Here is a 220157-nt window from a genome sequence, read left to right on the forward strand (position 1 = left end):
TAGTAGAACCCGCCGGAGCCGATGCCGTCCTCGCCGTTGGTCAGCGGCGGAACCGTCGGGAGCCCGAGCGAGCTGATCGCCGGGTTGAACTGGCGGCGCAGGCTCGGCATCTTCAGCGCCAGGCTCGCGAACAGCTCGGCGAACGCGAGCGTGATCATCGCGAAGTAGACGCCGGAGACCCGGATCGAGAGGTAGCCGACGACCCAGGCGATGAGCGACGCGACGAGGATGCCGGCCAGCAGCGCCAGCCAGATCGATGGCACCAGGTACAGCGCGAACAGGACCGTCGCGTACGCCCCGAGCCCGTAGAACAGGACGTGCCCGAGCGAGACGAGGCCGGTGTAGCCCATCACGAGGTCCAGACTCAGCGCGAACAGCCCCCAGATGAGGATGTCCACGATGATGGTGTTCACGGCGTACGACCCGTAGAGCACGCCGATGCCGAGCGGGGCGATGGCGAGTAGCGCGACCACACCGCCCCCGATGAGTCTGCGTTGTCTGCCGCTCAGGACGCCGCTCCCGGCGGCGGTGAGCAGCTCACCCCCTTCGCCGGGGTCGTGCCACTCCGGGCTGCCGAACAGCCCCTGCGGCCGCACGAGCAGGACGCCGATCATCAGCAGGAAGACGACGAGTCCCTCCAGGAAGGGGACCTGCCACTGGACGAGCACCTGGACGACGCCGACGAGCAGACCGCCGACGACCGCGCCCCGGAAGCTCCCGAGGCCGCCGAGCACGACGACGATGAACGCCGGGATGATGACCGAGCCGCCCATGCCGGGGCCGACGGACTGCCGGCCGGCGAGGACGACCCCGCCGAACGCGGCGAGGAACGCGCCGAACGCGAACACGAGCGTGTAGTAGCGGTCGATGTCGATGCCGAGGTGACGGACCATGTCGCGGTCCATCGAGCCTGCACGGACGACGAGTCCGAACCGGGTCCGTTCGAGCATCAGCCACGCTCCACCGGCGACGACCGAGCCCATCAGGATGACGAAGTAGCTGTACAGTGTCTTCTGGAAGCCGAGTATCGAGATGGTTCCCGAGAGCACACCGGTGTCGATCGGTCTGAGCGGCTGTGTCCCCCACACCAGCTCGATGGCGTCGACGAAGATGAGCACGAGCCCGAACGTCAGCAGGATGTGGTACAGCGGGTCCCTGCCGTACAGCGGGCGGATGGTCAGTCGCTCGAGCGCCCCGCCGAGCACCGCGACCGCAAGCGGGGCCACCAGCAGCGCGATCCAGAAGTTGCCGATACCGGCGGTCGTGATTGCGACCCCAAGGTACGCACCCAGGGCCAGCAGCTCGCCGTGGGCGAAGTTGATGACGTCCATCACGCCGAAGATGATGGACAGGCCTGCCGCGAGGAGGACGTACACCATCCCGATCGTCAGCCCGTTGATGAGCTGATCGAGGAAGGCAGCCCCCGACACTGCTTGCAGCGCTACCATCTTACAGTGAGCACTCGGTCTCGTCGCAGGGAATCATCGCGTCGGAGCCCTCGACCTTCGAGAGGAGCTCTACGTCCGCCATCTCCCCGGATTCCGGCTCGACACACTGGCCCATCCACGTCGGGTTGAGCGCCTGGTGGTCGCAGGCCCGGAACTGGTTGGGACCGAGGATGGAGTCCATCTCCAGCCCCTCCAGCGCGTCGATGACGTCGTCGACGTTGGTCGAGCCGGCCTCCTTGATGCCCTCCGCGGTCATCATGATGGACTGGTAGCCGACGCGGGCGAAGTTGTCCGGCGGGGCCTCGGTCTCGTCCATGTTCATGTACGCCTCGACGAACTCGTTGTTCTGCGGGTTGTCGAGGTCGGCGATGTAGCGAACCCCACCGTACAGCCCGTACGCGGCCGGGCCGAGCGCCCCCCGGACGACCTGGAACGTCATCGTCGGGGCCATGATCTCCCTGTCCTCCGTGATGCCAGCCTCGACGGCCTGGGCGGTGAAGTTGATGAGGTCGCCGCCGGTCATGCCGACGATGACGACCTCGGCGTCGGAGTTGTCGATCTCGCTGATGTACGTGTCGAAGTTGGACGACCCGAGCTGGGAGGCGGTCTGTCCGACGATGTTCAGATCCGAGTTCGCCTGCTCCATCCGCCGGGTCACGCGGTTCTGGACCGAGGTCCCGTAGGCGTAGTCGGCGATGTGGAACCAGACGTCGTTCCCGAGGTTGTTGACCGTGTACTCGGAGACCGCCTCGGCGATCTGCGCCGTGTTCGTCTCCGTCCGGAACACGTACTGGTTACACCCGCTCCCCGTGATGGGGACCGCCGCCGCGCCCGGATTGTAGATGACCTCCTCCTGGGCCGCGAACTCGTTCATCGACAGCGCGACCGAGCTGGAGATACAGCCCATGATGAAGTTCGCGTCCTCCTGCTGCACGAGTCGTTCGGCAGCCTGGACGGACGCGGTGTCTTCCGTCTGGCCGTCCGCGTAGACGCCCTCGATCTCGAAGTCGAAATCGTCGTCCTCCTGGAGCGTCTCGATGGCGAGCCGTGCCCCGTACCGCTGTCCGGGCGCGAGACTGCTGTACGCGCCGGACATCGGGCTGACGACGCCATAGGTGACTGTTTCGGAACTGCCACCACCACCACCACCGATGTTGTCGAGACACCCGGCGAGTCCGAGGGCGCTCGCCCCAGCCGTTGCTCGAAGGAAGTTACGACGGGAACCGAATCCACTCGACTCCCCTTTATTACTGGTGCGCTGCTTGCGATTACTGGTACCCCGTGCCATGCATGAACAATTATTAAATAGACCCTAAATCAGTTCGCCCGCACATGTCCGGGGTATTTATGAAGTACAAATCGCTTTTCGATGCCGCAATCCCGATTCCGTCACGGAGAAACGCGAAAATATGACGGGGGGAGTTGTGTCCTCTAGTTTTATGCCCGGTGCCGAGTAGACCGCACGTATGTACAAGCACGTCGCACTGCTCGTGCGGAAGGAGGGGATGAGCCACGACGAGTTCATGGACTACTGGCAGCACAACCACTCGCCGCTGGCGAAGGACATCGAGGGCGTCGTCCGCTACCAGACGGTGTACCCCACCGACCCCGAGCACGCAGAGTTCGACGGCATCGCCGAACTCTACTTCGAGACGCTGGACGACCTGCACGAAGCACTCGGTAGTGAGGGCAGCCGGGACTACGATCCGACGCGCGAAGTCGCCGCGGCAGCCCGCGAGGACGTGAACAACTTCCTCGACATCGACCGTCGACCGCGCTTCATCGGCGAGGAGAAGGTCTGGAAGGACGAGGTCGACGGCGACACCGACGGCCTCTACAAGCACAGCGCGTTCCTCGTGCGCAAGGACGGCATGACTCACGACGAGTTCCGCGACTACTGGGAGAGCAACCACTCGCCGCTGGCGAAGGACATCGAGGGCGTCGTCCGCTACCAGACGGTCTACCCGACCGACCCCGAGAACGCCGAGTTCGACGGCGTCGCAGAGCTCTACTTCGAGACACTGGACGACCTCCACGAAGCGCTCGGCAGCGAAGGTTCGCGCGACTACGACCCGACGAAGGAGATCGCAGCCAAGGCTCGCGCGGACGTCGACAACTTCCTCGCCATCGAGGAGCGCCCCCGGTTCATCGGCCAGGAGAAGCTCCAGAAGAACGACATCGGGGACGTCGAGGGGTACTGAGATGGCCGGGGCGGACTACGAGGCACAGGTCCGGGACGCCTACCCCGAACTCGAACACATCGCGGACGACGAGCTCCGCGAGCAGGTCGTCGAGGCGTGGGTACTGGGACTCGAACGTGGCGGCTGGCATGACATCGCGGACATTCCCTACGCGTGGAACATCCACGAGGTCTCCAACGTCGAGCACGTCCGCGGGGTGACCAAGATCGCCATCGAGTCCGCCGAGATACAGCGCGAGTTCCACGGAGCCGACCCCGACGTGGACGTCGTCGTCGCCGCCTGCCTCCTCCACGACGTCGGTAAAGCCTACGAGTACGTCGACTTCGTCGACGCCGAACTGCTCGACGAGCCCGACCGCGAGCACTACGCCAGCGAGGAGATCCCCCACTCCATCTCCGGCTACGCGCTCGCCCACGAGGTCGGCTGTCCGCTCGACGTGCAGCGGGCCATCCCGCACTTCCTCGGCGAGGTACCGGCGCGCACGATGGAGGCCGAACTCGTCAAGAGCGCCAATTCGGCGTCCTCGAACGCCATCACCCAGTCCGCGATGGGCATCACCCTCAAGGAGTGGGTCGACCAGTACAGCCAGACCCAGGACTGAGACGGACGGCCGACTAGCGCAACAGGGCGGCCACGCCGACCACGACGACGATCACGAGGCCGAACAGGCCGCCACCCAACGGAGTCGTGAGCGCACCGGCCAGCCCGACGAGTCCCGCGGTAGCGGCCCCGGAGACGATGCCCGCGGAGACGGCGGGCGACCGCCCGTCACCGTCCGGCTCCGCGTCCGCCCCCGACCCGTCTCCGTCCGAGGCGATACGTTCCTCGACCGCGTCAAGCCGGTCCGAGAGTGCCGCCAGCTCGTCGACCCGCTCGTCGAGGCCCTCGACACGTTCCTCGAGTTCGCCAGCCTGCTCGGCCAGCTCGTCGTCTCCGGCGTCCTCGACCTCGTCGACGAGCCCGTCCACCCGGTCCTGCACGTCGCCCACCTGTTCCGCGAGCGACTCGTGTGCCGTCGCGTCGACCGACTCCGCCGCGACCGTCTCCACATCGTCGGCGACGGACTCCACCTCGTCGGCGACGGACTCCACCTCGCCAGCCACGGATTCGACGCGGTCGTCCACCCTGTCGGCGTCCGACCGGACGTCCGAGAGCTCCGACTCCACCTCGTCGACGGCCTCGTGCTGGTCGCTCAGCTCGGCCCGGAGCGCGGCGAGGTCTTCGGTGCTCGCCGCGTCGTGGTCGGCGATGTCGTCCACCCGGTCTGCGAGACCGTCGACGCGCCCCGACAGCTCGCCGTGGTCCGAATCGAGCTCGTCGACGCGGTCGTCCACATCCACAACCCGGGATTCGACCGACTGCACGTCGGTCTCGGCTTCGTCGAGTCTGTCGTCGACGCCGGCGACCTGTTCCCGGACCGTCACCAGGTCGTCCCCGACGCCGCTCACCTCGTCCTCGACCTTCTCGACGCGCTCCCCGACGGCAGACACGTCCTCCTCGGCGGTTTCGACGCGCTCGTCGACCGACTGGACGGTGGTGTCGAGGTCGCCGAGGCTGGCCTCGACCCACTCCAGCGAGGTGGTCACCGAGTCGAGGCGGTCGGCGTCGGCCGCGCGGTCGTCGACCGCCTCGACGCGCTCCGAGACGTCGTCTACACGTTCGTCCAGGTCGCCGAATCGGTCGTCCACACGCCCGTCGAGGTCGGCCCTCAGGTCGGCGAGCGACCCGTCCAGGTCGTCGAGTCGGTCAGCGAGGTCGTCCACGCGCTCGCCCTCGGCACTCTCCTCACGCAGGGCGGCCAGGTCCTCGCCCGTCGCATCGAGCGCGTCCTCGACGGCGTCGAGGTCGGCCGTCAGGTCGAGCCGGAGCTCCGCGAGCTCGTCGCCGACGGTGTCGACCTCCGCACCGAGCCCGTCCAGGTCGGCCGCGACCTCGTCGACCCGCGATTCGAGCGCGTCGTGGGTCTCCGTGTCGACAGCACGCTCGTCGAGGGCGTCGAGCCGGTCGGCCAGCGCGGACAGGTCCTCGCCCGCCCCGTCGAGGTCGTCGCGGAGGTCCTCCAGCAGCGAGCCGTTCAGGTTCGTCCGCCGTTCGAGGTCGCCGACCCGGTCGACCGCGTCGTCGATGCTGTCGGTCGCCTCGTCGAGGTCCCCCGAGAGGTCGCCCACGCGGTCGGCCACCGCTTCGAGGTCGGCCGCGGTGGCGGCCGTCTCGTCCAGCGCGGAGAGGTCCGCGGCGACATCGTCCAGCTGGTCGGCCACCGCTTCCAGGTCGGTCGCGAGGGCGGCCTCCCTACGGAGGTCATCGACGCGCCCGGACAGGTCCTCGACCGCGACCTGGACCTCGTCGAGCTCGTCGTCGCGCTGGCCGAGCCGCTCGAACATCTGGTCGATGGCGCGGTTCGCGGAGTCGTTGTCCGAGCTCCGCCCGCCGACACCCCCGTCGGAAGGCGATTTCTCTGCGGGGGTTGTCGACGCTCCGACGGCGGCCGACACCGATGCGGAACCCGTGGTCGACCCTCCGTCGTCCTCGCTTCCGGCGGCGTCAGACCAGGCAACCGCCTCGTAGGCGTCCACGTCGGCCTCCGCAGCGGCGAGCGCCCCGCGGGCCGGGCACGCGACCGGGTCCTCCGCCCGTCGGACCGACGACACGGACACCGGCACGTCGGCGTCGTCGAGCCGGCCGCCGAGGAGGAGTTCGAGGCCCGGCACTGCGCCCTCGCCGGCGAGCACGACCGGCGCGGCGACGCCCGGACGAACGTCGCCCTCGTCGGCTTCGCGCGAGAGCGTGCCGAGCAGATCGGCGACGAGCCCGTCGAACGCCTCGGCGAGCGCGCCCTCGACGCCGCCTGCCGCGGTGTCGGGGCCGAGCGAGAACGCCGAGAGCGCGACCCGGACGTCGCTCTCGCCCGCGTCGGCCGTGTCGGCGGCTCGCTCGACGAGGTCCTCCGTGCCGGTCGGGAGGGAAAAGGCGACGACGGGGACGCCGTAGTAGGAGAGACAGACCGCGGTCGACTCCGGGCGGACGGCCACGCCGAGGCCGGTGTAGCCGTCGTCGTCGGCCGCGCCGTAGAGGGTCGCCAGTCCGGTGTGGATGGGCGTCGCGTCGAAGCCCGCCGATTCGAGCGCGTCGGCGACGGCCTCGCGGTGCGCGTCGGTCGGCAGGTCGGCGTCGACGACCGTGCCCGGCGAGGTGTAGCAGGCACGCCCCCTGTCGTCGGGGGCCACTGAGTCCACGAGCGCCGCCAGCGCCTCGTCCGCGCCGTCGCGGGCGGCGAGCACGTCGCGGGCGAACAGTGGTTCGGCGGTCGCGCGGGTCGCCTCGGCGACGCGTTCCGCATCGTCGCCGACGACCAGGAGGTCGCTGCCGTGCTCGACGTGTGCGAGGTCGTCAACGTCGAGGCCGGCGTCGGCGAGTACGTCCACGTCGACCGTCGCGACGAGCGTCAGCGCGTCGGCGAGTGTCGGGTCGTCCGGGTCGCCCGTGGCGACGCGGAGTCGGTCCGTGCAGAAATCTAGTCCTGTGACCATGTCCGTCTACCCGGGCGGTTGACGGGGGAAGGTATTGGTCGTTGTGACCGAACGAGAAACGAGCGTCGCGGTTCGGCGTTACAGCGGCTCCAGGCCGGCCTCCTCGCGGAGGACGTCGATGTACTTGCGGAAGCCGGATTCGAGGTCGTACTCCACCTCGTAGCCGGTGTCTTCCTGGAACGCGGTCATGTCGAGGCGCTGGGTCCACGGCAGTTCGCCCTCGTCGCTCACCTCGATGTCGGCGTCGGGCACGATCCCCTCGACCGTCGCGGCGGCCTCGCGGATGGACGCGAGCTCGCCGCGGACGTTGTAGACGCGCTGGCTGAGCTCTTCCTCCGGCGTGAAGGCGGCCAGCCGGAACGCCTGTGCGATGTCCTCGACGTGCTGCCAGTCGATCTCCTGGTCGCCGTACTCGACGCTGAAGGATTCGCCGACGGCGGGCTTCTCGATGATGTTCGCCAGGAACGCGCTCCCGCCGGTCTCGCGGTACGGGCCGTAGGCGACCGTCGGTCGGAGGGCGACGTGGTCGACGCCGAACTCCTCGTTGTAGACGCGGGCCTGGTGCTCGTTGTACTCCTTCGTCGCGCCATAGAGCGTATCCGGGTAGACGAGGTCGTCCTCGGTGACCCACCAGTCGCCGCCGTCGTCGTAGTTCGTCGGCGGGGCGTACACCGCGGCGGAGGAGGCCCACGCGACGCGCTCGACCTGGTCGTCGAGTGTTCGGGCGGCCTCGAAGATGTTGTTCGTCCCCTCGATGTTGACCTGCATCGCCGCCCGGGGGTTCGACTCCGCCGTGTTCGTCAGCAATGCGGCCAGGTGGACGATGTGCGTGGTATCCGTCTCGGCGATGGCGTTGACGACGTCCGTCGGGTCGCTCACGTCGCCGCGGCGGATCTCCACGTCGTCGGCGATGCCGAGCTTCTCGAGGATGCGCGGGTCCGTCGACAGGTCGTACGCGACCACGTCGTGCCCGTGTTCGAGCAGGTCCTTCGCGACGTACGAACCGATGAATCCCGTGCCACCGGTGACGAGAACAGTGTTGGCTGCCATGGGTCACGGTTCAGCGAGCGCGCCGAAAAAGGTTCTCGTCGCGGTTCGACCCCGCGTGACGTGGGTGTCGGTACCAAGCGACGTCCTACTCGTGCAGCCCGCCGACCTCGGCGTAGAACGACGACTGGAGCGTCTCCGCCATGTCCGGCTCGCGGTCGATGCGCACGTCGAGCACCGTCGGCACGTCGTTCTCCTTGGCAGCCCCGAGCGTCGGTTCGAGGTCGTCGGGGTCGGTGATGCGGTGCCCCTCTCCGCCGAGTGCCTCCGCCACCTTCACGAAGTCGGTGTCGTGGAACTCGACGCCCGGGATGGAGTCGTCCATCTGCCGGACCATCCCGAGGGAGGTGTCGTTGAGTATCACGAACGTCGGCGCGACGCCGTGGTCGACGGCCGTCTCGACCGCGGTCATCGTCATCGTGAAGCCGCCGTCGCCGGCGACGGCGATGGCGTCCTTCCCGAGCAGGGCGGCGGTGACCGCCGCCGGTGCCGCCCAGCCCATGCCGCCGACGCCCCCGGAGCCGTAGTACGTCTCCGTGTCGGGCGTCTGCAGGTAGTTGAGCAGCCAGAACCGGTTGTTGCCGGAGTCCGCGGTGACCACCGTATCGGAGTCGACGACGCTCTCGATGGCCTTGCACGCCCGCTGGGGCATGATGGGCGTCGCGTCGGACTCGCACTCGGGCACGGCGAAGTCCTCGCGGGCCTCCGCGGCGCGCGCCTTCGCCCAGCCGTTCTCGCTGCCGCCGGCGTCGGCGAGCGCGGCGAGGGACTCGGCTGCGTCGCCGATGAGGCCCACGTCGGCCGGGTAGACCCAGCCGGCGTTCCTGGTGTCGATGTCGGCGTGGACGATGGTCTGCTCGTCCGGGCGGATGAACGAGGCAGCCTGCCAGTTGGTGTCCATCGGGTTCATCCGGCAGCCGACGACCAGGAGCGTGTCGGCCTCGCTGACGACCTGGTTCGCGCCCTCGTGGCCGAACGAGCCGATGACGCCGGATGCGCGCCCGTGGGTCTCCGGGATCGTCGACTTCCCGAGGTACGAGGTCGCGACGACCGCGTCGTACGCGTCGGCGACGGCCTGCAGTTCGTCGTAGGCGTCCGCGGCGTGCACGCCGTTGCCCGAGATGATGACCGGTCGCTCCGCCGATTCGAGGGCCTCGACGGCGTCGGCAAGGTCGTCGTCGGTCGGCTGTGCTTGCCAGTTCCTGACCTGGCGCTCGTCGTCCCAGACCGGCGGGATGGCGTCCTCGGGGAACTCCTCGCTGACGGCGTCGCCGTCGAGGATGACCGCGGTCGGCCCGGGCCGGCCGGCGGTCGCGTGCTTGAACGCCAGCTGGGTCGAACGGACCGTCTCGGTCGGGCTCCGCGGGAACCACCACTCCTTGGTGACACCGTCGAGGATCTTCGGCAGCGCGAGCCCGCCGTAGTCGCCGCGTGACTGCTGGTAGGGCGCGAGTGTGGAGTAGTCCCCGCGCTCGCTGGCCTCCGTGATGGCGACCATCGGTGAGGAGGCGAGCCTGGCCTCCATCTGGCCCATGTTGCCGAGGCTGCCGATCCACGGGCCCTGGCCGGCGAGGACGCCGGGCTGGCCGGTCATGCGGCCGTAGGACTCGGCCATCACGCTCGCCTCGCGCTCGTCGCGTGGACGGACGACCTGTATCTCGTCGTGGTCGGCGAGCGTCTCGAACACCTCGATGACGCGGCCGCCGGGATAGCCGAACACGTACTCGGTGCCGAGGGCGGAGAGCGTCTCGACGACTCGTTCGGCCGTGTTCATGCGTCCCCGTCCATCTGGACGGTCTCGTCGACGTACAGCGTCGGCCCGGCGTCGGGCTTCGCGAAGTTCGCCAGATCGGCCTGGACCTCCTGGCCGACCTCGGACTCGAAGGCGGCCTGCAGGTCGCTCATGTCGTCGAAGTACAGCTCGACGATGCCGTCGTACTCGCTGCGCTCGGGGGCGGTCGGCACGCTCGTCGCGTACTTGTTCGCGTGGGGCAGCTGCTTGGCCAGCGGAACGTGTTCCTCGTACCAGTACTCCACGAACTCCTCGTGTGACAGATCGTCCTGCCTGACGAGGAGGTTGACGAGCTTCACCATAACGGTCGGAACGACGCTCGGGCCTCCCTTGGGTCTACCGGTGGGGGAAACCTGCCGGGGGCGCGTGAGCTTTTGTATCTCGGGGTCTCACTGCAAGCTATGACGGAACTGAAGCGACCGACTGCCCGGACCTGCGAGCGGTGTGGCCGTCAGGAGCGCTGGGACGAAGACGCCGAATCCTGGCGCGTGGCCGACGGCGAGGTTGGCGAACGGTTCTGCATCCACGAGTGGGACATCAACGGCACGTTCAACCCCGTCGCGTAGTAGCCGAACGGGCTGAAATCCCGATTTCAGCTAGCAGAAGACCGTTATGTTCTCCTGTCGTCCGTCCGAGCATGAAGCGACGCGTCCTCCTCGCGACCGTCGGTGCGGCCTCGGCCTCGCTCGCCGGCTGTACCGGAGTGCTGGACGACGATGGCACCGACGTCCCTGCCGACGACGACACCGACGACACGCCGACCGACGGGACGACCCCCGACGACGGGACCACGTCCGGCGGCGTGAACACGCCCCACGACCTCTACCTCGCGAACCTCCGCGAGGAGACACTGCGCATCCACGTGGAACTCGTCCGCAGCGACACCGACGAGACCGTCGTCTCGGGGACCTACGAGCTCGACGACGGTCAGGCCGCCGAGTTCGAGGACGTCGCCGGCTGGGACGGCGAGTACGCGGTGACCGCGACGCTCCCGTCCGACGCCACCGCGACGTACGACTGGCTGACCCAGTCCTGCCCGAACGACGGCCACTCCCGGAACGCGAGCCTCCGCGTCGGCGGCGACGACGGCGACGACGACGGGTTCTCGTTCGTCGTGGACGAGTGCGACGCCATCGTCGCCGGCACGGCCGCGTCGGCGGGACCCGCGGAGCCCTTCAGGGTCGAGGACGGAGACGGCACGACGAGCACCTGACACTCGATCTGCCCACCCCCTGTCGTTTTTGCCCAGGCCCGCGCAGGCACGGGTATGCCGACCGTCTACATCACCGCGCCACCCGATGCGGCAGCGGACCTCGCCAGCCAGCTCGTCGAGGAGCGTCTCGCGGCCTGCGTCAACCGCGTCCGCTGTCGCTCGACGTACCGCTGGGAGGACGAGGTCCACGACGACGACGAGGAGGTACTGCTCGCGAAGACGACCGACGAGGCCTGCGACGAGCTGATGGCGCGCGTCGAGGAGCTGCATCCCTACGACGTGCCGGCGGTCGAGCGGTTCGACGTGGCCGACGCCACGGAACCGTTCGAGGAGTGGCTCGATTCGGCCGTCGAGACCGGAGAGAACTGAGTGTCTACGGCCGCACTGCGGTGGTCGCTTCAACGAGTGCCGTCGCGCGGGACTCGAACAGGGCCGGCACGTCGTCGGTCGCGTCGAGCCGGAGGTCGTAGCCGAGCGCGGGCCGGTCGCCCTCCCACTCCTGCGAGGGGATGAGCACGGGCAGCTCGTAGCGCTGGAGCCGGCCGTCCGCGCGCTTGACCGCCGCCCACGCCTCCTCGGTCGGCGGCTCGACCTCGAACGCCTGCCAGATGGCGTCCTGCACGCGCTCCTCGGCGCGCTTGTAGTTCGGGAGGTGCGTCTTCAGCGGGCCGGGCACGTCCGCGACGTACGCCTCGCTGGCGTCGTGGAGCAGGCCGTAGAGCTGCGTCCGCTCGTCCTCACCGGCGCGGTCCAGTTCGCGGCTGACGTAGAGGGAGTGGAGGGCCACGCTGTAGAAGAACCGCGACTGCCCGGCGGCGCGGCAGACGTTCGCCGTGCCGTGGGCGAGGTCCGCCAGGTCGACGGCCTCGGGGTCGGGGTCGAACGGGCGGAGGGTCCGGCCGGACTGGGTGCTGATCGCTGCGTCTCGTTCGTTCGGAGTGGGGTCTGTTGCCAGTTTCATGTGAGAGTACCAGTTTCCACTCTCTCAAGAGCCACCTTCATATAACACTTGTCAATCACGAAACCGTGATGGGCCTCCGCGGGCGTGTCGTGATAGCGCGACACACCCGGCGTCGAAAGACAATCCTTAAAACTCGCGCACGGATTCGTTCACGCATGGCTGGAACCATCGAAGTGCTCGTTCCGGGTGGCCAGGCCAACCCTGGCCCGCCGCTCGGTCCCGAGCTCGGTCCGACACCCGTCGACGTGCAGGCAGTCGTAAGTCAGATCAACGAGGAGACCGCCGCGTTCGACGGCACGGAAGTGCCCGTCACCGTGGAGTACGACGACGACGGCTCCTTCACCATCGAGGTCGGCGTCCCGCCGACGGCGGAGCTGATCAAGGACGAGGCCGGCTTCGACACCGGCAGCGGCGAACCCCAGGAGAACTTCGTCGCCGACCTCACCGTCGACCAGGTCAAGCAGATCGCCGACCAGAAGCACCCCGACCTGCTCTCGTACGACCTGAAGAACGCCGCGAAGGAGGTCGTCGGCACCTGCACCTCGCTCGGTGTCACCATCGAGGGCGAGAACCCGCGCGAGTTCAAGCAGCGCATCGACGACGGCGAGTACGACGACGTGTTCGCGGCCGAAGCGTCAGCGTAGGCCGCGAATCGGGCGGCACGAGCGTGGCGAGTGACGCCACGCGCCGAGGAAGCCGCAGCGTAGCGCGGCTGCCGAAGCGAACGCTCGAAAAGCCTCACGCTGTTCGTCTTTTCACACTCTCCGCGCACGAACGGCTGCTCCGTGAACCGCGCGCTGGTTCGAGCTCCGAGTCGGTGTTCTGTGCCCCGGCGGTTCGGCTGTAAACTGCCCGGAATCACCGAAAACTGGTTCGACGGCTTTAAGTTTGCACTCCGTCACGGCCTACGTGAGACAGGCTTCGCCTGTTTCACTGACCCGTAGGAGCACTACGCGTACTACGGAGGTGAACGATGGCAGACCAGGATATAGTCACAGCAGTCTCTCGCGCACTCGAGGACGGCCCGCAGCGGAACTTCCGCGAAACGGTCGATCTCGCGATCAACCTGCGCGACCTTGACCTCAACGACCCGTCGAAACGTATCGACGAGTCCGTCGTGTTGCCGTCGGGCACCGGTCAGGAAACCCAGATCGTAGTCTTCGCCGAGGGCGAAACCGCCCTCCGAGCCGAAGACGTCGCCGACGAAGTGTTCGGCGGCGACGGTCTGGCGGACCTGGGCGGTGACGACGACGACGCGAAGGACCTCGCCGACAAAACAGACTTCTTCATCGCAGAGGAGGACATGATGCAGGACGTCGCTCGTCACCTCGGGACCATCCTCGGTCCGCGAGGGAAGATGCCGACACCGCTCGGCCTCGACGAGGACGTCGTGGAGACCGTCAACCGCATGAAGAACACCGTCCAGCTCCGGAGCCGTGACCGGCGGACGTTCCACACCCGTGTCGGTGCAGAGGACATGGATGCGGACCAGATCGCCGACAACATCGACGTCATCATCCGGCGGCTGGAGGCCAACCTCGAGAAGGGGCCCCTCAACATCGACTCCATCTACGTGAAGACCACGATGGGGCCGTCCGTGGAGGTGAGCGCCTGATGAGCGCCGGAGCAGAGCGCAAGACCGAGAACCTTCCGCAGTGGAAGGTCGAGGAGGTCGACGAGCTGGTCGAGATGATCGAGTCCTTCCAGAGCGTCGGCGTCGTCAACGTCGCGGGCATCCCGAGCCGACAGCTGCAGGCGATGCGCGCCGACCTCTACCCGGACACGAAGCTCCGGATGAGCCGGAACACGCTCCTCGAGCGCGCGCTCGACGAGGTCGACGAGGGTATCGAGGGCCTCGCCGAGCACATCGAGGGCCAGGTCGGCCTCATCGGCACGGACGACAACCCGTTCGCGCTGTACAAGGTGCTCGAAGCCTCGAAGACCCCCGCACCCATCAACGCAGGCGAAGTCGCGCCGAACGACATCGTCATTCCCGAGGGCGACACCGGTGTCGACCCCGGGCCGTTCGTGGGCGAACTCCAGCAGGTCGGTGCGGCGGCACGCATCATGGACGGGTCCATCCACGTCACGGAGGACTCGAACGTTCTGAGCGCTGGCGAGGAGGTCTCGGAGGGGCTCGCGAACGTACTGAGCGAACTCGGCATCGAGCCGAAGGAGGTCGGGCTCGACCTGCGCGCCGTCTACTCCGAGGGCGTCATGTTCGACCCGGAGGACCTCGACATCGACATCGAGGCCTACCGCAGCGACGTGGCCACGGCGGCTGCTCGCGCACGGAACCTCTCCGTCAACGCGTCCTACCCGACGACGGCCACCGTGCCGACGCTCATCGCGAAGGCGACGGGCGAGGCGAAGAGCCTCGGCCTGCACGCCTCCGTCGAGAGCCCGGAGCTCGTGGACGACCTCGTCCGCAAGGCCGACGGGCAGGTCCGCGCGCTCGCGGCGGCGTTCGACGACCCCGAGGCGCTTCCGGAGGAGCTGCAGGACATCGACGTGCCTGCGGCCACCGAGGAGGCGGAGACCGAAGCCGAAGACGAATCGGACGACGACCAAGACACCACCGAGGAAGCTGACGCCGACGACGCCGACGAAGACGACGGCGACGACGAGGACGGCGCGGCAGGCCTCGGAAACATGTTCGGATAATTACAATGGAGTACGTTTACGCAGCACTCATCCTGAACGAATCGGGCGAAGAGATCAACGAAGAGAACCTCACCGCAGTGCTCGACGCAGCGGGCGTCGACGTCGAGGAGTCGCGCGTCAAGGCGCTCGTCGCAGCGCTCGAGGACGTCGACATCGACGAGGCCGTCTCGGAGGCGGCCGCAGTCCCCGCCGGCGGCGCAGCCGCGGGCGGCGCTGCCCCGGCTGACGAGGGCGGCGACGAGGGTGGCGACGAGGACGAGGAGGAAGAGGTCTCCGACGTGCCGGACACGACGGACGACGACGATGACGACGACGACGTCTCCGACGAGGGTGCCGAGGGTCTCGGCGGCCTCTTCGGCTGAACGTCACGCCACACCAATCGAGCTTTCTTTCGACGCAGCCGAACGGGAGCGAGGGCTGTCGCGATCGCCCCACGCTGACGTTCATATAGGAGCACGGCTCCAGACTCGGCGATGGAGCCGTCCCTCTCGGCAGGCGCGGTCGTTCCGACCGCACCGCTCGCCACTGCCGACGCCCTCGCCGACGTGCGCCTGCTGGCGTACGTCTTTGCCGGGGTCTGCCTCGGCACGGCGAGCGGGCTGACGCCGGGGCTGCACGCCAACAACTTCGCGCTGGTGCTGGCAGCGGTAGCGCCGTCGGTTCCGGCACCCCCTTCCTGCGTCGTCGCGGCGATGCTCGCCGCAGGCGTGGTCCACACCTTCCTCGACGTGGTTCCGGCGCTCGCGCTCGGGGTCCCCGACGCGGCGATGGCGGCGTCGGCGCTGCCGGGACATCGCCTCGTCCTCGGCGGCCGGGGCCGGGAGGCACTCCGACTGTCCGCACTCGGGAGCGGAACCGCGCTCGTGCTGGCGGTCCCGCTCGCGCTCCCCCTGACCGAATTTATGACCGCCGTGTACCCCACACTGCTCGCGCACCTCTCACTGGTGCTCGCGGGGGTCGTGGTCCTGACACTCGCCGTCGAGCCATCGTGGTGGCCACGTCTGGCGGGGGTCGTCGTCCTCTGCCTCTCGGGCGCGCTCGGGGCGGTCGCGCTCCCGATAGAGCCGGGTGCCCCGCTCCCGGCGAGCGTGCTCACACCGCTGTTCGCGGGCCTGTTCGGCGCGCCGGTGCTGCTCGACGCGATGGACGGCGGTGGCGTCCCGACGCAGGCCGATCCACGGCTGCTCGTCGACCGACGCTCGGTCGGCGTCGCGGCCGGGACGGGCGCACTCGCCGGCGGAGCCGTGGGGTATCTGCCCGGCGTGTCGAGCGCCATCGCGGCGACGGCCGCGCTCGCGGGCCTCCCGTCGGACACCGGCGACCGGGGGTACGTCGTCGCGACCAGCGGTGTCAACACGGCGAACGGCGTCTTCGCGCTGTTCGCCCTCGTCGCGCTGGGCTCTCCCAGAACCGGCGTGCTGGTGGCCGTCGACCGGGTGGGCGGCATCCCGTCGCTCCCGGTCGCGCTGGCGGCGGTCGTCGTCGCTGGGGCAGCGGGGGCCGTACTCGTCGTCACGGTCGGCGACCGCTACCTGACCGTCGTCGGACGGCTCGACCCGCGTCGGCTCGCAGTCGCCGCACTCGGCCTGCTCGTAGTGCTCTCGGTGGCGTTCGCGGGCCTCGTCGGCGTGGTGCTGTTCGCCGCTGCGACCCTCGTCGGACTGGTGCCCGTTCGGCTCCGCACGCGCCGGGTGTACTGCATGGGCGTGCTCCTCGTGCCGCTGGCAGTGTAGGGTCGAAAGACAACCGTTAAAACCGACGGGCGGGAAACCTGCGGTATGAGCGAGTCGAACCAACGCGCCCGGCGCACCTGCGTCTCCTGTGGGATCAACATCTCCGGGACGAACGCAGCCGCGTTCAAGTGCCCGGACTGTGGTGCGCAGATCTACCGCTGCGCGAAGTGCCGCAAGCAGAGCAACCTGTACAACTGTCCCGACTGCGGGTTCGAGGGGCCGTAACCATGGGGAAGGTCGCAGCCAAGATCAAGGTCATGCCGAACAGCCCGGACATCGACCTGGACGAGCTCCAGGAGCGTCTGGAGAACTCCCTGCCGGAGGGCGCGAAGATCAACGGCGTCGAGCGCAAGGACGTCGCGTTCGGTCTCGTCGCGCTGTTCCCGACCGTCATCGTCCCCGACGACGCCGGTGGCACGGAGGCCGTCGAGGAGGCCTTCACCGGGGTCGAGGGCGTCGAGTCCGTCTCCGTCGAGAACGTCGGCCGGATCTGAGTCCGGTCCGACCGCGATTTCTGGTCACCGCGCGGTGACCGTTCGGTCGCTCCCGTAGCGACTGCGCCGCCGAGCGTCAGCTCCCGAAGAGACGGCTCCAGCCGACGTCGATGACGACGACGCCCACGTAGGAACCGACGGTCATGACGAGGAACGTCGTCATCGCCTCTTCGAGTGTCTCGACGCCGAGGACGCCGACTCCGAGGTAGTCCGCCGTGACGGAGACGCCGGCGATGGTGACGACGAACAGGAACAGCCGTGGGTCGACCACCTCGTCGACGATACCTTCCGGTTCGGAGGATGGGGAGTCCGACACGGTCAGCCCCGTAGCGCCTCGTAGACAGCGGCGATGTCGTCCGTGCCCGCGTCGGCGGTGCCGCCGTGGTAGCAGTGCGTTGTCTCGACGTCGAGTTCGGCGAGTCGGCCGACGGACCCGACGGCCCGGTCCATCTCGGGCGTGAAGTGCGGTTTGGGGCCGCCAAAGTCGTCCGGACCCTGGTTGTCGTTCGTCATGGCGTCGCCAGCGACGAGGAAGCCGTGGTCGGGGAAGTACAGCGAGACGTGGCCGGGCGAGTGGCCGGGGGTCTCGACGACCCACATCGGCCCGGCGACGGTGTGGAACGTCTCACCGCCGGTGAGTTCGAGGTCGACCGTCACCGGCGGGTATCGGTCGTCGTCGGGGTCGGCCTTGGCGGGGTGGCGGCGGCCGTCGACGTAGGGTGCCTCGTCCTCGTGCGTGGCGACGATGAGCGGCGTCTCCCCCTCCAGTTCGGCGAGCCCGGCGGCGTGGTCGCCGTCGTGGTGGGTGAGCAACACCAGCGAGACGTCGTCGAGCGCGAGCCCGGCATCGGCGAGCGCGTCGCGGAGCTGGTCCGTCGCGCCGGGCAGACCCACGTCCAGCAGGACGACGCCGTGGTCCGTCTCCACGGCGGTCGGATGGACGGTGAGCTCCCGGCCACCGAACGCGAACTCGAACGTGAGCGTGTGGACGCCATCGGGAGTCATGCTTCACTCTGCGACCGCGAGCAGGATAGCCGTTGTGTCGCTACGCGCGCGGTTCGAAGGCAACCTCGGTGTCGGGCTCGCCGTCGGTCAGGCCGACACCGACCAGCGCGTCGGGAGCTGGAGCCGGGTGCCAGCCGAGCAGGTCGGCGAGTCGCGCGCAGTCGAGCGAGCGGTCCCGTGGGTGGTCGCCGGTCATCGGTTCGCCGACGAGGCCGGTCGTGTCGACGCCCAGCGCGGCGAGCGCGTCGCTGTGGAACTCGAACACGCTGGTCCGGGGGCCACCGAGGTGGACGACACCGGTGGCGGATTCACGGGCGATGTCGACGACCGCACGGGCCGCCTCGTCGACGGCGACGGGACTCCGGTACATGTCGGTGAATCGCGGGTAGGATTCGCCCGCGGCGAGTGCATCGCGCGCCGCAGCGAGTCGGTGGTCGAGGCCCGTCGGTCCGACGCCGTAGAGGTAGCTCGGGCGGACGATGCAGGCGTCCGGGCACGTCTCGGCGACGCGGTCTTCGAAGGCGACGAGGCGGCGGCCGTAGTCGGAGACGGGGGACCGGTCGTCGTCGTGGGCGTACTGGTCATCCGCACCGTCGAACACGGCGTCACTGGAGACGTACAGGAGTCGAGAGCCGTGGTCGGCGACGGCGTCGGTGAACTGGTCGACTGCGTCGCGGTAGACCGACATCGGGTGCCCGTCCTGCCCGAGTTCGACGGCCGCCGCGAACACGACGAGGTCCGGGTCGGTTCGGCCGAGGAGTCTCGCCGGGTCGTCGGCGAAGAAGTCGAAGGCGTGGCTGGCCCAGGGGTCTATCTCAGTCGGAGTCCGGCCGGTCCCCGCGACCGCCACGCCGTCCGCCGCGAACGTCGCGGCAACGGCACTCCCGAGGAAGCCGGTCGCGCCGACGACGAGCGTGTCGGGGTCGGTGGAGGGCATCGGTAGGGGAACGACTCAGAGCCCGGCCGCGTCGAACGCCCGCTGGAGGTCCGCGGTGAGGTCGTCGACGTGTTCGATGCCGACGCTCGCGCGGATGAGGCCGTCGGTGAGGCCGGCCTCGAGGCGCTCCTCCTTCGGGATGGCTGCGTGCGTCATCGCGGCTGGCTGCTCGATGAGGCTCTCGACGCCGCCGAGGGATTCGGCGAGGGTGAACACCTCGGTCTCGCTGACGACGGTGCTGGCCTGTTCGAGCGTGCCGTCGACCTCGAAGCTGAGCATGCCGCCGAAGTCGTCCATCTGCTTCGCGGCGATCTCGTGGCCGGGGTGGTCGTCGAGCCCGGGGTAGAACACCGCGGAGACGGCGTCGTGCTCGTCGAGCCAGCCGGCGATTGCCCGCGCGTTCTCGCAGTGGCGGTCCATCCGGACGGGCAGGGTCTTCGTCCCGCGGAGGACGAGGAAGCAGTCGTGCGGGCCGGGTGTCGCGCCCACGGAGTTCTGGTAGAACCCGATGCGCTCGTCGAGCGCCTCGTCGTCGGTGACGAGCGCACCGCCGACCACGTCGGAGTGGCCGCCGAGGTACTTCGTCAGCGAGTGGCTCACGATGTCCGCGCCGTGTTCGAGCGGGCGCTGGAGGTACGGCGTCGCGAACGTGTTGTCGATGGCACAGAGCGCGTCGTGTGCGTGAGCGACCTCGGCGGCACCCTCGATGTCGACGATGGACATGAGCGGGTTGGTGGGCGTCTCCAGCCAGAGGAGTTCGGTGTTGTCCTGCATCGCGGCCTCGATGGCGTCGAGGTCGGTCATATCGACGAACGAGAACTCGAGGTCGTAGTCCTCGTACACCTGGGTGAAGATGCGGTGCGTGCCGCCGTAGACGTCCTCGCCGGTGACGACGTGGTCGCCGGATTCGAGCAGGTTCAGGACGGTGTTGATGGAGCCCATGCCGGAGGAGAAGCAGCGACCGTAGTCGCCGCCTTCGAGGCTCGCGAGGTTCGCCTCCAGGTCGGTGCGTGTCGGGTTCGCGGTGCGGGAGTACTCGTAGCCGCGGTGCTCGCCCGGGGCGTCCTGCTCGTAGGTGGAGTTCGCGTAGATGGGCGTCATGAGCGCGCCGGTCTCCTCGTCGGGTTCCTGGCCGGCGTGGATGGAGCGCGTCTCGATGCGGAAGTCCTCGTGATCCATACGCGGGGCATCGCCCCCGGGGCTGGTTACTCTTGCGTTGGGCGGCTACAGGTCGAGACGCATCTCCAGCTCGCCGTGACCGACGTACTCGCCCGAAAAGCCCATCGACCGGTAGAGGTTGAGCGCGGGCCGGTTGCTCGACTCGACGTAGAGCGAGATGGCGGGGATGCCGTCGTGGTCGGCCTCCCAGCAGAAGCGTTCGAGCACGCGGGTCCCGACACGGGCGTGCTGGTACTCCCCGAGGACGAAGATGGCGAGTTCGTGGGCGTCCCCGTCGCGTGCCGCCACGAGCACCGCGTGCCCCACGACCCGGCCGTCGTGGCGGGCGACGACGTGCAGGCCGTCCCCGAGGTTGTCGAGCCAGTCGCGGATGGTGTCGGTCCCGAGCGGTGGCAGGCCGTGGGCCCGGTCGGTGGGGTCGAACGCGTCGTACATCTCGACGAGCGCCTCGTACGTCTCGTTCGAGAGCCCGTGTCCGACCGTCAGCTGGAGGTAGCGACCACGGGCATCGAGGAACGACTTCGGAGGGCGGTCGGACGTCCGGGATGGCTCCGGGGCGTGCCACTCGGCCGAGAGGCCACTTTTTGTGGATTTTTGTTTCACTTCGTCCATCTTGCTCACTCGTTACTGGATATCCGGCCGCGACTAATACACGTTCCTTGCTATGTGTCGAAAGTGATTGGAGTGAGGGAACGTCCTTCAACTGTTTAATGTCCTGAAGTGTGGTCGGCACCGACGGTCGTCGCTTCGGCCGCTTGCACACGGCCCAGCTGTCCGCCCACCGTGGTCCGATACTCCACCGGGCCCGATGCCCGACCGTGGCCCGACGTCCGACCGGCCGCGTCTCGAAGCCGAATCCGGGCGTTTCGACAATCGAACAACGTGCGATTTATAACGGCGACGAAACAAGGGAGGTGTACGACTATGCCCAACTCCAACGGACCCATGAAGAACACGCGGCACAAGCTACAGAACCATCCCCGCGAGCGGGGCACATCGCCGCCGCAGCGTGCGATTCAGGAGTACGACGAGGGCCAGAAGGTCCACCTGAAGATCGACCCCTCGGTCCAGAAGGGTCGCTACCACCCGCGCTTCGACGGCCAGACCGGCGAGGTCGTCGGGAAACAGGGCGCCGCGTTCAAGGTCCAGATCACGGACGGCGGCAAGGAGAAGACCCTCATCGTCGCGGCAGCACACCTCAAGGCCCAGCAGTAATCGCATGACGATATTCAAGGAGAAGCTCGACGAGGAGTACGTGACCGTCCCGAAGGTCAAGGAGCTCCTCGCCGATATCGAGGAGGAGAGGGCCCTCGACGAGGAGCGCGAGATGCAGTACGAGCTGGCGCGGGCCATCGAGCACGTCAACCGATTCGCCGTGCTCGACGTCGATGAAGCACAGGAACTGGTCGACGAGCTCCAGGAGCTCGAGAAGGTCGACGAAGCGACGGCGTACAAGATCGCGAACCTGCTCCCGCAGGACCGCACGGAGCTGCGCTCGGTGTACGCCCAGGAGCGCTACACGCTCGACGGCGACGAGCTGGACGAGATCCTGAACGTCGTCGCAAAGTACGCCTGAACCGGGCACCCCGTCGCCATCTTTTAAATACGCGTCTCCCCTACCTTGTACATAGAATGAGCGATTCCGAACGTGAGGCGGAGGCGTCGGTCCACGCCGTCGTCCTCGATATCTTCCCCAACGGCCGTTCGAGCGACGGGCGGGCCGGATACGACCGGGAGCCGCTGGCGTACGCCATCGGAACCCGCGACTTCCGCCTGTTCGAGGTCGTCTTCTCGGAGACGCCCGAGGTATCTATCGACGACGAGGTCGCGGTCGAACCGGCCGACGACACGGTCAAGCGGGTTCGGAACGTCGAGTTCGACGACCTCTCCTCGGGGGCGCAGGCGGAACTGGAGTACGTCGTCGCCGAGATGGTCGAGGCCGACGAGGACCGCTTCGTGTCGTTCTACAACGACGCCCAGCCCATCACGCTCCGACTCCACCAGCTGAACCTCCTGCCCGGCATCGGGAAGAAGCTCCGGAACAGCATCCTCGACGAACGCAAGCGCAAGCCCTTCGAGGGCTTCGAGGAGCTCGAGGAGCGTGTCGCCGGCCTCCACGACCCGGAGGGCATCCTCGCCGAGCGCATCATGGAGGAACTGCGCGACGACGACCTGAAGTACAAGGCGTTCGTCGGCCGGAGCGACGAGTAGGCGGCTTTTTCCCTTCCGGTCCCGTAGCCGGGGGCAATCGATGAGAGACCCCGACGGACTGCTGGCCCGGGCGGGGGTCCGCGGCGACCCCGACCGCGACCAGCACTTCCTCGTTGACGACCGCGTCCTCGACCGACTCCCGGACTACCTCCCGGAGATGGCCGACCGCGAGCACCTGCTGGAGATCGGTGCGGGCAACGGCGCGCTGACCGACCGGCTGCTCGCGACGGCCGACCACGTCACCGCTATCGAGCGCGACCCGAAGCTCGCGGCCTTCCTTCGCGAGGAGTTCGCCGAAGAGCGCGATGCGGGTCGGCTGACCGTCGTCGAGGGGGACGCGCTCGAGGTCGACCTGCCCGAGTTCACGGCGTCGGTGTCGAACCTGCCGTACGGGGTATCGAGCCCCATCACGTTCCGGCTCCTTCCCAGGGAGCAGCCGCTCGTGCTGATGTTCCAGCAGGAGTTCGCCGAGCGGATGGTCGCCGAGCCGGCGACCGACGACTACGGCCGGCTCTCGGTGAGCACGCAGCACTACGCCGACGTGGAGCTGGTCGAGACCATCCCGGCGGCGGCCTTCTCGCCGCCGCCGCGGGTCGACAGCGCGGTGGTCCGCTGTACGCCGCGGGCCCCCGACTACGAGGTGGACGACGAGCAGTTCTTCCTCGACTTCGTCAAGGCGGTGTTCACCCAGCGCCGGAAGACGATGCGGAACGCCATCCGGAACACCGCACACATCTCCGGGCTGGACGACGCGGACGCCGTGGTCGAGGCGGCGGACGAGGAGTTGATGGGGAAGCGGGCGGGCAAGCTCCCGCCGGCGACGTTCGCCGAACTCGCGAGGCTCGCGGCCGACGTCGCCCGTGGTCCGTCGGATGAGTGACGCCGGCGTCCGTCCGACGCTCGCCGAGGTCGCGCTGCGCCTCCAGTCCGGCGATCCGAGCTGGGTCACGGAACTCGTCGAGGCGGTGAACAGCATCGCGAACGTCGTCGAGAGCCCGCTGTTGCGCGTGCTCGTGACCGTCGCGGCCGTCGTCCTCCTCGCGGCCATCGGCTACGTCACCAATCGCGTACAGGACAAACTCCGCGAGCGACTCGGCAACACCGTCGCGGACGTGTTGACGGTGGTGCTCATCGGCGCGACGGTGCTCGCGTCTGCGGCGGTCGTCGTCGGCGTCTGGTCGAGTGCGGACGAGGTCGCCGCTGCGATGCAGAACCTCCCCATCACGCACGAGGACTCCGACAAGGTGCTCGTCTCGGTCGTCCTCGTCCTGCTCACACACATCCTCTCGCGGCTGGTTAAGCGAGTGCTGGAGGACTACCTCTCGACGACGGAGGCGTTCTCCGACCACCAGCGCCGGCTGACCTACCGCATCTCGCAGGTGATCCTCTGGACCGGCGCGACCATCGTCGCACTCGGTGTCTGGGACATCCAGCTGACGGGGCTGCTCGTCGGGGCTGGCTTCGCCGGCATCGTCGTCGGGATGGCCGCACGACAGACGCTCGGGGCCGTCCTCGCCGGCTTCGTCCTGATGTTCTCGCGCCCGTTCGAGATCGGCGACTGGGTCGAGATCGGCGAGACGGAGGGTATCGTCACGGACATCTCCATCTTCAACACGCGCGTCCAGACGTTCGACGGCGAGTACGTGATGATTCCCAACGACGTGGTCAGCGGTCAGCAGATCACCAACCGCTCGCGCAAGGGCCGGCTCCGGCTGGCGGTCGAGGTCGGCGTGGACTACGACGCCGACGTGGAGGCGGCGGTCGAGACCGCCGCCGAGGCCATCGAGGGCCTCGACACCATCCTGACGGTACCGACGCCGCAGGTCGTCGTCAAGCGGTTCGGCGACTCGGCGGTCGTGCTGGGCATCCGCTTCTGGATCGACAACCCGAGCGCGCGCCGGAAGTGGCGGGCTCGCACGGCCGTCGTCACGGCCGTCAAGGAGGCGTTCGACGACGCCGGGGTCGCCATCCCGTTCCCACAGCGCACGGTCGGCACGCGCGAGCCGACGGACGAGGCGGCCGGGGAGGCGGTGTCGGCGGCCGAACCCGCAGCCGACGGGGGTGAATAGTCATGGTGAAGGACCTCGCCGAGCGCCGCGGTATCGAGACGGAGGTGTACCAGCCCGCCGAGGACTCCCACCTGCTCGCCGAGGCCGTCGTCGCCGACGGGGTTTCGGGGACGGTCGTCGAGGTCGGCACTGGCTCGGGCTACGTCGCGGAACGTATCGCGGCGGAGACGGACACGCGCGTCGTCGCCACCGACCTGAACCCCCACGCCTGCGAGCAGGCGCACGAGCGGACCGACCACGGTGTCGAGGTCGTGCGCGCGGACCTCGTCGAACCGTTCCGCGACGGGAGCCTCGACGCCGTCGTCTTCAACCCGCCGTACCTGCCGGCCGACGACGCGGCGGCCCGGAACGACTGGATGGAGGTCGCGCTGACCGGCGGCGAGGACGGCCGGGCGGTCATCGACCCGTTCCTCGACGACGTGGGCCGCGTGCTCGCCCCCGACGGCGTGGTCTACCTGCTCGTTTCGTCGCTGACCGGCGTGGACGAGGTCGTCGACCGCGCCGCAGCCAACGGGTTCAGCGCCGTTGCACTCCACGACGAGTCGTTCCCGTTCGAGACGCTGACCGTGCTGAAGCTCCTGCGGTAAATTACCCAGACGCATATGTAAGGTTCGTAAATATTAAACATTCGCATAGCCAACCCGGTAACAAGATGACAGACCTCGTCGCGACGACACCAGGACTGTTCCCCCTCCCGGACTGGGCGAAATCGGAGCTCTCAGACCTCAAGGGCCACCAGAAGGGCGACCTCATCTCGGGCGACGAGGGCCCCGAACTCCAGTCGGTCTACGACCGCGCCCGGAGCGAGGTGCTCGACGTGCAGACCGACGCCGGACTCGACCGCGTCGTCGAGGGGCAGCTACGCTGGGACGACATGCTCGCGCACCCGCTGGCGGTCCACGACAGCGTGGAGACCCGCGGCATCGTCCGCTACTACGACAACAACAACTTCTACCGCGAGCCGGTCGTCCAGGACGACCTGACGTTCGACGGCGACGTGGCCGCCGAGCTGGAGGCCGCCGCGGAGGGCGTCGACGACGGGCTGCAGGCCGTGCTGCCGGGGCCGTACTCGCTGGCCGACCTCGCCACCGACGAGCACTACGGCGACGAGACGGCGTTCCTCCACGCGGTCGCCGAGTTCCTCGCGGGCGAGGCCGACGCCTTCCCCGAGGTCGAGACGCTGTTCCTGCTCGAACCCTCGCTCGTCGAGAGCCCGCCCGGCGAGGGACTCGACAGCGAGATTCCCGAGGCCGTCTCGACGGTCGCCGACGCCGTCGAGTGCGAGGTCGTCGTCCATCCCTACTGGGGCGCGCTGGAGGAGAAGGTGTACGCCCACCTGCTCGACGCCGACGTGGACGCCGTCGGCTTCGACTTCGTCTCCGACCACGAGGCGAACCTGTACAACCTGCAGGAGTACGGCGCGACAGACGACATCGCGCTCGGCCTGCTCGACGGGCAGAACACGCTCGTCGAGGAGCCCGAGGCCATCAACGAGCGCGTCGACTGGGTGTTCGACAACCTCCCGGTCGCCGAGTTCGACACGACGTACGTGACGACGAACACCGAGACGTTCTATCTCCCATACAGCAAGTTCGAGGCGAAGCTGCAGGCGACCGCCGACGCCGTCGCCCTCGCCGAGACGGAGGTGCAAGCATGACGACCAACGCAAACCGCGACCAGTTCCGGCCCGAGGACCACCCGAACGACCACTTCCTCCTGACGACCGTCGTCGGGAGCTACCCGAAGCCCAAGTGGCTCAACCGCGCGAAGGAGCTCTACGAGGACGAGGACCACGAGTTCGACGCGGACGACTGGGCCGAGGCGAAGGACGACGCCTGTCGACTCATCACCGCCGAGCACGAGCGCGCCGGCCTCGATGTCGTCGTCGACGGCGAGATGCGCCGCAACGAGATGGTCGAGTTCTTCGCCCACCGCATCGACGGCTACGAGTTCAACGGCCCCGTGAAGGTCTGGGGCCACAACTACTTCGACAAGCCGAGCGTCGTCGACGACGTCGAGTACGCCGACAGCTGGCTCGTCGACGAGTACGAGTTCACCGCCGCGGCCGCAGAGCGCCCGGTGAAGGTGCCCATCACCGGCCCGTACACGCTCGCGAACTGGTCGTTCAACGAGGCCTACGAGGACGACGAGGCACTCGCCTACGACCTCGCGGACCTCGTCAACGAGGAGATCGAGAAGCTGGTCGACGCCGGCGCGCGCTACATCCAGATCGACGAGCCCGCGCTCGCGACGACGCCCGACGACCACGCCATCGTCGGCGAGTGTCTGGAGCGCATCGCAGCCGGCATCCCCGACGACGTGCGCATCGGCCTGCACGTCTGCTACGGCGACTACTCGCGCATCTACCCCGAGATCCTCGACTACCCCGTCGACGAGTTCGACCTCGAGCTCGCCAACGGCGACTACGACCAGCTCGACGTGTTCACCGCCGATGAGTTCACGAAGGACCTCGCGCTCGGCGTCGTCGACGCCCACACCGCCGAGGTCGAGTCCGTCGAGGAGATCAAGGAGAACGTCCGGAAGGGGCTCGAGGTCGTCCCGCCGGAACGGCTCGTCATCTCGCCCGACTGCGGCGTGAAGCTGCTCCCGCGCGAGGTCGCCTTCGGCAAGATGCAGAACATGGTCGAGGCCGTCCGCGAGGTCGAGGCCGAACTTGACGCCGGCGAGATCGAGGTGCCCGCCGCGTCCCGGCGCTCGCCCGCGGACGACTGAGCGGTCCACTCGTTCTCCGTTCGGCGTGCCTCCCGTTTCAGGTGGCACGCGGGAGGGTGACACGGACGACCGTCCCCCGCGGTTCGTTCTCTGCGAATGATATCTCTCCCCCCGCGGCCATCACCGCCCAGTTGACGAGCCACAGGCCGAGGCCCGAACCGTGCTCCAGCGGCGTCTCCTCGTCGGCGGCCAGCACGCGCTGTTCCGCCGCCGGGATTCCAGGGCCGGTGTCGGAGATGACGACGGTGACCGCGTCGCCGTCGTCCTCGACGGTCACCAGTGCCTCGGGACCCGTCGTCTCGCCGTCTGCCGGTGTATCGCGTTCGACGTCGCCTCCGGGGGCTTCCGCCCGAGGCGCCACGGCGTCACCGTGACCCTCCGAACGGGTGCCCGTGGAGCCGTGTTCCACCGCGTTGTCCACGAGTTCGTACAGCGCCCACTCGAGCGTGCTGTGGCCGAGTACGACCACATCGACCGACTCGGGTGCCTCCACGTTCGCGTCCGGGTACGCACCGCGGACACGGTCGACCGCGCCGTCGAGCGCCGGGCCGAGCGGGATCTCCCGACGCTCGCCGTCGACGCCGTCGAGGGCCCGCTCGGCGAAGCGGGCGCGGTCGGACCAGTCCACCAGCTGTTCGGCCGACGCGAGCATCGTCTCCAGGTGCTCGCGCTGTGTCGACGACAGGTCCTCGGCGATGGTCTCGCCGTGGCCGAGGATGAGGTTCGTCTCGTGGCGCACGTTGTGCCGGAGCACCCGGTTGAGCACGTTGAGCCGTTGCTCGCGGAGCACCTGGTCGGTCACGTCCTGCAGCGTGAGGAGCCGACCGACGTACAGTCCGCGGCCGCGGTACACCGGCGTGGACTCGACGTCGACGTAGCGCTCCCTGTCGTCGTCGCCACTGAGCAGCAACCGCTGGCTCTCCTCGTCGGCCCCGCCGTCGGTGACGACCGCCAGTTCTGACTGGACCGACCGACGGCGGGCCTCTCTGAGTGCGTACACCCCGAGGCCGAAGGCGACCGCGGCCACCGAGAGAAGTGCGACCGAGAAGACGTTGGGGGAGATCATCGATGAGAGCGTGGGAGGCGGCGACCGGTTGCTCGTTGGACTGTCCTGCGACCCGGGGTCACTTGGCTCTACTTGCCGTTCCGGAGCCCGTGGTCAGACGACACCCCTGACGAGCGCGCCGAACGTCGGGAGGCCGAGCCCGAGCGCCAGGGCGAGCCAGGCCGGCTGACCCATCCCGAGCACGAGTCCGAGCGTGCCGCCGAACCATAACTGCCCGAGGAACACGACGACTGCGAGCACGCCGACGCCGAAGCCGGCCCCGATGCCGCGCGGGATCGTCCGCTGGGGAAGTGCGACCAGCGCACCAGCGAGCAACAGCCCGGACCAGTGGAACAGCGAGAGACCGACGCCGAGCAGGGCCGCACCGTTGGTCGCGGCGACGCGTCGGCTATCGTCCTCGCGCAACTCGGTGAGGAACTCGGGCGTCATCCGTCTCCCTCCTCGAAGGTCACGTCGACGCCGTCCGGGACGGTCCGGTCCATCGACTTGTACTCGCCCTCCGCCCACGCCCGGAGCTGGTCGTCGTAGTGCGTGGAGAAGTAGTCGCCCGAGTTCCCGCCGGGGAGGATGGCCCGCGAGTCGCCGTCGAACGTGGCGACCATGCGCCAGCTCGCGCCGGTCGAGTCCTCGGTGTGGAAGTTCCGGACGGTGCCGGCCGAGCCCGACGTGCGGAGCCGGTCGTAGTTCAGGAACGGCTGGTCGAACGGGTGCGTGAACCGGACGCGGTTCCAGTCGCCGTAGTCGTCCCAGCCCTCGTCTGCGATCCTGTCGCGTGCTGCCCCCATCGCCTCGGCGGCGACGGTCGTTCGGTCGCCGTCGAACCACCTGCTGTCTGCCGGGAGCGTCCCGAGTATCCAGTCGTTCGGGGTCGGGAACTCCTCTGGGAGCCCGGCGTCGGCGAACGCGTCATCGAAGGTCGCGCTGCGGAACTCCCGGAGCCAGTGCTCGAACAGGAGCGGTTCGGGGTCGCCGGGGCGCATCTCGCCGTCCCAGTCCAGCAGTGACTCGGGTGGCTCGAAGGCGTCGGTCGAGGCGCGCCCGTCATCGGTCGTCGGGACACCGATCTCGGCGACGGCCTCGATTATCGGCAAGAACAGCTCGTAGCGCGGGTCGAGGGTGTCGAGCTGTACGTCGCGGCAGAACGCGGCGTCCATCGGCTCGTCGCTGGTCGCGCGTTCGTCCAGCCGGTCGTAGATGCGGCCGCCCCGGAACGGCGGGGCGTACCCCTCCGAGAGGTACTGCTCCGGGTCGTCCGTGAGCCGCTGGTTCGCCGTCGCGAGGTAGTCGGGGTTTCTGACACCCGGCTTCTCCTCGTAGGGGACGAACCCCTCCCACGAGGACTCGCCGAAGGGCGTGTACCCCGGCCCCCAGTCGCCCTCACGGGCCGAGCCGTCGAAGACGCGGGTGCCCTGCACCGGCTCGCCGTCGGTCGTCCGGATGGGTATCTGGCCGGTCACCCAGTAGTAGGTGTTCCCGTCCGCGTCGGCGTAGACGAAGTTCTGCGTCGGCTCGTCGAACTTCCGGATGGCGGCCTCGGCCTCGTCCATCCCGCCGGCGACGTTGAGCTCGTGGACCGCCTCGACGGTCCGGGTCGCCGAGAGCCCCGTCCACGCGACGCCGAGCTCGTCCGCCTGCTCGAACTCGTCGCCGTCCGGGTACTGCGTGAGCACCGAGCCGTGGACGGACCGCTTCACCGTGACTTCCACGTCCTCCCCGCCGGATACCTCGACGGTCTCCGTCCGCGTGTCGAACTCGCGCGTCTCGTCGCCGTAGCGGTAGCTCCCGTCGCCCGCTGTCTCGTACGTGTAGAAGTCGATGACGTCTGCACCCGCGTTGGTGAACCCCCACGCCCCGGCGTGGTTCTGCCCGATGATGACGAACGGGACGCCCGGGAAGCTCACGCCGCGCACGTCGAGCGGGTCCGGGCCGACGACGTGTTGCTCGTACCAGACCGGCGGCACGGTCAGGTTCAGGTGCGGGTCGTTGGCGACGATGGGGTCGCCGGAGGCCGTCTGCTCGCCCGAGACGACCCACGAGTTCGAGCCGATTCCGGGGTCGGACTCGAACGACTCCAGCCAGGAGACCATCCCCGGTTCGGGGGTCGCGGCGTCGGTCCGCGTGGTGGACGCCGACGGACCGCCGCCATCTCGGATGATCGGCACGTCGTGGCCCATGATGCGGGGATAGAGCGCCCCGGTCGCCTCGCTGCCGAGCCGGTCCCGCGCCAGCGCCCTCCGGAGCGTGCGGAACGAACCCGTCAGCCCCCACGAGATCTGCTTCGAGATGAGCAGGCACGCAGTCGGCGTCCACTCCCGCGGCTCGAACGACAGCAGGCGATACTCGAGGGGTGTCGACTCCTGCTCGACGGCGCGGTTCACGCCGTCGACGTACGCCTCGACCACGTCCCCGGTCTCGGTCCCCTCGGCACGCTCCCACGTCGCCTCGGCCGCGCCCGCGAAGTCGAGCTGTCGGTGGAACACGTCCGAATCCACGGCCACGTCCCCGACGACCGCCGAGAGGGTACCCTCCATCAGCCGTCGGTAGAGGTCCATCTGGAAGAACCGGTCCGCACCGTGGCAGTAGCCCACCGCGAAGTACGCCGCGTGCTCGTCGTCGGCCTCGACGTGTGGCACGTGGTCGTCGTCGTAGCTGACCGTCGCCGCACCGTACGGGCTCTCGACCCGTCCGGCGGCGTTCCGGTTCGCCGCACCCCACACCGTCCCCGAGTTCGGAGCGAACCGTGTCAGGTACGACCGCGCCTCCGTCAGCGCCATCCCCCCGACCCCTGCCCCGAGGACCGCAGAGAGGACCGCGCGTCTCGTCGTCTCTTCGTTCACGATGCCCGACAAACGGACCGGACGGGTAAAGTTTCTTTCGTGGGGTCGGCAGTAGGGAGAGCCACCGCTCACGAGCGGCTGAACGGCGGAAGAAGTCGAAGGCGTTACTCGTACAGCCAGCCTTCGTCGACCTTCTCGTAGTCGACGAGCTCGTCCTCGTCGAAGAACAGGTCGATCTCGCGCTCGTTCGACCCGGGGTCCTCGTGGTCCGAGCCGTGGATGACGTTGCGGCCGAGGTCCAGCCCGAAGTCACCGCGGATGGTGCCCGGGGCGGAGTCGGCGGGGTCCGTCTCGCCCATCATGCGACGGACCTGCCGGATGGCGTCGTCGCCCTCCCAGACCATCGCCATGACGGGCCCGGAGGTGATGAACTCGACGAGGCCGTCGAAGAACGGCTTGCCCTCGTGCTCGCCGTAGTGCTCCTCGGCGAGCTCCTGGTCTATCTGCATGAACTTCGCGCCGACCAGCTTCAGACCGCGGTCCTCGAAGCGGGAGACGATCTCTCCCGTGAGGCCGCGCTGGACGCCGTCGGGCTTGACCATGACGAAGGTGCGCTCGCTCATTCCTCGTCGTCCTCCTCGTCCCCGGAGACGCCCGAACCGGCCTCTGTCCACTCGAGGTCGCGGGGCTCGCGGCCGAGGTTGGCGTTCTTCTCACACTTCGCGGAACAGTAGTGGACCGTGGTGCCGTCCGTGTGGACGAACATGGTCCCCGTTCCGGGCGTGATCTCGTCGCCGCAGTACTCACAGTCGCGCGTCGTCACCATTATTGTCCTCCGATGGAGTCGGCCTCGCGAGCGGTCTCCCGCAGCTGCAGGATGTCGCCCTCGCGGACCGGGCCGAGGCAGTTGCGCGTGATGATTCGACCCTGATTCTCCCCTTCGCGGATGCGGCACTTGACCTGCATGGCTTCACCGTGCATGCCGGTCTTGCCGACTATCTCGATGACTTCCGCGGGGGTCGCGCCGTTTTCGGACTCTTCGGCACTCATGGATTACCTCTAAAGGTCCTCGAGCTTGCCCGCGATGTCCTCGACGTCCGTCGAGGCCTCGCCGGCGTCGACGACGGCGGCCGCGGCACTCCCGACCTCGAGGCCGGCCGCGTGGCCGACGTCGTCCTGGGTCTCGATGAAGACGACCGGGATGCCCTTCTCGTCGGCCAGCTCGGGGAGGTGCATGACGATCTCCTCGGGCTGGACGTCCTCGGCGACGTAGATGAGCTCGGCGTTGCCGCGCTCGACGGCCTTCGTCGTTTCGTTGGTTCCTTTCTTTACACTGCCTGTGTCTCGTGCGACCTCGAGGGCCTCGAGGGCGTCCTCTTGGAGGTCGGCTGGGATCTCTTTGGTTACGTAGACTGCCATGGTTGTTCACCTCTCCTACGCGTGGGCTCGCGCTCCCCTGCCGTCGCGGGTCGGGCCCGCATGACCGTCAGCTGGGTCCGACGGTCGGAATCCTGTGGGGCTAGGAGCATCATCAACCCCGCGTAGGGTGTAATACAACCGTAGCCCGGCCCACCTTATAAGGGTGTCCAAAGCGCCGGGCGCGTGGGACTCCGCCCCACAGTTCGACCAGTCGAGACGTCGGACCGTCGCGGGACCGAAACGCCCCTGTTCCTCGGGGTCCCACGCGGCTGTATGGATGCAGTCGAGGTCGCGCGTGCGCTGCTCGCCGAGGCTGACGCGACGAACGAGCGACGACTGCTCGTGCTGACGGGCGCTCGCGAGGACTGCTACCGGGTCGCCGACGCCGTGCTCGACGCGGTCCCCGTCGGCGTCTCCGACACCGCGCTCGTGGGCGACCGCGACGCGCTCGCCTGCCGGCACGTCGAGCCGAACCGCGCGTCGACGCTGCTCGGGACGACGCTCTCCGCGGTCGTCTACGACGCACACGACACGCTCCGGCCGAACGCGCTCGGGCAGGTCGTCGGCGCGGTCGACGGCGGCGGCATGCTCGTGCTGCTCGCCCCCGACCTCGACGACTGGCCGGACCGCCGCGACGGCTTCGACGAGGGGCTCGCGGTGCCCCCGTTCGGCGTCGAGGACGTGTCTGGCCGGTTCCGCCGCCGGTTCGTCGAGAGCTTGCGTGCGCACCCGGGAATCGGTATCGTCGCCGTCGGCACGGGCACCGCAGCCGACGATGCGGACGGTTCACAGGTCGTCGACGACGGCCTGACCGGCCCCGCACCGCGGCTGGTCGACAGCCGCGAGCCGGACGACGGGCTCCCCGTCCCCGTCGGACACGAGTTCCCCCGCGAGACGTACGAGGCGTGCCTGACGGCCGACCAGGTCGAAGCGGTCCACGAGTTCGAGTTCCTCGTCGGGGACCGGGAGGCGTCCACGGGAGCCGACGGCGACGTCGAACGCCGCGCGCTCGTCGTCGAGTCCGACCGCGGGCGGGGCAAGTCGAGCGCGGCGGGCCTCGCTGCGGGCGCGGCGGCCGCCGCGGGGCTCGACGTACTCGTCACCGCACCGAACCGCCGGAACGCCGCGGAGGTGTTCGACCGCGCCCGCGAACTCCTCGCCACGCTCGACGCGGCCGGCGACCACCCCGACGCGGACGGCCACCTCGTCACGACTGCCGGCGGCGCGGTCCGGTACGAACCGCCCCGCGTCGCCGCCGAGTCGGCCGCCGAGCCGGACCTGCTCGTCGTCGACGAGGCGGCCGCGCTCTCGGTTCGACTGCTCGACGAGACGCTCACCGCGGACCGGGTCGCGTACGCCTCCACGGTCCACGGCTACGAGGGCGCGGGGCGTGGCTTCTCGGTGCGCTTCCGCGAGCACCTCGACGACAGCGACCACGACGTGCACGAGTGCCGGCTCGCCGAGCCAATCCGCTACGCCGCGGGCGACCCGGTCGAGGTCTGGTCGTTCGACGCGCTCGGGCTGGACGCCCGGCCGCCGGTGCCCGAGATCGTCGCCGACGCGACGCCCGACTCGGTCAGCTACGAGCGCGTCGACGGCGACGGCCTGCTTGCGGACCCCATCCTGCTCCGGGAGACGTTCGGCCTGCTCGTGCTCGCACACTACCGCACCGAGCCCGACGACCTCGCCCGGCTGCTCGACGCCCCGAACCTGACCGTTCGCGCGCTCACCCACGGGGGCCACGTCGTCAGCGTCGCCCTGCTGGCCCGCGAGGGCGACCTCCCTCCCGAGACCGCGGCCGGGATGTACGAGGGCGACCGCATCCGTGGGAACATGATCCCCGACGTGCTCGTGAGCCAGGTGCGCGACGAGGCCGCCGCCGCGCCCGTGGGCTACCGCGTCGTCCGCATCGCGACCCACCACGCCGTCCGCTCGTCGGGGCTGGGCTCGCGGTTGCTCGACGAGGTGCGAGACGAGTTCGCCGGGAGTGTGGACTGGCTGGGCGTCGCCTACGGCGCGACCGCCCGGCTGCTCCGGTTCTGGGAGCGCAACGACTACGCCGCCGTCCACTACTCCACCACTCGCAACGACGTGAGCGGGCAGTACTCCGTCGTCATGCTCGACCCCTGCTCCGAATCGGGTGGAGCCCTCGCCGACCGCCACGGCGACTGGTTCGCCCGTCGCGTCGGCGGCCAGCTCACCGACTCACTCGACGACGCCGACCCTGACGAGGTGCGCGCCGCGCTCGCGGCCTGCGACGGCGACCTCGCCCTCGACCTCACGGAGCACGAGTGGCGGATGGTCGCGGGCGCTGCCTACGGCACCGGGCTGTTCGACGTGGACCCGGCCCCGTTCCGCGACCTCGTCGTGAAGCACCTCGTCGACCCCGACCACGACGTCAGGCTGACAGACCGACAGGAGCGCGTGCTGGTCGAACGCGCGCTCCAGGCGCGGGACTGGTCGACCGTCGCCGACGACTGCGGCTTCCACTCCGCCGGGCAGTGCATGCGCGCCCTCGGCGACGCGCTCGTCCCGCTCTGTGACGCCTACGGCGGCGACGTGGCCGACGAGGAGCGCGAGCGCCACGGCTGACGGTGGGTAACTTTGGTAACGGTCGGCGCGGAACCTCCAGTATGGAGTGTTCGGAACCGGACTGCGACCGCGAGGCGGCGGTCGAACTCGACATCCCGTGGGACGAGAACCGGGTGGTGTGCCCGCCGCACGCCCGCGTGCTCGGCCGGCAGGACGGCGTCGTCGCCCTCCCGCTCGACGGCAAGGAAGGGGAGTGGCCGTGAGACGCTACACCGTCGTCGCCATCATCACTTCGTCGACGTAGTCGTCGTCGATCCGGTAGTGGTTCTCGCGGACCGCCTCCGTCTCCCAGCCGTGGCCTTCGAGGAACGTGATGGCGGCCTCGTTGGTCGCCGGGACGGAGTTGTAGATCTTCTCGTAGCCGTTCGAGGCAGCCCAGCCCACGCCGCGCTCGAGCAGGTGCGACCCGATGTCGTGCCGGCGGTACTCCCCGAGCACGCCGACGGTCAGCTCGGCGGTGTGGGACAGCTTCTCCAGCTCCGGGGCACGGATGTGGACCCAGCCGACGACGTCGTCGCCGACGGTCGCGACGAAGAACATGCGTGACTCCAGCTCGTTGTGCCGGAGCAGTACCTCCTCGTGGTCGAGCACGTCGGCGACCGACTCGGCGACGATGTAGTCACCACTGCTGGCGACCGCCCGGATGGCCCCGACGAGGCCGGCGAGGTCCTCCTGTCGGGCCTGCCTGATGACGAAGTCGATATCCTCCGACGTGTGCTCCTCGGCGGCGGTCTCGTCCTCGAAGGCGACCTTCAGTTCCCCGTCGTCGTCGGTGAGGTAGCCGTCGCGCTTCAGGATGGCGACGTGGTGGCGGACCGCTCGCGGGTCGAGGTTCAGCGCCCGGTTGAGCGAGTCGCGTTCTACCGTGCCGTGGCTCTCGACGTACTCGTAGATGCGCTCGCGGTCCTCGTGGTCGAAGCTCAGCTTGTCAGTAAGTTTCATGATGGTTGTTACCACGCAGCCAGCCATAATGATTGTTTGGGAGAGTTCCGGGCCCCAAAAGGGGTCAGGCCAGTCCCTTCAGCAGGTCACCGACGACGTAGGCGACCGTCGCGGCGGCCATCCCGACGACGAACATCTCGCCGCCGTTCCAGTACCAGGACCGGCCCGTCACGAGACTTCGACTCGCACCGACGAGGAAGAACGCGATCCCGGTCACCACGATGGAGATGGTGAACGCGGGCTCAAGAGCGAGGATGTACGGCATCAGGGGTGCCCAGCCGGCGACGACGAACGCAAGGAACGTCACGAAGGCCGTGCTCGCCGGCGACTTCCCGCCATCGGCCGGGCCGTCCGAGCCCCCCTCGACCGTCGCCTGGTAGTCCATCTCGGAGCGACGGCTCAGGTAGTTGCTCATCCCCATCGAGAAGCCGTCCGCGAACAGGTTCGCCGCCCCGAGCACGAGGACGATACCGGGGTTCAGCGCGGCGCCTGCGACCCCGGAGACGACGGCGAACGTCGTGACGATGCCGTCGTTCGCGCCGTAGATGACCTCCGCGAGGTACCGGCCGGTGTCATCGACGTCGTCGCCGAGCAGAATCTCGAGCATATGCCGACCGCAACGGTGGCCTGGGATACGAAACTACGGGTCGAGAGAGCGGGTGACCACGGAGCCGGACGTCAGCGCCGGTCCGGCACCGTCGTCAGCAGCTGTGCCACGTCCCGGGCACTGTGCGTGTCGACCAGCACCTCCGCACCGGTCCGGATGGCGAACGAGCAGTCCATCTCGACGCCGTAACACAGCGCGTACAGCTCCAGCCACTCGTTGAAGACGGCCTCCAGCCGCTCGCGCTCGGCCGACGGCAGCTCCGGGCCGCCGGTCCGGCAGTCGGTGAACAGCACGACCGCCGGGCCGACGCCCTCGCGAACGTACTCGGTCGCCCGCGCGTCCGGGTCGGCGGGCGGTTCGAACGACGCCCGCTCGGCCTCGACCCGGCGTTCGAACTCGTCGATGCGTGCGGCGACGGACATCTCAGCCCTGCTCGTACTCGACGCCCTTGCCGCCGCGTGGGTGCTCCCACCTCGTGTCAGCGACGACGGCACAGGTACCGCACTCCACGCAGGGCTGCGTGTCGAGGCTCACGACGCGCTCCTCGCTGCCGTTCGTGCCGACGGTCTCCGAGCGGTAGCAGCCGCCGCCGAAGTCCTCGGCGCTGACCGGGCAGGCAGTGACCGCCATGCCGCTGGCTTCCCACGAGTTGTCGAGCACCTCGATGTGCGGGTTCCCGATGTCGGTGTTGTAGCTCAGGTCGCCGATGCGCTCCTCCAGGCTCGGCGGCTCGACCGTGCTCTCGCCGCTGATCGGTGCGCCCTGCTCCTCCCCGATGAGCGTCGGGATGGTGACGTAGGCCGGCTTGATGTCCGGCAGCATCGACAGCAGGCGCGGCGAGTTGAACGCCTTCTCGACCATCGACTCGGCCGTACCGGTCCGAAGCACCGCGCGGCCGACCGGCGACTTCGCGACCGTCTCCATGACGCTCGCCATCGCCGGATGCTCGCTGATGCCGCTCGTCCAGTCGTAGCTCTTCGGCCGGAGCTTGTCCATCACGCCCTCCTGGTCGAGGAGGGTGGTGTAGCGCTGGCCCGCGGTCTCGCCGGAGCGGCCACGAGCGGTGACGTACGCGTCGGCCGCGAGCGCGCCGGCCGTGACCGCGTGGTTCATCCCCTTGATGATTGGGCCCTGGGCCTGCATCTGCCCGGCGGCGTCGCCGACGAGCAGCAGGCGGTCGCGGTGGGGCTGTTTGAGCGCCACCTTCTTCGAATCGGGAACGAGCTTCGCGGAGTACTCGATCTCGTCGTACTCCTCGGGCAGCCAGTTCGAGAGGTGCGGGTGGGTCAACAGCGCGTCGAGCAGTTCGTGCGTCTCGGCCCGCTCCTCGACGAGACTGTCGAGATGGAACACCGTCCCGATGGAGAGGGTGTCCTGGTTCGTGTACATGAACCCGCCGCCCCGAGCGTCCTGGAACAGGTCGCCCGAGAACAGCCGGGCGACACCCTCGTCCTCGTCGACGTCGAACGTCTCCTGGATGTGGCCGTCGGGGCAGTCGACCACGGCCTTGACGCCCTGGAACCACTCGTCGGGCTCGTCCCAGTCCATCAGGCCGGCTTCGCGGGCGAGCTCCGAGTTGACGCCGTCGGCCGCGATGACCACGTCGGCCTCGATGTCGTCCAGCTCGTCGCAGGTGACGCCGACGATCTCGCCGTTCTCACGGAGCAGGCCGTTGACCCGCACGTCGGTCAGTAGGCCGCCGCCGCTCTCGCGGCACTTCTCGTGGACCCGCTCGGCCATCCACGAGTCCATCTTCCGGCGAAGGACCGAATCGCACCAGAGCGTGTCGTTCTCGTGCAGCGGCGTCAGGTCGTACGTCTTCACGCGGTTCCCCGCGATGTTGTCCATCTTGTAGTCGGTGATGGGGCGCTCCGCGGCCTCCTCGCGGAAGTCGGGGAACAGGTCGTCGACGGTGTACGGCGCGGACTGCTCGGCGTAGATGAGCCCGCCGGAGACGTTCTTCGAACCGGCGTCGACGCCGCGTTCGAGGACGAGCGTCTCGACGCCGTGGTCGGCGAGGCGTGCCGCGGCGGCCGCACCGCCCGGGCCTGCGCCGACGACGACCGCCTCGTAGCGCTCGCGGTCAGTCATCGCCACCACCTCCGGGAGCCGCGGCCTCGGCAAGTGCCTCGCTCACGTCGCCGCTCTTGACGGCGTCGATGAGCCCGGGCAGCACGTCGAACAGGTCCCCCTCGATGAAGTAGTCCGAGAAGTCCCTGATGCGGGCGTCCGGGTCGGTGTTGATGGAGACGATGACGTCCGAGTCGTCCATCCCGACCTTGTGCTGGATCGCGCCGGAGATGCCGGCGGCGATGTAGAGGTCGGGCGCGATGACCTGCCCCGTCTCGCCGATCTGGCGCTCCTCCTTCGTGTACGGCTCGACGTTCGCATCGAACTGGTACGAGCCCGTGACGATGCCCCGGGTGACGCCCACGTCGGCCTCCTCGAAGCAGTTGGCGAGCTCGATGCCGAGCTCCATCCCCTTCGTCGGGTTCGCGCCGATGCCACGACCCATGGCGACGACGACCTCGTTGCCGGTGAGGTCGACGCCCTCGTCGAGCACGTCGTGGTCGGTGACCTCGACGCGGAACCACCCGTCGTCGATGTCGCCGTCCCACTCGACGACCTCTCCCTCGCGGTCGGGGTCCGGGTCCGGAATCTCGAAGCTGCCCGGGATGACCGAGCCGCCCTGCGGATGGAAGTCCCGGTGCGGGTTGTCGATGCAGAGGATGGTCGAGTACTCGAAGCCGGAGAAGTCCGGGCGCTTCATGTGCAGGATGCGCTCGAACGTCTTCGTCGTCCCCGGCTCGCCGGTCTTGACGGGGTTCGATATCTCGGCGTCCTCGATGTACAGGCCGGAGCAGTCCGAGGCAAGCCCGGAGTCGAGCTCGGCCTGCACGAGCGCGGAGAGGTCACGTCCGTTGTTCGTCGCCGGGAACAGGACGTAGCGCGGTTCGTCGTACTCCCGCCAGTCCGCCGGGTCGGGGTTGCCCTCGCCGGGGTCGCCGCCCCACCGCGCCATGTCCGCGAAGATGCGCGTGTAGGGTTTGTGCCGGAAGCGTTCGAGGCGGTCGTCCTCGGCCGTGACAACGACGTCCGCGCCGAGTTCGACGCACTCCTCGGTGTGCGCCTCGACGTCGTCGCCGATGAGTACCGCGACGACCTGCTCCGCCTCGTCGTAGTCCTCGTTGTAGTCGTCCATCAGCTCGCGGGCCTTCCCGAGCATCTCGCGGGAGACGTCGAGCAGGTCGCCCTGCTGCGTCTCGCAGTACACCCACATGTCCCCGTAGGTGCCGTCGTCGATGGCCCGGACGTGGCGCTTGTCGTTCGTCGGGTGGTCGAGGTCGGGGTGGCGCTCCTCGGGGGCCTCGGCCTCGACTGCCTCGCCCTCCTCGTCCTCGTCGCTCTCGCTGAGGTCGTCGATGCGCTTCTGGATGAGGTTCTTCGCGCTGTCCCGGTCCTCGCCCGACTCCTCGGCTTCGAGCAGGGCCTCCAGGTCCTCGACCTCCTCCAGGTCCCTGACGGCGTTGCCGATGTCGGCGACGCTCATCTCCGCGGGGTCGAGCTCGCCGTCGCCGCCGCCCTCGTCACCGTCCTCGCCGAACTTCTCGATGCGGCTCTCGATGAGCTTCACCGCGGCGGTGCGGTTCTCGCCCTCCTGCTCTGCTTCGAGGATGGCCTCCAGCTCGTCGACGTCCTCGATGTCCTTCAGCTCGGGGCCGAGCTCGGCGATGGTGTACTCGCCGGGGTCGAACTCTGACATACTCAGTCACCCCCCGCGAACGGCGTCATCTCCTCGAGCACCTGTTCCATCCCCTCCTCGTCGTCGGGCGTCACCATCGTCGCCTCGCGCTCCGAGGGTGCCTTCGGGATGGGGTCGACCGACGAGACGATGGTCGGCGAGCCGTCCAGTCCGACGAAGTCCGGGTCGAGGTTCAGCTCCTCGTGGTTCCACATCGTGAGGTGGTCCTCGTAGTTCTCCGCTCGCGCCTTCGTCTGTTCGCGCAGGTCCTTCAGCTCGAGGCGGTGCTCCGCGCGGCGGTACGTCGGCTCGAACTCGGGGTCCGTGACGACGACACAGGGCAGCGGTGCCTCGACGGTCTCGATCTCGTCCACGTCGCCCTCGACGAGGCGCTTCGCGCGCACCACGTCGTTCTCCGGCTCGATGTCGAGCGAGATGACGTGCGTGAGGATGGGTCGGTCCAGCCCCCAGCACGTCTGCGGGCCGGTGTGGCCCGTCTCGCCGTCGGCCGTCTTGAAGCCCGCGAACACCACGTCGGGCTCCGTCTCCATGTGCTCCAGCGCGGTGGTCAGCGTGATCGCCGTCGCCCAGGTGTCCGCCGCGGCGAACTCCCGGTCGGACACCAGCACGAGGTCGTCGGCGTAGACGTCGCGCATCCCCTCCTCCAGGATGTTGTCGTAGCCCGGCGGCCCCATGCTGCAGAGCGTGACGTTCCCACCGTGGCGCACCTTCGTCTGGAGTGCGGCACGGAGCGCGAACTTGTCGTTCGGGTTCATCACCGTCGGGGTCTTCCCGCGTTCGAGGTGGCCGTCCTCGTCGAAGGACACCTGACCCTCTCTGAAGTCGGGGACTCCCTTTGTGAGTACTGCTATCTCCATCGGTTCCTATGCACGCCCCTGCCGTCCTGCGTCCACGTCGATGGCGTCCACCGGGCAGACGTCGACACAGAGCATGCAGTCGATGCACTGCGCCTCGTTCGCCGGGTCGGCCTTGATCTCGGACTCGGGGTGTCCCGGGCTGTCCACCCACTCGAACACGTCGACCGGGCAGTCCTCCAGGCACGCGCCGTCGGCGAGACAGATGTCGAAGTCCACCGCGACGTGCGTGCCGTGGATGCCCAGCTGCTCGGGCTCCTCCACCGGCCCCCACACGTCGTGGCCGTTGTGCTCGTCTACGAGTTCGCGGTTCTCCTCGAAGTTCGGGTCAATGGGCATTGTCACCTAGGGACGAAGGCGGCCCGGGTCTTAAATTTACGTTCGGGAAGGTCCCGACGGCGGGGCGGTCGGCGGTCACCAGTAGCCCCCGCGGCGACGCAACACCCTTGATGGAGACGCCACTACCCGACTGTATGGACTTCCAGGCCCTCCTCACCGGCGTCGACCCGGTGCTCGTCGTCGCTCTGGTCCTCCTCGTCGCCGGCATCGTCGGCAGTGCGGTCCCGTCGATGCCCGGGCCGTTGCTCTCGGTCGCCGGTGTGCTCGTCTTCTGGCTCTGGGGCGAGGGCCTCGGCACGGTCGTCGCGGTCGGCCTCGTCGCCGTCGGGCTGTTCGCCGTCGTCGCCGACCTGCTCGCGGACGCTGTCTCAGCCCGCGTCGGCGGTGCGTCCTGGCAGACGACGGCGCTCGCGGGTGTGGTCGGCCTCGCGCTCCTGTTCGTCACCGGTCCGCTGGGCATCCTCGTCGGCGTCGTCGGCACCGTCTTCGCACTGGAGTACTGGGAGACCCAGGACCACCGCCACGCCGCCCGCGCCGCGGTGACGACCAGCCTCGGCATCCTCGCCAGCGCCGTCGTCCAGGTGCTCCTGACGCTGTCGATGCTGCTCGGCTTCGGACTGTCCGTGTTCGTCTGGTAGAAGGGTGGGAGGTGTCAGCGGACTACTCGTGGGCGAAGTACGCCACGGAGCCGTCGTCGCCGTGGGCGTCGACGCGCGCGAACCCGACGCGCTCGAACTGCACCATCGTATCGACCGGCTGGTCGCGGAAGCCGGGCTCGGCGCGGCCCTCGACGACGCCGTCCATCGTCCACAGCTCGACGGGCTCGTTGTCGGCCGCGGGCACCCAGTGCACCACGTCGACGCCCTCCTCGCGCACCGCCGAGATGTCGTCGCCGGTGTACTGGAGCGCGTCGCGGGTGAACCGGAAGCATCCGAGGCCCTTCAGCCAGACGCGCTCCTCGCGCTCGGGCAGGTCCTTCGGTTCGAGCAACACGGCGGAACCGACCGGAATCTCGCGGACGCCACGGTCCTCGTGGTCGGGGTGGACCGGCGGCTCGCCGGCTTCCGGTGCGCCGCCGACGATGCCGAGTTCGGTGCCGTCGCGCACGAGGAACTGCCGGTCCGCCCCGTCGTCGATCAGGTCGCGGTTCTTCGAGTAGACCGACGACATCGCGAGGTCGACGTTCGAGCTCGAGGTGCCGAGTTCGATCATCGACTCGACGATGGCCTCGCCGCGGATGCCCCGCCGTCGGAGGCTCTTGATGGTCGGGGCGCGCGGGTCGTCCCAGCCGTCGAGCTCGCCCGCGTCGATGAGCTCCTTGAGGGTCGAGGTGGACATCTTCACGTCGTAGGCGTCGACCTGGACGTGGCCCCAGTGGACGACCTCGGGGTACTCCCAGCCGAAGTAGTCGTAGACGAACCGCTGGCGCTTCGCCGAGTCCTGCAGGTCGATGCCGCGGATGATGTGCGTGATGCCGACGAGGTGGTCGTCGATGCCCGACTGGAAGTCGAGCATCGGCCAGCAGCGGTAGTCCGCCGCCTCCTCGCGCGGGTGTGGCGTGTCTATCATCCGGAACGCCACCCAGTCCCTGAGTGCAGGATTCTTGTGCTCGATGTCGGTCTTCACGCGGAGCACCATCTCGCCCGAACTGTACTCGCCGGCGACCATGTCCTCGAACTCCGCCATGGTCGTCTCGGCGTCCTTCTCGCGGTGCGGGCAGGCCTCCCCGCTGTTCTTCATGTCGGAGAACTCGCCCTGCGGGCACGAGCAGGTGTACGCCCCACCCATCTCGATCAGCTCGCGAGCGTGCTCGTAGTACGTCTCCATCCGGTCGCTCGCCTTCAGGACCTCGTCGGGGTCGAAGCCGAGGTACTCGATATCCTCCAGAATCCCGTCGTAGGCGTCGAGGTCCGGGCGCTTCGTCTCGGGGTCGGTGTCGTCGAAACGGACGCAGAACCAGCCGTCGTAGTGCTCCCTGTACGTGCCGATGACGGCCGGCATCCGGGCGTGGCCGACGTGCCACGGGCCGTTCGGGTTCGGCGCACAGCGCATCCGTATCCCGTCGTACTCGTCGGCGTTAGGCAGGTCCGGCAGCGTGTGCTCCTCGCCCTCGTCCTCGCTGTCCAGCTCCGCCAGCAGGTCGGGCGCGAGCTCGCCGAGCCGCTCGCGCTTCTCGTCGTGGCTCATCTGGTTGACGCGGCCACAGACGCCGCCGACCACGCCCGGCACCTCGTCGCCGTGCTCGCGGAAGGCGGGGTTCTCGCCCATCAGCGGGCCCATCACCGCGCCGACGGCGGCGTCGCTCTCGTGTTTGATTGCGTTGAACAGGGCGTGCTTCTCGGCCTCTCGCTCGACCTGCTCGCGTAGCGAATCGTCCATTGACGTGGCGTACAGCCGGAACCGTCAAAACAGTCGTGATGTTCGTCGCCGGGAACGGCAGTTTCGGAAGAACCGAGGACGATGCGATTCTGACCAGCCGGGTGGCGCGCGGCTGTCTCGGAATCGCGGCGCGATTCCGATGGCCAGTGAGAGCTTGCTCTCGCAGTGGATGAGCGAGGGAGCCTGCGACCGAGCGAAGTGGCTGGGGAGGTGTGAGGTGCGGTGCGGTCGCGGTGGGTGGGACTGAAAGGGGCGAGACGCTCGGGGCTCGCTGGCTGTTCGTGGGTCCAGGGTACTCGACAACACGAGAACGAACGGGAACTGGCGAGTCACTCACAGGGACACGAACACCGTTCCAAGAAGACAGCCGCCCCGGCGTGCTCCACCCACCGTGGAGCCAACCACCGCACCACATCTACCGGTCGCACCGCAGAACGCCACTATCGTACCGCAGTCGTTGCCTCCGTACCGCACCGCGACCGCAGACCGCACCGCGATCCGCACGTGATGACCGGCGCGTCGCCGGTCGACCACCCAGATTCGGAGTGCCGGTCGGGAAGCCGGCACAGCCACGGACACAGGTCGTCGCGGACCCAGCTCCTCACTCCGTCGCGGACTCGGGGAACCGACGCGTGTTGAACACGCGCTGGGCGACGAGGGCGTCGGACATCTCGCCGGCGCGCCACTGCGCGACCCACGAGGCCTCGACGTGGTACTCCTGGGCCTGCTCGGGGAACCGGTCGGCGATGCTCGCCTCCAGTCGGCTCGACGGGCCACCGCTGTCGATGATGAGCCCGTACGAGGAGATGACCTGACCGATCTCCTCGCGGGACTCCGCGCGGTCGCCCGCACTGGACTCGTACTCCAGGTCGACGACCTCGTCGTCGAACGTCATGCTCGTCACCGTCAAGCCGTGGGTCTCCTCGAGTATCCAGCGCAGTTCGCCGAGGGTGCCCTCGCCGTCCTGGTTCGGTTCGGACTTCTGTACCTGGTTGCCGCCGAGGCACCCGGCGAGTCCCGCCAGGGCCGCGGCCCCACCCGCGAGGACGCTCCGTCGCGTCGTCATGCTGTCCTGTGGCATAACTACGGGTTGAGAGGGAGACCCACTAAAACCGCGGAGGGTTTCGCCCCACGATACGGGGTTCGACTCAGGAACTGAGTCGTCCGTGGCTCGTCAGTAGCCGCGCTCTATCAGGTAATCCGCGATATCGCACAGCAGGTCGCGCGCCTCGTTGTCCGGGAGGACCTCGAGCCGGGACTTGCCGCGTTCGACGAGGTCGCGCGCGGTCTGGTTCGCGTACTCGATGCTGCCGGCCTCCTCGAGCGTCGCCACCGCGTCGTCGATCTCGGTCTCTGTGACCGCCTCGACGCTGTCGGTGTCGACCAGTCCGTCGACGTCGACACCCTGCTCGCGGGCGTGGACCGTCATGAGCGTCTGCTTGTTCTCGACGAGGTCCGAGCCGCGCTGCTTGCCGAGCTGGTCCGAGGGGACGGTGAGGTCGAGCACGTCGTCCTGAATCTGGAACGCGCGCCCGACGTCGAGGCCGTAGCCGTACAGCGCGTCGACGACCTCGTCGTCCGCCGAGAGCAGCTCGCCGGCGATGGCCGCGGACGCCGCGTACAGCACGGCCGTCTTCTGCTCGATCATCTCGAGGTACTCGTCGGGGTCGACGTCGCGTCGCGTCTCGAAGGAGACGTCGAGGCTCTGACCCTCGCAGATCTTCGTGCAGGTCGACGCGAGCGTGTCGGTGGCCGCGACGACCCGTTCGGGCGGGGCGTCGGTCTCGACCATGATCTCGAACGCCTTCGAGTACAGCGTGTCGCCCGCGAGGATGGCCGTCTCGAGGTCGTACTCCTTGTGGACCGCCGGCACGCCGCGCCGGAGGTCGTCGTCGTCCATGATGTCGTCGTGGATCAGCGTGAACGACTGGATGACCTCGACGCTGACGGCGGCGGCCATGAGGTCGACGGGCTCGTCCGTCAAGGACTGGAACTCCCGGTAGTCCGCCGACATCGGCTCCACGTCGGTCAGCGCCTCGCCGACGACGAGCAGCACCGTGGGCCGGAGCCGCTTCCCGCCCGCGTCCAGCAGGTAGCGAGACGCCTCGTACAGCCGCCTGGGCGACTTGATGGGCAGCTCTTCGGTGATGGCCTGGTTGACGAGCTCGCGTCGCTGGCCCACCGCGTCGAGCACCGTCTGTTCTCGCGTCTGCGGGTCTGTCATGCTGTCACTCGGTCAGCTGGATGAGGTTGCCGTTGCGGGTGACGTGGAGGTCGCGGCCCATCTTGTACCCCTCGCTCTCCGCGAGATTGACGTAGCCGCTGAAGCCGCTCATGTCCTGGTGGGCCGGGATGACGTTCTGGGGCTGGAGCGCCTGGAGCATCTGGTAGTGGCCCTCCCGGTTCAGGTGGCCGGAGACGTGGATGTCCGAGTAGATGCGAGCGCCCTGCATCCCGAGCAGGCGCTCGGACTGGTAGCGCTGGCCCTCGTTCGTCGGCTCCGGGATGACCCGGGCCGAGAAGATGACCTTGTCGCCGTCCTCTAACTCGTAGGGGGTCTCGCCGCGACCCATCCGGGTGAGCATCGCGCGCGGCTCGCCTTGGTGGCCCGTGACGATGGGCAGGAAGTTGCCCTTCCCCTCCTTCATGACCCGCTTGAACGTCCGGTCGACGGACTTCCGGTGGCCGAACATCCCGAGGTCGCCCGGGAAGTCGACGAAGCCGAGTCGCTCGGCGGTGCCGGAGTACTTCTCCATCGAGCGCCCGAGAAGCACCGGCTGACGGCCGATGTCCCGGGCGAACTCGACGAGGGACTTCACGCGGGCGATGTGGCTGGAGAACGTGGTGGCGACGATGCCGCCCGAGTAGTCCTCCAGCGAGTACATCACGTCCTTGAGGTGCCGCCGTGCGACGGACTCACTCGGTGTGCGTCCCTGCTTGTTCGCGTTCGTACAGTCCTCGATGTAACAGAGGACGCCCTCGCCCTCGCGACCGATCTCGCGGAACCGCTTCATGTCGATGGGGTCGCCGATGACCGGCGTGTGGTCCATCCGCTTGTCCAGCCCGTAGACGACCGCGCCCTCGGGCGTGTGCAGGACCGGGTTGATGGCGTCGATGATGGAGTGTGTGACGTTGACGAACTCGAGCTCGACCTGCCCGGAGTCGCCGATGGTCATCGTCTCGCCGGCGTCCATCTTCACGAGGTCGTTCTCGACCCCGAACTTCTGCTCGCTCTCGACCTGCTGCTTGACGAGCTCGATGGTGAACGGCGTCGCCACGACGGGCGCGTCGTACCGGTGGGCCAGCTTCGAGATGGCCCCGATGTGGTCGAGGTGGCCGTGGGTGGGCACGATGGCCTGCACGTCCCCCTCGAGTTCGCTCATGATCCGGTCGTCCGGGATGGCCCCCATGTCGATGAGGTCCAGGCTGTGCATCTTCTCGGTCTCGACGTTGTCGTGGATGAGAACCTGCGAGAGGTTCAGACCCATGTCGAAGACGACGACGTCGTCACCGGCTCGGACGGCAGTCATCTGCCGGCCGACTTCCTCGTATCCGCCGATTGTTGCGATTTCGATTTCCATGGTTGTGTAGCACCGAAATGCCGCGTCTCGGTATATGCAAACTCCCCCGGAGAACGGAACGCTACGCCCCGGCGTCTTACAGCGCGTCGGCGCACATCCCGCTATGTGGGCGCGGGCGGTGCCGGAGTCGCCGGCAGCGTCGCGACCACACTTACCCGCGGGGTCTGTTAACCGACCCTTCTCGGTCCGAGGTTAAAAGCACGTGGGTTACGCGGCGACGACGACCCTCGAAGCACGCCGCGGGACGCTGGCACGGCAGCCGGCCGCCGGGTCGACGGCGTCCCGCGGGAACGCAGTGTGTGAACGGTCCACAGGTTTAACTTTCACTGCACCCAACCCGACGTATGGCGTCGTGCTCGTTCTGTGGTCGTGAGGTCGAGGGGATGCCGTACTCCTGCAACGAGTGCGGCGAGACCCTCTGTGGCCGCCACCGACTCCCCGAACGGCACGACTGCAGCGGTCTCGCACTGGTCGCGGAACGGGCCGACGACCAGACGACGTTCATCGGACGGTCCGACGACCACGACGAGCGCGGGGTCGTCGGCCGGACGCTCGACGCGATGCTGTCACCGCTTCGCCGACTCCGTCGACTGCGCCGGTAACCCGACATTTCCGCTCGCGAGAAGCGGTCCCTCACCCGTGACGGCAGTTCAGTCCACGGTCGTCCCCGGTGCCTCGCCGTCGAGGAACGCGGACAGGCCGTCCAGCCCGAACACGCTCGCGGGGGTCGGCAGGTCCAGCAGCGTCCGTACCTTCCCGGCCATCCCGCCGGAGACGTCTGTCGACTCCGCCCCGCCGAGCGCGCCGGCCGCGTCCTCGAACCGCTCGATTCTGTCGATCACGTCGCCGTCCTCGTCGAGCACGCCCGGCACCGTCGAGCAGAGGCCGACCCGGTCGGCGTCGAGGCTGCGTGCGAGCGAGGTGACGATCTCGTCGCCCGACAGCACCGTCACCCCCTCGCCCGCGTGAGCGACCACGTCGCCGTGGAGCACCGGCACGAACCCCTCGGCCCGGAGCGTCGCGACCTGCCCGGCCGGCAGCGTGAGCTCGCCCGACGAATCCCGACTCGCAGCCGACAGCGGATGGACGGGCACCGCGGGTACGTCGCGGTCGTGAAGTCGTCGCAGCACCAGTCCGTTCAGCGCCTTCATCGCCGAGTGGATCTCGGTGACGCCCCCGATGTCGTGGGTCCCGGCGGTCGTGCTGACGCCGTACCGCTCGGCGTTGTGGTGGCCGAAGCTCCCGCCGCCGTGGACCACGACCAGGTCGTCGGCGGCACGGGCCACCGCGTCGGCCGCCCGGTCGAGCGCCTCGCCATCGACCGTCTCGGCGCGGTCCTTGTCCGTGATGACCGAGCCGCCGAGCTTGAGGACGGTCGTCACGAGACCACCACCCCGTCGCGGGCGAGCTCGGCACGGAACACCGCCTCGCAGGCCTGCGAGTACGACAGCGCCGTCTCCGTCGCGGAGGAGTCGTCGAGCGCGACGATACAGCCGCCGCCGCCCGCCCCGGTCAGCTTCGCGCCGTAGGCACCGGCCTCCCGGGCGGTCCACACCATCTCGTCCAGCGAGCGCGAGGAGACGCCCAGCGCCTCCAGCAGCCCGTGGTCGAAGTCCATCAGCCGTCCGAGCTCGTCGAGCGAGGGACCCTCTTCGGTCAGGACGGCCTCACCACGGCGGACGATATCGCCGATGGCAGTGACGGTGTCCGCCGCGAACTCGTACCGTTCGCGCAGCTCCCGGACCCCCGCGACCAGCTCGCCCGTGTTGCCGGAGCCCCCGTCGAACCCGATGACGAACGGGAGGTCCGGCGCGTCGAGCGTCCGGCAGTCGTCGCCCTCGACGCGGACCGCACCGCCCATCGTCGAGCAGAACGTGTCCGCCCGCGACGCCTGCCCGTCCTGTACGTCCAGCTCGACCTGATAGGCGCGATCCGCGACCTCGCGAGGGTCCAGCTCGACACCCAGCTCCGCCGCCGTCGCCGCGATGGTCGCGACGACGACCGCCGCCGACGACCCGAGACCGGCCCCCAGCGGGATGTCGCTCTCGACGGTGACGTCGAACCCCGTGTCCGGCGCGCCGCAGGCGTCTCTGGCCTGTTCGACCGCGCCGTCGACGTACTCTGTCGCCGCCTCGAGCAGCTCGGTCGGGACCTCCACGCCGAGTTCGTCCGTCGCCGCGCCGTACTCGACGGTGAACCCCTCGATCTCGAGGTCCTGTGCGTCGACGCGCAGCGTGGCGTCCGCCCGCTCTTCGACCCTGACGGTCGCCCGCCGCTCGACCGCACACGGGACCGCCGGCTCGCCGTAGACGACCGCGTGCTCCCCGAACAGATACACCTTCCCTGGGGCGCTTGCCGTGACCATACCGACTCTCTCCCCGCCACTCGTATGAGTGTTGTCGATTCGTACCTACCCAGTGGGCCAGAACCTTCCTAAGTCGTCCCGCCGTCTCTCCGACAATCGCGTGAACCGTCTCCTCGTCGCCCACGTGGCCAGTATGCTGTTCTCGGCCGTCGTCGCGGTGACCATCGCGGTCATCGTCCGCCGACGGGACGACGCAACCCGGGGTGGCCGCTGGTTCGTGGTCTCGCTCCTCGGAATCGCGTTCTGGACGACGACGCAGGCGGCGTCAACTGTCGCCGCGTCCGAGGCCGCCTCCGTCGCCTGGCTGAAGCTGACGTTCGTCGGCTCCGCCGTCGCCGGCGTCGCCCTCCTGCTCTTCACCCTCTCGTACACCGGGCGAGATCACCTGGTCACGCCTGGGCTGGTCGGGGCGCTCGCCGTCGAACCGCTGGTCGCGCTCGGACTCGTGTTCACGACCGAGCGACACGGGCTCGTCCACGAGTCGATCGGACTCGACCCCGCGACCGGTCGACTGCTCGTCGTCGAGCACGCCGCCTGGTTCTACGTCCACCTCGCCTACATGTCCGTCCTGCTGGCGGTCACCACCGCGCTCCTCCTGCAGCTGAGCTACCGGGCCCGGAACCTCTACCGCGGGCAGGCCGTCGCCATCCTCGTCGCGCTCGTGCTCCCCTGGGCGGGGACGTTCGTCGACGGCATCCTCTCGCCGCGGTTCACCGTCACCGAGCCCTCCTTCGCGCTCAGCGTCGTCGCGCTCTGGGTCGGCCTGTTCCGGTACGACCTCGTCGAGGTACCGCCGGTCGCCCGCTCGCAGGTCCTTGAGACGCTCTCCGAGGGCGTCCTCGTCGTGAACGAGCGTGGCCAGCTGATAGACAGCAACCCCGCGGCTGAGCGTCTGCTCGACATTGACGAGACCGTGGTCGGCGAACCGGTCGCGGAGGCGCTCTCGGCGCACCCCGCGCTACGATGTGCGGTCGAGGCCGAGACGCCCCCCGAGGAGCCGGTGTCCGTCGAGACAGGGGACGGTCGCAGCTACGTGGAGGTCGAACGAGCCGACCTCGGCAGCCGGGCGGGGGCGGTCTCCCTCCTCCAGGACGTGACCGACCGCATCGAACACGAACGAGAGCTCGAACGGCAGAACGAACGCCTCGACCAGTTCGCGCGCGTCGTCAGCCACGACCTCCGCAACCCCCTGAACGTCGCCGACGGCTACGTCGAACTGCTCGCAGACCACGTCGATGACGAGGAGGGAACCGCCTACATCGAGGAGGTCCGGACCAGCCACGAGCGCATGGACCGCATCGTCGAAGACGTGCTCGCCCTCGCACGCGACGGCGAGGCCGTCGACGACCCGTCGCCCGTCCCCGTCGAGAGCGTCGTGACCGACGCCTGGGCGCAGGTCGATACCGCGGACGCAACACTCGTCTGCGACCTCGACCGCACCGTGTCCGGCGACCGCAGCCAGCTCCAGCGGAGCTTCGAGAACCTGTTCCGCAACGCCGTGGAACACGGCGGTCGTTCCGTCACCGTCACCGTCGACGCGATCGACGACGGCGACGGCTTCTTCGTCGCGGACGACGGCCACGGTATCCCACCCGAGGAGCGCGAGCAGGTCGTCGAATCCGGCTACTCGAGCAGTGACAGCGGCACCGGTCTCGGACTCTCCATCGTCGACAGCGTCGTCCGCGCCCACGGCTGGACGCTCACCGTTGGCGAGTCCGACGCCGGCGGCGCACGCTTCGAGGTCCGGAACGTCGAGTTCGTCGCCCCGACGGCCGAACGCGCCACGTAGCTGTCGCTCCGCGCCGGTGGTAAACGGGAAAAACCAGCCAGTTCAGATACCGCTCTCGAAGTCGTCCAGGGAGTACGTCGGCTCGGCACCGCGGCGGTCGAGCGTCTCGTTGGCGAGCAGCCAGTAGACGACCGACAGCGCCTTGCGCCCCTTGTTGTTCGTCGGGACGACGAGGTCGACGTTGCTCGTCTGGTTGTTCGAGTCGCACATCGCGATGACCGGGATGCCGACCGTGATGGCCTCCTTGACGGCCTGTGCGTCACCGATGGGGTCGGTGACGACCACGACGTCCGGCTCGATGTAGCCGTCGTACTTCGGGTTCGTCAGCGTGCCGGGGATGAACCGACCCGTCCGGGCGCGCGCGCCGACCGCGTCGGCGAACTTCTCGGCCGGGAACCGACCGTACTGGCGCGAGGACGTGACGAGGATCTGCTCGGGACTGTAGTTCGCGAGGAAGTCCGCAGCCGTGCGGATGCGGCTGTCGGTCATCCCGACGTCGAGGACGTACAGGCCGTCGGTCCGGACGCGGTGGATGAACCGCTCCATGTCCTTGGTCTTCTGCTGGGTACCGATGTGGACACCGGCACCGAGGTAGTCCTCGACGGGGATGAGCAGGTCGGCCTCGTCGTCGGCCATGACGTCCTCGTCGAGCGCGGACTCCTCCTCCTCTGGTTCGGCCTCGGCCTCGACGGCCTCGGCGTCCTGTTCCTCGGCGGGCGCGGCGTCCTCGACGGGTTCCTCGTCGGCCGCCTCGTCGGCGGCGTCGAGGTCCACGTCGGAGTCGGACGCGTCGAGCCCCTCCTGTTCGGGTTCCTGGTCTGTCATAGTGCGTCGTCTGCGATTCGGATGAGTTCGTTCAGCTTGGCGGTTCGCTCGCCACCGACCGCGCCCGTCTTGATGAACGGCGCGTCGGTCGCGACGGCGAGGTGTGCGATGGTCGTGTCCTCGGTCTCGCCCGAGCGGTGGGAGATGACCGGGTCGTAGCCGTTCTTCACGGCGAGTTCGACCGCGTCGAACGCGTCAGTCAGCGTCCCGATCTGGTTCGGCTTGATGAGGATGCTGTTGCCGGCACCGAGCTCGATGCCGGTCGAGAGCCGCTCCGTGTTGGTGACGAACAGGTCGTCCCCACAGACGAGCGTGCGGTGACCCACGCGGTCGGTCAGCGTCGCGTAGCTCTCGTAGTCGTCCTCGTCGAGGGGGTCCTCGACGTAGACGAGGTCGTACTCGTCGACGAGTCCCGCGATGTAGTCGATCTGCTCTGCGGTCGTCCGCTCGTCGTCGCCGTAGCGGTACACCTCGTCGTCGGCGTCGTACAGCTCCGCGGCGGCCACGTCGAGGCCGAAGCCGACCTCGAAGCCGACCTCGTCCTCGACGAGCGCCGTCGCCTCCTCGACGACCTCGAACGCCTCGGCGTCGTCGATGGACGGCGCCCAGGCACCCTCGTCACCCTTGCCGCAGGCGACGCCGCGCTCGTCGAGCAGGTCCGCGACGGCCTCGTGGACCGCCGCGTTCGCGAACACCGCATCAGCGACGTTCGGCGCGCCGACCGGTGCCGCGAGGAACTCCTGGATGTGGGTCGCGTCGGCCGCGTGTTCGCCGCCGCCGACGACGTTGCCCAGCGGAATCGGGAAGTTCTCGCCGCGGAACGCACCGCCGAGGTGCTGGAACAGCGGCGCGCCGAGCACGTCCGCACCGGCCTTCGCCGCCGCCATCGAGATGGCGACCGCGCTGTTCGCGCCGATGCCGGAGAAGTCGTCGGTGCCGTCGGCCGCGTGGAGTGCGGCGTCGACCTCGCGCTGGTTCCCGGCGTACACCTGGCCGACGAGACGCGGGAACGCATCTTCGCGCGCGTTCGCGATGGCCTCGCCCGGTGGGAGCTCGACCGCCTCGTACTCGCCGGTGCTCGCACCCGACGGCGCAGCCGCACGGCCGAAGCCACCGCTCTCGGTGAGCACGTCGGCCTCGACGGTGGGGTTGCCACGGGAGTCGAGCACACGCCGGAGTCGGACGTCGCTGACGAGCGTCATTCCTGTCCTCGTTTGACCGTGAACGGAAGCGCGTCCGCGTCGTACTCCTCCGCGGCGACGAGGATCGGCTCCGTCTGGTCCGTCTCGATGAGGACCGGCGCACCGTAGGACACCTGCAGCGCTCGCGCGCCGAGGATGCGTGCCTTCTCGTACCGGTTGTATCGTTGTCGGGGCATTACTGGTAGGGGCTCACGATGTCGACGAGGTCCTTGTGCGAGACGAGCATGCGACGACAGCAGTAGCGGTCGACGCCCAGCTCGTCGAGCACCTCCTCGGGGTCCTCGTCGTCCTCTCGGGTCCGTGCTTTGAACTCCTCCCAGTGCTCGCCGACGACGTTACCGCACGTGAAACACCGGACTGGTACCATCATGGTTGAATCACCTTAGCGGTAGGACTTCTGGTAGCGGGCCCGAGCGCCGGGGCCGCCCCACTTCTTGGGTTCGGACTGGCGGACGTCGTTGACCAGCAGCGAGCGGTCGAACTCCATGTACGCGTCGCGGAGTTCGGCGTCGCCGGAGTGCTGGACGAGGCCACGGGCGATCGCGGTGCGCACCGCGTCGGCCTGGCCGGTGATGCCGCCACCGGAGACCTCGACGTCGACGTCCACGTCGTCGCGGACGTCGTCGACGATGCGGAACGGCTCCAGCATCTTGAGCCGGGAGATCTCGGGTTCGACGAGCTCGACCGGCTTGGAGTTGATTCGAACGCGACCCTCGCCTTCTTTGACGGTCGCGCGGGCGATGGCCGTCTTCTTCTTGCCTGATGTGTTCGTTACCATGTGACGTTTGCACCCAGTTCAGCCGAGACCTCGCCCAGCTGGACGAACTTGATGTTCGAGAGCCGATCCAGCGACGTGCCGTCGAGCACCTCGCCGTCCTCGTCGTACGGGTTACCGAGGTAGACGCGGACGCCCTCGAACGCCTCGCGGCCGGCCGTCGTCTTGTACGGCATCATACCGCGGATGGACCGCTTGAAGATGCGGTCCGGGCGCTTCGGGTAGTACGGGCCGCTGTCGGAGCCGACCTCGACACGCTTCCGGTAGGTCGACATGATGTCGTCCTCCGAACCCGTGATGATGGCCTCTTCGGCGTTGACGACCGCGATGGTCTCGCCGTCGAGGGCGCGCTCTGCGACCAGGGACGCGACGCGACCGAGGATACAGTCGCTGGCGTCCACGATGACGTCTGCGTCGAACTCTGCGAGACTCATCGGATCACCCGGACGTTCGAGCCGTTGGGGTTCTGTTCGATTGCCTGTTCCAGTTCGAGCGATTCGCCGACCTGGTCGATCTTGGTCTCCGCGGACGACGAGAAGTCGACCGCCGCGACGGTGACCGACTTCGAGAGGGCACCCGAACCGAGCACCTTGCCCGGCACGATGACCGTCTCGTCTTCCTGTGCGTATCGCTCGATCCGACCGAGATTGACCTCCGCGTGCGTGCGGCGGGGCTTCTCGAGTCGGGTTGCTACGTCGCTCCAGACGTCAGCGTCCGTTTCTCTGGACACCGACTTCAGCTCGGCGATGAGACTGCTGAGCCGTGGGTTTGTCTTACTCATGACTTTCCTCCTGCTAGTTTCGGTAGAAGTGGATGCAGGGAGCAGGATTCGAACCTGCGGACCCCTATGGGACAGCGCCCTGAACGCTGCGCCGTTGGCCAGACTTGGCTATCCCTGCTCGCACCCTTGCGGGTACACATCCCTTCTGTGCCCCCCTTCAAACCACTTTCGGTTGTCGACCACGAGTCGGGGACGGGAGCGTCGTCGCTCCGCGTGCGAGACCACGTGGTCTCGCCCCCGCGTGCAGCCGTCAGGGTGTGGTTGGAAGAGGTCATGTTCTTACAACGATACCGCGTCTTCGAGCTCGACCGCCCGCGACTCGATTGAGTCGGTGGCGCGGTTGACGAGCTCCTCGACCGTCATCGACCCGTCCGTCTCGACGTGGAACACGAACGCCTTCTCGACGTCGTGCACCGCGACCTCCTTCCCGGGGAACTTCTGGGTGAGGTCGTTGTCGAACTCGGCCGTGTCGACGAGTTCGCCGTCGATCTCGACGACGCCTCGCACGATGTTCGGTTCGCTCTCCTCGAACTCGTCGGCGTCGCCGACGACCTCCACGCGCTGGAGGTGCCGGTAGCCGACCGAGACGCCGCCCTGATGCTTGGCGTGTGCCTTGCCGGTTTCGAGGACCGCGTCGGCTTCGAGTTCGAGACGCTGGCCGTCCTTCAGCTCGATGATGGGGACGTTCTGGTCCGCGGGCTGGACCATCTCGTCCGCGCTGACGAGGTCGCCCGAGTACGCCGTCGCCGGGCCCTCCACGTCGATGGAGAGCGTGACGACGTCGTCCTCGGTGAACTCGTTCGGCGGGGTCGTGAGCGGCACGAGCCCCAGACGGAGCGCGATCTGCTCGTCGAACATCACCGACGAGTTCTCGATGACGCGCACCTCGTCGATGGCGAGGGTGGGCACGTCGGCGATCATCGTCCGCCGGATGCCGTTCGCGAACGCGGGGGTCACCCCGCGAACGAGGAACAGCGCCTTCCGGTCGCCGCGTTCGACGAACTCGACCTCGTAGTCCTCGTCCATGGCTCAGAACCCGCCCTTGCCCTTCGGTGCTCGGGACCCGTCGTGCGGGATCGGTGTGACGTCCTCGATGCGGCCGATCTCGAAGTCCTCACGTGCGAGTGCGCGAATCGCCGCCTGCGCACCCGGTCCGGGGGACTTCTGCAGGTTGCCACCGGGGCCACGCACGCGAACGTGCAGGCCCTCGATGCCAGCCGCGCGGATCTCGTCCGCGATGGACTCGACCATCTGCATCGCCGCATAGGGCGACGCCTCGTCGCGGTTCTGCTTGACAGCAGTCCCGCCGGAGGACTTCGCGATGGTCTCCGCGCCGGTCAGGTCCGTGACCGTCATGACGGTGTTGTTGAACGATGCGTGTACGTGGGCGACGCCCCACTTGTCCTCTTCTTGTTCTGCCATGTTACTGACCCTCCGCACGCTCGGGGTGCAGGTCGTCCACGAGCGGACTGTTCTCGTCGAACGCGATGCTGTCCTCCTCGGATACCTCGACCGTGTACGAGGGCACGCGGACGCGTGCGCCCTCGACGGTGATGTGTCCGTGGACGATGAACTGCCGCGCCTGGCTGGTCGTGTTGGCCAGCCCCTTGCGGTAGGCCACCGTCTGGAGACGGCGTTCGAGGATGTCCGAGATCTCGAGGGACAGGACCTGGTCGAGTCGGTCCTCCTCGTTGAGGATGCCGATGCGCTTCAGTCGCGTGAGGAAGTCGCCGCCGGCGGTGGCGACGTCGTCCTCGGACTGGGTCTGGCCGAGCAGGTCACGGGCCTCGCGACGGTAGTCGCGCAGCTCGGACTGTGCTCGCCAGAGCTCCTCCTTGTTCTTCAGGCCGTAGCGCTCGACGAGGCTGTGTTCCTCGGAGATGCGCTCGCCCTGCCACGGGTGGTTCGGCGTCTCGTAGGACTTCGTGTTGCTACCGAGCGCCATTACTCGTCACCCTCCTCGGCGGCCTCCTCGGCCTCCTGCTCACGGATCTCCTCGACGTTGACGCCGATGGTCCCCTCGGTACGACCGGTGGACTTCGTGCGCTGGCCGCGCACCTTCTGTCCCTTCTTGTGCCGGACGCCCCGGTAGGAGCTGATCATCTTCATCCGGTTGATGTCGTAGCGCCGGGACATCTGGAGCTCGTTGCCGACCTCGTGGGTGGTCTCGCCGGTGTAGAAGTCGTTCTGGCGGTTGGTGAGCCAGGTCGGGACTTCGTCGGCGTACTCCTCTACTTTCTCGACGACGGCGTCGATCGCGTCGTCGTCCAGACGGCCGAACGTGGCCGTCCGGTCGACGCCCGCCTTGTCGGCGATGATACGCGCCGTGCGTCGGCCGATGCCGTTCATCTCGATGAGCGAGCGTTCGACGGACTTCGTCCCATCGAGGTCTGTCTGCCCGATGCGGACGAAGTACTGAAGGTCTTCGTCGTCTTGCTCGTCCTGTGGTTCTTCTGCACTCATGTGTGGTGGTGTGCGAAGTGCGCGCTGCACTTCTGGTTGGATGGTCACACCGTGCCCAAAAGCCGGTGTGAAGGTCCGACGTCGTGGCTGGGATTCGAACCCAGGAGGCTTGACGCCACAGAGTTAGCAACCCTGCGCCTTGGGCCAGGCTTGGCTACCACGACTCGCGTGTGTTATCTTCGCCCTCTCGGACTCGGGACCGATGCCCCTACAGCGTAGTGCGTCCCAACCTTTCCCGGTACACTACTTAAGCCCAACGGAACGCACCCGTGGTGAGGAGCGGTCGCATGCTGGCGATTCTCCCCGGGGAACGGCGTTGGGACGTCAGTCGACCGAGCCGTAGCCGTCCTCGACCCCGCCGTCGTAGGCGGGTTGGGGGTCGGTGGCGTCGGTGCCATCATCCCCTCCATCGTCGTCCGGAGCGTCGACGTACTCGTCGTTGACCTCCCACTCGCCGTCGCCGTTCCGGACCATGTACTCGCCGTAGAAGGGGACGCGGTTGGCGACCGTCTCGCGGAACGTCTCGCGGATCTCGGCCTTCGTCATCTCGCCCATCGACCGCAGGTCGTCGTTCCGGTTGAGACAGCCCTTCAGGTAGCCGTCGTGGGTCACCCGCACCCGATGGCAGTTCGCACAGAACGTCGGGTTCTCGACGGGGTCGACGATCTCGACCATGCCGCCGGTCGTCCCGTCGACCTCGCCTGCCGACGCGCCGCCCGTGCCGTCCGTGCCGCCCGCGCCGCCAGCATCGCTCTCGCCGGCCTCGCCGCCCGCGCCGCCGTCACCGTCCTCGTCTCGAATCCAGTAGCGCTTGCGGTCGTGCATCTCGCGGTGCTCGACCCTGTCGGCGCGCTCGGCCAGCCAGTCGTGGACGCGGTCGATGTCGATTGCCCACTCGGGCTTGCCGACGAGTTCCGGCATGTACTCGATGAGTTGCAGCTGGATCCCGTCGTTCTCGGCGACGTGGTCGACCATCTCGGGGACGTAGCCCGCGGTCTTCTCGAAGACGACCATGTTGAGCTTCACCGGCGCGAGCCCGGCGTCGAGGGCGGCCTCGACCCCTTCGAGCACGCGGTCGTACGCGCCGGACTGCGTGACGGCGGCGAACTGCTCGGGGTCGAGCGCGTCCTGCGAGACGTTCACCCGCGAGAGCCCGGCGTCGACGAGGGCCTCGGCGCGGCCGGGGAGGAACGTCCCGTTCGTCGTCATCGAGGCCTCCATCGAGTCCGGTGTCCGGCGGATGATCTCCTCCAGGTCCTGCCGGAGCATCGGCTCGCCGCCGGTGAACTTCACGCTGTCGACGCCGAACTCGGCGGCGACCTCCAGGAAGCGGACCACGTCGTCGGCGCTCATCTCGTGGTCCTGGGGTGCCATCGGGCCGCGCGTGTCGCCCAGCCCCTCGTTGTGGCAGTAGACGCAGTCGAAGTTGCACCGGTCGGTCAGTGAGACCCGCACCCCGGAGACCTCCCGACCGAACTCGTCTGCGAGCATGTGTCACACAGTTGGTTCGGACGTGCTTAAATCCGCCGTCGAGCAGCGGCGGAACTGACCGGTCCCGGGGCGACTGCTGGCCGGTGGCGATGGTACGGCTCGACCGGTTACATCCCCGGAATCGTCTCCAGCTCGCCGGCTTGCACGCCCCAGAGGTCGGCGTAGGTGCCATCCTCGGCGAGCAGTTCGTCGTGGGTGCCCCGCTCCTCGACCCGGCCCTCCTCCAGCACGAGGATCTGGTCCGCGTCCTTCACGGTCGAGAGCCGGTGGGCGATGGCGACCACGGTGCGGTCCTCGACGAGGTCCTCGATGCTCTCCTGGATGCGGAGCTCGGTCTCCGTGTCCACGTCGGAGGTCGCCTCGTCGAGCAGGAGGATGTCGGGGTCCCGGAGCAGCACCCGGGCGATACCGATGCGCTGGCGCTGGCCGCCCGACAGCTTCACGCCGCGCTCGCCGACCTCGGTGTCGTAGCCGTCCGAGAAGTCGGTGATGAACTCGTGAGCGTCGGCGGCCTTCGCGGCCTCGCGGACCTCCTCGTCGGTGGCGTCGAACCGCCCGTAGGCGATGTTGTCGCGCACGCTACCGTAGAACAGGTAGGTGTCCTGGCTCACGTAGCCGACGGCGTCGCGCAGGCTCGCTGGGGTGACCTCCCTTATGTCCTGTCCGTCCACCCGGATGCTCCCGTCGTCGACGTCGTAGAGCCGGAGCAGGAGCTTGAGCACCGTCGACTTGCCGGCCCCCGTCGGCCCGACCAGCGCGAGCATCTCGCCTCCGGAGACGTCGAACGAGACGTCTTCGAGGACGGTCTCGTCGTCCTCGTAGCCGAACGTCACGTCGTCGTACGCCACCCGGCCTTCGTCGACGGTGAGCTCGGGCAGGTCCTCGTCCGCGCCGAGTGTCTTCGGCTCGTCCATCAGCCCGAAGATGCGCTCGGCGGAGGCACGGGCGTTCTGGTAGAGGTTCACGAGTTCGCCGAACTGGCTCATCGGCCAGATGAACCGCTGGCCGAGGTAGACGAACGCGACGAACGTCCCGACGGTGAGCTGGCCGCTCATGAACGGCGGGGCCTGCTGGGTGAGCACCCAGTGGCCGCCGACGGCGAAGGTGAGCACGAACCCGACACCGGCGGTCAGCCGCAGTCCGGGGAAGAACTTCACGCGCGTCGTGATGGCGTCCCAGTTCTTCTCGAAGTACTCGTTAGAGGCGTCGGTGACGCGGTCGGCCTCGAAGTCCTCGGTGGTACTGGCCTTGATGACCTCGATGCCGCCGAGGTTGTTCTCCAGCCGGGAGTTCAGCTGCCCGACCGTCGAGCGCACCTCGGAGTACATCGGCTGGATGATCTGGACGAACTTGTATGTGAAGTAGCCGATGAGCGGCACCGTCACCATCGTCAGGATGGCCAGCTGCCACTGGAGGTACGCGAGCAGGACCGCGGTCACGCCGACGTTCACCACCAGCATCGTGGCGATGAACAGCCCGCCGTTCAGGAACTGCTCCAGCCGGTTCACGTCGTTGTTCAGCACGCTCATCAGCTCGCCGGTCTGCTTGTCGGCGAAGAACTCGTAGTCGAGCCGCTGCATGGCGTCGTAGCTGTCCGCGCGGACGGTGTGCTGGACCGACTGGGCGAACGAGTTCAGTCCGAGCCCCATCAGCCAGGTGAACACCGTCGAGCAGACGTACGTCAGTCCGACGAGCCCGACCGAGAACCAGAACTGTCCGGTCCGCGAGCCGGGCACGACCGCCTGCGGCACCAGCGGCAGCGAGTACTGTGGCTTCGTCTGGAGGAACACCGCGTCGATGGTCTCGGCGAGCACGTACGTCGGCAGCAGCGCCATCGTGTGGGCGGCCAGTCCCATGACGACGCCGCCGACGATCGCCAGCCAGTGCTCCCGGCCGTACTCGCGGAACAGCCGGACCATCGGGCGGTCCACCCGCTCTCGTTGCTCCTCGAACGTGTCGTCTTCGTCGTCGTCCTGTGGTGTGTCCGTCATCGTGTCGTCGGTGGTGTCTGTGGTCGTAGCGAGCGTTTTCGTCCGGTGGATCGTGTCGGGCGTGTCGTGGTTTCGTGCGTCGTATCAGCCGCCCTTCCCTGCACCCGGGCGGTCGACGTCTCGTGAATCGGTTCCGTCCTGGGGTCGTGCGTCGTGGCTGCGGTGGTCTCGTACATACTGTGGTTCCTCAGGGGGTCCGCGTGTGTCGCCCGACCGAAGCGAGGTCGGGCGTCGATGCTCCAGTGCGTCGAGCGGTCGGGTCGTCGGGGGTGTGCCGGAGTAGCCGCGGTGCTGCGGCTACGGCCGACGTGCGACCGACCCCGCCACCCCTTCGTGGTGGCGGGAAGAATCAGGCTTCGAAGACGGGGACGTGGAGCATCGTTGTTCCTCGTTCGTTCTGTCAACCCCCCGTATAAAGAAGCTGCCTGACCCATGCTAACATTCTACAATGTGTTTTCGGATACCCACGACGGTCACCGCGGGCAGCAAACCTTTCCCCCACCGGTGGCTACGACCCTCCATGACCGACGGCGGTGATGCGAGCGACGCCTTCGACGCGCTCGGGAGCGAGACCCGGATGGGCGTCCTGCAGACACTCGTCGAGGACGGTGGCCCGGTCGACCGCTCGTTCTCGGAGCTGTTCGACGCCAGCGACGAGGACACCTCCGCCGGCTTCGCCTACCACCTCCGCCAGCTCGTCGGCACGTTCGTCCGAAAACGCTCGGACGAACGCTACGAGCTCACCGACGCCGGGCTGCGCGTCGCCCGTGGCGTCGCTGCCGGCGCGTACACCGACAGCGTCGACCGCGAGCCCGTCGCGCTCGACGAACCGTGCCCGTTCTGCGACGAGGCCGCGCTCGAAGCCCGAACTGCGGACAATGTCACCACAGTCGGCTGTGTGGCCTGCGAGCGCGACCTGCTCGAACTGCCGTTCCCACCCGCGGGCTACGCGACCCACGACGACGATAGCCTCCCCGCGGCGTTCGACCGGTACCACCGCCACCGGATCGGCGCGTTCGGCGACGGCATCTGCCCGACCTGTGGCGGGAGGGTGCGGTCGCGGGTCGAACCCGTCGACGATGGCGTGGGACACGAGGCCGACGGCGACGACCGCCCGCAGCCCGTCACCGCCCGGTACGCCTGCGAGGGCTGTGGCGACCGGCTCCGCTGCCCCGTCTCCCTCACCGTCTTCGACCACCCGAGCGTCGTCGCCTTCTACCACGACCACGACGAGGACGTGACCGACCGCCCCGTCTGGAACGTCGGCGGCGAGTGGCGCGAGACGCTGCTCTCGACCGACCCGCTCGCCGTGCGCGTGACGACCGGACTCGACGACGAGGAGCTGGCGCTGTACGTCGCCCGGGACGGCTCCGTCGTCGAGCACCAGCGCCGGAGCGTCGAGCCGGCGACGCCGGAAGCAGGTGACGCAGCCGACGCGGAAGCGGCAGAGGCGGAGTCAGCGTAGGTCGACACAGTCGTCACTCCACGGTCTCGCCGTCACCGAACCGGAGGTGCCCCCGGAGCCGCCGCCAACACAGACCGAGACCGACCGCCGGAAGTCCGACGAGTAGCACCGCGACGAGACCGACGAACAGGGCGGCCCAGAGCTTCTCGACGACGGTCGGGGTCGACAGCGCATACGGCCAGCCGGTCGCGTACGTCGCCGACGCCGCGAACCCGAAGGCGATACCGACGGAGTACCAGGGGTCCCGTCGGTTCGCGGTCGGAACTGCCGCCAGCACGACCAGCACGGCGACGAAGCTCCAGACGCCGAACACAGTGAGCAGGTCGAGGAGCGGGTCCTCGCGGCCGGCAGCCGCGGCGTACCGGTCGAAGCCGACGCCGAAAATCCCGGCAACCACCGCGACGGTGACCGTCCGACCGAGGCGGTCTACGACGGGACGCTCGAACGGAGTGGAGGGCATCGTCCGCAGCTTGTCCGCCACCGGCAAGAAGCTTCACCCGGTGGCACCTGCCACCCGATTCAGGACGGCTGTTCGCTCACCCGCGGCGCGACCCGGCGAACCGCCGGCAGCGCGAGCAGCGCGATGGCGAGCTCCAGCCCGCCGACGACGAGGAACGCCGACAGGTAGTCGGCCGACTCGACGACGAGCCCACCGACGAGGAAGCCCGTCAGGAAGCCGAGGCTCCCGAACACGTTGAAGCCGCCCATGGCGGCCCCGCGACCGTCCTCGGAGGCGATGTCTGTGACGAGGGCCATCGTCGCCGGTGCCATCAGCGCGCCGCAGACCCCGGCGGCGACCATCGCGGCGGCCGCGAGGGGATAGACGGGCGCGACGCCGACCGCGACGATGGTCAGCCCGTAGACGACCGACCCGCCGACGACGGGCAGGAACCGGCCGATTCTGTCCGAGAGCGAGCCGAACGGGTACTGGAGCAGCGCGAACGGCAGGAAGAAGCACGCGAGTGTCACGCCGGCCATCGCGGCGTCGAGGCCGAAGGCGTCGCGGAAGTAGTACACCCCGACGAGCGAGAAGAACCCCGCGGTCGAGCGGTCGATGAAGCCGAAGGCGTACGGCACCGCGAGCGAGGGTCGGTCGCGGAGTCGGGTCAGGATGGCACCCACGCCAGGGCTCTTCGACGGCGTGCGGTCTGGCACCGTCGCGGCGAGCAGCCCCGCGGCGAGCAGCACCGCAGCACTCGCGTACAGCGGCACGAGCGGGTCGACCGTCGAGAGCTGGCCACCCACGACCGAGCCGAGCGCCGCACCGAGCCCGATGGCGATGCCGGCCGCACCCATGTTCCGGCCGTGGCCGCCCGAGAGGTCCATCAGCATCGTGATGGCGAGCGAGAACGCGCCGATGGTCAGCGCCCCGCCGACGAGCCGGACCACGAGGACGACCGGCCAGCCGAGTCCGAGCGAGGGGAACGCGGTGAGCAGGAGATAGCAGGCGGCACCGCCGGCCGCCCCGACGACGACCCACGGGACCCGCTTGCCGGTCACGTCGCTGACGACGCCCCAGACACCCGCGAAGGTGACGAACGCCGCGAACTCGGCGACGAGGAACCACATCCCCGCCTGGATGCCCGCCGGCGCGCCGAGTGCGACGACGAGGTCCGAGAGCCCGGGGTAGAGGAACACCTGCGAGACGAGCACGCCCCAGACGACGAGGGCCAGCCGGAGCCGTGCGGAGCGTGCCGTCGATTCCATGCCCGACAGTCGGGACCGAGGGGACAAAACGGATGCGCATTCCGCCGCCACCGACGCCGAGAACCGCCTACGACGCCCCGTCGAAGTGGCTGGCGACGATGTCGTCGTCGACCGTCCGGAAGCCCTCGGCGTCCATCGTGGCGACGGCGGCCTCCCCGGGGGTTATTCCGTCCGTCCCCGTCCGGAGCGCGTCGAGTGCGAGCGCGACGCCGTCGCTGGTGCCGAGTCCGTCGGCGTACTCGGTCTCGAGGTAGTCGCGGATCTCATCGCTACCACTCCCGATAGCCGTCGCGCGCCACGCCGACGGCGTCCCCGATGGGTCGGTCTCGAACAGTCGTGGCCCGCCGTCGACGACGCCGCCGACGAGCAGCGCGACGCCGAAGGGGCGCATCCCGCCGGTCTGGGTCGACTCCTGGACGACGTCGGCGATTGCCTTGGCCGCCGTCTCGACGCCGGGTGCCTCGCCGTACCGGAGTCGCTCAGTCTGGGCGAACCGGCGCGCCTCGTCGACCAGCCGGCGTGCGTCGGCGACGTGGCCCGCGCTCGCGACGCCGAGGTGGCCGTCCACGTCGTGGATCTTCTCGACGCTGTCGCGTTCGAGCAGGGGCGACCGGGTGCTGGTGTCCGAGGCGAAGACGACGCTCTCGTCGGTCGTGACGCCCACCGTCGCGCTCCCCTTCCGGACGGCCTCGCGGGCGTACTCGACCTGGTACAGCCGGCCGTCGGGCGAGAAGATGCTGGTGCCGCGGTCGTAGCTCCGCCGGTCGTCGCCACCCTGCATCTACACCACCTCCCCCGGCTCGGCGGCCTCGTCGAACTCGATGCCGTCGCTCGTGACGGTTGCGACGGTGACGCCGTTGCCGCTGGCGGTGTCGCGCTCGCTGGCCGCGGCGACCGCGTCGGCCGCCAGCTCGCGGGCCTCGGCGACGCCCTCGACTTCCTCGGCGCGGCCTTCGAGCGTCCCGTAGGCGACCTGCATCCCGCTTCCGCCGGCCGCGTAGTCGGTCCGCATGACGCTGCCGCCGCCGTCGAGTTCGTACACGGCTGGGCCGGTCTCGTCCACGCCGGCGAGGACGACCTGCGCGGGGATGCCGCGGACGAGGTTCCCCGCGACGTTCGCCAGCGCCTCGGTGGAGAGCCGGTCGCCGCGACGGGCCTCGTACAGGTTCGCTTCCGCACGGAGGGTGTCGGTGAACGACTGGAGCGGGCCGACGGAGCCCGAGAGCGCGAGCGCCGCACGCTCGGTGACCTGCTCGACCTTCGTCACGTCCTTGTTGGCGACGAACTGGCCGCCGAGGCTGGCCCGACGGTCGGCCGCGACGACCACCGCGTCGGGCGCGGTCAGCGCGACGATGGTCGTGCCGGTCTCGACGACCGGACCGTCGGTCTCGGTGTGCGATACCTCGAACTCGGTGCGTCTGTCCGTCCGGATACCTGGTTCGGGCATGGGAGATGGCAGGGGCCACCGATGGAAAAGTGTTAGCTAAAGAATATTTTAGCCGGGCGACTGCACGTGTTCGAGTGCTCCCTCCTTCGAAGCCCTTACCACCTGTTCGCCCGGAGGGATGGGTATGGACGAAGACGCCGTCCTCGACCGTCTCGGCACCGTCGAGGACCCCGACCTCGGTGACGACATCGTGTCGCTCGGGCTGGTGAACGACATATCGGTCGACGGCGACACCGTCGCCATCTCGCTCGCGCTCGGCGCGCCGTACTCGCCGACCGAGACCAACATCGCGAACGCGGTGCGCGAGGCCTTCGCCGACACGGACATCGAACTGGACCTCTCCGCACGCATCGTCGACGACCTCTCTGCCGGCGACGAGGTGTTCCCCAACGTCGAGAACGTCATCGCCGTCGCCTCCGGCAAGGGCGGCGTCGGCAAGTCGACGATGGCCGTGAACATCGCCGCCGGCCTGGCCGACATGGGCGCGAGCGTCGGGCTGTTCGACGCCGACGTGTACGGCCCGAACGTCCCCCGGATGGTCGACGCCGACGAGCCCCCGGGCGCGACCGAGGACGAGAAGCTCGTCCCGCCCGAGCGGTTCGGGATGAAGCTCATGTCGATGGCCTTCCTCGTCGGCGAGGACGACCCCGTCATCTGGCGCGGCCCGATGGTCCACAAGGTCCTCACACAGCTCTGGGAGGACGTGGAGTGGGGCCACCTCGACTACATGGTCATCGACCTCCCGCCGGGCACCGGCGACACGCAGCTCACCCTGCTCCAGACCGTGCCCGTCACCGGGTCGGTCATCGTCACGACGCCACAGGAGGTCGCGCTCGACGACGCCCGGAAGGGCCTCGAGATGTTCGGCAAGCACGACACCGTCGTCCTCGGCATCGCGGAGAACATGGGGACGTTCAGGTGCCCCGACTGCGGCGGCGAGCACGCCATCTTCGGCGAGGGCGGCGGCGAGCGCTTCGCCGACGTCCACGACATGCCGTTCCTCGGGTCGGTCCCGCTCGACCCCGCGGTCCGCACCGGCGGCGACGAGGGTCGGCCGGTCGTCCTCGACGAGGAGAGCGACACCGGCGGGGCGTTCCGCGAGATCACGGAGAACGTCGCGAACAACGTCGGCTTCGTCCGGCGACAGAAGCAGGCGAACACCCGGTGACCGCTCATGCCCGAGGACAGCTCTGACGCCGACGGCCTGCCCGAGCACGACCCGGAGACCGTCGCCGTCCTCCGCGAGGTCGCCGAGGAGATTCGCGGCGAGAGCTCGGAATCGGAGCAGCTCGCGAACATCCTCTACCGCACCAGCGACATCTACGACCCCGACGAGGAGACGACGCCGGAGGACGTCGTCAGGAACGTGAAGTTCATCCTCGAAGTGAAAGAGCGCGGCGGGCTCGGTCGGTAGCCCACCGCCACGGCGATTCTCGGGCTCCTGAATCAGTCTGCAGCGAACGGCTCCTCCGCCCGCTGGACGACGATGTCGCAGTGCGGGTCGCCCTCCAGCTGGCAGCTGCGGTGGTCGGTCCGGTAGTGCTCGCCGTAGTGCTCGCCGACGCCGTCGATGATGCCCTCCGCGAGCTTGCAGAGCTCCCGGTCGGAGCCGTACCGGACGACGACGGCGTCCTCGCCGAGGCGCTTCGACTGCAGCTTCGGCGGCGTGAACTCCGAGAGCTGTTTCGCACGCAGCGCCTGATGGATGTACGCCTCCGTGTTCGCGAGTAGCTCCAGCCCGGTCCACTCGCCGTCGACGTGGACCCCGTACGTCTCGACGAGCGGCCCGACCGCGTAGCGACCGAACTCGTAGAGCAGGTCGCCCTCGTCCTCGCCCGAGAGCTCCGACGCCGCGGACACCAGCGCGAGCGTCTCCTCGTCGGTGTACTCGCTCACCGGCACGTACAGCTTGCCCGGGACGCCCGCCGCCTCCTGGATCGCCCGCCAGGTCTCTGTGTCGTACGTATCGACGACGAAGTCCTTGAGGGACTTCAGAACGATTCCGTGCATTCGTGCCCGATGCATTTGTTTATCTCCATTAGATATATACTTACCCCATAGCAGCTGGTAACGAACCCTTCAGACGGCTTTTTGTCCGTGCCCGCCCACGCTCCCGACGTGGACGCCAACCAGGACGACCTCGCGAACCCGTTCGGTATGGACGAGGACTGCACGAACTGCGAACTCTGCGAGCGCCGCGAGCGCGTCGTCCACGGCTACGGCGACGTGGGTGCCGACTTCCTCTTCGTCGGCGAGGGACCGGACGCGGCCGCCGAAGCCGCCGGCGTGCCGTTCGGCCGCGACGAGGGGTTCGGGCGGGTGCTCCAGCGGCTCGGCCTCCGGCGGGTCGACGACGACCCGGACGAGCCCGCGGTCGCGAACGTCTTCCTCACCTCGCTGACCCGGTGTCACCACCCCGACCGGCCAGCGACCGACGCCGAGGTCGGCACCTGCGAGCCGTACCTCAACGCCGAGATACGGATGATCAACCCCGAGATCATCGTGCCCGTCGGCGAGCGCGCCCTCGCGGAGATCAGCGCGGAGTACACCACGACGCCCGCCACGGAGCTCGACATGTACGAGCAGCACGGCGAGGCGATCCGTGGCCGTGGCTTCGAACTCGTCCCGATGATTCCGCCCCGAGCGGCGACCGACGAGCAGGTCCAGACGTTCGTCGAGCGGTTCGCGGCGCTGATGGCCTCGGACTACCGCCAGACGAAGGGGCGACGAGAACGCTGAGACGGAGCTCTGCCTACCAGTACTGTCCGGAGAGCCAGCGACGCGACCGGCCGCCTGCGACGAGCAAGCCCACTACGACCAGGACGACGACGGCGAGCGTCGCCGCGGCGGGCGCGACCGACACCGATTCCGGCGGGGCAGCGAGGCCGTTCCCGAGGAGGACGACCGATGCGACCGCCGAGAGGACGATACCGAACGGGACGAGGAAGCCGAGTGCCTTCAACCAGTTCATACCGACACACCCGGCCGGTGTCGACTTAACTCCAACCCATCGACCCGGAACGGCGGCTTGAAGGCCCCGCGGCCGACAGGTTCGGACATGACACTCGTGGTCGTCCTCGCCGAGCCCCCGCGCGAGGGCCTCGTCCTGCCCCGACTCGCCGAGACCTCACCGCTGTCGGCCGCCGAAGCGGCGGACTGCTACGCGGCGCTGCTCGCCGACGCCGTCTTCGCCGCCGACCAGTCCGGCGGCGACGTACTCGTGAACTACCGCGACGACGACGCACTCCCCGACGAGTTCGTCGACGCCGACGAGGCCGCAGAAGAAGCCGTCCGGGCCGTCGTCGACCGCGCCGCAGAGGACCCCGCAGCCGTGCGTTTCGAGGTGCAGGTCGGCTCGACCCGCGACGGCCGCGTCGGCAACACGGTCACCCACCTGCTGCGCGAGGAGGGCGAGAACTCGGTGCTGGTGCTCGACGGCAACGCGCCGCTGGTCGGCCGGAAGGACGTCGACAGCGCGGCGATGAGGCTCCGCACCTCCGACGTGGTCGTCGGCCCCGCCACCGACGGGCGCGTCTGGACCGCCGCGTTCTGCGAACCCATCGACTTCGACGGCGCGTTCGCAACCCCTGCCGTCGAGACGCTGGTCGACCGGGCTGCCGACGCGGACCTCGACGTGGACTTCCTCCCGAGCTACAGAACCGTCGAGACCGGTTCCGACCTCGCAGACGTGGTGGCGTTGATCCGTGCACGGGCCAAGGCCGGCCGCATTGTCCCGAAGTTCACCACCGAGTTCGTGCGCGAGCACGGCCTCCACGTCGTCGACGGCGAGGACGGCCCGGAGCTCGTCCGCGACTGACCGGGGGCAACCGACAACTCTTAGGAGCCGAACGCAGAACTCCCAGCACGAGGTGGGGTGGCAGAGCGGCCTATTGCGCCTGCCTTGAAAGCAGGTGGCGTCATGCCTCCTGGGTTCAAATCCCAGCCCCACCGTCCTGCGACGAACGTGAGCAGCGGACAGTATCGGCTGGGATCTGAATCAGGGAGCTGAACGAAGCGGAGCGACCGTGGTTCGAATCCCGGCCCATCGTGTTCTCGCCGGCGTCGGCGTCCGATTCATCAGCCTCGATAACGTACAACTAGCCATGAACAGACGCACGAAGACCGCACTCGTTGGCGGTGCCGTCCTGCTCGGCGGCTGGATCGCCTGGGGCGCGTACTCGTCGCGGTCGGCAGAGGAGGTGCCGTACGAACAGGTGCGGGAGGTCGACGGCGTCGAGATTCGGCGGTACCCGCGGACCGTGTTCGTCGAGACGACCGCGACCGACCAGATGACGGCCTTCCGCAGGCTGTTCCGGTACATCTCGGGCGAGAACGAGCGGCAGGACGAGATATCGATGACGGCACCGGTGCGCTCGGACGGCAGGGGTGGCGAGTCCGTCTCGATGACGGCACCGGTACGCTCGGACGCCGACGACGGCGGGACGCGGATGGCGTTCTACCTGCCCGAGGAGTACGGCCCGGAGTCCGCACCCGTCCCGACGGAGTCGACGGTCCGGCTGGTGGTCGAGCCGCCGAAGACGGTCGCAGTCGTCCGGTTCTCGTGGTACGCGCCGGGCTGGCGGGTCGAGCGACTGACGGAACAGCTCCGCACGACGCTCGCGGAGGCTGGTGTCGAGCCGACCGGGGAGCCGTACCTGCTGCGGTACAACGACCCGTGGACGCCGCCGTTCATGCGGCGGAACGAGGTCGCCGTCGAAGTCGACGCGAGCTGAACTCCGATTCGGAACGGCGCAACCGAAGGTTTACGGACCAGACATTCGTCGTTTCGAATATGTCGAACACGGTCGCGGACGCCATCGTCCGCCGCGACCTTCTGCTCGCCCTCGCCAACGTCGGCGTCGTCGTGCCGCTATCGATGCTCCGGTGGAGCCCCGGCTGGCCGCTCGTCGGTGCAGGCGTCGCCGTCGGTATGTTCCTCCTCGGTGCCGCCTCGGACCGCAGCAGGGCAGGGACGTGGGTGCTGGTCGGTGTCGGGAGTCTCGCGATCGTCGCGCTGGTGGCGGCGGCGGTGAACGGCTCGGTCCCGGTGGGCGTGGTTCCGCCGGCGATACTCGGGATGGCCGTTGGGGTCGCCACGAACCGCATCCTGTTCGGGGTCCTGAACCCGGTTCCGGAGGCACGACTGCGACGCGAGGCCGACGACTGACCCCCGAACTTTTGCTCGCTGCCCCCGACATATCGGGTATGGAACCCGAACCGACACACCCGGCTGTCCGGCGGACGAAGCGGGTCGCCTGGTTGCTCGACGAGGCTATCAGAATCCCGGGCACGAACCGTCGGGTCGGGCTCGATCCCATCCTCGGGCTGCTCCCGTTCGTCGGCGACTTCGTGACAGCGTTCTTCTCGCTGTACATCGTCGTGGAGGCCATCATCGCGGGCGCGAAGAAGCGGACCATCGTCCGGATGCTCGTCAACATCGGGCTGGACACGGTGCTCGGAAGTCTCCCGATCGTCGGCGACCTCTTCGACGTGTACTGGAAGGCGAACGTGAAGAACCGGAAGCTGCTGGAGGAGTCGCTGGCGTCGTAGTCAGGTCCAGGTCGTGTCGACCGTGAGCGCGCGGTCGAGCAGCCCGTCGTCGTATGCCTCGGCGGTCTGGTCGGGGTGACGCTCGTCGATCGTCCGGACCGTCTCGACGGTGTTCACGAAGTTCTTGAACGTCGCCTCGTCGACCATCTGTCCCTCGACGGTGACCGCGCCGGTGCCGCCGGATTTGGCCTCCTGGAACGCCTCTATCTTCCGCACGTCGCGGGCAAGCTCGTCGGACGTCGGCATGTGGATGCGGTTCGCCTGGATGGTCTGCTTGGGGTAGAGCGACCACGAGCCGTCGAGGCCGACGCGGGCCTCGCGCTCGACGTGGTCGGCGTAGCCGTCGCCGTTGTAGAAGGTGACGCCGGCACGCTCGGTGAACAGCCGGTCGTAGGGGCCGCCGATGGCGACGAGGTCGTTCGCGCTGGCCTCGTTCGAGAGGTCCTCCAGCAGGCCGGACCACTCGGGGCGTTCGCCGTCGAGTTCGCGGCCACCGAGTTCGGCGGTGTAGTCGACGGGGCCGAAGACGAGCGCGTCGAGCCGGGAGTTCGCGCCGAACAGGGATATCTCGCGGAGGTCCGACTTCGCCGCCGCGGTCTCGACGATGACCGCCAGTCCGATGGCCCCGTCCTCGAAGCCGAACTCGCGCTCAGCCTCGGCGACGACGCCGGCAGCCGCCTTCACGTCAGCGAGCCGGCCGACCTTCGGGACGACCACGCCGTCGACGTACTCGCCGACCTCGTCGACGAGCGTCCGGATCTCCTCGTGACCCTGCTCGCGGGCGGCCTCGTCGTCGTAGGCCCACTGCACGCGGGGCCAGATCTCGCCGGGGAACGCGTCGGCGTGTGCGGGGAGGCGGTCGACGACGTTCTCCAGCGCCTCGGCCTTCATGTCGGGCGCGGTGCCGTCCTCCAGGTCGGGGACGAGCCAGTCCGGGCAGGCGAACCCCTCGCTTTCGAGAGCGCTGTCGAGGTACTTCGCCGTGTTGTCGCGCGGGACGGCGGCCGGTGCGGTCTGGAAGGTGCGTGCGATGTCTGTCATTGCTGGATGAGCGCGCGACGGGTCCCCGAGTAGACGGGCTCGTCGTGCTGGTTGAACGCGATGTGTTCGAAGGTGACGGTGCCGGCGTGGTCGTGGGTGTCCTCGGCGTCGACGACGCGTGTGAATCCGTAGACGGTGTCCCCGGGCGTGACGAACGTGTGGAACCGCTCGTCGTCGCAGCCGAGTTCGCGGTAGGTCGCCTCGTCCGAGCGGGCGTGCCCGAGCGCGACCGAGCGGGTCACGTCGCCGTAGGCCACGATGTCGCCCGACGGCGAGTCGGCCATCACGTCGACGTTGTGGTGCTGCTTCGCCGTGTTGAGCGTCATGAGCGGGAGCGTGGCGACCATCACGTCGTCCATGGTCCGCCCGCGCTCGTGGCGGTAGGCGACGGCGGCGTCGCGGTCCGCGGCCGCGTCGAGCGCGGCGGCGAAGTCGCCGAAGCGGTCGCCGTCGGGCGTGATGAACTCGGACGGTGGCGTGTCGTCAGCGTCGCCCTCACCGGAATCGGCGTCGCCACCGTCGGCCGCCGCGGACTCGCCGCCGTCCGTCGCGACGGGCTCACGCCGCGGTATCATGTTGGTCCGCTCGTAGCTGACCAGCGGGTCGCCCGTCTCGGCGTCTTTGCCCTCGGTCTCCCAGGTGACGATGCCGTACTCCGGGCGCGAGGAGGAGGTCGCGGTCGATTCGACCGTCGAGGAGACCCGGAGCTCCGTGCCCGGCGTCACCGACTGGTCGTGGTACCGGACGTTCGTCCGGCCGAGGAAGTAGCCGCCCTTCTCGGAGAGGTCCTCCACCGTCGGTCCCATCACGGCCGCGAGCAGGTAGTCCGGGTGGACCGGCGGCTCCTCGAAGCCGGCCGCGCGGGCCGCGTCGGTCCGCCAGTACATCGGGTCGTGGTTGAGCGTCTGGCTCGCCCACAGCTCGTTGGCGTAGTTCGAGAGGGTGAGGCCGGGGGCGTGCTCGATGCGGTCGCCCTCGCTGAAGTCCTCGAAGCAGTTGCCCTTCTCGCGCGTCGCCGTCCTGTCCAGTATCGTCCCGAACGTCTCCGTGTCTGTGTAGTCCATGTGTCGTCGGTCGTCAGGGGTGTGTGGGTCGGTCGGTGTCGCAGTCCTCAGTCGTCGGCCGTCGCCTCCGGCGTGGGTCGCATCCGGGCGAGTGCACGTCGCATCTCGTTGGTCACGACCATGAAGCCCTCGTCGAAACCCATGCCGGGCTTGGCGAGGGTCTGGGCCGCGTCGGTCGCGAGCGCGACGTGGGCGCAGGTCCGCGCGGAGGTGACCGTCTCGTTGCAGGTGCCGCCGAGGTACGCCCGGGTGTCGGTACCATCGCAGTAGCGCACGGCCGCAGCGGAGCGCTGGACACCGCCCAGGTCTGGCGTCTTCACCTGCACGAGGTCGGCCGCGCCAGCGTCGACGAACGCGCGAACGTCCTCGAAGGTGTTGCACCACTCGTCGGCGACGATGTCGACGTCGACGCCGGCCGACGCGAGCCCGTCGCGGAGCTCGGTCATCTCGTGTATCTGCTCCTCGCGGCCGCCCGCGTCCATCGGTCCCTCGACCTGCACGTCGAAGGGACCGGCCGCCGCGGCGAGCGTGCCGAAGTAGTCCGTCACCGCGGCGCGGTCGTAGGGTGCACCGAGCACGTCGCCCAGCACCCCGTACACGTCGACGTGAATCGTGGGGTCGTAGCCCTCGGGGCCGAGTTCGACCGCGCGCGTCGCGAGCCAGTCGACGTACTCGCGCAGCCCCTCGCCGTCCTCGCCGAGCTTCTCGACGCTGTTGAACAGCCCGTGCGGGAGGACGGGGACGCCCTTTATGATCATCTTCTCGGCGTTCGTGTACCGGTCGTCGCCGGACTGGCCGAAGACGGGCACCGGTTCGGTCGCCGGGGTCGTCCCGAGCGCGTCGGCCAGCGTCTCCGTCATCGTCTCCCGGTTCGCGAGTGCAGCCGCTTCGAGCAGCGCCTGCGAGACGCCGTAGCGGACCGCGGTGTGGAGCTGGTCCGTGCTGTCCCCGTCGTCACCCCCCGTCGCGCCGCCGTCCTCGGTCGGGCGCGCGGCCGGTAGCTCCTCGACGATGTCGGCGTTCTCGGCGAACTCGGTGGCGTCCCGGCCCCGGAGTGCCGACGCGACCGTACCCTCGACGACCGGGCGGTATTTCTCGGCACGAAAGAGCGGGTCGCGACCGCCGGCACCGGAGTACTGGACGGCGCAGCAGTCGCCCGTCGCGACGCTGCCGTCTTCGAGTTCGAGCTCGACCGTGAGCGCCTCGCCGGCCTCGCGGATATCCTCGAATCCGGGCGTGACGGGCTCGCCGTCGTAGGCGAAGCCGTCCTGTGTCGCGCCCTCTTTGATGGCTCGCTGGTCGTCGAAGAAGAACCCCGAGACCGTCGGGACGGCCCGGACGGACTCAATCCGCACGAGACTCACCCCCGTCGCCGCGGGGGTCGGTGCCGGCATCCGTCCCGGTCGGTCGCCCGATGAGCTTGCCGTCGCTGATGGCGTCGACGTCGTCGGCGACCATCCGGAACGACTGCTTGCGGCCCTCGGTCTCCGCGCGGTCCGCGAGGCGGGCCCCGTGGATCTCCTTGATGTCGTCGTCCATTGCCAGCTCGCCCCACTCGAAGATCCGGACGCGGCCGTCGTCGTCGCGGGCCGGGAGGACCGCCCCTTCGGCGGCGTCGCTCGGCGCGAACGGGACGTCCAGCGCGCCGGATCCGAACGCCTCGATGGTGCCCTGCGCGACGTCGCCGTCGCCGTGGGCATCGATGGCGTCCATGAGACAGCGCGTCTCGCGCTCGATGAGCGCCTGCTCCTCGTCGACGCCGTCGAGGACGATGTCCTGCTCGACCACCATGTCGATGAGCTGGCGCGTGGTACGGAGGCCGGCCGCGTTGGCCTCCTTCGTCGGCACGCCCTGGAACTCCTGTGGCGACTTCGTGATGACCTTGTCCGGGCGAGCGATGGCGGCCGTGGTCCCGCCGAGGCCGATGACGCCGTTGGCGCGGGCCTCGTCCGGCGGGAACCCGCCCATCCACTCGTGGAAGACGGTCGTCACGCACACCTCGTCGGGGAGGTACTCGTTGCCGAGCTTTCGGAGCGCGCGGAGCGCTGCCACGTCCTGCACGACGTTGCCGACCTGCCCGTAGCCCAGCGTGAGGCTCCGGACGCCCTGCGTGGCGGCCAGCTTCCCCTCGACGAGCATGATTGCGATGGCGATGCTCGGCGGGACGAGCGTCCCGGTGAGCGGGCCGAACGGCTCGCGGTTGATGGTGACGCCGCGCTCGGTGTACGCGCCGGCGAGGCGGTCGACGTACTGCCAGTGCTCGATGGTCTGGGCGAGACTCCCCTCCTTCGTGTACGGGATGTTGTAGGAGATGGGGCCGCCCTCGAAGCTCTGGAAGCCGCCGGCGAACGTGACGGCGGCGAGGAGGCGTGCGTCGGGCGTGCCGTGACGCACCTCGATGGGCGCGTCGACGCGGTCGATGAGCTCGCGACAGCCCTCGACGCCGTGGTTGACGGCCGGGAAGCCGTTCAGGGTCGCGTCGCCGGACTCGCGGGCCGTCTCCAGGCCCTCCTGGGCCTTCCCGTACTCGTTGTCGCGCGTGTACGAGTCGATGGTCGTCGGGAGCAGGTCCGCCGCGCCCTCGTCGTGGAGGTGGGTCAGCAGGTTCACCTGGTCGTCGAGGCGCGGGACGCCCGCCCGGGGCTGGAGCAGCGGTCGGTCCGCCGACTCCAGCACGTCCGCGAACTGCTTGTGCGCGGGCAGGGACTCGTGGTAGGCGATGGCCGCCTCGAAGTCGACCGCCGCACCGGTCGGCCAGTCGTCGCGGATGTGGTCGTCGATGCGTTGCAACTCGTCGGCGGTGAGGCGTTCGTCGCGTATCATCAGGCCTGAACTCGATCCGTCTCGGCCTCCCGGGTGGAGATCCCCAGGTCCCGTTCGAGGGACCGAATGACCTCCTCCGGTGTCGTCTCCGAGTCGAAGACCCGGTCGAACCCGAGCGTCCGGAACGTCGTCCGGGTCTGCTCGAAGTCGTCCTGACCGACCGCGAGGTTGCCACCGATGTAGGTGGTGGCGTCGATGTCCTCGCGGGCCAGGAGCTCGTGGAACCCCTGACAGTCCTGCTCGGCGTGCCCGTACAGCGAGGAGACGAGTACAGCGTCGGCGTCGTGCTCGCTCGCGGCTGCTGCGAACTCCTCCTGGGAGGTCTGGACGCCGAGGTTCTCGACGTCGAAGCCCGCTGCGGAGAGGGCCTGGTCGAGGATCGTGATTCCGACGACGTGTGCGTCGGAGCCGATGACACCGAGGATGACTGTCGTGGGCATGCGGTATCCGCCAAGTTGCATGAACAATCCTTAAAGTTAATGGTCTTTCATGATAATACTCCTTAAACACCCTAAACCGCCTCAATGTGAAACAACCACAATGTAATGATTTATCCGGAAGGTTTTAGCGCGGGGGCGGGTTCGTCACCCCCATGGGAGCGCTCGAAGACGTCACCGTCGTCGACCTCACACAGGTCCTCGCAGGCCCGTACTGTACGATGCTGCTCGCGGACATGGGCGCGGACGTAGTGAAGGTCGAGCGGCCGGGGGGCGACCTCATCCGGCCGAACCCGCCGTTCGCGGGCGACGGCGACGAGGAACCCTACGGCGGCTACTTCCAGTCGGTCAACCGCGGCAAGCGGTCGATCGAGCTCGACCTCGGCGACGACCGCGACCGCGAGGACTTCCTCCGGCTCGTCGAGAAAGCGGACGTGGTCGTCGAGAACTACCGCGCAGGCACGATGGAACGCTTCGACCTCGGCTACGAGACGCTCAAGGAACACAACCCCGAGCTCGTCTACTCCTCCATCCGTGGCTTCGGGGACCCCCGGACGGGAGCGACCGACAGACAGGGCCAGCCCAGCTTCGACCTCATCGCGCAGGCGCTCGGCGGCGTCATGGAGATCACCGGCCAGGAGGACGGCCCGCCGACGAAGGTGGGCCCCGGTATCGGCGACCTGTTCACCGCCGTCCTCAACGCCGTCGGCATCCTCGGCGCGCTGCACCACCGCGACCGGACCGGCGAGGGCCAGTACGTCGACACCGCCATGTACGACGCGATGGTGTCGATGTGCGAGCGCACCGTCTACCACTACTCCTACACCGACGAGGTGCTCACCCGACAGGGCAACTCGCACCCGACGCTGTTCCCGTACAACTCCTTCGAGACGAGCGACGGTCACGTCGTGGTCGCCGCCTTCTCCGACGGCCACTGGCGCGCGCTCTGCGAGTCGATGGACCGTCCGGACCTCGTCGCCGACTACCCGGACGCGGGCTCGCGCCTGCGCAACCGGGACGCACTGCGCGCGGAGATCGCCGACTGGACCCGCGAACACTCCGAGCAAGCGGTCGTCGACGCGCTGGAGGGCGAGGTTCCGGTCGCGCCGGTACAGGACACCGCCGACATCTTCGACGACCCGCACGTCCACGAGCGGGGGATGCTCGCCGACGTGGAACAGCCCGGTGCCGACCGGGACGTCACCGTCGCCGGCTGCCCCATCAAGTTCTCCGAGACGCCGACCGGCCCGCAGGGGCGCGCCCCCCTGCTCGACGAACACCGCGACGAACTGCTCGGCGAGCAGCGCGACGATGGAGCGGAACGGGCGACCGGCGACGACTGAGCGCCCGGCTTCCGCCGTCACCGTTCGCGCGAGCGAAGCGAGCGCGATTCACCGGGCGCGAACGCAGTGAGCGCCCGGCCTTTTTCACCAATGTTTTTCGAGGAGCGGTGCGCCTCCGGCGCACCCGACGAAGAAAAAGATGGTCGGGTTTCGCAAACCCTTTTGAGGGTACCGTTCTCAGTCAGCGTATGAGCAACGAGTGGCCCCACGACCCGGACGGAGAGGAGGGCAGCGAGGGGATGCGCAAGTACGGGATGGCGGTCCTCGCGAAGAAGCTGGACGAGGACGGGGACTTCCCGCTGAAGGCGGCGGACTTCGTCGAGGAGCACGGCGACGAGCCGATCAGACTGAACTCGAAGCGCGTCGTCAGTGTCGCGGACATCTTCGAGCACGTGACGGAGGGCGAGTTCGAGGACATCGTCACGTTCCACAAGGCCGTCGGCAGGGCGATGCGGGCCGGTGGCTTCTGGGAGTTCCACCCGAAGGCCGGCGAGTCGAACATCAAGCACGCCTGATTCTTTCGGTACTCGTCTCGACGACCGCCGTTCGCGAGCGACTGCTCAGTCCTCGTCGACCGACACCACGTGCTCCCGTGCGAGCGGGTCCGTTCCGTCGTCGGTCAGGAACTCGAACCGCGCGCCGCCGTGCTCGCTCTCGGTCGTTGTGACCGTCCAGCCGTGGGCGGTCGCCACCTGTTCGACGATGGCGAGGCCGAAGCCGGTCCCGCCGTCGCTGGTCGTGAAGCCGGAGTCGAACACCTGCTCTCGTGTATCATCCGGGATGCCGGGGCCGTCGTCTGCGACGTAGAACCCGGCGTCGTCGAGGGAGCCGACCCGGACAGTCACGTCCGGTCGCCCGTGGTCGACGGCGTTCCGGAACAGGTTCACGAGCAGGTCAGTGAGCCGGCCATGGTCCGCCCGGACGCGGACGTCGTCGACGATGTCGAGCTGTGCATCGGGGAGGTGGACGGAGGACCAGGCCTGGTCGGCCGTGGCCGAGAGCGAGAGCTCGCCGGGTTCGTCGACGACCGAGCCGGTCCGGGCCAGCGAGAGCAGGTTCTCGATGAGCTCGCGCATCCGGCCGTGGGCCCACGCCACCTCGCCGAGGTCGTCGTCGTCGCCGATGCGTTCGGTGGCCAGCTGGAGGTGTCCCTCCGCGATGTTCAGGGGGTTGCGGAGGTCGTGGCTGACGATGCTCGCGAACTCGTCGAGCCGTTCGTTCTGCCGGGCGAGCTCGCGCTCGCGCTCCTTCGTGGGCGTGATGTCGGCGTAGAAGCCGTACACCTCGTCTGGCTCGTCACCGGTGGCGAAGCGCCGGTCGACGGGGACGACGTGGACTAGGAAGTCACGCGGCCCGTCAGCGGCCGCCAGTCGGAGCTGGGTCGGGGTCGCGTCGTCTGCGGCCCCGATACCTGGGAACACCGCCTCGCCGCCGGCGGTGGCCGGGGCGACCAGCACCTCGTCGACGGGAGTCCCGACGACCGCCTCGGCGTCGCAGTCGAACGTCGCGGCGAACGCCTCGTTGACCGCGTCGATGGTCGGTGAATCGCCCGTGGAGAGCCTGACGACGGGGTCCGGGACGTTCTCGAACAGCGCCGCGAACCGGTCGCGCTCCTCGCGAAGGGTCCGCTGGAACCGGGTCCGCTTCACGCTCTCGGCGACGTGCTGCATCAGGGTCTCCGCGAGCTCGAGGTCCGCCTGGTCGAACGCCGCGATCTCCTCGGAGATGGCCTGGAACACCCCGATGTCGGAGATGGGGACCGTCAGTCCGGACCGGTACGTCATCTGTGTCGGGTCCGCGTCGAGCACCTGTCGGAGGTCCTCGTTGTACGTTGCCTCCCCGGTACGAGCGACGCGGGCGGCGACGCTCTCCCCGCCGAGCGGCACCGACTCGACGCCGTCCTTCGGCATCTCCGCCGACGTCTGCATGGGTTTCAACATACCGTCCGCCACGATGTCGATGTTGGACATGTCGAACTCGAGTACCTTGTCGGCCGCCTCGACTGCGACCTGGTAGATCTCGGCCTCGTCGGTGCAGTTCTCCAGGTCCATCGCCACGTCGTGGAGCGTGTCGATCTTGGCTGCGGTGCTGTCGGGGTCGACCGCCGAGCGCTCCGCGCGTTCGAGGCCCGCCTCGACGGCCGCCACGAGGCGGTCGTACGCGTCGTCGGTCGCCGGGGCGTCCCCCCGGCCATCGGCCCCCAGCTGCTTCGGGATGTAGGCGTCGACGCCGGTCTCGACGGCGTCGCTCGCGACCGCCTCGGAGCCCACGTCGGTGAACAGGACCCGGGTGAGGTCCGGATAGCCCTCGCCGAGCCGACGGAGCAGCTCCACACCGACACCGTCGGAGAGTTCGTGCTCGCTCACGACGCAGTCGACCGTGCCGTCGGCGACCGCCGCCGTGGCGTCCGCCACTGTAGCTACGGAACTGACGGACATCGCGGTCTCTGTGGCCGACAGACGCGCTTCGAGGCCGGTGGCGACCTCGGGGTCCGCGTCGACGACCAGCACGGCGTGGGCGGACATGAGTGTCTTCGACACCCAGTTGGAGCCGACATAATTAAATCGCGTGGCCGCGGCGGCCCGGCATCTCGAATCTGGATGTAGTTCCACTTATACGGATGCAATCGAAAGCTCCGGCCAACAGTGACGAACACGCAGATAACGCTGATCCAGATCGACAACTACGGGCCGTGGACTGTCACGCCGGAGCCGCGACGCGAGGTCGACCTGCAGACCCTGCAGTCTCGCCTGTACGCCGACCTCTCCCAGCTCGTCGGGAACCGCGACGGCTACGTCTTCTTCACGCGCTTCGACAACATGGTAGCGGTCACGAACGGCCTCGACATGGACGACCACGCACTCATCCAGGAGTCGGTGCGCAACCGCTATCCGGTTACCGTAAGCTTCGGCGTGGCGACGGGTACCTCGCCCGTGCAGGCGCTCGCAGACGCGACGAACCTCATCCAGGACGCCGGGAGCGCACAGGACAAGTCCCGGCGTGAGATCCTCGACGGGCGCGTCATCGAGGACGAATTCCGGACCGACCACGACGTGCAGATCGCCCACTTCGACGTGGTCGACGCGACGGGCAAGTACACCGACGAGCTCGACGCCTTCGGTGCCTTCATCGAGATCGAGCAGGCCTACGCGTCGCTGATGCGGTACATGTACGAGGCCCACGACTCGCTCTCGTTCTTCGTCGGCGGGGACAACATCATCGCCGTCTGTCCGGACCTCGACGCGCCGGCGTACGACGACGCCATCGAACACGTCCGCGAGGAGACCGGCATCCCACTCCGCGTCGGCGTCGGAGAGGGTTCGACGCCGCACGACGCGGGCTACGCGGCGAAGCACGCACTCGAGGTCGGGCGGGCCGAAGCGTCGCCCGTCGAGTTCCACTGATCACCCGGTCGCCTCAACCCCGTAACTTCGTCGGGTGACCGGATAAAGTTGCTGCAGGTAGATTTTATAGCGGCCGTGTCAAACCGTCACACATGGAACGCGACGTGTCGATTCGTGACGTGACCGCGCGAGAGTTCGTCGGCGTCAGCGAGTCCGATTCGGTGCGCAGCACCGTCCGGCTCATGCACGAGGAGGACGTCGGGAGCGTCCTCGTCATGCGGGGACGCACTCCCGTCGGAATCATGACCGAACGGGACATCCTCGAGATGGTCGCGGAGGGGCGGGACCCCGAATCCACCGCGGTCGAGGACCTGATGACGAAGCCGGTCATCACGATGGGCGCGAGCCGACCGCTCGCCGACGCGGCTGAGACGATGTCCCGAGAGGAGATACGCAACGTCGTCGTGACCGACGACACCGACGACGAGGAGATCGTCGGTGTGCTCACGGAACGCGACGTAATCGAGGCCGCGAGCACGCTCCAGGCCTCGCGTTCGCTCACCTCGGGGGCAGCCCCGGAGGGGGTCGCGACCGCCGCCTCGGCGGTCGAAAGCGAAGCGAGCGTCACGGAGGACGGATACGGCACACAGGGGGTCTGCGAGCTCTGTGGCGCGTTAGCGGACTCCTTACACGACTCGAACGGACAGTTAATCTGCTCTGATTGCCGACAGGTCTAACGGTCATCTCCGTCTCTTCTCCCGGTCGACCGCCCACTTCGGGAGGCAAATTTATAACGCAGGGGTAAGTATGACGGTAGCATGGCACGGAAACTGCAACGGCGCGAAGTGCTGAAGACTACTGGAATCGCTGGAACTGCCGGCCTGGCAGGTCTAGCTGGCTGTATCGGTGGGAATGGCGGAAATGGTGGTGGTGGAAGTCCGGACATGCTCACGATCGTCGGCTATCCCGAAGACGGTATCCAGCTGTTCCGGGACTACTACAGCAGCTACGGGAACGACACCGACATCCTCATCCCGGACGGCCTCCGCGACCCGGACCTCCCGGGACAGGTCGGTAACGACATGACGAACGTGATCGGGACCGCACCTGCTGCCGGGGGTCCCGCCCAGTCCGCCTACGAGTCCCTGTACCAGGACATCTACGGTGAGTCGCCCGGTGTCTTCTCGTCCCAGTCGTACGACTCGGCGGCGGTCGGCATCCTCGCGAACGCGGCTGCGGGTGAGAACTCCGGGCCGGCCATCCGCGACCAGATGCGCAACGTCTCCAACCCGGGCGGGATGGAGGTGACGCCCGACAACTTCGTCGAGGGTGTCGAGGCAGCCGCCAACGGCGAGAACGTCAACTACCAGGGTGCGTCGAGCTCCGTCAACTTCGACCAGAACGGCGACCCTGCATCCGCGGCGTACGCGCTGTGGGAGTTCAGTGACGGCGGCACCTCGACGGTCCGGACCGAGAACTTCGAGGGTGCGAACCCGGACGGCGAGGGTCCGTCCGCCGACGACATGCCCGGCGGCATGGGTCGAGAGATCATGCTCGGAATCCTCCTGCCGGAGACCGGTGCGCTCGCGTCGACCGGTGAGTCGATGATCAACGCCGCACAGATCCCTGCACAGCAGGTCAACGAGTCGGATGTCGACCTCACGGTCACCACCCAGCTGGAGGACACCGAGACGAACTCCCAGTCCGGTGTGAGCGCAGCCAACAGCCTGGTCAACGCCGGCTTCCCGTACATCTGCGGGACGGCGTCGTCCGGTGTGAACGTCCCGGTGTGTCAGGAGGTCCTCATTCCCGGAGAGATCGTCGGCTGCTCCCCGTCGAGTACGGCGCTGTCGGTGACGAACCTCGACGACAACGACTTCATCTTCCGGACGGCACCGTCGGACCGCCTGCAGGGGCGTGTCATGGCGCAGATCGCCTCCGAGGAGCTCGAGGCCGAGACCTGTTCGACGCTGTACATCAACAACGACTACGGCCAGCAGCTCTCCGAACGGTTCTCCTCCGTGTTCGAGGACGAGTTCGGTGGCTCCGTCTGGCGGCAGGTCGCGTTCAACCAGGGGTCGTCCTCGTACTCCTCCGTCGTCAGCGACGCGATGTCGGCCGAGTAAGCGACGACCGGTCACTAACGTTCTTTCTTTCTTTCGGATCCGACGACGACGACCGACGGCTCTCACCCGAGTCACTCCGGATAGCGGCCGGTGGGGACTGGTTCGGTACGCGAGGTGTCGGGCGACCGACTCCAGTCGAGGGTAGTGTCGGCGGCGTCAGAACCTCGCTGTCGATACGGCGCGATTTATCGGCGGAGCCGGCTGTCGTCGTCAATCCACGGACGGTCACGTCGGAACGCGGTAAGTTCGAACGATGCTCGAACGACGCGAGGTTACTCGCGACGACTGGCCACCGCTCGTGGCCCAGAGAGCCCGCACTCGCGGTGTCTGGAGTGCCACCTCGAGTACCAGTACGTTACGTCGAACGGCCGTTCGCGCCGCTGAACGTACGTCTCCATAACAAAGGCCGCACGCTTCTCCCATACCAACGGAGATACAGTAATGCCAGATAGAAAACTCCTCGCCACAGTACTCGCCATCGCGGTTATCGGCAGCACCGTGGCGTTCGTAGCAGCCGTCGACTCGAATCAGCTCACAGACGAACACCAGGCCAGTCAGGACCAGAACACCTCGTACCTGCGCGTCGCGCACGCGTCGCCGGATGCGCCCGCGGTCGACGTTCGCGTCGACAACGAGACGGTACTCTCGAACGTGAGCTTCGGTACCGTCAGTGACTACCTCACCATGTCCGCGGGGACGTACAACGTCTCCATCCTGGCGAACGGAACCGACACCGCAGTGTTCGACAGCGAGGTCACGATCGAACCGCGGACCGTGACGACGGTCGCCGCGAGCGGCGAGGTGACCCAGAGCGGAAACACGTCGTTCGCCGCCGTGTTCTTCGATGACGACGCGTTCACTCCGGGCGAGAACCGGAGCGCGCTGAGCGTCGTCCATCTCTCGCCCGACGCCCCGGCCGTCGACGTCACCCTCGCGAACGGCAGCGTCGTGCTCGCTGAGAACGTGACCTTCCAGAACGCCTCGGACTACGTGTCGGTTCCCGCCGGGAACTACACCGCCGAGATCAGGCCGGCGACCGCTGGGAACGACGGGACCGTCGTCACGACGGTGAACGTGTCCCTCGAGAGCGGGCAGGTGCACTCCGCGCTCGCGGTCGGCTATCTGAACCCGGACGAGGCACCGGCTGATACGCCGTTCCAGGTCGTCCTCACCGAGGATGCATCCGTCACCGTCCAGTTGCCGTCCGAGGACGAGATGATGGACAACGAGACGGGCATGGACGGTAACGAGACGACGACTGACGACGATGCGGAGACGACGACTGACGACGATGCGGAGACGACGACTGACGGCGACGCGGAAACGACGACTGACGGCGACGAGACGACCACCGAAGAGGACGACGAGGAGAGGGTGGTCGCCTAGAGACCGCGCTCGCCTCCCCCGCCCGCTCCCGGTCACCCAGCGTGCCCGAACTCCAGCAGTTGCTGTCCGTGCTGGACAACCGGGAGCCACCATTCCCCTGCAGAAACGCATAGAGCGACGCGTTTTCCCCGTTCGAGACGCCCGTGGACGTACCGCCGACGGTTACCCGCCGAGGAAGTCCTGACGGACCTGCGGATCGTTCAGCAGAGTCGTCCCCTCGTCCTCGTAGCGGTTCTTCCCGTCGACGAGCACGTAGCCGCGGTCACAGCGCCGGAGTGCCTCCTTGGCATTCTGCTCGACCATCAGCACGGCCGTGCCGGCGTCGTTGATGGCGTCGATACGGTCGAACATGTCCGCGACGAGGTCTGGCGCGAGCCCGGCGGAGGGCTCGTCGAGCAACAGCAGGTCGGGGTCGAGCATCAGCGCCCGACCCATCGCGAGCATCTGCTGTTGCCCACCCGAGAGCGTCCCGGCCTTCTGCGTCTGTCGCTCCTCCAGGATGGGGAAGCGATCGAACACCTCGTTCAGCGCGTCCTGTGGCACCTCGTCGAGGATGTACGCACCCATCTCGAGGTTCTCCCGGACCGACAACGAGCTGAACACGTTGTCGTTCTGCGGGACGTAGCCGAGACCGAGGTGGATGATGTCCTCGGGGCGCATCGCCGTGATATCCTTGTCGCCGAACTTCACTGTCCCGCCCATGTGGCTCGTCAGTCCGAAGACCGACTTCATGACCGTCGACTTGCCGGCCCCGTTCGGGCCGACGATGGTGACGTACTCCTCGTCGTTGACGTCGAGGTCCACGTCGGTCAGGATCTGCAGGTCGCCGTAGCCGGCGTCCAGGTCCCGTACCGAGAGCAGGCTGTCGTCGTAGAGGATGACGTCCTGGGCCGCACTCGTCGCCTGGGAGTCGCTCATACCTCACCACCCAGATAGGCCTCGATGACGTCCTCGTTGTTCCGTACTTCCTCCGGGGTCCCCTCGGTGAGGATGCGTCCCTGGTGCATGACGATGACTTTCTCGCAGTTCTGCATGATGAGGTCCATGTCGTGTTCGACGATGAGGAACGTGTAGCCCTGGTCGCGCAGCTCGTGGATGTGCTCCAGGAGCCGTTCCTCAAGCGACGGGTTGACGCCGGCGAACGGCTCGTCGAGCAGGAGCATCTGCGGATCGGTCAACAGCGCACGGGCCAGCTCCAGCAGCTTCCGCTGGCCGCCGGAGAGGTTCTCCGCGTACTCGTTCGCGAGGTGGTCGATGTCGAAGAACTCCAGAGTCTCCCACGCGCGTTCGAGTATCTCCTGCTCCTGCCGGTTCACGTCATTCCGGACGTAGGGCAGCACCGAGCGCCAGAGCGCCTCGCCGCGCTGGTGCTTCGGCGCGACCATCATGTTCTCCAGGACGGTCATCTCGCCGAGCTCGCGGGCGATCTGGAACGTCCGGACGAGGCCGCGGTCCGCGACCTCGAACGGTTCGAGTCCCGTGATGTCCTGTCCGTTGAACTCGACGCTGCCGCCGTCGGGCTTGTGGGTGCCGGTGATGCAGTTGAACGTGGTGGACTTCCCGGCCCCGTTCGGGCCGATGAGCCCGGTCATGCTTCCCTTCTCGATGTCGAACTCGACACCGTCGACGGCCGTGATACCGCCGAAGTGCTTCTCGAGTCCGCGGACCTTCAGTGGCACCTCGACGGTGTCACCGGCTCCGGAGAGCGCGTCGAGGGAGCGGCCTTCGGACTGCTCTACACCGGCGGTCGCGTCGGCGGTCTCGGGTTCGCTACTCATCGGTCTCACCTCCGTCGGTCGCGACGGTGTCACCGCCGCCCGAACGCTTGATCGGCCGGGTCAGCGGGATGCTGGACGCCGGCTCCTTCCGGTGGCCGAGCAGCCCGTCCGGACGCCGATGCATCAGCACGATGAGCACCACGCCCATCATGAACAGCTGGAGCTGCCTGATGCTGTCGAGCGTGTAGAGCAGGAACGGGACGACGTCACCGTTCGAGATCGGCAGCATCGCCTGCCCGAAGCTCGACGGGGCCGAGGGGTTGCCGAGCGCCGTCTCGATGACGTTCTTGAAGTACCGCGGCCCCTGGAACAGGAACGCCGCGAACACCGCACCGCCCATGACGCTGCCGGAGTTCGACCCGGCACCGCCGATGATGAGCGCGATCCAGATGTAGAACGTGATGCGCGGCCGGAACGTGTTCGGCGTGACCGAGCCCTGCGTGCCGAACCAGAGGATGCCGACCAGCCCCATCAGGGCACAGCCGACCACGAACGACTTGATCTTGAACATGTTCGTGTTCTTCCCGAGCGCGTTCGTCACGTCCTCGTCCTCGCGGATGGCCTTGAGCACCCGACCGAACGGGGAGTTCCCCGTCCGACGGACGAGCACGTAGAACCCGCCGAGGATGAGCAGCAAGACGGCGGAGTACGCGAAGTTGTCGACGACCGGCTTGGGGTTGTTCGGGATGAAGTTCGCCACGAAGTCGACGACTATGCCCAGGTAGACCTCGTTCCACAGCCAGGCCTGCTCGCCGAGTACGAGGTCGAAGGGGGCGCTGAGGGCCCGAATCAGGCTTTCGAGGGGGTCCCGGTAGTCGAGGATGACACCGTCACCGCCACCGAGACCGACGCGGTAGCCAGCGATATCCGTGCCGCTGAGCGTGTCGGACAGCAACGAGAACCGGACGATCTCGGAGAGCGCGATGGTGACGATTGCGAGGTAGTCCGCACGCAACCGGAGTGCCGGGAGCGCGGCGATCAGTCCGAGCAGCCCGGCCGCGACCATCCCGCCGATGATACCGACCCACAGCGGCAGGCCGAATCCACCGATCTCCGCCGCACTGGTCCCGGAGCCGAACACCGGCTTCGAGATGATGCCGGTCACGTAGACGCCGGTCGCCATGAACCCGACGATACCGATGTTGAACAGCCCCGTGTACCCCCAGTGCAGGTTCAACGCGAGCGAGGCCATCGCGAAGACCGCGATCCAGAACGTCAGCTGGCCGATCTGGTTCATCAGCCCCCGGAACGGGAAGCCGATGAACAGTCCGGCGAGCAGGTAGATGGCGTAGATGCCGACGAGCATCGTCAGCAGCATCAGACCGTCGTTCCGGAAGTCGATGCCCATCACTACCGCACGCTGTTCCTCCGCACTCTGTCCGTACTCACCCCCTGATTCGTCGTCGCTCATGCTGTAGACCTCCCTGCGAAGATGCCCTCAGGACGTACCACCAGGACGAGGATCATCACGGCGAACGCCGCCGCACGGGCGAAGCCGGACGGGATCCAGATCACCGCCGTCGAGGCGGTGAGCCCGATCACCAGGCCGCCCGCGATTGCGCCGTACACCGAGCCGATACCCCCGAGGATGACTGCCGCGAAGATCAGCAGCAGCAGCAACCAGCCGTCGTTCCAGCTGAGCGTCCCCTTCCAGAGCACGAACATGAAGCCGGAGACCCCCGTCAGGCCGCCGCCGATGATCCACGTCGCGCGGATGACGCGCTCGGTTGCGATGCCGGTGATGCGCGCCAGTGCTTCGTCGTCGGACATGGCCCGCATCGCCTTCCCCAGCTTCGTCCGCTGGAGCAGGATGTGGACGCCGAGCATCAGCCCACCGGCGACGATGACCAGCAGCGCGTCGTGTGCGGTGAACGCCACCGTCCCGTCGATGATGTAGGGACGGACGCCGGGGAGGGACCCGGTGTTGGTCGTCCCCCGGGTGCCCGAGTCGAACATGAACTGGATGAGATAACGGAGCGCGAACGCGACACCGATGCTCGTGATGAGCAACGGAATCCCGCCCGAGCCACGTATCGGTTTGAAAACGAACTTGTCGATGGCGAGCGCGAGCGCGATGGTGAACACGCCGGAGACGATGAGTCCGGCGAAGACGGCCAGCGGCGTCTCCACGGCGTTGATGCCGAGCGCACCGCCGAACACCGAGCCGCCGGCACCCACCAGCGCCAGCGAGCCGATGTTGGCCGCGGAGCCGAAGCCGCCCGCGATGAGGTACGTCGTGGCCCACCCCGAGAACGCCCCCGCTGTGATGTAATCACCGTGGGCGAAGTTCGCGAAGTTCAGAATACTGTACGTCATCGAGAGCCCGATGCCCGCCAACCCGATGACGAGCCCCCGGAACAGGCCGTCGAGAATCAGACCCAACACTCGCGCGATGGTGATGTTTCCGGTCGCGAGCTGTCTGAAGAGGTCGAGGACGAGCAGTGCTGCGAGTACCCCCAGCACTGCCGTCATCGGCTTCTCGACTACGAGGTTCCGGCCCCTATCGTACGTGCTTGATACACCCATGGATGTCCCTTACACACAATGCGGAACAAGGAGATAGATAAATCTTACCCGACCATCTCCCAGTTTCATCTCGCCGACCGCGTGCGATTGTTACCCAATAACACTCTGGTGCCTCCACATTTCAGTGCTCCACATCCACCAGTACGGGCCGCTGGCCAGAAACGACTCCACGGTGGGTCGAAGGGCTGGATGGACCCACAAAGAAAACTCTTTCACCGGGCCCCCCACACCTCGAACCATGCCGGTAGGGACCCTTGACGACCTCTCCGTCGCCGGGCGTCGAGTCGGGGTACGCGTCGACATCAACAGCCCGCTCGACAACGGGGCACTCGCCGACGACGCCAGGCTCCGGGCCCACGAGCAGACGCTCGCCGAGTTGCTCGAGGAGGACGCACGCGTCGCCGTCCTCGCCCACCAGGGCCGCCCCGGCGGCGACGAGTTCGAGACGCTCGCCGCCCACGCGGAGCGCCTCGACGAGCTGCTCGACGCGCCCGTCAGCTACGCCGACGCCAACCTCGGCTCGGCCGCCCGTGAGGCCGTCGAATCCCTCGAACCGGGGACCGCCGTCGTGCTCGAGAACACCCGGTTCTACGCCGAGGAGTACATGGAGTTCGAACCCGAGGTCGCCGGGCAGACCCACCTCGTCGAGGGGCTCGTCCCGGTCCTCGACGCGTTCGTCAACGACGCCTTCGCGGCCGCGCACCGCTCGCAACCCTCGCTCGTCGGGTTCCCCCAGCACCTCCCAAGCTACGCCGGACGGGTCATGGAATCGGAACTCGACGTGCTCGGCGACGTCGAGGCCACCGACCGACCGCGCGTCTACGTCCTCGGCGGCGCGAAGGTCTCGGACTCCATCGACGTGGCCTGGAACGTCCTCGAATCCGGACTCGCGGACCAGGTGCTCACCGCCGGCGTCGTCGGCAACGTGTTCCTCCTCGCCGACGGCGTCGACATCGGCGACGGCAGCGCCGACTTCATCTACGACAAGGGCTACTGGGACGAGATTGACCGCGCCGCCGACCTGCTCGACGCCCACGGCGACCGCATCCGCTTCCCGCAGGACGTGGCGGTCGAGCGAGACGGCGAACGACACGAGATCGGCCTGAACGCCCTGCCCGGGAAGGAAGGTGAGGCCGCGATGGACATCGGCTCCGAGACCCTGCGAATGTACAGGTCCGTGCTCGCGGACGCCGAGACGGTCATCCTCAACGGCCCCGCGGGCGTGTTCGAGGACCCGACGTTCGCGGTCGGGACGAAGGAGCTGTACCGCGCCGCCGCCGACGTCCCCTACAGCATCGTCGGCGGTGGCGACACGGCCGCCGCCATCAGACAGCTCGGCATCGACGGCTTCAGCCACCTCTCGACTGGCGGGGGTGCCTGCCTCCGTCTCCTCACCGGGCGCGACCTCCCCGCCGTTGAGGCGTTGCGCACCGGCTACGATGGCGATTGAACGGGCCACGCTGGACGAGCTCGACACCGTGGTGGACCTGTGGGTCGACCTCGCCACGGAGCAGGGCCCCCACGGCGCACACGTCCGACCGGCCGAGAACCGCACCACGATGCGCGAGCGGCTCGCACGCCACGTCGTCGACGGCTCCGTGCTCGTCGACCGCGTCGACGACGACGTCGTCGGCTTCGTCTCCTTCGAACGCACCGACCCGGACATGAGCGTCGACACCGAGCGCGGACTCGTGAGCAACCTCTACGTCGCCCCCGACTACCGAGGCGCGGGCCGCGGTGCCGCCCTGCTCGACGCCGCCGAGGCCGAACTGCGCGAACGCGGCGTCGACGTGGTCCAGCTCGAGGTCATGGCCAGCAACACACGCGCACGGTCGTTCTACTCGGAGCAGGGCTACGCCGAGCATCGCTCCGTCCTCGAAAAACGCGTCGGAGTCGAAAGCCATACTAAGCCCAACGACCACGACTGAGTTGCGGACCGTGCCAAGGGAGCATGGGCGGTGCATGCACTCGACTTGTAATCGAGACTTCGTGGGTTCAAATCCCACCCTTGGCTTCCTGCTGCGAACGAAGTGAGCAGCGGAAGCCACAGGTGTGGATTTGAACCAGGGAGCGGAACGAAGTGCAGCGACGGTGGGTCGACCTCGTCGTCGCCAGATTGGTCATCGCTGTCACCGATTCGGGGGACGATTCAAGTGACGCGTTATCGTATCTGGAGGTATGTCAGATGCCGACCCGCGAGATGCCATCCGGGAGTTCGAGTACGACGGCTCGTCGTTCAAGATGGCGGACCTCACGGTCCTCGAAGAACAGGGGCTCTGCGAGCTCGACAGCCTCCCGGTCAGTATCCGTGTGCTCCTCGAATCCGTCCTCCGGAACGTGGACGGCGACACCATCACCGCGGCGGACGTACGGAACGTCGCGTCGTGGCAGCCGGACGTCCCGGACGTCGAGCTGCCGTTCACGCCGTCCCGGGTGGTGCTGCAGGACCTCACCGGCGTCCCGGCGGTGGTCGACCTCGCGGCGCTTCGCTCGGCCGTCGACCGGCAGGGGCGTGACCCGGGCATCGTCGAGCCGGAGGTCCCCATCGACCTGGTCATCGACCACAGCGTGCAGGTCGACTTCTTCGGCTCCGAGGACGCCTACGAACGGAACGTCGAACTGGAGTACGAGCGGAACGGTGAGCGCTACCGGGCGCTGAAGTGGGCACAGCAGGCGTTCGACGACTTCCGGGTCGTCCCGCCGGGGACCGGCATCGTCCACCAGGTGAACCTCGAGTACCTGGGGCAGGTCGTCCACGCCCGGGAGCAGGACGGCGAGGAGTGGCTCCTGCCGGACACGCTGGTCGGGACGGACAGCCACACGCCGATGATCGGGGGCATCGGGGTCGTCGGCTGGGGCGTGGGCGGCATCGAGGCCGAGGCGGCGATGCTCGGCCAGCCGATCACGATGAAGCTCCCGGAGGTGGTCGGGGTCCGGCTCACGGGCGAGCTGCCGGAGGGGGCGACCGCCACCGACCTCGTGTTGCACGTCACCGAGAAGCTCCGCGGCGTCGGTGTCGTCGACCGGTTCGTCGAGTTCTTCGGGCCGGGCGTCTCGAACCTCACCGTGCCGGACCGGGCGACCATCGCGAACATGGCACCCGAGCAGGGCTCGACCATCAGCATGTTCCCGGTCGACGAGGCGACGCTGGACTACCTCGAACTGACGGGACGGGACGAGGAGCACATCGAGCTCGTCCGCGAGTACCTCGACGCACAGGGGCTGTTCGGCGAGCAGGACCCCGAGTACTCCGAGACGGTCGAGCTCGACCTGTCCTCCATCACGCCCAGCCTCGCCGGCCCGAAGCGCCCGCAGGACCGCGTCGAGATGCCCGAGATGAAGTCGCACTTCCGGAAGCTCGTCCACGGCGAGTTCGCGGGCGAGCTCGAGGACATCGACGAGGACGCACTCTCGCGCTGGCTGGAGGAGGCGAGCGTCGCGGACGACCGCCCCGACGCCGACATCCCGACGCCGGACGTCGGCCAGCTGACCAAGCAGGTCGAGGTGGACGTCGGCGGGGAGACGACCGAGATCGGCCACGGGAGCGTCGTCGTCAGCGCAATCACGAGCTGTACGAACACGTCGAACCCGTCCGTGATGCTGGCCGCGGGGCTGCTCGCGAGGAACGCCGTCGAACGGGGCCTCGACGTGCCAGCGTACGTGAAGACCAGCCTCGCGCCGGGCAGCCGCGTGGTCACCGAGTACCTCGAGGCGTCGGGGCTGCTCCCGTACCTCGAGGAGCTCGGCTACAACGTCGTCGGCTACGGCTGCACGACCTGCATCGGGAACGCCGGGCCGCTCCCGGAGCCGATCGAGCGCGCCATCGACGCCGAGGACCTCTGGACGACGAGCGTCCTCTCCGGCAACCGGAACTTCGAGGCGCGAATCCATCCCAAGGTGCGTGCGAACTACCTCGCCAGCCCGCCGCTGGTCGTCGCCTACGGGCTCGCGGGCCGGATGGACATCGACCTCGAGCACGACCCGCTCGGGACCGACGCCGACGGCGAGCCGGTGTACCTGGCCGACCTCTGGCCGGACGCCGACGAGATTCACGCGGCAGTCCACGACAGCGTCGACTCCTCGATGTTCGAGGAGAAGTACGCCGAGGTGTTCGAGGGCGACGAGCGCTGGGAGGGCCTCGACGCGCCGACCGGTGCGGTGTACGGATGGGACGACTCGTCGACGTACATCCGCGAGCCGCCGTTCTTCAAGGAGTTCCCGCTGGAGGAGCCCGGTGTCTCGGACGTCGAGGACGCCCGGACGCTCATGCTGCTGGGCGACACCGTCACGACCGACCACATCAGCCCGGCCGGCCCGTTCAGTCGCGAGCAGCCCGCCGGCGAGTGGCTCGTGGACCAGGGCGTCGAGCCACAGGACTTCAACACGTACGGGGCCCGTCGCGGGAACCACGAGGTGATGATGCGCGGCACGTTCGCGAACGTCCGCATCGAGAACGAGATGCTCGACGACGTCGAGGGGGGCTACACCATCCACCAGCCGACGGGCGAGCAGACGACCGTCTTCGAGGCGAGCCAACGGTACCGCGACGCCGAGACGCCGCTGGTCGTCTTCGCCGGCGAGGAGCTCGGCACCGGTTCCAGCCGAGACTGGGCCGCGAAGGGGACGGACCTGCTCGGTGTGCGGGCGACCATCGCGGAGAGCTACGAACGCATCTTCCGCGACAACCTGGTCGGGATGGGCGTCCTGCCGCTGCAGTTCGCCGAGGGTGACTCCTGGGAGTCGCTCGGACTGGACGGCTCTGAGACGGTCTCGATCCAGGGGCTGGACGACGGACTGGCAGTCGGCGACGAGCTCACCGTCGTCGCCGAGTGGGCCGACGGGTCGACCGTCGAGTTCCCGGTCACCGCCCAGGTCAGTACGCCCGCCGCGGTCCGATACGTGGAGAACGGTGGTATCCTCCACCTCGTCCTCCGTCGGCTGCTCACGGAGTCGTAGGGAGCGAGTCCCGGGCCGCGCTACCCGATGGTGTCGTACTCGTCGTCGAAGAGGTCGTCGTCGTACTCGTCGTCGGACTGCTCGGCCGTCGCGGCCGCCTCGCGGTGGTCGACGTAGAAGGCGATGAGGTAGGTCCGGGTGAACGCGCCGACGATTCCTGCGGTGAGGATGGTCATCGCGACGACGATGCCGAGTTCGGTGGCCGAGAGCTTCGCGTAGATGTTCTGGAAGGTCTCGGGCTCCAGCGCCTCCGTGTTCTGGAGATCGACGCCGATGCTGCTCACCACGAAGTACGCCGTGAGGAGGGAGGTCAGCACGCTCGGGGTCCAGCGGACGACGGTGAACCCGATGGTGCTGAGGAGGTTCCCGCGGACGAAGCGGTAGCTCTCCTTGAGACTGTCGAGGACGTCGGCGTCGTCGACGACGATGGCGGCCTCGTAGAACTGGAGGAAGACGACGGTCGCGAGGTAGAGGACGAACAGCGCGAGGCCGACGAGCCCAGGGAGGATGAGCGCGACGGGGCTGACACCGCCCTGGAGACCGGTCAGGCCGACCGTGAGCGCGGTGACGAACAGCAGGACGAGGATGCCGACGAATGCCACCACGAACACGACCAGCGCGAAGAAGATGGCCGCGACGAGCAGCGAGACGTAGTTCTCCCGTCCGGCGCGCCAGAAGGTGCCGAACGAGGTGGTCCCGTCGAGGCCCTCCTCGGCCATCCCGTAGATGCCGCCGATGAGGAACGGGACGACGACGACGGTGACGAGGTTGAACAGGGAAGCGACGAAGGGGAGCCCGGTCCACTGGAGGAGTATCTGTGGCAGCTGCACGACGGCGAAGGCGGTGGCGGCGACGAACAGGATGGGGTTCCGCGCCAGCGTCGAACCGGCGTGTTTCGCCGATGAGATTGCGCCCATACCGGTTCCGGCGGGTCGGGAGCGCATAAATCATGTCTTACGCATGTGAGGAAAACGGACCGAAACCGTCGTGGCCGCGCCGGCCGTCGGTGGGCGCATGCGAGTGAGCGTCATCGGCGGGAGCAGCGTCTCGGACGCAACGTACGAGCAGGCCGTCTCGGTGGGTCGACTGTTCGCGGAGCGCGGCCACACGGTCGTCTGTGGCGGACTGGGTGGTGTGATGCGCGGTGTCTGTGAAGGCGCGAGCGAGGCCGGCGGGCGGACCGTCGGCATCCTCCCCGGCGAGGACACCACCGCGGCGAACGAGTTCGTCGAGGTTCCCCTCGCGACGGGGCTGGGCCACGCCCGGAACGCACTCGTGGTGATGAACGGCGACGCGGTCGTCGCCATCGACGGCGGCCCGGGGACGCTCACGGAACTCGGCTTCGCCAGCGTCTACGACCGACCGGTCGCGGGACTCGGCACGCACGACGTGCCGGGCGTGAGACAGGTTGACAGTCCGGCGGCCGCGGTCGCCTACGTCGAAGACCGTGTGTGATGCTACCGGGTGACGAAAGCGACTGTTGTAGTTATAGGTGCGTTTATTGACAGTCCGGGGGTAGGGAGCAGTGTCGGCACTGGACCCGCCCACTCTGACCGAAACCCGACGGAGGTGTTGCCCGACGCCTCCAGACCCCACTGCCGACAGTTTTCGGACGACTACTCCTCGAAGACCCGTGCGTGTAGCCCGTCGGTGACCACGTCCATGAGCGTCTGGAGGTTCCGGGCGTCGTCGCGGTTGTACCGGACCAGCGTGTCGAGCGCCTCGTCGCTGCCGCGCTCGTACTCGTGCCAGAGCCTGACCGCGTCCCGGCCGGTGATGTCCGGCTCGTCGCGGGCGATGCCGACCTCCTTCTCGATGCTCTTGAGGCCGCCGGAGAGACCGAGGCGCTTGCAGGGGTACATGAGGTCGACGTGCGGCACGTCGATGTCGACGTCGAACGAGGTCTCGAGGAACGGCACGTCGAAGCGTGCCCCGTTGAACGTCGCGACGAGCGCCGCGTCGTCGAACTGCTCGCGGAGCGCGCCCGCGGTCAGGTCGTCACCCTGGACGAGCGTGGTCGTCTCGCCGCCCCGGTGGAAGGAGACCGTCGTCACGTCGTCGCGCTCCTGCGAGAGACCGGTCGTCTCGATGTCGAAGAAGCAGGTGTCCTCGCGGAAGTTCTCGTAGAACCGCCAGCGCTCGCTGCCCGGGAACTGCTCGTCGAAGAAGCGCGTGTCGCCCGCATCGAGCCGACCGGTCGCCGTCTCGATGAACGACTCGATGCGGTCGGCCGTCGTCGGCCCGACCACCGAACCGTCGAACTCGTCCCAGTGCGTGATACCGGCGCGCCAGAGGTCGCGTTCCGTCTGCTCGCCGACGCCCCGGACCGGAATGAAGCTGTTCTCGATTCGCACGCTCGTACCTCGGTCAGGCGAGTAGAAAAGCTGTCGTTCTCCGCGGGCCTCAACGGTTCTCGAACGCCTCGATGCGCTCGCGCCACTCGTCGGGGACCGGTCTGGACTCCTTCGTCTCGGGGTCGTAGGCGACCTGCACTGTCTCGGCGGTCGCCGCGACCGCCCCCGAGGCACGCACCTCGTAGGCGAAGTGGATGGTGGAGGTGCCGATGTCGGTCACCCAGATGGCGACCTCGACGTCGTCTTCGAGTGTGATGGGCCGCTCGAAGTCGATCTCGAGGTGCGCGAGGACGCTCTCCAGGGACTCCGGTGTCCCGAGCACCTCGGGGAGGTACTCGACGCGGGCCGCCTCGAGGTAGGAGGAGTAGATGGCGTTGTTCACGTGGCCCAGCAGGTCGACGTCGTTGTACCGGACGTCGATATCGACGGTGAAGGGATGTTCGCGCATACCCACCGTCGCCGCCCGACGCACCTTCGTCTTGTGGTAGCGGCCAGGCTTCGGGTGTGGCCAGCTGTCGGGTGGAAACGATACCTCGCTGCTCACTCCTCGCCCCGGGCGAGGTACAGCGTCCGGTCGGTGATCTGGATGAGCGCGTCGGCCCAGTCGTCGAGCGAGTCGCCGGTCGCACCGGGTATCTTGAGCACCACGATGCCGTCGTCGTCGACGGTCAGCTCGGCGTGCCCGCTCTCGTCCCGGTCGAGGTAGTTCCGGAACTGGTACCGGAGCAGCTGCTCGCTCGCACCGGAGAGCTCGACGCCACCGTCGGGTACCAGTTCCAGCGTCGCGACCTCGCTCTCGGCGCTGGCGGTGAGACCGTACGTCTCACCCGACAGCGGGAACGTGTAGTCGGTGTCGTCGAGCTCGTCGGCACCCTGCTGCAGCGGCAGCGAGCTCACGTCCGGCGAGATGCTCGTCCCGCCGACCTCCTGCGTGAGCGTCGTCAGTTCCTGCTCGACGAGGTCGCCGACACCCATCGGTTCGTCCGCGGTGGTGCCCAGTTGCGCCTCGGTCCTGTCCCCGCCCTCGAGTTCGGCGTCCTCGCTCCCGAGCACGTCCTCGTCGACAGCGCCATCGGCGGGCTCGACCGTCGCCTCCGTGTCCCGCAGGACCGCGGCGGCGGCGGTCTCCGCATCGGCGTCGGGGTCGAGTTGATCGAGGACTGAGGGGTCGACGTCCCCCTCGTCGTCTGCCTCGCGGGCCGTCTCAGCCGTCCCCTCGTCGACCGCCTGCTCATCGTCGCCCCCCGACTCGGCGTCCGCCTCGCCAGCACCCACGAGGTCGTCCATCCCGACCGACTCGTCGTCGAACTCGGAGAGCGGGGGCGCGGCCGCCGCTTCGGCGTCGTCGTCGGCCGCCTCTTCGTCGGCTCCCTCGTCGTCGGCCACCTCGTCGTCGACCGCCTCGTCGTCGGTGCCGCCTTCAGTGGTCTCCGCGATGGCACCGGTCGACCGCGGGTGTGACTCGAACCGGGTCGCGTACCACGGTTCCTCTGCGGTGGTCGCGAACCGGCCGTCCGTCTCGTCGGCGCTCGGTTCCGTGAACAGGTCGCGTGACGGCCCGAGCCCGTGGTTCGTCCGCGCGTCGTGCCCGAAGGTCCGGAGCGCCTCGGTCGCGGAGTCGTCCGGTACGATGGCTCCGTCGGCGGGCTCGTCGTCGTCGAACAGCTGAGCGACCGAACCGTCCAGTTGCTCGCCGTCATCCTCGTCGACGGTGCCAGCTACGTCGCCGGAGACGTCCGCCCCAGTCGCGCCCGCCTCGGCGTCGGCTGGCGAGCCCTCGCCGTCGTCCGCTACGCTTGGCTCGTCGTCATCGGACAGGCCGCCCTCCGTCAGTCCCTCCTCCTCGGCGGTCCCGTCGTCGTCTCCGTCCGTCGCGCCGGCGTCGTCCGCCGCTTCCGCTTCCTCGACATCGGCGGCGTCGTCGCTCCCGGTAGAGTCCTCGTCGGTCGCCGCCCGGGGCGTCGTCTCCTCGTCCTCCACGGCCTCGTCCGCTAGCTCGGCCGCCTCCCCGTCGCTCTCGGGCGCTTCGTCCTCGGCGTCCGCCGCGTCGACTGCGTCTCCCTCGCCGTCCGCAGGCTCGCCGTCACCCGTGGTCGAATCCGCGTCCGCCCCGTCGCTCGACTGGTCGGCTGGCCCGTCCGGGTCGAACTCGTCGACACCGACGCTGCGTGCGTCGACGCCGTCGGCCGTTCTGGCGGCTCCTCCGGCCGTCGTACCGGCGGCGGCCGGCGAGGCACCCGCCGGTGCGTCTGCGTCGGAGCCACTTCGGCCGTTCCGGCCGTTCGCCAGCTGCACCTGGCCGACGACGCCCTCCGGCGATGGCCGTGCCGCCTGCAGACCGCCGATGGTCGACTGGCCGCCCGATACCGTCGGCGTTCCGACACCGGGGGCGACGACGTTCGGGGTCGCCGCCCGTGCCGCGCCGGAACGGGACTGACGGTCCGCAACTGCTCCGTGCCCATCGGCGGTGGCACCGCTTCGACCGGTCCGGCCCTGTTCTCCGTGCATGCTGTCGTGGATCCGGGTCAGTGTCCCGTTTATCGTGTCCAGATCCGAATCCACGTCGTCCTCGAGCGAATCGATCTTCTCCGCGACGTCACGCAGCGCCAGCGCGACGTCCCACATGACGACCACGCCGAGGAAGACGAGCATCAGGAGGATGGTCACTGCGACGCCGGCGAGCATTTCTATGCCTACTTGGACCATGGGTGAGTCTCCTGTTCGCGTACGCACGGTCGGGGTATGAGGGTTCGTTCGATATCGAACGGTGAGTCGTGTCTCGATTCGTCCGACAGCGACGGTATCGGCGTGTCGGTGCCCGCGCCGCCACGGTCGTGCGAGGGACCCGACAACCCGACGAACGGTTAAACGTGGTCCGTCCGTAGCGGTGGTATGAGCGACGCAGCAGAGTCGAAAGACGACGGCACCGACGGCAGTCCGACGAACACCACCGAACCAGTCCACGTCGAGAGCCAGGAGCACCTCCAGACGCTACTGGCCGACGAGGACGTGGTGCTCGTCGACTTCTACGCCGACTGGTGTGGCCCGTGCCAGATGCTCGAACCCGTGGTCGCGGAGATCGCGGTCGAGACGGACGCCACCGTCGCGAAGGTCGACATCGACGAGCTGCAGGGGCTCGCACAGGAGAACGGTATCCGCGGTGTCCCGACGCTCCTGCTGTACGCCGACGGCGAGCTCGTCGAACGGATGGTCGGCGTGCAGGAGAAGTCCTCGCTCGTCGGTCTCATCGAACAGCACGGCTGAGCGGTCGGTCGACGGTCGCGCGGACGCGCGGACGCTCACAGAATCAGATCTCGATCCAGCCGCTCTCGGCGTCCCGGTCCCGGAGATGCCAGCGCTGTTCGAGACGTTCCTCGTCGCCGTCTTCCGTCCGTCTGACCTCGACGACGGCGTCGAACAGCGGTTCGAGCAGGCGTACGTAGTCGCTGTCGCGGTCCAGCGGCAGGTGGAAGTGCCCCATCCCGTCGGCCTGTCTGGTCCGCGAGGTGACCATGTGGAGCAGGCGGAACACGTTCTGTGACTTGTGCTCCTGGAGGAGCGGTGTCACCGAGTCGAAGCAGAGCCGGAGTTCGGCCGGCTCGAGCTCGTGGTCGGCCTCCATCTCGTCGACGGCATCGATGATGGACGTCCCGAGCGTGCTCAGCAGCTGCGGGCCGACCACGGTCTCCTCGATGTCGTCCGGGACGCCCTTCGGGCTCGCGGAGACACCGGCCTCGTTCTCCTGACTGAGGATGCGCGTCGTGCCCTGGTGGTCCGTCGACGGTCCCTGTCCGCACGTCTCAGTTCCCGTGGTGTAGACGTAGAGGCGCTGTCTTGGCTCGCCGCTGTCCCCCATGAGCCTGGAACAGGCCGCACGGTGGGCCGTCGCGCTCGTCCGTCCGACCAGAAGGATGCTGCTGCCTTCGCGCTTGAGTGCCGAGAGCGTCTGGGCGAAGGTAGTGCTCCCCGGTACCCCCCCACCGTGGTCGGTACGCATTCTTTCGTCGAATTAGAAACAGGATGCAATAAATATTGTGGCTATTGGTTTACTATAATAACGTGTTACACCCGGTGAAACCGAGTTCGGAGAGGAACGAGAACCCACGGAGGGTCCGGTGGCGCATGGTTTTTGTCGGCTACGCGATAACGGTACGGTATGAGCGATTCCAGCGACGACGACATCGCCACCGACGCCAAGGAGCTGGCGAGGGAGCTCCGGGCGCTCCGGGAGCAGCTGGACGAGCAGCGCCGTCGGCCGCCGACGGGGCCGATGGGCATTCCCCGTCCGCCCACCCCGCGCGAGTTCATGGAGTTCGCCGACGAGGTTGCCATCCCCGCCACCATCGCCATCCTGGAGACGAACATCCGACTGCTCGAGGCGCTCCAGCGCGCCATCAGGCTGGCAGACAGTGGTCGTCGTGCGGGTGAACGTGGCCGCGATGCCGGTGGTCGCGCGCGCTCGACCGCCGAGACCGTCAGTCGCGAGACGCTCTCGCGGGCCTCCGACGCGCTCGCGGACCTCCAGTCCGTCCTCGAGGGGACCGAGCTGCCGGAGAACGAGTCCGCACGGAGCATCCTGACCGAGGCGCAGGACCTCCGCCGTGAGATTCAGGAGCAGCTGACGGCGAGCCGGACCCAGGACCGCACCCTCGACGAGTTCGAGGAGGCCGATGCCGGGTCGGGCAGTGAGGGGACCGACATCGACGTGGTGGAGGGCGGAGCGGCGGCGGAGGGCGAGGCTGCAGCGGAGGACGAACCGGTGACCATCGACGTGGACGCCGAGCTGGAGACGCTGAAACAGCAGTACGAGGACGGTCGCGACGGTGCTGGCGACGGGCAGGGCGAGTCTGACGGCGAGCCGGGCGAGACTGGCGACGAACCGGGCGAGACTGGCGACGAACCGGGCGAGACTGGCGGCGGGCCCGGCGAGAGTTCGGGCGACGACCACGGGGTTGCCGGCGACGACGACGAGTAGTCGCAGCGGTGGTAAACTACGAGCAGTCGCAGCGGCGATAGAAGTGGATTCTGCGGTCGCAGGTCGACGCGAGTAAGGAATTCTTACCTGGTCGAAGCGGTGTCGACTCGGGTCGAAGCGATATCGAGACGGGTTCGAGCACCTAGACGGGTTCGAACCGGTAGCCGTCCCAGTCCTGGCTCTCGGGCTCCCTGATACCGGCGTCGGGGTCGCGCAGCTCCCCGACGTACACCGGTCGGACCGTGTCACCGGTCTCCACGTCGGCGGTCGTCAGCTGCCCGATGGCCCGGACGGACTCGCCGTCGACGTCGAACTCGACGATCGCGAGCGCGTTGGGCTGGCGGACACCCGGCGGGGTCGCCGTGGAGTTGGTCCAGGTGACGACCTCGGCCTCGTACTCGCTCAGGTCCACGGTACCGACCGGTTCGCTGCCGTTCGGGCCGATAGGGTGGCCCGGGTAGGTGATGCTGCCGTCGTCGTACCGGTAGGCCTCCATCGTCATTCTGCTGCCTCCATGATGGTGGTGATGACGCAGTTCCCGAACCCGCCGACGTTGCACGCGAGGCCGACATCGGCGTCGACCTGGCGGTCGCCCGCCTCGCCGACGAGCTGTGCGTAGATCTCGTAGCCCTGTGCGACGCCGCTCGCCCCGAGCGGGTGGCCCTTCGACTTGAGGCCGCCCGAGGTGTTGATCGGAAGTTCGCCGTCCATCTCCGTCTCGCCGGCCTCGACGCGCTCCCACGCTCTGCCGGGTTCGGCGAAGCCGAGGCCCTCCATCTGGAGGAACTCGAGGATGGTGAACATGTCGTGGAGCTCGGCGACGTCGACGTCCTCGGGCTCCAGTCCGGCCATCTCGAACGCCTGCTCGCCAGAGTCGACGACGCCGCCCATCACTGTCGGGTCCTCGCGCTCGTGGACGACCTGGGTGTCGGTCGCGCCCGCGACGCCGGTCACGACGGCGTAGTCGTCGGTGTACTGCTCGGCGACCGACTCCGGACAGAACATGAGCGCCGCGCTCCCGTCGGTGATGGGACAGAAGTCGTACAGCCGGAGCGGGTCGGCGACGATGGGCGACTCCATCACCGTCTCCACGTCGACCTCCTTGCGGAACTGGGCGTGCGGGTTGTCGAGTCCGTTCCTGTGGTTCTTCACGGCGACCTTCGCCAGCGACTCCCGCGGCGCGTCGTACCGTTCGAGGTAGTGTCGCGCGGTGAGCCCGGCGAAACTCGGCAGGGTGACGCCGTGTTTGTACTCCACCGGGTGCGTGATGGAGGCGATGACGTCGGTCGCCTCGCCGGTGGTCTGGTGAGTCATCTTCTCGCCACCGACGAGCAGGGTCATCTCGGACGCGCCGGAGGCGACGGACTGCCACGCGGCGTAGATTCCCGCGCCGCCGGACGAGGAGGTCTGGTCGACCCGCTGGCTGTACGCCGGCATGGCGTCGAGGTCGTGCGCCAGCGCGTTCATGATCCCCGTCTGTCCCTCGAACTCCCCGCTTGCCATGTTCGAGACGTACAGGTGCTCGACCTCGTCGGGGGCGACCCCGGCGTCGTCGAGGCAGGCCTCTCCCGCCTCGGCGAGCAGGTCCATCACCCACGACTCCCGCTGTCCGAACTTGGTCATCGAGGCACCGATGACTGCTACACGGTCCATGCGCGACTCCACTCGCGGCATCGGTTTAGTTATTCCCGTCACTACCTCCTCTTGCGCCGCGACGTGCTCGCCTCCGCTGGCAGCAAGGGTGACCGGCGCGACGGCGGGTGCCTCGCCACCGCAGCGCCGTCCCACGGTCTATCCCCCCACCCTTGCAAGTGAAGCGGGCTCACCGACCCACGCACCCCCACCACCGTTGCGAGTGAACACCGACATCGCTCCAGCGACCTTCCGCGGTGGTTGCAGGAGGAGAGAGACACCACCGTTGCAAGTGAAGCGGGTCGAGGGTAGGGGCGGGACGTGACACAGAGACACCACCGCTGCGAGTGAAACCGGAAACGGGTGGGGGAGGGGGTCGACCGTCGAGTTCCCTGACCTTGTCCACCACCCCGCGTGTTCTGACCCATCAACGCCTCTACCCCGAATTTTCACTTGCATCGGTGGTGGGTGTGCCCCTCGGCGACAGTCGGCCGTCACCACCCACCCAACAACTGTCACTGCTTCACCAGAAACCGTGGTGTGTTCCCCCTACTAGGTACCCCTTCCTTCCTAGCTTCACTTGCAACAGTGGTGTCTGTGAGGGTGTGGGTTTCGTCCACGTTCCACACGATACGTGACTGCGACCGTGAACGACCGTGACGGTTCACACGAAACACTTGAATCACTTGCAAAGGAGGTTCTTTTATACCCGGAGTCATACCGGAAGGGTATGCGCCGGTTCGAGCGCAAGCGCGCCATCTTCGCAAACAAGGACGCTCTTCGGGAGAGCTACCAGCCCGACAGTATCGAAGAGCGGGACGAGGAGATCGAGGCGTACATGGACGCGCTCCAACCGGTCGTCGACGGCTGGGAACCCAACAACGTCTTCCTCTACGGGAACACCGGCGTCGGCAAGACCGCTGTCACCGAGTATCTGCTGTCCCTGCTGCAGGACGACGTCGAGGAGTACGACGACGTGGACCTCTCGGTCGTCTCGCTCAACTGCAAGCCGCTCTCGTCATCGTACCAGGTCGCGGTCGAACTCGTCAACGAGCTCCGTCCCGACGGTGGAGAGATCTCGACGACGGGGTACCCCCAGCAGACCGTCTTCAACAAGCTCTACGAGGAACTCGACGAGGTCGGCGGCACCATCCTGCTCGTCCTCGACGAGATCGACGCCATCGGCGAGCGCGACGAACTGCTCTACGAGCTCCCCCGCGCCCGGTCGAAGGGCGACCTGGAGGACGCGAAGGTCGGCATCATCGGCATCTCGAACGACTTCAAGTTCCGCGACCAGCTCGACCCGCGCGTGCAGGACACGCTCTGCGAGCGCGAGCTCCAGTTCCCGCCGTACAACGCACAGGAGCTGACGAACATCCTCTCCTCGCGTGCGGAGATCGCGCTCCGCGAGGACACCTACGACGAGGCCGTCGTCCGGCTCTGTGCCGCCCTCGCCGCGAAGGACCGTGGCTCGGCACGGCAGGCGCTCGACCTGCTCCTGCTCGCGGCCGAACAGGCCGAGAACGGCGACGACGACCACGTCTCCGAGCGACACGTCGAGGCCGCCCGGCACGAGCTGGAGCGCGAACGCGTCGAGGAGGGCATCCGCCAGCTCACCCAGCACGGTCACCTCGCCCTGCTCGCGGTGGTCTCCATCGCCGCCGAGGGCGACACCCCCGGCCGGAGCCGGGCCATCTACGACCGCTACCTGGACATCTGCGACGGCTACGGCGTCGACAGCCTCGCGCAGCGGTCGGTCCACAACCACCTCTCGGACCTGCGGATGCTCGGCATCCTCACCGCCCGGGAGAACCGCTCCGGCTCGCGCGGGAACTTCTACTCCTACGAGCTCGACGTTCCCCTCGAATCCGCGCTCACCGCGCTGGAGGACGAACTCGACATGCAGCAGCGGTTCTCCGACCTGCGGACCGTCGCGACGATGAACGAGGTCCGCTGAGTCGCCCCGCCCGCAGTCGACACCACACCCTCGCTGTTCCAAACGCATTTCTCCCCGGGGACAGACCACCGTTTCATGTCGTCGTCACCGGACCGAGACGGCCGTGAACCCACGGAGGTCCCCACGCAACCGGACGACGGTGCGTACGAGCCCCCGACGAGAGCGGGCTACCGCGCCGGGACGCCATTTCGCTACTCGGCGCTGACGCTCACCCTGCTCTCGGTCGTCGTCAGCCCCGTCGCGCTGGTGGCCTTCGCCTGGCTGGCGACCACGACCACAGGCTTCGAAACCGCGTTCCCGTTCGTCGTCTTCGAGGAGACCACCGAGGGGTTCACGCTCGCGCTCGACACCGTCAGCTTCGGCACGGTGTTCATCGTCGCGCTCGTCGGCACCGTCGTCCTCCACGAGCTGGTCCACGGACTCGTCTTCCGGCTGCTCGGCTTCGACGTCTCGTTCGGTGTCGCCCCCAGGCTCGGCGCGTTCTACACGGCCATCTTCGAGCAGTTCCAGACCCGACGCCAGCTCGCCATCGCCGTGGTCGCCCCGCTCGTCGTCCTGACTCCCATCGGCGTCCTTCTGCTCCTGATTCCGGGGCCACACGTCCCGTTCGTCTGGTTCGGGCTCGTCCTGAACACCGGCGGTGCCGTCGGCGACCTGTTCGTCGTCTGGCGGCTGCGCCAGCTCCCACCCGGAACCCTGTTCTACGACGTGGACGCCTACACCTCCTACGTCTACGAGCCGGAGTGACTGCGTCGGGACCAGGTGACGCTACGAGCCGGAGTGACTGCGTCGGGACCAGGTGACGGGCGATCCTCGCGCGAGAAGGAGACCGGATGCCGTCGTCGCCAACCTACAGGTCCATCCCGCCGTTGGCGTCGATGACCTCGCCGGTGATGTACGACGACTGCTCGCTCGCGAGGAACCGGACGATGGCCGCGATGTCCTCGATCTCCGCGAACCGACCGAGCGGGATCTGGGAGACGATGCGCTCTTTCACGTCCTCGGGCACGCTCTCGAGCATATCGGTCCGGGTGAATCCGGGGGCGACGCAGTTCGCCGTCGAGCCGCCGCTCGCGAGCTCGATGGCGATGGTGCGCGTGAACCCGAACATCCCCGCCTTCGCCGCGGCGTAGTTCGCCTGCCCGAAGTTCCCCTGCTTGCCGACGATGGAGGAGATGTTGATGAGCCGGCCCTCCTTGGCCTCCCAGATGTCGTCGTAGAACGTCTTCGTGCAGTTGAACATCCCGCCGAGGTTCACGTCCATCACCATGTCCCAGTCCTCACGGGACATCTTCACGAAGCGGGTGTCCTTCGTGATGCCGGCGTTGTTGACGAGGACGTCGACGGAGCCGAAGGCGTCGTGTGCCTCCTCGCGCATGGCCTCGACCTCGACGATGTCGGTCACGTCAGCCTGCGAGGCGATGGCGTCGCCGCCCTCGCGTCGGATCGTCTCGCAGGCTGACTCCGCCGACTCGGCCGACGACCGGTAGTTGACCACGACGTTCGCCCCCTCTCGACCGAGGTGTTCTGCGATGCCGCGTCCGATACCGCGTCCAGCGCCTGTGATGACGCATGTGCGTCCGTCCATGTGCATGATAGGTGTCCAGGGCGCGGACGACTCGGGCCACGGCGACGGCCGCCGGACCCGGTCGTCCGTCCATACCAGATGTTCACGAAAAACGAACTTAAATATTCCTCAGGGGCAGTCAGCGAAACGATAGAAACCCAGCCGGGTGTCGGCCGCGATGGCCGAATCCCAGGACCGGTAACAGTGGTCCCTAGACCGGTGACAGCGGTGCCTGACGGCCGGACCCTACTCGGTGTGTGCGGTCGCCGCGTCGACCCAGTCCTCGACGCGGGAGACCGGCAGGTCGGCCGTCTCGGCGAGCTCGACGGCGTCGGCCGCCGCGAGCGCGGCGATGGAGTCGACACCGGCGTCCCGCAGCCGCTCGGCGTACGCCGGGCCGATGCCATCGACGTCCTCCAGGTCGGAGGCCTCCGTTCCCTCGACTTCGATCTCGACGCTCGACCCGTCGCTCTCCTCGGATGCGTCCGCGTCCGTCGCCGGTTCGGCGTCGGCGGTCGGCGTCGACACGGCGCCGGTGTCGTCGACCATGCGCTCGCCGAACCAGTCGCAGACATCGGGCCAGAGCTCGGCGTGGCTGCGGGAGGAGACCGACATGCCGATGTGGCCGGTCGGGAACTCCATGATCGTCTTGTCCTCGCTCGGGAGCACGTCGTTGAACGGCTTCGACGCCTCGGGCGGGATGAGGTGGTCGTACTCCGCGACGATCTGGAGCACGGGCATCTCGATGTTCCCGATGTCGACGTGCTCGCCACCCAGGTAGAGCTCGTTCTCCATGAGCTTGTTCCCCTGGTAGACGTCGCGGATGAACTCGTTGTACGTCTCGCCGGCGACGTCGATGCCGTCGCCGAGCCACTCCTCCATCCGGGCGAAGTTCTCCACGAAGTCCTCGTCCTCCATGTTCTCGTAGAACCGGACGTACTTCGTGACGTAGTTCTGGACGGGGTCCATCAGCGCGAAGCCGACGTCGAGGAACTCCGCGGGGACGTTCCCGAACGTGTCGGTGACCTTCTCGGGGTCGTAGAAGTCCTCCGCGCCCCAGAGCTCCAGCACGCCGGAGTCGCCGGCGAAGCAGAGACCGGCGGCCATCAGCGCCAGCGTGTGGACCTTCTCGGGGTGGAGCGCTGCGTACATCGTCGACATCGTGCCGCCCATGCAGTAGCCGAGGACGTTGATGGCGTCCTGACCGGAGCGGTGGCGGACCTCGTCGACGCAGTTGTCGATGTAGCGGTTGACGTAGTCGTCGAGCGTGAGCGAGCGGTCGAGGTTCGACGGCTCGCCCCAGTCGATCATGTAGACGTCGTAGCCGTTGTCGAGCAGCGTCCGGATGACCGACCGGTCGGGCTGCAGGTCGAGGATGTACGGCCGGTTGATGAGCGCGTAGACGATGAGGATCGGCACCGGCTCCTGCTCGTCCGTGCGGGACTCGTAGTGGAGCAGCCGGAGCTTGTTCTCCTCGTAGACGACCTCGCTGGGGGTCTCGCCGACATCGACCTCCTGAAGGGTCTCCGCACGGTCGGGTGCGACCTGGGATTTCTCGAACAGCTCGGAGGCGTTCTCCCAGGCCTGACGCTGCATGTCGAGTGTTGCTGCGAACGGGTTCTGCATCTTACTCCTCCAGGTGTTCGAGGACGCTGTCGAGCTTCTGTTCGACGGCGTGCTGGCGGCGCTCGAGTTCGACGAGTCGGTCGCCGATCTCGACCACGTCGCCCTCGGTGGCGAAGCCGAGCGTGTGGAGCGTGTCCTCCGCGGCCTCGTCGGCCTGCTGTTGCATCTCGAGCATCTGGCCGACGCTGGAGCCGGTCCAGGCGGCGAACGCGCTCGTGGACATGACCTCCTTGAACGCCTGGTTCGCCGTGTTGAGCCAGATGTCGCGGAACTCCTCGAACTCGACCTCCTCGCCCTGCATGCCGTCCTCGCTCCGCTCGATCATCTGCTCGGCGGCGTCCATCCAGGCCTCGTAGGCGCGCTTGTAGCCCTCGACGCTCTCGTCGAGGTCACCCATCTCGCCGCCGGTCCCTTCGACCGTCTCGGACCACTGTTCGACGAACTCCGCCTGGGCCTCCATGTTCTTCTCCATCGCCTCGAAGAACTGCTCGTTCATGCGCGAGACGAAGTCGTTCCACTCGGTCGGTACCGTCGATTGGGGGTATGAGTCTGTCATTGTTTGAAGATGGGTTTCGCTGATTGTAAAAGGACTCGTCGGAGGGCTCAGACCGTGAGCTCCTCTGCCGCGTCCTCGAACTGCTCGCTCGCGTCCTCGAAGCTGGCCTCGATGCGCTCGTGCGCCTCGAGGAACGAGTCGAAGGAGCTGTCGACGACCTCGGTGTAGCTGTCCGCGTACTGGTCGAAGGCGTCGGCGTTCTCCTCCATCGCCTCGATGCTGGCCTCCAGCATGCGGGCCTGGTTCTCGGTGAGCGCGTCGTACTGCTCGTCGAGGAGCTCCTCGAACTCCGTGAAGTCCACGGAGCCCTCGGGCATCACGGACTCGACGGCGTCGAAGTACGCGTGGAGCGCCTTCTTCGACAGCTCGACGTTCTGCTCGCTGAGCGACTGGTACTGCTCTGCGGACTCGGTCATCTGTGCGACCGCCTCCTTCTGGGCTTCGATGACCTCGTGAGTCGCCTGCTGGCTGCTCTCGAGCATCGTGCGCTGCATCTGGAAGACGGGCTTCATCGGGTTCTGTGTAGTTTCACTCATCGGAATCACTGTTGTTGCGTTTGACTGGGATGACTATCGTCTGGACGATGTCGCCTTCCCCGATGTCGAGCGCCTCGCGCTCGGCGTCGGGGATGCTGATGCGACCGCTGCTCTGGACGCGGGTCTTGAACATCGCCGCGCCACGACTCATCGCGGTCAGGTCGGACATCGTGTCCGACCCGCCGGCCCCGCTCTTGAGGAACTGTTCCCACAGCTCCGTCTGGGACCCCATCATCTGCTCGCTCGCCTCCGTCATCTGTTCCTGCATCTGCTGGAGCATGAACGGGGACCACGGCATCTTCGGCGAATCATCCGTCATCACACAGTGATACAGCGGCCAGCAGCATAAACGTTCCGCTGAAAACCAACGAGAACCATTGAATGGCATTGGGTGGAGCCGTGGCGGCTGCAATCGTCCCGAGACGGCTGTTCGGCGCGGTACCACACCACCGTATCTGTCCGTGGATGGACGGAAACGGGCGGTCCGAACCCCGGCCAGGCCAAAGGAGTCATACGCTCGCCTGTCTTAGGGGGGCATCATGGGTGAACGAGAAACCCACGTAGCGTCGCCCTTTACAGCGATGGCGACCGCGTGGACCAGTTTCGCGGAGAGTGCCGTCAAGGGGGCGACGGCGGCGAACCGAGCAGCGTTCGCGGCCTTCACACCCGCGATGGAGGCGTCGTCGGTGGCCAGGGACGACACGACAGCGAGCGACGACGACGAGGTCGTCGAGGCCTCCGTCCCGTCTGTCGTGTACGAACACGCCGACTGGACGTTCGAACGGACCGTCGAGAAGGCCGCGGACATCACGGTGGGCGACACCGTGGTCTTCTCGAAGACGCTCAGCGAGGAGGACGTCCGCGCGTTCGCGGCCGCGAGCGGTGACACGAACCGGATCCACCTCGACGACGAGTTCGCGGCCACCACGCGTTTCGGCGGCCGCATCGCACACGGAACGCTCGTCTCGGGCCTCGTGAGTGCGGCACTCGCTCGACTCCCCGGCCTGACGATCTACCTCTCACAGGAGCTGACCTTCGAGGCGCCCGTCGGCATCGGCGACCGGGTGACCGCGACGGTCGAGGTGCTGGAGGACCTCGGCAACGGCCAGTACCGGCTCTCGACGGTCATCGAGGACGACGACGACGAACGGGTCGTCGTCGACGGCGAGGCGGTCGTCCTCATCGACGACCTCCCCGAATAGGTCGCCCGTCCCGACAGCGCGACCTGACACCGACGACTGGCGGAGTCGGCGGCGTGGCTCGCGATACGGAGACCGGAGCGACGACGATACGTTAATCGAGAACCGAGTTAAATTTTATTTTCCTGATTTCCGCCGGGTTTTAAATCTCCTCCCCCAGTTACGATTGGTAATGTCACACGGGCATGACAGCAGGCAACACGGCGCACAGAACGTCAGTCGACGACGGTTCCTCGGTGCAACAGCCACCGCAGCAGCCGGCACCGGCCTCGCAGTCGGCGCATCGGGCACCGCGGCGGCGGACACGTACCCGCGAGTGACCACGCGGGGTCACTACGACATCACCTGGTACGGCTCGGTCTACCTGACCGACGGCCACACCGAGTGGGACTACGACACCGCCGGCGACATCCCGGGCCTCGATTCGGCGGCCCCGGACGAGCTACTGGTCCACGTCCACGGCTGGATGAACGAACCCGACAGCGCCGTCGAGGGGTTCCAGACGGCGGAGGCAGCCTACCGGGACAACGGCCACGACGGCGCGGTCATCGGCTTCAGCTGGGACTCCGACTCCAGCGTGTTCGGCTGGTGGGACTCCACCGAGATCGCCGAGGAGAACGGCAAGAAGCTCGCGAACTTCGTCAACACCTACCGGCAGGCCAACCCCGGAACGACCATCAGGCTCGTCTGTCACTCCCTCGGCGCGCGGGTGACCCTGCGCTGCATCGAGGTGCTGAACGCGAACGGCATCACCGACGCCGTCCAGTCCGTCTCGCTGCTCGGCGGGGCGGCCGACAACGACGCCGTCTCCACCGGCGGTCGCTACGGCCCGGACCTCGCGAACGCCGTCGGACAGGTGGACAACTACTGGAAGTCCGACGACGACGTGCTCAACTGGGCGTACACGACCGCCGAGTTCGACTCCGCGGTCGGCGAGGAGGGCTGTGAGGGTACCCCGCCCGCGAACTACGAGGACCACAACGTCGACTACGTCCCCGACCACTACTCGTACTACTACCCCGGCGACGGGTGCGTGGGCGAAGTCGTCGCGGAGTGGTAGACCTCCCGGAGCTGATTTTTCCGAGGTCCAGTCCCTCACCCCCGGACAGCGGTCGGTAACTCCACCATTTAGGCGAGCCTAAATAGACACACTTTTAGGCTGCCCTAAACAGAGTTCGGGTAAGCGATGACCAGTCAGGACATCTGCGTCGTCGTCCCGACCATCCGCGAGTACGAGTGCATCCGCTCGTACGCCGCGAACGCCCGGGACCACGGCTTCGAGACGGACCGACTCCACTTCGTCCTCGTCACGGAGGACTTCTGTGATGCCGACGCCATGCGGGCGATGCTCGACGACCTCGACGTGTCGGGGCGCGTCTTCGACGAGTCCGACCGCGAGGCGTGGTACGACGAACAGGGCGTCAGCGAGTACAGCCACCTCGTCCCGGCGGCGAGCCACGCACAGACCTCGTTCGGCCTGCTCTACCTCTGGCACAACGAGTTCGAGTACGGCTTCTTCATCGACGACGACACGCTCCCTCACGAGGACCACGACTTCTTCGGCCAGCATATGGCCAACCTCGCCTACGAGGGCGAGATCGAACGCGTCGCCTCCGACGAGCAGTGGGTCAACGTGCTCTACGAGAACGCCGACGAACACGGCCTCTACCCGCGCGGCTACCCCTACGCGGCGATGGACGAGACCGTCGAGACGGACACGACGACGGTCGACCACGTCGTCGCCTCGCAGGGGCTCTGGACGAACGTGCCAGACCTCGACGCCGTCCGCATCCTGATGGACGGCGACCTGGAGGGACAGGCCCAGACCCGGACCAGCGCGGACGACTTCGGCGAGCAGTTCGTCGCCGCCGACGGCAATTACCTCACCGTCTGCTCGATGAACCTCGCGTTCCGCCGCGAGGTCGTCCCGGCGTTCTACCAGTGCCCGATGGACGACAACCCGTGGAACGTCGGCCGCTTCGACGACATCTGGTCGGGCGTGTTCCTCAAGCGCGCCGCCGACGTGCTCGGCGGGCAGGTCGTCAACGGCGATCCTCTCTGCGAGCACAACAAGGCCCCGCGCTCGACGTTCGACGACCTCACGAACGAGGTCGCCGGGCTGGAGTGCAACGAGCACTTCTGGGAGATCGTCGACGGCGAGGGCGCGGACGCGGACACCTACGCCGGCGTCATGGCCGCCATGGCCGACGCCCTCGTCGAGGGTGAGTTCGACGACTACCAGAACGGTGAGTTCCTCAACTACGTCGGCGAGTACTGCCTCGACTGGCTCGATTGCCTCGACGAGCTCGCACCCGTCGCGGGGCACGACCCGGTTCCGGCACCGGCCGACGACTGAGGTGTATCGGCAGCTATAAAACATTTAGGCAGACCTAAACCAACTATGAACCAGAACGACTCCGACGTGCCCGACTCCCGCATCGACCGTCGCCGCTTCCTCGCGGCGGCGTCCGCGACGGGAATCGTGGCCTCCGCAGGCTGTATCGGCTCCCTCACCGGCGACGACGATGACGACGACGACGATATCGGGCTCATCGGCTCCGGGATGGAAGGCCGACCGGCCCCCGGCGGCACGCCGATAGCCGACATGCCCGAACTGTCGGGCACGCTCTCGCTCTACTCCGGCCGCGGCTCGCCGCTCGTCAGTCCGCTCCTCGACTACATCGAGGACCTGTACGACGACTTCACCGTCGACACGCGCTACGAGGCGTCGACGACGCTCGCGAACGAGATCGAGACCGCCGGCTCCGCCAGCGACGCCGATGTCTTCTTCTCGGTCAACGCCGGGGCGCTCGGCCTGCTCGACGACGCCGGCCGGACCGTCACCCTCCCGGACGACGTCCAGGAGATGGTGCCCCAGCAGTACCGGGCCAACGACGGCGCGTGGATCGGCACCTCCGGTCGCGCGCGGACCATCCCCTACAACACCGAGGAGCTCTCCGAGTCGGACGTCCCGGACGACATCTTCGCCGTCCCCGACACCGAGTTCGCCGGGAAGATGGGCTGGGCCCCCAGCTACGGCTCGTTCCAGGGCTTCCTCACCGCCATGCGCGTGATGTCCGGGGCGGAGCGGACCAAGCAGTGGCTCGAGGCGATGCTCGATGCCGGTGTCAGTCGCTACAACGACGAGTTCGTCGTCTCGCGTGAGGTCGCCAACGGCCAACTCAGTGCCGGCTTCGCGAACCACTACTACATCCAGCGCGTCCTCGCCACCCGGCCGGACGCACCCATCGCGACCGCGTTCACCCAGAGCGACGCGGGCGCCGTCTTCAACGTGGCGGGTGCGTGCGTCGTCGACAGCGCCGCCGACGAGGAGCTGGCCACCAACTTCGTCCGGCACCTCCTCTCGTCCGAGGCCCAGGAGTACTTCGCAACACGTACATTCGAGTACCCGCTCATCTCCGAAGTAGAACCCGTCGGCGACCTCCCACCCGTCGACGAACTGGCGACGCCCGACTTCGACCTCGCACAGCTCTCCGATATCGGGCCGACGATCGACCTGATGCGCGAGGTGGGGATACAGGTCTAGGTGATGGCAGTCGAGCAGCACGACACAGGAACGACGAACGACGAAGAGGGCGGCGAGAGCGGCGCCTACCCGCTCGGTCTCTCCCTGGCGAGTGCCGCCGTCGCCACCGCCGTCGCCACCCCGTTCGTCTGGATCCTGCTCGCTGCCTCGTCCGTCGACGTCGACCGTGCCGTCGAACTGCTCACGAGCGACACCACCGTCACCGTCTTCGTCAACAGCACCGTCATGGTGACCGGCGTCACGGTGTTCTCCATCCTGCTGGGCGTCCCCCTCGCCTACCTGACCGTCAGGACGAACCTCCCGGGTCGCCGGCTCTGGACGGTCCTGGTCACCCTCCCGCTGGTCATCCCGAGCTACATCGGCGCGTTCGTCTTCACCGCCGCGTTCGGTCGCGGCGGGGACGTCCAGCGCCTCCTCGAACCGCTCGGCGTCTCGTCGGTCCCCGAGGTGACGGGGCTGGAGGGGTCGATACTCGTCATCACGCTGTACACCTACCCGTACGTATACATAACCACGCGCGCCGGGCTGAAGACCGTCGACACGACCCTGATCGACGCCGCCCGGACGCTCAAGCACACCCGGCTGCAGGCGGCCCGCCGGGTGGTCCTCCCGCAGCTCCAGCCGGCCATCGCGGCGGGCTCGCTGCTGACCGCGCTGTACGCGCTCTCGGACTTCGGGACGCCCGCCATCATGCGCTACAACGTGTTCACGACCATCATCGAGTCCGAGACCCAGCGCGGCTCGACCGAGTTCGCCGCACTGCTCTCCATCCAGCTGCTCGTCGTGACGGTGTTCATCCTCGCCGTCGAGAGCCGCACCCGGTCGAACGAGCAGTTCTCGAGCGGGCGGCAGGGCGGTGGGGCCTCGCTCGCCAGGCTCGGCGCGTTGAAGTGGCCGGCGCTCGCGTTCTGTGGGCTCGTCGTCACGGTGGCGCTCGTGGTGCCCATCGCCATCCTCGTCGGCTGGCTGCTCGCCGGCCCGGAGACGGGCTGGCGGGTCCCGTTCGAGCTCTCGTACCTGACGAACTCGCTGTCGCTGTCGGTGGCGGCGGCGCTCGTCGCGACGCTCGCCGGGCTCCCCATCGCCTACCTCTCGGCGCGCCACGACACCCTCGTCGGGCACGTCACGGAGCGCATGAGCTACGTCGGCTACGCCGCGCCCGGCATCGTCGTCGCCTTCGCGCTGGTCTACCTCTCGACGCGGACGTTCACGAGCCTCTACCACACGTTGCCGCTGCTCGTGTTCGCCTACGTGGTCCGGTTCCTGCCGCAGTCGGTCGGCTCGACCCGTGCCTCGTTCCTGCAGGTCCACCCGTCCCTGCCGGAGGCTGCGCGCACGCTCGGGCGCTCGTCCGTCGGCGCGTTCCGCGCGGTCACGCTGCCGCTGGCCGCCCCGGGACTGCTCGGCGGTGCGGCGCTCGTGTTCCTGACGACGATGAAGGAACTGCCCGTGACGCTGCTGTTGCACCCGACGAACTACCAGACCCTCGTCATCCACATCTGGCAGGCCCACCGCAACCAGGCGTTCTACGACGCCGCGGTGCCGGCACTCATCCTGCTGGGCGTGTCGGCGGTCTCGATCTTCGTCATCCTCTCACAGGAGGGATACGATGTCAAGTGATGCAACCATAACCGCAGACGTGGAGACGGTGTACGAACGGCCGTCCGTCGAGGACGGCGAGACGGTACTCGAACTGGACGACGTGTCGAAGGCCTACGGGAGCGAGCTGGTCATCGACGGCCTCTCGCTCTCGGTCCGCGAGGGCGAGATCCTGACGATGCTCGGCCCGTCGGGCTGTGGCAAGACGACGACGCTCCGGCTCATCGCCGGGCTCGAACGTCCCGACCGGGGCGGCATCCGGCTCAACGGCGAGCGCGTCTCCGGCGGCGGGAGCTTCGTCGTGCCCGAACAGCGCGGGGTCGGCGTCGTCTTCCAGGAGTTCGCGCTGTTCCCGCACATGACCGCCGCGGAGAACGTCGCGTTCGGGCTGACCGACATGGACGACGAGGCGACCGCAGAGCGCGTCGACGAGATGCTCGACCTCGTCGGGCTGCAGTCCCACCGCGACGCCCACCCGGACGAGCTCTCCGGCGGCCAGCAACAGCGCATCGCCCTCGCCCGCTCGCTCGCGCCGGAGCCGAAGATGCTCCTGCTCGACGAGCCGTTCTCGAACCTCGACGTCGACCTGCGCGTCGAGATGCGCGAGGAGGTCCGTCGCATCCTGAAGGAGGCCGGCGTCACCGCCGTCTCCGTCACGCACGACCAGGAGGAAGCGATGAGCATCTCCGACCGGGTCGCCGTGATGTCCGAGGGCCAGATCGAACAGGTCGGCCGCCCCGAACAGGTGTTCCAGCACCCCGAGTCCCGCTTCGTCGCGGGCTTCCTCGGGCACGCCTCGTTCCTCTCGGGCTACGTCCACGGCGACGAGGTCGAGACGGGCGTCGGCGCCGTCGAGCGCCGGATGATCCACGGGCTCGCCGGCGAGTACGACGGCACCCGCATCGACGTGCTGGTCCGCCCGGACGACATCCAGGCCCGACCCATCACCGCCGACGAGGAGGCGAACGGCCGCGTCGTCTACCGGCGCTACCTCGGCCCGACCATCCTCTACCGCGTCGAGCTCGACAACGGCGACATCGTCGAGTGCATGCACAACCACACCGACCAGGTGGACCTCGACCAGTCCGTCCGGGTCGACCTCACCGCGGACCACGACCTCGCCTGGTTCCCCGCCACCGACGAGGACGGCTCCTTCAGCTGAACCGATGGCCGACTCCGTCCCCGACCGTCTCGAACGACACCGCGTTCCCTCCCTCCTGCTCGCTGCGCTCGCCGCGGCGGTCGTGTTCGTCGTCGCCACCGAGCTGTTCCCGTACCACTCAGCCAACCACGACGAGGGCGTCTACCTCCACCAGGCGTCACTGCTGCTCGACGGCCAGCTCCACGCCTCCCCGCCCGGCGGGCTGACCGAGCCGTTCCGACCGTGGTTCTTCGTCACGGAGGGGGAGTCGATGTACCCGAAGTACGCGCCCGTGCCGTCGGCGATGTTCGCGCTCGGGCTGCTCCTCGGCGAGCCGCGGTTCGCGCTCGCCGGCATCGGGGCCGGCATCGTCGCCCTCACCGTCGCGCTCGCCACGGAGGCGTTCGACCGGCGCGTCGGCGTCCTCGCGGGCCTGCTGGTGCTGCTGACGCCGGCGTTCCTGCTCACCACGTCCGTGTTCCTGCCGTACGCGCCGACGACGCTCCTGAACCTCGCGTTCGCGCTGGCCTACGTCCGGGCCCACCGCCGCGGCTCGCACCGGTACGCGGTGCTGGCGGGCGTGGCCGTCGCGCTGGCCTTTTTCGCTCGGCCGTACACCGCCGTGCTGTTCGCGCTCCCGTTCGTGGGTCACGCCTGCTGGACGCTGGCGACGGCGTATCGGACCCACGACGGGCCCGTGACCGACCTCGGTTCGAACGGCTTCGTCGCCCGGAACCTCGTCGTCGCAGCGCTCGGCACCGTCGGCGTCGTGACGACCCTCACCTACAACTGGCTGCTGACCGGCGACCCGCTGGTGTTCCCGTACGCCGCGTTCGCACCGCTTGACGGACTGGGGTTCGGCCAGCGGCGCATCCTGAACCACGACCTCGTCTACACGCCCGCGCTCGCGGTCCGGACGAACCTCGTCCTCCTCTGGGAGTCCGCGACGCGGTGGACCGTCGGCGGCTGGCTCGGGACGGCGGCGTTCCTCGTCGGCGTCGCCGCGTGGCTGGGCCGACGGGTCGGCGGCGTCACGGCCCCCGACCCCGCCACCGGCCCGAGGCTCGACCGGCCGCACTGCTCGGACGACTGCCTCGCGCTGCTCCTGCTCGCGGTCGTCCCGACGGTCTGCGTCGGTAACCTCGCGTTCTGGGGCACGTACAACGTCAGCTCGGGGCCCGACGAGCTGGGCGACGGCCTGCTCTCGCTGTTCGGCCCGCTCTACCACTTCGACCTCGTCGTCCCGGTCGCGGTGTTCGGCGCGTTCGGCGTCGTCGCCGCCGCGGACCGGCTCCGTGCCGCCGTCACCGCACGGCGCTCGGCGGCCGCCGCACGCGTTGCTCTCGCCGCCCTGCTCGTGGTCTCCCTCCCGGTCGTCGGCGTCGCACAGTGGAACGCGCTCGACGACCCGGTCACCGAGCACGCGGGGACCACCGAGAAGTACGGCACCATCTACGAGCCCGTCGTCGAGCAGGAGTTCGACGATGCGGTCGTGTTCGTCCCGACGCCGTACGGCGACTGGCTCGCCCACCCGTTCCAGACGCTCCGGAACGACGCCGGCTACGACGGCGAGGTGGTGTACGCGCTTGACCGTGGCCCGGCGAGCGACTTCGCGGTGCTCGCAGCCACGGAGAACCGGACGCCGTACCGGTTCACCTACCACGGCGAGTGGGTGCCGGACGCCACCGACCGCCCCATCGGGAAGCTCGAACGGCTCGAACTGCGGTCCGGCGAGCAGCTCTCGGGGACGACCCGTGTCGGCGTCCCGTCCGGTGCGAGCAGCGCCATCGTCCGGCTGGAGGGCGACGGCGAGGTCCGCGAGTTCGTGGTCGAGGAAGCACTCGACGACCGGCTCGTCGCGAACTGGACGGTCGGCCCTGAGGGGCTGCAGTTCGCCGAGGACGGTGTCAGAGCACTCGGTGAGGACGGCCCGGTGCCGCTGAACGACACCACCGAGTTCGCGGTCGCGGTGGTGCTGACCTTCGACGGCGGCGCGACGCTCACCTACCGTCAGGAGTTCGACGCCCGCCGGACGGCCCACGGGGTCGAGGTCGTCTGGCCGCCCGAGTCGTCGGTCTGCCGGCTCGTCGTCGACTGCGGGCTGGAGGGGACGTACCTCCCCGACCACCCGGACGAGCACCTCGACGGCGTCCGGCTGAACGGGACGCTGACGAGGGTTTCAAGCACCGAGAACGGGGATTCGGCGGCGGTTCAGAACCGTTCCGTGAGACCGACCTTCAGGATGGACTTGCCGATGGCAGCGCCGCCGCCGATGGGGTCGAGCTTCGTCTCGCCGCGGCGTTCGTCGTACTCGATGGGCGTCTCTATCACGTCGTAGCCGCGCATCGCGGGGCGGATCAGGAGTTCCGCGGAGAGCCCGGTGTTCTCGGTCCAGGTGATGTCCTGGACGACCTCGCGGCGGTAGGCGCGCATCCCCGTCGTGGTGTCGTGGACGCGCTCGCCCATGAGCGCGGACGCCAGGGCCGCGAACGCGTGGTTGCCGAAGCGGTTGAACGCGGGCATCGCCTCGGCCCCGTTGTGGAGTCGGTCGCCCGAGACCACGTCGTAGCCCTCGTTGACGAGTTCGAGGAAGCGCGGGAGCGCCTCCATCGGGTAGGTGTCGTCGCAGTCGGTGGTGACGACGATGGGCCGGTCGGGCGTGAGGACTGCCTCGCGGACGGCGACCCCGTAGCCCTGCGGCTCCTGCTCGACGACGGTCGCGCCGTGCTCGCGGGCGACCTCGGCGGTGGCGTCGTCCGAGCCGTCCACGCAGACGACCTCGGCCCGGCCGTCGGTGACCGCGTCGATGTCTGTCAGCACGTGTTCGATAGCCGCTTCCTCGTTGTACGTCCCCATCACGACCGCCACGTCGTCGAAGGTGAACGGGGGGTCGTCTGCCCGGGGTGAGCCGTCCTCGTCCACGTCGGACGGCTCCACCGGAGAGTGCTCGCTCATCGGCTCTGGCTTACCGACGCGCCTACTTTAGGCTTACCAAAAAACGTGGCCGGCTCAGACCGGGTCCGTCTCGTGGAGGAACGTCTGGAACTCCATCGTCCGGCCGTCCGGGTCCCTCGCGAAGAAGTTGTAGATGTTGAACGCCTCGTTCACGGAGGGTTCGTCGCGGGCACGGGTGGCGAACCGGTCGTAGAACGCGTCGACGCCGTCGCGGTCCTCGGTGACGAACGTGAGCACGCCCTCCGTCTCGGTCTCGTCGGCGTCACAGAACCCGAACAGCAGGTTGTCGTACCGGAGGATGGTACAGGCCGACTGCTCCAGCCACACGTCGGCGCCGACCTCCTCGACGTAGAACGCGGCCGTCGCCTCGTACGATTCGCTCCCGAAGAACACGAGTCCGGACATGTGTCAGCGTGGGGTCGCCCCCGGTAAAACGGTTCGTGCAGCGGTCCGAAGTTCACACAGGTATTTGTTGCTGGAACGGTAGCTTCGGTCCATGGCTGATACGCGTCGGACCTTGACGTACTTCGGACTCGTCGCGCCGACGGTCGCGCTCGTGACCCTGTTGCTGGCGACGCTCATCGACCCACTGTTCAGCTGGCAGAGCCGCTCGCTGTCGAGCATCGGCGAGGCGAACGGGAGGCCCCTGCTCGCGGTCGGCACCGCGGACCAGCTCGCCTTCCTGCTGTTCAACGGTGGCCTCGTCTTCGGCGGCATCGTCGGCCTCCCGTTCGCGGCGCGCCTCTGGCCGGAGACGGTCAACGGCATCGAGAAGGCCGGTGTCGTCGTCCTCGCGGTCGCGCTGCTGGCGATGACCGGGATCGGCTTCGCGTACCTCGACGGCCCGGCCAACGCGCTCCACTTCCCGTTCGCGGCCGGCTTCTTCCTGCTGGCGACAGTCGCCCTGCTCGTCTTCGGAACCGGGTACGCGCTCGACCGGTCGCCGACGTTCGGGCTCGTCACCATGTGGCTCGGCATCGTCCACCTGCTCCAGTGGGTCGTCTGGGTGCTGCTGGAGGCGATGGTCTGGACCGGCGACGGCGACACCTGGACCTACTTCGCCGTGCCCGAGGCCGTCGGCGCGGCGCTGTTCGGCGGCTGGGTCATCTGGACCGCCCGCACGCTGCTGCGCGACGGCTCGCTACCCACGTAGCACGCACCCCCTCCGACCGTTCTCGACTGCCGCGACGTACAACAGTTATCCCCGTAGAGCGTCACGCCCGGACATGAACAAGTGGCAGCGCCGGACCGCCTACTACCTCCTCGTGCTGTCCGGAATCATGCTGGCCTACGCGGTCATCTACGACTACGGGATGAGCGTCTTCGAGGGCGAGCCGAAGACGTTCCTCCACTCGCTCCAGGTCGTCGTCGAGACGTTCACGACCACCGGGTTCGGCTCCGACTCGCCGTGGGAGACCCCCGAGATGAACGTACTCGTCATCATCATGGACACGACCGGGGTGATCCTCATCTTCCTGGCGCTCCCCGTGCTGGTGTTCCCGACCATGGAGGACATCCTCTCGACGACGGTCCCGACGAGCGTCGACGACAGCCTCGGCGGGCACGTCGTCGTCTGCACCTACACCGCACGGGCGGACGCGCTCATCGCCGAACTCGACGCGTGGGGCGTCGACTCCGTCATCCTCGAACCCGACCGGGACACCGCCGTCGAGCTCATCGAGGACGGCTACAACGTCATCAACGCTGATCCGGAGAGCACGGAGGGGCTGACGGACGCCGGCGTCGACCGCGCCCGCGCCCTCGTCGCCGACGTCTCCGACGAGGTGGACGCGAGCATCGTCCTCGCGGCGGGCGAGGTCGGCGACGACGAGCTGACGGTCGTCAGCGTCGTCGAGGACCCCGACAGCGCGCCCTACCATCGACTCGCCGGCGCGGACGCGGTGCTCTCGCCCCGCCCGCTGCTGGGTCGCGGGCTCGCCTCGAAGGTGACGACCGGTATCTCGACCGAGCTCGGCGACGCCATCGAGATCGGCGACGACTTCGACATCGCGGAGCTGCCGATCCACAGGAAGAGCGAACTCGTCGGCAAGACGCTCTCCGAGAGCGGTATCCGCGAGCAGGCCGGCGTCAACGTCATCGGGGCGTGGTTCGACGGCGAGTTCCGGAGCCCGCCGGACCCCGACGCCGAGCTCGACAACGGCACCGTCCTGCTCGTCACTGGCCGCGAGGACCAGCTCCAGACGCTGAAGCAGCTCACCCTCTCCCGCGTCCGGGAGTTCCGCCGCGGGGAGACCGTCGTCGTCGGCTACGGGCAGGTCGGCGCGACCGTCGCGGAACGCCTCGACGAGGCCGACGTCCCCTACCGGGTCATCGATCTGGAGCAGAAGTCGGGCGTCGACGTGGTCGGCGACGCACTCGACCCCGACGTGCTGCGCGCCGCCGGACTGGAGGACGCTCGGACGGTCGTGCTCACGCTTCCCGACGACACGACGACGGAGTTCGCCACGCTGGTCATCCGGGACGAGAGCCCCGAGACGGAGGTCGTCGCGCGTGTCACGGAGACGGAGAGCGTCCAGAAGATGTACCGCGCCGGCGCGGACTACGTGCTCTCGCTCGCATCCGTCAGCGGCCGGATGATCGCCTCGACCATCCTCGAGGGCGAGGACGTCCTCTCCATCGACCAGCAGGTCGACGTCATCCGGACCGAAGCCGCGGGGCTCGTCGGGCAGACCCTCCAGGAGGCACAGGTGCGAAAGCGGACCGGCTGTACGGTCGTCGGCGTGGAACGCGGTGGGACGGTCATCACCGACGTCGGTCCCTCGTTCCGCGTCGAACGGGGCGACGAGCTCATCGTCGCCGGTACCGACCAGGGGACGAACCGCTTCAGGGAGCTCTGCCGTTGAACCGTCGGGACACCGCCTCTAGTTGGAGTCGACCACGCGCTTGGGCCCGCGCCCGCGGAGCGTCCCGGCCTCGTTCGATATCTCCGTTCGCCGGAACCGCCAGACACGCGCACCGTCGCCGCCCTCGACCACGTCGACCTGCTTCAGCCCGGTCTTGACGCAGTTCCACCAGCCGGACGGCGAACCGTATCCAGCCGGGTACTCCTCGTACAGCGCGTCGACGAAGTCGGACCGGCGGGCGCGGTCGGCGTCCTTGAGGTACGCGAGCGCTGCACCGACGGCCTCCTGGCGGGGTTCGACCTTCTCCGGCGAGCGGCCGGGCACGTCGAGGTCGTCGAGGTCCGCGATGTCCTCGCCGGGGGAGACGTCGTCGCTACTGACGGCGATGCTCGTGTTCGACTGGTAGCTCAGGCCGGTCGTCGGGTCGCGACCGAGCCGCTTCCGGGTCTGTGCGACAGCCCGGCGGGCGAACTCGTCGAGGCGCTCTCCCTCGACGCCGGCCAGCACGTCCGCCTCCTCGTTCAGCCGTTCGTCGTTGAACCGCTTGACCTGCTCGGGACGGAAGTTGCCCCCGAGGTCGTCCGGTTCGGCGTCCGGTCCCGACTTCGGCACCATCGTCTCGCCGGTCCCGCCCGTCTCGACGGGTTCGTTCGTCGTCGCCCCGCCGTCGGCCGTCGCGGGCTGTGCGTCGCCGTCGGCCTCGACGCTGGCCGGTGACGGGCTCTCAGCCGCCTTCCCCGACGAGTCCGCGGCGTCGGTCGTCACCTCGGTGTCGGACGGGCGCGTCTGCGGCTCGCCGGTCGTGCTCTCGGCGACCTGCTCCTCCAGCTCGGCGACGCGGGCCGCGTACTCCGACAGCAGCTGGTCCCGTTCGGTCCCCTGCTCGATGGCCGCACGGTTCCCGATGATCCAGTCGAGGTACTCCGGGATGTCCTCGAACCCGAGCAGGTCCGTCTCCATGTCGAGTTTCTCGACGGTCTCCTCGGGAACGTCGAGGCGGATTGTCGGCATTTGTTCCCCGGTACGTCGGTCGGTTATAAAAATTGTGGCCTACGCCCCTCGGCGGTGACTCGACCCGCTGAGCGGCACAACAATCCTTAAATCGGCCAATACCTTACACCGATTCATGCATAAGGACGAGCTTCTCGAACTCCACGAGCAGATGGTCGAGATTATGGAGCACTTCGAGGCGGAGGGCGACGGCAAGGACGCGCTGTTCCAGCAGTACCACGACCTCGACGTCGACCCGTCCGACGTACACAAGTCGAAGAGCGAGCACAAACACGCCGTGTTCGTGCTCGGGAACGCCCTGGCGAGCGTCATGAGCGAGGACGAGTTCTCCAGCGCCGGCCGCATCCAGAAGCGCATGGAGGAGCTCGCGGACGACGCCGAATCGAAGATCTGAGGCCGCTTCTCGGGCGCTTCTCTCGCGACCGTTGCTCGTACAGCGGTGAATCCCCGGAAACTATTTGTCCCGCATGCGGTTGTAACCCTATATGGATTCGCGCAGGGTAGAGCGCGTCGAAGACTGGGACTCCCGTCCGTTCTCGGGCGGCTTCGAGGAGCTCCGTTCGCTCGCGGACACGGAGTTCACCGGGGCCGTGACTGCCGGAACGACGTGGCTGTTCATGCTGAACGGCCGCATCATCGGGGTCTTCGACGGGACTATCGACGACTTCGACGGTTCGTCGGGCACGACGTACGAGGCACCCCATCCGTCCGTCCCGCTCCTCTTCGCGATGCAGGAGACGGGCGGCGAGGAACGGGCGAACTACTACACCAACGACACCCCGGTCTCGGAGGCCGACTCGACGCTCACGTCGGGCAAGTTCACGGGCTACATCGAGCTCTCCGAGAACGTCCTCAGCGGCGACTACTACGTCGTCTACTACGGTGGCCGGTCGATGAGCTGTGCGTTCATCGGCAACCGGGAGCGTCTGCACACGGGCGACGAGGCGTTCCAGCGGGCCGACGACGAGGTCGGCATCTACACGGTGATGGACGTCGACATCGAGGTGACCGAGATCCCCGGGCCTGAGCCGGAGCCGGAGCCCGCGAGCGACGCAGGCGACCCCGCAGCCGGCGCTGCGGCCGGCGCTGCTGCCGGTGACGTCGTCGACGACGGAACCGACCAGTCGGCCGATGCCACGGAGCCGGCCGACGCAACGGAGCCGGCCGACGAGCCGGTGGTCGCTGACCCGGCACCGGACGAGGCGACCGAACCGACGACGGACCGGCCGGTCACCGACGAGCGGACGGCCACCGCCAACGAGCGGACGGCCACCGCCGACGAGACGCCCGTCACCGGCGAGGAGCCTGTCGTCCGGGACGCGGAGGAGGAACGGACGGCACGCGACACGCGCGAGAACCGCGACACAGGTCGCCAGGGGGACCAGCGCGAGCCCGCCGGCTCGGAGCCGGACGAGGGCCACACGCCGGGGGCCCGCACCGACAGCGCCCGTGCGGAGCCGTCACGGGAGACGGGGACGGACCCGAACCGGTCGACCGGTCAGGGTGGCGCGTCGAGCCCGGGAGCGGGGAACGACACCGAACCCGCACCGGTCACGACGACCGTCGAGGACGACCACGACCCCGTCCAGATACCCGACGAGGTGCTGGAGGAGGTCGAACGCGAGGCCGCCGCCGAGGAGGGCGAGGACCCGGTGTTCGAGGAGGAGGCGGAGTGGCGCGAGACGCGCTCGATTCCCTCCATCAACCCGGACCGTTCGGAGTCGGCGGACACATCGACGTCGACGGACGCCTCGAAGTCGGCGAGCCAGCCGTCCACCGGGAACCGACAGAGCCGACGACAGCGGCAGGCTCGCACCGAGTCGCAGCAGTCGAGCACGGGGCCATCGAACAGCACCCAGCAGGCCAACACCGGTTCGAGCAAGCCGGCGAACCCCGGCCGACAGTCCAGACGCACCGAGCATCAGTCGACACGCGGTGCCGACACCGGTGGCACCGACGAGCCCCTCGAACGGGAGATGCTCCAGCGCGAGGACAAGATCGACCGGCTCCAGCAGCAGCTCTCGAACGTCGAGGAGGAACGCACCGAACTCCGCGAGGAACGCGACCAGCTCGCCGAGGAGAACGCGGACCTGCGCGGCGAGGTCGAGGAGCTGGAGGCCGAGATAGCCGAGCTGGAGGCCGAACTGACCGAGCTCGAGGCCGAGGTCGCTGCACAGCGCGGCCCGGCCGCCGACGCCAGCACGCAGCTGACGCCACAGCAGGCGCTGGAGGGGACGAACCTGTTCGTCCGCTACGGCTCGAAGGGCGAGGCGACGCTCGACACCGCTCACGACGGCGAGGCCGACGCCGACGCCGTGAACACGAACCTCCGCATCGAGCACCACACGCAGTTCGAGGCGGACGACGCCGCGGTCGACGGCCAGCGCTACGTCGACTTCCTCCACGACAGCATCGAGTTCCGCTTCGTCGAGTGGTTCGTCCGCGACCTGCTGTACGAGATCCGGGACACCGGCAACGCGAGCCCGATGCGTGACCTCTACGACGCCATCCCGGAGGCCGACCGCGCGGAGCTGAACGGGCAGGTGTCGCTGCGCTACGACGAGGAGGGCAACGAGCAGCGCGAGCAGACCACGTTCGACGTCGTCGTCCGCGACCGGATGGGCAACCCGTTAGTCGTCGCGAACCTGAACGACTCCCGGGACCCGACGACCGAGGAGATGATGGTCGACCTCCAGGAGCGGGCGTCGCGGGTCAAGCGGACCAGCGAGAGCCTCGCCGGTGCGGTCGTCGTCACCGCGTCGTTCTTCGACCCCGGGGCGCTGGAGACGGCCTCCGAGGCGACGAGTGGGAGCTTCCTCAGTCGGGACTCGAAGAAGAGCTTCGTGAAACTGTCCCGGAAGTCGGGCTACCACCTCTGTCTGGTGGAGTCCCGCGGCGGGGAGTTCCACATCAACGTGCCGGAGCTGTAGGAAGACGGAAACCGTTCAGTTCTCGATTTCGGCCGCGTCGTCGATCTTCATCCCGTTCATCTTCTCGACGATCTCGTCGATCTTGCCGTCGAGCTCCTCGACGAACTCGAGCGTGCGCTCGGTCGTGATCGCGCCCTGGCTCGAGGGCTCGATGAGGTTCTCCTCCTCGAGGACGCGGAGGGAGTAGCGGACCTTGTGGTGGGGGTAGCCGGTCTCGTTGGACATCTTCACGATACCGATGGGCTCGTTCTCGATGACCATCTTCAGCACCTGCAGATGCCGTTCCAGCATATCGACTTCCTTCTCAAGTCGGTCTATCATGGCATTTGTTAACTTGTCGTATGGGGTTTTAAACCTTATTGTGCGAACTCGGCGAGAACGGTAGCAAATCGGAGGTAGCAGTGGTTCGTGTATATGTCTTCTGGTCCATGGGACCACGACACACCAGCGGGCGGCCGGACCCGCCGTATCGAAATCGGTTTACCGACCGCTGGAGAATCGGCGCGTGTAAATGACCGTAACCATTGTCGGGTCGCAGCTCGGCGACGAGGGCAAGGGCGGTGTCGTCGACCTCTACGGCGACGGGGCCGACATCGTCGTCCGCTACCAGGGCGGCGACAACGCGGGCCACACCGTCGTCTACGGTGGCACCGAGTACAAGCTCTCGCTCGTCCCCAGCGGGGTCGTCCGCGGCAAGGTGGGCGTCCTCGGTAACGGCTGCGTCGTGAACCCGGCGACGCTGTTCGACGAGATAGCAGAACTGCGCGAGCGGGGGCTCGACCCCGACGTGCGTGTGGCCGAACGAGCACACGTCATCCTGCCGTACCACCGCGTGCTCGACGGCATCGAGGAGGATGTAAAGAGCGAATCGGACCAGGAGGTCGGCACCACCGGGCGCGGCATCGGGCCGACCTACGAGGACAAGGCGGGCCGTCGTGGGGTCCGAGTGGGCGACCTGCTCGACCCCGACGTGCTCCGGGAGCGGCTGGAGTACGCCGTGCCCCAGAAGCGGGCGCTCGTCGAGGACGTGTACGGGCTCGACATCGACGACCTCGAAGACCCGTCTGCGTTCGACATCGACGCGCTGTTCGAGCAGTACCGCGAGTTCGGCGAGCGACTGGCCGAACAGGGGATGCCGGTCGCCTGTGGAGAGTTCCTCGCCGAGGCCATCGGCGACGGCGAGCAGGTCATGCTCGAGGGTGCACAGGGCACGCTCATCGACATCGACCACGGCAGCTACCCGTTCGTCACGTCGTCGAACCCGACCGCCGGCGGCGCGACCACCGGCACCGGCCTCAGTCCGGGCATCATCGGCGCGGGCGAGGTCATCGGCATCGTGAAGGGCTACCTCTCCCGGGTCGGCAGCGGCCCCATGCCCACGGAACTCGGTGGCGTCGAGGGACAGACCGCGGACTACGACGGCGAGGGCGACCCCGAGAAGGAGGAACTCGCCACCTACATCCGCGACGAGGGCGGCGAGTACGGCACCGTCACCGGTCGCCCCCGCCGGGTCGGCTGGCTCGACGTGCCGATGCTCCGCCACGCCACCCGCGTCAGCGGGTTCACCGGCCTCGCCGTCAACCACGTCGACGTGCTCGCCGGCATGGACGAGGTGAAGGTCGGCCACAGCTACACGCTCGACGGCGAGGAGCTGCTGACGATGCCCTCGACGACCGAGCAGTGGGCGCGCTGCGAGGCGAACTTCCGCAGCTTCGACGGCTGGCCCGAGGTCGACTGGGACGACGTCGACGACTGGGGGGACATCCCCGAGAACGCTCGCGAGTACCTGACGTACCTCTCGACCGAACTCGAGACGGACATCTACGCCGTCGGCACGGGCCCGGACCGCGAGGATACCGTCATCCTGCAGGACCCGTACGACGCGTAGACGACGGCCTGCAACGCGGCGATTTTTCTGTGGCAACCTGCAGCTGCACCCACATCTGAGAGTTTACGTCTGTCGTAAACTTCGAACGAGCAGGGGTACGCAGTCACGGCCGCAGTCGAAGCTAACCACATCCGGACACGGTTCCCGAAGCCTTTTGCTCTCCGTGTCCGAGGCTGTGGGTATGAAAGAATCCATGATGGACATCCTCTGCTGTCCGATGGACAAGGCCGACCTCGAACTCGAAGTCGACCGCGAGGACGACGACGAGATAATCTCGGGCACGCTCACCTGCACGGAGTGCGGCGAGGCGTACCCCATCGAGGAGGGCGTCCCGAACATGCTGCCGCCGGACATGCGCGACGACGTGCCGGCGTGACCCTGTAGCGACCCCGAACCGCGCGGAGAGACCACCGACGAACCGCACCACACACAGAGTATGGCATCCGAGACCCTCGTCGTCGACGTCAGCCGCGAGGAGCTCCACAGCGTCGAACCGACCGTCGAGGCGTTCGAAACCCGGGGAGCGTTCGAGGTCGAGCTCCGGAACCACGGGCGGGCGGTCCACGTCCACTGCAACGTCGACGACGGGCTCTCGCGGGTCGCGACGCTCAGCGAGACGAACCACTTCGTCGAGACGGAGTCGAGCACCCGGTTCCGTGTCGAGGTCGCGGACGGCCAGCGCCCGGTGTCCGGGTCGCTCCGGTTCGTGGCGGCCTACGGCGCACAGGAGGCCGCGGTGCCGGTGACGGTGCGGGACCTGGCGAGCGTGCCGATGGGACAGCGGGCGAGCGTGCCGCCCGCCGAGACCGAGGGGGCCGCTTCGGGCATGGGCTCGTCGGGCGGACCGGACCTCTCCGGTATCGTCCCCGGCCGCGACGACGCGCCGGTGCTCGCGATGGCCGGGGTCGCACTTCTGGTCGCCGTCCTGGCGATGGCGCTCGCGAACAGCACGGTCGTCATGCTCGGCGTCGGCGCGGTCCTGCTAGGGATTCTCGTCGCCGTCGCCGTGTTGCTGCGCTGAGTAGTCTGGCCCCGGCTCCCCGACCGCCTACTCCTCCGTCGGCACGCCACAGAGGTTGCCGTCCTCGTCGAACCGCTTCGCCCGCAGATAGCGCGCCCGGTAGCGGTTCGCACCCTCGTACACGTCGGCCTCGCGGATCTCGTCGGTGCGGCCATCGGCGACGGCGTCGATGATCTCCTCCAGTTGCGCCTTCTCGCTCGGCGTGAGGTCGAACTCGTAGGTGTGTTCGTCCTCCTCCTCCAGCTTCGTCCACTTCCGGGCGGCGGCGACGACGAGCGAACACGGCTCCCGGCAGGGGAACGCGCCGTCGCCGGCCGGTGTGTCGAGGTGGTCGCCCTCGTCGTACTGCCACTCGCGGCGCTTGAGGCACTGGGAGTCGACGCAGGCCGCCTCGGTGACCCACTCGACGGCCTCGCGGGGGAGCTCGTCGACGACGTCGTAGATGCCGGTCTGGCGCTCGGCGGTCTCGCGCCAGTGGGTCACGTCGAGTGTGCCCTCGTGCTCGCGGTGCCAGTTCTCGACCGTCGCCGGGTAGACGAACCCGAGCGCCTCCTTCAGCTCGCCGCTCGTGAGGTCGGGGAGTACCCAGCCGTCGACGAGCGACGGTGCGGTCTTCAGCGGGCGGTAGCGGCCACGGTCGTCGTACTTCGAGCGGTCGCGCAGGTCACGCGGCTCGGCGTCTGCGGTGAGCTCGGCGGGGTCGGCATCGCTGTCGTCGACGTGCCGGAGCTCGTACCGCCGGTAGCCGACCTCGCCGAGCTCGACGGTGACGAGCAGCTCGCCCCACTCGTGGTGGATGCCGCCGTCGGCCATCGCGCCGTAGCGGGCGCGAACCGAGTGCTCGTCGGCGGCCTCGAGCCAGCGCAGGAAGGCGCGGCGGGCGGTGCCCTCGCCACCGACGACGACGTTCCAGAAGTGCCAGTTGGTGACCCACTCGGCGTTGGCGGCGGCGACCCGTTCGAGCTCCTCGACGGAGAGGTGCTCGCGGTGCAGGTCGGGCACCTCGAACACGTAGCCGTCGTCCTCGTACTGCACGACGAGGCCGTCGAACTCGACGGGGCCCCCGGTCACGGCGTCGACGAGGTCCTCGAACTGGTCGGGCGCGAGGTCGGCGTCGGTGGCCGCCATCGTCAGTCACCCGACGCCGGCACGCCGCCGGTCGCCTCGCGGACGCGTTCGAGCGCGGCGCTGACGTCCGCACCGGCCTCGGCGGCGCGTTCGAGGATGACATCGGCCATGAACTCCTCGGTCCCGACGGCCCCGGCGTACCAGATGCGGTGGCCGTCCACCTCCGCGGGCGTCTCCCAGCCCTCGCGGTAGTCGTCGGTGAGACCCATATCCTCCGGGATGTCCTCCTGGGTGTGGTAGCCGTCGGCGACGAACAGCGGGACGACGACGACGTCCTCGCTCTCGAAGTAGTCGGTCACGTCGTCGACCTCGGGCTCCTCGTCCATGTACAGCGCCTGCACCTCGTCGAAGCGGCCCATCGAGCGGATGCGGTCGGCGTGGTACTCGATGGCCTTCGCGGAGTTCTCGTTGCGCTCGGTGCCGTGGCCGACGACTGCGAGGCCGAACCCCTCGCCGACGTCGGGGTCTCCCGTGACCGTCTCGGCACGCTTGACGATGACGTCGGACATCGCGTCGTGGGTACCGACTGGGCCGCAGTAGTGGATGGTCTTGTCCACGTCGTCGGCGTGGAGCGTCGCCTGCGACGCGCTCGTGCCGTCGGAGTCCCACAGGCCGGCCTCCCAGTCGTCGAGGCGGAGTTCGCGGGGGATGACCTCCTCCGTGAAGTAGCCCTCGCTGATGAACAGCGGGACGACGAACACCTCCTCGGACTCGACCGTCCGGAGGGCGTCGCGGAAGCTCGGCTCCTCCTTCCAGAACGCCTCGCGCACCTCGTCGAACGCGCCCGACTCGCGGATGGTGTCCGCGTGGGCGTACGTCGGCGCGCTCGACTCGGGATTGAGGTGCGACCCGTGTGCCACGATGACCAGCGCTTGCATACGCGTCGCTCAGGCTGGGATACCCTTAGTGACTTCGTCTGCGGCACCCGACGTCGGCGGGCTCGCGGGGCTCGCGCGGACGGAAACGCCTAATTGTCATCGGTCGTAACACTCGCGAAAATGTCCCCTCGCCCTCGCTCCCTCGTCGTACTGACACTCCTGCTGGTCGTCGGCGCGGGCTGTACCGGTTTCGTCGGTGAAGACCGGCCGACAGCTCCGACGGTCGACGGCGACGGGGCCGTCGAGGCCTACGAGTCCATCGACGGCGTCCACGCGGTCGTCGAGACGACCATCACCCACGGGAACACCACCGAGCACCGACGGTCCGAGGTGTGGACCCGGCCGGCCAGTGGCGAGGTCCGCGAGGAGGTCCGCGAACCCGCCTCCCGCGCCGGCAACCTCGTCGTCGCCAACGGCTCGCAGCTCTGGGTGTACAACGAGAGCCGGGCGGTGGTCAGGACGCAGTCGTACGAGCGCGGCCAGGGCGACGCGGTCCGGATGGACACGTTCCTGCGGCAGGTGTTCGACGCGGTCGCCGCGAGCGGCAACGAGACGGTCCGGTCCCCGCCGACCGTCGGCATGGGGCCCGCACCGTCCGTTCCGGTCGAGGGCGAGACCGGCGCGGAGGTTCGCAACGCCTCGACGCGGATCGAGAACTACACCGCGACGTACGAGGGCACGGAGACGGTGTCCGACCACGAGACGCACGTCGTCGAGCTAGCACCGAGCGGTGACGTGCCGACGGTCGCGTCCGACCTGCGCATCCGCTACTACCTCGACACCGAGCACTACTTCCCGGTGAAGGTGACCCAGTCGATGACGGTCAACGGGGAGGAGTTCCGCGTCGTCACCGAGTACACGGACGTCGTGTTCGACCCGGGCATCGACGACTCGCGGTTCCACTTCGACCCGCCGGAGGACGCGAGCGTGGTCGACCTCGAGGAGAGCCGGGAGACGTTCGAGACGCGCGCGGCGGCCGCGGCCAACGTGTCGATGACGCTCCCGGACCCGGACGTGCCGGACGGGTACGAGCTGTCCCAGGTCGGCGTGCTCCGTGGCGATATCACGACGGTCACGGTGTTCTACCGGAACGACGCCGGGGACGTGCTCTACGTGAGCGAACACTCGGAGCCCCGCTCGACGGGGTCGGCCGAGGGCGTCACCGTCGACGTCGGCGGCATCGAGGGCCGCTACGTCGCGACGGACTCGCTTGGCTCGGTCGTCTGGTCCTGTGCGGACGGCCCGCAGTACGCCGTCGTCTCGGTCGAGGGGTCGCTGTCCCGAGGTGAGATCGTCGCCGTCGCCCGGTCGGTCGGCTGCGAGTGACAGCTTCCGACCGCCTGCTGCGCTGGCTCGAACACCGGCGCGAAGCCGAACTGGGTCGCTGGCACGACCAGCAGTCGCTCCCCGAGAGGCGTCTCGACGAGGTTGCGGTCGGTCGAGATGCGACGGTCGCACCGCTCTCCGTCGTGAGAACGGGAAGAAGAACTCAGTCGTCTCGCGGTTCGTCGGGCGACTCGTCCCCTCGCTCCCAGACGTTGGTGACGGACTCTCCGTTCGGTGGCGTGTGGCTGATGTCTTTCATCGTGCGCTTGTCGTTCGTCATCGTGGTACCTCGTAGCACGAGTCTGGTATAAAAGGGTTTCTGGCGACTCGTTATAAGACTTAGTAACATATTAACACCTAATATCGGCGACTGCGGACGGTTTGAGACTCCATCGACCCGAAGTGTCAAGGCCTATGCCGGCCCGCGCCCAACGCCATCGCATGGAGTACGAAACGGTCCAGGGTACCTCCGTCCCGAAGATCGGCCTCGGCACCTGGCAGACCGCCGGCCAGGAGACCTACGGCGCGGTCCGGACCGCGCTCGCCGCCGGCTACCGACACATCGACACCGCCCAGGCGTACGACAACGAGCGCTACGTCGGCAACGCGATCCACGACTCCGACGTCGACCGCGAGGACGTCTTCCTCACCACGAAGGTCCGTCCCGACCGGTTCCGGCCCGGTCGCCTCAAGCGCTCGGTCGCCAACAGCATCCGCCGCCTCGACACCGCCTACGTCGACCTCCTGCTGCTGCACTGGCCCAACCCGCTCGCCGACCTCCGCGAGACGATGGCGGCGATGGCCGACCTCGTCGAGTGCGGCGACGTCCGGCACGTCGGGGTCTCGAACTTCTCGAAGAAGCGGCTCATGAAGGCCCAGCGCGTCTCCCCGGAGCCCATCTTCACCAACCAGGTGAAGTTCCACCCGTTCAAGCCCCAGCGTGAACTCCTCCGGTACTGCCAGGACGCCGACGTGCTGCTGACGGCCTACTCGCCGCTCGGCACCGGCGGCGTCCTCGACGACGACCTCCTCCGGACCATCGGCGCACGGTACGACAAGACCCCCGCACAGGTCGCGCTTCGCTGGGCCACCCAGCACCAGAACGTCGTCGCGATCCCGAAATCCACCAGCCAGGACCACATCGAGCAGAACATCGACATCTTCGACTTCAAGCTCGACCGCGAGGAGCTCGACCGCATCGCCCGTCCCGACCCCGTCAAGAACGGCCTCGCGTTCGCGAAGGGGACCATCGGTATCTGAATCGCGTCGAGCGCCGCGGGCCCCTCGTCGGTCTCTCGCTGGCCAGCGTACTGTCCCCGAATATAGCTGACCTACTTCGACGCGGAGTGACGCCGGTGGTCGGACGGAACACTCATCCACCTCGCTACCCAACCGACAGCCGAACACGCGATGGTCGACCCGGAGGACCCGACCCGACCCGGTGAGCGTCTCCCAGGCGTCGCTCCCGAGCAGGACGGCCCCGACCGCATCGTCCTGCACGTCGACATGGACTGCTTCTACGCGGCGTGCGAACGCCTTCGCGAGCCGGCGCTCCGTGGCGATCCGGTCGTGGTGGGAATGGGCTACGAGCCGGGCGACGACACCGGTGCGGTGGCGACGGCGAGCTACGAGGCCCGCGAGTACGGCGTCGAGAGCGCACAGGCCATCACGACCGCGCTGGAGCGCCTCCCCCGCCGCGCCGACGCGGACGACCCCGAGGGGACCGGTCTGTACCGGCCCGTCGACCTGGACTACTACGAGGCCGTGGCGAGCGACGTGAAGGACATCCTCCACGACTGCGCCGACACGGTCCGCGAGGTGAGCATCGACGAGGCGTATCTGGACGTGACCGACCGCACCGACTGGTCCGTCGCCGAGGGGTTCGCCCGCCACGTCAAACAGCGCATCGAACGCGAGGTCGGCGTCGTCGCCAGCGTCGGTGTCGCCTCGAACATGAGCGCCGCGAAGGTCGCCAGCGACCACGACAAGCCCGACGGCCTCGTGGTCGTCCCGCCCGACGAACTGCGGGGGTTCCTCGAACCGCTCCCCATCGAGGAGATCCACGGCGTCGGCCCGGTGACCGCACGGGAGCTCCGCGACGAGTTCGACGTCGAGACCGCGGGCGACCTGGCCACGGCGGACCGCCGAGCGCTGGCTGACCGCTTCGGCGAGCGCGGCCCGGAGCTCCGGAGCCGGGCACGCGGCCACGACGACCGGGCGGTGACGCCGCGGGGACTGCCGAAGAGCTTCTCCCGGGAGTCCGCGTTCGGCGAGCCTGTCACGGAGCCGGAGCCGAAGGCGGAGCAGGTGCAGACGCTGGCCGAGGCCGTGGCGGACCGGGCAGACCGCGAGGGAGCGCTCTACCGGACCATCGGCATCAAGGCCGTCGAGCCGCCGTTCGACGTGAACACCCGCGAGCGGTCGCTGTCGGGCCCCGTCGCGGACGAGCCGCTGGTCGTCGAGACGGCGCTGGAGCTCGTCTCTGAGTTCGACGACGTGCCCGTGCGGAAGGTCGGCGTCCGCGTCTCGAACCTCTCGTTCACCGAGCGCAACCAGGCGAGCCTCGACTCCTGGGAGTCCGGCGGCGGCCGTGAGACGCCCGAGGAGCCGTCCCGGGCACACTCGCGTCGACGGGAGACCGACGACGCCGACGGCCAGTCCACGCTGACCGATTTCCAGTAGCCCCCGCCGCGGCCAATGGAACTTATATGGCCCGGCACCCGAGATGAGGTAGACGCACTCTCATCAGCATGGCTGACGACGATATGGACTTCTACGAACTTCTCGAGATAGACGAGGACGCCTCCCAGGACGAGGTGAAGGAGGCGTTCCGCTCGAAGGTCCGGGAGTACCATCCGGACCTCAACGACGACCCCGACGCCCCCGCCCAGTTCAACGCCCTGAAGAAGGCCTACGAGACCCTCAACGACTCCTCGGAGCGGAACGCCTACGACCGACTCGGACACAGGGACTACGTCGCGAAGCGCATCGGCGGCTTCCCCTCCGGCGATATCTGGGGTAGCCGGTCGAGCGAGAGCGGCGACTCCGCCGACTCGACGAGTCGGTCGAGCGGCTCCTCGGGCGGTTCACGGACCACGAGTCGCCCCACCGGCTCGACACGCTCGAGCAGCAGTCGGTCGAGCGGGAGCCGTTCAGGGAGCAGCCGCTCGGGCAGCAGCCGCTCCAGCGGGAGCCGGTCCTCGGCGGGCTCCGCCGCCCAGTCCGCGACCTCGAACACGTCCCAGCGGACGAGCCGGTCACGAAGCAGCGCGACGGGGAGCGCATCGTCGCAGAGTAGCGGCGGGTCGACCGCGAGCACATCGACCAACGGCGGCCACGCGACCACCGGCACCCGGACCTCGCCCGCAACGGGCACCGGAACCGGCGGCTGGACCGACAACGCGCTGTTCAACTGGTGGAACGACCTGAGCCTCGGCTGGCCGCTCATGCTCTCGGCGGTCCTCCTCTACGTCGGCGGGCTCGTCCAGTACGGGCTGGCCCACGAGGGCGGCCTCTCGACACTCGCTGACCGCCTGCGCGCCGCCGGCACCGATACCGCCGCGCTGCAGGCCGCCCTCGTCGAGTCGCGGCACGGCCTCACCCAGCCCGCGACGTTCATCGTCGAGGCGGGTGCGCTGGTGACCGAGCCACCGCTGCCGACACAGCAGTGGTACGGCGTACTCGCCGGACTGGTCGGCGTCACCGTCCTCGCGTTCGGCCTCAACCGGGCGTTCCGTGCCCGGCGGCCGTACAAGTGGGTGACCATCAACGAGACCGTCGGCGTCTCGCTCGCCGTCGCCATCGCGGCCGGCGCGTACGGCGGGCCACTGCTGGCCGGCGCGCTCGTCATGCCGCTGGTCTACCTGGTCATCATCCGTCACACCCGGATGGCGTTCCAGTTCAAGCCCACGTACCTCTACGTCGTCGGCGTCTCCGCCCCGCTCGTCGGCCTCGTGCTCGACGCGGCCGAGGCCGCGCCCATGCTCGCCGTGGACCTCGCCGTGATGGTCCTGCCGCTGCTCTCGGTCGTGATACTCCTCCTGAGTGCCTTCGTGCGGCCGAAGGTCGCGGCCCGCTTCTGACTCTCCGCACGTCCACCGGCCGTTCCTGCGGCCGTCTCAGCCGACCAGCGTCGCGACGCCCTTGGTCTGTCGGTAGTCCGAGTCGAGGAGGGCCCGGAGTCGCTCGCGCAGCGCCGTCGCCTCCTCGTCGTCCCACGTCTCGGGGTCGGCCACCGGCACGACGAGGAAACCGCGCCCACGGACCTCGGTCGCGTGGATGGCCCGGTCGTCGATCGGCTCCGGGAACCGCCGTCGGAGCGTGGTGTACTCCCGAAGCACCCGGTCGATGGCCGTCGGGCCGACGGGGAGGATGACGTGGGCGTTGATGGCCCGGAACTCCGCGTCGAAGAAGCGCTCCATGAACTCGTAGTCCTCGGCCGTCGGCATCCGCCCCTCGGGCAACTGGGGCATGAACAGGTAGCTCAGGAACAGGTTCGTCGGCTCCGGCGCGTCGCTGTACCGGTCCGCGAGGAAGCCCACGTCGTGTAGCACACCCTGCAGTCGGCGCGCGCCCTCGGTCTCGGTGAACGGGACACCCGTCGTCTCGCCGCCGTGGTCGGCCGGCGACGCGCCGACGACGTGGAAGTCGGCGTTGGCGTCGCCGTACCCGGGGACGGCAGCGGGGCCGTCGTCGACCGGCGGGTACTCCGCGGGCGGGCGCATGTCGAACGGGTTCGACACCCGGTCCGTTACGTTCTCCACGCTATCCGGTAGTGAAGGGGACGGTATCAAGTTCTCGGCTCGCGTGGGCCTCGACGATGGTTTGATTGTCCCCGTCGCCGTCGTCGGCCGTATGAGCGACGACATCCCAGCGATGACGCGGTTCCCGGTCCCGGACGTCGACGAACTCCCCGACGACCTGCGCGAACGCATCGACGAGGAGGAAGCGCGCGCCGGCTTCGTCCCGAACGTCTTCCTCGCCTACGGCTACAAGCCCTCGCACTTCCGGGCCTTCTTCGACTACTACGACGCGCTCGTCGAGGACACCGCACTCGAACGCGAGGAGGTCGAGATGATCGTCGTCGCGGTCAGCGGCGCGAACGACTGCTACTACTGCAACGTCGCCCACGGCGCGCTCGTCCGCATCTACGCCGACGACCCGCACCTCGCCGACCAGCTCGTCTCCAACCACCGAATCGCGGACATCAACGACGCCCACCGCGCCATGCTCGACCTCGCCGTGAAGCTCACCGAGGAGCCGGCGGAAGTCGACGAGGCTGACTTCGAAAGCCTCCGCGACCACGGCTTCTCGCAGGAGGCCATCTGGGACATCGGGAGCGTCGCCGCCTTCTTCAACCTCTCGAACAGGATGGCACATCTGGCCGACATGCGCCCGAACGCCGAGTTCCACACGATGGGCAGATAACCACTCCCACACCGAGCGCCACGGCGAACAGGGACGGACGACTGAAGCCGAGAGACAATCACAGACAGGGTTTCCAGCCCGAACACGTCGCCCCTTCGAACTCAGTTAAATTCACTAAGGGGAAATTCTCAAACTATGTCGAAAAGTGTATGGTGGATAATAGACCACAGTCTGACATGCGCCAGCTGGACGACACCGACCTGGAGATCCTCCGCCTGCTCCTCGAGGACGCGAGCAGGACGTACAGCGACATCGCGGAAATCGTCGACGTCTCCCCGCCGACGGTCTCCGACAGAATCGACCGCCTGCGCGAGATGGGCGTCATCCGCCGGTTCACCATCGACGTGGACAGCTCGAAGCTCAACGACGGCGTCTCCGTGCTCGTCGAGGCCGAGCTCTCGCCGACCGCCGACGACGGCGTCGTCGACCGGTTCGCCGCGCTCGAAGACGTCGAGCACGCGTTCCTCACGGCGGACTCGCGGGTGTTCCTCAACGCCAACGTTCCCAAGGGAGACGTTCGCCAGCTCCTCGCGGGCGGTGTCGACCTCGAACTCGTCGAGCACTTCGACGTGAGCCTGCTCGTCCAGTCCGAGTGGCGGCCGAAGATCAAGGACCACGACGCCAGCGACGAGGCCGGACTCGAACAGACCGTTCGGCAGTGACCGAGCGGACCGTACCCGCCAGGCACCCCCACCGATGGGAAGAGGGGTTCGACCAAAACTGTTCTAAGCCCAGGTTACGCACAGGCAGCTATGGCGACGCGCATCCGCGTCAACGGCATGACCTACGAGACACACGCAGAAGTCGTCGAAAAGGCGATCCTGCTGGCCGACGGCGTCGACTCCGTCGAGACCGATATCGACGAGTTCACCGCGACGGTCGAGGGCGACGCCGACGTCGACGACATCGTCGAGAAGGTAGAGATGGCCGGCTACGACGCGGAACCACTCTGACTCGCCCGCTCTGCGTTCTCGGATCGCTCCGCTGTGAGCCGCTGGACTGGCTCTGTCGAGATCCTCCGCGGGGGATACACTTCGACTCGGATGCGGCCGATACAGGTGCTCGGGGTATCGCGGCGACCAACGCTCTACTCATCGTCCGTCAGAGTACAACAGCTGAATAGGGACGACTTGTTTTGTCGTTGGCGACAGAAATTCACTAGTAGATACTCACCATCTGTTCGGTGCGGCCGTCTAACTTTACGCGTGAGACCCGCATCAACGATGGAGCGAACTATGAGTAGCAACAACAGGTCAGGTTCTGGTGACAGATCGAGCAACGGCACGGACATGGACAGAGACCGTCGCGATGAACGCGCTGACCACGGGGCGAATCCGGGTGAACGTGGCAAATGGCTCTCGGCACTGATTGCACTTCTCGGACTCTGGATGATCGCACAGGCCCTCGGATTGACCCTCACCGAAGCGCAGTTCTGGAACGACGTCCTTGTCGGTGCGCTCCTGGTCGGCGTCGGGGGGTACAACTACTCGCGGCAAGCGGACGAACGGTTTGCGAACGTCGCGGTCGCCCTGATCGCCGTCGTAGCCGGCCTCTGGTTGATCGCGGCACCGTTCATGCTGGGTGCCGACTCCGGGCTCACCGAGACGACTAACGAGTTCGGGTTCTACAACGACATAGTCGTCGGGTTGCTTGCAGTGGGTCTCGGTGCCTACAGTGCGTACCAGGCCCAGGAACGCCAGCAGGACACTCGCCGAACAGAAGCCTGAACAGTTCCTCGTGAGATTTTGCAGTGCTCGCTATGGCCACTGTCGGGAGAGCCGTTGTTGCCGGTAGACCGCGAGCTGGTACTGGGCCAGCAGTACCGAGCAAGCCATCGCCAGCACCACGAAACTGCCGATCAACAACAGCGAGCCCCCGTGAAGAATCCCGTTCAGTAACTGCAGGAGTGCGAACCCCGGAAGGCTGAAGGTCAAAAAGCCGGTCCGAATCGGGAACTCCCGGGTCATCCGGATGAACGTGTCCACCTCGCCCGCCAGATTATCGTCCATTACTCTGTCTGTTAACGCCAATACAAGGATGCTTATAACCGCTTCGAACGGCAGTAGGCCAGAGTTTCCACGGGTTCCGCGGGAGGTCCGACCTCGAAGTCAGCGAAGCGGATAGCAAGGCCGTTGATTGGTGGGTCTACTCCGTCCGCGCTGGGTATGCAGCACGGCTCTATGAATATTAACGATAGCTGATGGCATCTCCGGCAATTCGTTCGCAGGTCTACGTACCGACTTGTATTCTCTCAGGTCAAGCGATCAGTACAGGGAATAGACGTACCGTTTAGCACAGGGCGTACACGGCACATTAGTAGCATCCCCAGGTGCTATCGAGGATGCTAAACGGGGCCCAACCGAGCATTTATCTCCGATTCAGACAAAGAGATGACATGGCCTCGATTGCACCCCTGATTGGTCTCTTCGTTGCTCCCTTCTTTGTGATACTTGTCTATCTGGATGCTACACGACGAAGTCTCCCACAATTAACTCGCCTTCTGTGGGCTGGTAGCATCGGAATCATGAGTTTTACCGGATTTTTACTCACGACTTCGTTCGAGAACCTCATACACCGGATATACTTCCTTGGAATCAAATCGAACCCAGTTGTGTCTACTCCATACGAAATATTGGCTTTGCACATCTCTGTCGGAATGATAATCAGCATCCTTGCTTTCCTCTTGTATGTATTTGGTAGCCGAAAGATATCAGCAAACGAGGACTCTCACTCTGGGACTTACTAATCAGTTCGCACACCCACGTAACAGCTGTCTCATCGCAGATAGCGTTTGACCGATAGGATTTCAACAGGACCGCTGGGCGCTCATTCGGCCTCGCTATCGCTCCACGGTCCCCTCCCGTCGCCGTTCCGCATCGAGGCCGAGTTCCCTCCCGTCACTCGGCCTCGCCGTTCCCCGCCCACCGCAACCCATCCGCCCGGTAGCCGCCGGCGTCACCGCGCTCTATCTCGTTCTCGACCGCCCGCGTCGTGTCCTCGTCGATACGCACCAGATGACAGAGCGGGTGTCCCGGCTGGGCGAGCGGGTTCTCGAGGATACCGACGATGAGGCCCGTGAACGGGGCCGTGACGACGCGTTCCTCGGTTCGAAAGTGGTCCGAGACGGTGCAGATGGTGTCGCCCTCGTGGACGAGCGGGTACGGGCCCCACTCCATGTCGACGAGGCCGCCCGAGTCCGCCCGCAGCCACGTCTTCTCCTTCGCGGAGTCGATGACCTTCCGCCACCCCGGCCAGGTGACGGGCTGTCCGGGGCGGACGCCGTACTCGGCGAGAACGCTCTCGACGCCCTCCAGCGCGCGGTCGATGAGCGGGCGCTGGAAGCGGTGGGCCTTCCCCATCTCGACGGTGATCGTGGGGGTGTCGTCCGCGGTGGCGACGCTGCGGAGCATCCCCGGCTCGGACTCGCCGGAGAGCACGACGTTCGCGCCGAAGGCGTGGGCGAGTCTGGACACCTCCTCGTTGCCCATGTCGGCGCGGACGTGGTACATCGTCGTCCGGTTGCGCGTGGAGGTGTGGAAGTCGACGCCGAGGTCGCACTGCGAGACGAACGTCCGGTAGATGGCGCTGGCCATCCGTTCTGCAGTGTTCGAGTGGCTCTTGCCCGGGAACGACCGGTTGAGGTCCTGGTCGTAGATGGGGATGTAGCGTTGCTGGGCGAGGAACCCGGGGACGTTCAGCACGTGCAGACAGACCAGCGTCCCGTGGACGTCGGCGGGCTCGTACCGGTCGGCGACCTCCTGGACGACCTTCACGCCGTTGAGCTCGTCGCCGTGGATGGCCGCCGAGAAGAACACCCGCGGACCGTCGCGAGTGCCGTTGATGACGGTGACGGGTATCTCGACCGGGTCACCGAGGTACGTCTCGCCGACCTCGTGTTTGACGTGGCGCTTCTCGCCGGGCGAGACCTCGGCGTCGAACCGGAACGATCGTGGACCACCGTCGGACATGGCCCTCGCTTGGCCGGGGCCGTCCATGAATCTTCAGGTCGCGGGAGCTGGAAACGGCGACGGCGGATACCAGCCTTTTTCCTGCTCACGTCGTAACCAACGAACGGTATGGACTCCACCCGACTGTCTCGACGGACACTGCTCGGTATCGGTGCATCGACCCTCCCGGTCGCTCTCGCGGGCTGCATGGGCGGTGGCGGCGATGGCGGCGAGGACCGCCCCGAGAACACCATCTGGGTCGGTCCGGACAACCAGTTGATCTTCGACCCGGACAGTCTCACCGTCTCGACGGGGACCGAGGTCACCTGGGAGTGGAAGAGCAACACCCACAACATCGTCGTCCAGAGCCAGCCCGACGGTGCCAGCTGGGAGGGTACCGAAGGGGGCGAGAGCAACACCTTCGACACCGGCTACGTCTACAGCTACACCTTCGAGACCCCCGGCACCTACGAGTACGACTGTGCACCCCACCGCCAGCAGGGGATGGTCGGCGAGATAGTCGTCGAGGAGTGATCAGAGCTCGACCCGGTTCAGCCAGACCAGTACGCCGTAGAACAGGATGCCGACGGCGAACACGGTCGCCGGGATGAGGAACGCGCCGAACGTGTCGTAGAGGACGCCGACGATGCTCGCCATGTCGGCTCCGACGGCCCGGACCTACTTCTACGCTGTCCCTTCCTGGTTCGCCGGCGTGCTCAGTCGTCGTCCGACTCGGCGGTCGCGAGGCCGTCCACGTCGGCGATGGCGTCCCGTTCGGCGTCCGAGAGCGTGAGCGTCACGTCGCGCTTCGGGAACGGCATCTCGATGTCCTCGTCGAGCAGCCGGCGGTAGATGGTCCGATTGAGCCTGTGACGGGCCTTCTGCTCGCGGCTCGGGCTCGACACCCAGCAGAGCAGCTCGTACTCCAGCCCGGAGTCGCCGAACTGCCGGAAGCGCATCCGGGGCTTCGGCGAGTCCTGCACGAGCGACTCGTCCACGCTGACCGCGAGGACGACCTCCTCGAACTCGTCGAGGTCGGTTCCGTACCCGACGGTGAGCGGGATGCGGATGCGCTTCCGGCGTTGCGGTGCGGACTCGTTGATGATGCGCGCGGAGTTCAGCACCGAGTTCGGGACCGTCACCATCACCTCGTCCCGGGTGAGCAGCGTGGTCGACCGGATGCCGACCCGGACGACGGTGCCGGCGTCGCCGGTGTCGAGCACGACGTAGTCGCCGATCTTGTACGTGTCGTCGAAGTAGAGCGCGAGGCCGCCGAAGAAGTTCGCGACGGTGTCCTTCGCGGCGAACCCGATGGCGATGCCGGCGACGCCAGCCGCGCCGAGCAGCGGCGTGATCTCGATGTTCCAGATGGTGAGCAGGAAGAACGCCGCGCCGACGAGCACGACGAGCGTCCAGACGTTCGAGAAGACGGGTGCGAAGTCGAACCGGCCGGTCTTCTGGACGCTCTCGACGACCCGGTTTACGACGTTGTTCAGCGCCCGCGCCCAGACGAGCACGATGACCGACGCCGAGGGCTGGCCGAAGAACGTCCCGAGCTGGTCCTGGTAGATGACGTCCGCCCCGCCGAAGTCCGGTTGGGTAAGCACGAACACGCCGACGAGTCCCGCCGTTACCACGAGCGGGAGCCGCAACTCCTCGACGACGATGTTGTCTATCTCGCTCTCCGTGCCCTTGACGAACCGCCGCGCCAGCCGAAGCACCACCACCTCCAGCAACACCGCCGAGACGAGCGAGATTCCCAGCACGAGCACCGTCCGCTCGGCCGGCGGAACCCCGGCCAGAAACTCCGACATACCTGCGAACATGACGGTCCTACGCGGGCACGGGGCTTTTATATTCCGCCCCGGCACGCCGGCAGCGAAACGTTGGAATACGACGAGCGTCAAGCGGCTGGTAGATGTACCGGACCGGACACTATGGCGTCTCGCTGCTGCTCTATGCACCCGTCGGGTTCGCGCTGTTGCTCGCCGGCTACCCGGCCGTCGCACTGCTGGGGGGCGCGGCGATGCTCGTGCTCGCACCGCTGCCGGACTACGACCAGCGCGTCCCGTTCGTCGAGCACCGCGGACCGACACACAGCCTCGCCTTCGCGCTGCTCGTCGGGGTGGTCCTCGGTGGAGCCGGCTACGCGGCGGCCCCCTCGCTCGGGCTGGACCCGCAGGTCGTCGGGGTCGCGGGCGTCGCGATCGGCTGCTACGGCATCGTCGCGCACCTCGCCGGCGACGTGCTGACGCCCGCCGGCATCGAGCCGTTCTGGCCGGTCTCCGCGGAGAACTACTCGCTCTCCGCGACCCGGGCAGACAGCACGGTCGCGAACGTCCTGTTGCTGGTCCTCGGCACGCTCGTCACGGTCGTTGCGGCAGTCGTCGGCGGCCGCGTCGGCTGAGTCGAACGCCGGTGCGGTTTCCCGTCGTTTATTCTGCCCGGTTTTTTGCCCCCGGCGTGGGAACTAGGCGCATGGACCCCATCGACTACGGCCGGTTCGAGGCCGGCCGACACGTGAACTACTTCGACCTCGACCGGACGTTCCGCCGGGAGGTCGCCCGCGTGTTCGACGACGACGAGCACGCCTGGGCCGAGCCACGACTCCGCGAGTTCGGCGAAGTCGTCGGCCACACAGTCGCGGACAACGCCGACGCGGTCGACGACCACGGCCCCGAACTCCACACCTACGACGCCCACGGGAACGTACAGAACGAGGTGGAGTACCACCCGAAGCAGTACGAGAACGAGCGCATCGCCTACGGTGCGGGCATCGTCTCGGACGCCTTCGAGGCCCCGCCGGGCCGGGACGAGCCGATGCCGCTGACACACCACCTCGCGATGGAGTACCTGCTCTCCTACGCCGACCCCGGCTTCACCTGTCCGGTGTCGATGACCGGCGGGGTCGCGCTCGTGCTGGACAAGTACGGCGAGGGCTACCTGCTGGAGTCGTACTACGAGCGCCTCGTCGCCCGGGATGGAGACGACAACGTCGAGGGCGCGATGTTCCTCACCGAGGAGCAGGGCGGCAGCGACGTCGGCGCGAACGAGACCGTCGCCGAGCACGTCGCGGGCCGCGAGTACGAGCTCACCGGCGAGAAGTGGTTCTGCTCGAACATCGACGCCGAGGGGACGCTCGCGCTCGCCCGCACACCCGACGCGCCCGACGGCACGAAGGGGCTCTCGCTCTTCCTCGTGCCGCACACGAAGGGCGACGCAGGCGAGACCGAGGAGCTGAACGACCAGCTGTACCGCCGGCTGAAGGACAAACTGGGGACCATCTCGGTCCCGACGGGCGAGGTCGAACTCGACGGCGCGACGGGCTACCTCGTCGGCGAGGAGGAGCGCGGGTTCAAGTACATGACCGACATGCTGAACCTCGAACGGCTGTCGAACGCGACGGCCTCCATCGCCATCATGGGTCGCTGCCTGCTGGAGGCGAAGGTGCAGGCCGCCACCCGCGAGGCGTTCGGCTCGCCCATCCAGGAGTACCCGCTGATGAAACGGGACCTCGTCGACATGGCCGTCGACCACGAGGCAGCGACGGCGTACACGTTCGACGCGGGTCGGGTCCTGGCCGAGCGCGAGGCCGGCGACGACGAGGCGTACCGGCTGATGCGCGCCCTCGTCCCGGTCGCGAAGTACCGGACCGCCCGGATGGCCGTCGATACGGCCTCCTACGCGATGGAGATACTCGGCGGCAACGGCTACGTGAACGACTTCGTCACCCACCGACTGCTCCGGGACGCACAGGTGCTCCCCATCTGGGAGGGCACGTCGAACATCCTCTCGCTGGACCTGCTCCGCGCGCTCGACGCCGAGGACGCCCACGAGCCCCTGCTCGCCGAGATTCGGGCGAACCTCGACGCCGTCGAGCATCCCGCGCTGGCGGAGACAGTCCGGGGTATCGAGGACGCGAACGCCGATATGGGGGCGGCGATGGCGACGCTCGCGACCGAGGACGGCGAGTACGCCCAGCTGCAGGCGAAGGAGCTGGCCGACCTCGTCTTCGACGTGTACACCGGCGCACTGCTCTGTCGGGAGGCGCAGGCGGAGATCGACGACGCGGACGACGGGCGGACCGCGCTCGTCGCCGAACGGTTCGTCGACAGGCGGCTCCGCGAGTCGGGCGGCGACCGCGGCATCGCCGACGGCGACCGCTTCGCGCTGGAGCACTTCGACTCGGTCGTCCGGTTCGAATCGACTGACCCCGAGAGCCTCGTCGACGCCGCACCCGCAGACGACTGAGACGGCCTGAGCAGTCGACAGCGACCCAGCCAGCACATCTCACGCCGTCGAGAAATCTGTGTCACAGCCCGAAATACGCGATTTCGAACGTTTCGACCACGGTACCGCGTTGTCACGGGGCAGACAACACGGAACCCTTATACGTCTACCTCGGCTTTGTTCATTCGCAATGGCAAACGGCAAGGTTGACTTCTTCAACGACACAGGCGGCTACGGTTTCATCGAGACTGAGGACGCGGACGAGGACGTTTTCTTCCACATGGAGGACGTTGGCGGACCGGACCTCGAGGAGGGACAGGAGATCGAATTCGACATCGAAGACGCGCCGAAGGGCCCCCGGGCCAAGAACGTCGTCCGCTCGTAATTTCGTAAACTACCGCAGTTTATTCTGCGACACTTCTTTCGACGCTACGTCCGACAGTGACGACCCCGTGCAGTCGACCGGCCGGGACCGTTCGGTCACCGCACGCCGAGCACCGAGCCACAGCCGGCACAGACGTACACGTCCGTTCCCTCGCCCTCGATTGCGTAGCTCTCGGGGTCGAGCTTCGGGACGGCGGGCACCGTCTCCACGTCGCCGTGTTCGAGGTCGCCGCAGTTCTCGCAGGTCAGTGGGTCCGACTCGATTCGCATGGTCCGAGCGTGGCGGGCGCGGGAGAAGTAGCCACCTCGGCCTTGCGTCGCCGTCGCACACGAGACGGGGTGCCGTGGCGGGGAAACGCCCTTTAGACGTGCACACAGTGGTTTGAACGTGCAACGCGACGACGACGAGGACGCACGCGCCAGCCGAGCGGTCGTCAGGCAGGGCTACGACGAACTCGCGGACACCTACGCCAGCGAGCGCGGCGATCAGGGGAACGAGACGCTCCTCGACCGCCTGCGCGCCGACGCGCCACCGGGGCCGTTCCTGGACGCCGGATGCGGCGACGGTCGGGGGGTGCTGGACGTGCTGGCGAGCGAGCGGTCCGTCGCCGGGCTGGACCTGTCGCAGGAGCAGGCGCGACGCGCGAACGACGTCGCTCCGGGCCGAGTCGTCCAGGGCGACATGACGGCCCTCCCCTACGACGCGGACACCTTCGCCGGCGTCACGGCGTTCTACTCGATCATCCACGTCCCGGCGGCGGAGACTCCCGACGTGTACGAGGAGTTCGCCCGGGTGCTTCGCCCGGGTGGTGTCGCACTGGTCACCACGGGGACTGAGGACTGGACCGGTCGGAACGACGATTGGCTCGCCGGCGGTGCACCGATGGAGTGGGAGATACTCGGGCGCGAGGCCAGCACCCGGCATCTCGAAGCGGCCGACTTCGAGGTGTTCGACGCCGTCGGCGTCATCGACACGCTCGGCGACGACAGGGAGCGTGGCGAGAGTCAGCTGGTCGACGCGGAGTCGGATGACGCCGAGAAGCTGTTCCTGTTCGCACGTCTCGACCGCTGAGCGACGGCTCTACCGCGGCGTCTCCGCTCCCCACTTGTCCAGCGCCGTGGCGAGTTCCGGATTGCCGTCGGCAGCGTAGTCCGCGAGCGACACGCCCTGCATCGACGCCTCGACGGACTGCCGGAGCGCCCGGGCTCCGGCCTCGGTACCGTCGGGGTGGCCGTGGATACCGCCGCCGGCCTGGATGGCGATGTCGGTGCCCAGCGCGTCGATGAGCGCGTCGACGACGCCGGGGTGCAGGCCACCGGAGGCGACCGGGAGCACGTCGGTCATGCCGTAGAGGTCGGACTTCAGCCAGGCGTTGATGCCGGGCGTGTCCTCGTTCTCCAGCTTGCCAAGGCCGGCGGTCCCGGTGTGGATGTGGTCGACGCCGCAGAGCCGGGCGACCTGTGCGAGCGTGCGCATCGAGACGCCGTGATGGTCCATCCGGTCGAAGGCGGCGTGCATCGCGCGGTGGGCGTGGATGGCGAGGTCGTGCTTCTCGGCGACCTCCCGGACCGTCTGGACGGCCGACCAGCCCGCGGTGACGACGTCGACCATGATGAAGCCGCCGCCCTGGTCGGCGACGAACTCCGCGCGGCGGACCATCTCGTCCGTCTCGGCGGTGATGTTGACGAGGTAGTCCTTCCGCTCGCCGGTCTCCTCGGTGAGCTCGCGGGCGACCGAGAGCGACCGTTCGACACGGTCCTCGAACGGGTTGAAGTACTGGTCGGTGAGGTTCTCGTCGTCCTTCAGGAGGTCGACGCCGCCGCGCCAGGCCTGCTCGGCGATGTCGACGTGGGCGTCGGTGGAGAGGCCGACCTTCGGCTTCGGGACGGTCGCGAGGACGGGACGGTCCCCGGCGTCGAGCTTCTCGTGGGCGACCGCCGAGCCGAACTGCGGCCCCGGGAAGCCGTCGACGAGCGTCTCCGGCCACTTGCAGTCCTCCAGCCGGATGCTGTCGACCGCCTTCATCCCCATGATGTTCCCCGCGATGCACGAGAGGATCTGTGCCATGGAGCCGTCCTCGAACAGGTCGGCGGGGTAGGCGACGGTGATGTTGCCCCCGGGGCCTGCGTTCTCGCGGATGTCGCAGGCGACGGCGGAGAGGTCGGTGAGTTCGGCCTCGTCGACGTGGAGGGCGGCCCACGTGCCGTTGGAGGACTCGGAGGCGACCCGCGAGGCGGCGGCCTCCATCGTCATATCGGTGGCAGGCGCGATGGTGAACTCGCAGACGAGGTCGGTGTCGGTCGGTTCGTAGTCGAGGTCGAGGAAGTCGTCGTACTCGATTCCAGTCATTGGAATCCGAGATGTTCGCCGGCCAGCTATTTGGAAGTTGCTATGTGGCAACCAGTGGCACGCGATGGCGGGGCGGTCGGCCGTCGTCGCCCCCGCTCAGAGGAGGTCGGGAACGGCCGCCAGCGAGTCGACGACGTAGTCCGGCTCGACGTCGCTCCGGGCGAGCGCGGCCCGGTCCGTGACCCCGGAGAGCACGAGCACCGTGGTCATCCCGGCATCCGCACCGAACCTGATGTCGGTGTCGGGGCGGTCGCCGACGACGAGACAGCGGTCCGCGGGCACGCCGAGCCGGTCGAGGGCGACCCCACGGGTGGCCGGGTGTGGCTTCCCGAGCACGGCCTCCGGTTCGCACTCGGCGACGTCCGCGACCGCGTTGACGATCGCGCCAGAGCCCGGGACGTCGCGCTCGGCCGCGGGTACGACCCTGTCCGGGTCGGTGCCGACGAGGGGGACGTCGCCACCGGAGAGCGCCCAGTACGCGTCCCGCAGGTCGTCGTAGTGGAACTTGCGGTCGACCGAGGCGACGACGACGTCGGCCGCGTCGGGGTCGTCGGTGAGCCGGAGGTCCCGCTCGCGCAACTGCTCCCTCAGACCGTCCTCGCCGACGACGAACAGGGCCGAACCGTCGTGTCGCCCGGCGAGGTAGTCGGCGGTCACCTCGCCGGCGGTGAGCACCTGCTCGGCGGTCGCGTCGACGCCGGCACGGGCGAGCCGGTCGGCGTAGCTCGCCGGTGGCCGTGTCGGGTTGTTCGTGACGAAGAGCGTGGCGAGCCCGGCGGCCCGGAGCGACCGGACCGCCGCTGGCGCACCGGGGAGGGCGCGCTCGCCGCGGAGGACGGTCCCATCGACGTCGAGCACGACGCCGTCGAAACGGGTCATCGCCGGAGACTCGGGACCGCAGACTATTGAGTGGTCGGCAGGTCGACGGGCTCGCCAGTGTCGGCGCTCTCGTACAGCGCGTCGATGACGGCCATGTTGGCGACGGCCTCGTCGGCGTCGGTGCGGGGCCGACGGTCGTGCTCGACGCAGTCGACGAAGTGGCGCACCTGCTCGGCGTACTGGTCGACGGGCTCGAACGTCTCGGTGACCTGCCGGCCGTCGACCTGATAGGTGATGGACTGCGGCTCGCCGGCGTCCGAGGGGTTGAACGCGCCGTCCACCTCGAGCCAGCCGTTCTCCGCCTCGACGCGGTAGCGCTGTTCGGCCTGCGTGTCGAAGCTACAGGAGAGCTGCGCGGTCGCACCGTCGTACTCGAACGTGCCGGCGAGGTGGGTGTCGACGCCGCAGTCGCGGGTGTCGAGCGTTCGGGCGCTGACACGTTCGGGCTCGCCGAGGAGCGTCCGGAGCACGCTGACGGCGTAGCAGCCCACGTCCATCAGCGACCCCCCGGCGAGTTCGGGGTCGAGGCGGATGTCGTCCGGCCGTCCCCGGAGCGGGAACTGGAAGGTGGCGAACGCGCCGCGGATGTCTTCGAGTTCCCCGGCGACGACCGCCGCCGCACGCTCGGTCTTCGGGTGGTAGCGGTACATGAACGCCTCCATCAGGGTGACACCCGCGTCGTCGCAGTAGTCGCCGAGCGCGCGGGCCTCGTCGGCGTCGACGGCCAGCGGTTTCTCGCAGAGGACGTCGAGCCCCGCGTCGGCAGCCTTCCGGGCCCACTCGTCGTGGTGAGCGTTCGGCAGCGGGACGTACACCGCGTCGAGCGCCTCGTCGGCGAGGAGCGCATCGTAGCTGCCGTGCGCTCGGTCGATGTCGAGGTCCGCCGCGACCGTCTCCGCACGCTCGGCCGAGCGCGAGGCGATGGCGGCCACCTCGTGACCCGCCGTCCTGATACCCGGAATCACCGCCTTCCGTCCGATGTTCGCCGTCGAGAGTACGCCGAAATCCATACCTCGCGCTTCAGTCTCCCCGGGTTTAACACCTGCCGATACGGAAACCGTTGGAGAATCAGGCATCGGATTTAACTTTGCAAATTGGCTCGCGGATATAGCAAAAATTTAATTGTGTGGAGTCCGAGGTTTCTACATCCCCCGATGACCGACAGGACGATGGACTCGGGGTCGTCTCGCATGGGTGGTGACGAGGCGAACCTCGACATCGACGAGCTCTTCGCGTCCTCAGGCGACGGCGGCCGCGAAGACGAACCGACCGACGAGAGCGCGACACCCGAGGGCACGGGCGGTCGCGACGAGATAGAGGATACGACAGCTGGCGAGCTGTTCCAGCAGCTCAGTGCGGAGGTCGCCGAGGAGGAGCAGGCGACGGCCGAGGCGGACCCCTTCGACGAGCTCAGCGACGAGTCCCCCGAGGAGATCATCGCGAGCGCCGACGAGGAGGTCGAGCACGTCGACGAGGTGGACGACGCCATCGCCGCCGACGACGAGCTGTTCGACATGCTCCTGCTCCCGGAGCGCGAGGAGGAGGACGGCTTCCTCTGGGTCCAGACCGAGGACGGCGGCGAGGAGGCCGGCCGGACCGACACCGACGGGTCCGACGTGGGACCCGACGCGGAGAGCCAGCCGGCCAGGACGGCTGACACGGACCCGGGCGGGATGGCCGAGGCACGCTCGACGGAGAGCGACCTCGACGAGGACGGGTTCTCCTTCGACATCGACGACGACAGCTCGTCTTCGGGCCCTCCCGCGTGGGGCGAGTCGAGTCAGGAGGAGACGAGCGAGGGGTCGACTCCCACTGACTCGACCCCCGAGAAGCCCGCGACCGACACCGAAACGAACGACGTGAGCGCCGGTATAGCCGAGCCGGCGGCGGCCGACCCGGACGACGGCGAGGCACCCGAGATCGACAGCGGTTCGACACTCTCCGCGACGTTCGACAGCCACGACGTGTCGTCCGACGAGGAGGAAGTCGATGTGGAGGAACCCATGACCGACGACTCCGACACCGATGCTGCCGCGGCGGACGGCGACGGAGAGGAGGTCGGCGACGGCGAAGAAGTCGGCGACAGCGACAGCGAAGAGGACGGCGAAGAGGACGGCGACGGCGGCGGCATCGCGAGCAAGATCCGCTCGATACTCTCGAGCTGAGCCGCCACGGGACTACCTTTTTCTCCCCGAGGGTCGTGTGGTACGGTATCGCATGAACAGTGACGCATCCAGGTACGTGGCCGTCTGCCGAGGACTGGGCCTGGGCGAGCACGAGATACGCCAGGGCGAGGACGACGAGGTGCCCGTCGAGGACCTGTTCGAGCGCTCCTCGCCCCAGGACCGACACGAGCGGCTGGTGGCGACGCTCGCTGCCGCCGACCGCGGTGTCGACCTCGCCGGGGACGCCAGCGGGGCGGCGGTGGCGGCAGCGATCCAGACGGTGCTCCGCGAACTCGGGCGGAGCGACGCCGCGGCCGCGGTCGCGGACGCGGAGGGGAGCCTGTTCGAGCGGATCGCCGCGGTCGAACGGGTGGTGCTGGACGGGAGCTACCGCGTCGTCAGGCTCGCGGACGACGACCGCTGGCGGTTCCTGGTCGTCGAAGCACGACGGCTGGCCGGCGTCAGGGAGCAGTTCGGCCAGGGCGTCGAACTCGACGGGGTGGCGACGTTCCACGCGGACCAGCCGGCGGACCGTTCGCTCGACCCGGCCGACCACCTGCCGCCGGTGTACCGCGACGCCGGCGCAGAGCTGTCACCGCCGGGTGGCGGGCCGAAGCGCGTCGTCTCCGACCGGAGCGTCGACGACGTGCTCGACGCAATCAGACGGAAGGCCACCGAGGACGAGGAGCCGATGCCGCTCGACGGGGCCACCGAGCAGCGCGCCCTCGATGCGGCACCGTCCGAGCCGGCGGGTCCACCGCTCGACGAACCGGCCATCGTCGCACCCGGCGAGGTCGAAGAGGAGCCGATCGTGGCCCGTGGCGATGTCGAAGAGGAGCCGATCGTCGCGCCGGGACACGTCGAGGGTGATACCGAGACGGACCGCCCAAGTGCGCTCGATGCGCCCGCCGAGCGGCCCGTACTCGACGCCCCGCCGACCGAACCAGCAGGGCCAGCGCTCGACGAGCCACCCATCGTCGCTCGCGGCGAAGTTGACGAGGAGCCGATCGTCGCTCGCGGCGAAGTTGACGAGGAGCCGATCGTCGCATCCGGGAGGGTGGACGACGAGCGGAACGAGCCCGAGGACAGGTGAGCGCACCAATCTGTAGTTTCATTGCAACTATCTGTCGGGGTGCTGGCCGGTCGATTGGCCGACACGCCTAAGAACGGTTGACTGGTGACTTGGGACATGGGCAGTCCCGAGGATCTCGTTTCACACCACATCACCGTACTCCGGCGGTGCGGCCTCTCCGACGAGGATATCTGCGAGGTGTACGGTGTCTCCGACCCACCCGACGACGTGTCGGTCGGTCGAGTCGTGCTGGAGTCGATCGACGGGGAACCGACACCACGGAACCTCTACGACCAGACACATCGCGTACTCGCGACGGCACCGCGGGGTATCGACGCCCCGCGTGACTACCCGAACCGCGTCGTCCCCCAGCAGCTGAACACGGTGATGGGCGCGTTCGGTTTCTCGATGTACTTCCTCGACGGGAACGGCGAGCCCCTGGAGTCCGGAGCAGAACCCTCCCAGCCGTTCCGCATCGCGCTGGAGGACCCGAACGGCAACGTCCGAACGACCACCTTCGAGTACCCGGACACCGGCCTCGGCGAGCAGAACTACCCCGCGCTCGTGGCGGCGATCCAGTCCGACATGCTCGACGGCGTCCCGCTGACCTTCGCGATGCTGTCGGACTGGGCGGAGGAGCGCTGGCGCTTCGTCCTGTTCGAGACCGACCGACTCGACGCACTCGAGGAGCACTACGGCGGCGGCATCGAGTGCTTCGGCGAGCCACTCCTCCACGAGCACACGCCAGCCGAGTTCGCCTCGGGGCAGGCCGTCTCGGAGCCGGCCGTCGAGGCCGCCGCGGGAAGCGACGCGAGCGGTGGGAGCGGCGCGAGCGACGCAGGCGACGACAGCGACGGCGACATCGGCGTCGACGAGTCCACGGAGGGCTGGCTCGGCAGCGGCGGCTCGGACCTCAGCGACGTCGACCTCGAGAGCTCCTCGGACGACGTCACGGCGGACATCGAGGGGACCGAGGAGAGGTCGGAGGTCGAGACGGGTCTCGAGGACATCTTCTCGACCATCGAGGAGGACGCGACCGCGGGCGGTGACGGCGGCGTCGAGATAGAGTCCACCGGCAAGACCGTCGAGGACCTGGTCGGCGGTGCCACGGGGGCGGCCGACGAGGAACCGGCGGAGGCAGAGCCGGCCCCGACCGCGGACTCGGAGCCGGAACCGGCTGCAGACCCGCAGCCGGCTGCCGACGCTGCGACCGCCGAAACCGAGCCCGATCCGACCCCAGCAGAACCCGGTCCCGCCGACGCGGACGCGTCGGGGGCGTCCGAGGCAGAACCGGCCGCGGAGCCAGAGCCCGCGACGGCCGCGGCGGAACCCGCCGAACCGGAGAGCGCCTCCCTCGATGCAGACGACGACGGTGGCTTCGTCATGGCCGACCCGGAGCCGGCGCGGACGGAGCCCGAGACGGCCTCGGAACCGGCGGAGACGGCCGAACCCGCAGCCGAGACGACGGCCGAACCGGCCAGCACGGTTGCCGAGAGCGAGCCGTCTGGGACCGAACCGGAGCCCGAAGCACCAGCCGAACCGTCGGAACCTGCGACCGAGTCGGCCCCTGCCGACCCCGCAGAACCCGAACCGGAGCCCGCCGACTCCACGTCCCCCGAAGCGACGACGGCGGAGGAACCCGCGTCGCCCCCGGCGGGGACAGATGGGTCCGCGACGGCGAGCGAGGAGTCGGCCACCGCGAACGGCCCGACGGCGTCCGCCGAGGAACCCGCAGCGACGAGCGAGCCTGCGGCGGCCGCCGAGGAGGGCACGGTCGAGACGAACGCCGACGACGCCGCGGCCGCGGAGACGAGCACCGACGACGCCCCGGCCGCGGAGACGAGCACCGACGACGCCGCGGCCGCGGAGACGAGCGACGATTCGCCGGGTGTCGTCGGGCGCATCGTCGCCGTCATCAAGGGCATCTTCTGAGTTCCCGTCCCGGTTTCTGTCGGACGGTCGTACCGAACGTTAATATTCGTGAGTTGCGAAACCGTAATCTAACCGATGACCGACCGCGACCGACGCGAGCGGCTGGCCGAGTACGTGGCCGTCCTGCGCGGGTTCGGCCGTTCGGACGAGGAGATCCTTGCGGCCCACGGCGAGGACGCCGTTCCGGACGGGTTCTCCCTCCCCGAGTTCTTCGACCACCGGTTCGACGACGCGGAGGAATCGACGCTGTACGAGCGACTCCATGACACGCTCGCGACCGGGGCCGCGGGCATCGACGCCGACCGCGAGTACTGGGGCCACGCGCCGGCTCGCCAGCTCGACGATGCCTGTCGACCGCACGGCTGGCGTGTCGACCTGTCCGGTGACGACCCCATCAGTATTACCGTCGTGACGCCCGACGGCGAACGCCGCGAGTCGACGTTCACCTATCCGGCGTCGGACCTCGGAGAGCACAACTACCCGGCGCTCGCCGCCGCGGTCGCCGAGCACCTCGACGGGCTGACGTTCGCGCTGCTGACCGACCGCGACGGTCGCTGGCGGCTCGTCTGCGTCGAGACCGACCACCTCGCCGAGCTCCGCGAACGCTACGGCGAGCGCGTCCGGGTGTTCCGACGGCCACTCCTCCGCGCGGAGCAGCTCCCCGACTTCGCCGCTGCCGACGATGCCCGGGAAGCCCACGACCGCGGCTCCGAGCTGGCGAGCGTCGCCGGCGACGCCTTCGCGGAGTCGGTCGGAACGGGCCCGCGTGTCCACCGCTCCTCGCGCTCGCTGGAGACCGAGGTGGCGGTCGAATCCGGCCCGGAGACCGTCGTGGGCGAGGGCATCGACGAGGTGTTCGAGACCATCGAGGCCGACGCGGACACCGGCCGGACCGACGCACCGGCGGCGAACGAGAGCGTCGACGACGACGTGGCGTCGCTGCTGTCGGACCTGGACGAGCCGACGCGTTCCGGGGACGAGGCTGGCGACGCCACGGTCACGCGGAGCGCCGCGTCGGCGGCCGATGGGACCGACGACGGCTCCGGACCGACCGGCTCCGCAGGACTGGTCGGTGGCGGTCCCGAGACCACGGTCGTCGAGGACGGACTGGAGGACGTCTTCGCCGGGCTGGAGGAGACCAACCCGCCGGTCAGCGAGGACGACCCCGAGCGCATGGCGACCGACGACGTGCTCAACTCCGTGGACGCCGAGCCGACCGACACGGAGCCGGCCGACGCCGACCCGGAGGACGTGGCCGCCGACGCCGACGAAGCGGCGGTCGGTGGTGTCGCGGACGAAGCGCCACCAGACGAGGGGCCCGAGCCGCCCACCGACACCACGGCACCGATTCTCGACCCGGACGAGCTGACGACGCCCGAGGTGGAGACGCCCGCGCCCGAGTCACCCGGTTCGAGCGAGGCTGGCGACGGAGTGCCGACAGCGGGTGAGAGCGACGCGACCAGCGCGGCCGACGCCGCGGACACGACAGTCGTCGAGGACGGTCCGGTAGCGCTCCCCGGGCCGGAGAGCGGGGACGAGTCGACTGCCGACGAACCGGTCCCCGACGAGCCGTCCGTACCGGCCACCGACTCCGAGACGAGAGTATCGGAGACCGACGCCGGGACGGGTGGGGCAGACGACGGTACCGAGGCACCAGAGGCTACAGCCGAAACCGAAGTACCGGCGAGCGACGCCGACCCCGCCACCGCGGCCGACGACCCGGCAAGCATCCCCGAGGACGACACGCACGCGGACGCCGAAGCACTGGCGGACGTCGAATCGGGCCACACGACCGACGCTGTCGACACCGAAGAACCGGCGGAACCGGCGGCCGAACCCTCCGGCGAGATGAACGATTCCATCGACGCCGGCGAGCCGGAGGCGACCCCGAGCATCGACGTGATAGACCTCGACGTCGACGAAGACGACATCCCGGACGTCGATGGCGACGAGGAGACGAGCACGGCCGGGCCGCTGGCCGGCGGTGTCGGGCCGGACGCGTCGTCATGGTCGTCCGAGGCGCAGGCCGAATCCGACGCCGACGAACCGACGGGCGATGTGCCCGAACAGCCCGACATCTCGCCCGAGGAGCCCGTCGACGCCGACCTGCTCGCGGACCCGGACGAGCGCGCGCTCGCCGATGACGAGCCCGCCGACGAGTTCGACGGCGTCATCCTGGGCCGGCTGGACGACGACGAATCCGAGACGCGCGGCCCACTCGGCAGGCTGGCGGCGTGGCTCCGGAACCTGTTCTGAAGAACGGAATCGGGCGCGAGCTTACAGGAAGCTCTCGATGTGGTCGGCGACCTCCTCGGGGGTGTCGCCGACGGAGACGCCCGCGTCGTTCAGCGCGTCTATCTTCGACTGTGCGGTGCCGGAACCGGAGCCGGAGACGATCGCGCCCGCGTGGCCCATGCGCTTGCCCGGCGGGGCGGTGCGGCCCGCGATGAAGCCGGCGACCGGCGTGTCGACGTAGTCGTCGATGAACGCGGCGGCCTCCTCCTCGTCCTCGCCACCGATCTCACCGCACATGACGATGGCGTCGGTGTCGGGGTCGTCCTCGAACAGGCGCAGCGAGTCGACGAAGTCCGTCCCGATGATGGGGTCGCCGCCGATGCCGATGGCCGTGGTCTGGCCGATGCCGCGCTCGGTGAGGTTCGAGACGACCTGGTACGTGAGCGTGCCGGAGCGGGAGACGAGCCCGACGTTGCCGGCCTCGAAGATGTTGCCCGGCAGGATGCCGAGCTTGGCCTCGCCCGGCGTGATGATGCCCGGACAGTTCGGGCCGATGAGGCGCGTGTCGACCTCGGAGAGGCGCTTGTTCACGCGGGCCATGTCCTGCGTCGGGATGCCCTCAGTGATGGCGACCGCGAGGTCGACCGGCGAGTCGAGCGCCTCGAAGATGGCGTCGGCCGCGAACGCCGGCGGGACGAACACGACGGACGCGTCGGCGTCCTCCTCGCGCGCCGCCTGGTCGACGGTGTCGTAGACCGGGACGCCGTGGACCTCCTGGCCGCCCTTGCCGGGGACCGCGCCGGCGACCACGTTGGTCCCGTACTCGATCATCTGGCCGGCGTGGAACTTGCCCTCGCCGCCGGTGATGCCCTGTACCACGACTCTGGTGTCGTCGTCGACTAGTACGCTCATTGGTCCACCTCCTCCGCGTTCGCGACCGCACGCTGGACCGCGTCCTCCAGGGTCTGTTCGACCGTGACGAGGTCCTTGTTCAGAATCTCCATGCCCTCCTCCCAGTTCGTGCCCGCGAGGCGGACGACGACGGGTTTGGGTATCTCGTCGAAGCCTTCCAGGGCCTCGTTGATGCCGCGGGCGACCTCGTCGCCGCGGGTGATGCCGCCGAAGATGTTGAAGACGACCGAATCGACGTTCTCGTCGGAGAACACCATGTCCAGTGCGTTCGTGACGCGTTCCGCCTTCGCGCCACCACCGATGTCGAGGAAGTTGGCGGGCTCGCCGCCGTAGTGGTCGACGAGGTCGAGGGTCGTCATGACGAGGCCGGCACCGTTGCCGATGATACCGACGTTGCCCTCGAGACGGACGTAGTCGAAGCCGTACTCGTCGGCCTTGGCTTCGAGGTCGTCGCCGCCCGCGGCGTCATCCTCCATCTCGGCGAGTTCGGGCTGGCGGAACAGCGCGTCCTCGTCGATGTTCATGACCGCGTCGGCCGCGACGACCTCGCGGTCGCTCGTGACCATCAGCGGGTTGATCTCGGCGTCCGCGCCGTCCCTGTCGTCCCAGAGCGTGTACAGCGTCTGGAGGACGCTCGCGACGTCACGGGCGACGTCTCGCTCGACGCCCGCCTCGTAGACGGCCCGGCGGGCCTGGTACGGGTGCATCCCGAACGAGGGGTCGACGTGCTCGCGCACGATGGCGTCGGGGTCCTCCTCGGCGACCTCCTCGATGTTGACGCCGCCGCGCGTCGAGACCATCGCGACGGGCTTGCCCTCGCCGCGGTCCATCGTGACCCCGACGTACAGCTCGTTCACGAAGTCGACGGCCTCCTCGACGAGGACGCGGTCGACGTGGATGCCCTTGAGGTCCATCCCGAGGATGGCGTCTGCGGCCTCGCGGGCCTCGTCGGCGTCGTCGACGAGCTTGATGCCCCCCGCCTTCCCACGTCCGCCCACCTGTACCTGCGCCTTGATCGCGACCGGGTAGCCGATCTCCTCGGCCGCCGCGACGGCGTCGTCGACGGTGTCCGCGAGTGTCGACGACGGCGTCGGGATACCGGCGTCGGCGAAGACCTGCTTCGCCTGGTACTCGTGCAGTTTCATTGTTGGCTCGGTCGGTAGTTTCGCGGACCCGGAGTTAGTAGTGTCGAAACCGTCGGTCGCTTGCGAGAGACCGACCGGTTCGGGAGCGTCAGTCCGGGTCCCACCCGGTGTCGCACTCGGGGCAGACGAGCACTGCGCCGCCGTCGGTCGCTTCGACCCGCATCGCGTCGTACCCACAGTCCGGACAGGCCACGTCACCGAGTTCGGGCGTCCAGGAGATGAGCGTCTCGCCGGCGTCTCTGGGCGCGCCGACTGCGAGGACAGCGAGATCCTCGTCGGCGTCGTTGCGCCCGCACTGGAACTCGCCGGGGCCGAACCGGATCGCCTCGCGCTCCCCGACGGTCACCTCGCCGGCGCGCGTCTCGAACGTCGCCTCACCTGCGAGGACGACGAACACCTCCTCCTGTGCGGTGTGGGCGTGCCGTGACAGGCTCAGGCGCTCGCCGCCCGGGACGCGATACCGGTTCAGCGAGAGCCCGTCGATGCCGAGCGCGTCGGAGAGCGACCGTCGGAGCGCCCCGCCCTCCGTCACCGTCGCGGGGCGGTCGTCGACCGAGCACCGTTCCATGGCCCGGTTTCACCCGGTCCGGGCATAACCGTTTGGCACGGGCGAGCGGTCCCACACCCGACCACCGCTAGCCACGGAAAATAAGTTCACTCACACGAATCTACTGATGATACTAGTGTCGACGTTCGTCGCCGTCGAGAGCATGACAGCCACCCACGTGGCGTTCGTTCTGGTACTCGTCGGCTCCGCGTTGCTCTCCGGAGGGCTCGGGGTCTACGCCCTGTACGTGGCCCGCGAGAACCCCGCCAACCGGCGGTTGCTCTCGCTGTTCTCGCTGCTGATGTTCGGCGCAGCCATCTGGTCCGTCGGCGACGCCGTCCAGCTGCTGCTCGTCGACCTACAGTCGAAGGTCGCGCTGGAGGCCGCACTGAACATCGTCACCGTCATCCCACCGCTCGCGTGGCTGCTGTTCGCACTCAGCTACGCCGGTCGCGACCGGTGGCTGAGCCGCCGGACGTACGCCGTGCTGGGGGTGGAACCCATCGTGCTCACCCTGGTGGCGCTGACGATGGGGTCGCACGAACTGCTCTGGTCGGGGAGCGACCCGATCATGACCATGGGTTCGATCCCCGTACTCGACAGAGAGCTCGGCCCGGTGTACGTCGCTCACGCACTCTACTCGTACGTCATCGTGCTGGCCGGGGCCTACGTGCTCCTGTTCCGGGCCCGGACCCAGGACACCACGTTCCGCGGGCAGGCCGCGCTCCTGACCGTCGGTGCACTGGTGCCGTTGCTCACGAACGTCGCACACCTCTCCGGCGTCGGCCCCGACCTGAACCTGACCGGGTCGGCGTTCACCGTCTCCGGCGTCGCCTTCTGGCTGGCGATCACGCGATACCGGCTGCTCGACGTGGTGCCGGTCGCCCGCGAGTCCGTCATCGAAGAGATGCGCGACGGCTACGTCGTCCTCGACGAGGCGAACCGGGTCGTCGACGCAAACCCCGCCGCCGAGCGCCTGCTCTCGACGTCGCTGTCCGTCGGCCAGCCCGTCGCGGACGTGCTCCCGGACGATGCCGACGTGCTCGACGACGACGGTGCCGGGGACGAGCTCGCCGAGTTCGTCGTCGGCGAGCGGGCCGACCGACGGTTCGTGAACGCGACGGTCTCCTCGGTCGGCCGTGGCGACGCGAGCCGGCTGCTCGTCCTCCGCGACGTGACCGAGACGCGCGAGGCCGAACAGCGCTTCCAGACGCTCATCGAGAACGCCTCCGACATCGTCGCCGTGCTCGACGTCGACGGCACCGTCCGGTACCAGAGCCCGTCGACGAAGCAGGTGCTCGGCTACGACCCGGAGGAGCTGGTCGGGGAGAACGCGTTCGAGTACATCCACCCCGAGGACCGGGACGAACTCGCCACGGAGTTCGCGAAGGGTGTCGAGGAGAACCGGACCATCGACCGCGTCGAGTACCGCATCCAGCACGCCGACGGCTCCTGGCGCGTCCACGAGTCGGCCGCCCGGAACCTCCTCGACGACCCGACCGTCGAGGGCATCGTCGTCAACACCCGCGACGTGACCGAACGCATCGAGCGCGAACGGGAGCTGGCGGCGACCAACGAGCGCCTCGACCGGTTCGCGAGCGTCGTCAGCCACGACCTCCGCAACCCGCTGAACGTCGCCGAGGGCTACGTCGAACTCCTGGAGGACGTCATCGAGGACGAGCAAGCCAGCGACTATCTCGACGAGGTCTCGACGAGCCACGACCGCATGGCCCGTATCGTCGACGACGTGCTCGCGCTCGCACGGGAGGGTGGCGAGATAACCGAGACGATGCCGATCGAGCTCGAGTCAGCCGCCCGGGCCGCCTGGTCGGGTGTCGACACCGACAGCGGGACCCTCTCCGTAGTCGATTCGACGACCGTCGACGCCGACCGGAACCAGCTCGCACGACTCCTCGAGAACCTCTTCCGCAACTCCATCGAACACGGCGTCGTGAGCGCCCCGTCGGAGGCCGACCCCGCCGCTCCGGGAACGACAGACGGCGGTGCAGGCGACGCCTCCATCACCGTAACTGTGGGCATACTCGACGACGGGAACGGCTTCTACGTCGCCGACGACGGCCAGGGCCTCCCGTCGGAGCTCAGGGAGCGTGCCTTCGAGCCGGGCGTCACCTCACGCGACGACGGGACGGGCCTCGGGCTGGCCATCGTCGCCGACATCGCCGAGGCCCACGACTGGACGGTCGAACTCGGCGACACCGACGGCGGCGCTCGCTTCGAGTTCGTCACCGAAAACTGAGCCGCCCTGATGGCGGGTCAGGCCGATGCCTGTCCCGAACCGTCGTCGGTCGTTCCGGAGTCGACGGTGTCGTCGGTCGTTCCGGTGTCGGTTCCAGCGTCGGAGCCGTCGTCGGTCGTTCCGGTGTCGGTTCCAGCGTCGGAGCCGTCGTCGGTCGTTCCGGTGTCGGTTCCAGCGTCGGAGTCGTCGTCGGTCGTTTCGGAGTCGGTACCGTCGTCGACCCCGCCGCTGTCGTCACCGACCGTACCCTCCTCGCCGGAATCACCGACGGAGACGTTGTCGCCGGACCCGCTGTCGGGGGGCTGCGCGGGCTCCTCGGTGGTGCTGTTGTCATCGGAGTCGCTGACCGGCGCGTCGCCGTCGATGACGGTGCCGTTGTCGCCGCCGTCGATGGTCACGTTGTCGGCACCATCGTCGACGGATACGTTACCGTCACCCGATTCGCCGACGGTGCTGTTGCCATTTTCGACGGTGCTGTTGCCATCATCGACGGTGACGTTGCCGTCACCCGATTCGCCGACGGTGCTGTTGCCATCATCGACGGTGACGTTGCCGTCACCCGATTCGCCGGCGGTGCTGTTGCCATCATCGACGGTGCTGTTCCCGTCAGCCACGCTCTCGTTCCGAGCGTCAGCGACGTCGACGGCGGGCGCGAGCGACTCGAACCCAACAGAGTGGGTCGAGAACGAGGCCATGTGGAACGACGCCCACGAGTAGCCGTCGGCCTCCACGACAGTGTACGGGGACTGCTGGCCGTCGACGAGCAGCTGGAACGCCGTGATGTCCATGCCGACAGCTGCGAGCGCGTCGAGTCGGACCATCACGGTGGCGGGCGAGTCCACGACGCGGGAGACGGTGAACTCGACCACGCCGCCGGTGTCGGTGACGATGGAGACGACGGCCACGTCGTCACCCTCGTGGAGCACCCGGACCGAGTCCTCCCAGGCGGGGTGGTTCGAGCCGGTGACCTCGACGGTGCCGTTGTCGGGGGTCGGGGCCCCCGAGCCGCCGACCGCGAGGTCGAGATTCTCGCGGTCCGCGAACAGCCCCACGGTGACGCTGCCGCCAGCGACGGCTGCGAGCACGACGAGCATCGCGGCGAACACGACGAGTGCCGGGCTGAGCCTACTGGTCATCGGCCTCACCTCCGTCGGGCCGGGCGTCGCGAGCCGGGAACGTGAACTCCTGTCCCTCGGCGTCGAACGCGTCGCCGAACAGCGCCGCCCACGCGGCCTCCTCGGTGTCGACGGCGTCGTCGACGACGGTCCACTCGCTCTCCTCGTCGCGCTCGCCGAGGGCGGAGTCGTCCGCCTCGCCGAACACCGGATCGTCGGCGTCGGTGGCCTCGTCGCTGGTGGCCTCGTCGCTCACGGACCCGTCCGCGACGATGGCCGTCTCGTCGACGCCGTCGGTCGGCGCGTCACAGACGTACAGCATCGTGCCGTCCGAGTAGCTGAGCCGGTCGTCCGTCTCGTCGTGGACGAGCCAGCGCCCGGCCCCGGTGGCCATGGCGCGGAGCTCGTCCACGCTGGCCACGGTGACCGTGGGCAGCGAGCGGGTCGCTTCGTCGAGCGAGCCACGGAGCACGCCACCGTCGGCGGCGACCGGGGTGTCGCCCGTCGGCGCGACGAACAGCCGCATCCCGAGCAGTACCGCGAACCCGACGGCGAACGCCGCGAACGCGGAGGCGCTCAGCTGGAGCAGCCGCAGGTAGGTGACAGACCCGTCGTAGACGAGGTAGGCCATCACACCGGAGTAGACGGCTGCGATGCCGACGACCGCCATCGTGATGGTCAGGTCCTGGACGCCGATGCTCCAGCCGGCGGGCTCGTCGTCGGCCTCCGACGCGGCCACGGTGGCCACGCCATCGGTCGTCGACCCGCCGCCGGACTCGTCGTTCTCCTCGCGGGCGCGCTTGAGGAACGCCCGGAGCTCGGTGAGGACGAGCAGCACGATGGGTGCCGCGACGAGCAGCGCGAAACCGGCCGTCGTCCCGACGAACTCGACCACGTAGCCGATGAACGGGATGGTGAGTATCACGCGGCCGACCAGCCGGTCGGGCGTGACGGTGCTCGCGTCGGGGTCCTCGTTGTTGTCACCCTGTGTGACGAACTCGGGTCCGGCCGCCGTCTCGCGGATCTCGATGACCCGGTGGGTCGTCGGGGCGGCGCGGTCCGCCGTGACGTACGTGATGACGTCGCCGACGCGCACGTTCTCGCCGGAGACCTCCGCGACGACGACCGCGTCGCCGACGGAGATGGCGGGCTCCATGCTGCCGGAGACCACCACGAAGCTCGCGTCACCGCCCGCGACCTGCGGGACGGCGAAGACGACGAACGGGACGACCAGCGCAACCACGAGGAGCAGCGCAATGGCCCGGAGCACCCCACCGCGGGTCAGCTCGGGCGTCATCGGCTGCCACCTCCGGTACCGGGGGCACCGGTGCCACCGTCGTCGTCATCGACCTCAGGTGCGCCGAGCACGCCGTCGGTGCCGTTGCCGTCGAGGTGCTCGGGGCCGTAGTAGGCGACACCGGGGCCGCCCTTGACGGCGACCTGACAGAGCGTCGGGTCGGGCGTTTCCCCGTCGCCCTCGACGTGGAAGGCGAGCGCGACGACCTCCTCGTCGACGCCGTCGGGCTTGGTGACCGTCTCGGTCACGACGATGTCGTAGCCGGTGTCCTCGCAGTCGTCGTCGACCGGGAGGGTGTACCGGCCAGGTTCGATGTGGTTCTCGCCGAGGGTCTCCGGCGTTCCGATGCCGCAGTTCTCGGGGAGCTTGTCGTCGAGTTCGAGCTTCCCGAGCAGGACGCAGTCGCAGCCCGGTGCACCGTCCTCGCAGACGTACACCTCGACGTAGCTGACGCCGTGTCTGTCGGGGCCGCAGTAGCAGTTCACCGCCTGAACGGCCGCGAACGGGCCGCCGTCGGTCGGGTCGGTGTGCCGGCACGCGACCGCCGCGAACTCGAAGCCGAGGCCGACCGTCTCCTCCCCGACGTAGTCCTCGGCGAGCTCGTAGTCGAGCCGGAGGTGGAGCGGACCGTCCTCGCTGGCGTTCAGGCAGCCGGGAACGGTCGCGGTCGGGTCGTGAGCCGGGTCCAGCGCCAGCCCGGTCTGGTACGTGCGCGCGACGTCACAGAGCGTCCCCTCGAAGAGTGGCTCGCTGGTGTACGCACCGGTCTCGTCGACGTACCGGAGGCTGAGGGTGAGCGCGCCCGCGAGCCGACCGGTCGTCGACGGGCAGAACGTCCGCACCCAGGTGTAGGCCGGGTTGTTGACGCCGTCGTCGGACTCGGGCAGGTCGACGATGAACGTGACGTAGCCCTGTCTGCCGGGCGAGAGGGTGCCGAGGTCGATGGACACCTGACCGTCGCTGGCCCCGGTGTCGTCGTCGTGCTCCCACTCCACCAGCAGGTCGAGCAGCCCGGCCTGCAGCGAGTTCCCGGTGAACCGCTCCAGGTCGGCCAGCGCGCCGTAGGTGCTCGCCGTCGAGATGGCACCCGCGCCACCGATGACGGACGCCCCGACGAGTATCTCGCGCCGCGTGAGCCCGCTCATTGCGCACCTCCGCAGCTGACCGCCTCGCAGACGAGGTCGAACGTGACGCTGTCTGTCTGGGTGTCGGCGCTGACCGGGTCGAACCGCCAGGCGAGCCCGAGACAGCTGCTCTCACCGCCGTCGAGACAGCCGATGTCTATGCCCTCCGGCCCGTACTCGTCGCTCACGTGCTGGAGCGTCCCCGAGGTGATGGTCGTGTCACCGAGTCCGCGGCGGCCGTCACAGCCGCCGAGCAGGCTCGAATCACGCCAGACCTCCACGAGCAGGGCGTCCTGCAGTTCGCCCGTGGTCGGCGTCGTATCACCGGCGACGACCTCCGGCTCGACGATACCGTTCTCGGCGGTCGCGGCGAGCTGCGGAAGCAGGCGAACCTGAGCCGGCGTGTCCACTGCCTCGAACCCGACGACGAGGGTCCCCTCGTCGCCCGGCATGAGGTTGTCGAGCGTCACGACGGGACCGGAGGCGTTTTCGACGTACGCCGGTGATTCGTCCGGGTCGAGGACGGTGGTTCCGTTCGTCACCGTCGATCCGTTCTGTACCTCGAGGACGTCTCCGTTGTACGTCTCGAACCAGGCGACCCGGACCAGCGAGTTCGGCGCTGCGTACGTGTAGTGCGTGTACGCCGGGCTGGAGCCGAACGCGCCCGAGACTCCGGAGAGTGTGGCGAGCCCGACTGCGCCAGCGCCGATGCCGGCGAGAAGGTCGCGTCGATTCAGTTGTTTCTGTGTAGATGTCACGTGTTTCCCCCCTGCCGCCCCCAGGCGGCGTGTCGGACTCGACGACGAGACCGGTCGACCGACCACTGGTCGCCCCACCGGTTCCACTCGTCGTCGTATCTCGCCTGTCGAGAGGACAGCGACGGGCTTAGGTATGGGTCGCCCGCCGGCCGGATACGGACCATTACGGGCCGCTCGGTGAGCGGCCGGCTGACCCTGCCGTCCGGTACGGCGACCCTGGAACCGTTCGCCCGAAGCGACGTCGGCGACACCGGTCGGTTCGCGTCGCCCGTCGGCGCATCGAGTGTTGTCCCCGTCCGCGGGGAGGACCCGGCGACGGAGTCGAACCGTCGTGTGACCGCTCCGGGTCGGAGTGGGCGATGACGCCGGCTGGACCGTCCGTCGTCTCGCTACGGGATCATGGATAGCGGTCGACCGGCTCGGGAGAGCCGGTGCGTCTCAGTTCAGGCGGAACCGCTCGACCCGTTGTCGAACGGGTTCGCGTTCTCGCCGTTGTGGCGGCACTGGACGGCGGCGAAGTCCAGGTCGAAGCTGACGGAGTCGGTCTGGATCTCGTTGCCGACCTCCACCGGGACACACCACTTCATCGCGACGCAGTGGGTGCCCGGGAGGAAGCAGTACTCGTCGTCCTCGTCGGCCTGGCCGAGCAGCGGGAGCGCCTCCAGCTTGAAGCCGCTCGACGCCGCGTCGTTGAACTCCGCCAGGGTGCCCTCGAAGAACACCACCTCTCCCACCACGACGGACTCGATTATGGACTGGTAGATGTTCGGGAGGACGATGGCGAGGTCGTCGGCCGACGTGTTGTAGTAGTCGGTGCCGTCGCCGTCGCCGGGGTTGTTGACCGCGGTTCCGGCCATGTCCTTGAGCAGCTGGGGCTCGCCGGCCCCCGGGTCGTTGATGTCGATGACGATGATGCGGGTGCCGCCGGCCTTCGCGTCGTTTGCGGCCTGCAGCTCGTCGACGTTGCTCTCGAACTGCTCGCCGTCGGTGAGCAGGATCATGATCTTCTGTGCGCCCGAACGGGCGTTGGCGCTGAGGTAGCTGTCGCCCTCCTGCACCGCGAGCCCGAGGGCCGTGCCGGTCACGCCCTCCGGGACCGCCTGGATGCTGGAGATGGCGTTCTGGACGTCGGCCTCGACTCCCGAGGGCCCGAACACCACGCCGGGTGCCTGGTCGTCGCCGATGTAGTCCTCGTTGCCGAACGTGAACACGCCGATCTCGGTGTCGGCGGTCTCGTCGAAGACGATGGTTGCGAAGTCGCCCGCGGCGTCCTTGGCGACGGCGAGCTTGGTGGTCGTGCCACCCATGCCGTCGGAGATCTCGCCGCCGTACTGGTCGTACTCCATCGAGCCGGAGATGTCCTGCACGACGAGGATGTCGCTCGTGCCGGCTCCCTCGGTGATGGTGTTCGAACAGTCCTCGTCGTACCAGAGGGTGACGTCGATGTTCTCGGCGAGCTCGCCCACGTCGGGCGTGTCGTCGACCTCGGCCTCGGGCTCGGTGAGCCCGTTGTCGAGGTCGTCGTAGACGCTCCCGCGCATCCAGAGGTAGGCGGGGTTGTCACAGATGTGGAGACTGACGGTGACCTCACCGCAGTCGCCGGGCTTGACGTCGTCCAGTTCGAAGACCGGGATCTCCTCGCCGTCGATGAAGCCCTCGGTGTCACAGGCGAACCCGAGGTCCGCGCGCTCCTCCCAGGTCATCGGGCCCTCGGCCATGTCGATGAGCCCCTGGTCGATGAGCTGCTGCTCGGTCGGGGCCTGTCCGATGATCTCCCACTCTTCGCTCGGACCGTAGTAGCTGGCCTTGTAGTCCAGCTGGAGGTCGAGCCGGCCAGCCGTGAGGCTGTTGCCGACGAAGCCCTCGCGGTCGTTGAACAGGGCCGTGGTGCCGAGGCCCGCACCCGCAGCAGCTACACCGACCGTCCCGAGCCCGGCGAGGACCGTCCGCCGGGTGATGTCGTACGTCTGTTTCTCTGTCATTGTTGTGTGTACTCCCCCCTTTCGGGGAACGGCCCACCGACGGAGTCGAACCGTCGTCGTCGGTCCCTGTGACCGATGGGCCACCGTCGCACCCCCAGCGCGACGGTCGAGGCAGTCAGTCTTCGGTCGGGTCAGACCGGCGTGCTGTTGTTGCCGCCCGTGCTGTCGTTGTCACCCACGTCGCCCGTGGGGTTGTGGCGCGACTGTTCGGCGTCGACCACGAGGTCGAACATGATGGAGTCGGTCTGGACCTCGTTGCCAACCTCCGCGGGCAGGCACCATTCGAAGCCGATGCACTGCGTGGTCACGCCCGGGTACGGGTCGCGAGCCTCGGAGGTACGGTCGCCGTCGAGCTCGATACCCTCGGCGAGTGCCGCGAACACCTCGGCCATCGTGCCGGAGATGATCTTCTGCTCGCCCGCGAGGACGACCTGTGCGATCGCCTCGTAGATGGTGTCGAGGTCGGCCGGGTCGGGTGCGGCGAACGCGTCGTCGGGGTTGCTCGCGATGTCGTCCTCGAGGAACTCCTCGTCGGCGTCCCCACCCAGCGCGATGGTGAAGATGCGGATGCCGGCGGCCTTCGCGTCGGTCGCGGCCTGCTCGGCGTTCGACGGGCTGTTGACGACGCCGTCGGTCAGGACGATCATGACCTTCGACGCGCCGGCGGTGGCGTTCGAGCCGTTGATGAGCTCGTCGTGACCCGCCGTGATACCGGCGGTCATGTTCGTGCTGCCACCGGCCGTGTAGGCCGCGATGGCGTCCTTGACGTCCTGGTAGACCGTCGTCAGCTCCTGGTCGACGGACGCGCCGCCGCTGAAGGAGATTGCCGCGGCCTCGTCGGGGTTCGACAGGTTGTCGACGAAGTCCTGCGCGGCGGTCCGGAGTGCGTCGATCTTCGGGCCAGCCATCGAACCGGAGACGTCACTGACGAGTGCGACCTCGAGCTCCTGGGACTCGCCGGTCCCGGTGGGCTCGTAGACGTTGTCGCAGTCCTCGTCGTACCAGACGCAGACCTCGATGAGGTCGGCGAGCTCGCCCAGGCCGTCGGTGTCGTCGCCCTCGTCGGCGAGCTCGGGCTCGGTCTGGCCGTTCTCGTTGTTGGCGTAGACGGTGCCGGAGAGGTCGAGCCAGGCCGGGTTGTCACAGATGTGGATGCTGATGGTGACCTCGCCGCAGTCACCGGGCTTGATGTCCGAGAGCGTGAAGATGGGCATCTCGTCGCCGTTGACGAGGAACTCGTCTGCCTCGTCGGAACAGAACGCGAAGTCCTCGCCCGTGACGAGGTCCTCCCACTCCTGCAGGTCCGCGGGGCTGGGTGCCTGGTCGAGCAGGTAGCGGCCCTCGCCGAGGTCCTCGGCGTCCGGGTAGCCCATGGCGATGACGTCGTCGAGGCGGCCCTCACCACCGAGGTAGGTGGCCTCGTAGTCGAGCTTCAGGTCGAGCGAACCCGCGGTGAGGCTGTTGCCGATGAGGCCTTCGCGGTCGTTGAACAGTGCGGTGGTGCCGAGGCCCGCGCCCGCGGCGGCGATACCGACGGTGCCGAGTCCGGCGAGGACTGTCCGTCGGGAGATGGTGTGTTGTCTGTCGTTGGTCATTGCTGTTTACTCCCCCCTTAGGGGACGACCCGGCGACGGAGTCGAACCGTCGCGAGAGACCGCTCCGGGTCAGCGGTGTCCGAGCAGCGTGGCTACTCGAAGACCAGGTCGAGGGCGACGCCCTCCTCCGCGGAGGTGTCGTAGTCGCCCTGGAGCGTCACGGTCACGTCGCCGCTCACGCTGAACGGGCCGGAGACCTGTGCCGCGCTGGTGTTCACGACGAGGTGCTGGATGTCGCGGGGACCGACGCCGTCGTCGTTCGAGACCACGAGGGTGTCGGGACCAACCAGCCCGACGGCGTCGCCGCCGACGGTCAGCGCGAGGTTGTCGACCGCGATGGTGGCCTCGTCGACCTTCCCTTGGACCGCGAAGCGGCCACCCGGGGCGGTGATGCTGTCGGCGACGGTCACGCCGTCGAGTTCGAACGTCGCGTTTCCGGACCCATCGTGCGTGTAGACGAACGGGACCGTGTCGCCGGACGTCCACGTGTACTCGCCCTCGTCGGCGTTGCCGGGTGCGATGCCGACCGCGAGCTCCCAGGTGTTGGTGCCGCCGAAGCGGGCCCGTGCGAACGACGTGTCGTCGAGGTCCGCGAAGCCCTCGCCCTGGCTGGTCGTCACGACGGGGTTGTGCCGCGACTGTTCGGCGTCGAACACCAGGTCGAAGCTGACGGAGTCGGTCTGGACCTCGTTGCCCACCTCGACGGGCAGTTCCCAGTAGAAGCCGATACAGTACGTGCTCGCGCCGGGGACCGGGTCGAACTCGGGCGTGCTGGCGTCGCCGTCGAGGCCGATGCCGGCCTCGAGTGCGGTGAACGCGTCGGCCATGCTGCCCTCGAAGAGGACCACTTCGCCGTCGTCGAGGACGTTGTTGCAGTTCGGGTCGTACCACATGGTGACCTCGATGAGGTCGGCGAGTTCGCCGACGCCGTCGACGTCGTCGCCCTCGTCGGCGAGCTCGGGCTCGGTCTGGCCGTTCTCGAGGTTGTCGTACATCGAGCCGGACATCGTCACCCACGCGGGGTTGTCACAGATGTGGAGGCTGACGGTGACCTCGCCGGAGTCACCGGGCTTCACGTCGTGGAGCTCGAAGACCGGGATCTCAGTCCCGTTGATGAGAAGCGCCTGGCCATCCTCGGAACAGTAGTCGATCTCCCCGCCGAACTGGTCCTCCCACGCCTGCTCCTCCGCTGGGGTCGGGACCTGTCCGAGCACGACGTTGCCGTCGGGGCCGTCGTAGGTGGCCTTGTAGTCGAGCAGGAGGTCGAGCGAACCCGCGGTGAGCGTGTTGCCGAAGAAGCCCTCCCGGTCGTTGAACAGTGCGGTGGTACCGAGGCCCGCGCCCGCGGCTGCGACGCCGACGGTGCCGAGGCCTGCGAGTACGGTACGCCGAGTGAGGTGTTGTCTTTCGGTTGTCATTGATGTGTTCCCCCCAAGGGGAAGACCTGGTGACGGAGTCGAACCGTCTGCGTCCCATTCCAAGTCGATGTGCCCGTCTTCGTATGCAGCGTACACGGGTCGGGGGTGGCGACGGCCTGTCGCGCCCCGATGCCCTGGGTGTGGCTGCTCCCCCTTCGACGGGCTATCCTTCCCTCCGACACCTATCGACTTACTTATGCTCTACTTTCGTCCTCTCAGTGGCCCGTTGCGTTCCAGTCCGGTCCTGCTACCACCGAAATTGCCGCGACCGGTATGGGGTCCGGACACGGGTCGTCGGGCACGTTAGCGCCGCCACTGGTGCGGGTTTCTCCCAGGAACCGGTCGCCGAACGACACGGCCGCCGTACTGACGGAACGGAGACCGGATTGAGACCCCTGCCGGTTCTGGAACGGGTTTCTATCGAAAATATGACTGTTGCAATCGGGCCTTGCTCTCGCCGACCCATCGGTGTCCGCTCTCCATACCTATCCCCCCTCCGCGTGTTACGTGCAGCCGACGACGCGTATCCGCGCGTCGTGGGGGGACAATGTTACTCAACAAGACACGCACAGTACCTGATTCGGACGTGTTCGCCATTCTCAGCAGCCCACGCCGCCGCCACACGCTGGAGTACCTGCGACGCCACGACGAGAGTGTCGCGCTCCGCGACCTCGCGGAGGCCATCGCGACGGTCGAATCCGGGGAGTCGCCCGCACCACGCGGGGTCCGCCACGCGGTGTACGTCTCGCTCCACCAGACACACCTGCCGATGCTCGACGGGGCCGGCGTGCTGGCCTACGACGCCGACCGCAAGCTGGTCGAGCTCCTCGACTCCGCCCGCGACGTGGAGCGGTACATGACCATGACGACCGCCTTCGGCGTCAGCTGGGCCGAGTACTACCGTGGCCTCGGCGTCGTCGGCCTGTTCCTCGTGGTCGCCGCGCTCGCGAACGTCCCGGTGCTCTCCGTGGTCCCGCCGCTGGCCTGGGCCTCCGCATTCCTCGCGACCTTCGCCGTCTCCTCGGCCTACCAGCTCTGGGGGCAGCGTCCCGGCCTGCTGCGTGCGCTGTTCTGATGTCAACTTTGCTCGTCGAAACTCGCTTCTATCGGTGAGACAGCTGGTTAGTAGAGATGCGTTGTTCCCGCTGAGGTTTCTGCCAATTCGACGAGGGATTCCGATAGCCGTCCAAGATACTCAACGCAGATCTTGTCGAATTGATTCGCAGTAAACTACCCGGACAGCCGGTATCGTCGTCGCGCAGCACTGCCGAGAGGAACTACTCTCGGGGCTGCTGGAGGATCTCGGCGACGGCCCGTTCAACATCCTCGACACACTGTTCGACGTGCTTTCGATGCGTCCGGAACGAGAGGACACAGACCCGCGGAGTGAACCGGCCGTCGACTGTCGTCGCCGACAGGTGGACCCGACCGTACTGGTTGATTCGCTCGAGCACTGCACGATTGAGGTTGTCGAGGGGCTCGCCCGTCACACCCGGTGGCTCGACGCGGAACGCGAGCGTCGAGAGCTGCGGATCCGCCACCACCTGGACGGAGTTCACGTCACGGAGTTCGCTCGCGACCCACCGGGAGAGGTCGAGTTTCTCAGCGAGGTTGGCCCGGAAGGGTGCGACGCCGTGCATCCGGAGCGGGAGCCAGACCCGTAACCCGCGGAAATCCCGCGAGAGTTCCGGCCCGAGCTGGCTGAAATCTACGTATCCGGCGGCGAGACGATGCTCGGACATGTAGTCGGCGCTAACCGCGTGGGCACGCTCGAGGGAGTTCCCGTCTCGGACGAGCAGCGCCCCCGTTCCGTACGGAAGGAACAGTCCCTTGTGGGGGTCGAGCGTGATCGAATCACACCGCGGGAGGCCGGCGAGTTGCTCGCGGCCGTCGTCGGTCAGCACGAAGAAGCCACCGTAGGCAGCGTCCGCATGGAGCCACAGATCCTGGCAGGCAGCGAGGTCCGCGAGTTCGTCCAGGTCGTCCACCGCACCGGTGTTGGTCGTTCCCGCCGAGCCGACGAGCAGGAACGGACGCTTACCGGCGTCCCGATCCGCCTCGACGGCGGCCTCGAGAGCGTCGATCCTGATACGATAGTCCTCATCAGAAGGGATCAAGCGGACGTTCTCCCGCGGGAACCCAGCGAGCACTGCGGCTTTCGTGACCGAGTGGTGGGCCTGGTCGCTCGTATAGATCATCCCGTCGGAGAAGTCGTCCGGAAGTCGCTCGCGCCGGGCGGTGATAGTGGCGACGAGATTCGCTATCGAGCCGCCCGATGTCAGGAGGCCGAAGGCACCGTCGGGGTAGCCGACCATCTCACAGAACCACTCCACCACGTTCCCCTCGAGTCGGGCGAGCGCCGGCGCCCCCGCCCACGCGCCCACGTATCGATTGATGGCATTGGCGATGAGGTCGGCCACCGCTGCGTGGAAGAGCCCCCCGCTTGGGATATACGATAAGTTCCCTGGATGCGGGCCGTTGATCGAGTATGGAATAGCGTCCTCGAACAGGAGGTCGAGCAGTTCCGCGAGCGGCGTCGGCTCCTCGGGTACCTGTTCGCGCAGATGCTCGAACCGATCGTCGACCCTGACGTTCGCGGCCGGCTGGTCGGGCAGGCTCTCTATGTGTTCAAGGACGCGGTCGGTCGTCGCAGACACCATGTCGGCCATCTCCTCTCTGGTGAGTTCCAGCGATCGATCCGGTGCCATCGTGTCCCACAGTTGTTTCGTGGACGCGCCCGATTGTTCTTTCTATCGGGGGAATTACAGGTTCCGGAGGCGCGCAATTCCAAATCCCAACGGGTGACACCTCGAGTTCGCCACCCCGTCAGGGATCAGTAGCGGATTCGAACGCGCTCGCGACTGCCGGGGGTCGTGGCCGGTACAACCTCTGTATTCAGCAAGGGGTTCTTGACAGTTCTGAAGTAAGTCAATCGCGCCTGTGCTGAAACACCTCGCCCATTCAGCAGCCACCCACACTGATTATCAGATAGATCTGCGCCGTTGGATGGTTCATGAGAAACGCTGCCCGCGACGCCTGGCCGATTACAGTTCTGGTTGTTCTACGTGTCGTTCCCAAAATCCCGGGTCCTCGTACTTCGAATACGTCGTTTGATAGCCGAGTCGGCGGCCAACTGGGGCAAGGGCAGTCGCCAGGGGGCGGGTTATGGTGGGCGGAGGTGACACGAACACCGAATCGTCCCCTAATTCCTCGGTCCACACCATGCCCTGGAGCACCCCCGGCTGTCCCGAATCGTCCAGTTCCCCCTCGTGGGCGAGACCAAATAGCGTCTTGATGATCTGGAGCGTCTTTCCTGGCGGCCGTACCGTACCGATGGCTGCGGCGAATGTATCGCCATCGTAGCGGGGTTTGTGAACCTTCCCGGCCGGGACAGTGTGCGATTCCCCCGCTGAAACACGGCGGGGAGTGCCTTCGACGACGACCGTCAGTTCTCCCGAAATGACCTCGAAGGTCTCCTCGTACCCGACATGATAGTGTTCCGGCGGCCCCTCGCCAGCGCTCAGATAGAGCGCACTGTGATACTCACCCCCCGTGTCCTCGGGGGGCTCGAGATCGGCAACCCACTCCTGAGACACGGGATTAGAAACAAGGGGTCCGGTTCGCTCCCGGAGCGTTTCTGCCAGGTCACCGTCCGGATCGACCTCGAAACCGCTCCCGGGGAGGGGGTCACCGTCCTCATTAAGCGTTCTTCCCACTGGTATGGTGCCCATGTTAAACACTACCACATATGGGCAATAAAGATTAGGGAAAACGGCGTAACACAACCTAAGTCACCCGAATTCGGGCTTTGACTCCGTTTTTGACTGCCGATGACAATTTTTGGTCGATTGATGTATGCTAAGCCATGTCATGGTGGCCCGATAATCCAACCCTGAATCGAATCCTCGATCACGAGGGATTTCCAGGCAGGTGGGAGATCCTCGAAACGGCCGATGAGACCGGGGGGAGCGGTTCAAGACTCGCATGGAGCTGGACGAACAAAGGGAGTTACCGCCGCACGTTCACCCGAACGCCGAGGAGAGCTACGAGGTTATCGCTGGGGACTGGAGGTGCACGTCGGTGGGGACTGGTCGACAGTCACCGCTGGCGAAAAACGCGCCATCCCAGCAGGCACGGAGCACGCGTTCCGAAACCCGGATTTCGCCGAGGTGATCAACATCCACCGCCCGGCGATGCGGTTCGAGGGATTTTCCGGCGGTTCCACACGCTGAAAACCGAACGCGGAGTCCCCATCCCGCCGGACGGACTGAAGGCTATGATACTACTCGCCATGCTGCTCGTCGAATACGAGGATGAACAGGTCGCCGTCAGCCCGCCCCACTGGGCGTTCAAAATACTGGCTCGTGTCGGTCGCGTACTCGGGTATCGTCTTCCCGAACGGCGAGCTGCTCGATATTCAGGAGAAACACCTTGCTGACCACATCCTCTGTATCTCGCACGCCGTTCTTGACGGATACCAGTTAGATACCTGAAGGGCCTGTTACCTCGTTCCCCTCTATCGACCAGATCCCCAGTCGAACTCGTAGATGAACTCAACCCTCGTTCGATTCCATCTCCCGGAAAACTCTCGGTTCAGGCCGACGCCGCGGCCATCGACTCGTCGTACGGCAGCTCGAACAGCCGCGCGTCACAGCCCTCGCAGTTGGCGGCCACCACGTCGTACGACCGGCAGCAGGACTCGACGACGTCGGTGCCGAAGGAGACGTCGCCCTCGCAGGCCGGACACCGGTCCAGGAACAGCCGGAGCCCGGCCAGCAGTTCGCTCCGGTACGCGACAGGCATCGTCTCCCAGTCGTCCAGCCCCGCCGCGAGCACGGGTGCCGCGGCCACGTCCGCGATGAACGCGGCGCGGGACTCCCACTGCCCGAGCCACTCGCCGTCGTACCAGGCGACGAACCGACCCGGTCGCGTATCGAGCCGGATCGACTCGGCGTCGAGGTCGGTCAGTGCCGCCAGCGCCGCACGCTGGCTCGGCTTGTCGGCCAGCGTCTCCATCTCCGCGTGCCACGCCACGGCGAACGTCGGGTCGAGTTCGAGGTCCGCCTCGCCCGGCACCACCGCACCGGCGTCGAGGAGCAGCGGCTCGACCGCGAACGACTCGGCGTGGAACCCGGCCGGGGCCTTGTCGAACCACGCCAGCAGCCGGTCCGGGAAGTAGCGCTTCGTCAGCTCCGGCGTGCCCGGCACGAGGTAGCCCCGCAGGTAGATCGCCGTTACCGAGGTCAGTGCGACCACGGCGGCGAGCCACGGCGAGAGCAGGAACGCCCCCGCCGAGAGCACGCCCGCGATGCCGAGGTTCGTCACGGTACACGGTATGCAGCGGTTCTCGCCCGTGTACTCCGGGCGCCGTAGCTGGTCGACGAACGATTCTCCCCCACGTCTTGCTGTCGTCCCTTCCATTCTCTGTTCTCCCGGAACGGTCGCTCGATGCGCCGATTCCTCGGCTGTATTACACCTCTGGATGGCATAGGTATGACAGCAGTACCGACGGTAAGCTCGTGTGGGGCGCATTGCGGAAAAACACGCCGCTGGATGGTCTGAGTGGCGTGCTTTCTCGCTTCCGTCGACCGGTTCTCGCCCCGTGACAACGATGGGCTGGACCACCGGCACGGTTAATACACATAAGCGCGCTGTAATATTGGGGGAATAATGAATACTGTAGCCGATGGCGATGGGGGGAGCAGCGCGACGCTCGAATCGCCAGACACATCGACGACCGGACGCGAGCCGACCACCGACGTGGTGTACCAGACCCTGAGCAACCAGCGCCGCCGGTCCGTCCTGCGCGCGCTGCTGGCGACGGAGCGACTGACGGTCCGCGAGCTGACGGCCTACGTCGCCGCACGGGAGTGCGACGTTCCCGTGCCGTCGCTCGAGTACAAACAGCGAAAGCGCGTCTACACCTCGCTCGTCCAGACGCACCTGCCGGCGATGGCCAAGAACGGCGTCGTCGACTACGACAAGTCACGCGGAACCGTCTCGCGGACCGATGTGACCACGGCATTCGCCCCGTACCTGGGCGAACGGCAGGTCGAGACCCCCGTGGCCGACGCCGACTGGGGCAAGCGCTACCTCGCGCTCGCCGCTTCGTTCGTCGTGGTCGCCGGGCTGGGCTGGCTCGGTGTCCCGCTGCTCGGGTCGATGCCCGGGTTCGTCTACGGTGGGCTGTTCGCCGGGGTGCTGGCTGTCACCGCTGGTATCCACCTCAACACGGAGCGAACGGCGAGTGGGACGAACGGGAGCAGGAGTTCCGAGAACCCTCGAAGACGGCCGGGGGACTGGGCGTTCTGGCGACGCACCGAGTGACGGAAGCGAGCCGGCGGGTTACGCGATGAGCTTCTCCTCGCCACGCTCGACGACGACACGGCAGGGCGGGGAGATCTTGTTGTAGGCGCGGCGGAAGGCGTCCTTGACCTCGGGGGCCTGGTCGACGGTGCACCAGCAGGTGAACAGGCGCTCGCCTTTCGGGACGCGCGCGGCGGTGCCGACGATCTTGCCGAAGGACTGGCGCATGCCGTCGGAGACACGGTCGGCACCGGCACCGGTGGCCTGCTTGTTCTCGCGGATGACGTGGTGGGGGAACTTGCGCAGGATCATGTAGTAGTTGCCCTCGCCGAGCGTCTTGATGAGGTGGCGGTTAGCCGACAGCCGGGAGGCCTCGAGCGAGCCGTGACGCAGCTGACACTCCTCTTCGAGCACCAGCGAGATCTGGACGGGCCAGTCGTCGGGGTCGCTGGCGGTGTCGCCCATCTTGTGCTGTGCGATCTTCGAGCCGGGGATGCCGGTGATGTACTCACGTCGGGTGTACGCGGGCTTGGAGATCTCCCGGTACATCGACGCCGGTTTGTCGGACATGGTCTTGCAGAAACCTCGCGCCTACGCCGGTAAAGTACTTTCGAGGCCGTCTCGCTACTCCTCGGCTGCCCGTGGGTCGAGCCGGGCGGAGGCCACGTCCTGGGCGAAGTTACCGGCGAGGCCGACGGACGCGACGACCATCGTCGTCGCCCCGCCACGTTCGTCGGGGCCGTCGCCGGGCACGTCGGCTGCCGCCTCGACTCGGCGCTGACGCGGACCGGCGTCGCCTACTCCATCGTCGGCGACGTGCTCAGCGACGGGCTCGACCCACGGTCGGGGTGCTCAGTTCTCGCCCGCGGACGGGGCTTCATCGGCGGCGGTGCCGGTCCCCGTTGCACCGCGGAACGAGTGCCAGAGCCAGAGCGCCGCAACGAGTGCGGTGGCCGCTGCGAACGTGGTCACGGTCGCATCGACGACCTCCGGAACGGGAGCCTCAAAAGTCTGGTAGACGAGCAGGACGGACAGCAGGAGCGCGATGGTGATGACCCACCGACGGATGGAGCGGAGGACTGTCTCGGTCATGCTTCGTGGTGGTCCGTGAGACGTGAAGTGTCTTGTCCGTCCACGGTAGCCTCATCGTGCCCGGGGCCCTCTGGAGAGGCATGCCGACTGTCCGGACCGACGACATCGAGACGCACTACGTCAAGCAGGGGGACGGTCCGCCGGTCGTGTTCGTCCACGGGATGCTGATGAGCACCAGCATGTGGAAGCACCAGCTCGACGCCCTCGAAGACTCGTTCACGACCATCGCGTACGACGTCCGCGGGCACGGCCGGACCGGCGGTTCGGGCCGGTCGTCGTACTCCATCGAGCTGTTCGCCGCGGACCTCGCCGCGCTGTTCGACGCGCTGGACATCGACCGGGCCGTCGTCTGCGGGCTCTCGATGGGTGGAGCCATCGCGCAGGCGTTCGCCGCCGCCCACCCGGAACGGGTCGCCGGGCTCGTCCTCGCGGACACGTTCCCCGCCGGCCCACTACCGCTCACCGGCCGACTCGCCATGGCGAACGTCCGCTTTCTCGCCCGCCTGGACCGGCTCGTCGACTACCGCACGCTGAACCGCTGGCAGCTCCGTGTCGGCAACTGGCTCCTCCCTGGCGTCGCGGGCGACGCCGAGACCGTCCAGCGTCTCGTCGAGGACGCCCCGCACATCAGCCACGACGAGTTCGTCAAGATCGCCGACGCGACCGCGGGCTTCCAGCACGAGCCCGTCGACCTCTCCGTGGTCACCGCACCCACGCTCGTCATGCACGGCGAACACCTCCCGATGGCGAACGAGGAGACGACTGCACGCCTGCTCGACCAGCTCCGGAACGCCGACCCAGTCGCTCACGTCGTTCCCGACAGCGGCCACGCCTCGAACATCGACAACCCCGACTTCTTCACGGCGCAACTCCGCGAGTTCCTGACCGAGCGAGCCTACCCCGAGGCGGTGCTTTCGTGAGGCAACGCACCGGGGGCTGGTCGCTCTTGCGTTCGTTCGAGAAGTGCTCGGTAGGGGATTTGAACCCCTGTCCTCGGCTCGAAAGGCCAAGATGATTGGCCGGACTACACCAACCGAGCGCATCAGTTCGTTCCCGGTGGGCGATTTTAAACCTTCCGTTCCCACCGGATTCCGGGACGGTGCCTCACGCGGAACTCACCGGCTCCTCAACCCTTAACCGGGACCCGCGCCAGGGTGAGAGCATGAGACGCGTACGCTTCCGCGACCCTGCCGGTGCGGTCCGGTACGGTGAGTGGAACGACGGCCAGATCGAGTTCGGCGACCGGACGTTCGACGAGGACGAGGTGGACGTGCTCGCGCCCTGCGAGCCGTCGAAGATCGTCTGCGTCGGTCGGAACTACGTCGCACACGCCGACGAGTTCGGCAACGACGTGCCCGACCGCCCACTGCTGTTCCTGAAGGGGCCGAACACCGTCGCCAGCCACGGGAGCGAGGTGACCCTTCCCGCCGGCAAGGACCGGCTCGACTTCGAGGCCGAACTCGGCGTCGTAATCGGGGAACAGGCCAAGGACGTGGCCGAGGCGGACGCGATGGACGTCGTCGCCGGCTTCACGTGCGTGAACGACCTCTCGAACCGCGACGACCAGAACCGTGAGACGAACTGGGTCCGTGGGAAGGCGTTCGACGGGGCCGCACCCATCGGCCCGGTGCTGGCGTCGCCCGACGAGGTCCCGGAGGACGCGGCGGTCCGGTCGTACTGCAACGGCGAGCTCCGCCAGGACTCGACCCGCTCGCTGATGATCTTCTCCGTGCCCGAGCTCATCGCGGAGATCACGAGCTACATGACGCTCGAACCGGGCGACGTCGTCGCGACCGGCACGCCGGAGGGCGTCGGCAAGCTCGAAGACGGCGACGAGGTCGTCATCGAGGTCGAGGGCGTCGGACGGCTCGAACACACCGTGGAGATTCCCAGCGCTTAAGTTTTAGGTCGGCCTAATCGCGCCAGAGATGGAGCTGACTCGGCGAGACGCGCTGGCCGCGCTGACGTCGACCGGCATCGTCGTCGGTGCCGGCGCGGCGGCGCTCTCGCAGGAACGACTCGCCGACCAGCGAGCGGAGCCCGACGTCGACGTGGACACGCTGGTCGCCGTCGCCGAGGTGCTGTACCCGAGCGAGGTGACGGATGTCCGCGAGTTCGTCGAGACGTACGTGGCCGGCAGAACCGCGGACAGGCCCGACTACCGGGACGGGATGGCCGACGCGCTCGCCGTCGTCGACGACCGGGCACGGCGCTGGTTCGACGGTCCGTTCGCGACGCTCGACCGTGCGGACCGGGACGCGACGCTGCGGCAGCTCGGGGCCGACGCCATCGACCCCGACCCCGAGGGCCGGCCACCGGCGCGGGTCCGCTACTACGTCGTCAACGAGCTGCTGTACGCCTTCTACACGTCTCCGACGGGGGGCTCGCTGGTCGGCATCGAGAACCCCATCGGCCACCCGGGCGGGACGACGAGCTACCAGCGGGGGCCGGACGCATGAGCACCGGATCGTCCACTGCACGGCGACAGGACGGCGACGTGGACCGGACCCCCTCGCCGCGCGCCGACGTGTGCATCGTCGGCGCGGGACCGGCCGGCGCACTCGTCGCCCACCGGCTCGCCAGCGGGGGCTACGACGTTGTCGTACTGGAGGCCGGCCCGCGCTTCGACCCGGCCGACAGACCCGAACGCATGGAGCGGCACATCCGGCCGAGCCACGGCCCCGAGGACGTGTGGGACATGGGCGGGTCGCGTGACGCGTACACGAACGCGGGCGAGGAGCACTATCCGCTCAACGCGGCGCGAGTCAAGGGTGTCGGCGGGACGACGCTGCACTGGCAGGGGATGGTGTTCCGGCTGCACGAGTCCGACTTCGAGCGCCGGAGCCGCCACGGCGTCGAGCGCGACTGGCCCATCGGCTACGACGACCTCAGACCGTACTACGCCGAAGCCGAGACCGAACTCGGCGTCGCCGGGGCGGATGATAACCCCTTCGCGCCCCCGCGCGAGGAGCCGTTCCCGATGCCGGCGTTCCGGCCGTCGTACTCGGACTCGCTGTTCGCCGAGGCCTGCGAGGAACTGGGAATCGCGATGCACTCGGCCCCCAACGCCCGGAACTCGGAGGCGCGGGACGGCCGGAGCGTCTGTCAGGGCTACGGCACCTGCAAGCCTGTCTGCCCCTCCGGCGCGAAGTACGATGCGACCGTCCACGTCGCGAAGGCCGAGGCGGAGGGAGCCCGCGTCATCGACCGCGCGCCGGTCCAGCGCATCGAGCACGACCGCCCGGGCGAGACGGTCGACGCGGTCGTCTACGCGACGCCCGACGGGGAGGAGCACCGTCAGGAGGCCCGGCAGTTCGTGCTCGCGGCCGGCGGCATCGAGATCCCCCGGCTTCTCCTGCTCTCGCGCTCGGAGGAGCACCCCGACGGACTCGCGAACTCCTCCGGCGCGGTCGGCCGCTACTTCATGGACCACCTGTTCGCCGGAATGGGCGGCGAGCTGGACGAGCCGACCCGCCAGAAGCACGTCGGGTTCATCACCAGCGAGTGCCACCAGTTCTACGACGACGTCGACGAGTCGGCCGGGCCGTACAAGCTCGAGTTCCTCAACTACGCCGGCCCGTCGCCGGTGAACGTCGCGCTCTCGACCGGGAGCGAGGCGGCCTGGGGCGACGCGCTCGCAGACGAGATACGCGGCACGTACGGCAACCGCATCGCGATGGGCGGACTCTGTGGGCAACCACCCCGCGCCGAGAACCGAATCACGCTGAACCCGGACGTGACCGACGACCACGGCAACCCAGTCCCCGAGATACACTGGTCGCTCGGCGAGCGCGAGCGCCGGACCATCGAGGCCGCCAACGAGCGACAGGCGGCCATCATGGACGAGCTCGGCGTCGACGTGGACTGGGTGGCTGGCCCCGATGCGACCGGGCCTGCGTTCCACCACATGGGGACGACGCGGATGGGCACCGACCCCGAAGAGAGCGTCGTGACTCCGCGGCTCCGGACCCACGACCTGGACAACTGCTGGATCGCCTCCTCGTCGACGTTCGTCACGGGCGGCGCGCTGAACCCGACGCTCACCATCGCTGCGCTCGCGCTCCGGGCGGCCGACGCCATCTCGGAGCAGCTCTGACCGAGGCCGTGTCGTGTGAACTCACACCAATATAACCCCATAATATCCGATTTAATTCTGGGGGTGACCTTTCTCACGGGATTGGAATCGCCTGTCCTTTATACGTAGCTCCTGCTCGCACGGTGAGGTATGAGCGGAAACCAGATAGGCGCTCCCGGTACCGGAATCTCCAGACGGCGGTTCATGGCGGCCACGGGAACCACGGGACTCGCGGCCGCGGCAGGCTGCATGACGGCGACGACCACCCCCTCCACGCGGCAGGTGGACCCCGGTGCAGCGACGCAGAACCGGGCGACGCAGGACCTCCCGACGACGAGCAAGCCGGAGGTCGTCGACCTGGACGAGCGGGGCCACGAGGTCACGCTGAAGCCCGTGCAGGCACGCCACGACATGCACCCCCTCGAGACGATGGGCGGCCCCGTCGGCCTCCCGACGACGTGGGCGTTCGCGGCCGACGACGGCGACCCGAGCGTCCCGGCACCCATCCTCCGCTGTACGGAGGGTGCGGAGCTCGAGATCACGCTCGACAACACCGACGCCGACGCCCCGCACACGCTGCACTTCCACGGCGTCCAGAAGACCTGGGAGAACGACGGCGTGCCGACGACGACCGGAATCACGGTGATGCCCGGCGAGACGCACACGTACACCATCCCCGCGAACGTGGCCGGCACGCACCTCTACCACTGCCACTACCAGACCCCCATGCACATGGAGATGGGGATGTTCGGCATCCTCCGGGTCGACCCCGAGGGATACGAGGAGGCCGATAAGGAGTACTTCATGACCGTCAAGGAGTGGGACACCCGCCTCGCCCGACAGCACGCCGGCGAGGACGTCCAGTTCGACCTGACGAACCGTCGTCCCGACGCGTTCACGGTCAACGGGAAGTGTGCGCCCCGCACGCTCCACCCCGAGGAGGGCTCGCCGATACTCGTCGACCAGGGCGACACCGTCCGCATCCACTGGGTCAACGGGGGGTTCATGAGCCACCCGCTGCACATCCACAACCACCGGTTCAAGGTGGTCGAGAAGGACGGCGCGGAGTACCCCGAGGGGATGCAGTTCAAGCAGGACGTGCTGAACGTCGCACCCGCCGAGCGGTACACCATCGAGTTCGAGGCGGACTCCGACCCCGGTATCTACCTGATGCACTGTCACAAGGTCGACCACGTCCGCAACGGCTCGACCTACCCCGGCGGGATGCTCTCGGGCATCGTCTACACGGAGGCGATGAATACGGAGATCTTCGCGAACCTGATGGAGTACGCGGGATACGAGGGCTGAGACCATGCGACGACGCCAGTTCATGGCCGCGGCCGGCACCGTCGCCCTCGGGACGGCGGCGACGGGGCTTGCCGCCGGCCAGCAGGAAGAGGAGGTATCGCTCGTCGACTGGTTCGACGGCGTGGGGAACGTCGACGGGCTGGTCGACCGGACCGGCGAGTCCGAGGTGACGATCACGGTCGGGTCCCAGGGCAACGGCGGCGCGTTCGCGTTCGACCCGCCGGCGGTCCGCATCGACCCCGGGACGACGGTGGTCTGGGAGTGGTCCGGTAACGGCGGCGTCCACGACGTGGCCGCGGAGGACGGCAGCTTCGCCTCCGAGATGAAGGGCGAGGACGGCGCGACGTACGAGCGCACGTTCGAGGAGACCGGTGTCGTCCGGTACGCCTGCAACCCGCACAAGAGCATGGGGATGCGGGCCGCGCTCGTCGTCGGCGACGTCTCGGTCACGCTGACCGCGGGCTCGGCGACGGGGACCAGCACCGGCAGCGAGGAGCAGGCACCGACCGGCCCGACGTTCGACGGCTGGCTGGAAGGCGTCGAGAACTACCGGGGCATCGTCGACAAGCGTGGGCAGGACACCGTGATGGTCTCCGTCGGCGCGCAGGGCAACGGCGGCCCGTACGCCTTCGACCCGCCCGCCATCCGTGTCGACCCCGGGACGACGGTGGTCTGGGAGTGGGCCGGCACGGAGGGTCCCTACAGCGTGGTCGACGACGCGCTCGGCTTCGCGAGCGAGCACACGACCGACGTGGGCAACCGCTACGCGATGGAGTTCTCGGGCTCGGGCCTGAGCAAGTACTACTGCGAGGACTACAAGGACCGCGGGATGCGCGGGGTCGTCCTCGTCGGTGACGGTCCGACGGAGGTCATGTCGAAGTCCGCGCTTGCGGCGGGCGGCGGCCTGCTCGCGCTCGTCTCGGCCCCGATGCTGTTCGGCCTGCGCGAGCACGTCCGGGACACGACGCAGGAGTAGTCCCAGGACCGCTCTTTTTCGACCGCTATCGCTGTTCGGCCGGCTCACAGCGCGTGCTGCGGGTAGCCTCACGACGAACCCGGACCGTGTCCGTTGGTATCAGGCACCACACTGATGGGTCGTGGTCGTGAAGCAGGCACCGACACAGCATGCATCAGTACGGGTCCGCGGCGTCCGAGGCCGGCGAGGGGTGGGGATGAGTTCATGGAGCGCACTCTGGACCTGCGTTCGGGCGAGTACAGGTTCGAGCCCGCGGACTGGCGCTCCGACGCCGGGCAGGTGCTCGGGAACGTCGGGTCGGGGAGCGAGGACGGCGAGCCGATGTGGCACCTGCACGATGTCGTCCGGGCGGACGGCCGGACGGTACTGGAGGTCCTCGATGACCGTCGGGGGATGGCGGGGATGCTGGACACGACGGGCCAGCAGTTCCTCTTCAGGAGGCCTGGGGGCGAACCGGTCATGGCGTACGAACACGAGGGCGGCCTGACGGCGAAGGGAGCGACGCTTCGAGCGGCAGGCACCGACGAGCGGCTCGGCTCCTGGGAGAAAACCGGGCGGTTCTTCGGGGACTGGGAGCTGACCGACCGTGACGGACGACACGTGGCGACCGCGTCGCGGGAGTGGTCCCTCTCGGACCTATTCTACCCAGTGTTCGCCATGACATCGAGCGCCGGCCACGACATCGGGGCGCTCGACCTGGCCCAGTCGGGGCTGTTCTACAGCGCGGCCGTGACACTCTCCCCATCGGAGATCCAGCCGGAACTGCACCTCGCGTTCGCCTACGGCATCTTCCGGGCCTACGCCATCCGCCGGGAGACGTGACTGCAACGAAGGGAGCCATTTCATATAGCATTATACGATTCATCTGTTGGGTGCTGGCCACCCGACCGCGGCCACAATTGTTGGATTACGAACTAGTACGGCGGCCGAGAACCCGGTCTGGACCACGGGGCGGCGACCGGACCGTGGGAGGCTCTCACACCCCGACCGAAGCTTGAAGTGCCGGCCCAGCGACACCCGTGTACGGCCACGATGGAGACCCTATCCACTTTCTGAGGCGGACTCGGACGCCGACCCCGCGAGGGTTGGGTCGCGAGCCCGCAGGCTGCTGGACCGCCAGCGGCGTCTCCGTCGTGCGATCTCCGACGCCAAGCTGTCGCTCGTGACGCGCGACGCCGCAGAACCACCACGCCAGATTCACATATGTCACGACGGACAGTACTCGCAGCACGAACCACAGACGAACGACCCGACACGAACGAGATCCGCGCACTCGCAGAATCCGCGGGCCACGAGGTCGTCGCAGAGCACACCCAGACCCGCCCGGAGGACGCCACGTTCGACCTCGGCCGCGGGAAGGTCGACGAGGTCGCCGAGAGCATCCGCGAACACGACGCCCGCCTCGTCGTCGTGGACAACGAACTCACGCCATCGCAGTTCTTCGCGTGGACCGACCGACTCCCCGACGGCGTCGAGGTACGGGACCGCTTCCGGCTCGTCCTCGACATCTTCGAGGCCCGCGCGAGCACCCGGCGGGCGACTCTCCAGGTCGAGCTCGCGCGACTCCAGCACGAGCTCCACCGTCGCCGCGAGGTACAGGGTCGGGACACGGAGTACAAGGGCTTCCCCACGCACGACCCCGAGGGCGAGTGGATCCGGGAGGTGAAGCTCAGAATCGACCGGGTCCAGAACCGATTGGACGAGCTCCCCGAGGAGGGCGACGAGAACCGAGCGCGAAAACACGACGCCGGCTTCGACTTCGTCGCGCTCGCGGGCTACACGAACGCGGGGAAGTCGACCCTGCTGCACCGGCTCGCGGACGACCTGTCGCTCGAGGACCTCGGGACCGGGCCGAACGACCTCGCCGAGACCGTGAACGTCGAGGACCGCCTGTTCGAGACGCTCGACACGACGACGCGCCGGTGTACCGTCGACGGCCGCCGACTACTCGTCTCCGACACGGTCGGGTTCATCCGCGACCTGCCCCACGACCTCGTCGAGGCGTTCCGGTCGACGCTCGTCGAGGCGCGGGAGGCCGACGTGGTCGTCCTCGTCGCGGACGCGAGCAAGCCCGTGGACGCACTGCGCGAGCGTGTTCGGACGGTGCTCGACGAGGTCGGCGACGGTCCGGTCGTCCCCGTACTCAACAAGGCAGACCGCGTCGACGACACCGACCTCGAACGCACGCGGGCAGCGCTCCCGGACGCCCTCGACGAGCCGGTCGCTCTCAGCGCCACCAAGGGGGCCGGTTTCGACGACCTGTGCGAGCGGGTCGTCGCGGCGCTCCCGACCGAGACGGCGACGTTCGAACTGCCACACGGCGACGAGACGATGGGCTTCGTCGCCTGGTGTCACGACCACGGCGCGGTCGACGCCGTCGAGTACGGCGACCGGGTCAGTCTCGAACTCCGGGCACGCCCGTCCGTGGTCGAGCAGGCCCGCGCGAGGGCGACGGACGTCACGGACGGCGCAGGGGCCGACGGCCGTGCTTGACTACGCTTAAGGGCTCACGGCCCGGGGATTCGAGCATGAAACCACGCGACCTCTCTGCGCACGTCGCCTACGAGGCGGGGCGCGGCATCGAGGAGGTCGCCAGGGACCTCGGCGTGGACCCGGCGGCACTCACGAAGCTCGCGTCGAACGAGAACCCCCACGGCACCTCGCCGGCGGCGGTCGAGGCCATCCAGGAGACCGCACCGGGCGTCTCCTCGTACCCGAAGGCGGCCCACGCCGACCTCAGGGACGCCCTGGCCGACCGCTGGGACTGCGACGCCGCACAGGTGTGGCTCGCGAACGGCGGCGACGGCGCGCTCGACTACCTCGCCCGGGCGATGCTCGACCCCGGCGACACCGTGCTCGTGCCGAACCCGGGTTTCGCCTACTACGGGATGAGCGCGCGCTACCACCACGGCGAGGTCGAGACGTACGAACTCGACCGGCCCGACCTCTCGCTCACCGCCGAGGCGGTGCTCTCCGACTACGACGGCGAGCGCATCGTCTACCTCACCAGCCCGCACAACCCGACGGGCGGGACGTTCACCCTCGACGCCATCGAGCGCATCGCCGACGAGACCGGCGAGGAGACGCTCGTCCTCGTCGACGAGGCCTACGGCGAGTACGCCGACGTCGACAGCGCACGCGGTCTGCTCGACGAGCGCGACGACGTGGCCATCCTGCGGACGTTCTCGAAGGCGTACGGCCTCGCCGGCGTGCGACTGGGTTACGCGCTCGTCCCCGAAGACTGGGCAGACGCCTACGCCCGGGTGAACACACCGTTCGCGGCGAGCGAGCTGGCCTGCCGGGCCGGACTCGCCGCCCTCGAAGACGACGCGCACGTCGAGAGATCCGTCGAGACGGCGCGCTGGGCGCGCGAGTACATGCGCGAGGAGATCGACGCCCCGGTGTGGCCCTCCGAGGCCAACTTCGTGCTCGTCGACGTGTCGAACGCGCGCGGTCCGGAGGGCGCGGGCACCGTCGCCGACGAGATGCAGCGCGCGGGCGTCATCATCCGTGACTGCACGAGCTTCGGGCTGCCGGGCTGTGTGCGAATCACCTGCGGCACCGAGGACGGGACCCACGAGGCCGTCGAGACGCTGAACGAGGTGCTCGACGCGTGAGGGTGGCGGTGACGGGAACCCCCGGGACGGGCAAGACGACGGCGACCGACATCCTCGCCGAGCGACGGAACGACGTTGACGTGGTCCACCTCAACGAGGTCATCGAGTCCGAGGAGCTGTACGAGGCGGTCGACGAAGAGCGCGACAGCGTGGTAGCGGACCTCGACCGGCTCGCAGCGTGGGTCGACGACTACGAGGCCGCAGGTGACGACGGGGCCGACGTGCTCGTGCTCGACTCCCACCTCGCACACCACCTCGACGCGGACCGCGTGGTCGTCCTCCGCTGTGCGCCCGAAGCACTCGCGACGCGGCTTCGGGAGCGGGGCGAGTCCGACGCGAAGGCGGCCGAGAACGCCGAGAGCGAGGCGCTGGACGTCGTGCTCTCCAAGGCGGTCGAGGCGCACGGGCTCGATTCCGTGTACGAGATCGAGACGACCCGGTCGAGTCCCGAGGAGGTCGCCGACGCCCTCGCGGCCGTGGTCGAGGGGACGCGAGAACCGAGCGCGGGCGACGTGGACTACCTCGACTACCTATGACGCTCGACCAGCTCAGACCCAGAATCCAGGCGCTGCTCGACCCGTTCGTCCGGCTCGCCGACCGGCTCGGCCTGACACCCAACGCCGTGAGCGTCATCGCGTTCGGGCTCGCGGGCGCGGCCGCCGTCGCCTTCGCGCTCGGTGGGCCGTCCGTCGAGGCCCCCACCGGGAGCCGCGCCGTCTGGTACGCCCTCGGCGCGGTCTGTGTCGGCCTGAACGGCTGGTTGGACGTCATCGACGGTGAACTGGCGCGGGCGCAGGACGTGGCCAGCGAGGCCGGCGACGTGCTCGACCACGTGCTCGACCGGTACGCCGATCTCGTCATCATCGCCGGCTTCGCCGCCGGCATCGGCCGCTACGACCTCGGACTCGCGGCCGTCACGGGCGTCCTGATGACCTCCTACCTCGGCACGCAGGCCCAGGCCGTCGGCGTCGGCCGGCTCTACGCCGGCGTGCTCGGTCGCGCGGACCGCCTCGCGCTCTCCGGCCTCGTCGGCTTCGCCGCCGCCGTCGTCTCGCAGACCCTCTACGGACTGGACATCGTCGGCTGGCTGCTCGTCGTCTTCGCCGTCGTCGGACACATAACCGCACTCCAGCGGTTCCGCGAGGTCTGGGGCCAGCTGGACTGAGCCGTCGTATCTTTTATCACTGCACGCGACGAACGGCCGCGTATGGTTCAGTGTGAGATGTGTGGTGCCGAGACGGCGTCGCCGAAGACGGTGAAGGTCGAAGGCGCAGAGCTCGATGTCTGCGACGACTGTGCCGACTTCGGAACGGAAGTGAAGACCCAGCAGTCCTCGAGCACCTCCACGAAGTACTCGACGAGCAGCTCGAGTTCTTCCTCGTCCTCCTCGAGCTCGTCCAGTTCGTCCGGCGGCGCGGGCGGTGGCGGCTCCGCCCGGCGTCGGTCGGACATGTTCGACGACATGGACGAGCTCGCCCAGGACTACGACGACCGCATCCGCCGGGCGCGCGAGGACCGCGGGCTGAGCCAGTCCGACCTCGCGAACGAGCTCAACGAGAAGGCCAGCCTCATCCGCAAGCTCGAGCGCGGGGACACGCTCCCGAGCGACAAGGTGCAGACCAAGCTCGAGCGGTTCCTCGACATCAACCTCGACATGGGGTCGGGGAGCGACGAGGACAGCGACTGGGACTCGGGTTCCTCGACGACGACCACGCTCGGCGACGTGGTCAAGCGCAAGGACTGACCGGAACGGACCTGTCGCGGTCGTTCTGCCCGTTCGTCAGACGGATGTCGTGCGCGCGCAAGACCGTCTTTTTTCAGGTTGAATACGCTTAACCAAACAGTCATGAGAGATGACGCTGTATTGGGCGACAATGGCCGACGAGGAATCACCGACTGCGGCGACAGGACCCGAGGAGTCGCCACCGGACAATCCGTTATACAATCTGTACCGCGAGTACATCGGCGAACCGGAGGAGGAAACCGACGTCTACCTGGGCTTCGGGCTGTTCTTCGGCGGTATCGTCGTGGGCATCGTCGCGCTGCTGTTGACCGTGGTCAGCTTCACGAGTTTCGAAGCGGGGACAGACCCGTTCTGGAACTGGACACGCATCGCGTACGCCCTCGGGATGCTCTCGCTCCCGGCGACCATCACCGGCATCGTGGTCCTGTTGCCGGTCGAACGGCGGGCTGTCTACGCCTCCGCCGCCGGGAGCGTCATCGACCTCGCCGCGGTCGCCTGGTTCGTCTCCGTCTACCCGGGCCAGTGGAACGAGTACGGCGTCGGTGCGACCCTCGGCGTCATCAGCCTCTACGCGCTCGGTCTCGTCCTCGTCGTCGGGTCGACCGGCGCGGCACTGGTCGCGGACCAGCTCGAACGCTACCGTAAGCCCGGCCCGGCCGACATCGAGCCGATGGAGGAAGAAGAGGAGGAGGAAGGCGAGTCCTTCTCCGACGCCGAGATCCAGGCGGACATCGACCAGGCGATGTCCGGCGTCGACCTCTCCTGGGGTGGCGTCGAGAAGAGCGAGAACCGCCGGCTCCAGTTCAGCGTCGACGAGGAGATGGACACCTCCGCGTTCAGCCAGCAGAGCGCGAAGGTGACGCGCTCGCAGGGCGTCGACTCCCAGATTCAGAACCTCAAGGCGATGAAAGGCGGCGAGAAGAAGACCGCCACCTCGAACACGACGGTCGACGACCAGACACAGAAGCTGAAGGAGCTCCGCGAGCGTCGACAGCGCGAGGAACAGCGCAAGTCCGAGGAGTCCACGAGCATCGCTGCGGCGACCGGTGGTAGCGGTGGACTATTCGCACGCCTCAAGCGGGCGCTCGGTCTCAACTGACCTGCGTCGCGTGATTCGGTAACGTCTGATTTATACCAACGCCGATAGTGATGAAATAATTTCACATAGTTTTATTATTCGGTGGGTTAGAATGGGCAAATATGGCTAAAGGCCTGGACGTTGGGACGATGAACATTCTGTCGGCCCAACAAGATGGGAACGACACGGTGTTCGTACAGCAGCGGAACTCCTTCGTGGAGATCGAGTACTCCGATATGGCCGAGCAGATGCTCTCTCGCTCGGAAGTCCTCCACATCCGGAAGGACGACAAGGTGTACGTCGTCGGTGACGACGCCCTGAACTTCGCGAACATCTTCAACAAGGAGACACGCCGTCCGATGAAGCACGGCATCCTCTCCTCCTCGGAGAAGTCCGCGATCCCGATGATGAAGCTCATCATCGAGCAGGTCGTCGGCGAGCCGAACCACCCCGACGAGAAGCTCTACTTCTCGGTGCCGGCCGACCCGATCGACTCCGAGCTCTCGACGCTCTACCACCAGAAGACCATCGAGAGCTTCCTCGGCAACATGGGCTACGACGCCGAGCCGATCAACGAGGGAATGTCCGTCATCTACAGCGAGCTGGCGGACAACAACTTCACCGGCCTGGGCATCAGCTTCGGCGCGGGCATGACGAACGTCTGCCTCGCCTACTACGCGGTGCCGGTCATGAAGTTCTCCGTCGCCCGCGGTGGCGACTGGATCGACGAGCAGGCCGCACAGGCCACGGGCACGCCCGTCGACAAGGTCACCTCCATCAAGGAGAACGACTTCGAGCTCGACTTCACCACCGACGTCGGTGGCGTCGAGGGTGCCCTCAGCATCTACTACGAGAACCTGCTCGACTACGTCATCGAGAACGTCGTCCGCGAGGTCGACGAGGAGGACGTCGAGGAAGGACTGGACGTGCCCGTCGTCGTCACCGGCGGCACCTCCAGCCCGGACGGCTTCGAGGCGCTGTTCCGTGACCACCTCGAGGACGCGAACATCCCGTTCTCCATCAGTGGCGTCCAGCACGCCAACGAGCCGCTGTACTCCGTCGCACGTGGCTCGCTCGTCGCCGCCCGCTCCGACGAGGACGTCGACGAACGCGAGGCCGGGGCAGAGGCCGAGGCACCCGCCGCGGACGAGTAGCGTCCACACACACCACTTCTTTCGCGCGCTCACGACCGACCAGTGGGAGCGCCCGCTATCGGGGAGCAGAACAGAGTACCGTCGGTGGGCTCCCTACTGGCCGGAGCCGTCCGCAGCGACCTCGACCTCTTCGTCGGTCTCCTCGTCGGCGCCGTCGCCGCCCGGTGCGTCTTCGGCGTCGTTCTCCGCGTCCGCTTCGGCCTCGGTGCCGTCTCCCTGGGCCTCGTCTCCCTCGGCGTCGGAGTCGGCTTCGGCCCCGTCGCCGTCCTCGTTCTCGACCGCTTCGTCGTCTGAAACCTCGGTCTCCTCCACCACTTCGTCGTCCGCTTCCTCCGTCGCTTCGTCGCTCGCGTCCGCTGGTTCGTCGGTCTCCGCATCCGCGCCGTCTTCGCTCTCGGACTCGTCAGCCTCCGCAGCCGAGTCGTCAACGCTCTCGCCGTCGGCGCTCTCGTCGTCCGGCTCGGGCTCCTCCTCGACGTCGCCGCTCACTGCATCGCGGCGGGCCTGTTCGACCCGCTCCAGCCGCTCGGCGTGTTCGTCGAGTCCGTCGGCGGCGAACTTCTTCTGGAACCGCTGGATGGCGTCCTGCCAGGACTCGAGCAGCTTCGGTTCGCTCTGGTGGTCGACCGGCACACCGACCCACCCACACGAGTCACAGCCGTACGCCTCCACGTCGCTCAGCGAGTACGCACTGAGCGAGGATCCACACCGTGGGCACTCTTTCATACAGGAACGTGAACGTACGGAATAATAAGCGTGTTCCATCCTCTCACGGTTCAGGTACGTGTACCTTACCGACGAGCCACCAGCACCCATATTACCTCCAGACATTTACAAAGCTTTTTGTATTCCCATAGTGTATGTGGTGGCAATGAGTGCGACCCCGTCCGCGAACGTCGAGCGAACCATCGAACAGTGTCGACCCGAGGACCTCCAGCCCGTGTCGCTGGACGCACAGGCGCTGGACTCCACTGCGCCCGAGTACCTGCGCGACCTCAAGCACGAGCTCACCGAGTCCGGCTACGTCCCGTCCGTACTGACGGTGCGTGCGTGCTTCGACGAGGACTGCTCGCTGGAGACCCAGCGCGAGGTCGACCGCGTTCGCGGCTACGTCCGCGCAGCGGCGTTCCTCGGCGTGGCCCGCGTCACCGTCGAGTGCGGCGACGTGGCCGACGCGGGCAAGGTCGAACCCGCGCTCTCCGCGTGTGCGGAGCGTGCCCGCCGCGAGGGCGTCGGGTTCGAACTCGACGGGCCTATCAGCCTCGACGACTGATTCTCTCGCGATGAGTACACGGCGCGCGCTGGCGCAACAACTCGGCGTGGTCGCCGGCTTCGACTCGCCACGGACCGACCTCGAACAGTACCCGACACCGCCCGAGGTAGCGGCCTCCATCGTCCACGTCGCCGACACGCAGGGCGACGTCGTCGGCGCGACGGTACTCGACCTCGGCACCGGAACGGGGATGCTCGCGCTCGGAACCGCGCTCAGGGGCGCAGAGCGGGTCGTCGGCGTCGACCTCGACCGGGGCGCACTGGCGACCGCCCAGGAGAACGAACGTCGCGTGGGCGCACGCACGACCGTCGAGTGGTGCTGTGGCGACGCGACGAACCCGCCGCTCTGCCCGTCCGGCCCGACGACGGTGCTGATGAACCCGCCGTTCGGCGCACAGGACGGCAACGAGCACGCCGACCGGGCGTTCCTCACCGCGGCGTCGTCGCTCGCGGACGTCTCCTACTCAGTCCACAACGAGGGCAGCCGGGCGTTCGTCGAGTCCTTCGCGGCCGACAACGCTGGCGAGGTCACCCACGCGTTCGCGGCGGAGCTCGACCTCGAACGCCAGTTCCCCTTCCACGAGTCGGAGACGCACACCGTCGACGCGGAAGTGTTCAGAATCGAGTGGGACGGCGACGACTGAGCACCTCGCCGCCGTGTTGCTGTGCGGCGCGCTGAGACGCCGAACTACCGATACGTCTCCTGTGCGAACACGCGAACCCGCGTATCGCCGACGACCGCGTAGATGCGGTCCCCACCGCCACGTTCCTCGCGCACGAACTCGATGCCGCCGATGGTCACCGAGTCGTTCGCCCGCGGAACCGCATCGCGCCCGAGGACCGAGCCGTTCTGGCTGACGACGATCTGGTACGGCCCCTCGCCCGACGGGGTGATGGAGAAGTTTCTCCCGTCCAGCCGCGGTTCGGCCGCCACCGCGTTGCTCTCGTGGACCAGCGTCCAGTCGCCGTCGGGCGGCCTGAGCGACACCCGGTACGCGGTGCCGCCGCCGACGGCCGACCAGCCGTCGCGGTTGACGCCGACGTCGGCGTTCCAGCCGACGCCGCCGACCCTGACTTCCGTGTAGCCCGTGTACGCGAGCCGCCCGGCCGAGACGCTCTCGTACCAGATACTCCGGTCCTGGTTGACGACGATGACCCCGGAGGAGCTCACGTTCGTCTGCTGGGAGAGCGGCCCCACGTCGACGACCGGGATGAGCTCGTTGCGGACGTTCTCGGCGTAGGTCACCTGGTAGCCCTCGACCTCGACCGCGTCCTCGCCGGGCACCGACGAGTCCGACACGGTCGTCAGGTTGCTGTACACCGCCGGTCCGGTCATCAGCGCCGCGACGACGACGAGGACCGTCACCGCGCCGGTCCGGAGGGTGAAGGCGTCGAAGTCCCGCTCGGTCACGTCGAGCGCGAGCGCGACCACCACCGCGAGCCCGACGACGAGCGTCAGCCCCACGCCCCGGTAGAGGACGTACTCGTCGTTGCCGAGGTACCAGTACACCGCCCAGAGGTTCTTCGCGACCGCGAAGAGGAGCACCCCGAGCCAGAGCCGCAGCGCGCTCGGACGCTCGTCCCGCCGGTAGAACACGGCCACGCCGAGCAGGAAGCCGACGAACAGCCCGAACGCGTGGCCCTGGATGGCGATACCGGCCCACCACGGCGGCGACGGCGGGCTCGGCGACGCCGCCTCCACGAGGACCGGGTCGCGGAGCACGTCGTACAGCAGCGCGAAGAACCGCTGTCCCCCGAGCACCGCGACGACCGTCGTCAGCGGGTACCGGACCAGCGCGAACCCCGCGAACGCGAACACGACGCCCGAGAACCCGATGACCGCGCCGATGGAGAACAGGGCCGTCAGCACCCCCACCGCGATGACGGCCGCGGGGTAGACGACCAGCGCCCGAATCCAGGGGTTCGTCCGCCACGACGCGAAGGACTCCGAGCCGCGCTTCTGCGGGAAGTGCCCCCACGCGTACTCCGCGAGCGGGCTCAGGACGATGGTCCCGGTGAGGTTGCCCGTCAGGTGCCCCGGGCTCGCGTGCGAGAACCCCGCGGTCAGCAGGCCCGTCGGGTAGAGGTACGACCAGGCCCGGAACGGCAGCACCACCGGACTGCGCCAGTGGTCCCAGCCACCCTGCACGAACAGGTAGACCGCGAGCACGAACCCGACGACGACGAGCGTCCCCCACGGCACGCCCATCACCCAGCGTGACCGGAGCCGCGCGCCCCACTCACCCCCCGGCCGGTCCAACCTGGCGACGACGCCCACCGAGACCGCGAGCGCGACCAACACGAAGACGACGATTGCGGACGACAGCAGACCCATAGCTGGCGGGAGGAACGGCTCGTACTAATGCGTTCGTGCTGGGGCTGGGTTCGGGACTCCGTGTGCTCGACTCGATTCCGAACCGCCGGAGAGCCACTGCAGCGAGGAGAACACTGGTGACGGCGACAGCCGGGAAGCCTCCTGTTCTCGCCGTCGCTGGCGCTTCGCGCCGGCTTCGAGGGATTCCTCCGTGATCGCCCCGGCTGCAACTCGTCTCGCTCTTCGGACCGTGCACCGCTCGCTCGGTCTCGCGGGCCGCACGCCGGTAGTGGAGGGTTTACAACATACGGAACCCCCGTCGTGTGTTATAGGTCGACGCGGTCGCCGATCTCGACGATCTCGAGGCGCTCCGGGTACGCGAAGCTCCTGGCGTGGTGGTGGAGCACCTTCGGATCGCTGGTCAGGCCCTTCCACATGTCCCAGTGGCTCGGGAGGAGCCGGTCGAACTGGAGGTCGCTGGCGGCCTCGACGACCTGGTTCTCGTCGTTGTACCACCGCGTCCGCTTGGGCTCGCGGGTCTCCTTGTCCGGGATGTTGCCGACGGTGCCGAACGCGAGGATGCCGAGGTCGATGTCGTAGCGCTCGCCGAGCTCGGCGAACTCGTCGCTGGGCTTGGTGTCCCCGCCGTGGAACACGGTGTGGCCGTCGTGCTCGAACACGTAGCTGACCGGGTGGGTCGCATCGGGGTCGTGTGCCGGCTCGACGTGGACGGTGAAGCCACCGACCTCGACGGTGTTGCCCTCCCGAACTTCGTGGAACTGGTGGTCCTCGATGTCGTGGTCGTCGGCCCAGGACTCCTCCTCGCTGGCGACCACGAGGCTGTCGTCGGGCGCGTAGAACGTCGCGCCGGTCCGTTCGAGGATCGGGGCCTGGCTCGGGCCGTGGACGTGGTCTGTGTGCTCGTGCGTGGCGAAGACGGCGTCGGCCTCGGTCACGTCCGCGGGGTCGAACGGGACCGGAATCATGCGGACGGTGCGTGGCGGGTCGCCCAGCCCGACGTAGGGGTCGACGAACACCGTCGTCCCGTCGCTTGCCTTCAGTACGAAGCCGTTACAGCCGAGATACCAGACCGCGATGCCCTCGGGCGACGCCTCCTCGACGGCGCGGGGCAGCCAGTCGCCCCAGTCACTCACTGTCATACCGGACCCTGCGAGAGCCGCGGCCCTAAGGATTGTCACTCCGGCCGCCAGCGGTCGGGCCCGTTTCCTTTATGTTCGTGGTGCAGGTACGTGGCTGTATGAGTAGCGAGGTCGACGAGGAGACAACAATCGAGGTCGACGCGGACGGGGTCTCGGTCGCGAAGTCGTTCGAGGCCGACGAGTTCCCGGTTCCCGCCATCCGGTTCGGCATCACGTCCGACCGGACAGAGACCGTCACAATCAGGATCCACGAGGAGATCCCCGAGGACTTCCCGATGGACGGTGTCGGATTTCACCCCGACTACGAGAGCGAGAACTGGACCGCCTTCCAGGACCACCACGTCGAGTACGAGCGCACGCTCGACCCCGGCGAGGAGCTGACCACCGTCTACGGCATCCGAATCGACGACGAGGCGGAGGCCGCCAAGTTCCTGACGGAGCCCCGTCTCACGGAGGTAGACGCCGACGACCCCGACGCCGATGCGGAGCCCGAGGAGGAGGTCGAGGGCGACAACACCATCGACGACATCGTCTCCAACGACTCGAACCAGGTCGTCAAGGACATGCTCGCCGGCGAGGACGAGATACCGGGACTCGAGGAGGACGGAGAGCCCGTTGCCGACGCAACGGCCGACACGGCCGAAGCATCGGGTGACGGCGGCTCCATCGACCTCGACCTCGGCGACGCGGCCGAGCCCGAGGCGGACGCCGACGAAGACGTCGACACGCCCGAGATCGAACTCGACCTCGAAGCTGCCGAGGAGGAGGTCGAAGCGATAGAGAGCGAAGACGAGGCCGACGACGAGCCCGAGCTCGACCTCGATATCGACGACCCCGGCGAGGAGCCCGACGGGACTGCCGAGGCCGAGGCAGACGTAGCGGCAGGCGACGCCGAGATGGACACCGATGACGAGGCTGTGGCCGAGACTGAAGTCGACGCAGACGAAGACGGCGAGCCGGCCGCGGAGGCCACCCCCGAAGCTGACACCGACGCGGAAGACGACACGGACGCTGCGGTTGCCGATACAGCACCTGACGCGGAGGCAGAGGCAGAAACCGGGGACTCGGACGACGACGCCGAGGTCGAAGTGGACACGGGGTCCGCGCCCGCAGTCGAGGGCAGCGTCGCGACCACCCTCGTCGAGGAGCTCCGGAACGGCACGCTGACCGAGAACGAGCGCCGCGACCTCCGGCAGGCCCTCGACGTGGAGGCCGCCGGCACGGACATCGCGAAGGTCGAGCACCTCCAGTCCCGCGTCGAGGAGGTCGCAGCCTACACCGACGCACTGGCGGAGTTCCTCGACGAGGAGGGCACCGCCCAGCAGCTCCTGGAGGAGTACGAGCAAGAGGTCAGCTCCCTGCGCGATGAGGTCTCGACGCTCGCCGAAGATGTCGGCGGGCACGACGAGGAGATCACCACGCTGTACGGCGACGTAGACGACGTGCGCGCGTCGGTCGAGAGCGTCGAGGCCGACGTGACCGAGCTCGACGACGGCCTCGAGTCGGTCACCGGTGACGTCGCCGAGCTCCGCACCGACCTCGACGAGTCGACCGAGTCGCTGGAGAGCGACATCGCCGACGCAACCGACGGCATCGACGACGTTCAGGCCGACGTGACCGAGCTCGAGGACGACCTCGGTGCGGTCGAGTCGCGCGTCGACGAGGTCGAGGAGCAGGTCACCGAGATCCAGGAGTGGCGCGACCAGCTCGGCGAGATGTTCAGCTGAGAACGAACACGTTTTCTTCTCCGAAGCCGTTCGTCCGCGAAATGGCCGAGACGACAGCCGTCGCAGTCCCACGGAAGGGGCGTCCGCTGGAGGCAGTCCTCGAGCGGGTCGCGGCACGCGCCGACGCGACCGAACTCGCCGACTCGATCATCTCCACGCTCCGGTACGAGAAGGCGATCACGAAGGGGAACGCGGACGACCCCCGCAACGTGTACGAACGGCTCGCGGACTACAGCGACCTCGGCCATCCGCATCGACCGGAGTTCACCCTCCTCCGTGACGACCGCGACGGCCACCCCCGTCGGGTCGTCTTCGACAGCGTCACGGTCGATACCGGGACCGGGCCCATCCAGCTCGTCGGCCGCGAAGAGCCGTTCCGCTCGCTGCGGACCCACTCGTTCGCCTTCGGGTTCGACAGCGCCGACCTCGTGCTGGAGGAGGTGGTTGCCCTGCGGCCGGACCCGCTCGACACCATCGCGGACGTGAACGCCCGCATCGACCCGCACGACACGGACGTCCGTGTCGTCACGGGGCTCGGGGACACGGTGTACCACACGCTGATGGCGACGCCGGAGCTCCTCGACAGCTACCGCGCCGACGGTGCAACTCGCGAGTTCGTCGACGAGTACGAGGGCGCGCTCTGCATCTCTCCCCGGTACGAACGCCTGGTCGAGGCGGTCCTCGGTACCGACGTGATGCAGGATGTCGAGTTCTGCTACCCCGACGACGGCCAGGAGGAGGAGGCCGGCATCGCGGACACGGGCGTCGGCGTCTACCTCACGATGACCGGTGGCACCGCCCGCGACCACGGGCTCGAACTCGGGACCCAGCTGTTCCCGAGCGAGACCGTGCTGATGGAGAACGTCGCGGAATCGACCGACAGCGCCGGGCACGTCAGGTCGCTGTTCGGTGACGTCGAGACCGAACTGCCGGTCAGATGAGTTCGCTCCGGAGCACGCATTAGATATCGCGATATCTGGTTTATCAGTTGGCGCTCGACCGTCGTCGAATCTCGACGAATCACCGGTATTCCGCCCGGAGAACCCACAGAACGGGCCACTGCGACGGTTCGAGCGCCAGGGCCCGGTAGGGCCGAGCTGCTCGACGAAGCTATCGGTCGATTCCAGCATCCCACCCTGCACTATCGGTTCGTTCCGCCGGGAGGCATTGTTTCGACGGGCCGGACGGAGCCAGCGACCGCACCGGCTGGAGCAACCGGCCCCGGCTGGCCAGTACCGAATCGAGCGCCGTCGAACCGCACTACCCTCTCCAACTACGCCCGACCCCCGACGGCGAAAGACTGCCGACCGTCGAGGTGCGCCGCCACGAGGACGACGGCCGACTGCACCACCGAATCCGACCAGGTAACCAGGACATAATTGTCCGTTTCTTATCTAGATTTGTAGTACCAGCATCCCCGATTTACGGGGCCAGAAGTATAGATAAGAAGATTAGACGACGCTATTTGCAGTACCATTGGAGAAGATAAGAGTCCTTATCCCTGATTGTAGGGGTAGATTGATTACCACCCCGTGAGTCGGCCCGAACGGATGAGTGGACCACTCGACGCGACGTTTGACCACGGGATCGCTCGGAGTGACCAACCCGGCAGATTCCGTCCTCGGACACAGGTCGAAACACCCCGAATCCCCCGTTACTACGAACCCCTTTCTGAGCACGTAACCCCTGGGGTTCGACCGCCTAGAACGGGGTCGCAGACACCCCGATTTTGCTGTCGGCGAAGCGAGGTGTTCCGGCCGTGAGCGAGGAAGACGCGACCAGGACGGCGGTCCGGACCTACGTCCCGTCGTCCCAGAAGCAACGGTGGGCCGAGGAGGCCGACGAACTCGACATGAGTCGGAGCGAGTTCGTCCGGACGATGGTCCAGGCTGGCCGTCGGTCGTTCGACCTCGACGAGTCGTCCGATAGCGCCCAGACGGGGGGTGCGAACGAGTCGATAGGGGATGACCCAGACGATGCAGAGCTGGGTGACCTCGTCCTCGCAATCCTCCACGACCGCGACGAACCCCAGACGTGGGACGACCTCGTCGCCGCGGTCACCAACGACGTCGAGGACCGGCTGGACGAGGCGCTGGGGACCCTCCAGGACGAAGGCGAGCTCCGGTACAGTGGGCGTGATGGGGGCTACGTCCCCACGGGTGACCGATGACCGACTCGGTCGCGTACTATCTGGAGGACCAGGAGTACCACGGCAAGTCAGAGCGGACGAGAGAAGCCTACGAACGGGTCCTCAGGCGGTTCGAGGGGTTCCTCGACGACGAGGGCTGCGGGCCGAGTGGACAGTCCCTCACGCCCGAGGAGGCCGGTCGCAGGGAGTGCATGGCGTGGGTGCACTCGATCAGGGGCCAGCACGCACCGAGTACCGTCGCGTCCTACGCCTCCTACGTCCACCGGTTCTACGCCTACATGACCCAGGTCGGGGAGTTCGATTCGAACCCGATGGCGCTCGTCGTCGAGGAGATGGACGAATCCATCGACAAGGACCCGACGCGACGGGAGATCGCGGTCCCGGAGATGCGGACCTTCGTCGGGTCCATCTCGCACCCGCTGGAGCGGGCGCTCGTACTCACGCTCCTGAAGACCGGGGTTCGTGTCGGCGAGCTCTGCAACCTCGATTTGCGCGATCTCGCCCTGTCGGACCCCGAGCTGGCTGGCGAATTCGACCTCGGTGGCCGGTTACAGCTAGACGGGCGGCCGGAGTCGCTGTACGTGGCTGCCGAGCCCGCTCGTGGGCACTCCTACAACGGCGAGGAGCGGACGGCCTCGAACAAACGAAAGCGGGCGACCGTCATCCCCGTCGACGACGAACTGGCATCGGTGTTGAAGTCGTGGCTGGCCATCCGGCCGGACGCCAGATCGCCCGCAGAACCGCTGTTCCTGTCGACGAGGGGCGACTGGGGTTCCCGACTCAGCACGCAGGCGGTCAGGAACGTCGTCGAGCGCCATGCCCGGGAACACGGCTGGTACCAGCAAGGCGGCGGGGCGGCGGAGAACGTCACCCCCCACTACTTCCGGCACTTCTTCACGACACATCTCCGGGACCGGACGGGTGACCGGGGCATCGTCAAGTACCTCCGCGGCGACGTCGCGAGCGACATCATCGACACGTACACCCACAACTGGGGCGGTCAGGTGCGGGATGTGTACGAATCGAACGTCTATCGGCTCCTCTGAGCGGATCTTGCCCGGGTTTTTGACAATTTTGTGACTGCTTTGTGGCGGATGGTGTCGCACAAATAAACCATATTTCGCTATATCAAATCCGGGTTCCTCGTCGAACGAGGAGACATGCGAATCAGGCCATCTCCACCCCGGTTTCGCGGGTCTCGTGGTAGGTGGCGTTCGGTCACGGGTGGCGGGACACTGATTTCTCGCCACGGCTCCGCCCTCGGACGGCCGACGAACTCCGGCGGCTCCTCGGCCACGACCGTGTCGCTGTGGTTGGTGCATCCACCTCGTACGAGAAGGCGGCACACATCGTGTCCGCGTACCTGCAGCGCCACGGTTCGAGCGCTGGCCGGGCAACCCGAACGCGGACGAGATATTCGGCCTGGCAGCGTCCGACTCGCTCACCGATGTCCCCGGCCGAGTCGACGCCGTCGGGCTGTTCCGACCGAGCGAGGACGTTCCGGGGGTCGTCGCAGCGGCCCTTGAACGGGACGACGTGGCGGCGATCTGGATGCAGCCGGGATTACGGGACGACCTGGCGGCACGAGACGCCGAGGCGGCAGGGCTCGACGTCGTCCAGGAGCGCTGCAAGGAGGTCGAACACGGACCGCCCGTTCGGACCCCATGAACTGAGACGCCGCAGCCAACGTTCTTCCGTCGTGACCGCCTACGTTCAGATCTGTATGAGTGACAACGACCCGTTCGAGGGTCTCGACGTCCCCGACGACCCGACGTCCGACCTCGACCGCGCGACGCAGACACTGACGGTACGGACCGATGAGCGACGGTACGGAAAGAAGATGGTGGTCGTCGAGGGGTTCGAAGGCGACAGCGACCTCCAGAGCCTCGCGAGCGACCTCAAGTCGGCCCTCGGGACCGGCGGCACCGTCAAGGAGAACCACATCGAGTTACAGGGCGACCACGCGGGGCGCGTGCAGGAACTGCTCCGCGACCGGGGCTACAACGTCGAATCGTAGCGTCCGCTCAGCGACTTGCTGCCGTCGCGTTGGTCGTGCCCCACGTCGACGGCACGGTCACGGTCGTCGTCCCCACGTCGCGGTAGACGAGCCGTCGAGAGACTTGCAGTCGGGTGCCGTCCTCGCGAACGACCGTGTACCGGCTGCCGTACTCGTAGACGAACCCGTCGTTGGCGACGATTGCCTCGAGCGTCGCGTTCTCGACGCGGACGTCCTCCCCGCTGGAGAGGGCGTCGTTGACGAGGGTATCCGGCTGCGCGACCTCCGTCGCACGGACGTAGAACAGCTGGTCACTGATCCCGGACGGAACCCGGTCGAGTTCACGCACGTCAGTCACGTTCATCGACGCGAACCCGTTGTAGAGGAACTCGGGACTGAGCGCCCGCAGTGTCACGCCCTCGCCGGGGTCCACCGGCGTGCCATCGGCTGTCCGGGCCACGGAGAAGTTCGCGGTCGCCGGTGAAAAGCCGGCCGGACCCTGGGCCGCGTACAGTACGCTCCCGTTCACGTAGGCCAGTCTGGTCACGTTGACGCTGGGGCCACGCCGCGTCACGTTCGAGACGTAGACGCTCCGGTTGCGGGCGAACTGGGCGTCCACCACGACGTGGTTCCACGCCGTCCCGTTGCCGTACCGGACGTCGAGCTCGTAGTCGAGGCTGTAGCTCGTCCCGTCGAGTCTTCTCGCCTGGGAGTTCAGGAAGATCTCCGGGTCGCCGAGGACGTCCGTCTCCGGGTCCGGCGAGAACGGCTGCTCGACCATCACGTCGTTCTCCGAGGGGTCGGGGGCCGACGTCTCCGGCACCGAGAACGGGTCCCGCGTCTGGACGTCAGCCGTGCCACCACAGCCGGCGAGCACCATCGACAGCACCAGTGCCACTGCGAGCCACGGGCCCCTGTCCATCGTTGGGGGTTGGGCCGGTCGGCGCTTGAACGTTGGGACGCCCTCAGTCGTCCGCCGCTTCGACGAGTCGTCTCGCGCGTGCGACTGCGTCGACGACACCGCGAACGTCGGTTGTCTCGCCGCGCCGCCGGAGGGTTTCGGCGCGTGAGGCGGCACGGTCCGGTGTGCGCTGGTCTCCATCCGCCCCATCGACGACGACCATCGGGGACCGCCCCTCCAGAAGCTCGTAGACCTCGTCCTCCCCGGCGACGAGCGCGGGATTCGCGACGGCGACGACGGCCGCACGGTCGACGGCCTCGCGGGCGGCCGCCAGGGTCACGTCGTCGAGCGGTTCGTGGGGGTACCGCTCGATGGTCTCGACGCCGAGCAGGTCGGCCGTCTCGGCCAGCGCGTCGCCCGGGGCGACTGGGCCGACGGTGACGCTGGCGTCCGCACCGACGAGCCGTTCCAGGGTTCGGGCCGCGGTAGAGCCGGAGCCGACGAGGTGGACGCTGCGGTCGACGGCCTCGGGCTGGCGCGCGAGCGTGGTCACGCCGAGGCTCTCGGTGACTGGGTCGCGCCGGAGCACGGTCCGCGCGTCGAACGACTCGGCGAGACGCTCGCGTGTCAGCACGGACTCGGGTAAACCAGTAGCCACGATATCTCCGTCTGCGAGCAGCGCGAGTTCGTCGCAGTAGCGGGCCGCGAGCGAGAGGTCGTGGATGGCCGCAACGACCGTCTTGCCGTCAGCGACGAGGGCCGCGACGAGTTCGAGCGTCTCGACCTGATGGTTGATGTCGAGGCTGGCCGTCGGTTCGTCGAGGAGCAGTATCGGGGTCTCCTGTGCGAGCGCGCGGGCGATGGTGACGGTCTGCCGTTCACCGCCGCTCAGCTCGTCGATGCGACGGTCGGCGAGGTGTTCCGCGCCGACGCGAGCGAACGCCTCGTCGACGGCGCGGCTGTCCTCCCGCGAGGAGGGTTCGAAGCGACCGCGGTGGGGGGTTCGGCCCATGGCGACCACGTCGCGCGCGGTGAACCCGAAGGAGACCGTGGTGTCCTGCGGGACGACGGCGACCCGGCGGCTGGCGGCCTTCGAGCCCAGGCCGTCGAGTCGGTCGCCGTCGAGGGAGACGGTGCCGGCGTCGGGTTCGAGCGCGCCACTGACGGTCCGGAGGAGCGTCGTCTTCCCGGCCCCGTTCGGGCCGACGAGCCCGAGGAAGGTCCCCGGCTCGACGGCAAGCGACACGTCGTCGAGGACGGTCGCGTCGCCGAACGAGACGGAGACGGAGTCGATATCGATCACAGCGCGTGCACCTCCCGGCGGCTGAGCAGGAACAGGAAGAAGGGCGCGCCGACGGCGGCCGTGACGATGCCGACGGGGAGCACCTCGGCGGTCGAGCGCGCGAGCGTGTCGGCGACGACGAGGAACGTCGCGCCCGCGAGCGCGCTCGTCGGCAGGAGGATTCGGTGGTCGGGCCCGACGACGAGTCGCATCGCGTGCGGGACGACGAGTCCGACGAAGCCGATGACGCCCGCGACGGCGACGCCGGCGGCGGTGATGGCGCTCGACACCGCGAGCAGGATTCGCTTCGTGCGCTCGACATCGATGCCGAGGTGGTGGGCGTCCTCCTCGCCGAGCATGAGGACGTTCAGGTCCCGGGTGAACGGGAGGAGCAGGAGGAAGCAGGCCGAGACGGCGACGAACGCGACGCCGACGGGCTCCCAGGCGGCGTTCATCCCGAGGTCGCCGAGCAGCCAGTAGTACGCCCGCTGGAGCGTCCCCTCGGGGCTGGTGACCATGAGGAACGAGACGACCGCGCCGAGGAACGTCTGGACGGCGACACCGGCGAGCAGCAGGGTCGCGACGGGCGTGCGGCCGCCCTCGGTCGCGATGGTGTAGACGAGGAACGCGGCGGCGACCGCCCCGACGAACGCCGCGCCCTCGATGCCGAACGGGACGGCGGTGCCGACGATCGGGATGGCACCGCCGAGGGTGATGAACATGACCGCGCCGACGGCCGCGCCGGAGGAGACGCCGACGATGGAGGGGTCGGCCATCGGGTTCCGGAAGAACCCCTGCATGACGGTGCCGGCGGCGGCGAGCGCGAAGCCGACGATGGCCGCGAGTGCGATGCGCGGCAGGCGGAGCGAGACGACGATGACCCGGGTCGTCTCGGCGACGTGGAAGTGGAAGGGATGCGTGGTCTGGAGGCCGACGCCGAACGGGAGTAGCGTCACGCCGAAGAGGCGGGTCGAGCCGTCGGTGAGGGTCGCGCCAGTCGGCAGCCACAGCTCGTTGAGGATGGCCGCGAGCACCGCGGCTGGCGCGAGGTCGACCGGGCCGACCGCCGTGCAGACCGCTATCGTAGCGAGCAGCAGGGCTGCGAGGCCGCCGGACCACACGACCGCTCGAAGGTCTGTGCGCATCGCTGGTGCTGGTTCACAAATCTACTTGCTTTAGGTAAATACTTATTGCATACGTCGCGAGTTGGGTGTGATGACAGCGACACGGACGACGCTCGTTGTTGCACTGCTGCTCGTCGGCTCGCTCGCGGCTGTCGTGGTTCCCGTCGGGGGGGCCGCGGCACCGTCTGCGGCCGCGAACACGGCGTCGACGGCACAGGAGGACTGTTCGTTCCCGTTCTCCGCGACTGACGCGACGGGAACCGAAGTGACGGTCGAGGAAGCGCCCGAGTCGGTGGTGACGCTCGGGCCCGCCGCCGCACAGACGATGGTCGAGATCGGTGCCGGCGGCTCGGTGGTCGGCGCGACCCAGTACGCGAGCTACCTCGATGGCTCCGACGGCTGGGCGAACGTCTCGGGCAGCGGCCGGGCGTTCGTCAGCGCCGAGCGCGTCGTCGCCCAGCAGCCCGACCTCGTGCTCGCGGAGAACATCGTGAGCGACGACACCGTCGAACGGCTCCGCAACGCCGGCATCACGGTGTACAAGTTCCAGAGCGCGACCAGCATGGACACCGTGCTGGAGAAGGTCGACCTGACCGGACAGCTCGTCGGTGCCTGCGAGGGCGCGAGCGAGACGGTCGAGTGGATGCAGACCGAGGTCGATGTCGTACAGCGCGCCGCACAGGGTCAGGAGGCCCCGCAGGCGCTCTACGTCTTCTACGGGACGACGCCCGGCCCGAACACGTACATCAGCGACCTCATCACCACCGCGGGCGCGGAGAACATGGCCGCGACAGCGGACCTGGAGTACAGTCAGGCGGGCTACGCACGCATCAACCCCGAGGTCGTCGCCAACATGACCGTCGAGTGGCTGCTGCTCAACAGCGGACAGCCCGAACCCCGGGTTCCCGACTCGCCAGCCTACCAGAACACCGTCGCGGTCCAGGAGAACCAGACGGTCGTGCTGAACAGCAACTACGTCAGCCAGCCCGCACCGCGCAGCGTCTACGTGATGCGGAACCTCTCGCAGGCCTGGTTCCCCGAGGCCTACGCCGAGGCGAACGCGAGTGTCCGCGGCGAGGCATCGACGGGGACGACCGCGACGACCGCGACGACCACGGCGACCGAGGGCGGTGAGACGGACGCCGATATGCCGACGGACGAGTCCACCGGTAGCGACGACGGCGGCTCGCCCGGCTTCGGCGTCGTGGCGGCACTCGTCGCCGTGCTCTCGCTCGCCGGCATCGCCCGCCGGACGTAACGCGACTCCGAAAGGCCGATACGACCCCCGCCCCTCGGTCGGGGCATGGTCGAGAACGTCATCTACCCCGCGTACTTCGACGCGGGCCTCACGCGGTCGAAGGGACGACGTGTCCCGGACGACCTCGCGGTCGAGGAGCCGGACGTCGAGGAGATCGCGAAGGCCGTCCAGCAGGTCGGCTACGACGCGGTCATCGAGCGCGAGAAGAGCTACTCCCGCGAGGGACACCGCGAGCGCGGCCGCGTCCTCGTGAAGAACCCCGACGACGACTCGAAGAACGACATCGTCCAAGCCGTCGCGGCGTACGTCAACGCCCTCCGCGAATGAAGCGCGTCGGCGAGGTCGTCCGCGTCGCACAGGGGCTCGCGGTCGCACGGAGCGACAGCGAGGAACACCCCGACATCGGCACCGAAGCGGTCGACGAGTCGCTCAACGCGGTCGGCCGTGTGGTCGACGTCTTCGGCCCGGTCTCGAAACCGTACGTCGCAGTCACCACCGACGACGACCCCGCGCTGTTGCTCGGTAAGACGCTGTACGCCCGGTAGCGGCGGGGCCGACCAGCGAACAGAAAGGGGATAAACCGCCGGCCAGAACCACCGCGCATGAACGACCGGACGCGCGTCCTCGGGGCCGTCGGCCTCGTCGTCGCCATCTTCCTCCTCGTGCAGCTCGGGGCGCTCTCGCTGGTCCAGCCATTCGAGGCACAGGACCGCCAGGTCGTCGAGAACCCGAACGACCCGACGAACAGCATCGCCTACGTCGGTGCCATCCTCATCGCGACCGCGCTGATGCTCCTGGCGTTCAGGTACGACCTCCAGTGGCTCATCCGCGGGTTCATCATCCTCACGAGCGGGATGCTCTCGTGGTACGTCTTCGCGGCGTTCCTCGCCCCGCTCGTCGCCGCGGTCCCCGCCGCGCTCATCGCGGTCGGCCTGCTCGTCTACCCGGAGTGGTGGGTAATCGACGCCGCCGGCGTGGTGATGGGTGCGGCCGCCGCCGGCCTGTTCGGCATCTCGTTCGGCCTGTTCCCCGCCATCCTCCTGCTGACGGTGCTCGCGGTGTACGACGCCATCTCCGTCTACGGCACCGAGCACATGCTCACGCTCGCGGAGGGCGTCATGGACATGAAGGTGCCCGTCGTCCTCGTCGCGCCGACGACGCTCTCCTTCTCCTTCCGTGAGATGGGGAGCGCACCGGACGACGAGCCGGCGGACGAAGTCGAGCTGCCCGCCGGTAACGGCGGCCAGCCCGAGGGCGGTGACGCGCCCGAGCCGTCCGACGAGGGGGTCACCGACCAGTCGCCGATGGAGCGCGACGCGTTCTTCATCGGCCTCGGCGACGCCGTCATGCCGAGCATCATCGTCGTCTCCGCGGTCCACTTCCACACCGCCGTCCCCGGTGGGACCGTGGACGCGCTCGTCACCGACCCCATCCTGCTCAACCTGCCCGGACTGACCGCGATGGTCGGGACGATTGCGGGGCTGCTCGTGCTGATGTGGATGGTGCTGAAGGGCCGCGCCCACGCCGGCCTCCCGCTGCTCAACGGCGGCGCGATCGGCGGCTACCTCGTCGGCGCGCTCGCCAGCGGCGTGCCCCTGATGGCGGCGCTCGGGCTCTGAACCGGCCCGGACTGCCGCGGCCCGAACCGGTTTTGACCGTTCTCCCGTCTCTCCCCCCATGACCGAACGCGTAGCGGTGGTGACGGCGGCCGGCCGCGGCATCGGCGCAGCGTGCGCACGACGACTCGCCGACGACGGGTACACGCCCGTCCTGCTGTCGAAGTCGGGTGCGGCGAAGGAGGTGGCCGAGGAGCTCGGCGGCGTCGGCTTCGAGGGGTCCGTGACCGACCCGGCCGACCTGGAGGCGCTGGTCGATTCGGCGCTCGACCGGTACGGCCGCATCGACGTCGTGGTGAACAACACCGGCCACCCCGCGACCGGTGACCTGCTCGACATCGAGGCCGAGGACTGGCACGACGGGCTCGACCTCGTACTCCTGAACGTCGTCCGCATGGCCAGGCTCGTCACGCCCGTCTTCGAGGAGCAGGGCGGCGGGAGCGTCGTCAACATCTCGACGTTCTCCGCGTACGAGCCGTCGCTCGACTTCCCCGTCTCCTCGGTGCTGCGGGCTGGTCTCGGCGCGTTCACGAAGCTCTACGCCGACCGGCACGCCGACGTTGGCATCCGGATGAACTGCGTGCTGCCGGGCTTCGCCGACAGCTACGAGGTCGACGACGAGACGCTGGCCGAGATTCCGATGGGGCGGCCCGCCGCCGTCGAGGAGATCGCCGACGCCGTCGCGTACCTCGCCTCCGACGACGCGAGCTACGTGACCGGCCAGAACCTCCGGGTGGACGGCGGACTCACGGACTCCGTCTGAGCGAGGAGGACGGCCGCCGAAAAGAGTCGGCTACTCGCCGGGTTCGTGCCCGGTGACGTTGCGGTAGTCGGCCTCGATCTCCTGCCGACCGAGGTGGGTGATCTCGTAGAACGTCCGTCGGCCGTCTGCACCCTCGGGTGCGCCGGTGCGGGCGACGAGGCCGGCGTCGACCAGTTGCCCCAGGTGGTGGGTGAGGTCGAACGTGGGGTCGTCGATGGCGGAGGCGAGCTCGCTCCGGGCCACCTCGTCGCGCTCGTACAGCAGGAACACGACGGCGTAGCGCCGGGAGTCCCCCAGCGCGGCCTTGCGGGCGGCGTGGTCCGCGAGCGTGCCCATGCTGTCGTCGAACAGCCGGTCGTCGACGTAGCTCTCGAGGTCCCGTTCGTCCGGCGGCGTCGGCTGGTCTCCGGTTTCGGCGGCCATGGTACACCTGTTGGTACGACGTGTCGACATAAGTATCCACCGATTAGAAAGAAATTTTTCGTTGTTCTCTGCTGACTGTTCTCTGGGCGTTCCCCCGCGTCTTATTTCCCCCTGCTGTGAACGCAATCAACAGATGTTCGACGGACAGACGACCTTCCGCTACGGCGGCCGCCCCATCGCCGACATCCTGGCCGAACAGGCCCCGGAGCCGCCGCGATTCAGCCGGCAGAACGATTTTACCGTGTACGTGATGGGTCCGTACACCGCCTTCAGCGCGGCCTACGCCTACGACGACGGCGACCGGCTGTCGACGCCGTTCCAGGCGGACCCGCTGTTCGAGCCGGCGCACCACGTCACCGACAGCGGTCGCGGCGACATGGAACAGGCGCTCCGGGACTTCTGTGCCGAGCTGCGCGACCGCCACAGCTGCCGGGCGTTCATCGCCAGTGACATCGGCATCCCGACCTACCGGCAGGCTCGGGAGCTGAACGAGCGCCGCGACGACGACGAGCCCGAGGTGCAGGGGATGGCCCCGCTCGACCAGTCCATCGCGTTCGCCGCCCACAGCGACGCCGTGCTGTTCCTGTTCACACAGGGTGGGCTGACCACCGGCGTCGGCACCGAAACCGGCGGCATCCTCGGCGAGTTCCACCTCCGCCGCGGGAACCCCGCGACGACGCACAAGCCCGGCCAGCGCGTCGCCATCTACCAGGACGCCGAGTTCGGCAGCGCGACGGTCGACGAACTCCCCTACGGCTTCGACGTGCGCTACGACGAGTTCCGCCGGCGGGACGACCTCCACGACAAGGTCCGGAACTGGTTCGACGCGCTCACCCGCGAGGCACGCGACACCGACCTCCCGGTGTTCGTGCCCGGCGAGACGTACGCGCCGGAGGAGTAGGCCGCGGTCGTCCGTTCTCGTGTCTCAGCCCTGCAGCGCCTCGCTCGCGGGCGCGAACTCGATCTCGGTGCCGAGGTCCCGGTCCATGGCCTTCTCGTACAGCAGGTACGCGCCGGCGGTCGTCTCGATGCCCGTCCCCCCGGAGTCGAAGACGGTAATCTCGTCGTCACTCGTCCGACCCTCAACCTCGCCCGCGACGACCTCGCCGAGTTCGGCGTGGATGTCGTCCTCGTCGACCAGCCCGGCCTCCATCGCCGAGATGAACGAGCCGGCGTCCTGCGTGACCCGCTCGCGGAGGTCGGGGACGTAGGTCGCCCGACGGATTGTCGTGTGATCGAGCTCGCGCTTCTCGGGGTGGTACTGCCCCATCGCGGTGACGTGCGTGCCCGCTTCGAGCAGGTCGCCGTCGAAGACGGGCTCCGGGGCGGTCGTCGCCGTGATGACCACATCGGCGTTTTCGACCGCCGCAGCCGAGGACGCGACCGCACCGACCGCGGCGTCGTCGTACCGGCGGTTCATGTCGGCCGCGAACGACTCGCGGTTGTCCTTCGTCGGCGAGAAGACGTTCACCGTCTCGAAGTCGCGCACGGTCATCGTCGTCTTGAGCTGGCCGCGGGCCTGCGGACCGGAGCCGATGACCGCGAGCTTCGTGGCGTCCTCGCGGGCGAGCTCGTCGACGGCGACCGCGCCCGCCGCGCCGGTCTTGAACGGGTTCATGTGCGCACCGTCGACGAGCGCCAGCGGCGCGCCGCTCTCCGCGTCGAACAGCGGCGTCACGAACCAGGCGTCGACCTCGCCGAAGCCGGCGGAGTACATGTAGCCGCCCATCGCGCCCGTGTCGGGCAGGATGGCGGCGTAGCTGAACAGCATCCCCGGGGGGTCGTCGTTGCGGAGGGTCGAACGCGGCTTCGCGGCCGCACCCTCGCCGCGCTGGCGGTAGCCCTCGCGGACGGCGTCGACGTACTCGGCGGGCGAGGCGAGGTCGGCGACATCGCTACTCGTCAGGAAGCGGGCGGTCGTCATGCGTGGAAAATCGGGAGCCGGCACCAAAAAGAGCGGTGCTGGGTACGTCGGTCTCAGTCGGCCTGCGGCGGGGCGGCCGTGCTGGTCGTCGAGGGCTGTGCGTGCTCGGAGTGCTCGGCGACGGCGTCGACGGGTGCGTTGACGAACATCGCGTGGCCGATGAGCAGCACCGACAGCACGGCGGCGACTGGGATGGCCGTGCTCAGGGCCAGGTCCGCGAGCGTGGTCAGCGCGGCGGTTCCTCCGATGAACGAGACGGGAATCAGGCCAAGAACGATGTCGTAGTACCCAGTCATAATGTACTAACAACTATGTGGAAGTCACATAAAAAGGTTTGGGAGATATCTCCCGGGTAGTTCACCAGTTGGGAACCGGTATTTGCTGCAACGGATTCTCGTAAGTTATAGAAATCTTATTACCCGGTAATCGTGCTGCAGTACGGTGGTTTTCGCATCGCTAACCTCTGGTTTCGGGCATCACGTAAATAAGTACTCGAAGGGATGGTACCGTTCCACACGGGCGGCTGCCGGAACCGGAGCGTTGAACGGGCGACCTGTCGACAGTGTACGTGTGAACCGGAACGACCGCGCCATCGTCGCGCTCGTCACGCTCGGTCACGCGATGGTGCACACCTACGAGCTCTCGATCCCGATCTTCGTGAGCGTCTGGCTCGCCAGCCCGACGCTCTCGGTCGACGCGGCGACCCTCGGGGTGGTCACGACCGTCGGCTACGGGCTGTTCGGGCTCGGCGCGCTCCCCGGCGGAGTGCTCGCGGACACCGTCGGCTCGAAGCGGCTCATCGTGGGCTGTCTCCTCGGAATGGCGGGCTCGTTCGCGCTGCTGTCCGTCGCGACGTCCATCTGGGTCATCGTCCTCGCGCTCTGTCTCTGGGGTATCGCGGCCAGCGTCTACCACCCCTCCGGCCTCTCGCTCATCAGCCGTGGCGTCGAGGCCCGCGGTTCGGCGTTCGCCTACCACGGGATGGCCGGCAACGTCGGCATCGCGCTCGGCCCGCTCGCCGCGACGCTGCTCCTGCTCGTCCTCGACTGGCGCGGCGTCGCGCTCGTGCTCACGCTCCCCGCCGTCCTCGGGGCCGCCCTCGCGCTCCGGTTCGACGTCGACGAACGTGCCGCCGTCGCCGACGGTGGCGAGGAGACGGGCGACTCGAAGGCGGACGCGGTCAGCTCGTGGCCGGAGTTCGTCGCCGGCTCGAAGCGCCTGTTCGCCGGCGGCTTCCTCGTCATCTTCGCAATCGTCGTCTGCTCCGGGCTGTACTACCGGGGCGTGCTCACCTTCCTGCCGGACATCCTCGGCGACTTCCGGTCGCTCCAGCCGGTCCAGTTCGGCGGCGAGACGCTCGAACCCGGCCGGTACGTCTACAGCGGCCTGTTGATGGTCGGCGTCGTCGGACAGTACGTCGGCGGACGGCTCACCGACCGCGTGGCACCGAGCCGCGCGCTTCCGTTCGCGTTCGGTCTGCTCGGCCTGCTCGCGCTGGTGTTCGTGCCCGTCTCCGAGCTCGGGCTCCTGCCGGTGCTCGCGCTCTGTGGCGTCCTCGGCGTCGCCGTGTTCGTCGTCCAGCCGCTGTACCAGGCCGCCGTCGCGGAGCACACTCCCGCCGGGACGCGGGGCCTCTCCTACGGCTACACCTACCTCGGTGTGTTCGGCGTCGGCGCGCTCGGCGGCACCATCGCGGGCGGTATCCTGACCTACGCGAACGTCGACGTACTGTTCCTGGTGCTCGCCGGAATCGGGATGCTCGGCGCGACGGCGAGCCTGATCCTCGGCCGTCGCTGAGTTCGGGCGAGGTCGCTACCGAGTCGAGGAGAGCAGCGTCACCACGGCCAAACGGGTGACGACGAGCGCGACGGTTCCCAGCCCCGCCATCACCGCGAGGAACGTCCACGGGATGGCGCCGGCGAAGTACGGCGACCCCCGGAGGATGGCCCCGATGCCGACCGCGCCGAGCCAGCCGCCGACCGCGGTGCGGACGGACCACAGCCGGTCCGAGATCGCGCGCTCGCCGTACGCGCCGACGAGCGTCGCCACGACCGCCCAGCCCAGCAGGAACGGCACGGCGGTCTCTGCGACCGCCAGGGGCTGTTCGACCGGGTTGACCTGGTGACGGAGCTCACCCGCGACGATGAGCGCACAGAGAACCACGATGTCGACCGCGACGACGCGGAGGCGGTCGCCCGCCGTCGTGCCGTCCGCGGTCGAGAGGCGTTCGAGCGCGTGCATGGTCGGCGGTTGGGTCGGGAGGGCCTTCGCTCTCCCGGTTTCCGCGCCAACGCTTTTGTCGACGCCCCCGGACGGAGTACCATGGAGCGAACGTTCGTGCTCGGGCTCGCGCTGACGGTCGCCGGGCTCGTCGGCTACGGCGTCGGTGTGTCGACGGCGTACCCCGGCCGGGAGCTCACGCTCGTCGGCATCATGGTCGGCCTCACGCTCACCGCGGTCGGCCTCGGGGGTGGCGGCTCGTGACCGTCCAGAGCCACGTGTTCCAGCCCGAGGGCGTCGACGAGCACGACGACCTCGCCGCCGCGAAGGACGCCCAGGGGACGACGTGGATCCGCGTCTCGGACGGCACGGCGGCGGAGCTGGAGGCCGTCGGCGAGACGTTCGGCATCCACGCCCTCGAGCTCGAGGACGTGCGCAACGACGTGCGCCCGAAGGTCGAGCAGTTCGAGGACCACCTGTTCGTCCTGCTGAAGACCGCGACACTCCGGGAGGGCGAGACCACCTTCGCGGAGGAGGTGAAGACCCGGAGCGTCGGCATCTTCGTCGGCCCGGACTGGCTCGTCACGCTGTCGACCCAGACCATCCCGGCGGTCGGGCTCGTCTGGGACGCGGTCACCCGCGAGGAGAAGCGCCTGCTCGCCCGGGGCCCGGACTTCACCGCGTACCGCATCGTCGACGCCATCGTCGACAGCTACTTCGACGTGCTCGACGAGATCGAATCGGACATCGAGGCCGTCGAGGAGGAGGTCGTCGGCGCGACCGGGCTCGACCTGCTGGAGGACATCAACGAGCTCCGCCGGGACCTGCTCTCCGTGCGGCGCGTGCTCTGGCCCACCCGCGACGCCGTCAGCGTGCTCGCCCGGGGCGACCTGGACTTCGTGGACGAGACGACCGAGAAGTACTACCGCGACGTGTACGACCACGTCGTCCAGCTCGTCGAGCTGAACGAGACGTACCGCGACCTGGTGACCGGCGCGCGGGACATCTACCTGAACTCGCTGTCGATGTCCACGAACGAGGTGATGAAGACCCTGACCGTCGTCGCGACCATCGTCCTGCCGCTGACGTTCGTCGTCGGTATTTACGGCATGAACTTCGAGACGATGCCGGAGCTGTCGTGGCCGTACGCCTACCACGCCGTCATGCTCGGGATGGCCGGCATCGCTGGCGTGATGGTCCTCTACTTCCGGCGAGAGGGCTGGCTGTAGCGGTCCGACGCGGGCCGCCGGCCCGTCCTCAGTCGTCGTCCGTCTCGCGCTTCAGCGAGAGCACCGTCCGGTCGAACTCACAGACCAGCACCTCGTCGTCCCCACGACCATCGTCGTCGTCGAGGTCCACGACGAACGCCTCGACGTGCATCGTGACGACGCCACGCTCGCCGTCGCTCGTCTCGCGCTTGTCCGTCACGGTGGACTGGACGCGGAGGGTGTCGCCGTGGAACACCGGGGTGGGGTGCTCGACGTCGTCGTAGGAGAGGTTCGCGACGATGGTGCCGTCGGTCGTCTCGGGGATGGAGACGCCGACAGCGAGCGCCATCGTGTAGATGCCGTTGACGAGGCGCTCGCCGAACTGGGTGTCGCTGGCGAACGACTCGTCTAGGTGCAGCGGCTGCTGGTTCATCGTCATGTCACAGAAGCGCTGGTTGTCGCTCTCTGAGACGGTTCGGCGTCGCTCGTGCTCGATGGTCTCGCCGACCTCGAACTCCTCGTAGTAGAGCCCGGTCATATCCGGAGCGACTCGCGGGCCGCCCTTAGTCGGTGCGCTTCGGTGTCCGTCCCGGCGCGTTCGATTCACTCACGTCCGGATAGTAACTTCTGCCCCGACCGAAACCGTTTTGTTTAAATTCGTCTGCAGGGTACGGCCCGTAGATGCACCGGCAGCCCCACCACGTGGGAGTTCTCACTGCCGGTCGAACTTCGCCAGATGCCGTGCCACGGACTCGCATAGGAGCGCCGTCGTCGACTCCCACCGGGAACCGACGGCCCCCGTGCGCACGCATCGGTGGGAGGCCACAGTAATGTCAACAGCCACACCAGCCGAAGACGAGACGGAACAGCACGAGGAGAGCGCACTCGAGACCGCCCGACGACAGCTCGCCGGCGCGGCCGAACTGGTCGACATCGACGAGGGCGTCATCGAACGCCTGAACCACCCCGACCGCGTCCAGCGGGTGTCCATCCCGCTCAAGCGCGACGACGGCACGACCGAGGTGTACACCGGCTACCGCGCCCAGCACGACAGCGTGCGCGGCCCGTTCAAGGGCGGCCTCCGCTACCACCCCGGCGTCTCCGAGCAGGAGTGCATCGGGCTGTCGATGTGGATGACCTGGAAGTGCGCCGTGATGGACCTCCCGTTCGGCGGTGCCAAAGGCGGCATCGTCGTCGACCCCAAGACCCTCAGCGACGAGGAGAAGGAGCGGCTCACCCGCCGCTTCGCACAGGAGCTGCGCGACGTCATCGGACCGAAGCACGACATCCCTGCCCCCGACATGGGCACCGGCCCGCAGGAGATGGCGTGGTTCATGGACGCGTACTCGATGCAGGAGGGCGAGACGACGCCCGGCGTCGTCACCGGCAAGCCGCCGGTCATCGGCGGCTCCTACGGGCGCGAGGGCGCACCCGGCCGCTCGGTCGGCATCATCGCCGAGCAGGCCATCGACTACTACGGCTGGGACGTCGACGAGACGACCGTCGCCGTGCAGGGCTTCGGCTCCGTCGGCGCGTACGCCGCCCGCTACCTCGACGATCTCGGCGCGACCGTCGTCGCCGTCAGCGACGTGGACGGTGCCATCTACGACCCCGACGGCCTCGACACCCGCGACGTGGAGGACCACGACGAGCGGCCCGGCATGGTGTCGGGCTACGACGCCCCGCAGACGCTCGCGAACGAGGAGCTGCTCGAACTCGACGTGGACGTGCTCATCCCCGCCGCGGTCGGGAACGTGCTCACCGCCGACAACGCCGACGACGTGCAGGCGAGCATGATCGTCGAGGGCGCGAACGGTCCGACGACGTCCGCCGCCGACGCCGTCTTCGAGGCGCGCGACATCCCCGTCCTGCCCGACATCCTCGCGAACGCGGGCGGCGTCACCGTCTCCTACTTCGAGTGGCTACAGGACATCAACCGACGGCAGTGGTCGCTCGACCGCGTCAACGAGGAGCTGCGCACCGAGATGCTGAAGGCCTGGGACGCGGTCCGCGACCAGGTCGACGAGCGCGACCTCACCTGGCGCGACGCGACCTACGCGGTCGCGCTGGAGCGCGTCGGCGAGGCCCACGGGGCACGCGGGCTCTGGCCGTAGGCCGACCGGTCGCGCCCGCCGACCGACGGTCCGACCCGGGAGTTTCAACACCCCGTCCGCCGTCGGTTCCCGTATGCTCAGACGAAGCGTGCTGTTCTCCCCCGGCGACCGACCGGAACTGATGCGGAAGGCTCCCGGCACCGGTGCGGACACCATCGTCTTCGACCTCGAGGACGCCGTCGCACCGGCCCGCAAGGCCGAGGCCCGCGACGCAGTCCGGACGGTGCTGGCGGACCCCGAGTTCGAGCCCGACGCCGAGGTCTGCGTGCGGGTCAACCCCGTCGAGGGCTCCGGCGCGACGGCCGACGAGGACGTCGAGGCACTGTTCGACGGCGCGGGTGACGACGGACCTGCAGCCCGTCCGGACGCCCTGATGCTCCCGAAGTGCACCGACGGCGACGACCTGGACGGGCTCGACGCGCTGGTGCCCGGGGAGACGCCACCGGTCCTCGCGCTGGTCGAGAGCGCGGCCGGCGTCCTCCACGCCGAGTCCGTCGCCGCCGCCGAGGCCACCGACGCGCTGGTGTTCGGGGCGGAGGACCTCTCGGCGGACATCGGTGCGACCCGGACCGACGACGGGACGGAGGTGCTCTACGCACGCGAGCACGTCGTGCTCGCGGCCGCGTCAGCGGGTGTGGACGCCATCGACACCGTCTACACCGACTTCTCCGACGGCGAGGGGTTGCGCGAGGAGACGGAGTTTGCCATCGAACTCGGCTACGACGGCAAGATGGCCATCCACCCCTCGCAGGTGTCGGTCATCAACGAGGCGTTCACGCCGGACGCCGACGCCGTCGAGTGGGCCGAGCGCGTGCTCGCGGCGACGGCCGAGGCCGACGAGGAGGACCGGGGTGTCTTCCAGCTCGACGGCGAGATGATAGACGCTCCTCTCATCGCACAGGCCGAGCGCGTCGTCGAGCGGGCTCGTGCCGGGGACGACGTATAAGGGTGTCAAATCACATTTAATTCAACCCTATTGTATTAATTCCGCCACGCTTAACCCCCACCTCCGAGTTTTTTCGCCTGATGACAGACGAGGCCAATCCATTCGAGAGTCTCCAGGAGCAGGTCGACGACGCAGCCGCGTACCTCGACGTCCGGGACGACGTGATCGAGCGGCTGAAACACCCAGAACGAGTGCTCGAGACGAACCTCTCCGTCGACATGGACGACGGGAGCATCGGTCGCTTCAAGGCGTTCCGGTCGCAGTTCAACGGCGACCGCGGCCCGTACAAGGGCGGCATCCGCTACCACCCAGGTGTCACCCGTGACGAGGTCAAGGCGCTCTCGGGCTGGATGGTCTACAAGTGCGCCACCGTCGGCATCCCCTACGGCGGGGGCAAGGGCGGCATCGTCATCGACCCGTCCGAGCACTCCGCGGAAGAGCTCGAGCGTGTCACCCGGTCGTTCGCGAAGGAGCTCCGCCCGATCGTCGGCGAGGACAAGGACATCCCCGCGCCCGACGTGAACACGGGCCAGCGCGAGATGAACTGGATCAAGGACACATACGAGACACTGGAGGACAAGACCGAACCCGGCGTCGTCACGGGCAAGGCCATCGAGTCCGGCGGCAGCGAGGGTCGCGTCGAGGCGACCGGCCGCTCCACGATGCTCGCCGCCCGCGAGGTGTTCGACTACCTCGACCGCGACATCAGCGAAGCCACCGTCGCCGTGCAGGGCTACG

At 68.1% G+C, this 220157-nt stretch carries 229 protein-coding genes, 5 tRNA genes and 3 pseudogenes (2 of these 237 only partly in view); 117 read left to right on the top strand and 120 right to left on the bottom strand.

Annotation, left to right across the window (positions count from 1 at the left end; genetic code table 11):
- Positions 1 to 1448 carry the 5' portion of an ABC transporter permease gene (locus tag NOW55_RS05360; RefSeq protein WP_256399055.1) on the bottom strand. It extends 577 nt beyond the left edge of the window, so the window shows 1448 of its 2025 coding nt (coding positions 1-1448); its start codon is at positions 1446 to 1448; its stop codon lies off the left edge, out of view.
- A 1-nt stretch (position 1449) separates the two neighbouring features.
- Positions 1450 to 2736, bottom strand: coding sequence for an ABC transporter substrate-binding protein (locus NOW55_RS05365; RefSeq protein WP_256399056.1), 1287 nt, complete (start codon positions 2734 to 2736; stop codon positions 1450 to 1452).
- Between the two features lie 178 nt (positions 2737 to 2914).
- Between NOW55_RS05365 and NOW55_RS05370 the strand changes: the two genes are divergently transcribed.
- The gene (locus NOW55_RS05370; protein ID WP_256399057.1) at positions 2915 to 3649 is read left to right on the top strand and encodes an EthD domain-containing protein; all 735 of its coding nucleotides are present in this window, start codon (positions 2915 to 2917) and stop codon (positions 3647 to 3649) included.
- 1 nt (position 3650) lies between these two features.
- Complete coding sequence (locus NOW55_RS05375; protein ID WP_256399058.1) at positions 3651 to 4250, top strand: HD domain-containing protein; 600 nt, start codon at positions 3651 to 3653, stop codon at positions 4248 to 4250.
- Between the two features lie 13 nt (positions 4251 to 4263).
- On the opposite strand, the gene NOW55_RS05380 is transcribed toward NOW55_RS05375, so the two are convergent.
- The 4 genes from NOW55_RS05380 to NOW55_RS05395 all read right to left on the bottom strand — a co-directional run bounded on the left by NOW55_RS05380 (position 4264) and on the right by NOW55_RS05395 (position 10320).
- Entirely contained in the window at positions 4264 to 7179 is a 2916-nt protein-coding gene (locus NOW55_RS05380) for a disk-shape morphogenesis protein volactin (protein ID WP_256399059.1), read from the bottom strand.
- Positions 7180 to 7257: 78 nt separating this feature from the next.
- Positions 7258 to 8229 carry an NAD-dependent epimerase/dehydratase family protein gene (locus tag NOW55_RS05385; protein ID WP_256399060.1) on the bottom strand — a complete coding sequence of 324 codons (972 nt, stop codon included), beginning with the start codon at positions 8227 to 8229 and terminating at the stop codon, positions 7258 to 7260.
- A gap of 85 nt (positions 8230 to 8314) precedes the next feature.
- Positions 8315 to 10000 carry a thiamine pyrophosphate-binding protein gene (locus NOW55_RS05390; RefSeq protein WP_256399061.1) on the bottom strand — a complete coding sequence of 562 codons (1686 nt, stop codon included), beginning with the start codon at positions 9998 to 10000 and terminating at the stop codon, positions 8315 to 8317.
- On the bottom strand, positions 9997 to 10320 hold the full coding sequence (locus NOW55_RS05395) for an EthD family reductase (RefSeq protein WP_256399062.1): 324 nt from the start codon (positions 10318 to 10320) through the stop codon (positions 9997 to 9999). The genes NOW55_RS05390 and NOW55_RS05395 overlap by 4 nt, the downstream gene beginning before the upstream one ends.
- A 99-nt stretch (positions 10321 to 10419) precedes the next feature.
- Here NOW55_RS05395 and NOW55_RS05400 point away from each other — a divergent pair, with 99 nt between their 5' ends.
- The 3 genes from NOW55_RS05400 to cutA all read left to right on the top strand — a co-directional run bounded on the left by NOW55_RS05400 (position 10420) and on the right by cutA (position 11600).
- A complete protein-coding gene (locus NOW55_RS05400) occupies positions 10420 to 10584 on the top strand; it encodes an HEWD family protein (protein ID WP_256399063.1) in 165 nt (54 codons plus the stop codon).
- 71 nt (positions 10585 to 10655) lie between these two features.
- Entirely contained in the window at positions 10656 to 11231 is a 576-nt protein-coding gene (locus NOW55_RS05405; RefSeq protein WP_256399065.1) for an Ig-like domain-containing protein, read from the top strand.
- Between the two features lie 54 nt (positions 11232 to 11285).
- The gene (gene cutA / locus NOW55_RS05410) at positions 11286 to 11600 is read left to right on the top strand and encodes a divalent-cation tolerance protein CutA (RefSeq protein ID WP_256399066.1); all 315 of its coding nucleotides are present in this window, start codon (positions 11286 to 11288) and stop codon (positions 11598 to 11600) included.
- A 4-nt stretch (positions 11601 to 11604) separates the two neighbouring features.
- Here the strand turns inward: cutA and NOW55_RS05415 are convergent, their stop codons facing one another.
- A complete protein-coding gene (locus NOW55_RS05415; RefSeq protein ID WP_256399067.1) occupies positions 11605 to 12192 on the bottom strand; it encodes a hypothetical protein in 588 nt (195 codons plus the stop codon).
- Positions 12193 to 12347: 155 nt separating this feature from the next.
- Here NOW55_RS05415 and NOW55_RS05420 point away from each other — a divergent pair, with 155 nt between their 5' ends.
- The 7 genes from NOW55_RS05420 (at position 12348) to NOW55_RS05450 (ending at position 17083) form a co-directional block, all read left to right on the top strand.
- Positions 12348 to 12836: a 50S ribosomal protein L11 gene (locus NOW55_RS05420; protein WP_256399068.1), complete on the top strand. Its 489-nt coding sequence runs from the start codon at positions 12348 to 12350 to the stop codon at positions 12834 to 12836.
- A gap of 329 nt (positions 12837 to 13165) precedes the next feature.
- Positions 13166 to 13807 carry a 50S ribosomal protein L1 gene (locus NOW55_RS05425; protein ID WP_256399069.1) on the top strand — a complete coding sequence of 214 codons (642 nt, stop codon included), beginning with the start codon at positions 13166 to 13168 and terminating at the stop codon, positions 13805 to 13807.
- Positions 13807 to 14856, top strand: a complete 1050-nt coding sequence (locus NOW55_RS05430; RefSeq protein WP_256399070.1) for a 50S ribosomal protein L10 — start codon at positions 13807 to 13809, stop codon at positions 14854 to 14856. Before NOW55_RS05425 ends, NOW55_RS05430 begins: the two co-directional genes overlap by 1 nt.
- 5 nt (positions 14857 to 14861) lie before the next feature.
- Positions 14862 to 15218: a 50S ribosomal protein P1 gene (gene rpl12p, locus NOW55_RS05435; protein ID WP_256399071.1), complete on the top strand. Its 357-nt coding sequence runs from the start codon at positions 14862 to 14864 to the stop codon at positions 15216 to 15218.
- Positions 15219 to 15329: 111 nt separating this feature from the next.
- Entirely contained in the window at positions 15330 to 16589 is a 1260-nt protein-coding gene (locus tag NOW55_RS05440; RefSeq protein ID WP_256399072.1) for a tripartite tricarboxylate transporter permease, read from the top strand.
- A gap of 45 nt (positions 16590 to 16634) precedes the next feature.
- Positions 16635 to 16814: an HVO_2753 family zinc finger protein gene (locus tag NOW55_RS05445; RefSeq protein ID WP_089731760.1), complete on the top strand. Its 180-nt coding sequence runs from the start codon at positions 16635 to 16637 to the stop codon at positions 16812 to 16814.
- A gap of 2 nt (positions 16815 to 16816) precedes the next feature.
- On the top strand, positions 16817 to 17083 hold the full coding sequence (locus NOW55_RS05450; RefSeq protein ID WP_256399073.1) for an elongation factor 1-beta: 267 nt from the start codon (positions 16817 to 16819) through the stop codon (positions 17081 to 17083).
- A 76-nt stretch (positions 17084 to 17159) separates the two neighbouring features.
- Here the strand turns inward: NOW55_RS05450 and NOW55_RS05455 are convergent, their stop codons facing one another.
- From NOW55_RS05455 to NOW55_RS05475, 5 genes are read right to left on the bottom strand one after another with little or no spacing between them, the layout of a single operon-like run.
- On the bottom strand, positions 17160 to 17399 hold the full coding sequence (locus NOW55_RS05455) for a hypothetical protein (protein WP_256399074.1): 240 nt from the start codon (positions 17397 to 17399) through the stop codon (positions 17160 to 17162).
- Positions 17400 to 17401: 2 nt separating this feature from the next.
- Positions 17402 to 18088: an MBL fold metallo-hydrolase gene (locus NOW55_RS05460; RefSeq protein WP_256399075.1), complete on the bottom strand. Its 687-nt coding sequence runs from the start codon at positions 18086 to 18088 to the stop codon at positions 17402 to 17404.
- Positions 18089 to 18128: 40 nt separating this feature from the next.
- A complete protein-coding gene (locus NOW55_RS05465; RefSeq protein WP_256399076.1) occupies positions 18129 to 19025 on the bottom strand; it encodes a sugar nucleotide-binding protein in 897 nt (298 codons plus the stop codon).
- Positions 19026 to 19040: 15 nt separating this feature from the next.
- Positions 19041 to 20204, bottom strand: coding sequence for a cystathionine gamma-synthase (locus NOW55_RS05470; RefSeq protein ID WP_256399077.1), 1164 nt, complete (start codon positions 20202 to 20204; stop codon positions 19041 to 19043).
- A gap of 45 nt (positions 20205 to 20249) precedes the next feature.
- On the bottom strand, positions 20250 to 20816 hold the full coding sequence (locus NOW55_RS05475) for a GNAT family N-acetyltransferase (protein WP_256399078.1): 567 nt from the start codon (positions 20814 to 20816) through the stop codon (positions 20250 to 20252).
- Between the two features lie 312 nt (positions 20817 to 21128).
- Here NOW55_RS05475 and NOW55_RS05480 point away from each other — a divergent pair, with 312 nt between their 5' ends.
- From NOW55_RS05480 to NOW55_RS05515, 8 genes are all read left to right on the top strand, one after another.
- The gene (locus NOW55_RS05480; protein ID WP_256399079.1) at positions 21129 to 21419 is read left to right on the top strand and encodes a 50S ribosomal protein L21e; all 291 of its coding nucleotides are present in this window, start codon (positions 21129 to 21131) and stop codon (positions 21417 to 21419) included.
- A 4-nt stretch (positions 21420 to 21423) separates the two neighbouring features.
- Positions 21424 to 21780 (top strand): RNA polymerase Rpb4 family protein, encoded by a 357-nt coding sequence (locus NOW55_RS05485; protein WP_256399081.1) that lies wholly within the window; start codon positions 21424 to 21426, stop codon positions 21778 to 21780.
- 56 nt (positions 21781 to 21836) lie between these two features.
- Positions 21837 to 22415 (top strand): DUF655 domain-containing protein, encoded by a 579-nt coding sequence (locus NOW55_RS05490; protein WP_256399082.1) that lies wholly within the window; start codon positions 21837 to 21839, stop codon positions 22413 to 22415.
- A 40-nt stretch (positions 22416 to 22455) separates the two neighbouring features.
- Complete coding sequence (locus NOW55_RS05495; RefSeq protein WP_256399083.1) at positions 22456 to 23295, top strand: 16S ribosomal RNA methyltransferase A; 840 nt, start codon at positions 22456 to 22458, stop codon at positions 23293 to 23295.
- Positions 23288 to 24484: a mechanosensitive ion channel family protein gene (locus NOW55_RS05500; protein ID WP_256399084.1), complete on the top strand. Its 1197-nt coding sequence runs from the start codon at positions 23288 to 23290 to the stop codon at positions 24482 to 24484. Before NOW55_RS05495 ends, NOW55_RS05500 begins: the two co-directional genes overlap by 8 nt.
- A 2-nt stretch (positions 24485 to 24486) precedes the next feature.
- Complete coding sequence (locus tag NOW55_RS05505) at positions 24487 to 25071, top strand: HemK2/MTQ2 family protein methyltransferase (RefSeq protein ID WP_256399085.1); 585 nt, start codon at positions 24487 to 24489, stop codon at positions 25069 to 25071.
- Positions 25072 to 25136: 65 nt separating this feature from the next.
- Positions 25137 to 26141 (top strand): 5-methyltetrahydropteroyltriglutamate--homocysteine methyltransferase, encoded by a 1005-nt coding sequence (locus NOW55_RS05510; RefSeq protein WP_256399086.1) that lies wholly within the window; start codon positions 25137 to 25139, stop codon positions 26139 to 26141.
- A complete protein-coding gene (locus tag NOW55_RS05515; protein WP_256399087.1) occupies positions 26138 to 27217 on the top strand; it encodes a methionine synthase in 1080 nt (359 codons plus the stop codon). Before NOW55_RS05510 ends, NOW55_RS05515 begins: the two co-directional genes overlap by 4 nt.
- A gap of 37 nt (positions 27218 to 27254) precedes the next feature.
- On the opposite strand, the gene NOW55_RS05520 is transcribed toward NOW55_RS05515, so the two are convergent.
- The 7 genes from NOW55_RS05520 to rpl7ae all read right to left on the bottom strand — a co-directional run bounded on the left by NOW55_RS05520 (position 27255) and on the right by rpl7ae (position 32479).
- Positions 27255 to 28283, bottom strand: coding sequence for a sensor histidine kinase (locus tag NOW55_RS05520; RefSeq protein ID WP_256399088.1), 1029 nt, complete (start codon positions 28281 to 28283; stop codon positions 27255 to 27257).
- A gap of 93 nt (positions 28284 to 28376) precedes the next feature.
- Positions 28377 to 28712, bottom strand: coding sequence for a hypothetical protein (locus NOW55_RS05525; RefSeq protein WP_256399089.1), 336 nt, complete (start codon positions 28710 to 28712; stop codon positions 28377 to 28379).
- Positions 28709 to 31120, bottom strand: a complete 2412-nt coding sequence (locus NOW55_RS05530; protein ID WP_256399090.1) for a penicillin acylase family protein — start codon at positions 31118 to 31120, stop codon at positions 28709 to 28711. The genes NOW55_RS05525 and NOW55_RS05530 overlap by 4 nt, the downstream gene beginning before the upstream one ends.
- Positions 31121 to 31224: 104 nt before the next feature.
- Positions 31225 to 31683: a nucleoside-diphosphate kinase gene (ndk, locus tag NOW55_RS05535; protein ID WP_256399091.1), complete on the bottom strand. Its 459-nt coding sequence runs from the start codon at positions 31681 to 31683 to the stop codon at positions 31225 to 31227.
- Positions 31680 to 31886, bottom strand: coding sequence for a 50S ribosomal protein L24e (locus NOW55_RS05540; protein ID WP_256399092.1), 207 nt, complete (start codon positions 31884 to 31886; stop codon positions 31680 to 31682). The genes ndk and NOW55_RS05540 overlap by 4 nt, the downstream gene beginning before the upstream one ends.
- Positions 31886 to 32110 carry a 30S ribosomal protein S28e gene (locus tag NOW55_RS05545; protein ID WP_256399093.1) on the bottom strand — a complete coding sequence of 75 codons (225 nt, stop codon included), beginning with the start codon at positions 32108 to 32110 and terminating at the stop codon, positions 31886 to 31888. Before NOW55_RS05545 ends, NOW55_RS05540 begins: the two co-directional genes overlap by 1 nt.
- A gap of 9 nt (positions 32111 to 32119) precedes the next feature.
- Positions 32120 to 32479: a 50S ribosomal protein L7Ae gene (gene rpl7ae / locus NOW55_RS05550; protein ID WP_256300174.1), complete on the bottom strand. Its 360-nt coding sequence runs from the start codon at positions 32477 to 32479 to the stop codon at positions 32120 to 32122.
- Positions 32480 to 32752: 273 nt separating this feature from the next.
- Between rpl7ae and tmcA the strand changes: the two genes are divergently transcribed.
- Both tmcA and NOW55_RS05560 read left to right on the top strand, forming a co-directional pair.
- On the top strand, positions 32753 to 35071 hold the full coding sequence (gene tmcA, locus NOW55_RS05555; RefSeq protein ID WP_256399094.1) for a tRNA(Met) cytidine acetyltransferase TmcA: 2319 nt from the start codon (positions 32753 to 32755) through the stop codon (positions 35069 to 35071).
- Positions 35072 to 35112: 41 nt separating this feature from the next.
- A complete protein-coding gene (locus tag NOW55_RS05560; RefSeq protein WP_256399095.1) occupies positions 35113 to 35274 on the top strand; it encodes a DUF8014 family protein in 162 nt (53 codons plus the stop codon).
- A gap of 4 nt (positions 35275 to 35278) precedes the next feature.
- Here NOW55_RS05560 and NOW55_RS05565 read toward each other — a convergent pair whose 3' ends face one another.
- The 7 genes from NOW55_RS05565 to NOW55_RS05595 form a co-directional block, all read right to left on the bottom strand.
- Positions 35279 to 36013: a GNAT family N-acetyltransferase gene (locus NOW55_RS05565; protein WP_256399096.1), complete on the bottom strand. Its 735-nt coding sequence runs from the start codon at positions 36011 to 36013 to the stop codon at positions 35279 to 35281.
- 64 nt (positions 36014 to 36077) lie between these two features.
- Positions 36078 to 36620: a VIT1/CCC1 transporter family protein gene (locus NOW55_RS05570; protein ID WP_256399097.1), complete on the bottom strand. Its 543-nt coding sequence runs from the start codon at positions 36618 to 36620 to the stop codon at positions 36078 to 36080.
- A gap of 71 nt (positions 36621 to 36691) precedes the next feature.
- Positions 36692 to 37042 carry a DUF8055 family protein gene (locus tag NOW55_RS05575; protein ID WP_256399098.1) on the bottom strand — a complete coding sequence of 117 codons (351 nt, stop codon included), beginning with the start codon at positions 37040 to 37042 and terminating at the stop codon, positions 36692 to 36694.
- Position 37043: 1 nt separating this feature from the next.
- The gene (locus tag NOW55_RS05580) at positions 37044 to 38711 is read right to left on the bottom strand and encodes an FAD-dependent oxidoreductase (protein WP_256399099.1); all 1668 of its coding nucleotides are present in this window, start codon (positions 38709 to 38711) and stop codon (positions 37044 to 37046) included.
- Positions 38704 to 40383, bottom strand: a complete 1680-nt coding sequence (locus NOW55_RS05585; RefSeq protein ID WP_256399100.1) for an electron transfer flavoprotein subunit alpha/FixB family protein — start codon at positions 40381 to 40383, stop codon at positions 38704 to 38706. Before NOW55_RS05585 ends, NOW55_RS05580 begins: the two co-directional genes overlap by 8 nt.
- Positions 40384 to 40385: 2 nt before the next feature.
- Positions 40386 to 41240: an electron transfer flavoprotein subunit beta/FixA family protein gene (locus tag NOW55_RS05590; protein WP_256399101.1), complete on the bottom strand. Its 855-nt coding sequence runs from the start codon at positions 41238 to 41240 to the stop codon at positions 40386 to 40388.
- A gap of 6 nt (positions 41241 to 41246) precedes the next feature.
- Positions 41247 to 41576, bottom strand: coding sequence for a 4Fe-4S dicluster domain-containing protein (locus tag NOW55_RS05595; protein ID WP_256399102.1), 330 nt, complete (start codon positions 41574 to 41576; stop codon positions 41247 to 41249).
- Between the two features lie 134 nt (positions 41577 to 41710).
- On the opposite strand from NOW55_RS05595, the gene NOW55_RS05600 reads away from it, so the two are divergent.
- Positions 41711 to 42214: a DUF456 domain-containing protein gene (locus NOW55_RS05600; RefSeq protein WP_256399103.1), complete on the top strand. Its 504-nt coding sequence runs from the start codon at positions 41711 to 41713 to the stop codon at positions 42212 to 42214.
- A gap of 22 nt (positions 42215 to 42236) precedes the next feature.
- On the opposite strand, the gene NOW55_RS05605 is transcribed toward NOW55_RS05600, so the two are convergent.
- The 4 genes from NOW55_RS05605 to NOW55_RS05620 form a co-directional block, all read right to left on the bottom strand.
- Complete coding sequence (locus tag NOW55_RS05605; RefSeq protein ID WP_256399104.1) at positions 42237 to 43955, bottom strand: glutamate--tRNA ligase; 1719 nt, start codon at positions 43953 to 43955, stop codon at positions 42237 to 42239.
- 601 nt (positions 43956 to 44556) lie between these two features.
- Entirely contained in the window at positions 44557 to 45036 is a 480-nt protein-coding gene (locus NOW55_RS05610; protein ID WP_256399105.1) for a DUF8159 domain-containing protein, read from the bottom strand.
- A gap of 93 nt (positions 45037 to 45129) precedes the next feature.
- Positions 45130 to 46179 (bottom strand): geranylfarnesyl diphosphate synthase, encoded by a 1050-nt coding sequence (idsA3, locus tag NOW55_RS05615; protein WP_256399106.1) that lies wholly within the window; start codon positions 46177 to 46179, stop codon positions 45130 to 45132.
- 4 nt (positions 46180 to 46183) lie between these two features.
- Positions 46184 to 47536, bottom strand: a complete 1353-nt coding sequence (locus NOW55_RS05620) for a ribonuclease J (RefSeq protein WP_256399107.1) — start codon at positions 47534 to 47536, stop codon at positions 46184 to 46186.
- Positions 47537 to 47880: 344 nt separating this feature from the next.
- Here NOW55_RS05620 and NOW55_RS20930 point away from each other — a divergent pair, with 344 nt between their 5' ends.
- A complete protein-coding gene (locus tag NOW55_RS20930; protein WP_256399108.1) occupies positions 47881 to 48138 on the top strand; it encodes an AN1-type zinc finger domain-containing protein in 258 nt (85 codons plus the stop codon).
- A gap of 48 nt (positions 48139 to 48186) precedes the next feature.
- On the opposite strand, the gene NOW55_RS05630 is transcribed toward NOW55_RS20930, so the two are convergent.
- The gene (locus NOW55_RS05630; RefSeq protein ID WP_256399109.1) at positions 48187 to 48918 is read right to left on the bottom strand and encodes an isopentenyl phosphate kinase; all 732 of its coding nucleotides are present in this window, start codon (positions 48916 to 48918) and stop codon (positions 48187 to 48189) included.
- The gene (gene mvk / locus NOW55_RS05635) at positions 48915 to 49901 is read right to left on the bottom strand and encodes a mevalonate kinase (RefSeq protein ID WP_256399110.1); all 987 of its coding nucleotides are present in this window, start codon (positions 49899 to 49901) and stop codon (positions 48915 to 48917) included. Before mvk ends, NOW55_RS05630 begins: the two co-directional genes overlap by 4 nt.
- A gap of 100 nt (positions 49902 to 50001) precedes the next feature.
- On the opposite strand from mvk, the gene NOW55_RS05640 reads away from it, so the two are divergent.
- Positions 50002 to 51690 (top strand): histidine kinase N-terminal 7TM domain-containing protein, encoded by a 1689-nt coding sequence (locus NOW55_RS05640; protein WP_256399111.1) that lies wholly within the window; start codon positions 50002 to 50004, stop codon positions 51688 to 51690.
- A gap of 42 nt (positions 51691 to 51732) precedes the next feature.
- Here NOW55_RS05640 and rpsB read toward each other — a convergent pair whose 3' ends face one another.
- The 15 genes from rpsB to NOW55_RS05715 form a co-directional block, all read right to left on the bottom strand.
- Entirely contained in the window at positions 51733 to 52515 is a 783-nt protein-coding gene (gene rpsB / locus NOW55_RS05645) for a 30S ribosomal protein S2 (RefSeq protein ID WP_256399113.1), read from the bottom strand.
- Positions 52512 to 53717 (bottom strand): phosphopyruvate hydratase, encoded by a 1206-nt coding sequence (gene eno, locus NOW55_RS05650; protein WP_256399114.1) that lies wholly within the window; start codon positions 53715 to 53717, stop codon positions 52512 to 52514. The genes rpsB and eno overlap by 4 nt, the downstream gene beginning before the upstream one ends.
- Positions 53714 to 53893, bottom strand: a complete 180-nt coding sequence (locus tag NOW55_RS05655; RefSeq protein ID WP_256399115.1) for a DNA-directed RNA polymerase subunit K — start codon at positions 53891 to 53893, stop codon at positions 53714 to 53716. The genes eno and NOW55_RS05655 overlap by 4 nt, the downstream gene beginning before the upstream one ends.
- On the bottom strand, positions 53893 to 54087 hold the full coding sequence (locus NOW55_RS05660) for a DNA-directed RNA polymerase subunit N (protein WP_256300202.1): 195 nt from the start codon (positions 54085 to 54087) through the stop codon (positions 53893 to 53895). The genes NOW55_RS05655 and NOW55_RS05660 overlap by 1 nt, the downstream gene beginning before the upstream one ends.
- A 12-nt stretch (positions 54088 to 54099) precedes the next feature.
- A complete protein-coding gene (locus NOW55_RS05665; RefSeq protein ID WP_256399116.1) occupies positions 54100 to 54495 on the bottom strand; it encodes a 30S ribosomal protein S9 in 396 nt (131 codons plus the stop codon).
- Entirely contained in the window at positions 54489 to 54926 is a 438-nt protein-coding gene (locus NOW55_RS05670; RefSeq protein ID WP_256399117.1) for a 50S ribosomal protein L13, read from the bottom strand. The genes NOW55_RS05665 and NOW55_RS05670 overlap by 7 nt, the downstream gene beginning before the upstream one ends.
- Entirely contained in the window at positions 54923 to 55318 is a 396-nt protein-coding gene (locus NOW55_RS05675) for a 50S ribosomal protein L18e (protein ID WP_368407739.1), read from the bottom strand. Before NOW55_RS05675 ends, NOW55_RS05670 begins: the two co-directional genes overlap by 4 nt.
- Positions 55307 to 55391 (bottom strand) — tRNA-Leu (locus NOW55_RS05680). The genes NOW55_RS05675 and NOW55_RS05680 overlap by 12 nt, the downstream gene beginning before the upstream one ends.
- A gap of 161 nt (positions 55392 to 55552) precedes the next feature.
- Complete coding sequence (locus NOW55_RS05685) at positions 55553 to 56299, bottom strand: DNA-directed RNA polymerase subunit D (protein WP_256399119.1); 747 nt, start codon at positions 56297 to 56299, stop codon at positions 55553 to 55555.
- A gap of 3 nt (positions 56300 to 56302) precedes the next feature.
- Positions 56303 to 56695: a 30S ribosomal protein S11 gene (locus NOW55_RS05690; RefSeq protein WP_256399120.1), complete on the bottom strand. Its 393-nt coding sequence runs from the start codon at positions 56693 to 56695 to the stop codon at positions 56303 to 56305.
- A gap of 1 nt (position 56696) precedes the next feature.
- Positions 56697 to 57218: a 30S ribosomal protein S4 gene (locus NOW55_RS05695; protein ID WP_256399121.1), complete on the bottom strand. Its 522-nt coding sequence runs from the start codon at positions 57216 to 57218 to the stop codon at positions 56697 to 56699.
- The gene (locus NOW55_RS05700) at positions 57218 to 57736 is read right to left on the bottom strand and encodes a 30S ribosomal protein S13 (RefSeq protein WP_256399122.1); all 519 of its coding nucleotides are present in this window, start codon (positions 57734 to 57736) and stop codon (positions 57218 to 57220) included. Before NOW55_RS05700 ends, NOW55_RS05695 begins: the two co-directional genes overlap by 1 nt.
- 79 nt (positions 57737 to 57815) lie before the next feature.
- Positions 57816 to 57900 (bottom strand) — tRNA-Ser (locus NOW55_RS05705).
- Between the two features lie 160 nt (positions 57901 to 58060).
- Positions 58061 to 59227, bottom strand: coding sequence for a GTP 3',8-cyclase MoaA (gene moaA, locus NOW55_RS05710; RefSeq protein ID WP_256399123.1), 1167 nt, complete (start codon positions 59225 to 59227; stop codon positions 58061 to 58063).
- Positions 59228 to 59334: 107 nt separating this feature from the next.
- Positions 59335 to 61218, bottom strand: a complete 1884-nt coding sequence (locus NOW55_RS05715; RefSeq protein WP_256399125.1) for an ABC transporter ATP-binding protein — start codon at positions 61216 to 61218, stop codon at positions 59335 to 59337.
- A 520-nt stretch (positions 61219 to 61738) separates the two neighbouring features.
- Here NOW55_RS05715 and NOW55_RS05720 point away from each other — a divergent pair.
- Complete coding sequence (locus tag NOW55_RS05720) at positions 61739 to 62683, top strand: DUF7351 domain-containing protein (RefSeq protein WP_256399126.1); 945 nt, start codon at positions 61739 to 61741, stop codon at positions 62681 to 62683.
- A 13-nt stretch (positions 62684 to 62696) separates the two neighbouring features.
- Here the strand turns inward: NOW55_RS05720 and NOW55_RS05725 are convergent, their stop codons facing one another.
- The 4 genes from NOW55_RS05725 to NOW55_RS05740 all read right to left on the bottom strand — a co-directional run bounded on the left by NOW55_RS05725 (position 62697) and on the right by NOW55_RS05740 (position 65837).
- The gene (locus tag NOW55_RS05725; RefSeq protein ID WP_256399127.1) at positions 62697 to 63143 is read right to left on the bottom strand and encodes a hypothetical protein; all 447 of its coding nucleotides are present in this window, start codon (positions 63141 to 63143) and stop codon (positions 62697 to 62699) included.
- A 59-nt stretch (positions 63144 to 63202) separates the two neighbouring features.
- Positions 63203 to 64390, bottom strand: coding sequence for an MFS transporter (locus NOW55_RS05730; RefSeq protein WP_256399128.1), 1188 nt, complete (start codon positions 64388 to 64390; stop codon positions 63203 to 63205).
- Positions 64391 to 64457: 67 nt separating this feature from the next.
- Positions 64458 to 65171: an archaeal proteasome endopeptidase complex subunit alpha gene (locus NOW55_RS05735; protein WP_256399129.1), complete on the bottom strand. Its 714-nt coding sequence runs from the start codon at positions 65169 to 65171 to the stop codon at positions 64458 to 64460.
- A complete protein-coding gene (locus NOW55_RS05740; RefSeq protein WP_256399130.1) occupies positions 65172 to 65837 on the bottom strand; it encodes an Ntn hydrolase family protein in 666 nt (221 codons plus the stop codon).
- Positions 65838 to 65961: 124 nt separating this feature from the next.
- Between NOW55_RS05740 and NOW55_RS05745 the strand changes: the two genes are divergently transcribed.
- Positions 65962 to 67005, top strand: coding sequence for an Mrp/NBP35 family ATP-binding protein (locus NOW55_RS05745; protein WP_256399131.1), 1044 nt, complete (start codon positions 65962 to 65964; stop codon positions 67003 to 67005).
- Positions 67006 to 67011: 6 nt separating this feature from the next.
- Entirely contained in the window at positions 67012 to 67251 is a 240-nt protein-coding gene (locus NOW55_RS05750) for a DUF7976 family protein (RefSeq protein WP_256399132.1), read from the top strand.
- Positions 67252 to 67283: 32 nt separating this feature from the next.
- Here NOW55_RS05750 and NOW55_RS05755 read toward each other — a convergent pair whose 3' ends face one another.
- Entirely contained in the window at positions 67284 to 67862 is a 579-nt protein-coding gene (locus tag NOW55_RS05755) for a heme NO-binding domain-containing protein (RefSeq protein ID WP_256399133.1), read from the bottom strand.
- 93 nt (positions 67863 to 67955) lie between these two features.
- Between NOW55_RS05755 and NOW55_RS05760 the strand changes: the two genes are divergently transcribed.
- Positions 67956 to 68576 (top strand): uracil-DNA glycosylase, encoded by a 621-nt coding sequence (locus NOW55_RS05760; protein ID WP_256399134.1) that lies wholly within the window; start codon positions 67956 to 67958, stop codon positions 68574 to 68576.
- 13 nt (positions 68577 to 68589) lie between these two features.
- Here NOW55_RS05760 and NOW55_RS05765 read toward each other — a convergent pair whose 3' ends face one another.
- Positions 68590 to 68808 (bottom strand): hypothetical protein, encoded by a 219-nt coding sequence (locus NOW55_RS05765; protein WP_256399135.1) that lies wholly within the window; start codon positions 68806 to 68808, stop codon positions 68590 to 68592.
- Positions 68809 to 68895: 87 nt separating this feature from the next.
- On the opposite strand from NOW55_RS05765, the gene NOW55_RS05770 reads away from it, so the two are divergent.
- The 5 genes from NOW55_RS05770 to NOW55_RS05790 all read left to right on the top strand — a co-directional run bounded on the left by NOW55_RS05770 (position 68896) and on the right by NOW55_RS05790 (position 71387).
- On the top strand, positions 68896 to 69654 hold the full coding sequence (locus NOW55_RS05770) for a DUF2064 domain-containing protein (protein ID WP_256399136.1): 759 nt from the start codon (positions 68896 to 68898) through the stop codon (positions 69652 to 69654).
- A 51-nt stretch (positions 69655 to 69705) separates the two neighbouring features.
- Positions 69706 to 69788 (top strand) — tRNA-Ser (locus NOW55_RS05775).
- A gap of 152 nt (positions 69789 to 69940) precedes the next feature.
- On the top strand, positions 69941 to 70570 hold the full coding sequence (locus NOW55_RS05780) for an SOUL family heme-binding protein (RefSeq protein ID WP_256399137.1): 630 nt from the start codon (positions 69941 to 69943) through the stop codon (positions 70568 to 70570).
- Between the two features lie 59 nt (positions 70571 to 70629).
- Positions 70630 to 71004 carry a hypothetical protein gene (locus tag NOW55_RS05785; protein WP_256399138.1) on the top strand — a complete coding sequence of 125 codons (375 nt, stop codon included), beginning with the start codon at positions 70630 to 70632 and terminating at the stop codon, positions 71002 to 71004.
- A 38-nt stretch (positions 71005 to 71042) separates the two neighbouring features.
- Positions 71043 to 71387, top strand: coding sequence for a DUF4112 domain-containing protein (locus tag NOW55_RS05790; protein ID WP_256399139.1), 345 nt, complete (start codon positions 71043 to 71045; stop codon positions 71385 to 71387).
- Here the strand turns inward: NOW55_RS05790 and citE are convergent, their stop codons facing one another.
- From citE to glmS, 5 genes are read right to left on the bottom strand one after another with little or no spacing between them, the layout of a single operon-like run.
- A complete protein-coding gene (gene citE, locus NOW55_RS05795) occupies positions 71388 to 72428 on the bottom strand; it encodes an L-malyl-CoA/beta-methylmalyl-CoA lyase (RefSeq protein ID WP_256399140.1) in 1041 nt (346 codons plus the stop codon).
- Complete coding sequence (gene mch / locus NOW55_RS05800) at positions 72425 to 73492, bottom strand: 2-methylfumaryl-CoA hydratase (protein ID WP_256399141.1); 1068 nt, start codon at positions 73490 to 73492, stop codon at positions 72425 to 72427. Before mch ends, citE begins: the two co-directional genes overlap by 4 nt.
- Positions 73493 to 73539: 47 nt before the next feature.
- Entirely contained in the window at positions 73540 to 74847 is a 1308-nt protein-coding gene (locus NOW55_RS05805; protein ID WP_256399142.1) for a methylaspartate ammonia-lyase, read from the bottom strand.
- Positions 74837 to 76315 (bottom strand): methylaspartate mutase subunit E, encoded by a 1479-nt coding sequence (locus NOW55_RS05810; protein ID WP_256399143.1) that lies wholly within the window; start codon positions 76313 to 76315, stop codon positions 74837 to 74839. Before NOW55_RS05810 ends, NOW55_RS05805 begins: the two co-directional genes overlap by 11 nt.
- Positions 76315 to 76755: a methylaspartate mutase subunit S gene (gene glmS, locus NOW55_RS05815; RefSeq protein ID WP_256399144.1), complete on the bottom strand. Its 441-nt coding sequence runs from the start codon at positions 76753 to 76755 to the stop codon at positions 76315 to 76317. The genes NOW55_RS05810 and glmS overlap by 1 nt, the downstream gene beginning before the upstream one ends.
- Before the next feature lie 152 nt (positions 76756 to 76907).
- On the opposite strand from glmS, the gene mct reads away from it, so the two are divergent.
- Both mct and NOW55_RS05825 read left to right on the top strand, forming a co-directional pair.
- Entirely contained in the window at positions 76908 to 78095 is a 1188-nt protein-coding gene (mct, locus tag NOW55_RS05820) for a succinyl-CoA:mesaconate CoA-transferase (protein ID WP_256399145.1), read from the top strand.
- 188 nt (positions 78096 to 78283) lie between these two features.
- Entirely contained in the window at positions 78284 to 78610 is a 327-nt protein-coding gene (locus NOW55_RS05825; RefSeq protein ID WP_256399146.1) for a DUF5785 family protein, read from the top strand.
- A 45-nt stretch (positions 78611 to 78655) separates the two neighbouring features.
- Here NOW55_RS05825 and NOW55_RS05830 read toward each other — a convergent pair whose 3' ends face one another.
- Positions 78656 to 80620, bottom strand: a complete 1965-nt coding sequence (locus NOW55_RS05830; protein WP_256399147.1) for a hybrid sensor histidine kinase/response regulator — start codon at positions 80618 to 80620, stop codon at positions 78656 to 78658.
- A 120-nt stretch (positions 80621 to 80740) separates the two neighbouring features.
- Here NOW55_RS05830 and NOW55_RS05835 point away from each other — a divergent pair, with 120 nt between their 5' ends.
- The 4 genes from NOW55_RS05835 (at position 80741) to NOW55_RS05850 (ending at position 84951) form a co-directional block, all read left to right on the top strand.
- Complete coding sequence (locus NOW55_RS05835) at positions 80741 to 81499, top strand: GTP cyclohydrolase III (RefSeq protein WP_256399148.1); 759 nt, start codon at positions 80741 to 80743, stop codon at positions 81497 to 81499.
- A gap of 92 nt (positions 81500 to 81591) precedes the next feature.
- Complete coding sequence (locus NOW55_RS05840) at positions 81592 to 82176, top strand: CBS domain-containing protein (RefSeq protein ID WP_256399149.1); 585 nt, start codon at positions 81592 to 81594, stop codon at positions 82174 to 82176.
- A gap of 81 nt (positions 82177 to 82257) precedes the next feature.
- Entirely contained in the window at positions 82258 to 83565 is a 1308-nt protein-coding gene (locus tag NOW55_RS05845) for an ABC transporter substrate-binding protein (RefSeq protein ID WP_256399150.1), read from the top strand.
- A gap of 441 nt (positions 83566 to 84006) precedes the next feature.
- Positions 84007 to 84951: a DUF4397 domain-containing protein gene (locus NOW55_RS05850; protein WP_256399151.1), complete on the top strand. Its 945-nt coding sequence runs from the start codon at positions 84007 to 84009 to the stop codon at positions 84949 to 84951.
- Positions 84952 to 85113: 162 nt separating this feature from the next.
- On the opposite strand, the gene NOW55_RS05855 is transcribed toward NOW55_RS05850, so the two are convergent.
- The 4 genes from NOW55_RS05855 to NOW55_RS05870 are packed head-to-tail and all read right to left on the bottom strand — an operon-like array spanning position 85114 to position 89255.
- Positions 85114 to 85869, bottom strand: a complete 756-nt coding sequence (locus tag NOW55_RS05855; protein ID WP_256399152.1) for an ABC transporter ATP-binding protein — start codon at positions 85867 to 85869, stop codon at positions 85114 to 85116.
- Positions 85866 to 86729: an ABC transporter ATP-binding protein gene (locus tag NOW55_RS05860; RefSeq protein ID WP_256399153.1), complete on the bottom strand. Its 864-nt coding sequence runs from the start codon at positions 86727 to 86729 to the stop codon at positions 85866 to 85868. The genes NOW55_RS05855 and NOW55_RS05860 overlap by 4 nt, the downstream gene beginning before the upstream one ends.
- Positions 86722 to 88077, bottom strand: a complete 1356-nt coding sequence (locus NOW55_RS05865) for a branched-chain amino acid ABC transporter permease (RefSeq protein WP_390293323.1) — start codon at positions 88075 to 88077, stop codon at positions 86722 to 86724. Before NOW55_RS05865 ends, NOW55_RS05860 begins: the two co-directional genes overlap by 8 nt.
- Positions 88078 to 88136: 59 nt before the next feature.
- Positions 88137 to 89255 carry a branched-chain amino acid ABC transporter permease gene (locus NOW55_RS05870; protein WP_256399155.1) on the bottom strand — a complete coding sequence of 373 codons (1119 nt, stop codon included), beginning with the start codon at positions 89253 to 89255 and terminating at the stop codon, positions 88137 to 88139.
- A gap of 238 nt (positions 89256 to 89493) precedes the next feature.
- Here NOW55_RS05870 and NOW55_RS05875 point away from each other — a divergent pair, with 238 nt between their 5' ends.
- The 4 genes from NOW55_RS05875 (at position 89494) to acnA (ending at position 94211) form a co-directional block, all read left to right on the top strand.
- On the top strand, positions 89494 to 90705 hold the full coding sequence (locus NOW55_RS05875) for a phosphoglycerate kinase (RefSeq protein ID WP_256399156.1): 1212 nt from the start codon (positions 89494 to 89496) through the stop codon (positions 90703 to 90705).
- Complete coding sequence (locus NOW55_RS05880) at positions 90695 to 91183, top strand: GNAT family N-acetyltransferase (protein WP_256399157.1); 489 nt, start codon at positions 90695 to 90697, stop codon at positions 91181 to 91183. Before NOW55_RS05875 ends, NOW55_RS05880 begins: the two co-directional genes overlap by 11 nt.
- Positions 91184 to 91195: 12 nt before the next feature.
- A tRNA-Thr gene (locus NOW55_RS05885) sits at positions 91196 to 91269 on the top strand.
- 164 nt (positions 91270 to 91433) lie between these two features.
- Positions 91434 to 94211 carry an aconitate hydratase AcnA gene (acnA, locus tag NOW55_RS05890; protein ID WP_256399158.1) on the top strand — a complete coding sequence of 926 codons (2778 nt, stop codon included), beginning with the start codon at positions 91434 to 91436 and terminating at the stop codon, positions 94209 to 94211.
- A gap of 20 nt (positions 94212 to 94231) precedes the next feature.
- On the opposite strand, the gene NOW55_RS05895 is transcribed toward acnA, so the two are convergent.
- Positions 94232 to 95128, bottom strand: coding sequence for a DUF7847 domain-containing protein (locus NOW55_RS05895; RefSeq protein ID WP_256399159.1), 897 nt, complete (start codon positions 95126 to 95128; stop codon positions 94232 to 94234).
- A gap of 97 nt (positions 95129 to 95225) precedes the next feature.
- Here NOW55_RS05895 and NOW55_RS05900 point away from each other — a divergent pair, with 97 nt between their 5' ends.
- Positions 95226 to 95666, top strand: a complete 441-nt coding sequence (locus tag NOW55_RS05900; RefSeq protein ID WP_256399160.1) for a TIGR00725 family protein — start codon at positions 95226 to 95228, stop codon at positions 95664 to 95666.
- Positions 95667 to 95827: 161 nt separating this feature from the next.
- Here NOW55_RS05900 and NOW55_RS05905 read toward each other — a convergent pair whose 3' ends face one another.
- The 3 genes from NOW55_RS05905 to NOW55_RS05915 all read right to left on the bottom strand — a co-directional run bounded on the left by NOW55_RS05905 (position 95828) and on the right by NOW55_RS05915 (position 99271).
- Positions 95828 to 96565: a ribonuclease H-like domain-containing protein gene (locus NOW55_RS05905; protein WP_256399161.1), complete on the bottom strand. Its 738-nt coding sequence runs from the start codon at positions 96563 to 96565 to the stop codon at positions 95828 to 95830.
- A gap of 49 nt (positions 96566 to 96614) precedes the next feature.
- Positions 96615 to 97013 (bottom strand): acyl-CoA thioesterase, encoded by a 399-nt coding sequence (locus NOW55_RS05910; protein ID WP_256399162.1) that lies wholly within the window; start codon positions 97011 to 97013, stop codon positions 96615 to 96617.
- 92 nt (positions 97014 to 97105) lie between these two features.
- Entirely contained in the window at positions 97106 to 99271 is a 2166-nt protein-coding gene (locus NOW55_RS05915) for a hypothetical protein (RefSeq protein WP_256399163.1), read from the bottom strand.
- Between the two features lie 186 nt (positions 99272 to 99457).
- Between NOW55_RS05915 and trxA the strand changes: the two genes are divergently transcribed.
- Complete coding sequence (trxA, locus tag NOW55_RS05920; protein WP_256399164.1) at positions 99458 to 99829, top strand: thioredoxin; 372 nt, start codon at positions 99458 to 99460, stop codon at positions 99827 to 99829.
- 43 nt (positions 99830 to 99872) lie between these two features.
- Here the strand turns inward: trxA and NOW55_RS05925 are convergent, their stop codons facing one another.
- Positions 99873 to 100562 (bottom strand): DUF7504 family protein, encoded by a 690-nt coding sequence (locus NOW55_RS05925; RefSeq protein ID WP_256399165.1) that lies wholly within the window; start codon positions 100560 to 100562, stop codon positions 99873 to 99875.
- Positions 100563 to 100721: 159 nt separating this feature from the next.
- Here NOW55_RS05925 and NOW55_RS05930 point away from each other — a divergent pair, with 159 nt between their 5' ends.
- Positions 100722 to 101540, top strand: a complete 819-nt coding sequence (locus tag NOW55_RS05930; protein WP_256399166.1) for a DUF7547 family protein — start codon at positions 100722 to 100724, stop codon at positions 101538 to 101540.
- Positions 101541 to 101682: 142 nt separating this feature from the next.
- On the opposite strand, the gene NOW55_RS05935 is transcribed toward NOW55_RS05930, so the two are convergent.
- Together NOW55_RS05935 and NOW55_RS05940 are read right to left on the bottom strand one after the other, a co-directional pair.
- On the bottom strand, positions 101683 to 102042 hold the full coding sequence (locus tag NOW55_RS05935) for a PhlB family protein (protein WP_256399167.1): 360 nt from the start codon (positions 102040 to 102042) through the stop codon (positions 101683 to 101685).
- On the bottom strand, positions 102039 to 103193 hold the full coding sequence (locus tag NOW55_RS05940) for a thiolase family protein (RefSeq protein WP_256399168.1): 1155 nt from the start codon (positions 103191 to 103193) through the stop codon (positions 102039 to 102041). The genes NOW55_RS05935 and NOW55_RS05940 overlap by 4 nt, the downstream gene beginning before the upstream one ends.
- A gap of 709 nt (positions 103194 to 103902) precedes the next feature.
- Here NOW55_RS05940 and NOW55_RS05945 point away from each other — a divergent pair.
- Positions 103903 to 105129, top strand: coding sequence for an orc1/cdc6 family replication initiation protein (locus NOW55_RS05945; protein ID WP_256399169.1), 1227 nt, complete (start codon positions 103903 to 103905; stop codon positions 105127 to 105129).
- A gap of 75 nt (positions 105130 to 105204) precedes the next feature.
- The gene (locus NOW55_RS05950) at positions 105205 to 105876 is read left to right on the top strand and encodes a DUF3267 domain-containing protein (protein WP_256399170.1); all 672 of its coding nucleotides are present in this window, start codon (positions 105205 to 105207) and stop codon (positions 105874 to 105876) included.
- A gap of 103 nt (positions 105877 to 105979) precedes the next feature.
- On the opposite strand, the gene fabG is transcribed toward NOW55_RS05950, so the two are convergent.
- The 5 genes from fabG to NOW55_RS05975 form a co-directional block, all read right to left on the bottom strand.
- Positions 105980 to 106723: a 3-oxoacyl-[acyl-carrier-protein] reductase gene (gene fabG / locus NOW55_RS05955; RefSeq protein WP_256399171.1), complete on the bottom strand. Its 744-nt coding sequence runs from the start codon at positions 106721 to 106723 to the stop codon at positions 105980 to 105982.
- A 219-nt stretch (positions 106724 to 106942) separates the two neighbouring features.
- Entirely contained in the window at positions 106943 to 108322 is a 1380-nt protein-coding gene (gene phaC / locus NOW55_RS05960) for a class III poly(R)-hydroxyalkanoic acid synthase subunit PhaC (protein WP_256399172.1), read from the bottom strand.
- Position 108323: 1 nt separating this feature from the next.
- On the bottom strand, positions 108324 to 108878 hold the full coding sequence (locus NOW55_RS05965) for a poly(R)-hydroxyalkanoic acid synthase subunit (protein WP_256399173.1): 555 nt from the start codon (positions 108876 to 108878) through the stop codon (positions 108324 to 108326).
- A 47-nt stretch (positions 108879 to 108925) separates the two neighbouring features.
- Positions 108926 to 109414 (bottom strand): hypothetical protein, encoded by a 489-nt coding sequence (locus tag NOW55_RS05970; protein WP_256399174.1) that lies wholly within the window; start codon positions 109412 to 109414, stop codon positions 108926 to 108928.
- Positions 109407 to 109733 carry an AbrB/MazE/SpoVT family DNA-binding domain-containing protein gene (locus tag NOW55_RS05975; RefSeq protein ID WP_256399175.1) on the bottom strand — a complete coding sequence of 109 codons (327 nt, stop codon included), beginning with the start codon at positions 109731 to 109733 and terminating at the stop codon, positions 109407 to 109409. Before NOW55_RS05975 ends, NOW55_RS05970 begins: the two co-directional genes overlap by 8 nt.
- A 220-nt stretch (positions 109734 to 109953) precedes the next feature.
- Between NOW55_RS05975 and NOW55_RS05980 the strand changes: the two genes are divergently transcribed.
- The 7 genes and pseudogenes from NOW55_RS05980 to NOW55_RS20935 all read left to right on the top strand — a co-directional run.
- Entirely contained in the window at positions 109954 to 110616 is a 663-nt protein-coding gene (locus tag NOW55_RS05980; RefSeq protein ID WP_256399176.1) for a MaoC family dehydratase, read from the top strand.
- Between the two features lie 169 nt (positions 110617 to 110785).
- Positions 110786 to 111673, top strand: coding sequence for a DUF726 domain-containing protein (locus NOW55_RS05985; protein ID WP_256399177.1), 888 nt, complete (start codon positions 110786 to 110788; stop codon positions 111671 to 111673).
- Between the two features lie 126 nt (positions 111674 to 111799).
- Complete coding sequence (locus tag NOW55_RS05990) at positions 111800 to 112969, top strand: alpha-1 4-glucan-protein synthase (RefSeq protein WP_256399178.1); 1170 nt, start codon at positions 111800 to 111802, stop codon at positions 112967 to 112969.
- 45 nt (positions 112970 to 113014) lie between these two features.
- Positions 113015 to 114160, top strand: coding sequence for an extracellular solute-binding protein (locus NOW55_RS05995; protein ID WP_256399179.1), 1146 nt, complete (start codon positions 113015 to 113017; stop codon positions 114158 to 114160).
- Between the two features lie 3 nt (positions 114161 to 114163).
- Entirely contained in the window at positions 114164 to 115780 is a 1617-nt protein-coding gene (locus NOW55_RS06000) for an ABC transporter permease (protein WP_256399180.1), read from the top strand.
- The gene (locus tag NOW55_RS06005) at positions 115770 to 116921 is read left to right on the top strand and encodes an ABC transporter ATP-binding protein (RefSeq protein WP_256399181.1); all 1152 of its coding nucleotides are present in this window, start codon (positions 115770 to 115772) and stop codon (positions 116919 to 116921) included. Before NOW55_RS06000 ends, NOW55_RS06005 begins: the two co-directional genes overlap by 11 nt.
- A 283-nt stretch (positions 116922 to 117204) precedes the next feature.
- Positions 117205 to 118908 (top strand): annotated as a pseudogene (locus NOW55_RS20935) (DUF7846 domain-containing protein); the annotation flags it as partial.
- Positions 118909 to 119111: 203 nt separating this feature from the next.
- Here the strand turns inward: NOW55_RS20935 and NOW55_RS06015 are convergent.
- Positions 119112 to 119855, bottom strand: a complete 744-nt coding sequence (locus NOW55_RS06015) for a dolichyl-phosphate hexose transferase (RefSeq protein ID WP_256399182.1) — start codon at positions 119853 to 119855, stop codon at positions 119112 to 119114.
- Between the two features lie 54 nt (positions 119856 to 119909).
- Positions 119910 to 120260, bottom strand: a complete 351-nt coding sequence (locus tag NOW55_RS06020) for a VOC family protein (protein ID WP_256399183.1) — start codon at positions 120258 to 120260, stop codon at positions 119910 to 119912.
- 91 nt (positions 120261 to 120351) lie between these two features.
- Here NOW55_RS06020 and NOW55_RS06025 point away from each other — a divergent pair, with 91 nt between their 5' ends.
- Together NOW55_RS06025 and NOW55_RS06030 are read left to right on the top strand one after the other, a co-directional pair.
- Complete coding sequence (locus NOW55_RS06025; RefSeq protein ID WP_256399184.1) at positions 120352 to 121008, top strand: DUF998 domain-containing protein; 657 nt, start codon at positions 120352 to 120354, stop codon at positions 121006 to 121008.
- A gap of 73 nt (positions 121009 to 121081) precedes the next feature.
- On the top strand, positions 121082 to 122719 hold the full coding sequence (locus NOW55_RS06030; RefSeq protein WP_256399186.1) for a potassium channel family protein: 1638 nt from the start codon (positions 121082 to 121084) through the stop codon (positions 122717 to 122719).
- A gap of 18 nt (positions 122720 to 122737) precedes the next feature.
- Here NOW55_RS06030 and NOW55_RS06035 read toward each other — a convergent pair whose 3' ends face one another.
- Positions 122738 to 123730 (bottom strand): hypothetical protein, encoded by a 993-nt coding sequence (locus NOW55_RS06035; RefSeq protein WP_256399187.1) that lies wholly within the window; start codon positions 123728 to 123730, stop codon positions 122738 to 122740.
- A 115-nt stretch (positions 123731 to 123845) separates the two neighbouring features.
- Here NOW55_RS06035 and NOW55_RS06040 point away from each other — a divergent pair, with 115 nt between their 5' ends.
- Positions 123846 to 124124, top strand: coding sequence for a UPF0058 family protein (locus NOW55_RS06040; RefSeq protein ID WP_256399188.1), 279 nt, complete (start codon positions 123846 to 123848; stop codon positions 124122 to 124124).
- A gap of 91 nt (positions 124125 to 124215) precedes the next feature.
- Positions 124216 to 126660: a DUF7527 domain-containing protein gene (locus tag NOW55_RS06045; RefSeq protein ID WP_256399189.1), complete on the top strand. Its 2445-nt coding sequence runs from the start codon at positions 124216 to 124218 to the stop codon at positions 126658 to 126660.
- A gap of 15 nt (positions 126661 to 126675) precedes the next feature.
- Here NOW55_RS06045 and NOW55_RS06050 read toward each other — a convergent pair whose 3' ends face one another.
- The gene (locus NOW55_RS06050; RefSeq protein ID WP_089731653.1) at positions 126676 to 126981 is read right to left on the bottom strand and encodes a hypothetical protein; all 306 of its coding nucleotides are present in this window, start codon (positions 126979 to 126981) and stop codon (positions 126676 to 126678) included.
- A gap of 190 nt (positions 126982 to 127171) precedes the next feature.
- Here NOW55_RS06050 and NOW55_RS06055 point away from each other — a divergent pair, with 190 nt between their 5' ends.
- The 3 genes from NOW55_RS06055 to NOW55_RS06065 all read left to right on the top strand — a co-directional run bounded on the left by NOW55_RS06055 (position 127172) and on the right by NOW55_RS06065 (position 129569).
- Complete coding sequence (locus NOW55_RS06055) at positions 127172 to 128548, top strand: adenylosuccinate synthase (RefSeq protein ID WP_256399190.1); 1377 nt, start codon at positions 127172 to 127174, stop codon at positions 128546 to 128548.
- A gap of 181 nt (positions 128549 to 128729) precedes the next feature.
- A complete protein-coding gene (locus tag NOW55_RS06060) occupies positions 128730 to 128924 on the top strand; it encodes a methytransferase partner Trm112 (RefSeq protein WP_256399191.1) in 195 nt (64 codons plus the stop codon).
- Positions 128925 to 128984: 60 nt separating this feature from the next.
- Positions 128985 to 129569 (top strand): DUF7524 family protein, encoded by a 585-nt coding sequence (locus tag NOW55_RS06065; protein ID WP_256399192.1) that lies wholly within the window; start codon positions 128985 to 128987, stop codon positions 129567 to 129569.
- A gap of 27 nt (positions 129570 to 129596) precedes the next feature.
- Here NOW55_RS06065 and NOW55_RS06070 read toward each other — a convergent pair whose 3' ends face one another.
- Together NOW55_RS06070 and NOW55_RS06075 are read right to left on the bottom strand one after the other, a co-directional pair.
- On the bottom strand, positions 129597 to 130697 hold the full coding sequence (locus tag NOW55_RS06070) for a DR2241 family protein (RefSeq protein ID WP_256399193.1): 1101 nt from the start codon (positions 130695 to 130697) through the stop codon (positions 129597 to 129599).
- A 2-nt stretch (positions 130698 to 130699) separates the two neighbouring features.
- Positions 130700 to 131575, bottom strand: coding sequence for a CbiX/SirB N-terminal domain-containing protein (locus NOW55_RS06075; RefSeq protein ID WP_256399194.1), 876 nt, complete (start codon positions 131573 to 131575; stop codon positions 130700 to 130702).
- 120 nt (positions 131576 to 131695) lie between these two features.
- On the opposite strand from NOW55_RS06075, the gene NOW55_RS06080 reads away from it, so the two are divergent.
- On the top strand, positions 131696 to 132901 hold the full coding sequence (locus NOW55_RS06080) for a LolA family protein (RefSeq protein ID WP_256399195.1): 1206 nt from the start codon (positions 131696 to 131698) through the stop codon (positions 132899 to 132901).
- Positions 132902 to 133064: 163 nt separating this feature from the next.
- Here the strand turns inward: NOW55_RS06080 and NOW55_RS21005 are convergent, their stop codons facing one another.
- Positions 133065 to 133181, bottom strand: coding sequence for a DUF7989 family protein (locus NOW55_RS21005; protein WP_465260940.1), 117 nt, complete (start codon positions 133179 to 133181; stop codon positions 133065 to 133067).
- 161 nt (positions 133182 to 133342) lie between these two features.
- Here NOW55_RS21005 and NOW55_RS06085 point away from each other — a divergent pair, with 161 nt between their 5' ends.
- The 3 genes from NOW55_RS06085 (at position 133343) to NOW55_RS06095 (ending at position 136983) form a co-directional block, all read left to right on the top strand.
- Positions 133343 to 134161 carry an aldo/keto reductase gene (locus NOW55_RS06085; protein WP_256399196.1) on the top strand — a complete coding sequence of 273 codons (819 nt, stop codon included), beginning with the start codon at positions 133343 to 133345 and terminating at the stop codon, positions 134159 to 134161.
- Between the two features lie 150 nt (positions 134162 to 134311).
- Positions 134312 to 135583, top strand: coding sequence for a DNA polymerase IV (gene dinB, locus NOW55_RS06090; RefSeq protein WP_256399197.1), 1272 nt, complete (start codon positions 134312 to 134314; stop codon positions 135581 to 135583).
- A 68-nt stretch (positions 135584 to 135651) separates the two neighbouring features.
- Positions 135652 to 136983, top strand: a complete 1332-nt coding sequence (locus NOW55_RS06095) for a DnaJ domain-containing protein (protein WP_256399198.1) — start codon at positions 135652 to 135654, stop codon at positions 136981 to 136983.
- Between the two features lie 36 nt (positions 136984 to 137019).
- On the opposite strand, the gene NOW55_RS06100 is transcribed toward NOW55_RS06095, so the two are convergent.
- The gene (locus NOW55_RS06100; protein WP_256399199.1) at positions 137020 to 137664 is read right to left on the bottom strand and encodes a uracil-DNA glycosylase family protein; all 645 of its coding nucleotides are present in this window, start codon (positions 137662 to 137664) and stop codon (positions 137020 to 137022) included.
- Between the two features lie 91 nt (positions 137665 to 137755).
- On the opposite strand from NOW55_RS06100, the gene NOW55_RS06105 reads away from it, so the two are divergent.
- The 4 genes from NOW55_RS06105 (at position 137756) to NOW55_RS06120 (ending at position 140055) form a co-directional block, all read left to right on the top strand.
- Positions 137756 to 138328, top strand: coding sequence for a peroxidase-related enzyme (locus NOW55_RS06105; protein WP_256399200.1), 573 nt, complete (start codon positions 137756 to 137758; stop codon positions 138326 to 138328).
- A gap of 176 nt (positions 138329 to 138504) precedes the next feature.
- Positions 138505 to 138990: an Lrp/AsnC family transcriptional regulator gene (locus tag NOW55_RS06110; protein WP_256399201.1), complete on the top strand. Its 486-nt coding sequence runs from the start codon at positions 138505 to 138507 to the stop codon at positions 138988 to 138990.
- Between the two features lie 90 nt (positions 138991 to 139080).
- Positions 139081 to 139281, top strand: coding sequence for a heavy-metal-associated domain-containing protein (locus NOW55_RS06115; protein WP_256399202.1), 201 nt, complete (start codon positions 139081 to 139083; stop codon positions 139279 to 139281).
- 336 nt (positions 139282 to 139617) lie between these two features.
- Positions 139618 to 140055, top strand: a complete 438-nt coding sequence (locus NOW55_RS06120; RefSeq protein WP_256399203.1) for an SPW repeat domain-containing protein — start codon at positions 139618 to 139620, stop codon at positions 140053 to 140055.
- 30 nt (positions 140056 to 140085) lie between these two features.
- Here NOW55_RS06120 and NOW55_RS06125 read toward each other — a convergent pair whose 3' ends face one another.
- Together NOW55_RS06125 and NOW55_RS06130 are read right to left on the bottom strand one after the other, a co-directional pair.
- Entirely contained in the window at positions 140086 to 140337 is a 252-nt protein-coding gene (locus NOW55_RS06125; RefSeq protein ID WP_256399204.1) for a hypothetical protein, read from the bottom strand.
- Between the two features lie 888 nt (positions 140338 to 141225).
- Positions 141226 to 142296, bottom strand: a complete 1071-nt coding sequence (locus NOW55_RS06130; RefSeq protein ID WP_256399206.1) for a succinylglutamate desuccinylase/aspartoacylase family protein — start codon at positions 142294 to 142296, stop codon at positions 141226 to 141228.
- A gap of 108 nt (positions 142297 to 142404) precedes the next feature.
- Here NOW55_RS06130 and NOW55_RS06135 point away from each other — a divergent pair, with 108 nt between their 5' ends.
- Positions 142405 to 142809 (top strand): plastocyanin/azurin family copper-binding protein, encoded by a 405-nt coding sequence (locus NOW55_RS06135; protein ID WP_256399207.1) that lies wholly within the window; start codon positions 142405 to 142407, stop codon positions 142807 to 142809.
- Here NOW55_RS06135 and NOW55_RS06140 read toward each other — a convergent pair whose 3' ends face one another.
- Together NOW55_RS06140 and NOW55_RS06145 are read right to left on the bottom strand one after the other, a co-directional pair.
- Positions 142810 to 142932, bottom strand: coding sequence for a hypothetical protein (locus NOW55_RS06140; RefSeq protein ID WP_256300364.1), 123 nt, complete (start codon positions 142930 to 142932; stop codon positions 142810 to 142812).
- 59 nt (positions 142933 to 142991) lie between these two features.
- Positions 142992 to 144101, bottom strand: coding sequence for a mechanosensitive ion channel family protein (locus tag NOW55_RS06145; protein ID WP_390293006.1), 1110 nt, complete (start codon positions 144099 to 144101; stop codon positions 142992 to 142994).
- Between the two features lie 92 nt (positions 144102 to 144193).
- Between NOW55_RS06145 and NOW55_RS06150 the strand changes: the two genes are divergently transcribed.
- The 3 genes from NOW55_RS06150 (at position 144194) to NOW55_RS06160 (ending at position 146890) form a co-directional block, all read left to right on the top strand.
- Positions 144194 to 144682: a metal-dependent hydrolase gene (locus NOW55_RS06150; protein ID WP_256399209.1), complete on the top strand. Its 489-nt coding sequence runs from the start codon at positions 144194 to 144196 to the stop codon at positions 144680 to 144682.
- 71 nt (positions 144683 to 144753) lie between these two features.
- Positions 144754 to 146526, top strand: a complete 1773-nt coding sequence (locus tag NOW55_RS06155) for an acyl-CoA dehydrogenase family protein (RefSeq protein WP_256399210.1) — start codon at positions 144754 to 144756, stop codon at positions 146524 to 146526.
- Between the two features lie 169 nt (positions 146527 to 146695).
- Positions 146696 to 146890 (top strand): cold-shock protein, encoded by a 195-nt coding sequence (locus NOW55_RS06160; RefSeq protein WP_089731634.1) that lies wholly within the window; start codon positions 146696 to 146698, stop codon positions 146888 to 146890.
- A 95-nt stretch (positions 146891 to 146985) separates the two neighbouring features.
- Here NOW55_RS06160 and NOW55_RS06165 read toward each other — a convergent pair whose 3' ends face one another.
- Positions 146986 to 147159: a hypothetical protein gene (locus NOW55_RS06165; protein WP_256399211.1), complete on the bottom strand. Its 174-nt coding sequence runs from the start codon at positions 147157 to 147159 to the stop codon at positions 146986 to 146988.
- Positions 147160 to 147277: 118 nt separating this feature from the next.
- On the opposite strand from NOW55_RS06165, the gene NOW55_RS06170 reads away from it, so the two are divergent.
- On the top strand, positions 147278 to 147961 hold the full coding sequence (locus NOW55_RS06170) for a class I SAM-dependent methyltransferase (protein ID WP_256399212.1): 684 nt from the start codon (positions 147278 to 147280) through the stop codon (positions 147959 to 147961).
- 9 nt (positions 147962 to 147970) lie between these two features.
- On the opposite strand, the gene rbcL is transcribed toward NOW55_RS06170, so the two are convergent.
- The 3 genes from rbcL to NOW55_RS06185 all read right to left on the bottom strand — a co-directional run bounded on the left by rbcL (position 147971) and on the right by NOW55_RS06185 (position 151128).
- Positions 147971 to 149239 (bottom strand): type III ribulose-bisphosphate carboxylase, encoded by a 1269-nt coding sequence (rbcL, locus tag NOW55_RS06175; RefSeq protein ID WP_256399213.1) that lies wholly within the window; start codon positions 149237 to 149239, stop codon positions 147971 to 147973.
- A gap of 96 nt (positions 149240 to 149335) precedes the next feature.
- Positions 149336 to 150118, bottom strand: coding sequence for an HAD-IIA family hydrolase (locus NOW55_RS06180; protein WP_256399214.1), 783 nt, complete (start codon positions 150116 to 150118; stop codon positions 149336 to 149338).
- Between the two features lie 23 nt (positions 150119 to 150141).
- On the bottom strand, positions 150142 to 151128 hold the full coding sequence (locus NOW55_RS06185) for a Gfo/Idh/MocA family protein (RefSeq protein ID WP_256399215.1): 987 nt from the start codon (positions 151126 to 151128) through the stop codon (positions 150142 to 150144).
- 144 nt (positions 151129 to 151272) lie between these two features.
- On the opposite strand from NOW55_RS06185, the gene NOW55_RS06190 reads away from it, so the two are divergent.
- The 4 genes from NOW55_RS06190 to NOW55_RS06205 all read left to right on the top strand — a co-directional run bounded on the left by NOW55_RS06190 (position 151273) and on the right by NOW55_RS06205 (position 157543).
- Entirely contained in the window at positions 151273 to 152283 is a 1011-nt protein-coding gene (locus NOW55_RS06190; RefSeq protein WP_256399216.1) for a hypothetical protein, read from the top strand.
- A 52-nt stretch (positions 152284 to 152335) separates the two neighbouring features.
- Positions 152336 to 153376 (top strand): hypothetical protein, encoded by a 1041-nt coding sequence (locus NOW55_RS06195; protein ID WP_256399217.1) that lies wholly within the window; start codon positions 152336 to 152338, stop codon positions 153374 to 153376.
- Positions 153377 to 153472: 96 nt separating this feature from the next.
- Entirely contained in the window at positions 153473 to 155287 is a 1815-nt protein-coding gene (locus tag NOW55_RS06200; protein ID WP_256399218.1) for a hypothetical protein, read from the top strand.
- Positions 155288 to 155362: 75 nt separating this feature from the next.
- Positions 155363 to 157543 carry a hypothetical protein gene (locus NOW55_RS06205; RefSeq protein ID WP_256399219.1) on the top strand — a complete coding sequence of 727 codons (2181 nt, stop codon included), beginning with the start codon at positions 155363 to 155365 and terminating at the stop codon, positions 157541 to 157543.
- Between the two features lie 21 nt (positions 157544 to 157564).
- Here the strand turns inward: NOW55_RS06205 and sucD are convergent, their stop codons facing one another.
- The 3 genes from sucD to NOW55_RS06220 form a co-directional block, all read right to left on the bottom strand.
- Positions 157565 to 158434, bottom strand: coding sequence for a succinate--CoA ligase subunit alpha (gene sucD / locus NOW55_RS06210; protein ID WP_256399220.1), 870 nt, complete (start codon positions 158432 to 158434; stop codon positions 157565 to 157567).
- Positions 158431 to 159579: an ADP-forming succinate--CoA ligase subunit beta gene (gene sucC, locus NOW55_RS06215; protein ID WP_256399221.1), complete on the bottom strand. Its 1149-nt coding sequence runs from the start codon at positions 159577 to 159579 to the stop codon at positions 158431 to 158433. The genes sucD and sucC overlap by 4 nt, the downstream gene beginning before the upstream one ends.
- Positions 159580 to 159667: 88 nt before the next feature.
- Positions 159668 to 160147, bottom strand: coding sequence for a cupin domain-containing protein (locus tag NOW55_RS06220; RefSeq protein ID WP_256399222.1), 480 nt, complete (start codon positions 160145 to 160147; stop codon positions 159668 to 159670).
- Between the two features lie 106 nt (positions 160148 to 160253).
- On the opposite strand from NOW55_RS06220, the gene NOW55_RS06225 reads away from it, so the two are divergent.
- On the top strand, positions 160254 to 162383 hold the full coding sequence (locus NOW55_RS06225) for a histidine kinase N-terminal 7TM domain-containing protein (protein WP_256399223.1): 2130 nt from the start codon (positions 160254 to 160256) through the stop codon (positions 162381 to 162383).
- Positions 162384 to 162400: 17 nt separating this feature from the next.
- On the opposite strand, the gene NOW55_RS06230 is transcribed toward NOW55_RS06225, so the two are convergent.
- From NOW55_RS06230 to NOW55_RS06260, 7 genes are all read right to left on the bottom strand, one after another.
- Positions 162401 to 163519: an ICP22 family protein gene (locus NOW55_RS06230; protein WP_256399224.1), complete on the bottom strand. Its 1119-nt coding sequence runs from the start codon at positions 163517 to 163519 to the stop codon at positions 162401 to 162403.
- Positions 163509 to 164795, bottom strand: a complete 1287-nt coding sequence (locus NOW55_RS06235; protein WP_256399225.1) for a signal peptidase I — start codon at positions 164793 to 164795, stop codon at positions 163509 to 163511. The genes NOW55_RS06230 and NOW55_RS06235 overlap by 11 nt, the downstream gene beginning before the upstream one ends.
- On the bottom strand, positions 164792 to 165940 hold the full coding sequence (locus tag NOW55_RS06240; RefSeq protein ID WP_256399226.1) for a hypothetical protein: 1149 nt from the start codon (positions 165938 to 165940) through the stop codon (positions 164792 to 164794). The genes NOW55_RS06235 and NOW55_RS06240 overlap by 4 nt, the downstream gene beginning before the upstream one ends.
- Entirely contained in the window at positions 165937 to 166677 is a 741-nt protein-coding gene (locus NOW55_RS06245) for a hypothetical protein (RefSeq protein ID WP_256399227.1), read from the bottom strand. Before NOW55_RS06245 ends, NOW55_RS06240 begins: the two co-directional genes overlap by 4 nt.
- Before the next feature lie 443 nt (positions 166678 to 167120).
- On the bottom strand, positions 167121 to 168659 hold the full coding sequence (locus tag NOW55_RS06250) for a vWA domain-containing protein (protein WP_256399228.1): 1539 nt from the start codon (positions 168657 to 168659) through the stop codon (positions 167121 to 167123).
- Between the two features lie 131 nt (positions 168660 to 168790).
- Positions 168791 to 170254: a vWA domain-containing protein gene (locus tag NOW55_RS06255; RefSeq protein WP_256399229.1), complete on the bottom strand. Its 1464-nt coding sequence runs from the start codon at positions 170252 to 170254 to the stop codon at positions 168791 to 168793.
- A 92-nt stretch (positions 170255 to 170346) separates the two neighbouring features.
- Entirely contained in the window at positions 170347 to 171672 is a 1326-nt protein-coding gene (locus NOW55_RS06260; protein ID WP_256399230.1) for a choice-of-anchor W domain-containing protein, read from the bottom strand.
- Between the two features lie 547 nt (positions 171673 to 172219).
- On the opposite strand from NOW55_RS06260, the gene NOW55_RS06265 reads away from it, so the two are divergent.
- The gene (locus tag NOW55_RS06265) at positions 172220 to 172747 is read left to right on the top strand and encodes a DUF7344 domain-containing protein (protein ID WP_256399231.1); all 528 of its coding nucleotides are present in this window, start codon (positions 172220 to 172222) and stop codon (positions 172745 to 172747) included.
- 202 nt (positions 172748 to 172949) lie between these two features.
- Here NOW55_RS06265 and NOW55_RS06270 read toward each other — a convergent pair whose 3' ends face one another.
- The 3 genes from NOW55_RS06270 to NOW55_RS06280 all read right to left on the bottom strand — a co-directional run bounded on the left by NOW55_RS06270 (position 172950) and on the right by NOW55_RS06280 (position 177093).
- Positions 172950 to 174380: a pyridoxal phosphate-dependent decarboxylase family protein gene (locus NOW55_RS06270; protein ID WP_256399232.1), complete on the bottom strand. Its 1431-nt coding sequence runs from the start codon at positions 174378 to 174380 to the stop codon at positions 172950 to 172952.
- Between the two features lie 336 nt (positions 174381 to 174716).
- Positions 174717 to 175403 (bottom strand): cupin domain-containing protein, encoded by a 687-nt coding sequence (locus NOW55_RS06275; RefSeq protein ID WP_256399233.1) that lies wholly within the window; start codon positions 175401 to 175403, stop codon positions 174717 to 174719.
- An 862-nt stretch (positions 175404 to 176265) separates the two neighbouring features.
- Positions 176266 to 177093 (bottom strand): DUF8054 domain-containing protein, encoded by an 828-nt coding sequence (locus NOW55_RS06280; protein WP_256399234.1) that lies wholly within the window; start codon positions 177091 to 177093, stop codon positions 176266 to 176268.
- Positions 177094 to 177342: 249 nt separating this feature from the next.
- Here NOW55_RS06280 and NOW55_RS06285 point away from each other — a divergent pair, with 249 nt between their 5' ends.
- Positions 177343 to 177999 (top strand): DUF7344 domain-containing protein, encoded by a 657-nt coding sequence (locus tag NOW55_RS06285; RefSeq protein WP_256399235.1) that lies wholly within the window; start codon positions 177343 to 177345, stop codon positions 177997 to 177999.
- 18 nt (positions 178000 to 178017) lie between these two features.
- Here the strand turns inward: NOW55_RS06285 and NOW55_RS06290 are convergent, their stop codons facing one another.
- The 3 genes from NOW55_RS06290 to NOW55_RS06300 form a co-directional block, all read right to left on the bottom strand.
- A complete protein-coding gene (locus NOW55_RS06290) occupies positions 178018 to 178548 on the bottom strand; it encodes a 50S ribosomal protein L16 (protein WP_256399236.1) in 531 nt (176 codons plus the stop codon).
- A 54-nt stretch (positions 178549 to 178602) separates the two neighbouring features.
- Positions 178603 to 178731, bottom strand: a complete 129-nt coding sequence (locus NOW55_RS06295) for a hypothetical protein (RefSeq protein ID WP_256399237.1) — start codon at positions 178729 to 178731, stop codon at positions 178603 to 178605.
- A 99-nt stretch (positions 178732 to 178830) separates the two neighbouring features.
- Positions 178831 to 179070 carry a hypothetical protein gene (locus NOW55_RS06300; RefSeq protein ID WP_256399238.1) on the bottom strand — a complete coding sequence of 80 codons (240 nt, stop codon included), beginning with the start codon at positions 179068 to 179070 and terminating at the stop codon, positions 178831 to 178833.
- 80 nt (positions 179071 to 179150) lie between these two features.
- Here NOW55_RS06300 and NOW55_RS06305 point away from each other — a divergent pair, with 80 nt between their 5' ends.
- Positions 179151 to 179990, top strand: a complete 840-nt coding sequence (locus NOW55_RS06305) for an alpha/beta fold hydrolase (RefSeq protein WP_256399239.1) — start codon at positions 179151 to 179153, stop codon at positions 179988 to 179990.
- Between the two features lie 44 nt (positions 179991 to 180034).
- On the opposite strand, the gene NOW55_RS06310 is transcribed toward NOW55_RS06305, so the two are convergent.
- Positions 180035 to 180109 (bottom strand) — tRNA-Glu (locus NOW55_RS06310).
- 123 nt (positions 180110 to 180232) lie between these two features.
- Between NOW55_RS06310 and NOW55_RS06315 the strand changes: the two genes are divergently transcribed.
- The 13 genes from NOW55_RS06315 (at position 180233) to NOW55_RS06375 (ending at position 193022) form a co-directional block, all read left to right on the top strand.
- Positions 180233 to 180970: a fumarylacetoacetate hydrolase family protein gene (locus tag NOW55_RS06315; protein WP_256399240.1), complete on the top strand. Its 738-nt coding sequence runs from the start codon at positions 180233 to 180235 to the stop codon at positions 180968 to 180970.
- A gap of 28 nt (positions 180971 to 180998) precedes the next feature.
- Positions 180999 to 181529, top strand: coding sequence for a gluconate 2-dehydrogenase subunit 3 family protein (locus NOW55_RS06320; protein WP_256399241.1), 531 nt, complete (start codon positions 180999 to 181001; stop codon positions 181527 to 181529).
- Positions 181526 to 183166, top strand: a complete 1641-nt coding sequence (locus NOW55_RS06325) for a GMC family oxidoreductase (RefSeq protein ID WP_256399242.1) — start codon at positions 181526 to 181528, stop codon at positions 183164 to 183166. Before NOW55_RS06320 ends, NOW55_RS06325 begins: the two co-directional genes overlap by 4 nt.
- 183 nt (positions 183167 to 183349) lie before the next feature.
- Complete coding sequence (locus NOW55_RS06330) at positions 183350 to 184453, top strand: multicopper oxidase domain-containing protein (protein WP_438266571.1); 1104 nt, start codon at positions 183350 to 183352, stop codon at positions 184451 to 184453.
- A 4-nt stretch (positions 184454 to 184457) separates the two neighbouring features.
- Complete coding sequence (locus tag NOW55_RS06335) at positions 184458 to 185429, top strand: halocyanin domain-containing protein (protein WP_256399244.1); 972 nt, start codon at positions 184458 to 184460, stop codon at positions 185427 to 185429.
- A gap of 204 nt (positions 185430 to 185633) precedes the next feature.
- Positions 185634 to 186251 (top strand): hypothetical protein, encoded by a 618-nt coding sequence (locus NOW55_RS06340; RefSeq protein ID WP_256399245.1) that lies wholly within the window; start codon positions 185634 to 185636, stop codon positions 186249 to 186251.
- A 381-nt stretch (positions 186252 to 186632) separates the two neighbouring features.
- On the top strand, positions 186633 to 187922 hold the full coding sequence (hflX, locus tag NOW55_RS06345; RefSeq protein WP_256399246.1) for a GTPase HflX: 1290 nt from the start codon (positions 186633 to 186635) through the stop codon (positions 187920 to 187922).
- A 35-nt stretch (positions 187923 to 187957) separates the two neighbouring features.
- Entirely contained in the window at positions 187958 to 189046 is a 1089-nt protein-coding gene (gene hisC / locus NOW55_RS06350) for a histidinol-phosphate transaminase (RefSeq protein WP_256399247.1), read from the top strand.
- Positions 189043 to 189582, top strand: coding sequence for an adenylate kinase family protein (locus NOW55_RS06355; protein WP_256399248.1), 540 nt, complete (start codon positions 189043 to 189045; stop codon positions 189580 to 189582). The genes hisC and NOW55_RS06355 overlap by 4 nt, the downstream gene beginning before the upstream one ends.
- On the top strand, positions 189579 to 190211 hold the full coding sequence (locus NOW55_RS06360) for a CDP-alcohol phosphatidyltransferase family protein (RefSeq protein ID WP_256399249.1): 633 nt from the start codon (positions 189579 to 189581) through the stop codon (positions 190209 to 190211). Before NOW55_RS06355 ends, NOW55_RS06360 begins: the two co-directional genes overlap by 4 nt.
- 42 nt (positions 190212 to 190253) lie before the next feature.
- Positions 190254 to 190790, top strand: a complete 537-nt coding sequence (locus NOW55_RS06365) for a multiprotein bridging factor aMBF1 (protein WP_256399250.1) — start codon at positions 190254 to 190256, stop codon at positions 190788 to 190790.
- A gap of 130 nt (positions 190791 to 190920) precedes the next feature.
- On the top strand, positions 190921 to 191889 hold the full coding sequence (locus NOW55_RS06370) for a cell division protein CdpA domain-containing protein (protein WP_256399251.1): 969 nt from the start codon (positions 190921 to 190923) through the stop codon (positions 191887 to 191889).
- Positions 191890 to 191990: 101 nt separating this feature from the next.
- A complete protein-coding gene (locus tag NOW55_RS06375; RefSeq protein ID WP_256399252.1) occupies positions 191991 to 193022 on the top strand; it encodes a disk-shape morphogenesis protein volactin in 1032 nt (343 codons plus the stop codon).
- Between the two features lie 93 nt (positions 193023 to 193115).
- On the opposite strand, the gene NOW55_RS06380 is transcribed toward NOW55_RS06375, so the two are convergent.
- Complete coding sequence (locus NOW55_RS06380) at positions 193116 to 193748, bottom strand: zf-TFIIB domain-containing protein (RefSeq protein ID WP_256399253.1); 633 nt, start codon at positions 193746 to 193748, stop codon at positions 193116 to 193118.
- A 145-nt stretch (positions 193749 to 193893) separates the two neighbouring features.
- On the opposite strand from NOW55_RS06380, the gene NOW55_RS06385 reads away from it, so the two are divergent.
- Together NOW55_RS06385 and NOW55_RS06390 are read left to right on the top strand one after the other, a co-directional pair.
- On the top strand, positions 193894 to 194295 hold the full coding sequence (locus NOW55_RS06385; protein WP_256399254.1) for a DUF7961 family protein: 402 nt from the start codon (positions 193894 to 193896) through the stop codon (positions 194293 to 194295).
- Between the two features lie 10 nt (positions 194296 to 194305).
- A complete protein-coding gene (locus NOW55_RS06390; protein ID WP_256399255.1) occupies positions 194306 to 194938 on the top strand; it encodes an METTL5 family protein in 633 nt (210 codons plus the stop codon).
- Positions 194939 to 194982: 44 nt separating this feature from the next.
- On the opposite strand, the gene NOW55_RS06395 is transcribed toward NOW55_RS06390, so the two are convergent.
- Entirely contained in the window at positions 194983 to 196629 is a 1647-nt protein-coding gene (locus NOW55_RS06395; RefSeq protein ID WP_256399256.1) for a rhomboid family intramembrane serine protease, read from the bottom strand.
- Between the two features lie 305 nt (positions 196630 to 196934).
- Positions 196935 to 197768, bottom strand: a complete 834-nt coding sequence (locus NOW55_RS06400) for an MBL fold metallo-hydrolase (protein WP_256399257.1) — start codon at positions 197766 to 197768, stop codon at positions 196935 to 196937.
- Between the two features lie 98 nt (positions 197769 to 197866).
- On the opposite strand from NOW55_RS06400, the gene NOW55_RS06405 reads away from it, so the two are divergent.
- From NOW55_RS06405 to NOW55_RS06430, 6 genes and pseudogenes are all read left to right on the top strand, one after another.
- Positions 197867 to 199495: a hypothetical protein gene (locus tag NOW55_RS06405; protein ID WP_256399258.1), complete on the top strand. Its 1629-nt coding sequence runs from the start codon at positions 197867 to 197869 to the stop codon at positions 199493 to 199495.
- 41 nt (positions 199496 to 199536) lie between these two features.
- The gene (locus tag NOW55_RS06410) at positions 199537 to 200436 is read left to right on the top strand and encodes a phosphoribosyltransferase HisG-related protein (RefSeq protein ID WP_256399259.1); all 900 of its coding nucleotides are present in this window, start codon (positions 199537 to 199539) and stop codon (positions 200434 to 200436) included.
- An 818-nt stretch (positions 200437 to 201254) separates the two neighbouring features.
- Positions 201255 to 201665, top strand: a complete 411-nt coding sequence (locus tag NOW55_RS06415; protein ID WP_256399260.1) for a DUF5805 domain-containing protein — start codon at positions 201255 to 201257, stop codon at positions 201663 to 201665.
- Positions 201662 to 202690 (top strand): tyrosine-type recombinase/integrase, encoded by a 1029-nt coding sequence (locus NOW55_RS06420; RefSeq protein ID WP_256399261.1) that lies wholly within the window; start codon positions 201662 to 201664, stop codon positions 202688 to 202690. Before NOW55_RS06415 ends, NOW55_RS06420 begins: the two co-directional genes overlap by 4 nt.
- A 263-nt stretch (positions 202691 to 202953) precedes the next feature.
- Positions 202954 to 203312: pseudogene (locus tag NOW55_RS06425) on the top strand (CoA-binding protein).
- A gap of 55 nt (positions 203313 to 203367) precedes the next feature.
- Positions 203368 to 203661 carry an SUI1 family translation initiation factor gene (locus tag NOW55_RS06430; RefSeq protein ID WP_256399262.1) on the top strand — a complete coding sequence of 98 codons (294 nt, stop codon included), beginning with the start codon at positions 203368 to 203370 and terminating at the stop codon, positions 203659 to 203661.
- A 7-nt stretch (positions 203662 to 203668) separates the two neighbouring features.
- On the opposite strand, the gene NOW55_RS06435 is transcribed toward NOW55_RS06430, so the two are convergent.
- The 4 genes and pseudogenes from NOW55_RS06435 to btuC form a co-directional block, all read right to left on the bottom strand.
- A complete protein-coding gene (locus tag NOW55_RS06435) occupies positions 203669 to 204562 on the bottom strand; it encodes a hypothetical protein (protein WP_256399263.1) in 894 nt (297 codons plus the stop codon).
- 43 nt (positions 204563 to 204605) lie between these two features.
- Positions 204606 to 205199: a hypothetical protein gene (locus tag NOW55_RS21010; RefSeq protein WP_497007273.1), complete on the bottom strand. Its 594-nt coding sequence runs from the start codon at positions 205197 to 205199 to the stop codon at positions 204606 to 204608.
- Positions 205200 to 205358: 159 nt separating this feature from the next.
- Positions 205359 to 205784, bottom strand: a pseudogene (locus NOW55_RS21015) (ABC transporter ATP-binding protein); the annotation flags it as partial.
- Positions 205785 to 205840: 56 nt separating this feature from the next.
- The gene (gene btuC, locus NOW55_RS06445; protein WP_256399265.1) at positions 205841 to 206968 is read right to left on the bottom strand and encodes a vitamin B12 ABC transporter permease BtuC; all 1128 of its coding nucleotides are present in this window, start codon (positions 206966 to 206968) and stop codon (positions 205841 to 205843) included.
- A gap of 70 nt (positions 206969 to 207038) precedes the next feature.
- On the opposite strand from btuC, the gene NOW55_RS06450 reads away from it, so the two are divergent.
- Genes NOW55_RS06450 through NOW55_RS06470 form a run of 5 tightly spaced genes read left to right on the top strand, consistent with a single transcriptional unit; the run spans position 207039 to position 210584 of the window.
- Positions 207039 to 208205 (top strand): PGF-CTERM-anchored ABC transporter substrate-binding protein, encoded by a 1167-nt coding sequence (locus NOW55_RS06450; RefSeq protein WP_256399266.1) that lies wholly within the window; start codon positions 207039 to 207041, stop codon positions 208203 to 208205.
- Positions 208206 to 208250: 45 nt separating this feature from the next.
- Positions 208251 to 208532 (top strand): signal recognition particle subunit SRP19, encoded by a 282-nt coding sequence (srp19, locus tag NOW55_RS06455; RefSeq protein ID WP_256399267.1) that lies wholly within the window; start codon positions 208251 to 208253, stop codon positions 208530 to 208532.
- Positions 208529 to 208750, top strand: a complete 222-nt coding sequence (locus NOW55_RS06460; protein ID WP_256399268.1) for an H/ACA ribonucleoprotein complex subunit GAR1 — start codon at positions 208529 to 208531, stop codon at positions 208748 to 208750. Before srp19 ends, NOW55_RS06460 begins: the two co-directional genes overlap by 4 nt.
- 57 nt (positions 208751 to 208807) lie before the next feature.
- Positions 208808 to 209824 carry a presenilin family intramembrane aspartyl protease PSH gene (locus NOW55_RS06465; RefSeq protein ID WP_256399269.1) on the top strand — a complete coding sequence of 339 codons (1017 nt, stop codon included), beginning with the start codon at positions 208808 to 208810 and terminating at the stop codon, positions 209822 to 209824.
- 58 nt (positions 209825 to 209882) lie between these two features.
- Complete coding sequence (locus tag NOW55_RS06470; protein ID WP_256399270.1) at positions 209883 to 210584, top strand: SDR family oxidoreductase; 702 nt, start codon at positions 209883 to 209885, stop codon at positions 210582 to 210584.
- Between the two features lie 30 nt (positions 210585 to 210614).
- Here the strand turns inward: NOW55_RS06470 and NOW55_RS06475 are convergent, their stop codons facing one another.
- Positions 210615 to 211007 (bottom strand): winged helix-turn-helix domain-containing protein, encoded by a 393-nt coding sequence (locus tag NOW55_RS06475; RefSeq protein WP_256399271.1) that lies wholly within the window; start codon positions 211005 to 211007, stop codon positions 210615 to 210617.
- Between the two features lie 133 nt (positions 211008 to 211140).
- Here NOW55_RS06475 and NOW55_RS06480 point away from each other — a divergent pair, with 133 nt between their 5' ends.
- On the top strand, positions 211141 to 211908 hold the full coding sequence (locus NOW55_RS06480) for a DUF7509 family protein (RefSeq protein ID WP_256399272.1): 768 nt from the start codon (positions 211141 to 211143) through the stop codon (positions 211906 to 211908).
- A 24-nt stretch (positions 211909 to 211932) separates the two neighbouring features.
- On the opposite strand, the gene NOW55_RS06485 is transcribed toward NOW55_RS06480, so the two are convergent.
- On the bottom strand, positions 211933 to 212931 hold the full coding sequence (locus NOW55_RS06485; RefSeq protein WP_256399274.1) for an ornithine cyclodeaminase family protein: 999 nt from the start codon (positions 212929 to 212931) through the stop codon (positions 211933 to 211935).
- Between the two features lie 53 nt (positions 212932 to 212984).
- Positions 212985 to 213227, bottom strand: a complete 243-nt coding sequence (locus tag NOW55_RS06490; RefSeq protein ID WP_256399275.1) for a DUF8015 family protein — start codon at positions 213225 to 213227, stop codon at positions 212985 to 212987.
- 274 nt (positions 213228 to 213501) lie between these two features.
- Here NOW55_RS06490 and NOW55_RS06495 point away from each other — a divergent pair, with 274 nt between their 5' ends.
- The gene (locus tag NOW55_RS06495; protein WP_256399276.1) at positions 213502 to 214728 is read left to right on the top strand and encodes an MFS transporter; all 1227 of its coding nucleotides are present in this window, start codon (positions 213502 to 213504) and stop codon (positions 214726 to 214728) included.
- 15 nt (positions 214729 to 214743) lie between these two features.
- Here NOW55_RS06495 and NOW55_RS06500 read toward each other — a convergent pair whose 3' ends face one another.
- Complete coding sequence (locus NOW55_RS06500; RefSeq protein ID WP_256399277.1) at positions 214744 to 215172, bottom strand: DUF3054 domain-containing protein; 429 nt, start codon at positions 215170 to 215172, stop codon at positions 214744 to 214746.
- Positions 215173 to 215253: 81 nt separating this feature from the next.
- Between NOW55_RS06500 and NOW55_RS06505 the strand changes: the two genes are divergently transcribed.
- On the top strand, positions 215254 to 215415 hold the full coding sequence (locus tag NOW55_RS06505; protein WP_256399279.1) for a hypothetical protein: 162 nt from the start codon (positions 215254 to 215256) through the stop codon (positions 215413 to 215415).
- The gene (corA, locus tag NOW55_RS06510; RefSeq protein WP_256399280.1) at positions 215412 to 216380 is read left to right on the top strand and encodes a magnesium/cobalt transporter CorA; all 969 of its coding nucleotides are present in this window, start codon (positions 215412 to 215414) and stop codon (positions 216378 to 216380) included. Before NOW55_RS06505 ends, corA begins: the two co-directional genes overlap by 4 nt.
- A 28-nt stretch (positions 216381 to 216408) precedes the next feature.
- Here corA and NOW55_RS06515 read toward each other — a convergent pair whose 3' ends face one another.
- Complete coding sequence (locus NOW55_RS06515) at positions 216409 to 216897, bottom strand: MaoC family dehydratase (protein ID WP_256399281.1); 489 nt, start codon at positions 216895 to 216897, stop codon at positions 216409 to 216411.
- Between the two features lie 292 nt (positions 216898 to 217189).
- Between NOW55_RS06515 and gdhB the strand changes: the two genes are divergently transcribed.
- The 3 genes from gdhB to NOW55_RS06530 all read left to right on the top strand — a co-directional run.
- On the top strand, positions 217190 to 218473 hold the full coding sequence (gene gdhB / locus NOW55_RS06520) for a glutamate dehydrogenase GdhB (RefSeq protein ID WP_256399282.1): 1284 nt from the start codon (positions 217190 to 217192) through the stop codon (positions 218471 to 218473).
- 73 nt (positions 218474 to 218546) lie between these two features.
- Positions 218547 to 219419, top strand: a complete 873-nt coding sequence (locus NOW55_RS06525; protein WP_256399283.1) for an HpcH/HpaI aldolase/citrate lyase family protein — start codon at positions 218547 to 218549, stop codon at positions 219417 to 219419.
- Between the two features lie 80 nt (positions 219420 to 219499).
- Positions 219500 to 220157, top strand: partial view of a Glu/Leu/Phe/Val family dehydrogenase gene (locus tag NOW55_RS06530; RefSeq protein ID WP_256399284.1) — the 5' portion only. It continues 599 nt past the right edge of the window; the window shows 658 of its 1257 coding nt (coding positions 1-658); it begins with the start codon at positions 219500 to 219502; its stop codon lies off the right edge, out of view.

This window comes from Haloarchaeobius litoreus (genome assembly GCF_024495425.1).
Lineage (GTDB): Archaea > Halobacteriota > Halobacteria > Halobacteriales > Natrialbaceae > Haloarchaeobius > Haloarchaeobius litoreus.

Bases quoted from the DNA above. Each gene is read 5' to 3' on its own strand.
- NOW55_RS05365 (WP_256399056.1), bottom strand. From the start codon at position 2,736: ATGGCACGGGGTACCAGTAATCGCAAGCAGCGCACCAGTAATAAAGGG.
- NOW55_RS05370 (WP_256399057.1), top strand. From the start codon at position 2,915: ATGTACAAGCACGTCGCACTGCTCGTGCGGAAGGAGGGGATGAGCCAC.
- NOW55_RS05375 (WP_256399058.1), top strand. From the start codon at position 3,651: ATGGCCGGGGCGGACTACGAGGCACAGGTCCGGGACGCCTACCCCGAA.
- NOW55_RS05380 (WP_256399059.1), bottom strand. From the start codon at position 7,179: ATGGTCACAGGACTAGATTTCTGCACGGACCGACTCCGCGTCGCCACG.
- NOW55_RS05385 (WP_256399060.1), bottom strand. From the start codon at position 8,229: ATGGCAGCCAACACTGTTCTCGTCACCGGTGGCACGGGATTCATCGGT.
- NOW55_RS05390 (WP_256399061.1), bottom strand. From the start codon at position 10,000: ATGAACACGGCCGAACGAGTCGTCGAGACGCTCTCCGCCCTCGGCACC.
- NOW55_RS05395 (WP_256399062.1), bottom strand. From the start codon at position 10,320: ATGGTGAAGCTCGTCAACCTCCTCGTCAGGCAGGACGATCTGTCACAC.
- NOW55_RS05400 (WP_256399063.1), top strand. From the start codon at position 10,420: ATGACGGAACTGAAGCGACCGACTGCCCGGACCTGCGAGCGGTGTGGC.
- NOW55_RS05405 (WP_256399065.1), top strand. From the start codon at position 10,656: ATGAAGCGACGCGTCCTCCTCGCGACCGTCGGTGCGGCCTCGGCCTCG.
- cutA (WP_256399066.1), top strand. From the start codon at position 11,286: ATGCCGACCGTCTACATCACCGCGCCACCCGATGCGGCAGCGGACCTC.
- NOW55_RS05415 (WP_256399067.1), bottom strand. From the start codon at position 12,192: ATGAAACTGGCAACAGACCCCACTCCGAACGAACGAGACGCAGCGATC.
- NOW55_RS05420 (WP_256399068.1), top strand. From the start codon at position 12,348: ATGGCTGGAACCATCGAAGTGCTCGTTCCGGGTGGCCAGGCCAACCCT.
- NOW55_RS05425 (WP_256399069.1), top strand. From the start codon at position 13,166: ATGGCAGACCAGGATATAGTCACAGCAGTCTCTCGCGCACTCGAGGAC.
- NOW55_RS05430 (WP_256399070.1), top strand. From the start codon at position 13,807: ATGAGCGCCGGAGCAGAGCGCAAGACCGAGAACCTTCCGCAGTGGAAG.
- rpl12p (WP_256399071.1), top strand. From the start codon at position 14,862: ATGGAGTACGTTTACGCAGCACTCATCCTGAACGAATCGGGCGAAGAG.
- NOW55_RS05440 (WP_256399072.1), top strand. From the start codon at position 15,330: ATGGAGCCGTCCCTCTCGGCAGGCGCGGTCGTTCCGACCGCACCGCTC.
- NOW55_RS05445 (WP_089731760.1), top strand. From the start codon at position 16,635: ATGAGCGAGTCGAACCAACGCGCCCGGCGCACCTGCGTCTCCTGTGGG.
- NOW55_RS05450 (WP_256399073.1), top strand. From the start codon at position 16,817: ATGGGGAAGGTCGCAGCCAAGATCAAGGTCATGCCGAACAGCCCGGAC.
- NOW55_RS05460 (WP_256399075.1), bottom strand. From the start codon at position 18,088: ATGACTCCCGATGGCGTCCACACGCTCACGTTCGAGTTCGCGTTCGGT.
- NOW55_RS05465 (WP_256399076.1), bottom strand. From the start codon at position 19,025: ATGCCCTCCACCGACCCCGACACGCTCGTCGTCGGCGCGACCGGCTTC.
- NOW55_RS05470 (WP_256399077.1), bottom strand. From the start codon at position 20,204: ATGGATCACGAGGACTTCCGCATCGAGACGCGCTCCATCCACGCCGGC.
- NOW55_RS05475 (WP_256399078.1), bottom strand. From the start codon at position 20,816: ATGGACGAAGTGAAACAAAAATCCACAAAAAGTGGCCTCTCGGCCGAG.
- NOW55_RS05480 (WP_256399079.1), top strand. From the start codon at position 21,129: ATGCCCAACTCCAACGGACCCATGAAGAACACGCGGCACAAGCTACAG.
- NOW55_RS05485 (WP_256399081.1), top strand. From the start codon at position 21,424: ATGACGATATTCAAGGAGAAGCTCGACGAGGAGTACGTGACCGTCCCG.
- NOW55_RS05490 (WP_256399082.1), top strand. From the start codon at position 21,837: ATGAGCGATTCCGAACGTGAGGCGGAGGCGTCGGTCCACGCCGTCGTC.
- NOW55_RS05495 (WP_256399083.1), top strand. From the start codon at position 22,456: ATGAGAGACCCCGACGGACTGCTGGCCCGGGCGGGGGTCCGCGGCGAC.
- NOW55_RS05500 (WP_256399084.1), top strand. From the start codon at position 23,288: ATGAGTGACGCCGGCGTCCGTCCGACGCTCGCCGAGGTCGCGCTGCGC.
- NOW55_RS05505 (WP_256399085.1), top strand. From the start codon at position 24,487: ATGGTGAAGGACCTCGCCGAGCGCCGCGGTATCGAGACGGAGGTGTAC.
- NOW55_RS05510 (WP_256399086.1), top strand. From the start codon at position 25,137: ATGACAGACCTCGTCGCGACGACACCAGGACTGTTCCCCCTCCCGGAC.
- NOW55_RS05515 (WP_256399087.1), top strand. From the start codon at position 26,138: ATGACGACCAACGCAAACCGCGACCAGTTCCGGCCCGAGGACCACCCG.
- NOW55_RS05520 (WP_256399088.1), bottom strand. From the start codon at position 28,283: ATGATCTCCCCCAACGTCTTCTCGGTCGCACTTCTCTCGGTGGCCGCG.
- NOW55_RS05525 (WP_256399089.1), bottom strand. From the start codon at position 28,712: ATGACGCCCGAGTTCCTCACCGAGTTGCGCGAGGACGATAGCCGACGC.
- ndk (WP_256399091.1), bottom strand. From the start codon at position 31,683: ATGAGCGAGCGCACCTTCGTCATGGTCAAGCCCGACGGCGTCCAGCGC.
- NOW55_RS05540 (WP_256399092.1), bottom strand. From the start codon at position 31,886: ATGGTGACGACGCGCGACTGTGAGTACTGCGGCGACGAGATCACGCCC.
- NOW55_RS05545 (WP_256399093.1), bottom strand. From the start codon at position 32,110: ATGAGTGCCGAAGAGTCCGAAAACGGCGCGACCCCCGCGGAAGTCATC.
- rpl7ae (WP_256300174.1), bottom strand. From the start codon at position 32,479: ATGGCAGTCTACGTAACCAAAGAGATCCCAGCCGACCTCCAAGAGGAC.
- tmcA (WP_256399094.1), top strand. From the start codon at position 32,753: ATGGATGCAGTCGAGGTCGCGCGTGCGCTGCTCGCCGAGGCTGACGCG.
- NOW55_RS05560 (WP_256399095.1), top strand. From the start codon at position 35,113: ATGGAGTGTTCGGAACCGGACTGCGACCGCGAGGCGGCGGTCGAACTC.
- NOW55_RS05565 (WP_256399096.1), bottom strand. From the start codon at position 36,013: ATGAAACTTACTGACAAGCTGAGCTTCGACCACGAGGACCGCGAGCGC.
- NOW55_RS05570 (WP_256399097.1), bottom strand. From the start codon at position 36,620: ATGCTCGAGATTCTGCTCGGCGACGACGTCGATGACACCGGCCGGTAC.
- NOW55_RS05575 (WP_256399098.1), bottom strand. From the start codon at position 37,042: ATGTCCGTCGCCGCACGCATCGACGAGTTCGAACGCCGGGTCGAGGCC.
- NOW55_RS05580 (WP_256399099.1), bottom strand. From the start codon at position 38,711: ATGACTGACCGCGAGCGCTACGAGGCGGTCGTCGTCGGCGCAGGCCCG.
- NOW55_RS05585 (WP_256399100.1), bottom strand. From the start codon at position 40,383: ATGTCAGAGTTCGACCCCGGCGAGTACACCATCGCCGAGCTCGGCCCC.
- NOW55_RS05590 (WP_256399101.1), bottom strand. From the start codon at position 41,240: ATGGAGATAGCAGTACTCACAAAGGGAGTCCCCGACTTCAGAGAGGGT.
- NOW55_RS05595 (WP_256399102.1), bottom strand. From the start codon at position 41,576: ATGCCCATTGACCCGAACTTCGAGGAGAACCGCGAACTCGTAGACGAG.
- NOW55_RS05600 (WP_256399103.1), top strand. From the start codon at position 41,711: ATGGACTTCCAGGCCCTCCTCACCGGCGTCGACCCGGTGCTCGTCGTC.
- NOW55_RS05605 (WP_256399104.1), bottom strand. From the start codon at position 43,955: ATGGACGATTCGCTACGCGAGCAGGTCGAGCGAGAGGCCGAGAAGCAC.
- NOW55_RS05610 (WP_256399105.1), bottom strand. From the start codon at position 45,036: ATGCCACAGGACAGCATGACGACGCGACGGAGCGTCCTCGCGGGTGGG.
- idsA3 (WP_256399106.1), bottom strand. From the start codon at position 46,179: ATGACAGACCCGCAGACGCGAGAACAGACGGTGCTCGACGCGGTGGGC.
- NOW55_RS05620 (WP_256399107.1), bottom strand. From the start codon at position 47,536: ATGGAAATCGAAATCGCAACAATCGGCGGATACGAGGAAGTCGGCCGG.
- NOW55_RS20930 (WP_256399108.1), top strand. From the start codon at position 47,881: ATGGCGTCGTGCTCGTTCTGTGGTCGTGAGGTCGAGGGGATGCCGTAC.
- mvk (WP_256399110.1), bottom strand. From the start codon at position 49,901: ATGGTCACGGCAAGCGCCCCAGGGAAGGTGTATCTGTTCGGGGAGCAC.
- rpsB (WP_256399113.1), bottom strand. From the start codon at position 52,515: ATGACAGACCAGGAACCCGAACAGGAGGGGCTCGACGCGTCCGACTCC.
- eno (WP_256399114.1), bottom strand. From the start codon at position 53,717: ATGACGCTCGTCAGCGACGTCCGACTCCGGCGTGTGCTCGACTCCCGT.
- NOW55_RS05655 (WP_256399115.1), bottom strand. From the start codon at position 53,893: ATGCCCCGACAACGATACAACCGGTACGAGAAGGCACGCATCCTCGGC.
- NOW55_RS05660 (WP_256300202.1), bottom strand. From the start codon at position 54,087: ATGATGGTACCAGTCCGGTGTTTCACGTGCGGTAACGTCGTCGGCGAG.
- NOW55_RS05665 (WP_256399116.1), bottom strand. From the start codon at position 54,495: ATGGTAACGAACACATCAGGCAAGAAGAAGACGGCCATCGCCCGCGCG.
- NOW55_RS05670 (WP_256399117.1), bottom strand. From the start codon at position 54,926: ATGAGTCTCGCAGAGTTCGACGCAGACGTCATCGTGGACGCCAGCGAC.
- NOW55_RS05685 (WP_256399119.1), bottom strand. From the start codon at position 56,299: ATGGACGAGGACTACGAGGTCGAGTTCGTCGAACGCGGCGACCGGAAG.
- NOW55_RS05690 (WP_256399120.1), bottom strand. From the start codon at position 56,695: ATGGCAGAACAAGAAGAGGACAAGTGGGGCGTCGCCCACGTACACGCA.
- NOW55_RS05695 (WP_256399121.1), bottom strand. From the start codon at position 57,218: ATGGCGCTCGGTAGCAACACGAAGTCCTACGAGACGCCGAACCACCCG.
- NOW55_RS05700 (WP_256399122.1), bottom strand. From the start codon at position 57,736: ATGAGTGCAGAAGAACCACAGGACGAGCAAGACGACGAAGACCTTCAG.
- moaA (WP_256399123.1), bottom strand. From the start codon at position 59,227: ATGCTCGCAGACGAGTTCGGTCGGGAGGTCTCCGGGGTGCGGGTCTCA.
- NOW55_RS05715 (WP_256399125.1), bottom strand. From the start codon at position 61,218: ATGACGGACACACCACAGGACGACGACGAAGACGACACGTTCGAGGAG.
- NOW55_RS05720 (WP_256399126.1), top strand. From the start codon at position 61,739: ATGACCGACGGCGGTGATGCGAGCGACGCCTTCGACGCGCTCGGGAGC.
- NOW55_RS05725 (WP_256399127.1), bottom strand. From the start codon at position 63,143: ATGCCCTCCACTCCGTTCGAGCGTCCCGTCGTAGACCGCCTCGGTCGG.
- NOW55_RS05730 (WP_256399128.1), bottom strand. From the start codon at position 64,390: ATGGAATCGACGGCACGCTCCGCACGGCTCCGGCTGGCCCTCGTCGTC.
- NOW55_RS05735 (WP_256399129.1), bottom strand. From the start codon at position 65,171: ATGCAGGGTGGCGACGACCGGCGGAGCTACGACCGCGGCACCAGCATC.
- NOW55_RS05740 (WP_256399130.1), bottom strand. From the start codon at position 65,837: ATGCCCGAACCAGGTATCCGGACGGACAGACGCACCGAGTTCGAGGTA.
- NOW55_RS05745 (WP_256399131.1), top strand. From the start codon at position 65,962: ATGGACGAAGACGCCGTCCTCGACCGTCTCGGCACCGTCGAGGACCCC.
- NOW55_RS05750 (WP_256399132.1), top strand. From the start codon at position 67,012: ATGCCCGAGGACAGCTCTGACGCCGACGGCCTGCCCGAGCACGACCCG.
- NOW55_RS05755 (WP_256399133.1), bottom strand. From the start codon at position 67,862: ATGCATCGGGCACGAATGCACGGAATCGTTCTGAAGTCCCTCAAGGAC.
- NOW55_RS05765 (WP_256399135.1), bottom strand. From the start codon at position 68,808: ATGAACTGGTTGAAGGCACTCGGCTTCCTCGTCCCGTTCGGTATCGTC.
- NOW55_RS05770 (WP_256399136.1), top strand. From the start codon at position 68,896: ATGACACTCGTGGTCGTCCTCGCCGAGCCCCCGCGCGAGGGCCTCGTC.
- NOW55_RS05780 (WP_256399137.1), top strand. From the start codon at position 69,941: ATGAACAGACGCACGAAGACCGCACTCGTTGGCGGTGCCGTCCTGCTC.
- NOW55_RS05785 (WP_256399138.1), top strand. From the start codon at position 70,630: ATGTCGAACACGGTCGCGGACGCCATCGTCCGCCGCGACCTTCTGCTC.
- NOW55_RS05790 (WP_256399139.1), top strand. From the start codon at position 71,043: ATGGAACCCGAACCGACACACCCGGCTGTCCGGCGGACGAAGCGGGTC.
- citE (WP_256399140.1), bottom strand. From the start codon at position 72,428: ATGACAGACATCGCACGCACCTTCCAGACCGCACCGGCCGCCGTCCCG.
- mch (WP_256399141.1), bottom strand. From the start codon at position 73,492: ATGGACTACACAGACACGGAGACGTTCGGGACGATACTGGACAGGACG.
- NOW55_RS05810 (WP_256399143.1), bottom strand. From the start codon at position 76,315: ATGATACGCGACGAACGCCTCACCGCCGACGAGTTGCAACGCATCGAC.
- glmS (WP_256399144.1), bottom strand. From the start codon at position 76,755: ATGCCCACGACAGTCATCCTCGGTGTCATCGGCTCCGACGCACACGTC.
- mct (WP_256399145.1), top strand. From the start codon at position 76,908: ATGGGAGCGCTCGAAGACGTCACCGTCGTCGACCTCACACAGGTCCTC.
- NOW55_RS05825 (WP_256399146.1), top strand. From the start codon at position 78,284: ATGAGCAACGAGTGGCCCCACGACCCGGACGGAGAGGAGGGCAGCGAG.
- NOW55_RS05830 (WP_256399147.1), bottom strand. From the start codon at position 80,620: ATGTCCGCCCACGCCGTGCTGGTCGTCGACGCGGACCCCGAGGTCGCC.
- NOW55_RS05840 (WP_256399149.1), top strand. From the start codon at position 81,592: ATGGAACGCGACGTGTCGATTCGTGACGTGACCGCGCGAGAGTTCGTC.
- NOW55_RS05845 (WP_256399150.1), top strand. From the start codon at position 82,258: ATGGCACGGAAACTGCAACGGCGCGAAGTGCTGAAGACTACTGGAATC.
- NOW55_RS05850 (WP_256399151.1), top strand. From the start codon at position 84,007: ATGCCAGATAGAAAACTCCTCGCCACAGTACTCGCCATCGCGGTTATC.
- NOW55_RS05855 (WP_256399152.1), bottom strand. From the start codon at position 85,869: ATGAGCGACTCCCAGGCGACGAGTGCGGCCCAGGACGTCATCCTCTAC.
- NOW55_RS05860 (WP_256399153.1), bottom strand. From the start codon at position 86,729: ATGAGTAGCGAACCCGAGACCGCCGACGCGACCGCCGGTGTAGAGCAG.
- NOW55_RS05865 (WP_390293323.1), bottom strand. From the start codon at position 88,077: ATGGGCATCGACTTCCGGAACGACGGTCTGATGCTGCTGACGATGCTC.
- NOW55_RS05870 (WP_256399155.1), bottom strand. From the start codon at position 89,255: ATGGGTGTATCAAGCACGTACGATAGGGGCCGGAACCTCGTAGTCGAG.
- NOW55_RS05875 (WP_256399156.1), top strand. From the start codon at position 89,494: ATGCCGGTAGGGACCCTTGACGACCTCTCCGTCGCCGGGCGTCGAGTC.
- NOW55_RS05880 (WP_256399157.1), top strand. From the start codon at position 90,695: ATGGCGATTGAACGGGCCACGCTGGACGAGCTCGACACCGTGGTGGAC.
- acnA (WP_256399158.1), top strand. From the start codon at position 91,434: ATGTCAGATGCCGACCCGCGAGATGCCATCCGGGAGTTCGAGTACGAC.
- NOW55_RS05895 (WP_256399159.1), bottom strand. From the start codon at position 95,128: ATGGGCGCAATCTCATCGGCGAAACACGCCGGTTCGACGCTGGCGCGG.
- NOW55_RS05900 (WP_256399160.1), top strand. From the start codon at position 95,226: ATGCGAGTGAGCGTCATCGGCGGGAGCAGCGTCTCGGACGCAACGTAC.
- NOW55_RS05910 (WP_256399162.1), bottom strand. From the start codon at position 97,013: ATGCGCGAACATCCCTTCACCGTCGATATCGACGTCCGGTACAACGAC.
- NOW55_RS05915 (WP_256399163.1), bottom strand. From the start codon at position 99,271: ATGGTCCAAGTAGGCATAGAAATGCTCGCCGGCGTCGCAGTGACCATC.
- trxA (WP_256399164.1), top strand. From the start codon at position 99,458: ATGAGCGACGCAGCAGAGTCGAAAGACGACGGCACCGACGGCAGTCCG.
- NOW55_RS05925 (WP_256399165.1), bottom strand. From the start codon at position 100,562: ATGCGTACCGACCACGGTGGGGGGGTACCGGGGAGCACTACCTTCGCC.
- NOW55_RS05930 (WP_256399166.1), top strand. From the start codon at position 100,722: ATGAGCGATTCCAGCGACGACGACATCGCCACCGACGCCAAGGAGCTG.
- NOW55_RS05935 (WP_256399167.1), bottom strand. From the start codon at position 102,042: ATGACGATGGAGGCCTACCGGTACGACGACGGCAGCATCACCTACCCG.
- NOW55_RS05940 (WP_256399168.1), bottom strand. From the start codon at position 103,193: ATGGACCGTGTAGCAGTCATCGGTGCCTCGATGACCAAGTTCGGACAG.
- NOW55_RS05945 (WP_256399169.1), top strand. From the start codon at position 103,903: ATGCGCCGGTTCGAGCGCAAGCGCGCCATCTTCGCAAACAAGGACGCT.
- NOW55_RS05950 (WP_256399170.1), top strand. From the start codon at position 105,205: ATGTCGTCGTCACCGGACCGAGACGGCCGTGAACCCACGGAGGTCCCC.
- fabG (WP_256399171.1), bottom strand. From the start codon at position 106,723: ATGCACATGGACGGACGCACATGCGTCATCACAGGCGCTGGACGCGGT.
- phaC (WP_256399172.1), bottom strand. From the start codon at position 108,322: ATGCAGAACCCGTTCGCAGCAACACTCGACATGCAGCGTCAGGCCTGG.
- NOW55_RS05965 (WP_256399173.1), bottom strand. From the start codon at position 108,878: ATGACAGACTCATACCCCCAATCGACGGTACCGACCGAGTGGAACGAC.
- NOW55_RS05970 (WP_256399174.1), bottom strand. From the start codon at position 109,414: ATGAGTGAAACTACACAGAACCCGATGAAGCCCGTCTTCCAGATGCAG.
- NOW55_RS05975 (WP_256399175.1), bottom strand. From the start codon at position 109,733: ATGACGGATGATTCGCCGAAGATGCCGTGGTCCCCGTTCATGCTCCAG.
- NOW55_RS05980 (WP_256399176.1), top strand. From the start codon at position 109,954: ATGGGTGAACGAGAAACCCACGTAGCGTCGCCCTTTACAGCGATGGCG.
- NOW55_RS05985 (WP_256399177.1), top strand. From the start codon at position 110,786: ATGTCACACGGGCATGACAGCAGGCAACACGGCGCACAGAACGTCAGT.
- NOW55_RS05990 (WP_256399178.1), top strand. From the start codon at position 111,800: ATGACCAGTCAGGACATCTGCGTCGTCGTCCCGACCATCCGCGAGTAC.
- NOW55_RS05995 (WP_256399179.1), top strand. From the start codon at position 113,015: ATGAACCAGAACGACTCCGACGTGCCCGACTCCCGCATCGACCGTCGC.
- NOW55_RS06000 (WP_256399180.1), top strand. From the start codon at position 114,164: ATGGCAGTCGAGCAGCACGACACAGGAACGACGAACGACGAAGAGGGC.
- NOW55_RS06005 (WP_256399181.1), top strand. From the start codon at position 115,770: ATGTCAAGTGATGCAACCATAACCGCAGACGTGGAGACGGTGTACGAA.
- NOW55_RS06015 (WP_256399182.1), bottom strand. From the start codon at position 119,855: ATGAGCGAGCACTCTCCGGTGGAGCCGTCCGACGTGGACGAGGACGGC.
- NOW55_RS06020 (WP_256399183.1), bottom strand. From the start codon at position 120,260: ATGTCCGGACTCGTGTTCTTCGGGAGCGAATCGTACGAGGCGACGGCC.
- NOW55_RS06025 (WP_256399184.1), top strand. From the start codon at position 120,352: ATGGCTGATACGCGTCGGACCTTGACGTACTTCGGACTCGTCGCGCCG.
- NOW55_RS06030 (WP_256399186.1), top strand. From the start codon at position 121,082: ATGAACAAGTGGCAGCGCCGGACCGCCTACTACCTCCTCGTGCTGTCC.
- NOW55_RS06035 (WP_256399187.1), bottom strand. From the start codon at position 123,730: ATGCCGACAATCCGCCTCGACGTTCCCGAGGAGACCGTCGAGAAACTC.
- NOW55_RS06040 (WP_256399188.1), top strand. From the start codon at position 123,846: ATGCATAAGGACGAGCTTCTCGAACTCCACGAGCAGATGGTCGAGATT.
- NOW55_RS06045 (WP_256399189.1), top strand. From the start codon at position 124,216: ATGGATTCGCGCAGGGTAGAGCGCGTCGAAGACTGGGACTCCCGTCCG.
- NOW55_RS06050 (WP_089731653.1), bottom strand. From the start codon at position 126,981: ATGATAGACCGACTTGAGAAGGAAGTCGATATGCTGGAACGGCATCTG.
- NOW55_RS06055 (WP_256399190.1), top strand. From the start codon at position 127,172: ATGACCGTAACCATTGTCGGGTCGCAGCTCGGCGACGAGGGCAAGGGC.
- NOW55_RS06060 (WP_256399191.1), top strand. From the start codon at position 128,730: ATGAAAGAATCCATGATGGACATCCTCTGCTGTCCGATGGACAAGGCC.
- NOW55_RS06065 (WP_256399192.1), top strand. From the start codon at position 128,985: ATGGCATCCGAGACCCTCGTCGTCGACGTCAGCCGCGAGGAGCTCCAC.
- NOW55_RS06070 (WP_256399193.1), bottom strand. From the start codon at position 130,697: ATGGCGGCCACCGACGCCGACCTCGCGCCCGACCAGTTCGAGGACCTC.
- NOW55_RS06075 (WP_256399194.1), bottom strand. From the start codon at position 131,575: ATGCAAGCGCTGGTCATCGTGGCACACGGGTCGCACCTCAATCCCGAG.
- NOW55_RS06080 (WP_256399195.1), top strand. From the start codon at position 131,696: ATGTCCCCTCGCCCTCGCTCCCTCGTCGTACTGACACTCCTGCTGGTC.
- NOW55_RS21005 (WP_465260940.1), bottom strand. From the start codon at position 133,181: ATGACGAACGACAAGCGCACGATGAAAGACATCAGCCACACGCCACCG.
- NOW55_RS06085 (WP_256399196.1), top strand. From the start codon at position 133,343: ATGGAGTACGAAACGGTCCAGGGTACCTCCGTCCCGAAGATCGGCCTC.
- dinB (WP_256399197.1), top strand. From the start codon at position 134,312: ATGGTCGACCCGGAGGACCCGACCCGACCCGGTGAGCGTCTCCCAGGC.
- NOW55_RS06095 (WP_256399198.1), top strand. From the start codon at position 135,652: ATGGCTGACGACGATATGGACTTCTACGAACTTCTCGAGATAGACGAG.
- NOW55_RS06105 (WP_256399200.1), top strand. From the start codon at position 137,756: ATGAGCGACGACATCCCAGCGATGACGCGGTTCCCGGTCCCGGACGTC.
- NOW55_RS06110 (WP_256399201.1), top strand. From the start codon at position 138,505: ATGCGCCAGCTGGACGACACCGACCTGGAGATCCTCCGCCTGCTCCTC.
- NOW55_RS06115 (WP_256399202.1), top strand. From the start codon at position 139,081: ATGGCGACGCGCATCCGCGTCAACGGCATGACCTACGAGACACACGCA.
- NOW55_RS06120 (WP_256399203.1), top strand. From the start codon at position 139,618: ATGGACAGAGACCGTCGCGATGAACGCGCTGACCACGGGGCGAATCCG.
- NOW55_RS06125 (WP_256399204.1), bottom strand. From the start codon at position 140,337: ATGGACGATAATCTGGCGGGCGAGGTGGACACGTTCATCCGGATGACC.
- NOW55_RS06130 (WP_256399206.1), bottom strand. From the start codon at position 142,296: ATGTCCGACGGTGGTCCACGATCGTTCCGGTTCGACGCCGAGGTCTCG.
- NOW55_RS06135 (WP_256399207.1), top strand. From the start codon at position 142,405: ATGGACTCCACCCGACTGTCTCGACGGACACTGCTCGGTATCGGTGCA.
- NOW55_RS06140 (WP_256300364.1), bottom strand. From the start codon at position 142,932: ATGGCGAGCATCGTCGGCGTCCTCTACGACACGTTCGGCGCGTTCCTC.
- NOW55_RS06145 (WP_390293006.1), bottom strand. From the start codon at position 144,101: ATGTTCGCAGGTATGTCGGAGTTTCTGGCCGGGGTTCCGCCGGCCGAG.
- NOW55_RS06150 (WP_256399209.1), top strand. From the start codon at position 144,194: ATGTACCGGACCGGACACTATGGCGTCTCGCTGCTGCTCTATGCACCC.
- NOW55_RS06155 (WP_256399210.1), top strand. From the start codon at position 144,754: ATGGACCCCATCGACTACGGCCGGTTCGAGGCCGGCCGACACGTGAAC.
- NOW55_RS06160 (WP_089731634.1), top strand. From the start codon at position 146,696: ATGGCAAACGGCAAGGTTGACTTCTTCAACGACACAGGCGGCTACGGT.
- NOW55_RS06165 (WP_256399211.1), bottom strand. From the start codon at position 147,159: ATGCGAATCGAGTCGGACCCACTGACCTGCGAGAACTGCGGCGACCTC.
- rbcL (WP_256399213.1), bottom strand. From the start codon at position 149,239: ATGACTGGAATCGAGTACGACGACTTCCTCGACCTCGACTACGAACCG.
- NOW55_RS06180 (WP_256399214.1), bottom strand. From the start codon at position 150,118: ATGACCCGTTTCGACGGCGTCGTGCTCGACGTCGATGGGACCGTCCTC.
- NOW55_RS06185 (WP_256399215.1), bottom strand. From the start codon at position 151,128: ATGGATTTCGGCGTACTCTCGACGGCGAACATCGGACGGAAGGCGGTG.
- NOW55_RS06190 (WP_256399216.1), top strand. From the start codon at position 151,273: ATGACCGACAGGACGATGGACTCGGGGTCGTCTCGCATGGGTGGTGAC.
- NOW55_RS06195 (WP_256399217.1), top strand. From the start codon at position 152,336: ATGAACAGTGACGCATCCAGGTACGTGGCCGTCTGCCGAGGACTGGGC.
- NOW55_RS06200 (WP_256399218.1), top strand. From the start codon at position 153,473: ATGGGCAGTCCCGAGGATCTCGTTTCACACCACATCACCGTACTCCGG.
- NOW55_RS06205 (WP_256399219.1), top strand. From the start codon at position 155,363: ATGACCGACCGCGACCGACGCGAGCGGCTGGCCGAGTACGTGGCCGTC.
- sucD (WP_256399220.1), bottom strand. From the start codon at position 158,434: ATGAGCGTACTAGTCGACGACGACACCAGAGTCGTGGTACAGGGCATC.
- sucC (WP_256399221.1), bottom strand. From the start codon at position 159,579: ATGAAACTGCACGAGTACCAGGCGAAGCAGGTCTTCGCCGACGCCGGT.
- NOW55_RS06220 (WP_256399222.1), bottom strand. From the start codon at position 160,147: ATGGAACGGTGCTCGGTCGACGACCGCCCCGCGACGGTGACGGAGGGC.
- NOW55_RS06225 (WP_256399223.1), top strand. From the start codon at position 160,254: ATGATACTAGTGTCGACGTTCGTCGCCGTCGAGAGCATGACAGCCACC.
- NOW55_RS06230 (WP_256399224.1), bottom strand. From the start codon at position 163,519: ATGACCAGTAGGCTCAGCCCGGCACTCGTCGTGTTCGCCGCGATGCTC.
- NOW55_RS06235 (WP_256399225.1), bottom strand. From the start codon at position 164,795: ATGACGCCCGAGCTGACCCGCGGTGGGGTGCTCCGGGCCATTGCGCTG.
- NOW55_RS06240 (WP_256399226.1), bottom strand. From the start codon at position 165,940: ATGAGCGGGCTCACGCGGCGCGAGATACTCGTCGGGGCGTCCGTCATC.
- NOW55_RS06250 (WP_256399228.1), bottom strand. From the start codon at position 168,659: ATGACAGAGAAACAGACGTACGACATCACCCGGCGGACGGTCCTCGCC.
- NOW55_RS06255 (WP_256399229.1), bottom strand. From the start codon at position 170,254: ATGACCAACGACAGACAACACACCATCTCCCGACGGACAGTCCTCGCC.
- NOW55_RS06260 (WP_256399230.1), bottom strand. From the start codon at position 171,672: ATGACAACCGAAAGACAACACCTCACTCGGCGTACCGTACTCGCAGGC.
- NOW55_RS06265 (WP_256399231.1), top strand. From the start codon at position 172,220: ATGTTACTCAACAAGACACGCACAGTACCTGATTCGGACGTGTTCGCC.
- NOW55_RS06270 (WP_256399232.1), bottom strand. From the start codon at position 174,380: ATGGCACCGGATCGATCGCTGGAACTCACCAGAGAGGAGATGGCCGAC.
- NOW55_RS06275 (WP_256399233.1), bottom strand. From the start codon at position 175,403: ATGGGCACCATACCAGTGGGAAGAACGCTTAATGAGGACGGTGACCCC.
- NOW55_RS06280 (WP_256399234.1), bottom strand. From the start codon at position 177,093: ATGGAAGGGACGACAGCAAGACGTGGGGGAGAATCGTTCGTCGACCAG.
- NOW55_RS06285 (WP_256399235.1), top strand. From the start codon at position 177,343: ATGAATACTGTAGCCGATGGCGATGGGGGGAGCAGCGCGACGCTCGAA.
- NOW55_RS06290 (WP_256399236.1), bottom strand. From the start codon at position 178,548: ATGTCCGACAAACCGGCGTCGATGTACCGGGAGATCTCCAAGCCCGCG.
- NOW55_RS06300 (WP_256399238.1), bottom strand. From the start codon at position 179,070: ATGACCGAGACAGTCCTCCGCTCCATCCGTCGGTGGGTCATCACCATC.
- NOW55_RS06305 (WP_256399239.1), top strand. From the start codon at position 179,151: ATGCCGACTGTCCGGACCGACGACATCGAGACGCACTACGTCAAGCAG.
- NOW55_RS06315 (WP_256399240.1), top strand. From the start codon at position 180,233: ATGAGACGCGTACGCTTCCGCGACCCTGCCGGTGCGGTCCGGTACGGT.
- NOW55_RS06320 (WP_256399241.1), top strand. From the start codon at position 180,999: ATGGAGCTGACTCGGCGAGACGCGCTGGCCGCGCTGACGTCGACCGGC.
- NOW55_RS06325 (WP_256399242.1), top strand. From the start codon at position 181,526: ATGAGCACCGGATCGTCCACTGCACGGCGACAGGACGGCGACGTGGAC.
- NOW55_RS06330 (WP_438266571.1), top strand. From the start codon at position 183,350: ATGGCGGCCACGGGAACCACGGGACTCGCGGCCGCGGCAGGCTGCATG.
- NOW55_RS06335 (WP_256399244.1), top strand. From the start codon at position 184,458: ATGCGACGACGCCAGTTCATGGCCGCGGCCGGCACCGTCGCCCTCGGG.
- NOW55_RS06340 (WP_256399245.1), top strand. From the start codon at position 185,634: ATGGAGCGCACTCTGGACCTGCGTTCGGGCGAGTACAGGTTCGAGCCC.
- hflX (WP_256399246.1), top strand. From the start codon at position 186,633: ATGTCACGACGGACAGTACTCGCAGCACGAACCACAGACGAACGACCC.
- hisC (WP_256399247.1), top strand. From the start codon at position 187,958: ATGAAACCACGCGACCTCTCTGCGCACGTCGCCTACGAGGCGGGGCGC.
- NOW55_RS06360 (WP_256399249.1), top strand. From the start codon at position 189,579: ATGACGCTCGACCAGCTCAGACCCAGAATCCAGGCGCTGCTCGACCCG.
- NOW55_RS06365 (WP_256399250.1), top strand. From the start codon at position 190,254: ATGGTTCAGTGTGAGATGTGTGGTGCCGAGACGGCGTCGCCGAAGACG.
- NOW55_RS06370 (WP_256399251.1), top strand. From the start codon at position 190,921: ATGGCCGACGAGGAATCACCGACTGCGGCGACAGGACCCGAGGAGTCG.
- NOW55_RS06375 (WP_256399252.1), top strand. From the start codon at position 191,991: ATGGCTAAAGGCCTGGACGTTGGGACGATGAACATTCTGTCGGCCCAA.
- NOW55_RS06380 (WP_256399253.1), bottom strand. From the start codon at position 193,748: ATGAAAGAGTGCCCACGGTGTGGATCCTCGCTCAGTGCGTACTCGCTG.
- NOW55_RS06385 (WP_256399254.1), top strand. From the start codon at position 193,894: ATGAGTGCGACCCCGTCCGCGAACGTCGAGCGAACCATCGAACAGTGT.
- NOW55_RS06390 (WP_256399255.1), top strand. From the start codon at position 194,306: ATGAGTACACGGCGCGCGCTGGCGCAACAACTCGGCGTGGTCGCCGGC.
- NOW55_RS06395 (WP_256399256.1), bottom strand. From the start codon at position 196,629: ATGGGTCTGCTGTCGTCCGCAATCGTCGTCTTCGTGTTGGTCGCGCTC.
- NOW55_RS06400 (WP_256399257.1), bottom strand. From the start codon at position 197,768: ATGACAGTGAGTGACTGGGGCGACTGGCTGCCCCGCGCCGTCGAGGAG.
- NOW55_RS06405 (WP_256399258.1), top strand. From the start codon at position 197,867: ATGAGTAGCGAGGTCGACGAGGAGACAACAATCGAGGTCGACGCGGAC.
- NOW55_RS06410 (WP_256399259.1), top strand. From the start codon at position 199,537: ATGGCCGAGACGACAGCCGTCGCAGTCCCACGGAAGGGGCGTCCGCTG.
- NOW55_RS06420 (WP_256399261.1), top strand. From the start codon at position 201,662: ATGACCGACTCGGTCGCGTACTATCTGGAGGACCAGGAGTACCACGGC.
- NOW55_RS06430 (WP_256399262.1), top strand. From the start codon at position 203,368: ATGAGTGACAACGACCCGTTCGAGGGTCTCGACGTCCCCGACGACCCG.
- NOW55_RS06435 (WP_256399263.1), bottom strand. From the start codon at position 204,562: ATGGACAGGGGCCCGTGGCTCGCAGTGGCACTGGTGCTGTCGATGGTG.
- btuC (WP_256399265.1), bottom strand. From the start codon at position 206,968: ATGCGCACAGACCTTCGAGCGGTCGTGTGGTCCGGCGGCCTCGCAGCC.
- NOW55_RS06450 (WP_256399266.1), top strand. From the start codon at position 207,039: ATGACAGCGACACGGACGACGCTCGTTGTTGCACTGCTGCTCGTCGGC.
- srp19 (WP_256399267.1), top strand. From the start codon at position 208,251: ATGGTCGAGAACGTCATCTACCCCGCGTACTTCGACGCGGGCCTCACG.
- NOW55_RS06460 (WP_256399268.1), top strand. From the start codon at position 208,529: ATGAAGCGCGTCGGCGAGGTCGTCCGCGTCGCACAGGGGCTCGCGGTC.
- NOW55_RS06465 (WP_256399269.1), top strand. From the start codon at position 208,808: ATGAACGACCGGACGCGCGTCCTCGGGGCCGTCGGCCTCGTCGTCGCC.
- NOW55_RS06470 (WP_256399270.1), top strand. From the start codon at position 209,883: ATGACCGAACGCGTAGCGGTGGTGACGGCGGCCGGCCGCGGCATCGGC.
- NOW55_RS06475 (WP_256399271.1), bottom strand. From the start codon at position 211,007: ATGGCCGCCGAAACCGGAGACCAGCCGACGCCGCCGGACGAACGGGAC.
- NOW55_RS06480 (WP_256399272.1), top strand. From the start codon at position 211,141: ATGTTCGACGGACAGACGACCTTCCGCTACGGCGGCCGCCCCATCGCC.
- NOW55_RS06485 (WP_256399274.1), bottom strand. From the start codon at position 212,931: ATGACGACCGCCCGCTTCCTGACGAGTAGCGATGTCGCCGACCTCGCC.
- NOW55_RS06490 (WP_256399275.1), bottom strand. From the start codon at position 213,227: ATGACTGGGTACTACGACATCGTTCTTGGCCTGATTCCCGTCTCGTTC.
- NOW55_RS06500 (WP_256399277.1), bottom strand. From the start codon at position 215,172: ATGCACGCGCTCGAACGCCTCTCGACCGCGGACGGCACGACGGCGGGC.
- NOW55_RS06505 (WP_256399279.1), top strand. From the start codon at position 215,254: ATGGAGCGAACGTTCGTGCTCGGGCTCGCGCTGACGGTCGCCGGGCTC.
- NOW55_RS06515 (WP_256399281.1), bottom strand. From the start codon at position 216,897: ATGACCGGGCTCTACTACGAGGAGTTCGAGGTCGGCGAGACCATCGAG.
- gdhB (WP_256399282.1), top strand. From the start codon at position 217,190: ATGTCAACAGCCACACCAGCCGAAGACGAGACGGAACAGCACGAGGAG.
- NOW55_RS06525 (WP_256399283.1), top strand. From the start codon at position 218,547: ATGCTCAGACGAAGCGTGCTGTTCTCCCCCGGCGACCGACCGGAACTG.